General features: G+C 63.6%; 199 protein-coding genes, 4 tRNA genes and 1 pseudogene (2 of these 204 cut by a window edge). 125 read left to right on the forward strand and 79 right to left on the reverse strand.

The window, feature by feature from the left end:
• The 17 genes from ISX93_RS05940 to ISX93_RS06020 form a co-directional block, all read left to right on the forward strand.
• A protein-coding gene (locus tag ISX93_RS05940) for a PucR family transcriptional regulator (protein WP_219840993.1) crosses the window boundary here: on the forward strand, positions 1–761 show its 3' portion. 526 nt of this gene lie to the left of the window's left edge; only the last 761 of its 1,287 coding nucleotides appear in the window; its start codon lies off the left edge, out of view; it ends in the stop codon at positions 759–761.
• A 231-nt stretch (positions 762–992) separates the two neighbouring features.
• A complete protein-coding gene (locus ISX93_RS05945) occupies positions 993–2,210 on the forward strand; it encodes a CmpA/NrtA family ABC transporter substrate-binding protein (RefSeq protein WP_195777797.1) in 1,218 nt (405 codons plus the stop codon).
• A complete protein-coding gene (locus ISX93_RS05950) occupies positions 2,207–2,785 on the forward strand; it encodes an ANTAR domain-containing response regulator (protein ID WP_195778016.1) in 579 nt (192 codons plus the stop codon). The genes ISX93_RS05945 and ISX93_RS05950 overlap by 4 nt, the downstream gene beginning before the upstream one ends.
• Positions 2,786–3,113: 328 nt before the next feature.
• Positions 3,114–4,481: a CmpA/NrtA family ABC transporter substrate-binding protein gene (locus tag ISX93_RS05955; protein WP_195778017.1), complete on the forward strand. Its 1,368-nt coding sequence runs from the start codon at positions 3,114–3,116 to the stop codon at positions 4,479–4,481.
• A 59-nt stretch (positions 4,482–4,540) separates the two neighbouring features.
• Positions 4,541–5,530: an ABC transporter permease gene (locus tag ISX93_RS05960; RefSeq protein ID WP_195777798.1), complete on the forward strand. Its 990-nt coding sequence runs from the start codon at positions 4,541–4,543 to the stop codon at positions 5,528–5,530.
• Positions 5,531–5,550: 20 nt separating this feature from the next.
• Positions 5,551–6,345: an ABC transporter ATP-binding protein gene (locus ISX93_RS05965; RefSeq protein WP_195777799.1), complete on the forward strand. Its 795-nt coding sequence runs from the start codon at positions 5,551–5,553 to the stop codon at positions 6,343–6,345.
• Between the two features lie 621 nt (positions 6,346–6,966).
• Complete coding sequence (locus ISX93_RS05970; protein WP_195777800.1) at positions 6,967–8,178, forward strand: MFS transporter; 1,212 nt, start codon at positions 6,967–6,969, stop codon at positions 8,176–8,178.
• A 140-nt stretch (positions 8,179–8,318) separates the two neighbouring features.
• Positions 8,319–9,989, forward strand: a complete 1,671-nt coding sequence (locus ISX93_RS05975; RefSeq protein WP_195777801.1) for a bifunctional protein-serine/threonine kinase/phosphatase — start codon at positions 8,319–8,321, stop codon at positions 9,987–9,989.
• Between the two features lie 464 nt (positions 9,990–10,453).
• Complete coding sequence (gene nirB / locus ISX93_RS05980) at positions 10,454–12,910, forward strand: nitrite reductase large subunit NirB (RefSeq protein ID WP_195777802.1); 2,457 nt, start codon at positions 10,454–10,456, stop codon at positions 12,908–12,910.
• Entirely contained in the window at positions 12,907–13,233 is a 327-nt protein-coding gene (nirD, locus tag ISX93_RS05985) for a nitrite reductase small subunit NirD (protein ID WP_195777803.1), read from the forward strand. The genes nirB and nirD overlap by 4 nt, the downstream gene beginning before the upstream one ends.
• A 93-nt stretch (positions 13,234–13,326) precedes the next feature.
• Positions 13,327–16,035 (forward strand): nitrate reductase, encoded by a 2,709-nt coding sequence (locus tag ISX93_RS05990; protein WP_195777804.1) that lies wholly within the window; start codon positions 13,327–13,329, stop codon positions 16,033–16,035.
• A 67-nt stretch (positions 16,036–16,102) separates the two neighbouring features.
• Complete coding sequence (cobA, locus tag ISX93_RS05995) at positions 16,103–16,852, forward strand: uroporphyrinogen-III C-methyltransferase (protein ID WP_195777805.1); 750 nt, start codon at positions 16,103–16,105, stop codon at positions 16,850–16,852.
• 346 nt (positions 16,853–17,198) lie between these two features.
• On the forward strand, positions 17,199–18,242 hold the full coding sequence (locus tag ISX93_RS06000) for an inorganic phosphate transporter (RefSeq protein WP_195777806.1): 1,044 nt from the start codon (positions 17,199–17,201) through the stop codon (positions 18,240–18,242).
• On the forward strand, positions 18,239–18,898 hold the full coding sequence (locus tag ISX93_RS06005; protein ID WP_195777807.1) for a DUF47 domain-containing protein: 660 nt from the start codon (positions 18,239–18,241) through the stop codon (positions 18,896–18,898). Before ISX93_RS06000 ends, ISX93_RS06005 begins: the two co-directional genes overlap by 4 nt.
• Positions 18,899–18,985: 87 nt before the next feature.
• Complete coding sequence (locus ISX93_RS06010) at positions 18,986–19,516, forward strand: DUF1569 domain-containing protein (protein WP_195777808.1); 531 nt, start codon at positions 18,986–18,988, stop codon at positions 19,514–19,516.
• A gap of 109 nt (positions 19,517–19,625) precedes the next feature.
• A complete protein-coding gene (locus ISX93_RS06015; protein WP_195777809.1) occupies positions 19,626–20,537 on the forward strand; it encodes an SDR family oxidoreductase in 912 nt (303 codons plus the stop codon).
• 37 nt (positions 20,538–20,574) lie between these two features.
• Positions 20,575–21,342: a crotonase/enoyl-CoA hydratase family protein gene (locus tag ISX93_RS06020; protein ID WP_195777810.1), complete on the forward strand. Its 768-nt coding sequence runs from the start codon at positions 20,575–20,577 to the stop codon at positions 21,340–21,342.
• Positions 21,343–21,428: 86 nt separating this feature from the next.
• On the opposite strand, the gene ISX93_RS06025 is transcribed toward ISX93_RS06020, so the two are convergent.
• The 3 genes from ISX93_RS06025 to ISX93_RS06035 form a co-directional block, all read right to left on the reverse strand.
• Complete coding sequence (locus ISX93_RS06025) at positions 21,429–22,007, reverse strand: cob(I)yrinic acid a,c-diamide adenosyltransferase (RefSeq protein WP_195777811.1); 579 nt, start codon at positions 22,005–22,007, stop codon at positions 21,429–21,431.
• A gap of 74 nt (positions 22,008–22,081) precedes the next feature.
• Positions 22,082–22,993: a putative 2-dehydropantoate 2-reductase gene (locus ISX93_RS06030; RefSeq protein WP_195777812.1), complete on the reverse strand. Its 912-nt coding sequence runs from the start codon at positions 22,991–22,993 to the stop codon at positions 22,082–22,084.
• 9 nt (positions 22,994–23,002) lie between these two features.
• A complete protein-coding gene (locus ISX93_RS06035; RefSeq protein WP_195777813.1) occupies positions 23,003–23,968 on the reverse strand; it encodes a response regulator in 966 nt (321 codons plus the stop codon).
• 147 nt (positions 23,969–24,115) lie between these two features.
• On the opposite strand from ISX93_RS06035, the gene ISX93_RS06040 reads away from it, so the two are divergent.
• Positions 24,116–24,595: a YajQ family cyclic di-GMP-binding protein gene (locus ISX93_RS06040; protein ID WP_195777814.1), complete on the forward strand. Its 480-nt coding sequence runs from the start codon at positions 24,116–24,118 to the stop codon at positions 24,593–24,595.
• 12 nt (positions 24,596–24,607) lie between these two features.
• On the opposite strand, the gene ISX93_RS06045 is transcribed toward ISX93_RS06040, so the two are convergent.
• Both ISX93_RS06045 and ISX93_RS06050 read right to left on the reverse strand, forming a co-directional pair.
• The gene (locus ISX93_RS06045) at positions 24,608–26,161 is read right to left on the reverse strand and encodes an AmpG family muropeptide MFS transporter (RefSeq protein WP_195777815.1); all 1,554 of its coding nucleotides are present in this window, start codon (positions 26,159–26,161) and stop codon (positions 24,608–24,610) included.
• 31 nt (positions 26,162–26,192) lie between these two features.
• Positions 26,193–26,576: an MGMT family protein gene (locus tag ISX93_RS06050; protein WP_195777816.1), complete on the reverse strand. Its 384-nt coding sequence runs from the start codon at positions 26,574–26,576 to the stop codon at positions 26,193–26,195.
• Here ISX93_RS06050 and ISX93_RS06055 point away from each other — a divergent pair.
• Positions 26,575–27,570, forward strand: coding sequence for a DUF481 domain-containing protein (locus ISX93_RS06055; RefSeq protein ID WP_195777817.1), 996 nt, complete (start codon positions 26,575–26,577; stop codon positions 27,568–27,570). The two genes, ISX93_RS06050 and ISX93_RS06055, sit on opposite strands and share 2 nt — an antisense overlap.
• Before the next feature lie 62 nt (positions 27,571–27,632).
• On the opposite strand, the gene ISX93_RS06060 is transcribed toward ISX93_RS06055, so the two are convergent.
• On the reverse strand, positions 27,633–28,391 hold the full coding sequence (locus ISX93_RS06060; RefSeq protein WP_195777818.1) for an SDR family oxidoreductase: 759 nt from the start codon (positions 28,389–28,391) through the stop codon (positions 27,633–27,635).
• Between the two features lie 102 nt (positions 28,392–28,493).
• On the opposite strand from ISX93_RS06060, the gene ISX93_RS06065 reads away from it, so the two are divergent.
• The 6 genes from ISX93_RS06065 (at position 28,494) to ISX93_RS17110 (ending at position 33,521) form a co-directional block, all read left to right on the forward strand.
• On the forward strand, positions 28,494–29,237 hold the full coding sequence (locus ISX93_RS06065) for a HugZ family pyridoxamine 5'-phosphate oxidase (RefSeq protein ID WP_195777819.1): 744 nt from the start codon (positions 28,494–28,496) through the stop codon (positions 29,235–29,237).
• A gap of 65 nt (positions 29,238–29,302) precedes the next feature.
• Complete coding sequence (locus ISX93_RS06070) at positions 29,303–29,755, forward strand: FxsA family protein (protein ID WP_195777820.1); 453 nt, start codon at positions 29,303–29,305, stop codon at positions 29,753–29,755.
• 187 nt (positions 29,756–29,942) lie between these two features.
• A complete protein-coding gene (locus tag ISX93_RS06075) occupies positions 29,943–30,236 on the forward strand; it encodes a co-chaperone GroES (RefSeq protein WP_003304675.1) in 294 nt (97 codons plus the stop codon).
• 58 nt (positions 30,237–30,294) lie between these two features.
• Positions 30,295–31,938 (forward strand): chaperonin GroEL, encoded by a 1,644-nt coding sequence (groL, locus tag ISX93_RS06080; protein ID WP_195777821.1) that lies wholly within the window; start codon positions 30,295–30,297, stop codon positions 31,936–31,938.
• Positions 31,939–32,179: 241 nt separating this feature from the next.
• Entirely contained in the window at positions 32,180–32,737 is a 558-nt protein-coding gene (locus ISX93_RS17105; protein WP_219840995.1) for a hypothetical protein, read from the forward strand.
• Complete coding sequence (locus ISX93_RS17110; RefSeq protein WP_219840996.1) at positions 32,622–33,521, forward strand: acetyl-CoA hydrolase/transferase family protein; 900 nt, start codon at positions 32,622–32,624, stop codon at positions 33,519–33,521. The genes ISX93_RS17105 and ISX93_RS17110 overlap by 116 nt, the downstream gene beginning before the upstream one ends.
• 35 nt (positions 33,522–33,556) lie before the next feature.
• On the opposite strand, the gene moaE is transcribed toward ISX93_RS17110, so the two are convergent.
• The 4 genes from moaE to ISX93_RS06105 form a co-directional block, all read right to left on the reverse strand.
• Positions 33,557–34,009 carry a molybdopterin synthase catalytic subunit MoaE gene (moaE, locus tag ISX93_RS06090; protein ID WP_195777822.1) on the reverse strand — a complete coding sequence of 151 codons (453 nt, stop codon included), beginning with the start codon at positions 34,007–34,009 and terminating at the stop codon, positions 33,557–33,559.
• 2 nt (positions 34,010–34,011) lie between these two features.
• On the reverse strand, positions 34,012–34,260 hold the full coding sequence (locus tag ISX93_RS06095; protein WP_195777823.1) for a MoaD/ThiS family protein: 249 nt from the start codon (positions 34,258–34,260) through the stop codon (positions 34,012–34,014).
• On the reverse strand, positions 34,257–34,748 hold the full coding sequence (gene moaC, locus ISX93_RS06100) for a cyclic pyranopterin monophosphate synthase MoaC (protein ID WP_195777824.1): 492 nt from the start codon (positions 34,746–34,748) through the stop codon (positions 34,257–34,259). The genes ISX93_RS06095 and moaC overlap by 4 nt, the downstream gene beginning before the upstream one ends.
• A 115-nt stretch (positions 34,749–34,863) precedes the next feature.
• Positions 34,864–36,252, reverse strand: coding sequence for a PhoH family protein (locus ISX93_RS06105; protein WP_195777825.1), 1,389 nt, complete (start codon positions 36,250–36,252; stop codon positions 34,864–34,866).
• A gap of 393 nt (positions 36,253–36,645) precedes the next feature.
• On the opposite strand from ISX93_RS06105, the gene yaaA reads away from it, so the two are divergent.
• From yaaA to ISX93_RS06120, 3 genes are read left to right on the forward strand one after another with little or no spacing between them, the layout of a single operon-like run.
• Positions 36,646–37,428 (forward strand): peroxide stress protein YaaA, encoded by a 783-nt coding sequence (gene yaaA, locus ISX93_RS06110; protein WP_195777826.1) that lies wholly within the window; start codon positions 36,646–36,648, stop codon positions 37,426–37,428.
• Positions 37,429–37,450: 22 nt separating this feature from the next.
• The gene (locus ISX93_RS06115; RefSeq protein WP_195777827.1) at positions 37,451–38,284 is read left to right on the forward strand and encodes an SDR family oxidoreductase; all 834 of its coding nucleotides are present in this window, start codon (positions 37,451–37,453) and stop codon (positions 38,282–38,284) included.
• A gap of 26 nt (positions 38,285–38,310) precedes the next feature.
• The gene (locus ISX93_RS06120) at positions 38,311–38,682 is read left to right on the forward strand and encodes a hypothetical protein (RefSeq protein WP_229732078.1); all 372 of its coding nucleotides are present in this window, start codon (positions 38,311–38,313) and stop codon (positions 38,680–38,682) included.
• A gap of 52 nt (positions 38,683–38,734) precedes the next feature.
• Here ISX93_RS06120 and ISX93_RS06125 read toward each other — a convergent pair whose 3' ends face one another.
• The 6 genes from ISX93_RS06125 to ISX93_RS06150 form a co-directional block, all read right to left on the reverse strand.
• Positions 38,735–39,814, reverse strand: coding sequence for an ABC transporter permease (locus ISX93_RS06125; RefSeq protein WP_195777829.1), 1,080 nt, complete (start codon positions 39,812–39,814; stop codon positions 38,735–38,737).
• Positions 39,811–40,758, reverse strand: a complete 948-nt coding sequence (locus tag ISX93_RS06130; RefSeq protein ID WP_195777830.1) for an ABC transporter ATP-binding protein — start codon at positions 40,756–40,758, stop codon at positions 39,811–39,813. The genes ISX93_RS06125 and ISX93_RS06130 overlap by 4 nt, the downstream gene beginning before the upstream one ends.
• Positions 40,755–41,720, reverse strand: a complete 966-nt coding sequence (locus tag ISX93_RS06135; RefSeq protein WP_195777831.1) for an HlyD family secretion protein — start codon at positions 41,718–41,720, stop codon at positions 40,755–40,757. Before ISX93_RS06135 ends, ISX93_RS06130 begins: the two co-directional genes overlap by 4 nt.
• Positions 41,710–42,354 (reverse strand): TetR/AcrR family transcriptional regulator, encoded by a 645-nt coding sequence (locus ISX93_RS06140; protein ID WP_195777832.1) that lies wholly within the window; start codon positions 42,352–42,354, stop codon positions 41,710–41,712. The genes ISX93_RS06135 and ISX93_RS06140 overlap by 11 nt, the downstream gene beginning before the upstream one ends.
• Positions 42,355–42,584: 230 nt before the next feature.
• Positions 42,585–43,055: a MaoC family dehydratase gene (locus ISX93_RS06145; RefSeq protein ID WP_195777833.1), complete on the reverse strand. Its 471-nt coding sequence runs from the start codon at positions 43,053–43,055 to the stop codon at positions 42,585–42,587.
• Positions 43,052–44,011: an alpha/beta hydrolase gene (locus ISX93_RS06150; RefSeq protein WP_195777834.1), complete on the reverse strand. Its 960-nt coding sequence runs from the start codon at positions 44,009–44,011 to the stop codon at positions 43,052–43,054. Before ISX93_RS06150 ends, ISX93_RS06145 begins: the two co-directional genes overlap by 4 nt.
• Positions 44,012–44,290: 279 nt before the next feature.
• Between ISX93_RS06150 and fadD2 the strand changes: the two genes are divergently transcribed.
• The 3 genes from fadD2 (at position 44,291) to hrpA (ending at position 52,066) form a co-directional block, all read left to right on the forward strand.
• Entirely contained in the window at positions 44,291–45,982 is a 1,692-nt protein-coding gene (gene fadD2 / locus ISX93_RS06155) for a long-chain-fatty-acid--CoA ligase FadD2 (RefSeq protein ID WP_195777835.1), read from the forward strand.
• A 224-nt stretch (positions 45,983–46,206) separates the two neighbouring features.
• Positions 46,207–47,892, forward strand: coding sequence for a long-chain-fatty-acid--CoA ligase FadD1 (gene fadD1 / locus ISX93_RS06160; RefSeq protein WP_195777836.1), 1,686 nt, complete (start codon positions 46,207–46,209; stop codon positions 47,890–47,892).
• A gap of 139 nt (positions 47,893–48,031) precedes the next feature.
• Complete coding sequence (hrpA, locus tag ISX93_RS06165; RefSeq protein WP_195777837.1) at positions 48,032–52,066, forward strand: ATP-dependent RNA helicase HrpA; 4,035 nt, start codon at positions 48,032–48,034, stop codon at positions 52,064–52,066.
• A gap of 293 nt (positions 52,067–52,359) precedes the next feature.
• Here hrpA and ISX93_RS06170 read toward each other — a convergent pair whose 3' ends face one another.
• Both ISX93_RS06170 and ISX93_RS06175 read right to left on the reverse strand, forming a co-directional pair.
• On the reverse strand, positions 52,360–53,127 hold the full coding sequence (locus tag ISX93_RS06170; RefSeq protein ID WP_195777838.1) for a 3-hydroxyacyl-CoA dehydrogenase: 768 nt from the start codon (positions 53,125–53,127) through the stop codon (positions 52,360–52,362).
• A gap of 31 nt (positions 53,128–53,158) precedes the next feature.
• Positions 53,159–54,316: an acyl-CoA dehydrogenase family protein gene (locus ISX93_RS06175; protein ID WP_195777839.1), complete on the reverse strand. Its 1,158-nt coding sequence runs from the start codon at positions 54,314–54,316 to the stop codon at positions 53,159–53,161.
• A 584-nt stretch (positions 54,317–54,900) separates the two neighbouring features.
• Between ISX93_RS06175 and ISX93_RS06180 the strand changes: the two genes are divergently transcribed.
• Positions 54,901–56,247: a hypothetical protein gene (locus ISX93_RS06180; protein ID WP_229732079.1), complete on the forward strand. Its 1,347-nt coding sequence runs from the start codon at positions 54,901–54,903 to the stop codon at positions 56,245–56,247.
• Positions 56,248–56,552: 305 nt separating this feature from the next.
• On the forward strand, positions 56,553–57,425 hold the full coding sequence (locus tag ISX93_RS06185) for a universal stress protein (RefSeq protein WP_195777840.1): 873 nt from the start codon (positions 56,553–56,555) through the stop codon (positions 57,423–57,425).
• Positions 57,426–57,830: 405 nt separating this feature from the next.
• Here ISX93_RS06185 and ISX93_RS06190 read toward each other — a convergent pair whose 3' ends face one another.
• On the reverse strand, positions 57,831–58,532 hold the full coding sequence (locus ISX93_RS06190; RefSeq protein WP_195777841.1) for a Crp/Fnr family transcriptional regulator: 702 nt from the start codon (positions 58,530–58,532) through the stop codon (positions 57,831–57,833).
• Positions 58,533–58,652: 120 nt separating this feature from the next.
• Between ISX93_RS06190 and ISX93_RS06195 the strand changes: the two genes are divergently transcribed.
• The 16 genes from ISX93_RS06195 (at position 58,653) to ISX93_RS06270 (ending at position 76,116) form a co-directional block, all read left to right on the forward strand.
• Positions 58,653–59,255: a gluconate 2-dehydrogenase subunit 3 family protein gene (locus ISX93_RS06195; RefSeq protein ID WP_195777842.1), complete on the forward strand. Its 603-nt coding sequence runs from the start codon at positions 58,653–58,655 to the stop codon at positions 59,253–59,255.
• Positions 59,256–59,266: 11 nt separating this feature from the next.
• Positions 59,267–60,952, forward strand: a complete 1,686-nt coding sequence (locus tag ISX93_RS06200; RefSeq protein ID WP_195777843.1) for a GMC oxidoreductase — start codon at positions 59,267–59,269, stop codon at positions 60,950–60,952.
• Positions 60,953–60,971: 19 nt separating this feature from the next.
• Positions 60,972–61,841: a ThuA domain-containing protein gene (locus ISX93_RS06205; RefSeq protein ID WP_195777844.1), complete on the forward strand. Its 870-nt coding sequence runs from the start codon at positions 60,972–60,974 to the stop codon at positions 61,839–61,841.
• A gap of 12 nt (positions 61,842–61,853) precedes the next feature.
• Positions 61,854–62,996 carry a DUF945 family protein gene (locus ISX93_RS06210; protein ID WP_195777845.1) on the forward strand — a complete coding sequence of 381 codons (1,143 nt, stop codon included), beginning with the start codon at positions 61,854–61,856 and terminating at the stop codon, positions 62,994–62,996.
• Between the two features lie 96 nt (positions 62,997–63,092).
• A complete protein-coding gene (locus tag ISX93_RS06215; protein WP_195777846.1) occupies positions 63,093–63,989 on the forward strand; it encodes a pseudouridine synthase in 897 nt (298 codons plus the stop codon).
• 167 nt (positions 63,990–64,156) lie between these two features.
• On the forward strand, positions 64,157–66,865 hold the full coding sequence (locus tag ISX93_RS06220; RefSeq protein WP_195777847.1) for an HAD-IC family P-type ATPase: 2,709 nt from the start codon (positions 64,157–64,159) through the stop codon (positions 66,863–66,865).
• A gap of 320 nt (positions 66,866–67,185) precedes the next feature.
• On the forward strand, positions 67,186–68,307 hold the full coding sequence (locus tag ISX93_RS06225; protein WP_195777848.1) for a beta-ketoacyl-ACP synthase III: 1,122 nt from the start codon (positions 67,186–67,188) through the stop codon (positions 68,305–68,307).
• Positions 68,307–68,918 (forward strand): RNA polymerase sigma factor, encoded by a 612-nt coding sequence (locus ISX93_RS06230; protein ID WP_195777849.1) that lies wholly within the window; start codon positions 68,307–68,309, stop codon positions 68,916–68,918. Before ISX93_RS06225 ends, ISX93_RS06230 begins: the two co-directional genes overlap by 1 nt.
• Positions 68,912–69,169 carry a zf-HC2 domain-containing protein gene (locus ISX93_RS06235; protein WP_195777850.1) on the forward strand — a complete coding sequence of 86 codons (258 nt, stop codon included), beginning with the start codon at positions 68,912–68,914 and terminating at the stop codon, positions 69,167–69,169. Before ISX93_RS06230 ends, ISX93_RS06235 begins: the two co-directional genes overlap by 7 nt.
• Before the next feature lie 116 nt (positions 69,170–69,285).
• Positions 69,286–69,582, forward strand: a complete 297-nt coding sequence (locus ISX93_RS06240; RefSeq protein ID WP_195777851.1) for a BufA1 family periplasmic bufferin-type metallophore — start codon at positions 69,286–69,288, stop codon at positions 69,580–69,582.
• 21 nt (positions 69,583–69,603) lie between these two features.
• On the forward strand, positions 69,604–70,521 hold the full coding sequence (bufB, locus tag ISX93_RS06245; protein ID WP_195777852.1) for an MNIO family bufferin maturase: 918 nt from the start codon (positions 69,604–69,606) through the stop codon (positions 70,519–70,521).
• Positions 70,518–71,279, forward strand: coding sequence for an HvfC/BufC N-terminal domain-containing protein (locus tag ISX93_RS06250; RefSeq protein WP_195777853.1), 762 nt, complete (start codon positions 70,518–70,520; stop codon positions 71,277–71,279). The genes bufB and ISX93_RS06250 overlap by 4 nt, the downstream gene beginning before the upstream one ends.
• 5 nt (positions 71,280–71,284) lie before the next feature.
• Complete coding sequence (locus ISX93_RS06255) at positions 71,285–71,758, forward strand: DoxX family protein (RefSeq protein ID WP_195777854.1); 474 nt, start codon at positions 71,285–71,287, stop codon at positions 71,756–71,758.
• A 230-nt stretch (positions 71,759–71,988) separates the two neighbouring features.
• On the forward strand, positions 71,989–73,434 hold the full coding sequence (locus tag ISX93_RS06260; RefSeq protein WP_195777855.1) for an OprO/OprP family phosphate-selective porin: 1,446 nt from the start codon (positions 71,989–71,991) through the stop codon (positions 73,432–73,434).
• Between the two features lie 79 nt (positions 73,435–73,513).
• The gene (locus tag ISX93_RS06265) at positions 73,514–74,638 is read left to right on the forward strand and encodes a GNAT family N-acetyltransferase (RefSeq protein WP_195777856.1); all 1,125 of its coding nucleotides are present in this window, start codon (positions 73,514–73,516) and stop codon (positions 74,636–74,638) included.
• Positions 74,639–74,802: 164 nt separating this feature from the next.
• On the forward strand, positions 74,803–76,116 hold the full coding sequence (locus ISX93_RS06270; RefSeq protein ID WP_195777857.1) for an NAD(P)/FAD-dependent oxidoreductase: 1,314 nt from the start codon (positions 74,803–74,805) through the stop codon (positions 76,114–76,116).
• A 1,067-nt stretch (positions 76,117–77,183) separates the two neighbouring features.
• Here the strand turns inward: ISX93_RS06270 and ISX93_RS06275 are convergent.
• From ISX93_RS06275 to plsB, 4 genes are all read right to left on the reverse strand, one after another.
• Entirely contained in the window at positions 77,184–77,867 is a 684-nt protein-coding gene (locus tag ISX93_RS06275) for an SDR family oxidoreductase (protein ID WP_195777858.1), read from the reverse strand.
• A gap of 27 nt (positions 77,868–77,894) precedes the next feature.
• Entirely contained in the window at positions 77,895–78,320 is a 426-nt protein-coding gene (locus tag ISX93_RS06280) for a VOC family protein (protein WP_195777859.1), read from the reverse strand.
• Positions 78,321–78,619: 299 nt separating this feature from the next.
• Positions 78,620–79,297 (reverse strand): DUF4197 domain-containing protein, encoded by a 678-nt coding sequence (locus tag ISX93_RS06285; protein WP_195777860.1) that lies wholly within the window; start codon positions 79,295–79,297, stop codon positions 78,620–78,622.
• A gap of 67 nt (positions 79,298–79,364) precedes the next feature.
• The gene (gene plsB, locus ISX93_RS06290) at positions 79,365–81,839 is read right to left on the reverse strand and encodes a glycerol-3-phosphate 1-O-acyltransferase PlsB (RefSeq protein WP_195777861.1); all 2,475 of its coding nucleotides are present in this window, start codon (positions 81,837–81,839) and stop codon (positions 79,365–79,367) included.
• Positions 81,840–82,053: 214 nt separating this feature from the next.
• Here plsB and ISX93_RS06295 point away from each other — a divergent pair, with 214 nt between their 5' ends.
• Genes ISX93_RS06295 through ISX93_RS06305 form a run of 3 tightly spaced genes read left to right on the forward strand, consistent with a single transcriptional unit; the run spans position 82,054 to position 85,543 of the window.
• Entirely contained in the window at positions 82,054–82,977 is a 924-nt protein-coding gene (locus tag ISX93_RS06295; RefSeq protein WP_195777862.1) for an ABC transporter ATP-binding protein, read from the forward strand.
• Positions 82,974–83,708: an ABC transporter permease subunit gene (locus ISX93_RS06300; RefSeq protein WP_195777863.1), complete on the forward strand. Its 735-nt coding sequence runs from the start codon at positions 82,974–82,976 to the stop codon at positions 83,706–83,708. Before ISX93_RS06295 ends, ISX93_RS06300 begins: the two co-directional genes overlap by 4 nt.
• Before the next feature lie 2 nt (positions 83,709–83,710).
• A complete protein-coding gene (locus ISX93_RS06305) occupies positions 83,711–85,543 on the forward strand; it encodes a GldG family protein (RefSeq protein ID WP_195777864.1) in 1,833 nt (610 codons plus the stop codon).
• Positions 85,544–85,601: 58 nt separating this feature from the next.
• Here ISX93_RS06305 and ISX93_RS06310 read toward each other — a convergent pair whose 3' ends face one another.
• Genes ISX93_RS06310 through dapE form a run of 3 tightly spaced genes read right to left on the reverse strand, consistent with a single transcriptional unit; the run spans position 85,602 to position 87,948 of the window.
• Positions 85,602–85,973, reverse strand: a complete 372-nt coding sequence (locus tag ISX93_RS06310; RefSeq protein WP_195777865.1) for a hypothetical protein — start codon at positions 85,971–85,973, stop codon at positions 85,602–85,604.
• 8 nt (positions 85,974–85,981) lie between these two features.
• Positions 85,982–86,800 carry a putative RNA methyltransferase gene (locus ISX93_RS06315; RefSeq protein WP_195777866.1) on the reverse strand — a complete coding sequence of 273 codons (819 nt, stop codon included), beginning with the start codon at positions 86,798–86,800 and terminating at the stop codon, positions 85,982–85,984.
• The gene (gene dapE / locus ISX93_RS06320; protein WP_195777867.1) at positions 86,794–87,948 is read right to left on the reverse strand and encodes a succinyl-diaminopimelate desuccinylase; all 1,155 of its coding nucleotides are present in this window, start codon (positions 87,946–87,948) and stop codon (positions 86,794–86,796) included. Before dapE ends, ISX93_RS06315 begins: the two co-directional genes overlap by 7 nt.
• A 228-nt stretch (positions 87,949–88,176) precedes the next feature.
• Here dapE and ISX93_RS06325 point away from each other — a divergent pair, with 228 nt between their 5' ends.
• Positions 88,177–89,493: a calcium-binding protein gene (locus tag ISX93_RS06325; protein WP_195777868.1), complete on the forward strand. Its 1,317-nt coding sequence runs from the start codon at positions 88,177–88,179 to the stop codon at positions 89,491–89,493.
• Positions 89,494–89,569: 76 nt separating this feature from the next.
• On the opposite strand, the gene ISX93_RS06330 is transcribed toward ISX93_RS06325, so the two are convergent.
• The gene (locus tag ISX93_RS06330; protein WP_195777869.1) at positions 89,570–92,158 is read right to left on the reverse strand and encodes a glycosyltransferase; all 2,589 of its coding nucleotides are present in this window, start codon (positions 92,156–92,158) and stop codon (positions 89,570–89,572) included.
• A gap of 155 nt (positions 92,159–92,313) precedes the next feature.
• On the opposite strand from ISX93_RS06330, the gene tcdA reads away from it, so the two are divergent.
• Positions 92,314–93,138, forward strand: a complete 825-nt coding sequence (tcdA, locus tag ISX93_RS06335) for a tRNA cyclic N6-threonylcarbamoyladenosine(37) synthase TcdA (RefSeq protein WP_195777870.1) — start codon at positions 92,314–92,316, stop codon at positions 93,136–93,138.
• 100 nt (positions 93,139–93,238) lie between these two features.
• On the opposite strand, the gene ISX93_RS06340 is transcribed toward tcdA, so the two are convergent.
• The 7 genes from ISX93_RS06340 to map form a co-directional block, all read right to left on the reverse strand.
• A complete protein-coding gene (locus ISX93_RS06340) occupies positions 93,239–93,649 on the reverse strand; it encodes a SufE family protein (RefSeq protein WP_195777871.1) in 411 nt (136 codons plus the stop codon).
• Positions 93,646–94,851 (reverse strand): aminotransferase class V-fold PLP-dependent enzyme, encoded by a 1,206-nt coding sequence (locus ISX93_RS06345; RefSeq protein WP_195777872.1) that lies wholly within the window; start codon positions 94,849–94,851, stop codon positions 93,646–93,648. Before ISX93_RS06345 ends, ISX93_RS06340 begins: the two co-directional genes overlap by 4 nt.
• Before the next feature lie 95 nt (positions 94,852–94,946).
• On the reverse strand, positions 94,947–95,984 hold the full coding sequence (dapD, locus tag ISX93_RS06350; protein ID WP_195777873.1) for a 2,3,4,5-tetrahydropyridine-2,6-dicarboxylate N-succinyltransferase: 1,038 nt from the start codon (positions 95,982–95,984) through the stop codon (positions 94,947–94,949).
• A gap of 28 nt (positions 95,985–96,012) precedes the next feature.
• Entirely contained in the window at positions 96,013–96,360 is a 348-nt protein-coding gene (locus tag ISX93_RS06355) for an ArsC family reductase (RefSeq protein ID WP_195777874.1), read from the reverse strand.
• Complete coding sequence (gene dapC, locus ISX93_RS06360; RefSeq protein ID WP_195777875.1) at positions 96,357–97,559, reverse strand: succinyldiaminopimelate transaminase; 1,203 nt, start codon at positions 97,557–97,559, stop codon at positions 96,357–96,359. Before dapC ends, ISX93_RS06355 begins: the two co-directional genes overlap by 4 nt.
• A gap of 33 nt (positions 97,560–97,592) precedes the next feature.
• Positions 97,593–100,292: a [protein-PII] uridylyltransferase gene (locus ISX93_RS06365; protein WP_195777876.1), complete on the reverse strand. Its 2,700-nt coding sequence runs from the start codon at positions 100,290–100,292 to the stop codon at positions 97,593–97,595.
• 14 nt (positions 100,293–100,306) lie between these two features.
• Positions 100,307–101,092, reverse strand: a complete 786-nt coding sequence (gene map, locus ISX93_RS06370) for a type I methionyl aminopeptidase (protein WP_195777877.1) — start codon at positions 101,090–101,092, stop codon at positions 100,307–100,309.
• A 263-nt stretch (positions 101,093–101,355) separates the two neighbouring features.
• On the opposite strand from map, the gene rpsB reads away from it, so the two are divergent.
• The 32 genes from rpsB (at position 101,356) to rpoS (ending at position 134,459) form a co-directional block, all read left to right on the forward strand.
• Positions 101,356–102,099: a 30S ribosomal protein S2 gene (gene rpsB, locus ISX93_RS06375; protein ID WP_195777878.1), complete on the forward strand. Its 744-nt coding sequence runs from the start codon at positions 101,356–101,358 to the stop codon at positions 102,097–102,099.
• 126 nt (positions 102,100–102,225) lie between these two features.
• Positions 102,226–103,095: a translation elongation factor Ts gene (gene tsf, locus ISX93_RS06380; protein ID WP_195777879.1), complete on the forward strand. Its 870-nt coding sequence runs from the start codon at positions 102,226–102,228 to the stop codon at positions 103,093–103,095.
• Positions 103,096–103,275: 180 nt separating this feature from the next.
• On the forward strand, positions 103,276–104,019 hold the full coding sequence (gene pyrH, locus ISX93_RS06385) for a UMP kinase (RefSeq protein WP_195777880.1): 744 nt from the start codon (positions 103,276–103,278) through the stop codon (positions 104,017–104,019).
• Positions 104,016–104,573: a ribosome recycling factor gene (gene frr / locus ISX93_RS06390; protein WP_195777881.1), complete on the forward strand. Its 558-nt coding sequence runs from the start codon at positions 104,016–104,018 to the stop codon at positions 104,571–104,573. The genes pyrH and frr overlap by 4 nt, the downstream gene beginning before the upstream one ends.
• 14 nt (positions 104,574–104,587) lie before the next feature.
• Complete coding sequence (uppS, locus tag ISX93_RS06395) at positions 104,588–105,331, forward strand: polyprenyl diphosphate synthase (protein ID WP_195777882.1); 744 nt, start codon at positions 104,588–104,590, stop codon at positions 105,329–105,331.
• Positions 105,325–106,140, forward strand: coding sequence for a phosphatidate cytidylyltransferase (locus tag ISX93_RS06400; protein ID WP_195777883.1), 816 nt, complete (start codon positions 105,325–105,327; stop codon positions 106,138–106,140). Before uppS ends, ISX93_RS06400 begins: the two co-directional genes overlap by 7 nt.
• Entirely contained in the window at positions 106,137–107,330 is a 1,194-nt protein-coding gene (gene ispC / locus ISX93_RS06405) for a 1-deoxy-D-xylulose-5-phosphate reductoisomerase (RefSeq protein ID WP_195777884.1), read from the forward strand. The genes ISX93_RS06400 and ispC overlap by 4 nt, the downstream gene beginning before the upstream one ends.
• Positions 107,331–107,342: 12 nt before the next feature.
• Positions 107,343–108,695: a sigma E protease regulator RseP gene (rseP, locus tag ISX93_RS06410; RefSeq protein ID WP_195777885.1), complete on the forward strand. Its 1,353-nt coding sequence runs from the start codon at positions 107,343–107,345 to the stop codon at positions 108,693–108,695.
• A gap of 63 nt (positions 108,696–108,758) precedes the next feature.
• A complete protein-coding gene (gene bamA, locus ISX93_RS06415) occupies positions 108,759–111,200 on the forward strand; it encodes an outer membrane protein assembly factor BamA (RefSeq protein ID WP_195777886.1) in 2,442 nt (813 codons plus the stop codon).
• Positions 111,201–111,246: 46 nt separating this feature from the next.
• Complete coding sequence (locus ISX93_RS06420) at positions 111,247–111,750, forward strand: OmpH family outer membrane protein (RefSeq protein WP_195777887.1); 504 nt, start codon at positions 111,247–111,249, stop codon at positions 111,748–111,750.
• 1 nt (position 111,751) lies between these two features.
• Positions 111,752–112,810 carry a UDP-3-O-(3-hydroxymyristoyl)glucosamine N-acyltransferase gene (gene lpxD / locus ISX93_RS06425; protein WP_195777888.1) on the forward strand — a complete coding sequence of 353 codons (1,059 nt, stop codon included), beginning with the start codon at positions 111,752–111,754 and terminating at the stop codon, positions 112,808–112,810.
• A gap of 48 nt (positions 112,811–112,858) precedes the next feature.
• Positions 112,859–113,299, forward strand: coding sequence for a 3-hydroxyacyl-ACP dehydratase FabZ (fabZ, locus tag ISX93_RS06430; RefSeq protein WP_195777889.1), 441 nt, complete (start codon positions 112,859–112,861; stop codon positions 113,297–113,299).
• Entirely contained in the window at positions 113,296–114,072 is a 777-nt protein-coding gene (gene lpxA, locus ISX93_RS06435; protein WP_195777890.1) for an acyl-ACP--UDP-N-acetylglucosamine O-acyltransferase, read from the forward strand. The genes fabZ and lpxA overlap by 4 nt, the downstream gene beginning before the upstream one ends.
• Before the next feature lie 3 nt (positions 114,073–114,075).
• On the forward strand, positions 114,076–115,206 hold the full coding sequence (gene lpxB / locus ISX93_RS06440; protein WP_195777891.1) for a lipid-A-disaccharide synthase: 1,131 nt from the start codon (positions 114,076–114,078) through the stop codon (positions 115,204–115,206).
• Positions 115,206–115,805, forward strand: coding sequence for a ribonuclease HII (gene rnhB / locus ISX93_RS06445; RefSeq protein WP_195777892.1), 600 nt, complete (start codon positions 115,206–115,208; stop codon positions 115,803–115,805). The genes lpxB and rnhB overlap by 1 nt, the downstream gene beginning before the upstream one ends.
• A 110-nt stretch (positions 115,806–115,915) precedes the next feature.
• Positions 115,916–119,437, forward strand: coding sequence for a DNA polymerase III subunit alpha (gene dnaE, locus ISX93_RS06450; RefSeq protein WP_195777893.1), 3,522 nt, complete (start codon positions 115,916–115,918; stop codon positions 119,435–119,437).
• A gap of 114 nt (positions 119,438–119,551) precedes the next feature.
• Complete coding sequence (gene accA / locus ISX93_RS06455; RefSeq protein ID WP_195777894.1) at positions 119,552–120,502, forward strand: acetyl-CoA carboxylase carboxyl transferase subunit alpha; 951 nt, start codon at positions 119,552–119,554, stop codon at positions 120,500–120,502.
• A 57-nt stretch (positions 120,503–120,559) separates the two neighbouring features.
• Positions 120,560–121,879 (forward strand): tRNA lysidine(34) synthetase TilS, encoded by a 1,320-nt coding sequence (gene tilS, locus ISX93_RS06460; protein WP_195777895.1) that lies wholly within the window; start codon positions 120,560–120,562, stop codon positions 121,877–121,879.
• Between the two features lie 156 nt (positions 121,880–122,035).
• Positions 122,036–123,667: a CTP synthase gene (locus ISX93_RS06465; RefSeq protein ID WP_195777896.1), complete on the forward strand. Its 1,632-nt coding sequence runs from the start codon at positions 122,036–122,038 to the stop codon at positions 123,665–123,667.
• Complete coding sequence (gene kdsA, locus ISX93_RS06470) at positions 123,664–124,509, forward strand: 3-deoxy-8-phosphooctulonate synthase (RefSeq protein ID WP_195777897.1); 846 nt, start codon at positions 123,664–123,666, stop codon at positions 124,507–124,509. Before ISX93_RS06465 ends, kdsA begins: the two co-directional genes overlap by 4 nt.
• 45 nt (positions 124,510–124,554) lie before the next feature.
• Entirely contained in the window at positions 124,555–125,844 is a 1,290-nt protein-coding gene (gene eno, locus ISX93_RS06475) for a phosphopyruvate hydratase (RefSeq protein ID WP_195777898.1), read from the forward strand.
• A gap of 59 nt (positions 125,845–125,903) precedes the next feature.
• Positions 125,904–126,185, forward strand: a complete 282-nt coding sequence (ftsB, locus tag ISX93_RS06480; protein WP_195777899.1) for a cell division protein FtsB — start codon at positions 125,904–125,906, stop codon at positions 126,183–126,185.
• Positions 126,182–126,904 carry a 2-C-methyl-D-erythritol 4-phosphate cytidylyltransferase gene (gene ispD / locus ISX93_RS06485; RefSeq protein ID WP_195777900.1) on the forward strand — a complete coding sequence of 241 codons (723 nt, stop codon included), beginning with the start codon at positions 126,182–126,184 and terminating at the stop codon, positions 126,902–126,904. The genes ftsB and ispD overlap by 4 nt, the downstream gene beginning before the upstream one ends.
• 126 nt (positions 126,905–127,030) lie before the next feature.
• Positions 127,031–128,143 carry an S-(hydroxymethyl)glutathione dehydrogenase/class III alcohol dehydrogenase gene (locus ISX93_RS06490; protein WP_195777901.1) on the forward strand — a complete coding sequence of 371 codons (1,113 nt, stop codon included), beginning with the start codon at positions 127,031–127,033 and terminating at the stop codon, positions 128,141–128,143.
• Positions 128,143–128,997 carry an alpha/beta hydrolase family protein gene (locus ISX93_RS06495; protein WP_195777902.1) on the forward strand — a complete coding sequence of 285 codons (855 nt, stop codon included), beginning with the start codon at positions 128,143–128,145 and terminating at the stop codon, positions 128,995–128,997. Before ISX93_RS06490 ends, ISX93_RS06495 begins: the two co-directional genes overlap by 1 nt.
• Before the next feature lie 120 nt (positions 128,998–129,117).
• Entirely contained in the window at positions 129,118–129,591 is a 474-nt protein-coding gene (gene ispF, locus ISX93_RS06500; RefSeq protein WP_195778019.1) for a 2-C-methyl-D-erythritol 2,4-cyclodiphosphate synthase, read from the forward strand.
• Positions 129,588–130,646, forward strand: coding sequence for a tRNA pseudouridine(13) synthase TruD (truD, locus tag ISX93_RS06505; RefSeq protein ID WP_195777903.1), 1,059 nt, complete (start codon positions 129,588–129,590; stop codon positions 130,644–130,646). The genes ispF and truD overlap by 4 nt, the downstream gene beginning before the upstream one ends.
• On the forward strand, positions 130,634–131,383 hold the full coding sequence (gene surE, locus ISX93_RS06510; protein ID WP_195777904.1) for a 5'/3'-nucleotidase SurE: 750 nt from the start codon (positions 130,634–130,636) through the stop codon (positions 131,381–131,383). The genes truD and surE overlap by 13 nt, the downstream gene beginning before the upstream one ends.
• A gap of 38 nt (positions 131,384–131,421) precedes the next feature.
• Positions 131,422–132,057: a protein-L-isoaspartate(D-aspartate) O-methyltransferase gene (locus ISX93_RS06515; RefSeq protein WP_195778020.1), complete on the forward strand. Its 636-nt coding sequence runs from the start codon at positions 131,422–131,424 to the stop codon at positions 132,055–132,057.
• 21 nt (positions 132,058–132,078) lie between these two features.
• On the forward strand, positions 132,079–132,366 hold the full coding sequence (locus tag ISX93_RS06520; protein WP_229732080.1) for an undecaprenyl phosphate translocase family protein: 288 nt from the start codon (positions 132,079–132,081) through the stop codon (positions 132,364–132,366).
• A gap of 127 nt (positions 132,367–132,493) precedes the next feature.
• Positions 132,494–133,348: a peptidoglycan DD-metalloendopeptidase family protein gene (locus tag ISX93_RS06525; protein ID WP_195778021.1), complete on the forward strand. Its 855-nt coding sequence runs from the start codon at positions 132,494–132,496 to the stop codon at positions 133,346–133,348.
• A 103-nt stretch (positions 133,349–133,451) separates the two neighbouring features.
• Positions 133,452–134,459 carry an RNA polymerase sigma factor RpoS gene (gene rpoS / locus ISX93_RS06530; RefSeq protein WP_195777905.1) on the forward strand — a complete coding sequence of 336 codons (1,008 nt, stop codon included), beginning with the start codon at positions 133,452–133,454 and terminating at the stop codon, positions 134,457–134,459.
• Positions 134,460–134,557: 98 nt separating this feature from the next.
• Here rpoS and ISX93_RS06535 read toward each other — a convergent pair whose 3' ends face one another.
• The 6 genes from ISX93_RS06535 to mutS all read right to left on the reverse strand — a co-directional run bounded on the left by ISX93_RS06535 (position 134,558) and on the right by mutS (position 141,068).
• A complete protein-coding gene (locus tag ISX93_RS06535) occupies positions 134,558–135,643 on the reverse strand; it encodes an ABC transporter ATP-binding protein (RefSeq protein ID WP_195777906.1) in 1,086 nt (361 codons plus the stop codon).
• Positions 135,636–136,313 carry a molybdate ABC transporter permease subunit gene (gene modB / locus ISX93_RS06540; protein WP_195777907.1) on the reverse strand — a complete coding sequence of 226 codons (678 nt, stop codon included), beginning with the start codon at positions 136,311–136,313 and terminating at the stop codon, positions 135,636–135,638. The genes ISX93_RS06535 and modB overlap by 8 nt, the downstream gene beginning before the upstream one ends.
• A gap of 9 nt (positions 136,314–136,322) precedes the next feature.
• Positions 136,323–137,099 (reverse strand): molybdate ABC transporter substrate-binding protein, encoded by a 777-nt coding sequence (gene modA / locus ISX93_RS06545; RefSeq protein ID WP_195777908.1) that lies wholly within the window; start codon positions 137,097–137,099, stop codon positions 136,323–136,325.
• An 85-nt stretch (positions 137,100–137,184) separates the two neighbouring features.
• Positions 137,185–137,547, reverse strand: a complete 363-nt coding sequence (locus tag ISX93_RS06550; RefSeq protein ID WP_195777909.1) for a winged helix-turn-helix domain-containing protein — start codon at positions 137,545–137,547, stop codon at positions 137,185–137,187.
• Between the two features lie 495 nt (positions 137,548–138,042).
• Positions 138,043–138,366: a ferredoxin FdxA gene (gene fdxA / locus ISX93_RS06555; protein ID WP_195777910.1), complete on the reverse strand. Its 324-nt coding sequence runs from the start codon at positions 138,364–138,366 to the stop codon at positions 138,043–138,045.
• A 134-nt stretch (positions 138,367–138,500) separates the two neighbouring features.
• The gene (gene mutS / locus ISX93_RS06560; RefSeq protein WP_195777911.1) at positions 138,501–141,068 is read right to left on the reverse strand and encodes a DNA mismatch repair protein MutS; all 2,568 of its coding nucleotides are present in this window, start codon (positions 141,066–141,068) and stop codon (positions 138,501–138,503) included.
• A gap of 79 nt (positions 141,069–141,147) precedes the next feature.
• Here mutS and ISX93_RS06565 point away from each other — a divergent pair, with 79 nt between their 5' ends.
• Complete coding sequence (locus tag ISX93_RS06565) at positions 141,148–141,648, forward strand: CinA family protein (protein ID WP_195777912.1); 501 nt, start codon at positions 141,148–141,150, stop codon at positions 141,646–141,648.
• Here the strand turns inward: ISX93_RS06565 and ISX93_RS06570 are convergent.
• A complete protein-coding gene (locus ISX93_RS06570) occupies positions 141,645–142,688 on the reverse strand; it encodes an alpha/beta hydrolase (RefSeq protein ID WP_195777913.1) in 1,044 nt (347 codons plus the stop codon). The two genes, ISX93_RS06565 and ISX93_RS06570, sit on opposite strands and share 4 nt — an antisense overlap.
• Before the next feature lie 241 nt (positions 142,689–142,929).
• Between ISX93_RS06570 and recA the strand changes: the two genes are divergently transcribed.
• Positions 142,930–143,973: a recombinase RecA gene (recA, locus tag ISX93_RS06575; protein WP_195777914.1), complete on the forward strand. Its 1,044-nt coding sequence runs from the start codon at positions 142,930–142,932 to the stop codon at positions 143,971–143,973.
• Between the two features lie 8 nt (positions 143,974–143,981).
• The gene (gene recX, locus ISX93_RS06580; RefSeq protein ID WP_195777915.1) at positions 143,982–144,446 is read left to right on the forward strand and encodes a recombination regulator RecX; all 465 of its coding nucleotides are present in this window, start codon (positions 143,982–143,984) and stop codon (positions 144,444–144,446) included.
• Between the two features lie 34 nt (positions 144,447–144,480).
• Here recX and ISX93_RS06585 read toward each other — a convergent pair whose 3' ends face one another.
• The 3 genes from ISX93_RS06585 to ISX93_RS06595 all read right to left on the reverse strand — a co-directional run bounded on the left by ISX93_RS06585 (position 144,481) and on the right by ISX93_RS06595 (position 148,204).
• Positions 144,481–145,560, reverse strand: a complete 1,080-nt coding sequence (locus tag ISX93_RS06585; protein WP_195777916.1) for an LOG family protein — start codon at positions 145,558–145,560, stop codon at positions 144,481–144,483.
• 34 nt (positions 145,561–145,594) lie between these two features.
• Positions 145,595–146,998, reverse strand: coding sequence for an MBL fold metallo-hydrolase RNA specificity domain-containing protein (locus ISX93_RS06590; protein ID WP_195777917.1), 1,404 nt, complete (start codon positions 146,996–146,998; stop codon positions 145,595–145,597).
• Between the two features lie 69 nt (positions 146,999–147,067).
• Complete coding sequence (locus tag ISX93_RS06595) at positions 147,068–148,204, reverse strand: alanine--glyoxylate aminotransferase family protein (RefSeq protein WP_195777918.1); 1,137 nt, start codon at positions 148,202–148,204, stop codon at positions 147,068–147,070.
• Positions 148,205–148,415: 211 nt separating this feature from the next.
• On the opposite strand from ISX93_RS06595, the gene ISX93_RS06600 reads away from it, so the two are divergent.
• Positions 148,416–149,132, forward strand: a complete 717-nt coding sequence (locus ISX93_RS06600) for a tRNA-uridine aminocarboxypropyltransferase (protein ID WP_195777919.1) — start codon at positions 148,416–148,418, stop codon at positions 149,130–149,132.
• Positions 149,133–149,134: 2 nt separating this feature from the next.
• On the opposite strand, the gene ISX93_RS06605 is transcribed toward ISX93_RS06600, so the two are convergent.
• The gene (locus ISX93_RS06605; RefSeq protein ID WP_195777920.1) at positions 149,135–150,022 is read right to left on the reverse strand and encodes a DMT family transporter; all 888 of its coding nucleotides are present in this window, start codon (positions 150,020–150,022) and stop codon (positions 149,135–149,137) included.
• A 293-nt stretch (positions 150,023–150,315) separates the two neighbouring features.
• Between ISX93_RS06605 and erdR the strand changes: the two genes are divergently transcribed.
• Positions 150,316–150,966: a response regulator transcription factor ErdR gene (gene erdR, locus ISX93_RS06610; protein ID WP_195777921.1), complete on the forward strand. Its 651-nt coding sequence runs from the start codon at positions 150,316–150,318 to the stop codon at positions 150,964–150,966.
• Positions 150,967–151,137: 171 nt separating this feature from the next.
• Positions 151,138–151,503, forward strand: coding sequence for a diacylglycerol kinase (locus ISX93_RS06615; protein ID WP_195777922.1), 366 nt, complete (start codon positions 151,138–151,140; stop codon positions 151,501–151,503).
• Between the two features lie 5 nt (positions 151,504–151,508).
• Here the strand turns inward: ISX93_RS06615 and ISX93_RS06620 are convergent, their stop codons facing one another.
• Positions 151,509–152,435: a LysR family transcriptional regulator gene (locus ISX93_RS06620; RefSeq protein WP_195777923.1), complete on the reverse strand. Its 927-nt coding sequence runs from the start codon at positions 152,433–152,435 to the stop codon at positions 151,509–151,511.
• A gap of 102 nt (positions 152,436–152,537) precedes the next feature.
• On the opposite strand from ISX93_RS06620, the gene fpr reads away from it, so the two are divergent.
• Positions 152,538–153,317 (forward strand): ferredoxin--NADP reductase, encoded by a 780-nt coding sequence (fpr, locus tag ISX93_RS06625; protein WP_195777924.1) that lies wholly within the window; start codon positions 152,538–152,540, stop codon positions 153,315–153,317.
• Positions 153,318–153,426: 109 nt separating this feature from the next.
• Here fpr and ISX93_RS06630 read toward each other — a convergent pair whose 3' ends face one another.
• The 5 genes from ISX93_RS06630 to rimO all read right to left on the reverse strand — a co-directional run bounded on the left by ISX93_RS06630 (position 153,427) and on the right by rimO (position 159,181).
• Positions 153,427–154,401 carry a class I SAM-dependent methyltransferase gene (locus ISX93_RS06630; RefSeq protein ID WP_374987653.1) on the reverse strand — a complete coding sequence of 325 codons (975 nt, stop codon included), beginning with the start codon at positions 154,399–154,401 and terminating at the stop codon, positions 153,427–153,429.
• A gap of 30 nt (positions 154,402–154,431) precedes the next feature.
• Positions 154,432–155,124: a tRNA (N6-threonylcarbamoyladenosine(37)-N6)-methyltransferase TrmO gene (tsaA, locus tag ISX93_RS06635; RefSeq protein ID WP_195777926.1), complete on the reverse strand. Its 693-nt coding sequence runs from the start codon at positions 155,122–155,124 to the stop codon at positions 154,432–154,434.
• A complete protein-coding gene (locus tag ISX93_RS06640) occupies positions 155,117–155,614 on the reverse strand; it encodes a hypothetical protein (RefSeq protein ID WP_195777927.1) in 498 nt (165 codons plus the stop codon). Before ISX93_RS06640 ends, tsaA begins: the two co-directional genes overlap by 8 nt.
• A 173-nt stretch (positions 155,615–155,787) precedes the next feature.
• Positions 155,788–157,701: a DUF3604 domain-containing protein gene (locus tag ISX93_RS06645; protein WP_195777928.1), complete on the reverse strand. Its 1,914-nt coding sequence runs from the start codon at positions 157,699–157,701 to the stop codon at positions 155,788–155,790.
• Positions 157,702–157,855: 154 nt separating this feature from the next.
• Entirely contained in the window at positions 157,856–159,181 is a 1,326-nt protein-coding gene (rimO, locus tag ISX93_RS06650) for a 30S ribosomal protein S12 methylthiotransferase RimO (RefSeq protein WP_195777929.1), read from the reverse strand.
• Between the two features lie 201 nt (positions 159,182–159,382).
• On the opposite strand from rimO, the gene ISX93_RS06655 reads away from it, so the two are divergent.
• Positions 159,383–161,284, forward strand: a complete 1,902-nt coding sequence (locus tag ISX93_RS06655) for a potassium transporter Kup (RefSeq protein ID WP_195777930.1) — start codon at positions 159,383–159,385, stop codon at positions 161,282–161,284.
• 76 nt (positions 161,285–161,360) lie between these two features.
• Here the strand turns inward: ISX93_RS06655 and ISX93_RS06660 are convergent, their stop codons facing one another.
• From ISX93_RS06660 to ISX93_RS06670, 3 genes are all read right to left on the reverse strand, one after another.
• Positions 161,361–161,909 carry a cytochrome b gene (locus ISX93_RS06660; RefSeq protein WP_195777931.1) on the reverse strand — a complete coding sequence of 183 codons (549 nt, stop codon included), beginning with the start codon at positions 161,907–161,909 and terminating at the stop codon, positions 161,361–161,363.
• A gap of 183 nt (positions 161,910–162,092) precedes the next feature.
• Positions 162,093–162,169 (reverse strand) — tRNA-Met (locus ISX93_RS06665).
• 116 nt (positions 162,170–162,285) lie between these two features.
• A tRNA-Met gene (locus ISX93_RS06670) sits at positions 162,286–162,362 on the reverse strand.
• Between the two features lie 445 nt (positions 162,363–162,807).
• Here ISX93_RS06670 and dinB point away from each other — a divergent pair.
• Complete coding sequence (gene dinB / locus ISX93_RS06675; RefSeq protein ID WP_195777932.1) at positions 162,808–163,857, forward strand: DNA polymerase IV; 1,050 nt, start codon at positions 162,808–162,810, stop codon at positions 163,855–163,857.
• Between the two features lie 115 nt (positions 163,858–163,972).
• Here the strand turns inward: dinB and ISX93_RS06680 are convergent, their stop codons facing one another.
• Complete coding sequence (locus ISX93_RS06680) at positions 163,973–165,811, reverse strand: tetratricopeptide repeat protein (RefSeq protein ID WP_195777933.1); 1,839 nt, start codon at positions 165,809–165,811, stop codon at positions 163,973–163,975.
• Positions 165,812–166,407: 596 nt separating this feature from the next.
• Between ISX93_RS06680 and ISX93_RS06685 the strand changes: the two genes are divergently transcribed.
• The 4 genes from ISX93_RS06685 to ISX93_RS06700 all read left to right on the forward strand — a co-directional run bounded on the left by ISX93_RS06685 (position 166,408) and on the right by ISX93_RS06700 (position 173,613).
• Entirely contained in the window at positions 166,408–168,459 is a 2,052-nt protein-coding gene (locus ISX93_RS06685; RefSeq protein ID WP_195777934.1) for a DUF1302 domain-containing protein, read from the forward strand.
• Between the two features lie 64 nt (positions 168,460–168,523).
• Positions 168,524–169,882, forward strand: coding sequence for a DUF1329 domain-containing protein (locus ISX93_RS06690; RefSeq protein WP_195777935.1), 1,359 nt, complete (start codon positions 168,524–168,526; stop codon positions 169,880–169,882).
• Between the two features lie 176 nt (positions 169,883–170,058).
• Positions 170,059–171,135, forward strand: coding sequence for a WD40/YVTN/BNR-like repeat-containing protein (locus ISX93_RS06695; protein ID WP_195777936.1), 1,077 nt, complete (start codon positions 170,059–170,061; stop codon positions 171,133–171,135).
• A 30-nt stretch (positions 171,136–171,165) separates the two neighbouring features.
• Positions 171,166–173,613 carry an efflux RND transporter permease subunit gene (locus ISX93_RS06700; RefSeq protein ID WP_195777937.1) on the forward strand — a complete coding sequence of 816 codons (2,448 nt, stop codon included), beginning with the start codon at positions 171,166–171,168 and terminating at the stop codon, positions 173,611–173,613.
• 209 nt (positions 173,614–173,822) lie between these two features.
• Here ISX93_RS06700 and ISX93_RS06705 read toward each other — a convergent pair whose 3' ends face one another.
• The 10 genes from ISX93_RS06705 to metG all read right to left on the reverse strand — a co-directional run bounded on the left by ISX93_RS06705 (position 173,823) and on the right by metG (position 184,582).
• On the reverse strand, positions 173,823–174,005 hold the full coding sequence (locus ISX93_RS06705; protein ID WP_195777938.1) for a PA3496 family putative envelope integrity protein: 183 nt from the start codon (positions 174,003–174,005) through the stop codon (positions 173,823–173,825).
• 103 nt (positions 174,006–174,108) lie between these two features.
• Positions 174,109–174,747, reverse strand: a complete 639-nt coding sequence (nth, locus tag ISX93_RS06710) for an endonuclease III (RefSeq protein WP_195777939.1) — start codon at positions 174,745–174,747, stop codon at positions 174,109–174,111.
• A 122-nt stretch (positions 174,748–174,869) separates the two neighbouring features.
• Positions 174,870–175,577 carry an electron transport complex subunit E gene (locus ISX93_RS06715; RefSeq protein WP_195777940.1) on the reverse strand — a complete coding sequence of 236 codons (708 nt, stop codon included), beginning with the start codon at positions 175,575–175,577 and terminating at the stop codon, positions 174,870–174,872.
• Complete coding sequence (gene rsxG / locus ISX93_RS06720; protein WP_195778022.1) at positions 175,564–176,205, reverse strand: electron transport complex subunit RsxG; 642 nt, start codon at positions 176,203–176,205, stop codon at positions 175,564–175,566. Before rsxG ends, ISX93_RS06715 begins: the two co-directional genes overlap by 14 nt.
• Positions 176,206–176,207: 2 nt before the next feature.
• Positions 176,208–177,272 (reverse strand): RnfABCDGE type electron transport complex subunit D, encoded by a 1,065-nt coding sequence (locus ISX93_RS06725; protein WP_195777941.1) that lies wholly within the window; start codon positions 177,270–177,272, stop codon positions 176,208–176,210.
• A gap of 714 nt (positions 177,273–177,986) precedes the next feature.
• Positions 177,987–180,065, reverse strand: coding sequence for an electron transport complex subunit RsxC (gene rsxC, locus ISX93_RS06730; protein WP_442793302.1), 2,079 nt, complete (start codon positions 180,063–180,065; stop codon positions 177,987–177,989).
• Positions 180,066–180,070: 5 nt separating this feature from the next.
• Positions 180,071–180,646: an electron transport complex subunit RsxB gene (rsxB, locus tag ISX93_RS06735; protein WP_195777943.1), complete on the reverse strand. Its 576-nt coding sequence runs from the start codon at positions 180,644–180,646 to the stop codon at positions 180,071–180,073.
• A complete protein-coding gene (gene rsxA, locus ISX93_RS06740; RefSeq protein ID WP_195777944.1) occupies positions 180,643–181,227 on the reverse strand; it encodes an electron transport complex subunit RsxA in 585 nt (194 codons plus the stop codon). The genes rsxB and rsxA overlap by 4 nt, the downstream gene beginning before the upstream one ends.
• Positions 181,228–181,345: 118 nt before the next feature.
• Positions 181,346–182,494 carry a zinc-binding dehydrogenase gene (locus tag ISX93_RS06745; protein WP_195777945.1) on the reverse strand — a complete coding sequence of 383 codons (1,149 nt, stop codon included), beginning with the start codon at positions 182,492–182,494 and terminating at the stop codon, positions 181,346–181,348.
• A 45-nt stretch (positions 182,495–182,539) separates the two neighbouring features.
• The gene (gene metG / locus ISX93_RS06750) at positions 182,540–184,582 is read right to left on the reverse strand and encodes a methionine--tRNA ligase (protein WP_195777946.1); all 2,043 of its coding nucleotides are present in this window, start codon (positions 184,580–184,582) and stop codon (positions 182,540–182,542) included.
• Positions 184,583–184,805: 223 nt separating this feature from the next.
• On the opposite strand from metG, the gene apbC reads away from it, so the two are divergent.
• Positions 184,806–185,900, forward strand: coding sequence for an iron-sulfur cluster carrier protein ApbC (gene apbC / locus ISX93_RS06755; protein WP_195777947.1), 1,095 nt, complete (start codon positions 184,806–184,808; stop codon positions 185,898–185,900).
• A 108-nt stretch (positions 185,901–186,008) separates the two neighbouring features.
• On the opposite strand, the pseudogene ISX93_RS06760 reads toward apbC, so the two are convergent.
• The 3 genes and pseudogenes from ISX93_RS06760 to ISX93_RS06770 all read right to left on the reverse strand — a co-directional run.
• Positions 186,009–187,196, reverse strand: a pseudogene (locus ISX93_RS06760) (TolC family protein); the annotation flags it as partial.
• A gap of 48 nt (positions 187,197–187,244) precedes the next feature.
• Positions 187,245–188,348 (reverse strand): AI-2E family transporter, encoded by a 1,104-nt coding sequence (locus ISX93_RS06765; protein ID WP_195777948.1) that lies wholly within the window; start codon positions 188,346–188,348, stop codon positions 187,245–187,247.
• Positions 188,349–188,493: 145 nt separating this feature from the next.
• Positions 188,494–188,703, reverse strand: coding sequence for a cold-shock protein (locus ISX93_RS06770; RefSeq protein ID WP_090193124.1), 210 nt, complete (start codon positions 188,701–188,703; stop codon positions 188,494–188,496).
• Between the two features lie 325 nt (positions 188,704–189,028).
• On the opposite strand from ISX93_RS06770, the gene dcd reads away from it, so the two are divergent.
• Positions 189,029–189,595: a dCTP deaminase gene (gene dcd, locus ISX93_RS06775; protein ID WP_195777949.1), complete on the forward strand. Its 567-nt coding sequence runs from the start codon at positions 189,029–189,031 to the stop codon at positions 189,593–189,595.
• 447 nt (positions 189,596–190,042) lie between these two features.
• A complete protein-coding gene (gene rmuC, locus ISX93_RS06780) occupies positions 190,043–191,512 on the forward strand; it encodes a DNA recombination protein RmuC (RefSeq protein ID WP_374987654.1) in 1,470 nt (489 codons plus the stop codon).
• A 31-nt stretch (positions 191,513–191,543) separates the two neighbouring features.
• Here the strand turns inward: rmuC and ISX93_RS06785 are convergent, their stop codons facing one another.
• Positions 191,544–195,023, reverse strand: coding sequence for a hybrid sensor histidine kinase/response regulator (locus tag ISX93_RS06785; protein ID WP_195777950.1), 3,480 nt, complete (start codon positions 195,021–195,023; stop codon positions 191,544–191,546).
• A 182-nt stretch (positions 195,024–195,205) separates the two neighbouring features.
• A complete protein-coding gene (gene rdgC / locus ISX93_RS06790; RefSeq protein WP_195777951.1) occupies positions 195,206–196,126 on the reverse strand; it encodes a recombination-associated protein RdgC in 921 nt (306 codons plus the stop codon).
• Between the two features lie 168 nt (positions 196,127–196,294).
• Between rdgC and ISX93_RS06795 the strand changes: the two genes are divergently transcribed.
• Positions 196,295–196,370, forward strand: a tRNA-Val gene (locus tag ISX93_RS06795).
• A gap of 14 nt (positions 196,371–196,384) precedes the next feature.
• Positions 196,385–196,461, forward strand: a tRNA-Asp gene (locus tag ISX93_RS06800).
• Positions 196,462–196,624: 163 nt separating this feature from the next.
• Here the strand turns inward: ISX93_RS06800 and ISX93_RS06805 are convergent.
• From ISX93_RS06805 to ISX93_RS06820, 4 genes are all read right to left on the reverse strand, one after another.
• The gene (locus ISX93_RS06805; RefSeq protein WP_195777952.1) at positions 196,625–197,851 is read right to left on the reverse strand and encodes a cytochrome P450; all 1,227 of its coding nucleotides are present in this window, start codon (positions 197,849–197,851) and stop codon (positions 196,625–196,627) included.
• A gap of 5 nt (positions 197,852–197,856) precedes the next feature.
• Positions 197,857–199,578, reverse strand: a complete 1,722-nt coding sequence (locus ISX93_RS06810; protein ID WP_195777953.1) for a hypothetical protein — start codon at positions 199,576–199,578, stop codon at positions 197,857–197,859.
• On the reverse strand, positions 199,578–201,476 hold the full coding sequence (locus ISX93_RS06815) for a Dyp-type peroxidase (RefSeq protein WP_195777954.1): 1,899 nt from the start codon (positions 201,474–201,476) through the stop codon (positions 199,578–199,580). Before ISX93_RS06815 ends, ISX93_RS06810 begins: the two co-directional genes overlap by 1 nt.
• A 194-nt stretch (positions 201,477–201,670) precedes the next feature.
• Positions 201,671–203,560, reverse strand: coding sequence for a sensor domain-containing diguanylate cyclase (locus tag ISX93_RS06820; protein ID WP_195777955.1), 1,890 nt, complete (start codon positions 203,558–203,560; stop codon positions 201,671–201,673).
• Between the two features lie 351 nt (positions 203,561–203,911).
• Between ISX93_RS06820 and ISX93_RS06825 the strand changes: the two genes are divergently transcribed.
• The 5 genes from ISX93_RS06825 to ISX93_RS06845 all read left to right on the forward strand — a co-directional run bounded on the left by ISX93_RS06825 (position 203,912) and on the right by ISX93_RS06845 (position 208,179).
• Positions 203,912–204,634, forward strand: a complete 723-nt coding sequence (locus tag ISX93_RS06825) for an FKBP-type peptidyl-prolyl cis-trans isomerase (protein ID WP_195777956.1) — start codon at positions 203,912–203,914, stop codon at positions 204,632–204,634.
• 568 nt (positions 204,635–205,202) lie between these two features.
• Entirely contained in the window at positions 205,203–205,532 is a 330-nt protein-coding gene (locus ISX93_RS06830) for a helix-turn-helix domain-containing protein (protein WP_195777957.1), read from the forward strand.
• Entirely contained in the window at positions 205,529–205,894 is a 366-nt protein-coding gene (locus ISX93_RS06835; protein WP_195777958.1) for a hypothetical protein, read from the forward strand. The genes ISX93_RS06830 and ISX93_RS06835 overlap by 4 nt, the downstream gene beginning before the upstream one ends.
• On the forward strand, positions 205,894–206,379 hold the full coding sequence (locus ISX93_RS06840; protein WP_195777959.1) for a sel1 repeat family protein: 486 nt from the start codon (positions 205,894–205,896) through the stop codon (positions 206,377–206,379). The genes ISX93_RS06835 and ISX93_RS06840 overlap by 1 nt, the downstream gene beginning before the upstream one ends.
• 123 nt (positions 206,380–206,502) lie before the next feature.
• Entirely contained in the window at positions 206,503–208,179 is a 1,677-nt protein-coding gene (locus ISX93_RS06845) for an AMP-binding protein (protein ID WP_195777960.1), read from the forward strand.
• 118 nt (positions 208,180–208,297) lie between these two features.
• On the opposite strand, the gene rhlB is transcribed toward ISX93_RS06845, so the two are convergent.
• The 3 genes from rhlB to ISX93_RS06860 form a co-directional block, all read right to left on the reverse strand.
• Complete coding sequence (rhlB, locus tag ISX93_RS06850; protein ID WP_195777961.1) at positions 208,298–209,743, reverse strand: ATP-dependent RNA helicase RhlB; 1,446 nt, start codon at positions 209,741–209,743, stop codon at positions 208,298–208,300.
• Between the two features lie 93 nt (positions 209,744–209,836).
• Positions 209,837–211,000, reverse strand: coding sequence for a dipeptidase (locus tag ISX93_RS06855; protein WP_195777962.1), 1,164 nt, complete (start codon positions 210,998–211,000; stop codon positions 209,837–209,839).
• 154 nt (positions 211,001–211,154) lie between these two features.
• Positions 211,155–211,817, reverse strand: a complete 663-nt coding sequence (locus ISX93_RS06860; RefSeq protein WP_195777963.1) for an alpha/beta hydrolase — start codon at positions 211,815–211,817, stop codon at positions 211,155–211,157.
• A 302-nt stretch (positions 211,818–212,119) separates the two neighbouring features.
• Here ISX93_RS06860 and ISX93_RS06865 point away from each other — a divergent pair, with 302 nt between their 5' ends.
• The 15 genes from ISX93_RS06865 to ISX93_RS06935 all read left to right on the forward strand — a co-directional run bounded on the left by ISX93_RS06865 (position 212,120) and on the right by ISX93_RS06935 (position 224,661).
• The gene (locus ISX93_RS06865) at positions 212,120–213,148 is read left to right on the forward strand and encodes an amino acid ABC transporter substrate-binding protein (RefSeq protein WP_195777964.1); all 1,029 of its coding nucleotides are present in this window, start codon (positions 212,120–212,122) and stop codon (positions 213,146–213,148) included.
• A 93-nt stretch (positions 213,149–213,241) separates the two neighbouring features.
• Positions 213,242–214,417 carry an amino acid ABC transporter permease gene (locus tag ISX93_RS06870; protein WP_195777965.1) on the forward strand — a complete coding sequence of 392 codons (1,176 nt, stop codon included), beginning with the start codon at positions 213,242–213,244 and terminating at the stop codon, positions 214,415–214,417.
• 4 nt (positions 214,418–214,421) lie between these two features.
• Positions 214,422–215,519 carry an amino acid ABC transporter permease gene (locus ISX93_RS06875; RefSeq protein ID WP_195777966.1) on the forward strand — a complete coding sequence of 366 codons (1,098 nt, stop codon included), beginning with the start codon at positions 214,422–214,424 and terminating at the stop codon, positions 215,517–215,519.
• 138 nt (positions 215,520–215,657) lie between these two features.
• Positions 215,658–216,419 carry an amino acid ABC transporter ATP-binding protein gene (locus ISX93_RS06880; RefSeq protein ID WP_195777967.1) on the forward strand — a complete coding sequence of 254 codons (762 nt, stop codon included), beginning with the start codon at positions 215,658–215,660 and terminating at the stop codon, positions 216,417–216,419.
• A gap of 117 nt (positions 216,420–216,536) precedes the next feature.
• Positions 216,537–217,232 carry a glutathione S-transferase family protein gene (locus tag ISX93_RS06885; RefSeq protein ID WP_195777968.1) on the forward strand — a complete coding sequence of 232 codons (696 nt, stop codon included), beginning with the start codon at positions 216,537–216,539 and terminating at the stop codon, positions 217,230–217,232.
• Positions 217,198–217,551: a GIY-YIG nuclease family protein gene (locus tag ISX93_RS06890; protein ID WP_195778024.1), complete on the forward strand. Its 354-nt coding sequence runs from the start codon at positions 217,198–217,200 to the stop codon at positions 217,549–217,551. The genes ISX93_RS06885 and ISX93_RS06890 overlap by 35 nt, the downstream gene beginning before the upstream one ends.
• A gap of 36 nt (positions 217,552–217,587) precedes the next feature.
• Complete coding sequence (locus ISX93_RS06895; RefSeq protein WP_195777969.1) at positions 217,588–218,523, forward strand: glutathione S-transferase family protein; 936 nt, start codon at positions 217,588–217,590, stop codon at positions 218,521–218,523.
• Between the two features lie 61 nt (positions 218,524–218,584).
• On the forward strand, positions 218,585–220,213 hold the full coding sequence (locus ISX93_RS06900; protein WP_195777970.1) for a GGDEF domain-containing protein: 1,629 nt from the start codon (positions 218,585–218,587) through the stop codon (positions 220,211–220,213).
• Positions 220,214–220,381: 168 nt separating this feature from the next.
• Positions 220,382–221,605 (forward strand): amine dehydrogenase large subunit, encoded by a 1,224-nt coding sequence (locus tag ISX93_RS06905; RefSeq protein WP_195777971.1) that lies wholly within the window; start codon positions 220,382–220,384, stop codon positions 221,603–221,605.
• Complete coding sequence (locus tag ISX93_RS06910; protein ID WP_195777972.1) at positions 221,599–222,147, forward strand: MauE/DoxX family redox-associated membrane protein; 549 nt, start codon at positions 221,599–221,601, stop codon at positions 222,145–222,147. The genes ISX93_RS06905 and ISX93_RS06910 overlap by 7 nt, the downstream gene beginning before the upstream one ends.
• Positions 222,144–222,740, forward strand: a complete 597-nt coding sequence (gene mauD / locus ISX93_RS06915) for a methylamine dehydrogenase accessory protein MauD (RefSeq protein ID WP_195777973.1) — start codon at positions 222,144–222,146, stop codon at positions 222,738–222,740. Before ISX93_RS06910 ends, mauD begins: the two co-directional genes overlap by 4 nt.
• A gap of 14 nt (positions 222,741–222,754) precedes the next feature.
• Complete coding sequence (locus tag ISX93_RS06920; RefSeq protein ID WP_195777974.1) at positions 222,755–223,276, forward strand: methylamine dehydrogenase light chain; 522 nt, start codon at positions 222,755–222,757, stop codon at positions 223,274–223,276.
• Positions 223,276–223,722, forward strand: coding sequence for a cytochrome c (locus tag ISX93_RS06925; protein WP_195777975.1), 447 nt, complete (start codon positions 223,276–223,278; stop codon positions 223,720–223,722). Before ISX93_RS06920 ends, ISX93_RS06925 begins: the two co-directional genes overlap by 1 nt.
• Positions 223,723–223,727: 5 nt before the next feature.
• On the forward strand, positions 223,728–224,351 hold the full coding sequence (locus ISX93_RS06930; protein WP_195777976.1) for a cytochrome c4: 624 nt from the start codon (positions 223,728–223,730) through the stop codon (positions 224,349–224,351).
• Positions 224,352–224,367: 16 nt separating this feature from the next.
• Entirely contained in the window at positions 224,368–224,661 is a 294-nt protein-coding gene (locus tag ISX93_RS06935; protein ID WP_195777977.1) for a putative quinol monooxygenase, read from the forward strand.
• A 55-nt stretch (positions 224,662–224,716) separates the two neighbouring features.
• On the opposite strand, the gene ISX93_RS06940 is transcribed toward ISX93_RS06935, so the two are convergent.
• Both ISX93_RS06940 and ISX93_RS06945 read right to left on the reverse strand, forming a co-directional pair.
• Positions 224,717–225,151 (reverse strand): DoxX family protein, encoded by a 435-nt coding sequence (locus tag ISX93_RS06940; RefSeq protein WP_195777978.1) that lies wholly within the window; start codon positions 225,149–225,151, stop codon positions 224,717–224,719.
• Complete coding sequence (locus tag ISX93_RS06945) at positions 225,148–226,020, reverse strand: pirin family protein (protein ID WP_195777979.1); 873 nt, start codon at positions 226,018–226,020, stop codon at positions 225,148–225,150. Before ISX93_RS06945 ends, ISX93_RS06940 begins: the two co-directional genes overlap by 4 nt.
• 298 nt (positions 226,021–226,318) lie before the next feature.
• On the opposite strand from ISX93_RS06945, the gene ISX93_RS06950 reads away from it, so the two are divergent.
• A protein-coding gene (locus tag ISX93_RS06950) for an O-antigen ligase family protein (protein ID WP_195777980.1) crosses the window boundary here: on the forward strand, positions 226,319–227,032 show its 5' portion. It continues 648 nt past the right edge of the window; the window shows 714 of its 1,362 coding nt (coding positions 1–714); the start codon lies at positions 226,319–226,321; its stop codon lies off the right edge, out of view.

The following is a 227,032-nucleotide window of genomic DNA, read 5'->3' on the forward strand; positions in this document are numbered from 1 at the left end:
TCAAGGCCGAGCGCGAGGAGCGCATGCGCGGCACCCACGTCGAGCGCCGCGAACTGGTGACGGCGATAGTCGAGGGCACCGGGATCAACGCCCAGCAGGCCGGCCAGCGACTGGGCTACAACCTGGAGCAGCCACACCATGCGGCAGTGATCTGGAGCGAGGAGGCGGATACCCGGCTGGCTACCCTGGAACACGCGGCCAGGGCGCTGGTGCGCTGCGCCGGCAGCCGCCACAGCCTGACGGTGATCGCCAATGCGGCCACCCTGTGGGTCTGGACCACCGCAGACAAACCGGTCGAGCTGCCGCAGCTGCTGATGGCCATCAAGGGCCTGCCGGGCGTGCGCCTGGCCATGGGCTCCACCGGGCAGGGCCTGGAAGGTTTCCGCCGTGCGCACCTAGATGCGCTGACCACGCAACGGGTACTCGGGCGCCTGCATTCCGATGCGCGCGTGGTGAACTTCGACATGGTGCGGCTGGTCGCCCTGATGACCCGCGACCCCAAGGCCTCGCAGCAGTTCATCACCCACACCCTGGGCAGCCTGGCCAGTGCCGCCCCCGTGCTGCGCCGGGCGCTGCTGACCTTCCTCGCTTGCGGATGCAATGCGACGCAGGCGGCAGAACAGCTGCACACCCACCGCAACACCCTGCTGCGCCGCCTGGCCCGCGCTGAAGAACTGTTGCCGCGGCCGCTGGAAAGCAACCGCATTCATGTGGCGGCAGCGCTGGAAGCGCTGAGCTGGACGGTAGATGAACAGCGATAGAAGAAATGCTGCGCTAGGCACGTGTGTTCTGGGCCAAGCTGACGCAGACAGTCGCAGCAGCTGGTGGACAAGTAAACGTTGTCCACCCTACGTGCTCCGGAGTTTGCGTAGGGTGGGAAACTGCGCAGCATTTCCCACCATGCGTGCTGGACGCCACCACTGTGCCGATCACTGGCACAGCCCTTGCTACCTCGCCGGCAACACTTCTCAAGTTGCCACAGCGAAATCCCTATGAGCGAGCAGTACCAGCCACCGCACAGCAATTCCCTGGATTGGGTCGGCGGTTCCGATGCCCCGGAAAAGCGCAGCCTGAACCTTGGCTTCATGGCCCTGACCGACAGCGCTTCGCTGATCGTGGCGGCCACCCAGCAGTTTGCCCAGCCCTATGGCCTGACCCTTAAGCTGCAGCGGCAGTCGTCCTGGGCCGGGTTGCGCGAGCGTTTGCACACCGGCGAGCTGGATGCCGCGCAGAGTCTGTATGGCCTGGTGTATGGCATGCATCTGGGCCTGGGTGGTGCTGCGCCGCTGCCGATGGCGGTGCTGATGGGGCTGGCGCAGAACGGCCAGAGCATCAATTTGTCTGCGCGCTTGCAGAGCGCTGGCGTGCGCGATGGCGAGGCGTTGGCCCGCTACGTGCGCCAGGCTGGTGCGCGGCTGACCTTCGCCCATACCTTTCCCACCGGCACCCACGCCATGTGGCTGTATTACTGGCTGGCGAGCCTGGGCATTCACCCGTTGCGCGATGTCGACAGCGTGGTGGTGCCGCCGGCACAGATGGTGGCGCACCTGCGCGCCGGGCGCATCGATGGCTTTTGCGCGGGTGAGCCGTGGGGGGCGCAGGCGGTGGCGCAAGGGCAGGGCTTCACGGTATGCACCAGCCAGTCGCTTTGGGCCGATCATCCGGAGAAAGTCCTCGGCTGCACCCGCGAGTTTGTCGAGACCTGCCCGAATGCCGCCCGGGCACTGGTAATGGCGGTGCTGGAGGCCAGTCGCTTCCTCGATGCCAATGTTGAAAACCGCAGCGCGGCAGCCTCGCTGGTCAGTGCGCCGGAATTTCTGGATACCCCGCTTGAGGTGATCGAACCGCGCTTCTGCGGGCGCTATGAAGATGGCAACGGCCAGGCCTGGCTGGACCCGCATCCACTGCGCTTTTGCGCGCAGGGCGCGGTGAACATGCCGTACCTGTCCGACGGCATGTGGTTCCTCACGCAGTTCCGCCGCTGGGGACTGTTGCGCGAAGAGCCGGATTACCTGGCGCTGGCCGGCGCGGTGCAGCAGACCGCGCTGTATGCCGAGGCTGCCAGCAGCCTGGGTTTGGCGGTTCCGCCGGCGCTGCGCAGCAGCCGGCTGTTCGACGGCAAGCTCTGGGATGGCAGTGATCCGGCTGCCTACGCGCGCAGCTTCGAACTGCACGCACTGACCGACGCGCGTCAGGCGGGGGCATGCTGATGCGCATCCTGCTGATTGACGATACCGCGCAGAAACTCGGCCGCCTGAAGGCGGCCCTGAGCGAGGCCGGCTTCGAGGTGATCGAGGAATCCGGGCTGGTGATTGATCTGCCCAAACGGGTGGAAGCGCTGTGCCCGGACGTGATCCTGATCGACAGCGAATCCCCCGGCCGCGATGTCATGGAACAGGTGGTGCTGGTCAGCCGCGACCAGCCGCGGCCGATCGTGATGTTCACCGACGAGCAGGACCCGGGGGTGATGCGTCAGGCGATCAAGTCCGGGGTCAGCGCCTACATAGTCGCCGGTATCCAGGCCGAGCGTCTGCAGCCGATTCTCGATGTGGCGATGGTGCGCTTCGAGAGCGACCAGGCCTTGCGCGCGCAGTTGCAGGCGCGTGACGCGCAGCTGGCCGAGCGCAAGCGCATCGAGCTGGCCAAGGGGCTGCTGATGAAGATGAAGAGCTGCAACGAGGAAGAGGCCTACACGCTGATGCGCCGGCAGGCCATGAGCCGCCAGCAGAAGCTGATCCAGGTCGCCGAGCAGATCATCGCCATGCACGACATGCTCGGCAACTGAAGCTGCCGGCCGTGCACCATGCTGCAGCCCGCGTACCAGTCTGATGCACCCCGGCCGGCCCTTGAATGGCCTGCGGGAACACTTTTGGGGCTGCTTTCGGCAGCTGGTTATTATTTTAACAATATGATTTATAACGGTTATTTAAATTAATTCAGGTGTTCCTGCATATCTGGCAAGGCGCTTGCAATCACCTGGCTAACACCCGTCTCATGATCGCCAATGGCGGTGATCAGGACGAACTGACAAAGACGTCATTAGCAAACTGCTCTTCGCGAGCCGGTTTTCTATGACGTCTTTTTTCGTTTCTGGCCCTGAGGAAATCTCCATGATGCACACCATTCGCCGTAACGTCCGGATCAAGTCGCTGTTGGGCGGCCTGCTGTTGTCTTCCCTGACCCTGTCGCTGGCCCAGGCCGCCGAACCGGAAAAGGCCGAGCTGAAACTCGGCTTCATCAAGCTCACCGACATGGCACCGCTGGCGATTGCCTACGAGAAGGGCTACTTCGAGGATGAAGGCCTGTACGTCACCCTCGAGGCCCAGGCCAACTGGAAAGTGCTGCTCGACCGGGTGATCACCGGTGAACTGGATGGCGCGCACATGCTCGCCGGCCAGCCGCTCGGCGCGACCATCGGTTTCGGCACCAAGGCTGAGGTGGTTACGGCGTTTTCCATGGACCTGAATGGCAACGGCATCACCGTGTCGAATGCGGTCTGGGACGAAATGAAAAAGCACGTGCCGATGGAAAACGGCAAGCCGGTGCACCCGATCAAGGCCGATGCCCTCAAGCCGGTGATCGAGCAGTACAAGGCCAAGGGCAAGCCCTTCAACCTGGGCATGGTGTTCCCGGTGTCCACGCATAACTACGAATTGCGCTACTGGCTGGCGGCGGGCGGCATCAACCCCGGCTATTACGCACCGGCCAAGGGCGACATCACCGGCACCCTGAATGCCGACGTGCTGCTCTCGGTCACCCCGCCACCGCAGATGCCCTCGACCATGGAAGCCGGCACCATCAATGGCTACTCGGTAGGCGAGCCGTGGAACCAGCAGGCGGTGTTCAAAGGCATCGGCGTGCCGGTGATCACCGACTACGAGATCTGGAACAACAACCCGGAAAAAGTCCTCGGCGTGTCCAAAGCCTGGGCCACAGCCAATCCGGAAACCCACAAGCGGCTGGTCAAGGCGCTGATCCGTGCCGGCATGTGGCTGGATGCGGACAACAACGCCAACCGCCAGGAAGCCGTGGAAATCCTCGCGCGGCCGGAATACGTCGGTGCCGATGCCAAGGTGATCGCCAACTCGATGACCGGCACCTTCGAGTACGAGAAGGGCGACAAGCGCGAGGTACCGGACTTCAACGTGTTCTTCCGGCACAACGCCACCTATCCCTACTACTCGGATGCCATCTGGTACCTGACGCAGATGCGCCGCTGGGGGCAGATCGGTGAAGCCAAGCCGGACAGCTGGTACGTCGACATCGCCAAGCAGGTCTATCTGCCGGCGGTGTACCAGAGTGCCGCGAATGAGTTGGTTGCCGAAGGCAAGGCCAGCGCGGCGGACTTCCCGCCAGCGGACGAGCAAGGCTTCCGCGCACCGAGCAATGCCTTCATCGATGGCCTGACCTACGACGGTCGCCAGCCGAATGCCTACATCAACCAGTTCAAGATCGGCCTGAAACCCGACTCGGTCCAGTAACCCGTCTATTGCCCAGGGTGGCGGATCTGCCGCCGCCCGCTTGCTGCGAGGACCCGACGATGAGCAACCCTGCCGTCGCCCAACCGATCCAGGACACCCTGAACAGCGCACGCCGTGTGGCGTTCAAGCGTTGGTTGCCCAACCTGCTGCTGCCGCTGATCGGCACGCTGGTGTTTCTGCTGTTCTGGCAGCTGGCCGCCGGCAGCATCAACACCAGCCTGGGCGCGTTTCCCGGCCCGAGCCAGGTGGCCACGCAGTTCGTCAGCCTGGTGGATGAACATCAGCGTGAGCAGGCCAAGGCCGATGCGTTTTACCAGCGACAGGAACAGCGCAACGCGGAAAAGCTCGCCAGCGATCCGGCGGCCCAGGTGAGCATCCGCCCGTATACCGGCAAGCCGACCTTCTTCAAGCAGATCTTCACCAGCCTCTACACGGTGATGACCGGCTTTGTGCTGGCCTCGCTGGTGGCGATTCCGCTGGGGATCATCTGCGGCTTGAGCAAGCCGATCTACAACGCAATCAATCCGCTGATCCAGGTGTTCAAGCCGGTTTCGCCGCTGGCCTGGTTGCCGCTGGTGACCATGGTGGTCAGCGCCGTGTACAGCAGCAGTGATCCGCTGTTCGCCAAGTCGTTTGTCACTTCGGCAATCACCGTGGCGCTGTGCTGCCTGTGGCCGACGGTGATCAATACCACGGTCGGCGTGGCCAGCCTGGACCAGGATCTGCAGAACGTCAGTCGCGTGCTCAGTTTGTCGCCACTCAGCCACGTGCGGCGCATCGTGCTGCCGGCGGCGATCCCGATGATCTTCACCGGCCTGCGCCTGTCGCTGGCGACCGGCTGGATGGTGCTGATCGCTGCCGAGATGCTGGCGCAGAACCCCGGGCTGGGCAAATTCATCTGGGACGAGTTCCAGAACGGCAGCTCCAATTCGCTGGGGCGGATCATGGTCGCGGTGGTGGTGATAGGCCTGATCGGTTTTGCCCTCGACCGGCTGATGCTGGCGCTGCAACGCCGCGTCAGTTGGGACAAGAATGCTGATCTTCGCTAATTATTTTCAAGGAGTTCGCCATGAGTCAGGCACACCTCGAGCTGAGTGCCGTCGGCATCAGCTTCCCAACTGACAAGGGCCTGTATTGCGCCTTGCAGAACGTCAATCTGAAAATCGCCAAGGGCGAGTTCGTTTCGCTGATCGGCCACTCCGGCTGCGGCAAATCCACCGTGCTGAATATCGTTGCCGGCCTGTACCAGGCCAGCCAGGGCGGGGTGATTCTGGATGGCCGCGAGGTCAACTCGCCGGGGCCGGAACGCGCGGTGGTGTTCCAGAACCACAGCCTGTTGCCGTGGCTGAGCTGCTACCAGAACATCGAGCTGGCGGTGCGTCAGGTCTTCAAAGGGCGCAAAAGCAAGGCCGAGATGCGTGAGTGGATCGAGCACAACCTCGAGCTGGTGCACATGAGCCACGCCCGCGACAAACGCCCCAGCGAAATCTCCGGCGGCATGAAACAGCGCATCGGCATTGCCCGCGCACTGGCCATGCAACCCAAGGTATTGCTGATGGACGAGCCGTTCGGTGCGCTGGATGCGCTGACCCGCGCCCATCTGCAGGATTCGCTGATGGAGATCCATGCGGCGCTGGGCAACACGGTGATCATGATCACCCACGACGTGGACGAAGCGGTGCTGCTGTCCGACCGTATCGTGATGATGAGCAATGGTCCGGCGGCCACGGTCGGCGAGATTCTCCGGGTGGAGCTGCCGCGCCCGCGCGAGCGCATGGCCCTGGCCCATGATCCGCGCTACCACGAGTACCGCGCGGCGGTGCTGGAGTTCCTCTACCAGAAGCAACACCGCCCGGCCGCGTAGCTGGCCTGCCCGCCGAACCCGCTCGCCGAACAGATCATCGCCACCCCTCATGGCGAGAGCGCCGCGCCCCCAGGTCTGTTGCTGCGGTGCGGTTCGCCTGCCCGCACGGCCCCTTAGGAGCGCCGCCCCCGGCGCGAGCTTTTGCCACCCCTCGCGGCATGGGCGCCGCGCCCACCGAATGCGCTGCCTGTCCGTCGGCTAGACAGGCACAGCTGCGCACCAATTGCGGGCGGACGCACCAGTTCGGCCCGGGCTTGCTTGCGCTGACGCTCTGCCGGCGCCGGCAAATGAGCATGAGCGTTGCCCGGCGTTTGCCTGGCGCAGCCGCATCAGCCGCGCCCCATCAGTGCGGCGCAGCGCGTTCCGGGCGGCGGCTCCCGCGCTGGAGTGTGAGTGCCGGCAATGTTGGCCCGGTCCTTGCTGAATACCTGTACTTGGCAGCCAAAGGCGGTTGCCCGACTACGGCAAAGGCGTCGCATTCAATCGGTTCTCGGTGAGCCGCGTTGAGGCGACGCTTTTTTTCGTTTCGCGTCCACGTGTGACGCAGGGCTGGGTTTTCCGGCGTTAGCCGATTCGGTCGAGCCGGGCGGAATCATTGAATTGCTATCCACGAGGTGTCAGATGAATAAAAGTTTCTGGAAATCGGGCAACACGCCGACGCTGTTCGCCGCCTTTCTCTACTTCGACCTGAGTTTCATGGTCTGGTATGTGCTTGGCCCACTCGGCGTGCAGATCGCCACGGACCTGCAACTGACGACCCAGCAGCGCTCCTTCATGGTTGCCACGCCGATCCTGGCCGGCGCGGTCTTGCGCTTCCTGCTCGGCCTGCTGGCTGATCGAACCTCGCCCAAGGCGGCCGGCCTGCTCGGGCAGGTGGTGGTGATCGGCGCGCTGGCGGTGGCCTGGCTGCACGGCATTCACAGTTATGAGCAGGCGTTGCTGCTCGGGCTGTTCCTCGGTGTCGCCGGCGCTTCCTTCGCCGTGGCTTTGCCGCTGGCCTCGCAGTGGTATCCGCCGCAGCATCAGGGCAAGGCGATGGGCATCGCCGGCGCCGGCAACTCCGGTACCGTGCTGGCCGCGCTGTTCGCCCCGGCCCTGGCCGCCGCCTATGGCTGGAACAATGTGTTCGGCCTGGCGCTGATTCCGCTGGTGCTGACCCTCGGCATCTTTGCCGTCGCGGCGAAGAATGCGCCGAACCGACCGGCCCCCAAGGCCATGGCCGACTACCTGAAGGCGCTGGCCGATCCGGACAGCTGGTGGTTCATGCTGTTCTACAGCGTGACCTTCGGCGGCTTCCTCGGCCTGGCCAGCACCTTGCCCGGTTACTTCCATGACCAGTACGGTTTCGATCCGGTCAAGGCCGGCTACTACACCGCCGCCTGCGTGTTCGCCGGCAGCCTGATGCGTCCGCTGGGTGGCGCCCTGGCTGATCGCATCGGCGGCATCCGCGCGCTGCTGGTGATGTACACCGTGGCTTCGCTGAGCATCACCATCGTCGGCCTCAACCTGGCCAGCTCCACGGCGGCACTCGGCCTGTTCGTGGTGGCCATGCTCTGCCTGGGTGCCGGCAACGGTTCGGTGTTCCAGCTGGTGCCGCAGCGCTTTCATCGCGAGATTGGCGTGATGACCGGGTTGATTGGCATGGCGGGCGGTATTGGTGGTTTCTGCCTGACCGCCGGGCTGGGCGCGATCAAGCAAGCCACCGGCGATTACCAGCTCGGTTTGTGGCTGTTCGCCAGCTTGGGCGTGCTGGCCTGGGTCGGCCTGTTCAGCGTCAAGCGCCGCTGGCGCACCACCTGGGGTAGCGCGGCGATGACCGTGGCCCGGGTTTAACTGTTGGCAGGAAAATGTAGGTTGGGCGTAGGGTGGGCTTTAGCCCACCATTTGGCGCTGCCTGGTTTGGTGTTTGGTGGGCTGAAGCCCACCCTGCGCTGTAACGCCTCCTCTTCCGGACTAATCGGACAAGAGTATCCATGAGCCTGCAACTGAGCATCGCCGAAGCCACTGCTGCCGGGCCGCGTCCGCAGAACCAGGATGCCTTGCGCGTGGTCACACCGGCGCCGGCGCTGGCGGCGAGCAAGGGTTATCTGTGTGCGATCGCCGATGGCGTCAGCCAGTGCGTGGATGGCGGGCTGGCTGCCCGCGCGACGCTGCAGGCCCTGGCGCTGGATTACTACGCCACGCCGGAAACCTGGCCGGTGGCGCAGGCGCTGGAGCGCCTGTTGCTGGCACAGAACCGCTGGCTGCGCGCCAATGGCGGCGGCCAGCCGTTGCTGACCACACTCAGCGCGCTGGTCTTGCGCGGGCGGCGCTACACCCTGGCGCACGTCGGCGACTGCCGGGTCTATCGCTGGCATGCCGGCAAGCTGGAGCGGCTGACCAGCGAGCATGTCTGGGAACAACCCGGCATGCAGCATGTGCTGAGCCGGGCGATGGGCCTGGACCAGCATGTGCTGGCCGATTACAGCGAAGGCGAGTTGCAGGCCGGCGAGCAGTTCCTGCTGCTCAGCGACGGCGTCTGGGCCAGCCTTGACGATGCCTACATCGCCAGCGTGCTGCGCGATGAGCCGGAGCAGCAGGCGGTGGTCAATGCGCTGATTCGCGCCGCCCATCTGGCCGGCAGTCAGGACAACGCCAGCGCGCTGCTGGTGCGCATCGACCGGCTGCCGCAAAACAACCTCGGCGATACGCTGGCGCAATTGCGCGACTGGCCGCTGCCGCCACGTTTGCGCAGCGGGCAGTCGTTCGAAGGCTGGACGGTGCTGGGCGTGCGGGCCGAATCTCGCCAGTCACTGCTGTATCGGGTGCGCGATGCCCAGGGCCAGGCCTGGCTGCTGAAGACCCTGCCGCCCAGTCGCGCGGACGAGGAGGGTGCCGGGCCGGCGTTGCTGCTGGAAGAGTGGTTTTTGCGCCGGGTCGCCGGCCGCTACTTTCCCGAGTTGCACCCGCTGCCACAGCGCCAGCACCTGTATTACGTGCAGCGCGAATATGCCGGGCAGACGCTGGCCGAGCTGTTGGCCCGGCATGGTCCGCTGCCGCTGGCCGACTGGCTGGAGCTGGCGCCGCGCCTGTTGCGCGGGCTGGGCATGCTGCACCGGCGGAATATCCTGCACCGCGACATCAAGCCGGAAAACCTGCACCTGGGCAGCGACGGCGAGTTGCGCCTGCTGGATTTCGGCCTGGCCTTCTGTCCGGGGCTGTCGGCGGAGCAGGCCCATCATCTGCCCGGCACGCCGAGCTACCTGGCCCCGGAGTGCTTTCAGGGTGCTGCGCCAGATGCCCGGCAGGACCTCTACGCCGCCGGGGTGGCGCTGTACCGGCTGCTCTGCGGGCACTACCCGTATGGCGAGATCGAGGCCTTTCAGCATCCGCGCTTCGGCCAGCCGGTAGCGGTCAGCCGTTACCGGCCCGACGTGCCGGCGTGGCTGGACGAGTTGCTGGCGCAGGCAGTGGCCAGTGATCCGCAACAACGCTTCGAGACGGCCGAGCAATGGCTGCTGCAGCTGGAACAGGGCGAACGCCAGGTCGATGCCCTGCGCGCGCGCCCGCTGCTGGAGCGCGAACCGCTGAAGGTCTGGCGCGGGCTGGCGCTGGCGGGGTGGTTGCTGAACCTGCTGTTGCTGGTGCTGCTGCTCAAGGGCTGAAGTGCACCAATGCTGTGCGGTTGGCATCAAACGGGTGCAGGAAAACCGCCGGCAGCGGCGCAATGGCCCGGCCGCGGCGCGATTTTGTCGGGTGGGCGTAGGGTGGGCTTCAGCCGACCATTTGGCGTTGTCTGGTTTGGTGGTCAGAAGCCCACCCTACGCCAGCCCTACGCGCGCAACCTGCGCCGACCCTGCGCCCGTTCCACGCTTGCCCTCGGCGATTGGCGCTCAGCACCTAAGGAAAAACAGGCTGATTTAAACGCTTTGCTGGCTGTTGGCACGACACCTGCAATGTTCGCCGTACGGTAAAACGGCAACACACATAGCGCGGTATCTCTCAATGGCGAGGGAGCCGCGGCCCGGCAAGTCGGGATCAGGACAAAGGCGTCCTCGCACATTTCTGCGGGACGCCTTTTTTGTTTCCCGATTATTGATTCCCCGGAACGGGTGATGGGAGAGCTCAGATGAAGAAACTCAAGCTGGTGATGGTCGGTAACGGCATGGCCGGGGTGCGTACCCTGGAAGAGCTGCTCAAGCTGGCGCCGGAACTTTACGAGATCACCGTGTTCGGCGCCGAGCCGCACCCCAACTACAACCGCATTCTGTTGTCGCCGGTGCTGGCCGGTGAACAGACCTTCGAGGAAATCGTGCTCAACGACCTCGACTGGTACAAGGACAACGGCATCGACCTGCGCCTGGGGCGCAAGGTTGAATCGATCGACCGGCGCAACCGCGTGGTTACCGCCGACGATGGCAGCACCGCCGCATACGATCGCCTGTTGCTGGCCACCGGCTCCCTGCCGTTCATCCTGCCGGTGCCGGGCAACAAGCTGGACGGCGTGATTGCCTACCGCGACATCGCCGACACCATCACCATGATGGAAACCGCCAAGACCCACAGCCATGCGGTGGTCATCGGCGGCGGCCTGCTCGGTCTGGAAGCGGCCAACGGCCTCAAGCAGCGCGGCATGGATGTAACCGTGGTGCACCTCGCCGACTGGCTGATGGAACGCCAGCTGGACAAGACCTCCGGCAAACTGCTGCAGGGCGCGCTGGAATCGCGCGGTGTGCATTTCCGCCTCAACGAGCAGACCGAGGAATTGCTCGACAACGGCGAAGGTCGGGTGTGCGCCATCCAGTTCAAGAGTGGCGATGTGATCCCGGCGGATCTGGTGGTGATGGCTGCCGGCATCCGCCCCAATACCGAACTGGCCGAGAAGTCCGGCATTCCCTGCCAGCGCGGCATCCTGGTCAACGACACGCTGCAGACCTACGACCCGCGCGTTTACGCCATTGGCGAATGCGCCAACCACCGCGGCACCGCCTATGGTCTGGTGGCGCCGCTGTTCGAGCAGGCCAAGGTCTGTGCCAATCACCTGGCCCAGCTCGGCTTTGCCCGTTATCAGGGCTCGGTGACCTCGACCAAGCTGAAGGTCACCGGCATCGACCTGTTCTCCGCCGGCGACTTCATGGGCAGCGAAGGCACCGAGACCATCACCCTGTCCGACCCGATCGGCGGGGTGTACAAGAAGCTGGTGATCAAGGATGACGTGCTGGTTGGTGGCTGCCTGTTTGGCGACACCGCCGACGGCGGCTGGTATTTCCGCCAGATCAAGGAAGGCGCCAACATCGCGCAGATCCGCGATCACCTGATGTTCGGCGAGAGCGCCCTGGGCGACGTCGGCCACCAGGGCCAGAGCAGCGCGGCGAACATGCCCGACAGCATGGAAGTCTGCGGCTGCAACGGCGTGTGCAAGGGCACCATCGTCAAGGCGATCCAGGAAAACGGCCTGTTCAGCGTCGATGAGGTGAAGAAGCACACCAAGGCCGCCAGCTCCTGCGGCTCCTGTGCCGGGCTGGTCGAGCAGATCCTGATCAGCACCGTCGGTGGCGCGGCGGATGTGAAGCCGAAAAGCGAGAAAGCCATCTGCGGTTGCAGCGAGCTGAACCACGGGCAGATTCGTCAGGCGATCCGCGACCAGCACCTGATCTCGCTGCCGCAGGCCATGAGCGCGATGCACTGGAGCACGCCGAACGGTTGTGCCACCTGCCGCCCGGCGCTGAACTATTACCTGATTTCCACCTGGCCGGGCGAGGCCAAGGACGACCCGCAGTCGCGCCTGATCAACGAACGCGCCCACGCCAATATCCAGAAGGACGGCACCTACTCCGTTGTTCCGCGCATGTGGGGCGGGGTGACCAATCCGTCCGAGCTGCGCCGCATCGCCGACGTCGCCGACAAGTACAACGTACCGATGGTCAAGGTCACCGGCGGCCAGCGCATCGATTTGCTGGGGATCAAGAAGGAGGACCTGCCGGCGGTGTGGAAGGACCTCGACATGCCGTCCGGACACGCCTACGGCAAATCCATCCGCACCGTGAAGACCTGTGTGGGCAGCGAGTTCTGCCGCTTTGGTACGCAGAACTCCACGCAACTGGGCATCGAGCTAGAGCACGACCTGTTCAACATGTGGTCGCCGCACAAGGTCAAGCTGGCCGTCTCCGGCTGCCCGCGCAACTGCGCCGAGGCGGGGATCAAGGACGTCGGCATCATCGGCGTGGATTCCGGCTTCGAGATGTACATCGGCGGCAACGGCGGGATCAAGACCGAAGTCGCGCAGTTCTTCGTCAAGGTCAAGACCGCCGAGGAAGTGCGCGAATACAACGGCGCCTTCCTCCAGCTCTACCGCGAGGAAGCCTTCTATCTGGAGCGCACCGTGCATTACCTGAATCGGGTCGGCATGGACTACATCAAGCAGACGGTGGTCGAGGATGCGGCCAACCGTCAGGCGCTGAATGCACGCCTGCAGTACGCCCTGTCGTTCGAGCAGGACCCGTGGAAAGAGCGCATCGAGACCCCGGCGCTGAAGAAAGAATTCGACCGTATTCCCGTTGTTGCTGTTGAGGAGGCCACCGTATGAACTGGCTGGATATCTGTGCCCTGGAAGAGATCAACCCGCTTGGCTCGCGGATCATCGACGGGCCCAAGGGCGACATCGCGATCTTCCGTACCAGCGATGACCAGGTCTTCGCCCTCGACGACCGCTGCCCGCACAAGGGCGGCCCGCTGTCGCAGGGGCTGATCTACGGCAAGCGCGTGGCCTGCCCGCTGCACAACTGGCAGATCGAGCTGGACAGCGGCGAAGCGGTGGCACCGGACCAGGGCTGCGCGCACCGGCACCACGCCAAAGTGGAAGAAGGCCGGGTGCTGCTGGCGCTGAATCACGCCGAGCAGTGTGCATAGCTCCGTAGGGTGGGCTTCAGCCCACCACGGAATATGTCTCGGTATTGGTGGGCTGAAGCCCACCCTACGTCCACTCCGGTCGGAGAGTTATCCATGACCACGCAGATCACCGCTTCCACCTGCTGCTACTGCGGCGTCGGCTGCGGCGTGCTGATCGAGCACGACGGCGCGCAGGTTCTCGGCGTGCAGGGCGATCCCGCGCATCCGGCGAACTTCGGCAAGCTGTGCAGCAAGGGCTCGACCCTGCACCTGACCGGTGATCTGGATGCGCGTGGCCTGTATCCCGAGTTGCGCCTGGGCAAGGCGCTGGCACGCAGTCGCAGCGACTGGGACAGCGCACTGGAGCACGCCGCCACGGTGTTCGCCGAAACCATCCGCGAGCACGGCGCGGACAGCGTGGCCTTCTACATCTCCGGGCAGCTGCTGACCGAGGATTACTACGCCTTCAACAAGCTGGCGCGCGCGCTGGTCGGCACCAACAATATCGACAGCAACTCGCGCCTGTGCATGAGTTCTGCGGTGGTCGGCTACAAGCGCAGCCTGGGTGCCGATGCGCCACCGTGCAACTACGAGGACATCGAGCAGAGCGACTGCCTGCTGATCGTCGGCAGCAACATGGCCTATGCCCACCCGGTGCTGTTCCGCCGCCTGGAAGAAGCCAGAGCGCGGCGGCCGGAAATGAAAGTCATCGTGGTCGACCCGCGGCGCACCGATACCTGCGAGCTGGCCGACCTGCACCTGGCGATCCTGCCCGGCACCGACGTCGCGCTGTTCCACGGCATCCTGCACCTGCTGCTGTGGGAGTGCTGGATCGACCGCCGTTATATCGATGCACACACCGAGGGCTTCGACGAACTGAAGCGGCTGGTGCGCGACTACACGCCGGGCATCGTCGCCGATACCTGCGGCATCCCGGTGGACAGCCTGCAGGCCTGTGCCGAGCTGATTGGCCGGGCGCCGAGCTTCCTGTCGCTGTGGTGCATGGGCTTGAATCAGTCGACTTCCGGCAGCGCGAAGAACAGCGCACTGATCAACCTGCACCTGGCCACCGGGCAGATCGGTCGTCCCGGTGCCGGGCCGTTTTCCCTCACCGGCCAGCCGAACGCCATGGGCGGGCGCGAGACCGGCAGCCTGAGCAACCTGCTGCCCGGCCATCGCGAGGTGGCCAATCTCGAACACCGCAGCGAGGTCGCCGGCTACTGGGGCGTTCCCGCGCTGCCGGAGCGTCCCGGGCTGACCGCTGTCGAGCTGTTCGAGGCGGTGGGCGCGGGCAAGATCAAGGCGCTGTGGATCGCCTGCAGCAACCCGGCGCAATCGCTGCCGGATCAGAACAAGGTGCATGCCGCTTTGGCCGCTTGCCCGTTCGTGGTGGTGCAGGAAGCCTTCTTCACCACCGAGACCTGCGCCTACGCCGACCTGCTGTTGCCCGCTGCCAGCTGGGGCGAAAAGGACGGCACGGTGACCAATTCCGAACGGCGCATCAGCCATGTCCGCCACGCCGTTGCGGCGCCCGGCGCGGCGCGGGCGGACTGGGCGATCACCTGCGATTTCGCCCGCCGCCTGGAACAGCGCCTGCGCCCCGGCCAGCCGAGCCTGTTCGACTTTGCCAGCGCCGAGGCGCTGTTCGATGAATACAAGGGCCTGACGCAGGACCGGGATCTCGACCTGTCCGGCCTGAGCTACACGATTCTCGACACGCTGGGCCCGCAGCAGTGGCCGTTTCCACTGGGTGCTGCGCAAGGAACTCCAAGGCTGTACGGCGATGCCCGCTTTCCGACGCCCACCGGCCGCGCGCAGTTTCTCGCCGAAGCCTGGCGCGCGCCGCAGGAAAAGCGCGAGGCGCGCTTTCCGCTGACCCTGAATACCGGCCGCCTGCGTGACCAGTGGCACGGCATGAGCCGTACCGGCACCAGCGCGCGGGCCTTTGGCCATGTCGAGGAAGCCGTGCTCAGCCTGCATCCGGATGAACTGCGCCGGCGGCGCTTGCTCGCCGGGGAGCTGGTCAGGGTGCGCAGCCGACGCGGCAGCCTGATCGTGCCGGTGCAGGCCGACGACAGCGTGCGCTCCGGCCAGGCCTATCTGCCGATGCACTGGGGCAACCGCTTCCTCAAGGGCCTGGGCACCAACGTACTGACCCAGCCGGCGTTCGACCCGCTGTCGAAACAGCCGGAGCTGAAACAGGCCGGGGTCGAGGTGGACAAGGTCGAGTTGCCCTGGCAGTTCTACGCGCTGGTCGAGGGCGATGTGCAGCGGCGTTTCAGTGCCCTGCGCCCGCTGTTCGAGGAGTTTGCCTATGCCAGCCTGAGCCTGACCGGGCGCGAGCGCCCGGCCCTGCAGATTCGCGCGGCCAGCGCGGTGGCGCCGGATGCGGCGCTGCTGGCGCAGATCGATGCACTGCTTGGCGTCGATGAAGGCCCGGTGCTGGCCTATGACGACCCGCGCAGAACCGTGGGCAAGCGCGTGCGCATCGAGGATGGGCGCATCAGTGCGATTCGCCTGGCCGGGGAAACCGCGGCGCGTGACTGGCTGAAAGGCCTGTGGGGCGAAGGCCGCGCCGATGCCGAGCTGCGCCGCTGGCTGCTGGCGCCGCTGTCCACCCCGCCGGGCAACAGCAGCAAGCCGGCCGGCAAGACCCTGTGCAACTGCCTGAACGTCAGCCAGGACGCGGTGTGCGCCGGCATCGCCCGCGGCCTCGACCTGACTGGTTTGCAGCAAGAACTCAAGTGCGGCACCAGCTGCGGCTCCTGTGTCCCGGAAATCAAACGCCTGCTGGCCAGCCAGCCGCTGGCAATAAACGCATGACCCTAGGGTGGAAAACCGATTGGTGGGCAAGGCTGCGGCGTTGCCCACCCTACGCGAGGTAACCGATATGAGCGCAAAAGTCTGGCTGGTAGGTGCGGGTCCCGGTGATCCGGAGCTGCTCACCCTGAAGGCGGTCAAGGCACTGCGGCAGGCGGCGATCGTGATGATCGACGATCTGGTCAATCCGGCGGTGCTCGAGCATTGCCCGACGGCGCGGGTGATCCGGGTGGGTAAGCGCGGCGGCTGCCGCTCGACCCCGCAGACCTTTATCCACCGTCTGATGCTGCGTTATGCACGGCAGGGCAAGTGCGTAGTACGGCTGAAGGGCGGCGATCCGTGCATCTTCGGCCGCGGCAGCGAGGAAGCCGACTGGCTGGGGCAGCATGGGGTCGAGGTGGAGCTGGTCAACGGCATCACCGCCGGCCTGGCCGGAGCCACCAACTGCGGCATTCCGCTGACCCTGCGTGGCGTGGCCCGGGGCGTGACGCTGGTCACCGCGCACACCGAGGACGACAGCAGCCTGAACTGGGCCGCGCTGGCGCAGGGCGGTACCACCCTGGTGGTGTACATGGGCGTCGCCAAGCTGGCGGAAGTGCGGGACAGCCTGCTGGCCGGCGGCATGCGCGCCGACATGCCGGTGGCGCTGATCGAGAACGCCTCGCTGCCGCAGCAGCGCACCTGCTGCAGCCAGCTGCAGGACATGCAGCAGGCGGCTCGGGACTTCCAGCTCAAGAGCCCGGCGATCCTGCTGATCGGCGAAGTGGCTGGGCGCCCGGCCAGCGCGGCCGTGGAGCTGTTGCCCGCCTTGCTCGGCTGACAACGCCTGCCACACGCCTCAACCGCAGGGTGGGCCTTGGCCCACCGCTGCCGACCGCTGGCCCGACCTGCCGTTTCGCGCTTTTGGTGGGCTGAAGCCCACCCTACGCCCACCCTGCGGCAAGCGAGTGTTCAACCCGTAAGGAGTGCAGGGCCTTGCCCAGGCTTTCCGGCAGCAACTGCCGGGCGCTTGACGTGCATCAACGTGCAGGCTCCGGCCGCGGCAGAGACTCATGCGGGTAATGCTTCTGGCATGATGTGCTGCCGGCGCGTTGCGCCAATACAACAACAAGGGGAACGACGGGCAGGCCGGACGGGCAGCGTCACCGGCCGGGCCCGTGATCAGCATGGATATCCTTTTCATTCTCGCCCTGGCGACCGTGTGCGTGGTGCTGGTGTTCGACTACACCAACGGCTTTCACGATGCGGCCAACATAGTCGCGACCATGATTGCCTCGCGGGCCATGCTGCCGGCGCAGGCGGTGCTGCTGGTGGCGGTCTTCGAATTCCTCGGCCCGTTGCTGGGTGGCACCGCCGTGGCCAACACCATCGGCAAGTTTGTCGATCTCGACGGCCTGGAGCCGCGGCTGGCGTTGGCCATCCTGTTGTGCGGGCTGCTCGGCGCGATCAGCTGGAACCTGATTACCTGGTGGAAGGGCATACCGTCGTCCTCGTCGCATGCCCTGGTCGGTGGCCTGGCTGGCGCCGTGGTGGTTTCCACCGGCCTGGCGCACGTGGCCTGGGGCTTTGCCGAACTGGCCCACGGGCACCTGACCGGGGTGACCAAGGTATTGCTGGCGCTGCTGTTGTCGCCCTTGCTCGGCTTCTGGGTGGCCTTCCTGGTGCACAAGGTCATGGCGCGCCTGCTCGCCGGCGCGCGGCCGATCATCAACCGCGACCTGCGCCGCGCACAGTTCTTCACCGCGGCCTGGCTGGCCTTCTCGCACGGCGCCAACGATGCGCAGAAGAGCATGGGCATCCTCACTCTGGTCCTGCTGCTGGGTGGTTTCACCCATGAGTTCGCGGTGCCGTTCTGGGTGATGCTGGCCTGTTCGCTGGCCATCACCCTGGGCGTATTGACCGGTGGCTGGCGCATCGTGCGCACCCTCGGCTTTGCCATTTACAAGGTGCGCCCGCTGCACGCGATCGACTCGCAGATCACTTCGGCGGCGGTGATCTTCGGCGCATCCTTGCTCGGTGCGCCGGTGTCCACCACGCATGTGGTGGCGACCTCTATCATGGGCATCGGCTATGCCGAGCGGCCCAAGGCGGTGCGCTGGCAGAAGGCCCGGGAAATCGCCATGACCTGGATCATCACCATTCCCGGCGCGGCCGCCATGGGCGTGCTGTTCTACCTGTTGTTCCTGGCGCTCACACGAGGTTTCCAATGAAGTTCTTGCTGTTCAGAAATCCAGGCCACTCGCTGATTGCCCGTGTTTTCGAGCGGGTGCTGCCCAAGGCGCCGGACTTTTTCCACATGCTGTCCCGGCAAAGCCAAAAGGTGGCGGAGACCGTCGAATTGCTGGTGCTGTTCATGCAGACCAGCAGCCGGGAAGTGGAGGCGCAGATTCATGCCGACGAACACACCGCGGACGATATCAAGGTGGCCAATATCCATATCCTCAACGAGGCGTTTTCCACGCCGATCGACCGCGAGGATATCTACCGTGCCATCACCAACCTCGACGAGGTGGTCAATTACTGCAAGGACACGGTCAACGAGATGGCCGCGCTGGGCGTCAAGCCCGATCGTTTCACCCTGGAAATGGCCCAGCTGCTGCTGGTCGGCGCGGGCGCCCTGCGCGACGGTTTTGCCAAGTTGGGCAAGAAGCATATGGCCGCGGCTTCGGATGATGCCGAGGTGGCGCGCAAGGCCGAACGGGCCATCGATCACCTGTACAAGGATGCCCTGGCGGATCTGTTCCAGGGCGACAACTACATCCAGATGTTCAAGAAGCGCGAGATCTACCGCCACCTGACCAATGCCGCCGAACGCATGGCGCACTGCGCCAGTACCCTGCATGACATCGTGGTGAAGATGGTCTAGGCGCCTGGCAGGCCGATGCTTGCGCTGCGGCGCGCGGCGCCGGATCATCAGCCTGCGGGTTGTTCCGGCTCAGACAAGGATCCAGGGATGCGCAGACGACAGTTGTTGGGGGTTATGGCAGGGCTGTCCGCGGCAGCCCTGGGCACGGCCTGGTGGGCGCTGCCCGGCGCGCCGGCTCCCGCGGCCCTGAGCCTGGCGGCGGCCCGACAACTGTTGCAGCAGCTGGCCGGGCAAGCCCTGCGCAGCGAGCAGGGCTGGACGCCGGCAGAGGTCTTCAACCATTGCGCGCAAAGTGTCGATTACTCGATGGATGGTTATCCGCAACTGAAACCTGCCTGGTTCCGCCACAGCCTGGGGCCGGCGGTGTTCGATCTGTTTGCCGCCCGCGGGGCCATGCGTCATCCGCTGGCCGAGCCGATTCCGGGGGCGCCGCCCCTGGCCGAACCGGCCACTGCGGACGCGGCGCTGCAACGCCTGCAGCTGTCCCTGCAACGCTTTGCGACGTTCGGCGGCCCGTTGCAGCCGCACTTCGCCTATGGCGAGCTGAGCCATGCCGAATATGCCCTGGCCCACGTGCTGCACCTCTACAATCATCTCGAGCTGATTCGCCCGGCCTGATCATGCAAGCCCCTTATCGCGGGTTATTCAGCTGGCTTGCCGGCATTGCTGGCACTGCTGCGCCGGCGGACACTGGCCACCTTACCCATTGAACGAGAGGAGTTCTGCAATGAGCGAAGCGGTTCGGCTGGAAGGCAAGGTCGTGCTGGTCACGGGCGCGGGTGGCGGACTGGGCCGGGCCCACGCGCTGCTGTTCGCCAGCCATGGCGCGCAGGTAGTGGTCAATGACCTCGGCGGCAGCAGCCACGGCGAGGGCGCCAATGCCTCGGCGGCGGACAAGGTGGTGGCCGAGATCCGCGCCGCCGGCGGTACGGCGGTCGCCAACCACGACTCGGTAACCGACGGCGGCAAGATCGTGCAGCACGCCCTGGACGCGTTCGGCCGCATCGACGTGGTGGTCAACAATGCCGGCATCCTGCGCGACAAGAGCTTCCACAAGATGGAGGACGCCGACTGGGAGCTGGTCTACAAGGTCCACGTCGAGGGCGCCTACAAGGTCACCCACGCGGCCTGGCCCCACCTGCGCGAGCAGAACTACGGGCGGGTGATCTTTACCTCGTCCACCTCCGGTATCTACGGCAATTTCGGCCAGTCCAACTACGGCATGGCCAAGCTCGGGCTGTACGGCCTGACCCGGACCCTGGCGCTCGAGGGCTTCAAGCACAACATCCTGGTCAACGCGATTGCCCCCACCGGTGCCACCCGCATGACCGAAGGCCTGCTGCCGCCGCAGGTGTTCGAGCAGCTCAAGCCCGAGCTGGTCAGCCCGTTGGTGGTGTTTCTCGGCAGTGACGCCTGCCAGGACACCGCCGGCCTGTTCGAGGTCGGTGGCGGCTGGATCGGCAAGGTGCGCTGGGAACGCAGTCTGGGCGCCGGGTTTGACCCGCGCGCCGGTTTCAGCCCGGACGAGGTTGCCGCGCAGTGGGCGCGGATCTGCGACTTCGAGGGCGCGGCGCACCCGAAAGACAACATGGAGGCCATGCGCGAGATGATGGCCAACCTGCAACGCTTCGCCCGCTGACGGCGACCCCGCGGCGGGCCGCCTGGAGGAATGCCGGATGCCGGTACGGATCGAAACCAATGCTGCGGTGACCACGATCATTGTTGATCGGCCGGCGGTGCGCAATGCCGTTGACCGGCCCACTGCCGAAGCCCTGGCGGCGGCGCTGCGGGCCTTCGAGGCGGACGAGCAGGCGCGGGTGGCGGTACTCACGGGTGCGGCCGGGACCTTCTGTGCCGGTGCCGACCTGGCCGCGGTGGCCGAGGGCGGCGCGCGGCGCAATCGGCTGGAGATTGACGGCGACGGGCCGATGGGGCCGAGCCGGATGACCCTGAGCAAGCCGTTGGTCGCCGCCATCGAGGGCTATGCGGTGGCGGGCGGGCTGGAGCTGGCCTTGCTCGCCGATCTGCGGGTGATGGCGGCCGATGCCGTGCTCGGCGTGTTCTGCCGGCGTTTTGGCGTGCCGCTGATCGATGGCGGCACCGTGCGCCTGCCGCGGATTGTCGGCCAGGGGCGGGCGCTGGACCTGATCCTCACCGGGCGGCCGGTGCATGCCGAGGAGGCCTTGCAGATCGGCCTGGTCAACCGCGTGGTGGCTCCCGGCAGCGCACGCGCTGAGGCGGAGCAGCTGGCCGGGCAGATCGCCGCCTTCCCGCAGCGCTGCCTGCTGGCGGACCGCGCCAGTGCCTATGCGCAGTGGGATCTGCCGTTCGGTGCGGCGCTGGCCAACGAGTTCGCAGGCGGGCTGAAGGTGCTGGAGAGTGGCGAGTCGGGTGCCGGCGCCAGTCGCTTCAAGGCCGGCGAGGGACGTCACGGCAAGTTCTAGCCGGTCGTCTTACCGGCACAGCAAAAGCGCGCGCCGCGGGCGGCGCTCCAGCACAAGCGGGCGCCACCCAGAGTGGTCGGGGACGGCTATTGCGGCTGGCTGGCTTCCTGCCAGAGCACTTCGCTGACCTGCTGGCGCCGCGCGATCAGCCGGGCGGCGACGAACAGCAGGTCGGACAGCCGGTTCAGGTAGGCCAGCAGGGTCGGGCGCAGTGGTTCCAGGCTGTTCAGCTGCTGGCAGCGGCGCTCGGCACTGCGCGCGCTGCAACGGCAGACATGCGCCTGGGCGATCAGGCGTGAACCGCCGGGCAGGATGAAGTTCTCCAGCGGGCCGAGTTCGGCGTTCCAGCGGTCAATGGCCTGTTCGAGCTGGGCGGTATGCGCGTCCTGCACGGCCTGGTAAGCCGGCATCGCCAGTTCGCCACCGAGGTCGAACAGCCGGTGCTGGCAGGGCGCCAGGACCTGTCGCAGTTCGGCGAGCCCCGGGCATGCTGGCAGCTGCAGGTCGAGCTCGGCCAGCAGCAGGCCCAACTGGCTGTTCAGGCTGTCTACCTCGCCCATGGCTTCGATGCGCGGGTGATCCTTGCTTACGCGGCGGCCATCGGCCAGGCCGGTTTCGCCCTGGTCGCCGGTGCGCGTGTAGATCTTCGACAGTCGTTGTCCCATGGAACGGTGGCCTCCGGCGGAGTGGCATGTGGCTGCGCAGGGTACTGCATCGCTGGCGATTGTTCAGCTGCCAGTCAATCGGCGGGCAGGCCGAGGCTCAGCAAATACTGGCGCAGGCGTGCCTGCAGGGCACCTAGCCCGGGCAGGTGCAGCTGCCGTTGCGCCGCTTCGGCACAGGCCTGTCCGAGCAGGTAGCGGATCTCGGTGCGCTGCCGGCGCTGCACATCCTGCAGCATCGAGCAGTAGTTGCCGGCGGTGGCCTGGAGGATGCGCCGGACCTCGTCGAGCAGGCCGCCCGCGGCTGTCGCGCCGACAGTCTGCGCGAGCAGTTGGCTGAGTTCGGCGCAGAGTCCGGCCACTTCGTCGAGGTGCTCCAGCAGTTCGCCATTGCGGCAGTCGTGCAGCACGCAGAGCGGGTTGATCGCGCAGTTGACCGCCAGCTTGCGCCACAGCCGCGCCGGCATGGCGTCCGACCATGCATGGGGAATGCCGGCCTGCGTCAGTTCGTCCAGCCAGGCCGGAGGCACGGGGTTGCCCGGATCGCCCAGCCAGTTGTGTCCCTGGCCGGCGAAGGTCACGCCGAAGCTGGCGTGGCGGAAAGCCCCTTCGGTACTCGACAGCAGGATGCAGCGGGTCTGCGGGATACGCGCGGCAACCGCCGCCTGGCTGCCCAAGCCGTTCTGCAGCAGCAGGACTTCGGCGTTGTCGCCCAGCCGGGCGGCTATCGAGGCAATCGCGGCTTCGGCATCGTAGGCCTTGCAGGCGAGGATCAGGCGCTGGATCGGTTCCGGTTGTGCGGCTGTTTGTGCAGGGAGACTGAGCAGTCGTTGTTGCGAACCTTCGACCAGTTGGATGCCGCCCGCCTGCCGGTAGCGCTGCAGGCTGTCATGGTTGCGCAGGATCAGGCTGGTTGGCAGGCCGGCCGCGGCCAGGCGCGCGGCCCAGAGCAGGCCCAGGCTGCCAGCGCCGAGGACATGCCAGGGCATTGCCTGTGGTCAGGCCGGCAGGGGCAGGCGCGCTGCCGAGACCCGTCCGCTGTCATAGGATTCGGGCAGGATGCTTTCCGCCAGGCGCATCAGGTCCTCGACCTTCTGCGGCAGGGCTTTCTTGTCCATGCCGACCAGGGAAATGCCGGCCTTGAGGCTGACAAAACCCTCGCTGGTTTTGAACGCCTTGAGGTTGAGTCCGTCATGCAGGCGCTTGAAGCTGCTCGGCGAGCACTCGCCGAGGTCGTCGAGCACCGTCAGCAAGGCGAAATGCTTGTCGTCCAGGCAGGCCAGGGTGTCAAGTGGACGTACCAGCTGCTGCAGCCGGCGCGCCACGCTATGCAGGATTTCATCGCGGTAGGCTGATCCGTGCAGGTCTTGCAGTTCGGGGATTTCGCGCAGGCCGATCAGCAGGTAGCAGATAGCGCCGCCCCGCGATTCGATCTGCCGCAGGCAGGCGGAGAGGCGCTGCTGCATGTGCCGCGTGTTGCCCAGCCCGGTAACCGGTTCGACCAGGTTGCGCTGTTCCAGATTGGCGACATTGTGCCGCAGCAGGCGGTTGCCCTGCAGCAGGCGTTGCAGGGTGTTGCACAGGCGGTCGGCAGCATAGATTCGCGGCAACAGCTGCTCGTGCATGCTGGCCTTGTTGATGAAGTCATCCACGCCGTGATCGAAGGCTTCGCGCAGCGCGTTGTCACCTTCACGCCCGGTCATCAGGATCACGTATGTGTAGTGTTCGGTGGTTTCATCCAGCTGGCGGACCATTTCGGTCAGCTCCAGGCCGTTCACTTCCGGCATCAGCCAGTCGGCCAGCAAGACACTGGCCGGGCGTTCCTCGAGCAGGGTCAGTGCCTCTTTGGCACTGCTGGCATAACGGATATCCAGATAGCCGGCATTGTTCAGCTCGCGGCCGATCACTGCGCTGGAAAACTTGGCGTCGTCCACCACCAGTATGCTCAGTTGGGAATTGGGCATTAAACGCTCACTAGGCCAGATGGTGGGTGCCACGGTACATTGCCGCAGCATTAGTTGAAGTGCAGTTATAATGAATGCGCACTATTACCGCAAGCAAGGTGCCGGCCGCCCGTAGCAACGGCCGCACCGCTTATCTGGAGGAAACCCATGCCATCGTTTGACGTGGTGTCCGAACTGGACCAGCACGAAGTCACCAATGCCATCGATAACGCGCTCAAGGAGCTGGAGCGGCGTTACGACCTGCGCGGCAAATGCAGCCTGGAGAGCAAGGACAAGACCATTACCCTGACCGCGGAGTCCGACTTTCTGCTGGAGCAGATGGTGCCGATCCTCGAGCAGGCCATGGTCAAGCGCAAGATCGATATCAAGTGCCTTGAATACAAGGATTCCTACGCTTCCGGAAAAGTGGTCAAGCAGGAAGTACAGTTGCGCGAGGGCATCGACAAGGAGCTGGCGAAGAAAATTGTCGCGCAGATCAAGGATGCCAAGCTGAAGGTGCAGGCCGCCATCCAGGGTGAACAGGTACGCATTACCGGCAAGAAGCGCGACGACCTGCAGGAAGCCATCGCCCTGCTGCGCAGCAAGGAGCTGGACATGCCGCTGCAGTTCAATAATTTCCGCGACTGAACGCCGCCGGCGCTAGACCTGGCCGGAGAAGGTTTCCGCGTTCTCGGCGACCTCTCTGGCGGGTACCTGCTCGCCGCGCCGCCACTGCCAGAGAATCAGGAACAGGGTCGGGATGCCGAGCAGTGCGGTCAGTACGAAGAACTGCTCATAACCGACCTTTTCCACCACGGTGCCCGAGTAGCCGCCGAACAGGCGTGGCAGCAGCAGCATGATCGAGCTGAGCAGGGCGTACTGGGTCGCCGAGAATTTCAGGTTGGTCAGGCTCGACAGGTAGGCGATGAAGGCGGTGGTCGCCAGGCCCGAGCTGAAGTTGTCGCAGGAAATGGTCACCACCAGCATTTCGAGGTTGGCGCCCATGCCCGAGAGCACGGCAAACAGCAGGTTGGTGGCCGCCGAGGCCACCCCGCCGATGAACAGTATCGGCATGATGCCCAGGCGCATGATCAGCAGTCCGCCCGAAGCCGCACCGACCAGGGTCATGACCAGGCCGAACAGCTTGCTGATGCTGGCGATCTGTTCCTTGCTGAAGCCATTGTCGATGTAGAAGACGTTGGCCATCACGCCCATTACCGTATCGGACATCCGGTAGGTGGCGATCAAGCCCAGCATCAGCAATGCCTGCCAGTGGTAGCGCTGGATGAAATCGCTGATCGGCGTGAGCACCGGGGCCAGGCTGCGCCGGCCGATGGCCGACAGGCACAACGCCGTCAGGATCGTATAGAGGATGGCGCGCAGGAACGGCCGGTCATGCTGAACCAGATACAGCAGGCCGCTGTCTTCGTTGAACAGGCTGTACCAGTTGCTGCGGAACAGCTGGGTAAACATGGCCGGAAACGACACCAGCAGGATGATCAGCACCAGTACCGAAGCCATCTGGTGGGTCAGGGTGAAGCCCCTGGCGGCCTGTTCGATCTGTGCCGGCACGTTGGGTTCGCGCAGCCACAGGCTGACGATGATGGCCGGCAGCATGAGGCTGGCAAACAGCAGGTAGGTACCCGACCAGGCGGCGTAGTGGTAAAGCGTCTCGGTGGAACCAAACCAGCCGGCAAAATACAGCGCGCCCGCCGTGGCCAGCAGCGCGGCAACCCGGTAGCCGGCCATGTAGCTGGCGGCCAGGGCAGCCTGGCGGCTGTCCTCGGCGATTTCCAGGCGATAGGCATCCACGGCGATGTCCTGGGTGGCCGAGCCGAAGGCCACCAGTACGGCAAGGGCGATCAGCCAGGAGAGATGCAGTTGCGGATCGCTCATGGCCATGCCGATCAGGCCGATCGCCACCAAGGACTGCGAAAGGATCAGCCACGAACGCCGCCGTCCGAGGCGACCGAGCAGCGGCAGGCGCCATTGGTCGAGCAGGGGGGACCAGACCCATTTGAAGGCATACACCAGGCCGATCAGGCTGGCATAGGCGATGGTTTGCAGCGATACGCCGGCCTCGCGCAGCCACACCGACAGGGTGGAAAACACCAGCATGTACGGCAGGCCGGCGGCAAAGCCGAGCAACAGTAGTGCGATAGAGGCGGGGCTGGCGTAGGCGGCAAAAGCGTCGCGCCAAGGGCGACTGGACATCGTGTTTCGACTCTGGAACAAAGCGCGCACTTTACACGCTGGCCGGCCTGCCGCGCCAGCCATGCCGACGCATGTCCACCCGGTCATTGGTCAGCAGGATCCCTTCGCTGCGCAGGCGCTGGCGCTGCTCCAGTCCCGACGCGCAGTCGGGGCTCAGCCCGGGGCGGCCGGAGGCAGTGATCACCCGGTGCCAGGGCAGTGCTGTGCCCTCCGGCAGTTGTGCCAGGATGCGCGCCGCCCAGCGTGCGGCCCCCGGGGCGCCGGCCATGGCGGCCAGTTGCCCGTAGCTGAGGACCTGGCCGGCGGGGATGCTGGCGAGGCACAGGTAGAGCACTTCGCGCCGCTGCTGCGCGCTTGCCTCGGTCGAGTCCGGCCGTGCATTCTCTGCGCGTCCTTTTGGAGTTGAATGGTTCATGCGCTGGCAAAACCTGTGGCTGCTGTTGTGTTGTGTGGTTTTCCCGGCCTGGGCGGACACCGTCTGGCTGAACAATGGCGACCGCTTGAGCGGCACGATTGTGCTGCTGGAGGGCGGCAAGCTGGTCCTGCAGACCAAGTATGCCGGGCGTGTGCTGATCAGCTGGTCGGATGTTTCCACGCTGCGCTCCGCTCAGCCGTTGCTGGTCAAGCAGTCGGGTTTCGACACTGAACAGAGCAAGAGCCTGGCGGCCGCCGGTCAGGGCATGGTGCGTCTGGAAAACCACGAGAGCAAGACCCTGCCGCTGGCCAGCATTACCCAGATCGTACCGCCGCGGCCGTTTATCGAGGATCTGGTCTGGGAAGGCAATCTGGATGGCAAGCTGAATATCGAGCGCAACGAGGATAGGGTCGATGACTGGCGGCTCAAGCTGGATACCCGCCTGAAGCATGACCGCTGGCGCTACTCGCTGGACGGCTCTCAGCGGCATGAGACCAAGAACGATAACAACATCAAGGATGAGTGGGAGTTCGACTACGACCAGGATTACTTTGTCAGTGACAAGTGGTTTGTCCGCGGCAGCTATGGCGTGATCCGCGATCAGTTCGAGTATGTCGAGCGCCAGACGGCTTACGGTGTGGGTCCGGGCTATCGGTTCTGGGATAACGCCCTGGGCCACTTCGAGTTGATTGGCCAGTTCGACCACTACGACTTGCAGACCAGTGACGGTGACGCCAGCTTTGATGCGTCAGCGCTGGAGTGGGACTACAAACGCCTGTTGTGGGGCAGTCGGCTGGAGTTCTTCAGCACCGGCGAGGCCGCCATGCCGCATATCGACAGCGTGGATTATGTGCTGGAAAGCGAAGCGGGTTTGCGTTATCGGTTGAATGACTGGGCGCGCTTGAGCTTGCTGTACGAACTGGATCAGGTGCGCGGGCTGGGCGAAACCTCGTCTGCCCGCGAGTACACCATTGGTATCGGTGTCGGCTGGTAGCCCCGCAAAGCACAGGGCCCCGGCGCGCTGGCGACGGAGCCCTGGCAGGACGCTGCGCAGGGTTACAGGCGCAGGCCGCCGTCGAGTTCCAGGATGCGACCGGTGTAGTAGTCGTTTTCCATGATGTAGGCCACCGAGTGGGCTATCTCCAGCGGTAAGCCCAGGCGCCGCAACGGAATGCCGGACGTCATCTTCTCCAGTGCTTCGGGCTTCATGCCGGCGGTCATGTCGGTCGCGATGAAACCGGGTGCCACGCCAGCCACACGGATGCCGTAGCGCGCCAGTTCCTTGGCCCAGACCACGGTGTCGGCCGCCACCCCGGCCTTGGCCGCGGAGTAGTTGGCCTGGCCCATGTTGCCGGCGCGGGAGATCGAGGAAATGTTGACGATAGCGCCCTGGTTGTTCAGCTCGATCATCTTCGCCGCCACTTCGCGGGTGCAGAGGAATACGCCGGTCAGGTTGACGTCGATCACCGCCTGCCACTGGGCCAGCGACATCTTGGTCATTTCGCCGTCCTTGACCTTGATGGTCAGGCCGTCGCGGAGGATCCCGGCGTTGTTGACCAGGCCGTTGATCGCGCCGAAGTCGGCGGCGACCTGGGCCACCATGTGGGTGACCTGCTCTTCGTTGGCGACGTTGCACAGGTAGGCGCGGGCCTCACCACCGGCGGCCTTGCAGGCAGCCACGGCTTCGTCGAGCTTCTCCTGGTTGAGGTCGACCAGGGCCAGCTTGGCACCCTTGGCCGCGAGGTATTCGCCCATGGCACGGCCCAGACCCTGGCAACCGCCGGTGATGATGATGACTTTATCGGTCAGTTGCATTTGCTTATCCCCTGAAGGTATGGATTGCTGTGTGCTTGCCGGTGCCGGAGAGGCGCTGGCAAGTCCGATTTTCATGACTATTAATGCTCAAGGAGTCACAAGGTGAGCTCGAAGGCCGCAAAGCATGCCCGAGAATTGCTTCTCAAGGAATACCGCGGCGTACTTTCAACGCATTCCAGGGCCATGCCCGGCTTCCCGTTTGGCTCGCTCGTACCCTATTGCCTGGATGCCGAGGGCCGTCCCCTGCTGCTGATCAGTCGCATTGCCCAGCATACCCGCAACCTGTTGCACGAGCCGAAATGCTCGTTGCTGGTCGGCGAGCGCGCCGCTGACGATGTGCAGGCGGCGGGGCGCCTGACCCTGCTGGCCGAGGCGCGGCAACTCTGCGATGACGCCGCGATCGGGGCCGCGGCGGAGCGCTACTACCGCTACTTTCCCGAGTCGCGGGATTATCACCGGGTGCATGACTTCGATTTCTGGTACCTGCAACCGGTGCGCGCCCGCTATATCGGCGGTTTTGGCGCGATTCACTGGCTGGATCAGCTGTTGCTGGCCAATCCATTCAGCCCGCAGGCGGAACTGTCGATGCTCGAACACATGAATCGCGATCACGCCGCGGCTATCGCGCATTATGTGCAGCTGGCCGGTTTGCCGGCGCACACCCCGGCCGAGCTGGTCGGCATCGACAGCGAGGGCTTGCACCTGCGCATTGGCCGGGCCCTGTACTGGCTGGCGTTTGCGGCCCCCTGCAGCACGCCCGGCAGCGTGCGCCAGGCGCTGGTCGAGCTGGCGCATGCGCCGGCCTGGCCAGCCTCGCCGGCGACCAACGGCACGCCGCCGGCTTGAATTGTCCCGCGCGCGCCTTCATCTGCCATTAACCGGATGAGCTTCATCCACCAAGGACCCTGCCAATGCCCGTTTTTTTCCTGCTGTTCCTGGTCTTTCCATTTGTCGAGCTGGCCGTGCTGATCAAGGTCGGCGGAATGATCGGTGTATTGCCAACCCTGTTGCTGATTGTGGGTTCGGCCATTCTCGGCAGCCTGCTGCTGCGCGTGGCCGGGTTGGCGACGGCTCTGCGCGCCCGGGAAAAGCTGGCGCGCGGCGAAATGCCCGAGCAGGAGATGCTCGAAGGCATGCTGATTGCGCTGGGCGGTGGTCTGCTGCTGCTGCCGGGCTTCATCAGTGATGCCGTCGGCCTGCTGTGCCTGCTGCCGTTCACCCGCCACCTGATCGTGCGGCGTGTGCTGGCGCGGATGAACGCGCAGGCCATGCGCCAGCGCGCCTTTGCCGATGATCTGGCGGCGCGCAGCGGGACAACCCGGCCGAACGTGATCGAAGGCGAGTTCGAACGTCGCGATCAGTAAAAAAATCGGCAAGCCCCCTTGAAAACATTCCTGCACGGCACCAACTACTGATCACCGCAAGGTGCCTGCCCTCTGGCAGACAGACTTTCGCAGTGTGCCTGGCACGCTGCACCCGGCGCAGCCGGACCAAAGCAAACCGCCAGTGCCACACTGGCAAAAAACAATCCACAGTTGGGAGAGATCGACAATGAAGCTTCGTCCTCTGCATGACCGCGTCGTTATCCGTCGCAGTGAAGAAGAAACCAAGACTGCTGGCGGCATCGTGCTGCCAGGCTCGGCTGCCGAAAAGCCGAACCGTGGCGAAATCGTCGCTGTAGGCACCGGCCGCGTGCTGGATAACGGTGAAGTCCGTGCTCTGGCAGTCAAAGTGGGTGACAAGGTGGTGTTCGGCCCGTACTCCGGCAGCAACACCGTCAAGGTTGATGGCGAAGACCTGCTGGTAATGAGCGAAAACGAAATCCTGGCTGTTGTTGAAGGCTGATTTTCAAGCATCGTCGCTACGAATTCTGTTCCACGAAACGAATTGAGGAATACCGATCATGGCTGCAAAAGAAGTTAAATTTGGCGATTCCGCCCGCAAGAAAATGCTCGCTGGCGTAAACGTACTGGCTGACGCAGTAAAAGCCACCCTCGGCCCGAAAGGCCGCAACGTGATCATCGAGAAGAGCTACGGCGCTCCGACCATCACCAAGGACGGCGTGTCCGTTGCCAAGGAAATCGAGCTGAAGGACCGCTTCGAGAACATGGGCGCCCAGCTGGTCAAGGACGTCGCTTCGCGGGCCAACGATGACGCCGGTGACGGCACCACCACCGCCACCGTGCTGGCTCAGGCCATCGTCAACGAAGGCCTGAAAGCCGTCGCTGCCGGCATGAACCCGATGGACCTCAAGCGCGGCATCGACAAGGCGACCATCGCCATCGTTGCCCAGCTGAAAGCCCAGTCCAAGCCGTGCGCGGACACCAAGGCGATCGCCCAAGTCGGCACCATCTCCGCCAACTCCGACAACTCCATCGGCGACATCATTGCCGAAGCCATGGAAAAAGTCGGCAAGGAAGGCGTGATCACCGTTGAAGAAGGCTCGGGCCTGGAAAACGAACTGTCCGTCGTCGAAGGCATGCAGTTCGACCGCGGCTACCTGTCGCCGTACTTCATCAACAAGCCGGACACCATGGTCGCCGAACTCGACGGCCCGCTGATCCTGCTGGTCGACAAGAAGATCTCCAACATCCGTGAACTGCTGCCGGTGCTGGAAGCCGTGGCCAAGTCCGGCCGTCCGCTGCTGATCGTCGCCGAAGACGTCGAGGGCGAAGCCCTGGCGACCCTGGTGGTGAACAACATGCGCGGCATCGTCAAGGTCGCTGCCGTCAAGGCACCGGGCTTTGGTGACCGGCGCAAGGCCATGCTGCAGGACATCGCGGTCCTGACCGGCGGTACCGTGATCTCCGAAGAAATCGGCCTGAGCCTGGAAGGTGCCACCCTGGAGCATCTGGGTAACGCCAAGCGCGTGATCCTGAGCAAGGAAAACACCACCCTGATCGACGGCGCTGGCCAGCAGGCGGACATCGAGTCCCGCGTGGCGCAGATCCGCAAGCAGGTTGAAGACACTTCCTCCGACTACGACAAGGAAAAACTGCAAGAGCGTCTGGCCAAGCTGGCCGGCGGTGTTGCGGTGATCAAGGTCGGCGCCGGTTCCGAAGTCGAAATGAAAGAGAAGAAAGCCCGCGTTGAAGACGCTCTGCACGCCACCCGTGCTGCCGTCGAAGAAGGCGTGGTACCTGGCGGTGGCGTGGCCCTGGTGCGTGCGCTGCAGGCCATCTCCGAGCTGAAGGGCGACAACGCCGATCAGGACGTCGGTATTGCGCTGCTGCGTCGCGCCGTCGAGTCCCCGCTGCGCCAGATCGTCGCCAACTCCGGTGACGAGCCGAGCGTGGTGGTCGACAAGGTCAAGCAGGGTACCGGCAACTTCGGCTACAACGCGGCGACCGGCGAATACGGCGACATGATCGAAATGGGTATCCTCGACCCGGCCAAGGTGACTCGCTCTGCTCTGCAGGCCGCGGTTTCCGTCGCCAGCCTGATGATCACCACCGAAGCCATGATTGCCGAGATTCCGGACGACAAGCCAGCTGCTGGTGGCATGCCGGACATGGGCGGCATGGGTGGCATGGGCGGCATGATGTAAGCCAACCGGCCCCGCAAGTCAAAAGCCCCGCCTCGTGCGGGGCTTTTTGTTTGGGCGCGGGTTGGCTGTGCCGGTGCTGCCAGATCGGCAAGCGGCTGCTGCCGGCGGGCTCTTGCGAGGCCTGGCTTTGCCGACGTTGCGGGCTGCCTGGTTGAGCCACGAGCGCTCGCCTAGACTGCCTTGGCAGTGCAGACATGCGCAGTCAGTCAAGCAGTCGACCTGCCGAGGGGAGGTTTGGCTTATGGCACCCAGCAGAATTGCCGCAGCTGCGGCGCGTCGGATCAGCGCCGCTCAGGCAGCGGAACTGGTCAGTTCCGGGATGTGGCTCGACTACGGCGGAGCACTCTGCCAGCCGGATGCTTTCGACCGGGCGCTGGCCCGGCGCAAGGATCAGTTAAGCGGCGTGAAGATTCGCGCCTGTCTGACCGTCCGTCCACGCGCGGTTCTCGAGGCGGATCCGCACGGCGAGCACTTCGTCTGGATCAACCTGCATTTCTCCGGCTACGACCGACAGAAGCATGACGCCGGCATCGCCCACTACCTGCCGGTCAATCTGGGCGAGATTCCCGACTACTACCGGCGCTTCATCGAGCCGCCGGACATCGTCATCCTGAAGACCTGCCCGCAGGACGCCAACGGCTTCTTCAACTTCAGCGCCACCAATGCCTGGATGGATCCACGCGGTGACCGAACGGGCACGCCTGGTGATTGTCGAGGAGTCGAGCGGCCTGCCCTATGTCCTGGGCGAGCAGAATGGCCTGCACCTCAGCGAGGTGGACTACATCATCCCGGGCGATAACCAGCCGGCGACGGAGCTGCTCAACCCGCCTGTCACGGAACAGGACCTTGCCGTCGCCCGGCTGATCGCCGCAGAAGTCGAGGATGGTGCCTGCCTGCAGATCGGCATTGGCGGCATGCCGAACGCCGTCTGCAGCCTGCTGCTGGAAAGCGGGGTCAGGGAGCTTGGCGTGCACACCGAGATGCTCACCGACGGCATTGTCGATCTCTACCGGGCCGGGCGCATCAGCGGCGCGCACAAGCAGCTCGATCGGGGCAAGATCGTCTGCACCTTCGCCCTGGGCTCGCGCCAGCTGTACGAGGCGATCGACCATAACCCGGACTTTCAGTTCCGTCCGGTTGACTACACCAACATGCCGCACATCATCATGCAGAATCCCGGGGTGGTGGCGATCAACAACACCACACAGATCGACCTGCAGGGCCAGGCCGCCTCCGAATCGGACGGCCATCGGCATATCAGCGGGACCGGCGGGCAGCTGCAGTTCGTCCGCGGCGCCTACGCCTCGGCCGGTGGCAAATCGTTTATCTGCATGAGTTCGACCTACGACAAGCACGGCACGCGACGCAGCCGGATTGTGCCGAGCCTGACTCCCGGCAACATAGTCACCACCCCGCGCACCGACATGATGTACGTGGCCACCGAGTACGGCCTGGTCAACCTGAAGGGCAAGTCGGTGCCGGAACGCGCCAGGGCACTGATCTCGATTGCCCATCCGGACTTTCGCGAGCAACTCGAGCGTGACGCCTTCCAGCGCCGGCTGCTTCCGCCACATTTCTTCTGAGTCCCTGGCCCGCGCCGCCGCTCGCCGTGCGCGACTCAGCGCTCCCAGCGCCGGGCCGCCTGCTGGTCGCTGGCGCGACCTTCGACCCAGCCGGCATCGGCGCTTCCGGTTTCCTTCTTCCAGAACGGCGCGCGGGTCTTCAGGTAATCCATGATGAAATCACAGGCCTCGAAGGCCGCCTGGCGATGGCTGCTGCAGGTGCCGACGAAGACGATCGGCTCGCCTGGCTGCAGGTTGCCGACCCGGTGCAGGATCTCCACATTCAGCAGTGGCCAGCGCTGGCGGGCTTCGGCCTCGATCTTCGCCAGGGCCTTTTCGGTCATGCCCGGATAGTGCTCGAGGAACATGCCGTGCACCGCCTGCCCGGCGTTGAAATCGCGCACATAGCCGACAAAGCCGACCACCGCGCCGATGCCCAGGTTGGCCGCATGCAGGGCATTCAGTTCGGTGCCCGGGTCGAAGGCGGCGAGTTGCACGCGAATGGCCATGTCTAGCCGCCTGTCACGGTCGGGAAGAACGCCACTTCGTCGCCGTCCTGCAATTCAGTGGCGAGGCTGCACAGTTCCTGGTTGCGCGCGCACATCAGGTTCTGCTCGTCGAGCACGTTCCAGACGCCGCCGCGGGCCAGCAGCAGCCGGCGCAGGTCATCCAGGCTGGCCAGCGCAGGGCTCCACGGCAGCGCTTCGCTGTCCAGGCCCAGCGCTTCCCGGTAGCGGGCGAAATACTGCAGCTGGATCATTGAGCAGACTCCTCGTCTTCAGCACCTCGCTGGTAATGCCCGCTCTTGCCGCCGAGCTTTTCCAGCAGGCAAATACGCTCGATGCACATGCCGCGGTCCACCGCTTTGCACATGTCGTAGAGGGTCAGCGCAGCGACGCTGGCGGCGGTCAGGGCTTCCATCTCCACACCGGTCTGGCCGGCCAGCTTGCAGCGCGCGACGATGTGCACAGTGTCGGCACCCTCGGCCTGCAACTCGACCTTGATCCCGGTGAGCAGCAGCGGATGGCACAGCGGGATCAGTTCGTGGGTCTTCTTCGCCGCCTGGATGCCGGCGATCCGCGCCACGGCGAACACGTCGCCCTTGGGATGGCCGCCGGCGACGATCAGTGCCAGGGTTTCCGGGCGCATGCGCACCAGCGCCTCGGCCACCGCCTCGCGGAAGGTCACCTGCTTGGCGGTGACGTCGACCATGTGGGCATGGCCTTGATTATCAAGATGGGTCAGCACAGGTAAAACTCCACAGTTGCCTGTGGGCCAGTGTAACCCGCCAACCCGCAGTTGACGTGACCCTGATCAAGCCTGGCCGGGCGGACGGCCTTGCGCCAGCCGCCCGGCGTGGCCCTTACAGGTTGGCTTCGGCGTACTCGGCCAATATCGAACGCGGCACGCCCTGCAACGACACATGCACACCGTGCGGGAAATCCTTGAAGCGCTCGGTGAGGTAGGTCAGGCCGGAGCTGGTGGCCGACAGGTAGGGCGTGTCGATCTGCGCCAGGTTGCCCAGACAGACCACCTTGGAGCCGTTGCCGGCACGGGTAATGATGGTCTTCATCTGGTGCGGGGTGAGGTTCTGGCACTCGTCGATCAGGATCAGGCTCTGCTGGAAGCTGCGCCCGCGGATGTAGTTCAGCGATTTGAACTGCAGCGGCACCTTCTGCAGGATGTAGTCGACGCTACCGTGGGTGCTCTCGTCATCCATGTGCAGCGCCTCGAGGTTGTCGGTGATGGCGCCCAGCCAGGGTTCCATCTTCTCCGCCTCGGTGCCGGGCAGGAAGCCGATCTCCTGGTCCAGCCCCTGCACGCTGCGGGTGGCGATGATGCGCCGGTAGCGCTTGCTGACCATAGTCTGTTCGATGGCCGCGGCCAGCGCCAGGATGGTCTTGCCCGAACCGGCGGCACCGGACAGGTTGACCAGGTGGATGTCCGGGTCGAGCAGCGCATACAGCGCCAGCGACTGATAGACATCGCGCGGGCGCAGGCCCCAGGCTTCCTGATGCAGCAGCTGCTCGTGATGCATGTCGAGGATCAGCAGCTCGGTGCCGTTGACCTCCTTGATCCAGCCGACGAAACCCTGGGCATCGACGATGAACTCGTTGATGTGCGCCGGCAGCTTTTCCTGCATCTGCACGGTATGCCAGGTCTTGCCATGCCCCTGGCGGGTCTCGACCTTGCTCACGCGGTCCCAGAACGAGCCATCCAGCGTGTGGTAGCCGCGTGACAGCAGGGCCACATCATCGACCAGCTGGTCGGTGTGGTAGTCCTCCGCGGCCAGGCCGCAGGCGCGCGCCTTCAGGCGCATGTTGATGTCCTTGCTCACCAGCACCACGCTGGTACCGGTATGCCGGCTGCGCAGCTCCACCAGCTGGTTGATGATCTTGTTGTCGTTGAGGTTCTCCGGCAGCAGCACGATGGGCTCGGCGCGCTTGCTCATGAGGATCGACAGGCTGCCGCGCGGCCCGCTCTTGCCCCGCTGGATCGGCACCCCCAGCTCGACCTGCTCCGGCGTGGCGTCGCCGAGTACCTGGTCGATCAGGCGGATCGCCTGGCGGCATTCGGCAGCCACCGAATGCTTGCCGGCCTTGAGCTTGTCGAGCTCCTCGAGCACGGTCATCGGAATGGCGACGTGGTGTTCTTCGAAGTTCAGCAGCGCGTTGGGATCATGAATCAGAACATTGGTATCAAGGACGTAGAGGATAGGCTTCTCGGCTTTTGCGCGTCCGTGTTGATCCATGCTCGGTCACCTCTTGCTGATGGCGGTGACGGAATGCCGCTGCGGCGCTCCGCCGGATTGAGACCGACCAGCCGCAAGTGCGAGGTGAAGACGCCACCTGTGGGGGCAGGTTGCGGCGGTCTGTATTGTTAATACCGCATTCTTGGCTACGGGAAAAAGCGCTTTTCATCGCCAGACAGTATATTTTTTCAATCGGCAAATAGTGCTTGGCGTGCCTCTCCGCTGCCGTTAGAGTCGCAAGTCCACCCCGCAGAAAATTGCCGGCTTTCGCCAATTTGGCCGCCGCGCCAGCGCACCTCTTCAGCCCGCAGACAGTCACCCGGCCGGCCCGTGCCAGGCAAGCCATGCGCCGCTGCCGGGTTAGCATCGCGCGACACCAAGGAGCCCCCCCACATGCTGATGGTCATATCCCCGGCGAAGACGCTGGATTTCACCTCAACGCCCGTCACCCGCCGTTTTACCCAACCCGAGCATCTGGACCAGGCGCAGCTGCTGATCAAGCAATTGCGCACATTGACGCCTGCGCAAATTGCCGAACTGATGAGCCTGTCCGACCAGCTGGCAGGGCTCAACGCTGTCCGCTACAGCAGCTGGCAAATGCCGTTTACCCCGGAAAATGCCCGCCAGGCCCTGCTGGCCTTCAAGGGCGACGTGTATACCGGGCTGCAGGTCGAGGACTTCAGCGAGCGCGATTTCGATTTTGCCCAGCAACACTTGCGCATGCTCTCCGGCCTCTATGGCGTGCTGCGCCCGCTCGACCTGATGCAGCCCTACCGCCTGGAAATGGGCACCCGGCTGGCCAACCCGCGCGGCAACAACCTCTATGAATTCTGGGGCGAGCGGATCAGCGGCTGGCTCAACGACGCGCTGCTGGCGCAGGGCGACCAGATCCTGCTCAACCTGGCCTCGAACGAATACTTCAGCGCAATCAAGCGCAAGGCGCTGCAGGCCAGGATCATCGACACCGAGTTCAAGGACCTTAAAAACGGCCAGTACAAGATCATCAGCTTCTACGCCAAGAAGGCCCGCGGCCTGATGGCGCGCTACGTGATCAAGCAGCAGATCCGTGATCCGCTGGCCCTGCAGCAGTTTGCCGAGCAGGGCTACCGCTATTGCGCGGAGCAATCGGGCGTCGACAAGCTGGTATTCCTGCGCGACCATCCCGGCCAAGACTGAAACCCTCAACCCAGGAGTTCCCATGTCCGCACCCGTGGTTCTTATCAGTGGCTGTTCCAGCGGCATTGGCCGGGCCCTGGCCGAAACCTTCCGGGCCGCCGGGTATCAGGTCTGGGCCGGCGCGCGCAAGGCCGCCGACCTGGAGCAGCTGAGTGCTGCCGGATTCCATGCGGTGGCACTGGATGTGAATGATGCGCAGGCAATCACCCAGGCCCTGCAGCGCCTGGCCAGCGAAGCCGGGCGCCTGGACGTGCTGATCAACAATGCCGGCTACGGCGGCATGGGGCCGCTGCTGGATGGCGGCGCCGCCGCCATGCGCCAGCAGTTCGAAACCAATGTCTTTGCCCTCGTCGAGCTGAGCCGCGCCTGCTTTCCGCTGCTGCGCGCCAGTAAAGGCCTGGTGGTGAATATCGGCAGCGTCTCCGGGGTGATGATTACCCCGTTTGCCGGCGCCTATTGTGCGTCGAAAGCGGCCGTGCATGCGCTCTCCGTTGCGCTGCGCATGGAGCTCGCACCCTTCGGCATTGGCCTGATGGAAGTCCAGCCAGGCGCGATTGCTTCCAACTTTGGGGCCAATGCCAGCCAGCAGGCGGAACAGCTGATCAGCGAACGCTCGCCCTGGTGGCCGCTGCGCGAGGGCATCCGCGCGCGCGCCAATGCCTCGCAGGACAAGCCCACCCCGGCGGCCGAATTTGCCGCGGAGCTGCTGCGCGTCGTGCAGCGCCATCCGCGCCGGCGCCTGCTGCGCCTGGGCAACGGCAGCCACAGCCTGCCGCTGCTGGCGCGGCTGCTGCCGCAGGGGCTGCTGGAGAAGGGCTTGATGAAGCGCTTCGGCCTCAGCCAGCGGCTGGACTGATGGCTGCGCCAGCCAGACCGCCGGCAATGCTGCATTGGGCCCTGGCCGCCAGCGCGGCAGCCTTTGTGCTCAACCTGCTGCTGCGCGGGTTGCTGCGCGTGCCAGGGGTGACCGCGACCCTGCTGGCGGCCGGCCTGGTGGCGATCGGCGTGAGCCTGCTGTTTGCCTGGCGCTATCGGCGGGTCCCCGAGCCTGCTGAGCGGATCAGGCTGTTGCTGTTCTACACGGCCATCATGCTGTTCCTGTATGCCGCCCTGTTCGGACTGATGCTGCTCAAGGATGAGCCCGGCTCGATGGGTCAGTTGCTGTTCCTGCTGCACTGCCTGAGTTACCCGCTGGCCCTGGGGTTGTGCTTTACCCCACGGTTCATCGGCAGGTTGGTCAAGCCGCCGCGCTGAACCCGCGCGGAAGCCAGGCCCCGGGCTCCGGCAGGCAGGGACGTTGCCGGCTTCAGTCCAGCCGCTTGTGCACGCGTGCCACGGCAATGCTCATCATCACCACGGTGAACAGCAGCAATACCGCCATCTCCAGCCACAGCTCGCGCAGGCTGGCGCCGCGCAGCATGATGCCGCGGGCCAGCCGCACGAAGTGGGTCAGCGGCAGTATTTCGGCGAACCACTGCACGCCCTTGGGCATGCCGGCGAAGGGGAACATGAAGCCGGACAACAGGATTTGCGGCAGGAAGGTGAAGAACGCCAGCTGCATGGCCTGGAACTGGCTCTGTGCCATGGTCGAGACGAAGATGCCGAGAGTCAGGCTGGCGATGATGAACAGCAGCGCGGCGGCGTACAGGTCGGCCAGCGCACCGCGCACCGGCACCTCGAACAGCAGGCGGCCGACCAGCAGGATCACCGTTACCTGGACCAGGCCGATGCCGATGAACGGCAGCACCTTGCCGATCGTCAGTTCCCACGGTGAAACCGGGGTGGTGATGAGCATTTCCATGTTGCCGCGTTCGCGTTCGCGGACCAGTGCGATGGCGGTGAACAGCACCATGGTCATGGTCAGGATCACGCCGATCAGGCCGGGCACGGTGTTCAGCGGGGCGCGGCGCTCCGGGTTGTAGAAGTTCACCAGGGTCATGCCGGCGGGCTGGCTCCAGCCGGGCAGGGGAAAGCTGGCCAGCTGGCGGGCGGCGGCCTGCACCACCTGATCCGAACCGTCGACCATCAGTTGCAGCGGCGCCGGGCCGCGGCGTTGCAGGCGCGTCTCGAAATCGGCGGGGATGACCAGCGCGGCGCTGATCCGTCCCTCGCGCAGCAGGGCGTTGATCTGCTGCGGGCTGCTCAGCCGGTACTGGAAGTCGAGCACCTGGCTGGAGCCGAGCTGCGCGACCACTTCGCGCGAGTGCGCCGTGTTGGCCTGGTCAAGTACCGCGGCCTCCAGCCCGCGCACGTCCATGTTGATGGCGAAGCCGAACAGTACCAGCTGCATAACCGGAATGCCGACGATCATGGCGAAGGTCAGGCGGTCGCGGCGCAGCTGGCGCAGTTCCTTGACCACGATGGCGCCCAGGCGTTGCAGGCTCATGCCGGCACCTGCGGGTCGGCCACCGGCTTGCGGGTGACGCTGACGAACACGTCTTCCAGGTTCGGCGCGGTGGCCACGACCTGGGCCGCGATGCCGCTGGCGGCCAGCTGCTGGCGGACCTGGGTGATGGCCTCCGGCGCGCCGCTGAGCACGCGCAGTGCCGTGCCGATCTGCGCCGTGGCGATGATCCCCGGCAAGTCCTGCAGCGCCCGCTGTGCCTGCCGCGGCTGGGCACATTCGACCAGCAGCGGGTGACCGGGCAGGGCGCGCATCAGCTCGGCCGGGCTGCCGTCGGCCACCAGCCGGCCATTATCGAGAATGCCCAGGCGCGTGCAGCGCTCGGCTTCGTCCATGTAGTGGGTGGACACCAGCAGGGTGGTGCCGGACTCGGCCAGCTCGAACAGCGAGTCCCAGAACTCCCGGCGCGATTGCGGGTCGACCGCGCTGGTCGGTTCGTCGAGCAGCAGCAGGTCGGGCTTGTGCAATACTGCCCCGGCCAGCGCCAGACGCTGTTTCTGCCCGCCGCTGAGGGTCCCGGCCATCTGCTGGCGACGGTCGGCCAGCCAGTAGCGCTCGAGCAGTTCGCTGATCCGCAGGCGCGCCTGCTGGCCACGCAAGCCCTGGATGGCGGCGAGGAATTCGAGGTTCTCGCCGACGCTCAGGTCCTCGTAGAGCGAGAATTTCTGGGTCATGTAGCCGATGCGTCGCTTCAGCGCCTCGGCGTCGCGCGGGATCTGGCAACCGAGCACCTCGATCGCGCCGGCGCTGGGTCGCAGCAGGCCGCAGAGCATGCGGATGGTGGTCGACTTGCCGCTGCCGTTGGGACCGAGAAAGCCGAACACCTCGGCGCGGTTGACCGTCAGGTCGAGGCTGTCCACCGCGCTCAACGCGCCGAAGCGCTTGCTCAACCCGCGCGCACGGATCACCGGCTGGCCGTCGTTCATGGCTGCGCCAGCACGGCTTGCAGCGGCAGGCCGGCGGGCAGCTTGGCGGCCTCGGCACCTTCCAGTACGAGTTCGGCGCGGTATACCAGGCGGCTGGCGTCGGCGCCGGTGAGGGCGTAGTAGGGGGTGAAGCTGGCCTCGCTGGCGATGCTGCGCAGCTTGCCGGTGAACGGCTGCGCGACACCCTCGACCGTTACCCGGAGGGTGTCGCCGATGGCCAGGCGGTTGCGCTGCGAGGCCGGCACGAACAGGCGCGCATAGGGCGCCGCACCGACCAGCAGGCTGACCACTTCGGCGTGCAACGGCGGCTGGTCGCCCGGCCGGAACGGCAGGGCATCCACCCGGCCGGCGCGTGGGGCACGGACATCCAGGTGCGCGCGGTTCAGCTGCAGCTGGGTCAGCCGGCTGTTTGCCGCTTGCAGGCTCGCCGCGGCCTGGGCCAGCTGTTCCGGGCGGGTGCCGTTGGTCAGTTCGCGCAATTGGGCTGCGCTGTTCTGTACGGCCGCCACGCTCTGGTCGCGGCTGGCGCGGGCGCGATCCAGTTCGGCGAGCGCCACCTGCTGGCGCTGGTAGAGCGCCTCGATGCGCTGGAAGTCCCGGCTGGCGGCGATGGCGGCGGCGCTGTTGCGCTCCAGTGCGGCCTGCGCCGCCTCGATGGTTTCGCGCCGCGCGCCGTGGCTGAGTTCGTCGAGCCGGGCGCCGGCCTGCTGCACCTCGGCCGCGGCCTGGGCGACCAGCGCGTCGAGCCGGCGCGGATCGAGCTGCAGCAGCAGCTGGCCGGCCTCGACCTGCGCGCCCTCGGCCACCTGCCAGTTCAGTACGGTTTCCGAGGCTTCGGCGGGGATGCCGATGCGGTCCCATTCGAGGGTGCCGAGCAGCGGCGGCGGTTCGCCCGCCCCGCAACCGCCCAGCAACGCGAGCAGGAGCAGGGTGGCGGGGGTGCCTGTCCGTTCAATCAGCATGGCTTGTCTCCATTCCGCGCTCGAGCAACGCCAGGGTGTGTTCGCTCAACGCCGCGGCGCGGTTGTCGAGGTCGGGGAAAATGCCGTGCAGCAGCGAGGCGGCGGCATGCGGCAGCATGACCAGGCCGAACAGCGAGACCACCAGCAGGCGCGGGTTCAGCTCGGCGTTCAGGGCCTGCCGGGCCTGGGCGGCCGCGAAATATGCGGCCAGCCGGGCCGGAATCATCGGCCCGATGCGGGTGGCCCAGAGTTCGCGCAGTGCGCCACCTTCGCAGAGGACTTCGCGCACCCACAACGGCGGCAGCCAGGGATGCTGGCTGAGGGTTGCATTGAGCGCGCAGACCAGTCGGCGAACCAGTTGCCGCGGATCGTCTTCGCTGCCGTGCAGCGCGTTGGCGACGTTGGCCAGCAGCGGCGCAAGGCGTTCTTCGAACACGGTTTCCACCAGCCGCTGCTTGTTGCCGAAGTAGTAGTTGACCAGGGCCGGGGTCACCCCGGCCTGGTCGGCGATGCTGCGCAGGCTGCTGGCAGCAATGCCGTGGCGGGCAAAGCTGGCGAGCGCGGCGTCGAGCAGGCGCTGGCGTTGTAGCTGGGCGTCGCCAGTGGGGCGACCGGGAGCGCGCGGCTGGTTCACAGCGATCACCTGAGGTTGTCACATGCGTATATTTATATGCGTATTTAATTAATCTGCAAGCACTCGCTGCTGCCGGTCATGGCGGGCGCGCAGGCCTATGCCAACCTGCCCGGGCGGACAGGCGCGGGATTGGCACGAGTGGCTGGCAGGTCCCGGCTGCCAGTGGCTGCCAGCCGGGGGCGTGGAGGAAGGGCGGCGGGGTGCTGCAGGCAGCCCCGCCGCTGCGCCGCTCAGCCGATGGTGATGGGCGGCAGTTCCGGCAGTTGCAGGGTTTGCTGGGTGCGCGGTGCGAGCACCTCGGCTTCGCCATCCACCACCAGTTCCTGGTTCTGGTTGAACACCCGGGTGGCGATGCGTACGCGGCCCTTGGGCAGTTTCTCGAGCACTTCCAGTTGTACGGTGAGGGTGTCGCCCAGCTTGACCGGACGGGTGAAGCGCATCTGCTGGCCGAGGTAGATGCTTCCCGGTCCGGGCAGTTCGCAGGCTATCGCGGCGCTGATCAGCGCACCGCTGAACATGCCGTGGGCAATGCGTTCCTTGAACATGCTCTGCGCGGCAAACTCGGCATCCAGGTGCACCGGGTTGTGGTCGCGGGACACCGCGGCAAACAGCTGGATGTCGCGTTCTTCGACGGTGCAGCTGAACGAAGCCTGCTGGCCGACCTGCAGGTCGTCATAGGGGATGTTGGTAACCTGGGTCATGGGTTCTCCTTGGGGGCGGGTTGGCAGAAACGGCTGTGGGCGAGCGCCTGCTCGAGCCAGTGGATCAGGTCGGCAGTGACTTCGTCGCGGTTGCTTTCATTGAGCAGCTCGTGGCGCGCGCCCGGGTAGATTTTCAGTTGCACATCCTTCAACCCGGCCACGCGCAGGGCGCCGGCGAGATCGTTCAGGCGCCGGCCGGCACTCACCGGGTCGCAATCGCCACCGATCAGCAGTACCGGCAGTCCGGGATCTATCTGCGACAGCTGCTTGACGCTGCTGATGCCTTGCAGGCCGCCGAGCAGGTCGATCCACAGTTGTGTGGTGGCGACAAAGCCGCACAGCGGATCGCTGACATAACGATCGACTTCGACCGGATCGCGGGACAGCCAGTCGAACCCGCTGCGAGCCGGCTGGAAGGCTTTGTTGAAGGAGCCAAACGACAGGTAGTTGAGCAGCTTGCTGCGCCCGGTGGCGCCGAGCCGCCAGCGCTCGAGGCGGGCGAGCAACCCGGCGCTGCGGTAGAGGCTGGCCGGCTGGAAGTTCGAGCCGGACAGGATGGCGCCCTGCAGGCTGCAGCTGTGCTGCATCAGGTAGGCCAGGCTGATGTAGCTGCCCATGCTGTGGCCGAGGAGAAAGATCGGCAGGCCGGGATGCTGCTGGCGAATGTGGTGGTTGAGACTGGCCAGGTCACCGACCACTTTCTCCCAGCCAGCGGCATCGGCGTAATGTCCGAGCAGCCCCTGTTCAGCGCTGCGCCCATGGCCGCGCTGGTCCAGCGCGAACAGGTCGAAGCCGTGGGCCGTCAGGGCCTCGCCCAGGCGGGCATAGCGTGCGCCATGTTCGGCCAGGCCGTGGGCCAGCATCACGATCGCCCTGGGTGGCTGTGTGCCAGACCACTGGTGGACATGCAGCGGGGTGCTGTCAGTGGCGCTGAGCCAGAAGGTTGCGTGGTGCATGGCGGGTCCTTGTGCCCGGGACGAAAGTGCATTTTGCACGGCTGGCGGCTGCTGGCAAAGCGGGTTGACGGGTTTGTTCGCTGTGCTGCCCGGGCCGGCAGGGATTGACTTGCCCGCAGCGCGGTTGCGGGGCGCCCAGGGCGGCCGCGCAAGGCGCGGCTATTCATTGTGTTGATAAGGTGCCAGCGACTATTTGCGCCCAGTCACAGAGCTGTTAAGTTCCCTGCACTCCCGCGCGCGCGCGCGCGCGGGCCAGCCTGTCGATGAGGATAATAAGAAATGCAAGCTGAGTTCTGGAATGACAAACGCCCGGCCGGGGTTTCCGCCACTATCGAGCAGAATGCCTTTCACTCGGTGGTTGAAGTATTCGAGCGTTCCTGCAAGAAATTCGCCGACCGTCCGGCCTTCAGCAACCTGGGGGTCACCCTGACCTACAGCGAGCTGGATCGCCTGTCCGCCGCCTTTGGCGCCTGGCTGCAGAGCAATACCGACCTCAAGCCGGGTGACCGCATCGCCATCCAGATGCCCAACCTGCTGCAATACCCGATCGCCGTGTTTGGCGCGCTGCGCGCCGGGCTGATCGTGGTCAACACCAACCCGCTGTATACCGCGCGGGAAATGCGCCACCAGTTCAACGATTCCGGCGCGCGGGCGCTGGTGTACGTCAACCTGTTCGGCAAGCTGGTCGAGGAAGTGCTGCCCGATACCGGCATCGAGTACCTGATCGAGGCGCGCATGGGTGACCTGCAGCGCTCGCCGCTGAAAGGCTGGCTGCTCAATGCGGCGGTCAAATACCTGAAGAAGCTGGTGCCCAGCTACCACCTGCCGAAGGCGGTGCCCTTCAGCCAGGTGCTGAAAAAGGGCCGCTGGCATTCGCTGAAGATGATTCGCCAGAGCCTTGATGACGTTGCCGTGCTGCAGTACACCGGTGGCACCACCGGGGTGGCCAAGGGCGCGATGCTGACCCACGGCAACCTGGTGGCCAACATGCAGCAGGTGCTGGCCTGCATGTCACAGATCGGCGCCGATGGCCAGCCGCTGATCAAGGAGGGGCAGGAAATCATGATTGCGCCGCTGCCGCTCTACCACATCTATGCCTTCACGGCGAACTGCATGTGCATGATGGTCAGTGGCAACCACAATGTGCTGATCAGCAATCCGCGGGATATTCCGGGCTTCATCGAGGAGCTGAAGAAGTGGCGCTTCACCGGCCTGTTGGGGTTGAACACGCTGTTTGTCGCGCTGATGGACAATCCCGAATTCAAGAACCTGGATTTCTCCCGGCTGAAGATCACCAACTCGGGCGGCACCGCGCTGGTCAAGGCCACTGCCGAGCGCTGGCAGCAGCTCACCGGCTGCACGATCGTCGAAGGCTACGGGCTGACCGAAACCTCGCCGGTGGTCTCGGCCAATCCCTATGGTGCGGCGGCCCGCCTGGGTACCGTCGGCCTGCCGATGCCGGGCACCGCACTCAAGGTGATCGACGACAACGGTGTCGAGCTGCCGCTGGGCGAGCGCGGCGAACTGTGCGTCAAGGGCCCGCAGGTGATGAAGGGTTACTGGCAGCGCCCGGAGGCCACCGCCGAAGTCCTGGATGCCGAGGGCTGGCTGAAGACCGGCGACGTGGCGGTCATCGATGCGGACGGCTTCGTGCGCATCGTCGACCGCAAGAAGGACCTGATCATCGTCTCCGGCTTCAACGTCTACCCGAACGAGATCGAGGACGTGCTGATGACCCATCCGAAGGTGGCCAGCTGCGCGGTCATCGGGGTGCCGGACGAGAAGTCCGGGGAGGCGGTCAAGCTGTTCGTGGTGCCGCGTGATCCGGAGCTGACCATCGAGGAACTCAAGGCGTTCTGCCGTGAGCAGTTCACCGGCTACAAGGTGCCCCGGCACATCGTCTTGCGCGAGTCGTTGCCGATGACTCCGGTCGGCAAGATCCTCCGCCGCGAGCTGCGCGACGGACACTGACCGGTTGTGGCAACTACTCTGCGGGTGTCGGGCCAGATGCTGCCTGATGCCCGCAAGATGCGCGCGCGTTCAGCGCCCGGGAGCTGCCGCTGCGGTCTGGCCGGTGGCGTTCAAAACTGCTAATCTCGCCGCCCCGTTGCCCGTCCCCGGGTGCTGGCATGACTATTAAAACAACACCGGCTGATTGCTGCGCTGATCGGCTTTGCTCAGGAGATAAGGCTTTCATGCTCGAGAATTTCTGGAAGGACAAGTACCCGGCAGACGTTCCGGTCGAGATCAATCCCGATCAGTACCCGAATATCCAGGCGGTCATGCGCGAATCCTGCCAGCGCTTTGCCGACAAGCCGGCCTTCACCAACCTGGGCAAGACCATCACCTGGGGCGAGCTGTACGAGCTGTCGGGAGCCTTCGCCGCCTACCTGCAGCAGCACACCAGCCTGCAGCCGGGCGACCGCATCGCCGTGCAGATGCCGAATATCCTGCAATATCCGGTGGTGGTGTTCGGTGCCATGCGCGCCGGGCTGGTGGTGGTCAACACCAACCCGCTGTACACCACCCGCGAGATGGAGCACCAGTTCAACGACTCCGGCGCCAAGGCGCTGGTGTGCCTGGCCAACATGGCCCACCTGGCCGATGAGGTGGTGCCGCGCACCGGCGTCAGGCATGTGGTGGTTACCGAGGTCGGCGACCTGCTGCCGCTGCCCAAGCGCTTGCTGGTCAACAGTGTGGTCAAGTACGTGAAGAAGCTGGTACCACCCTACCTGCTGCCCCACGTCAAGTTCACTCGGGCCATGGCCCTGGGACGTGGCCAGCGCGTCAAGGAAGTCAACCCGCAGAGCTCGGACATTGCCGTGCTGCAATACACCGGTGGCACCACCGGGGTGGCCAAGGGCGCCATGCTGACGCACCGCAACCTGATCGCCAACATGCTGCAGGTGCGCGGGCTGATGGGGGCCAACCTGCACGAGGCGCAGGAGATCCTGGTGGCACCGCTGCCGCTGTATCACATCTATGCCTTCACCGTGCACTGCATGGCCATGATGCTGATCGGCAACCACAACCTGCTGATCACCAACCCGCGCGACCTGCCGGGGATGATCAAGGACCTGGCACAGTGGAAGTTCACCGCCTTTGTCGGTCTCAACACCCTGTTCGTCGCCCTGTGCAACAACGAGGCGTTCCGTGCCCTGGACTTCTCCGCGCTGAAACTGACCATGTCCGGTGGCATGGCGCTGCAGATGGCCACCGCCGAGCGCTGGAAGGAAGTCACCGGTTGCTCGATCTGCGAAGGGTTCGGCATGACCGAGACCAGCCCGGTGGCCACTTTCAATCCGATCGACCACAACCAGCTGGGGACCATCGGCATTCCGCTGCCCTCGACCCTGTGCAAGGTGATCGACGACAACGGTGTCGAGCTGCCGCTGGGCGAGCGCGGCGAGCTGTGCGTCAAGGGTCCGCAGGTGATGAAGGGCTACTGGCAGCGCCAGGAAGCCACCGACGAGATCCTCGATGCCGAGGGCTGGCTGAAGACCGGCGACATCGCGATCATCCAGCCCGACGGCTACCTGCGCATCGTCGACCGCAAGAAGGACATGATTCTGGTGTCCGGCTTCAACGTCTACCCGAACGAGCTGGAAGACGTGCTGGCGACCCTGCCCGGCGTGCTGCAGTGCGCGGCCATCGGCATTCCGGACGAGAAGTCCGGCGAGGCGATCAAGCTGTTCGTGGTGGCCAAGCCGGGTTCCGGCCTGACCAAGGAACAGGTGATGCAGCACATGCGCGACAACGTCACCGGCTACAAGGTGCCGCGCTCGATCGAGTTCCGCGACAGCCTGCCGGCGACCAACGTCGGCAAGATCCTGCGCCGCGAGCTGCGCGATGAAGAGCTGAAGAAACTGGGCAAGCTGTAACCACTGCCCTGGCACAAACGACAAGGCCCTGCACTGCGGGGCCTTGTCGTTTGTGCAGGTTGCTGATGCTGCCAGGCGCCTCTGCGGCGGCGAAATCTGCGACAATCGCCGCCTTTGCGAATCCGCCCGCGGCAGCTTGATGACCCCTCCGACCTCCGATTTCGACCAACTGCTGAACCGCCTCGACCAGGCCCTGCTGGCCGACCGGCAGCGCTTGCGCCGGCAGCTGCACGAGTTGCGCAAGCAGCCCGATGCGCCTAAGCAGGCGCAGTGGGCCGAGCGCCTGCAGCAGTCCTGCGACAGGGTCGAAGCGCGCCGGCTGAGCATCCCGCCGATCCGCTACGACGACAGCCTGCCGATTGCCGCCAAGCGCGACGAGATCAAGGCCGCCATCAGCAAGCATCAGGTGGTGGTGATCGCTGGCGAAACCGGCTCGGGCAAGACCACCCAGCTACCGAAGATCTGCCTGGAGCTCGGCCGCGGCGTGCACGGCCTGATCGGCCATACCCAGCCGCGGCGCATCGCCGCGCGCAGTGTGGCCATGCGGGTGGCGGAAGAGCTGAACACGCCGCTCGGCCAGCTGGTCGGCTATCAGGTGCGCTTCGAGGATCAGAGCAGCGACGCCACCCTGATCAAGCTGATGACCGACGGCATCCTGCTGGCGGAAACCCAGCACGACCGTTACCTGGAAAAGTACGACACCATCATCGTCGACGAGGCCCACGAGCGCAGCCTGAATATCGACTTCCTGCTGGGCTTTTTGAAGACCCTGCTGCTGCGCCGCCCTGACCTGAAGCTGATCATCACCTCGGCGACCATCGATCTGGCGCGCTTCGCCGCGCACTTCAACGACGCGCCGATTGTCGAGGTGTCAGGGCGTACCTTCCCGGTCGAGACCTGGTACCGCCCGCTGCTCGGCGAGCAGGACGAGAACGGCGAAACCCTGGAAGACGACCTCAGCGTCGATCAGGCGATCCTGCGCGCGCTGGATGAGTTCGCCGCGTTCGAGCGCAGCGCCGGCAAGCGTCCCGGCGATGTACTGGTGTTCCTCCCCGGCGAACGGGAAATACGCGACGCCGCCGAGCTGCTGCGCAAGGCCAACCTCAAGCACGCCGAAGTGCTGCCGCTGTACGCGCGGCTGTCGCCGGCCGAGCAGCAGAAGATTTTCCAGTCGCGTCCCGGGCGCAAGATTGTCCTCGCCACCAACGTCGCCGAGACCTCGCTGACGGTGCCGGGCATTCGCTATGTGATCGACAGCGGCACCGCGCGCATCAGCCGCTACAGCTACCGTGCCAAGGTTCAGCGCCTGCCGATCGAGGCCGTCTCGCAAGCCAGCGCCAACCAGCGCAAGGGCCGCTGCGGGCGGGTCGAGCCGGGCATCTGCGTGCGCCTGTACAGCGAGGAAGACTTCAACGGCCGGCCGGCCTTTACCGATCCCGAGATCCTGCGCACCAACCTGGCGGCGGTGATCCTGCAGATGCTGCATCTGCGTCTGGGTGCCATCGAAGATTTCCCGTTTATCGAACCGCCGGATGGCAGGGCGATCAGCGACGGCTTCAACCTGTTGCAGGAACTCTCGGCGGTCAACCGCGAAGGCCAGCTGACCGCGCTCGGTCGCCAGCTGGCGCGCCTGCCGGTGGACCCGCGCCTCGGCCGCATGCTGCTCGAAGGCGCCAGACAGGGCAGCCTGCCGGAAGTGCTGATCATCGCCAGCGCGCTGTCGGTGCAGGACGTGCGCGAGCGCCCGCCGGAGCGCCAGCAGGCGGCGGATCAGGCCCATGCGCAGTGGAAGGACGTGGATTCCGACTTTGCCGCGCTGGTCAACCTGTGGCGCGACTTCGAGGAACAGCGCCAGGCGCTGGGCGCCAGCGCACTGCGCAGCTGGTGCCGGAAGAATTTCCTCAACTACCTGCGCCTGCGCGAGTGGCGCGACTCGCATCGCCAGCTCAGCCTGATCTGCAAGGAACTGCAGCTGTTCGAAGCCACCCGGCCGGGTAGGAGCGAGCTTGCTCGCGATCAGCGTTCCGTCGGTCAGACACCGAACCAGAAGGATCGCGAGCAAGCTCGCTCCTACAAGGAGCAGCCCGCCAAGCCGCTGGACGAGGCCCAGCAGCGTGGCGTCGATTACGCCCGGGTGCACAAGGCGATCCTCTCCGGCCTGCTCAGCCAGATCGGCCAGAAGACCGAGGAGGGCGACTACCTCGGCGCCCGGCAGCGGCGCTTCTGGATTCATCCGTCTTCCGGCTTGGGTAAGAAGCGCCCGCAATGGCTGATGGCCGCCGAACTGGTGGAGACCACCAAGCTGTTCGCCCGTCAGGTGGCGAAGATCGAGCCGGACTGGATCGAGCCGCTGGCCGGTCACCTGATCAAGAAGAACCACTTCGAACCGCACTGGGAGAAGAAGCGCGGCCAGGTGGTGGCTTACGAGCAGATCACCCTCTACGGCCTGATCGTGGTTGGCCGCCGCGCCGTGCATTACGGGCCGATAGAGCCGGTATTGGCGCGCGAGCTGTTTATCCGCGAAGGCCTGGTGCGCGGTGAAATTCTCTCCCGCGCCCGTTGCCTGAAAGCCAACAGCGAGTTGCTGGAACAGCTCGACGAGCTGGAAGCCAAGGCGCGCCGGCGCGACATCCTCGCCGACGAGGAAACCCTGTTCGCCTTCTACGACGCGCGCATCCCGGCCCAGATCCATCAGACCGCGACCTTCGACAGCTGGTACAAAACCAACAGCAGCAAGGACCCGCAGCTGCTGATCATGCGCGAGGAAGACGTGCTGGCCCGCGAGGCCAACGAAGTCACCGCCGCCCATTACCCGGACACCCTGCATCTGGGTGAGCTGCAGTTGTCGCTGACTTATCACTTCGAGCCCAACCACCCGCGTGACGGCGTGACCCTGCGCGTGCCGGCGCCGTTGCTGCCGCAGTTGCCGGCGGAGCGCCTGGAATGGCTGGTGCCCGGCGTGCTGGAGGCCAAGTGCATGGCCCTGGTGCGCGGGCTGCCCAAGGCGCTGCGCAAGAACTTCGTGCCGGTGCCGGACTTTATCAAGGCCGCCCTGGCGCGCATCAGCTTTGCCGAGGGTTCGTTGCCGCAGGCGCTGGGCCACGAACTGCAACGCATGACCGGCGTGCGGGTGCCGGACGAGGCTTGGGCCGAGGCCGCCCGGCAGCTCGACAGCCACCTGCGGATGAACCTGGAAGTGGTGGATGCCACGGGCAAGCTGCTCGGCGAAGGCCGCGACCTGGCCGAACTCTGTGCACGCTTCGCCGAGGCCAGCCAGGCCGCCCTGGCCATCCCGCAACAACAGGCCCAGCGGCCGCTGCAGGCCAAGGCGTTTGCCGAGGTGGCGGAAAAGACCCAGCAAAATATCGCTGGCTTGAGCATGACCGTGTTCCCGGCATTGGTGGAAGAGGCCGGGGTGGTCAGGGAAGAGCGCTTCTCGACCGCCGCCGAAGCCGACTTCCAGCACCGCCGCGCCTTGCAGCGCCTGCTGCTGCAGCAACTGGCCGAGCCCGCCAAGTACCTGCGCGGCAAGCTGCCGGGGCTGACCGAGCTGGGTTTGCTCTATCGCGAGCTGGGCAAGGTCGAGGCGCTGGTCGAGGACATCCTGCTGGCCAGCCTGGACAGCTGCATCCTCGACGGTGTTGCGCCGCTGCCGCGTGACGGTGCGGCCCTGGCCGCCCTGGCCGAAAGCAAGCGCGGAGCCTGGACGGAGCACGCCGAGCGCCTGGCCAGGCTGACGCTGGACATCCTCAAGCTCTGGCACGCCCTGCAAAAGCGCTGCAAGGGCAAGATCGACCTGGCCCAAGCCGTGGCCCTCAACGACATCAAGCTGCAGCTGGGCAACCTGGTCTATCCGGGCTTCGTCCGCGAAACCCCGGTCGAGTGGCTGAAGGAGCTGCCGCGCTACCTCAAGGCCGTCGAGCAGCGCTTCGACAAGCTGGGCAGCCAGTTGCAGAAAGACCGGGTCTGGAGCGGCGAGCTGAGCGCCTGCTGGGCGCAATACCAGGCGCGCCTGGCCAAGCACCGCCAGGAAGGCAAGCGCGACCCGCAACTCACCCTGTACCGCTGGATGCTCGAGGAATACCGCGTGTCACTGTTCGCCCAGCAGCTGGGCACGAAGATGGCTGTTTCCGACAAGCGCCTGGGCAAGCAGTGGAGCCTGGTGGAGAGCTGAGCGGTTGCCGCGCGGGTTGCACCCGCCCTGGCAAAGTACTCGATCCGTTTGACGCTGTCCGTGGTACGGGTCGAATGCTCGCTTGTCGTAGGGTCGGCGTAGGGTGGGCTTCAGCCCACCAAAAGCGCGAGACGGCAGGTCGGGCCAGAGGGTGGCAGCGGTGGGCCAGGGCCCACCCTACGGTTGATGGTTGGCGCGTGCGCCGCAGGGGCGCGATCAATCGGAGTCGTAGGGAGAGTTGCAGGTTACTCGCTTGTCTGGGGGTGGGCTTTGCCGGCGGCAAAAAGCGGCGCCTACCTGGGCTCCATGCGGATCGCGCCATCCAGGCGGATGACTTCGCCGTTCAGGTACTGGTTGGTGATGATGTGCGCGGCCAGCGCGGCGTATTCCTTCGGCTCGCCGAAGCGCTTGGGGCTCTGCACCATCTTCAGCAGCGGATCACGCACTTCGTCCGCCATGCCTTTCATCATCGGCGTGTCGAAGATGCCGGGGGCAATGGTCATCACGCGGATGCCCAGCGGCGCCAGATCACGGGCGATTGGCAGGGTCATGCCGACCACGCCGGCCTTGCTCGCGCTGTAGGCGGCCTGCCCGACCTGACCGTCAAATGCAGCCACGGAAGCCGTGTTGATGATCACGCCACGCTCGCCATCAGCGTTCGGTGCGTTCTTGGCCATCTGCTCGGCGGCCAGACGCAGCACGTTGAAGGTGCCGAGCAGGTTGATATTGATCACCTGAGCAAACTTTTCCAGTGGCAGCGCGCCGTTGCGGCCAACCGTCTTGCCGCCGGGGGCAATGCCGGCGCAGTTGATGCACACATCGATGCGGCCGAAGGCTTCGATTGCTTTGGCAATGCCGGCTGCAACCGAGGCTACGTCGGTGACATCGACCTTGGCGAAAACGGCTTTATCACCCAGTTCGGCCACCAGCGCGCGGCCGGCTTCCTCGTTCAGATCGAAGGCCACAACCTTGGCACCCTGGGCGGCCAGTTGCTGACAGGTGACCAGGCCCAGGCCCGATGCGCCGCCGGTGACGATTACAACGTTATTCTGCAATTCCATGATGGTCTCTCTGAAAAAAGGTTGATGGGACTCAGGCGATCTCGCGCAGCAGTTCGCGCGCAATGATGACCCGCTGGATCTCGCTGGTGCCCTCGTAGATCGAGGTGATGCGCACGTCGCGGGCATAGCGTTCCAGCGGGAAGTCCTTGATATAGCCATAGCCACCGAGCAGTTGCAGGGCGGTGTAGCAGGCTTTATTGGCCTTCTCCGAGGCGAACAGCTTGGCCATCGACGCCTCCTTGCCAAAGCTCAGCCCCTGCGCCTTGCGGTCGGCAGCATTCATCAGCAGCAACCGCGCCGCTTCCAGATCGGTGTAAGCGTCAGCAAGCATCCACTGCAGGCCCTGAAAATTCGCCAGAGTCTGGCCGAACTGCTTGCGCTCGCCGATGTAGTTGCGCGCGAAGTCCATCGCCGCCAGACCGATGCCCAGCGCCAGCGAACCCACGCCGATGCGCCCGCCGGCCAGTTCGCCCACCGCGACCTTGAAGCCCTGATTCAGCTCGCCCATCAGCGCGTCCCTGGGGATGCGGCAATTCTCGAAGCGCACCTCGTTGGTGGCCGAGGCATGCTGGCCCATCTTCTTTTCCGCCTTGCTGATGGCGAGGCCCGGCACGCCGTTTTCCACCAGGAAGCAGGAGATGCCCTTGCCGCGCGGCAGGCTGCTGTCGGTGACGGCCCAGACCACGAACAACCCGGCGTATTCGGCGCTGCTGATGAACTGCTTGGCGCCGTTCAGCACCCACTCATCGCCATCCAGTACGGCGGAGGTCTTCATGCCGGACGGATCCGAACCGGCGCCGGTTTCGGTCAGGCAGAAGCCACCGGCAGCGTATTCGCCGCTGCACAGCTTGGGCAGGTAGCGCTGCTTCTGCTCTTCACTGGCCACCGCCTGAATCACCTCGGCGACCATATTGGTTACCGACATGGTCACCGCGGTGGAGGCACAGGCGCGGGCGACTTCGGTGATCGCCAGGCTGAAAGCCACGGTGCCGGCCGCCGCGCCACCGTACTGACTGTCGATGTTCAGGCCCATGAAGCCGAGTTCCGCCAGTTGCCTGAGGTTGGCCAGAAACTGGGCGCGGTCGCCATGCTGATCGAGTTTTTCAGCCACCGGGGCCAACTCGCTCTGGGCAAATTTGCGGGCCATGTCCTGGATCATGGCCTGGTCTTCGTTGAGGGTCAGGTTCATTGCTGTCTGCTCTGGATAGGGGCGTCGGAATCCGGTGCCGGAGTGAATGATGAATTGCAAAAGTTAAGTGTTGCAGGAGGCATTTCGCAGGATGGGGCGAGCGTAGCGATACCCATCGGCGGCGGTCATGCCGGTTACGCCGCTACTCGGCTAACCAATCCTGCAAAGCCGGCAAGCTGGCTCTCCTATCTGGCGCATGCAAATTAAAGGCGCTGCCTGCATCAGTGGTTGAGCGTGCTTTTCCCCGTGTAGGGTGGGCTTCAGCCCACCAAAAGCAGCGGTGCAATAAGGTTGAGCGGCAGGTTGGCAGCGGTGGGCCAAGGCCCACCCTACGCCTACCCTTCGATAAGCGGGTCTTCAACCCATAATGCTTACATAGCCAAATTTAAACCGCTTATGAGCCAAATCCATAGGTGATTCAATCCGCTAGATCAGGCGTTGTGCCAGCCTGCCGGGCGCTTGTCTGGAATGGCGCGGACGCCTCCGGCCGGGGATGCGCTAGCAGTCAAGGCTGCGCGGCCCGCTTCCCTGTGCCGCGGCCGCTGGTTATGGTGGCAGGCAAATGTCCTGGTCGAGAGTGCTGCATGTCCGAGTCCGAGCTACCCTGTTGTGCCCCTGCCGCCGAGCACCTGGCGCCGGCCACGTTCGCCGGGGTGTCGGTGCAGGCGCTGAATGCCGAGTGCTTCTGCATCGGCCTGGATCACGCGGCGTTGCGCGTCGCGCTGGAGTCGTCGCTGGGCCAGCCGGGGCTGTTCGAGCTGGTGCGCGAGCGTTGCCCGTACCTGTTTGCCAGCCATCCGGTGTTCGTCGCCCCGGCAGAACTGGAACGGATGGCCGCAGTGGTGCGTGCGGTGGAGGCGGTGGTGGCCCTGCCGGCCTACCGCGCGGCGGTGCTGGCCACTGCGCCGGCCATTGCCCGGCAGGCGGTGGCGCCGCGCGGGGTGTTTTTCGGCTACGACTTCCATGTCGATGAAGATGCCTTCGGCCTGATCGAGATCAACAGCAATGCCGGCGGCGCCATGCTCAACGCGGTGCTGGCGCGGGCGCAGCGCGCCTGTTGTCCGGCGATCGAGCAGATGTTGCCGGCGGCCATGCGCAGTGAGGCGCTGGAGGAACGGATCATCGCCATGTTTCACGAGGAATGGCGGCTGGGCGGTGCGGCGCGGCCGCTGCGCAGCATCGCCATCGTCGACGATGCGCCGGAGCAGCAATACCTCTACCCGGAATTCCTGCTGTTCCAGCAACTGTTCCAGCGCCACGGCCTGCAGGCCGTGATTGCCGATCCGGCGCAGCTGAGCCTGCGTGACGGCCGGCTGTGGCTGGGCGAGCTGGCCATCGACCTGGTCTACAACCGCCTGACCGATTTCGCCCTGGAAACGCCGGCCAGCGCCACCTTGCGCCAGGCCTGTGTGGAGCAGGCGGTGTTGCTCACCCCGCACCCGCAGGCCCATGCCCTGTATGCCGACAAGCGCAACCTGGCGCTGCTCAGCGATGCCGTGCAGCTGGAGGCCTTCGGCGTGCCGGCGGAGACCCGCGCGCTGCTGCTGGCGGCCATCCCGCGCACCGAACGGGTGACCCCGGAGCATGCAGAACGCCTGTGGGCGGCGCGGCGCACGCTGTTCTTCAAGCCCTGCGCCGGCTTCGGCAGCCGCGCGGCGTATCGCGGCGACAAGCTGACCCGGCGCGTCTGGGCGGAAATCCTCGCCGGCGACTACGTGGCCCAGGCGCTGGTACAGCCCGGCCAGCGGGTGATGGCCCGGCAGACTGCGGCGCTGAAGTTCGACCTGCGCAACTACACCTACGCCGGCGAGGTGCAGTGCGTGGCGGCGCGCGTCTACCAGGGCCAGACCACCAACTTCCGCACCCCCGGCGGCGGCTTCGCCCCGGTGTATCCGGCGCCGCCAGGCGGCTGTGCCCCGCCCTGCGGCTGAGGCGGACGCCGGTCTCGGGGGCTATGCAACCATCGTCTCCAAAAACGCCAGTGCTTACCTCGAAACAAGCTAAACACGTGCTTGACCATCCGTGCCCAGGGAGGAAACTGATAACTGCTCTGGCTGGTTATCTGCGGGATATCATGGCTGTTGCCGGCGCAAACTGGTCGCAGTCGGCAGGCGCAAAGCGCTTTGCCGGGCTGCCCATGCCGGCACCGTGCACGGTCGGCGCCACTTTCGTCCGCCAGAAACTGCCCGCGAGGCCAGTCCGCCATTAACGCTTGCCAATGGGGGAGGAGGTTGCCATGCGCTCGATACGCACCATTCTCGCCGGCCTGCCGCCGGCTGCCGACAGCCTGGCCTTGCTGCGCGCCCAGGAGCTGGCGCTCAAGCTGGATGCCGCACTCGAGTTGCTGGTCTGCGACGCCCACGCCGATCAGGGCGAGTTTCTCCAGCGCCAGCTCAACCAGCTGCGCGAGCTGGGCATCCGGGCCCGCGGCGAGCAGGTCGCAGTCGACATCGGACAGGTCAGCACGGCCATGCTGCAAGCCTGCCAGCGGCTGGACAGCGATCTGTTGATCAAGCAGCAGCAGCCGGCCTCCTGGCTCGAGAAGCAGCTGCTGCTGCCCGATGACTGGCACCTGTTGCGCGACGCTCCCGTGCCCTTGCTGCTGGTCAAGAGCCGCCAGGCCTGGAGCGGCGGCAAGGTGCTGGCGGCGATGGATGTCGCGCATCAGGATGAGCTGCACAAGGCCTTGCAGGGCAATGTGATCGCGGCGGCGGCGGAGTTGTGCGCGCTGTTCGATTACAGCCTGCATGTAGTCAGCGCCCATGAGCTGGTCGGGCTGCCGAAGACCGAGTCGATCACCAGCCTCGAGGAGGCCCTGGCCCGCAACTGTCTTGAGCAACTGCAGTGGCTGCAGGACGAGTACGGGCTGAGCGAGAACCAGCTGCATATCGGCGAGGGTCCAGCCAGCACGCTGATTCCGCAGGTGGCCCGGCAACTGGAGGTGAGCATGGTGGTGCTCGGCACCGTGGCCCGGCGCGGCCTGGCTGGCGTGCTGATTGGCAATACCGCGGAAACCGTGCTGGATAACCTGGATTGCGATGTCCTGGTGCTGCACCCGCACACCCTGTTCAGCCGCCAGGCGGAGCGGCACAGCCACCAGGTTGCCTGATGCGGCGGGCGCCTGCGCCAATCCTGGCTGACCGCCCGTGGCGTTATTGCTGGCGCTGTCTGCATTAGTGGTTGGCCGTGCTTTTCCCCGCGTAGGGTGGCTTTAGCCCACCAATGCCAGACACAGTGCTTCGATGGGCTTTGGTGGGCTAAAGCCCACCCTACGCTCACCCTGCTGCCACCCGGCGGCCCCCTGCGGCAAGCGGGTCTGCAAACCATAACGTATTGATTAACCCCTCGAGTTGGTAGCAGCGCCTGCAGGCGCGCCGCCCCGCCGCGCGCTTTTGCCGCCCCCGCGGCGAGGGTGCCGTTCTCGCACAGCAGGAGCCGTATCAGGCGTCAGGTGTCTCGGCGCTTTCTGGCGGGAGCGGGCAGCCCCGCGATGCGCCGGCACCGCCTGCTGCTGTCAGCGGTTGGCCATCATCGCCAGCAGGATCGGGTCGGTCGAGGCATCCAGCAGTTCGCGCAGGCGCTCGGGCGCGAGGATTTCCACACTGCGGTAACGGGTGGCGATCCAGCCGCGTTCGGCCCACAGGCTGATGTGCTTGCTGACGAACTGGCGGCTGGTACCGGTGTATTCGGTCAGCGCGTCCTGGGTCACCGGCACCACCAGCCGGGCCGAGCCGTCGACCGCCGGCTGCGCCAGGTTGAGCAGCGCCAGCGCCAGGCGCTGGTCGGCCGGCTGCAGCAGGGTGTGCAGGTGCAGCAGGTGCCGCAGGCGCAGGCTGCGCGCCAGCCCGGTGACCAGCAGGCGGGCAAAGCCGGGTACCTGCTCCATGGCCTGCAGCACCGCGGCGCGCGGCAGGCGCCAGCCGCGGCAGGCGCTGATCGCCAGCGCGTCGGCCAGGGCGGCTAGACCCTCGCTGATCTCGATGTCGCCAAAGCAGTGCCCGGCACTGGCCAGGCCCGTGACGATGGTGCGCCCGCCGGGGGTGTCGAGCTGGAAGCGGATCTGGCCCTGGTCGATCATCCACAACGCCGCCACCGGCCCCTGATGCCGAAAGAGGCAGTCGCCGGCGGCAGCCTGCCAGGGCTCGGCCAGGGCCATCAGTGCGGTCTGGCTGGGGGCGGGCAGGCTGGCGAGGAAGCGGGCAACGGGTTGGCTCATGGTTTTCGGGTAATCGTCCACGCGTGGGTAGTTTGCGCACCGCTGTACTGGTTAGGATGCGCCAGCGCATTACACAACAATATTGCATCCACGTGCAGGCCCGACGTGCAGAGGTGATTCATGCAGCGCCGCGACTTCCTTCAGATTGCCGTCATGCTCGGCGGCATCACTGCCTCGGGCCTGGTCCGGGCGCTCACCCAGACCGCTGCAGCGCCGCTGGTTGCGCCGCGCCTGTTGAGTGACGCGCAACGCGCGCAGATCAGCGTGCTGGCCGAACTGGTGATCCCGCGCACCGACACGCCCGGTGCCATCGACGCCGGAGTGCCGGCGTTTATCGAGCAGATTGTCACCAGCTGGTACACCGACACCGAGCACGGCATCTTCATGCAGGGCCTGGATACCCTTGAGCACGAGGCGCAGCAGCGTTTCGGCAACTCCTACAGCGCCTGTAGCGAGGCGCAGCAGACCGTGTTGCTGGCCGAGCAGGAGGTACATGCCCGCGATCAGCAGCGCCTGCATCCGCCGCCGCAGGCCAGTGCGGCGGACAAGCCGCTGATCGACGAGCAGGCGCCGTTCTTCAGCAAGCTCAAGGAACTGGTGGTGGTCGGTTACTACACCTCGGAACGCGCGGCGCTGACCGAGATGGTCTACCTGCCCGTGCCCAATGGCTATCGCGGCGAAGCCACCCTCGCTGACAGCGACGGCAAGCAGTACATCTGGTGAAGGAGCAACGCATGCCTGAATTCGACGCCATCGTCATCGGCTCCGGGATTACCGGCGGCTGGGCCGCCAAGGAGCTGTGTGAGAAGGGCCTGAAAGTGCTGGTGCTCGATCGCGGCAAGGAGATAACGCCCGAGAAGGATTTCACCACCGCCCTGATGCCACCGTGGAAGATTCCGCTGCGCGGGCTTCCGGACCGGAACCTGTATGAGCAGGATTACCCGATCCAGAGCCAGAGCTACGCCTTCGACGAGACCACCCGGCACTTCTTCAACCGCGACAGTGCCAACCCCTACGTGTATGACCCGCAGCAACCCTTTATCTGGACACGGGCAGACGTGGTCGGCGGCAAGTCGTTGCTGTGGAACCGTCAGGTCTACCGTTTCAGCGATCTGGACTTCGAGGCCAACAAGCGCGACGGCCATGGCAACGACTGGCCGATCCGCTACCGCGATATCGAGTCCTGGTACAGCTATGTCGAGCGCTTCGTTGGCGTAAGTGGTGAGGCGCTCGGCCTGCCGCACCTGCCCGACAGCGAATTTCAGCCGCCGATGGAACTCAACCATGTCGAGAAGGTGCTGCGTCAGTCATTGCAGACGCACTACGAGAACCGCCACCTGACCATCGGCCGGGTGGCGATTCAGACCGAGGCGCGCAACGGCCGTGGCGCCTGCACCTACTGCTTCAAATGCGAGCGTGGCTGTACCTTCAATGCCGCCTTCAGCAGCCTCAATGCGACCCTGCCGGCGGCGCGCGCCACCGGCAACCTGACCCTGCGTGGCGACAGCGTGGTCGAGGGCATCGACTATGACCCCAATACCAAACGCGCCAGCGCGGTGCGCGTGATCGATGCGCAGACCGGCGCGCGCAGCCGCGTCAGCGCCCGGCTGGTGTTCCTCTGTGGCTCCACTGTGGGCAGCACGCAGATCCTGCTCAACTCCACCAGCGCGAGTTTCCCCAACGGTCTGGGTAACCGCAGCGGTGTGCTCGGCCGCTACCTGACCGAACACATCACCCCGGATGGTGCCTACGGCATCGTGCCCGGCTATCTGGACAAGTATCCCTATGGCTATCGGCCCAACGGCCTGTACATCCCGCGCTTCCGCAATTTGAGCGCTGAGGGTGAGGGCCTGGACTTTGTGCGCGGTTACAACTTCCAGGGCGCGGCCATGCGTCCCGGCTGGGATCTTAACTACAAGCTGATTCCCGGCTTCGGCAAGGAGTTCAAGCAGGCCATGCACGGCCCCGGTCCCTGGGTGCTGTATCTGGGTGGCTTCGGTGAAGTGCTGCCCAGTTACGACAACCGCGTGTACCTGCATCCGACCCTCAAGGATCGCTATGGCATCCCGCAGGTGGCCTTCGATTTCCGCTACGGCGCCAACGAAGCTGCCCTGCGTGCCGACATGCTGCGCGAAGCCAAGAGCATGCTTGAGCTGGCTGGTGCGGTTGGGGTGCAGACCTTCGTCAATAATCAGCCCGGGCGCAGCATCCACGAGATGGGCACGGCGCGCATGGGCGACGATCCGGCGACGTCCTTCCTCAACCGCTGGAACCAGAGTCACGAGGTGCCCAATCTGTTCATCACCGACGGCGCGTGCATGCCTTCGGCTTCATGCGTCAACCCGTCACTGACCTTTATGGCGCTGACCGCGCGCGCCGCCGACTACGCCGTGCAGCAGTTGCGCGCCGGCCAGATCTGACTTCAAGGAGATTCACCCGATGACACGTTCTTCCTCCCGTCTGGCCCGCTTCGGGCGTTATGCATTGATTGCCCTGGTCGTACTGGCGCTGCTGGCCGGCGCGCTGGCGATCAAGCTGCGTATGGATGGTTTTCTCCGCGAGCCGGCCTACGAAACCGTGGCACCGGTTCTGCCGGCTGATCTCAAACACCCGGCGATTCTGCTGTTCAGCAAGACCAATGGCTTCATCCACAAGGAAGCGATTCCGGCGGCGCAGGCGTTGTTCCAGAAGTTGGGCGAGACCAACGGCTGGTCGGTGTACCTGACCGACAACGCCGCCGTGCATAACCCGCAGGATCTGGCGCGCTTCGATGCAGTGGTGTGGAACAACGTCTCCGGCGATGTGCTTACCGCCGAGCAGCGCACGGCGCTGGAGCAGTATCTGCAGAACGGCGGCGGTTTCGTCGGCATCCACGGCAGCGGTGGCGATCCGGAATATGCCTGGGCCTGGTACCCGCAGTCGCTGCTGCGCGCGCAGTTCACTGCGCATCCGATGTTCCCGCAGTTCCAGGAGGCAACGCTGAAGGTCGAGAGCCCGCAGGATGCGATTGTCAGTCACCTTCCAGAGTCGTTCTCCATGACCGATGAGTGGTACTCCTTCCGCGCCCCGCCCAAGGATGTGCAGGTGCTGCTCAGTCTGGATGAACAGACCTACTCGCCGCAGGTGCTGTTCGCCGACATCGGCATGGGCAAAGACCATCCGATCGCCTGGAAGCATTGTCTGGGCAAGGGCCGGGCGTTCTACGGCGCACCCGGCCATCTGGCTTCTTCCTATAGCGATCCGCGCTATGCCCGTGTGCTGGAGCAAGCCACGCGCTGGGCCATGCAGCCGGATCCGGCGTGTCAGTGACGGGGTACGGCGATGCTTAACTGGCTGCGTAAACCGCGAACCTGGGCCTGGCTGGCCGGGTTGTTTGTCCTGCTGGTGGTCGGCGTGGCCGGCCTGACCGGCGTGCTGTTGCGCCAGCAACTGGCACCCCTGCAGGCGACGCCCGTGCAGCTGGAAAACGGCGCCCGCCTGAGTGTGCAGGAGTTGCACGGTGGCTGGTTCAGTACCCGCGCCATCCTGCGCCTGGACTGGCCGCTGGATGCCGGGCGGCAGCTGGTGCTGCGCGTGGCCAACGACATCGGCCACGGTCCGTTCCCCGCAGACCGGCTGGCGCAGTTCGACCTGCGCCCGGCGCTGCTGACGGATCGGCTGCGACTGCTCGACCTGCAAGAACACCACAGTGAACAGCAGCAGGCATTGCCGGCGGAGTTCTCTGGCAATCTGCGCCTGAGCTATCTCGGCCACCTGCAGACGGACTTGCAGGGTGCTACGCCAAGGCTGCCACTGGGCGTCTGGCAACTGGCGGTAAGCGATCTGCAATTGGCTGTCGATGCTTCACTGGATTCGCTGGATCTGCAGCTGACGACGCAGCAGTTTGAGCTGCAGCAAGGTGGCGCGCCACTGCTGCGCCTGACGGGCGTTGAGCAGCAGGTGCAGTTGGACGGGGATGCCACTACGGCAGCCTTGGCCTTGCAACTCTCAGCCGGCGAACTGGCGCTGTGGGGCCAGCCGGTCGGCCAGCTCAGCCAGCAGCTGACGGCTGAAGGCGTGAGTCTTGCGGCAGTGGCGCAAGCCTTCGCTGGCCAGACGCAGGCCTGGGCCACCGCGCTGCCGCCGGCGAGCCACGTGCAGGGCACGCTGTTGGCGCTGTCTAATGCAGACGGCCGTAGCGGCATGCAGCTGGACAAAGCTGTTGGACCCCAGCCGCTAACGGTGAAGGCAAACCTGTCCAGAACCATGTTCCTCGGCGCGCTGGAAGACAATGCCGCCCTGCGCGGACAGGGCCAGACCATCGCCCGCCAACAGGCGATGCAGTTTTATGGTTTTGTCAGCCAGCCATTGCTGCAGACCGGCTTGTTTGCCAGCAGCGCGGACGGCCTGCGGGCCGAGCTGGAGCTGGATGAGCGCGGCCTGCGCAGTACCCTGCCGACCACCTTTCTCAGCCAGAACCACTAGCCGTCCGGGCCCGCTCCGCGCCCGGCTGCTGGCCGGCATCGCCGCCGCTGCGCCGGCTGCGGTATTCTGCGCGCTGATCCGGCCAGACCTTTCGCCATGTCGCTTTCCTCTACCCATCACGCGGGCGTCCGCCCCAGTACCCTGCATCTGCCGCGCGGCGACTGGGCCACGGTGCTGGATTGCCTGTGTGCGCATTTCCCCTCCGTCAGCCGCGCGGTCTGGCTGCAGCGCATGGCCCGCGGGCGGGTGCTGGGTGCCGATGGGTTGCCGCTGGGGCCGCAGGATGCTTATCGCGAAGGGCTGCGCGTGCACTACTTTCGTGAAGTGCCGCAGGAGCGCGAGATTCCGTTTGTTGAGACCCTGCTGCATGTCGACGAGCATCTGGTGGTGGTCGACAAGCCGCATTTCCTGCCGGTGGTGCCGTCCGGTGGCTATGTCGAGCAAACCTTGCTGGCCCGGCTGGTCAAACGCCTGGACAACCCGCAACTGGTGCCGATCCACCGCATCGACCGCCTGACTGCCGGGCTGGTGCTGTTCTCCGCCAACCCGCAGAGCCGCAGCCAGTATCAGCAATTGTTCCGCGACCGGCAGATCGTCAAGGGCTATGAGGCAATTGCCCCGGCGCTGCCAGGACAGTCGTTTCCACAGCTGCGCAAGACCCGTCTGGCCGAGGCCCAGCCTTTCTTCCGCATGCAGGAAGTGGACGGTCCGGCCAACAGCGAAACGCGTATCGAGGTGCGTGAACAGCAGGGTGATCTGTGCCGTTACGGCCTGTATCCGCTGACCGGCAAGAAGCATCAGTTGCGCGTGCATCTGGCAGCGTTGGGGGCGGGCATCTGCAACGACCCGTTCTACCCGCAACTGACTGCCGCCAGCGATACCCCGGACGATTACAGCCGCCCGCTCAAGCTGCTGGCGCAGGAACTGGCCTTCAGCGATCCGCTCAGCGGATTGCCACGCAGTTTTCGCAGTGAACTGACGCTGACATGGTGATTCGCTACAGCAGGGCGCAACATTATTGCAGCGGCTTTTAATGACTTGCATTTTGCAGGGTGGAAAACGGCGCTAGCCTTTTCCACCGCTACCGGGCCGGTGGGCATTCGCTGCGCGAGATGTCCAGCCTACCTGCTGCCAATCCGGCTGTTCGGGGGAGGAAGTCGATGAAGGATTGCGCAAATCATGTTTGGCATGCGTTGCCGGGCGAGCAGTGTCTGCACTTGCTGGAAGTGCAAAGCACTGGCCTGAGCGACGCGCAAGCGCGGCTGCGCCTGCAGCAATACGGCGCCAATAGCCTGCCGCCGCGGCAGGGCGCAGGTCCGCTGAAGCGCTTTCTGCTGCAGTTTCACAATCTGTTGATCTATGTGTTGCTGGCGGCTTGCCTGGTCATGCTGCTGCTGGAGGGGTGGCTGGACAGCGCGGTGATTTTTGGCGTGGTGCTGATCAACGCGATTGTCGGTTTCATCCAGGAAGGCAACGCCGAGCAAGCCATGCGCGCGATCCAGCAGATGCTCACCGTGGAGTGCCGGGTCCGGCGTGCCGGTGCCGTGCACAGTCTGCCGGCTGAACAGCTGGTGCCCGGCGACATTGTGCTGCTGGAGGCTGGCGAACGGGTCTCCGCCGACCTGCGCCTGCTGGAAGTGCATGACCTGAGCATCGAGGAGGCGGCCCTCACCGGCGAGTCGCTGGCGGTCGGCAAGCAGTCGGCGCCGGTACCCGACGAAGCCAGTCTGGGCGATCGGCTGAGCATGGCCTATTCCGGCACGCTGGTGACAGCAGGCAGTGGCTGCGGGCTGGTGGTGGCCACGGCCGACGCTACCGAGCTGGGGCGCATCAGTCAGATGCTGGGCAGCGTCAGCAGCCTGCAAACGCCGCTGCTGAACGATATGGCGCGCTTTGCCCGGCAACTGACGCTGATCATCGTGGCGCTGGCGCTGCTGACGTTCAGCTTCGGGGTGTGGTTGCGCGGCTACAGTGCGGTCGAGATGCTGATGGCTGCCGTCGGTCTGGCGGTGGCGGCAATCCCGGAAGGTCTGCCCGCGGTGCTGACGATCATTCTGGCGCTGGGCGTGCAGCGCATGTCGCGGCGCAAGGCGATCATCCGGCGCTTGCCGGCGGTGGAAAGCCTTGGCGCGGTGACGGTGATCTGCTCGGACAAGACCGGCACCCTGACGCGCAACGAGATGACCGTGCAGCAGGTATTCACGGCGGCCCATCTTTACCGGGTCGACGGGGTGGGCTATGCCCCGCGGGGCAGTGTCCAGTGTGATGATGGCCAGCTGTGCGCGCTGGACAGCGCCGATGACCTGCGCGAACTGGCGCGCGCCGGCCTGCTGGCCAATGGCGCCAGTCTGCATTGCAGCGAGCAGCTATGGAGTATCACCGGCGATCCGACCGAGGCGGCGTTGCTGACCCTGGCCGGCAAGCTCGGCATGCAGCAGGCACATGAGGTTGAGCGTTTGCCGCGGCTGGACAGCATCCCGTTCAGCGCCGAGCAACGCTGCAGCGCCACCCTGCACCACGATCACTCCGGGCATGGGCTGATTTACCTGCTCGGCGCACCCGAGCGGCTGCTGGAACTGTGCAACCGGCAGTGGCGCGACGGTCGCGATGAACCGCTCGATCTGCGCCACTGGCATGCCGCGCTGGAGCAGGGCGCCAGCCAGGGCTTGCGCATGATCGGCCTGGCCTTGCGCAGCCTGGCGCAGCCGCAACACGAATTGAACTATGCCGATCTGGAGGGTGGCTTTGTCCTGCTCGGCCTGGTGGGGATGCTCGATCCGCCGCGCGAGGAGGCAATCCGGGCGATTGCCGAATGCCATGTGGCCGGGATCAGCGTGAAGATGATCACCGGCGACCACGCCGCCACTGCCGCCTGCATTGCCGGGCGCCTGGGGCTCGGCGGCGCTGCGCCGCTCACCGGCGTTGAGCTGGATCGGCTTGACGATGCCGCGCTGGATGCGCGGCTGGCCGATACCCATGTGTTTGCCAGGACCAGCCCGGCGCACAAGTTGCGTCTGGTCGAGCGCCTGCAGGCGGCAGGGCAGCGGGTGGCGATGACCGGTGACGGGGTCAACGATGCGCCGGCCCTGAAACGTGCGGACATTGGTATTGCCATGGGTATCAAGGGCACCGAGGTGGCCAAGGAGGCGGCGCAGATGGTGCTGGCCGACGACAACTTCGCCACCATCGTGCATGCGGTGGAGGAGGGGCGCACGGTCTATGCCAATCTGCAGAAGTCGATCCTGTTCATCCTGCCGACCAATGGCGGACAGGCGTTCGCCCTGCTGGCGGCGATTGCCCTGGGTCTGACGCTGCCGATCACACCGCTGCAGATTCTCTGGATCAACATGATCTCTGCCGTGACCCTGGCGCTGGCGCTGGCCTTTGAGCCGGGCGAGGACGGCCAGATGCGCCGACCACCACGCGATACACGGCAGCCACTGTTGAGTCCGGCCCTGTTGTGGCGGGTTGCGCTGATCTCGCTGCTGATGGCCGGGCTGTGCCTGGGTCTGTTCGATTACAGCCAGACACTGGGCTGGTCGGTAGAGGCCAGCCGCACCCTGGCGGTGAATGCGATGGTGGCCTGCGAGATGGGCTATCTGTTCAGTTGCCGCAGCCTGGAGGGCTGGGCCAGCTTCAGCTGGCGCGACAATCCGATGGTCTGGTACATGGTCCTGCTGCTGGCGGGGTTGCAGATGCTCTTCAGTCACTGGAGTGGCTTGCAGCGGCTTTTCGCAACTGCGGATCTGCCCGCCATGGCCTGGGGCGGCTGTCTGCTGATTGCGGGGGTGGTGTGTGCCCTGGTTGAACTGGAGAAGTGGCTGCTGCGCCAGCTGGCAGCTTTGCGGTTGCGTGAAGCCGGCAGGTAGGGGCGCGCCCGGTTCCGCCGGGTTCATTGGCGCTGCCAGCCTGCCTGTCAGGCCCGGCAGCGGACTGGCGAGGGTTGCTCAGTCCGTGCCCGGCGTGACCGTCCGGTCATGCTCCCGGACCGGCCTGACCACCAATCAGAAGCCTGCTTTTGCGAGCGGACGGCAGCCTTCGGCTGTGGCACACTCTGCCCTTTGTTACAAACTGTGTTGGGGGTATTGCCCCCGGCCTGTAACCCTTGTTCTGTGCTCCAGGCCCCGTTGGCCGGGGCTTTGCGCTCAACTGGCCGCCGCGGGCGACCACAACAAGAAGAGGAAAGATCGTGCATAAAGTCGTGATCAGCGGCACCGGCCTGTATACCCCGGCCCAAAGCATCTCCAACGAAGAGCTGGTGGAATCCTTCAACGCCTATGTGCAGCAGTTCAATGCCGACAATGCCGGCGCTATCGAGCGCGGCGAGATCGAGGCGCTGGGCGAGTCCAGCGTGGGTTTCATCGAGAAGGCCTCGGGTATCAAATCGCGCTTCGTAATGAACAAGGACGGCATCCTCGACCCCAAGCGCATGGTGCCGCGGATTCCCGAGCGCTCCAACGAAGAGTTGAGCGTGTTGGCTGAAATGGCTGTCGCTGCCGCACGTGATGCGATGAAACAGGCGGGAAAAACGGCTGCCGATATTGATGGGGTGATTTGCGCCTGTTCCAACATGCAGCGCGCCTACCCGGCCATGGCCGTGGAAATTCAGACCGCTCTGGGCATCCAGGGCTGGGGCTATGACATGAACGTGGCCTGCTCGTCGGCTACCTTCGGTCTGCAGGCGGCCAACAGCGCGGTACAGACCGGCCAGGCGCGCTGCCTGCTGATGGTCAGCCCGGAAATCTGCACCGGCCACCTGAACTTCCGCGATCGCGACAGCCACTTCATCTTCGGCGATGCGGCCACCGCCGTGATCGTCGAGCGTGCCGACCAGGCGACCTCCGACTGCCAGTGGGACATCGTGGGCACTAAGCTGGTAACCCAGTTCTCCAACAACATTCGCAACAATTTCGGCTTCCTCAATCGTTGTGCCGAGGAAGGCATCGGCGCCTCGGACAAGCTGTTCATTCAGGAAGGCCGCAAGGTGTTCCGCGAGGTCTGCCCGATGGTGGCGGAACTGATTGCCAAGCATCTGGAAGAAAATGCACTGAACGTCAGCGACGTCAAACGCTTCTGGCTGCATCAGGCCAACCTCAATATGAACCTGCTGATCACCCGCAAGCTGCTCGGTCGCGATGCCGAGCCGGGTGAGGCGCCCGTCGTGCTCGATACCTATGCCAATACCAGCTCGGCAGGCTCGGTGATTGCTTTCCACAAGCATTCGGCAGACTTGCCCAGCGGCGCACTGGGCGTGCTCAGCTCGTTCGGTGCCGGCTACTCCATCGGTAGCGTGATTCTGCGCAAGCACTGATGCACTACCCCGCCGATGCCGCCCTGCTGGCCCGTTTGCGGGCCGGAGAGCAGCAGGCCTACCGCGAGCTGGTCAGCACCTACCAGGGCGCCATGCGTGCGGTGGCGATTGCGATTGCCGGCAGCCGCTTTGCCGACGAGGTGGTGCAGGATGCCTGGCTGGCCGTGGTGCGCAATCTGGCGGGTTTCGAGCAGCGTTCCAGCCTGAAGACCTGGCTGCTGACCATCACTGCCAATACGGCCAAGAGTCGGCTCAAGAGCAGCCGGCGCGAGATCCTGCTGGATGATTTGCCGGCGCCGCACGGCACCATCGGGGCAGAACGCTTTGCCGCCGATGGCCACTGGCTGACCCCGCCGGCGGCCTGGCACGAGGACTCCCCGGAAGCGCTGCTTGCCGAAGAACAGCTGCGCGAATGCCTGGAGCACACGCTGGGCAGTCTTTCCGAGTTGCAGTCCAGTGTGCTGTTGCTGCGCGAACGACAGGGGCTGGAGCTGGAGGAAATCTGTAATTTACTGGATGTTTCGCTCTCTAATGTCCGTGTGCTGCTGCACCGTGCAAGGCTCAAGGTATTCGCCACCCTTGAGCATTATGAGGAGACGGGTCAATGCTGACGTGCAAACAGCTGGTGTCACACTCCAGTGATTATCTGGATGCGCAGCTGCCGTTGCGCGGGCGCCTCGCAGTACGCCTGCATCTGGCCATGTGTGTGCATTGCCGGCGCTTCATCCGGCAGATGAAACTCAGCCAGGCGGTCATCCGGCGGCTACCGGATGCTGCCATCCCCGAGCTTGATGCGCTGGTAGAGAAGCTGGCTCAGGCGCAAGATCTGTCGCACCTGGCGAGTCCAGCCAAACCGGACTGAACGATTTCATACCCGTCTGTAACAAATCCCCGCCGTTGATCTCTACTGTGTGCCAGGCAGCTTTCTTCTGTCTGTTGCAAGCAAATCGCATTCGACCAATCTGAAGGAATTGAACCATGACTAAAAGCATCAATACCGCTGCGCTGGCGCTCGCTCTGGGCGCTGCCCTGAGTGTTTCCATGGCCCCGCTGACTGCCCAGGCGGCGGACATGGACAAGTGCTTCGGTGTCGCGCTCAAGGGCAAGAATGACTGTGCCGCCGGTGCCGGAACTTCGTGCGCAGGCACCTCGAAGACCGACTATCAGGGCAGCGCCTGGTCGCTGGTGCCCCAAGGCACCTGTGAGAAGACCCCGTCGCCGACCTCGCCAACCGGTTTCGGCCAGCTGCAGGCGTTCAAGGAAAAGAGCGCCTGAGGCGCTTGCGCGGAGTTTGCCATGCTGCAGTCAGGTGAACTTGAGCGGGGTCGGGCAGGTGCTGTTGCAGCGCCTGCCCGGCTGCCCCGCGCTGCGGGCATCGGCCTGAAGCCACAACACTTCCGGCAGATCCTCGCGGAAACGCCGGCGCTGGGTTTCTTCGAGGTGCATGCCGAGAATTACATGGTGGCTGGCGGGCCTTACCACCACTATCTTGAACGCATCCGCGAGCGCTACGCGCTGTCGCTGCATGGCGTCGGGCTGTCCATCGGCGGCCAGGAGCCGCTGGATGAAGCGCATCTGACACGGCTTGCCGAGTTGCTGGCGCGCTATCAGCCGGAGTCGTTTTCCGAGCACCTGGCCTGGTCCAGTCATGGCGGCCGGTTCCTCAACGACCTGCTGCCGCTGCCCTATACCAAGGCCACCCTGGAGCATGTCTGTGCGCAGATCGACCATGTGCAGGAACGGCTGGGGCGGCGCCTGCTGCTGGAAAATCCGGCCACCTATGTGCAGTTCGCCGCCTCGACCATGGCCGAGAACCAGTTCATCAGCGAAGTGGTGCGGCGCACCGGCTGCGGGCTGCTGCTGGATGTGAACAACGTGTATGTCAGCTGCGTCAACCACGGCGCCGATGCCCAGGACTACATCCGCGGCCTGCCGCTGGCGGCGGTCGGTGAAATCCACCTGGCCGGATTTGCCGAGGCGGTCGATTCGCTCGGCGCGGCGCTGCTGATCGACAGCCACGGCGCGCCGGTGGCGCAGGCTGTGTGGCAGCTGTATGAATTTACCCTGGCCCTCACCGGGCCACAGCCGACTTTGATCGAGCGGGACAACGACATTCCCGAACTGGCGGTACTGCTGGCCGAGGCTCGGCACGCAGAAGCACTCATGGCGCGTGGTTCGCCAGCGTTTGCTGACCCTCAAGGGGCATGCGCATGAGCGAGCATGCCGAATTTTCCGCGGCACTGATCAATCCGGCTGCCAACTGCCCGCCAGGGCTGGTCAGCTGGAATGGTTCCGATCCGGCCCAGCGCTTTGCCGTTTACCGCAACAATGTGCTGGCGTCACTGCTTGGCGCGCTGGCCGATACCTATCCGGTGTGCCAGGCCATGGTCGGCGCAGCGTTCTTCAACGCCATGGCCAGCCAGTATGTGCGCGCCGTACCACCGGTATCGCCCGTGCTGGTCAACTACGGCGAGAGCTTCGCGGACTTTGTCGAGAATTTTGCGCCCGCAGCCAGCGTGCCTTATCTGGCGGATCTGGCCCGGCTGGAGTGGTGTTACGTGCAGGCCTTTCATGCGGCCGATGCAGCAGCCGTGCCGCTGACCGAACTGGCCGGTTTGCTGGGTGATGAGCGCCGGCTGGCGCAGCTCTGTTTCACCCTGCAGCCGAGCCTGAGCGTGTTGCGCTCGTCTTTTGCGGTGGCTTCGCTGTGGGCCGCGCATCAAACCGCTGAGCCGGCAGCGGTCCTGCACTCAATCAATCCGCAGCAGCCGGAATCCGCTGTGTTGCTGCGCCAGGATCTTGCGGTGCACGTCGTGCGGCTTGAGGAGGGCGCTGCGCATTTCATCGAGAATCTGGCGCAGGGCAGGTCATTCGCCGAGGCGGTCAGCAACGCCACCCCCTTCAATCTGGCTGCCGCGCTGGAAGTGCTGCTGCGCGCGGCGGCCATTACAGACTACCGCGTGCAGGAGTAACCCGCATGGTACAGCTGGGCAAATGGTGCATTAGCCAGTTCGAGCGCATTCCCTACGGCTTGATTGCTCTGCTCGGGCGTTTTTCCATTGCGGCGATTTTCTGGAAGTCCGGGCAAACCAAGATTGAGGGTTTTGCCGTGGACGTGGTCGCCGGCAGCTATCAGTTCGGCTGGCCACGGCTGGCCGACTCGGCGCTTTACCTGTTCCGCGAGGAGTATCGGCTGCCCTGGCTGGCGCCGGAACTGGCGGCGCTGCTGGCCGCTGTTGCCGAGCATGTCTTCCCCGTGCTGTTGCTGCTCGGCCTGGCCACGCGCTTTTCCGCGCTGGCCTTGCTGCTGATGACGGCGACCATCCAGCTACTGGTCTACCCAGATGCCTACCCGACCCATGGTGTCTGGGCTGCGGTGCTGCTGCTGTTGGTGGCGCAAGGCCCCGGCGCGGTATCCCTGGACTGGCTGGTGGCGCGGAAATTCAGCTGACGGCAACTGCTGGCCAGTGACCTGCCGGGCACAGGCAAAAATCCAACTGTTTGTGGGCCGCATCCACTGGATGCTGCCGGGCCAGCCGGCGCCCCGGCGAAAAGTTCCCCTGTCACCGAACTTTCATGCAACCGCCACGGCGCTGAAATATCCCGACACCAATATTCCCCCCAACACCGATGGGCCTGATGCCCGCGTGTTTTCTGCTCAAGACCAATAGGGGAATCTCGATGATCCGTAAGCACAGTTTTTGTGGCGCTGGCGCCGGTTTCACTGCCAGTGTCCTGGCCCTGGCCATTTCCGCCCAGGCATCCGCCGGTACCGTCACCACCGACGGCACCGACCTGGTCATCAAGACCAAGAGCGGCCTGGAAGTGGCTACCGTCGACAAGCAGTACAGCTTCAAGCTGGGCGGGCGCATTCAGGCCGACTTCGACCAGTTCGACGGCTTCTACACCAAGAACAACAAGTCGGCCAACGAGTCCTACTTCCGTCGCGCAATTCTCGAGCTGGGCGGCAATTACCAGGACTGGCGCTATGTCTTCAACTATGACTTCTCCGATGGCAGCGTCCCGGCGGGTAACAAAAGCGACTGGGATGAAGCCTCGATTGCCTACACCGGCTTCGCTCCGGTGGTGATCAAGGGCGGCCGTTTCGACCCGGACTTCGGTTTGCAGCACGCCACCAGCTCCAAGTGGGTGACGGCGCTGGAGCGTTCGGCGATCTATGACCTGGCGCCCTGGGTCAACTCCAAGGAAGACGGCATGGGCGTGCAGGTCAGCGCTACCCATGGCGGCAACCTGTACGGCTCGGCCGGTATCTTCCAGCAGGAGCCGAGCAACGAAGTCAACGAGTCCACCAGCGGCATGGACGTCAACTCGGTAGTGCTGCGTGGCGTGTTTGCGCCGATCGTTGCAGAAACCGAAGTGTTGCACTTTGGTGTGGATGCGGCGCAGCGTAATTACGACGATGGCAAGTTCAACGGGGCGATCACCTCCACCCTGCAGGTGCGCGGCATCTCCGAGGACACCACGACCAATACCCCGACTCCGGTACTGGCGGGCATCGGCTCCGGCACCACCGCCTGCAACACCACCAATGTCGCGGCACGCTGCTACACCGACGACCAGGTCTGGGGTACCGAGTTCGCCTACATGAACGGCCCGTTGTCGCTGGAGAGCGAGTACCTGAGTCGGACCCTCAGTGGCCAGGGTGACTGGGATGACCGTGAGGCTACCGGCTACAACGCCCAGATCGCCTATACCCTCACCGGTGAGTCGCGCATCTACAAGCTCGATGGCGCCAAGTTCGATGCGATCAAGCCGGCCAACAAGCAAACCGGCGCCTGGGAGGTCTTCTACCGCTACGATCATGTCAAGGTGGAGGACAACGACGGCCTGGCCGGTCCGACCAACGTCGGCCTGGCGGCCAGCAACATCGAGAGCACCCAGGTCGGCATCAACACCCTGGGCGTGAACTGGTATGCCAACGAGGCAGTGAAAATCTCCGCCAACTACCTGTTCACCACTGCCGACAGCGACATGCTCGACCTGCAGCAAACGGTCAGCAGCAGTGGCTCGTCGGTCGCCCTGGGCAGCACCACGGCCAACCGCGACGCCGATGCCAGCGACAAGGATGGCCATGCCATCAGCCTGCGCGCGCAATACGTGTTCTGATTCGCCCTCACCTGCAATGCTCCTTTGACCCCGCTTCGGCGGGGTTTTTTTTAGCGGCGCAAACGTCCAGACTGCCGGCATGCCTGTTCTAACCCTGTCCTCACTGAGCGAAATCAACCCTGCCGACTGGGATGCCCTGCTGGCCGGGGCGCAACCCTTTGTGCAGCACGCCTTCCTGGCCTCGCTGGAAGACAGCGGCAGCGTGGGCCGCGGCACCGGCTGGGGGCCCGCCCACCGGTTGCTGCGCAGTGCCAGCGGCGAGCTGCTGGCGGCCATGCCGGCCTACGTGAAACAGCATTCCTATGGCGAATACGTGTTCGACCATGCCTGGGCGCAGGCCTGCCAGCGCGCCGGAATCGGTTACTACCCCAAGCTGCTGGCGGCCATTCCGTTTACCCCGGTGAGTGGCCAGCGCCTGCTCGGCCAGCCGCAGGACGCGGCCTTGCTGCTCGACGAAGTGGTGGCCGGGTTGCCGGCGCAAGGCTTGTCCAGCCTGCATGTGAACTTCACCGGCGCGCCGGAGGATGCCCTGCTGCAGGGCCGCGCGGGCTGGCTGCAGCGGCTCGACTGCCAGTATCACTGGAACAATCGCGGCTACCGGGATTTTCAGGACTTTCTCGACCTGCTCAGCTCGCGCAAGCGCAAGCAGCTGCGCAAGGAACGCGAACAGCTGGCGGGGCAGGGGATCAGCTTCGCCTGGCATGCCGGGCACGAGCTGAGCGAGGCGCAATGGGATTTTGTCTACGCCTGCTATGCCAATACCTACCAGGTGCGCGGCCAGGCGCCGTACCTCACGCGCCTGTTCTTCAGCCTGCTGGCGCAGCGCCTGCCCGGCTTGCTGCGCGTGGTGATCGCCAGCCAGGCCGGCAAGCCGCTGGCCATGGCGTTTTCCCTGCTGGCCGGGGACAGCCTGTACGGGCGCTACTGGGGTTGCCTGCGCGAGTGCCCCGGGCTGCATTTCGAGACCTGTTTCTATCAGGGCATGGAATACGCCATCGCGCAGCAGCTGCAGCGTTTCGATGCCGGCGCCCAGGGCGAGCACAAGCTGGTGCGCGGTTTCGAGCCGGTGCTGACGCATTCCTGGCATTACCTCTGCCATCCCGGCCTGCGCACCGCGGTGGCTAATTTCCTCGAAGATGAGCGCCTCGCCGTGATGGCCTATGCCGAACAGGCGCGCGCTTTGTTGCCCTATCGGCAAGCGTAGGGCAGCTGCCAGCGCAGGCTTTAGCCACCCTGAGAAGTTTTACGAATCCTAACCTGAAAATAGTCAAATAAAGATTTATTCAAGTATCCGCGGTGTGCGAGTGTGGCCTATCTGCAGATTCGGCTGACGCCCAGGCGTGTGGCCGCCCCACCAAGAGAGCACCCATGACTACCGCCGAGAACGCCGTGACCCCCGCCGCCGAGCGCTGCCAGTCCTACTACAGCGCCACCCTCAGCGCCGAGACCAGCTACCCGACCCTGCAGGGCCAGGTGAGTGTCGACGTGGTGATCATCGGTGGCGGCTTTACCGGCGTGGCCACGGCGGTGGAGCTGGCCGAGCGCGGTCTCAAGGTGGCCATCGTGGAAACCAACAAGATCGGCTGGGGCGCCACCGGGCGCAACGGCGGCCAGGTCACCGGCAGCCTGTCCGGCGAAGGCGCGATGCACAAGCAGATGAGCAAGACGCTCGGCCAGGAAGTCGACGACTTCATCTGGAACCTGCGCTGGCGCGGGCACGAAATCATCAAGAGCCGGGTGGCCCGCTACGGTATCCAGTGCGACCTCAAGCATGGCCACCTGCACGCGGCGATGAAGCCGGTGCACATGGAGGAACTGGAGAACGCCTACGACGAAGCCGTGCGTCGCGGCATGGGCGCCGAGGTGACGCTGCTCGACGCCCAGGGCGTGCGCAATCACCTGCAGAGCGACCTCTACTGCGGGGCGATCAAGAATACCCGCAACATGCACCTGCACCCGTTGAACCTGTGCATCGGCGAGGCCCGGGCGGCCGAGAGCCTGGGCGCGCTGATCTTCGAGCATTCCGAAGTGCTCGACATCGTCCACGGCGCCAACCCGGCGGTGATCACCGCGCAGGGCCGCATCGACGCCAAGCAGGTGCTGCTGGCCGGTGACGTCTACCACAAGCTGGAGCGCAAGCAGCTCAAGGGCCTGATCTTCCCGGCCATGGGCGGCATCGTCACCACCCGGCCGCTGGGCGAGCTGGCCAAAGAACTCAACCCGCAGGACCTGGCGGTCTACGACTGCCGCTTCGTGCTCGACTACTACCGCATGACCGCCGATGGCCGCCTGCTGTTCGGCGGTGGCGCCAACTACTCCGGGCGCGACTCGCGCGACATCGCTGGCGAGCTGCGCCCGTGCATCGAGCGCACCTTCCCGGCGCTGAAAGGCGTGGAGATCGAGTTCCAGTGGAGCTGCGCGATGGGCATCGTGATGAACCGCATCCCGCAACTGGGCAAGCTGTCGGATAACGTCTGGTACTGCCAGGGCTACTCCGGGCATGGCGTGGCGACCACCCACATCATGGGCGAGATCATGGCCAACGCGATGACCGGCAGCCTGGAGAAGTTCGACACCTTTGCCGCCTGCAAGCACATCAAGGTGCCGATGGGCGACGTGTTCGGCAACCCGATGCTGGCGGTTGGCATGTGGTATTACGGGATGCTGGAAAAGCTGCGGTAATCGATCTGATACAACCGCGGAGGGTTGCCAGGTGGAGCTTGGCAGCGATCAATTCGCTTCGGATTGGAAATCCGTGTGCAGCTTTTTTGACTGGCGCGGGCTCCGAGCCAGACCGCCGCACTTTCCTCGGCTTGGGGCTACAGGTTGCGCCTTGCACGGCGCCTCACTTTCTCTTGACTCGCTGCGCTCGTCCTGCGGGCCAGCCTGCGGCTGTTACTTCGCTGCGCTACGTTTGCTTGTGCAAAGAAAAGTAAGCAAAAGAAACACCCCCCGGCATCCGGGTCTCGCTGCGCTCGACTTCCCTCGCTCCGGCACTGTTCCGAGGGTCGTCACGAAGGGCCATGCATGGCCCATCGTTCCTCATTTGGCATCCATGCCAAATTCCCCTCTGCACAGCACCTGCACTCGGCCTCCTGACGGGGATTTGGGTGTTCACCGCAGCGCTTGCGTAGGCTGGAAAACGCCGCTTGCGGCTTTTCCACCGAGCCGGCCAACAGTGGCCAACGCTGCGCGGTTGTCCACCCTACGGATCACGTTCCATTCGATGTAGGGCGGGTGCAACCCGCCGTTGCCGCGCGGGTTGCACCCGCCCTACCAAACCGATCGATATATTTCCTGACGTGCACGGACTAAGAGTCCCGTCAGGAGGGTGAGCGGAATCGGTGTGGAAGGGGTTGAGTCGCATGGATGCGACGAAAGCTGCGCTGGGCCATGGACGGCCCATCGCAGCGGGCCCCTGGAGCAGCGATGGAGCGAACGCACCCCGAGCGCGCAGCGCTCGGGGCCGGATGCCGGGGGTGCTTTCTCTTTGGTTACTTTCTCTTTGCACAAGCAAACGTAGCGCAGCGAAGTAACAGCCGCAGGCTGGCCCGCAGGGCGAGCGCAGCGAGTCAAGAGAAAGTAACTCGCCAGCAAGGCGAAAAGCTGTTTTCGTACAGAGAAAAACGCTGCGGTCTGGCTCGGAGCCCGCGCCAGTCAAAAAAGCTGCACACGGATTTCCAATCCGACGGAATACACGCGCTTTTCAACGATTCCGCTATGCGCGTGTCTATCGCCGCATTGTTGCCTCAGCGCTGCACCCATCCCCCGCAGACTGGAAATACCTGTCCGACAAAGCAGTTGGCCGACTCGCTGCACAGGTAGGCGGCGAACTCGGCATCCTCCCTGGCACCCACCAGTCGTCCGAGCGGAACTTCGCGCTTGAGGCGTTCCTGAAAGCGCGGGTTGGCTTGTACTTCCGCCGGGAAGTAGGTCGGATTCTCGACAAAGTTCTGCGCGATGGCGTTGACCTGCACATTGTGCTCGGCCATTTCCACCCCGACGGCCTGCACGTAGGCCAGCTGCGCCCCGCGCGCGGCACTGTAGGTCGATGCGCGTTTCATCCCGCGCAGGGCCGAGGCGCTGCCCATCAGCAGGATCTTGCCGGCACGGCGCTCGATCATCTGCACCAGTGTCGCGCGAAACAGGCGCGGCAACGGATCGACCAGGGCGGCAAACACCGCGGCCCACTCGTCATCACCGACCAGGGTTGCCGGGGTGGCAGGGGCCGGAATGGCCAGGTTGGCAACCAGTACGTCGATCCGTCCGGCGGCGGCAATGATCCGCGCGGGTGCTCCGGGCGCATTGAACGCCGTGGTATCGGCAAGCACCTCGGCGGCATGGGCACGGAACACTTCGCAGAGAACCGGGCCCATGAACTGGTCGGCCTGGGTGATCAGTACGCGCTTGCCGGCAAGCATTTGACTGGACATGGGAGCGGGCTCTCTGGAAGGGGATGTTCAGGCTTGGGCGGCCGTGGTGAAGCCACGGCAGACGGCGGCCAGCTTGTGGCCGTCCGGGTCGCGCACATAGGCCGCGTAAAAGTCCGGATTGTATTGCGGGCGCAGGCCGGGGGCGCCGGCGCAGCTGCCGCCATGGGCCAGGGCGGCGCGGTGAAACTGCTCGACCTGTGCCCAGGAAGCGGCCTTGAAAGCCAGCATGCTGCCGTTGCCGACGCTGGCCGGCCGGCCGTCGAACGGCGGGCACAGCCAGAGGGCCAGTTCCTCGCGGCCATCGTCCGCGTAGGTACCCCAGCCGATCCAGCCGTCCTGCTGGTCTTCGGCCGCGACGGTGCACCTCGTCAGCCCCAGCGCTCCGAGGACCGCGTCATAAAAGGCCGCGGCCCGCTGCAGGTCGTTGCTGCCCAGGCAGGCGTAGGTGAACATGCTGCACGCTCCTTGCCGACCACGGGCGGTCAGCAATCCCGCCCGGCTCAGGCGCGCTTGGAGGTCTTTCGGGTTTTTGGCTTGCTGCCGGCGGATTTGTCCTGGTCACCGAGGACGGATTTCAGTGGGCAAATGGAAAACGCCGGGCATTTCTGGCAACCGGCTACGACAGCGATGGGGCAAAGGGTCATGGTAGTTCTCCTGGGTGCCGCGCGAGTAAGACAGGGATGAAGCCTTCCAATTAACGCACAGCTGGTCGTCACATTCGATCACTTAGTGATCCACGCGACGCGGCCAGGCTATTGCGCGCCAAATACCTTTTTCGCCAGGCTGGTGGCGGCTGCTGCCGGGTTGTCGCGAATCCTGGCCTCTTCCGTGGCAATCATGGCGAACAGGCCGTCGAGGGTCTTCTCGGTCACATAGTTCTCGATGTTGGCATCCTTGGCATCCAGTACGCCGAAACTGGCCGCCTGTCCGGCAAAGCTGTTGTATTGCCTGGCCAGGCCGACCTGGTCGGTAGCCTGCTTGACGATCGGCAGGAAGCTGGCGCGCAGTTGCTCGCGGCTGCTCTTGTTGAGGTACTGGGTGGCGGCATCGTCTGGCCCGGTGAGAATGCCCTTGGCGTCCTGCACGGACATCTTTTTCACCGCCGTGGTCAGCAAGGCCTGTGCCTGCGGCACGGCGAGTTCGGCGGCGCGATTCATGCTGTCTTCCAGCTGTTCGACCTCGGCGCCCATGCCCATCATCTTCATGCTGCTGGCGACCTTGGCCAGCTTGCCCGGCAGTTCGATGCGCACCGCCGGGTTGTCGTTGAAGCCGCCGGGCTTGCCCAGCTGCGTCACCGCCAGGGCGATCCCCTGGTCCAGTGCCTGCTTGAGGGCGGTGCCGGTATCCTGCTGGCTGATATCCGCCAGTGACGCTGCGTGGGCGTGAAAGCACAGCAGCAGACTGGCAAGGGCTAGGGCTGGTCGACGCATGATTGGTTCCTCGGTGCAAGGTTAGGGTAACGGCGCCGTGCGGATCTGCGCCCGGCCTGCGCCGTGGCTAGGCGCCGGTGGCGGGCGGGACCGTGGTCACCTGGCGGATCGACAGGCGGATTTCCGCCGACAGCAGGCGCAGGGCGGCACCTTCGACCATTGCCTCCAGTTGTGCGTGGTAGCCAAGCTTGCCGGCGGTGTCCAGGCTGACCACCTGCTGTTCGAGCAGCGACTGGATGAAGTGCCGGAACAGGCTCTTGTCGAAGAACTCCGGGGCGTTGAGGCCATGCAGGATCGACAGGCGCTGGGCCATGACCGTGCAGAGGTCTTCGAGTGCTTCCGCGCTGAGACTGTTCTGTCCGCCATTCAGCAACAAGGCCATGGCCATGTAGAAGCGCTGCAGTGTCTGCAGGATAGCGCGGGACAGCAGGGTCAGCATGACGAACTGCTGGGAGCTGGGAGCCGGGCGCACAAAGTCCTGGCCGTCCTGCTGCAGCAGGTCGAACTGGACAAATGCCTGCAGCCACTGGTCGATCACCGCGGGCAGTTCATCCTTCGACCAGCGCATGAACAGTTCGGCCTGCAGGTAGGGATACAGCGCCTCGACGTACTGCTGGATTTCTTCGCGGCTGACGCGCTCGCTGTTCTGGAAGAAGCTGGCGAGCAGGGCCGGCAGGGCAAACATGTGCAGCACGTTGTTGCGGTAGTAGGTCATCAGTACCGCATTCTGCTCCTTCAGGTAGAGGATCTTGCCCAGGGCGTCTGCCTGCACGGCGAGCAGGTCCATGCTCACCACGTAATCGATCAGCGCCTCGCCGTCACCCTGCGGCAGGGTCGCATGCGGCGAATAGGGCACCTGGCGCTGCAATGCCAGAAACAGTTCGAGCACCTGCACCAGGCTGGCCTGATCCAGCGCCAGGCGGCTGGTGGAAAGCAGGGCCAGGGCGACCATGTTCACCGGGTTGATCGCGGCGGCATCGTTGAGGTGACGGGCAATCTGCTCGCCCAGCCGGTTGGTTGCCTGGCCCAGCCAGTCCGGCCGGTAGTCCGCAGCGGACGGCTGCTTGCGCCAGTCGGGTTGCTGCTGGTCGAGAAAGGCATTCAGGCGGATCGGCTGGCCAAAGTTCACTGCCACCGCACCGAAGCGCAGCTTGAGTGCGGAGAGCACCTTGAAGATGTCGAAGATCGACTCCTTCTTCTTGCTCGCGCCGCGCAGCTCACCCAGGTAAGTGCGCCCTTCGAGCACCCGTTCGTAGCCGATGTAGACCGGGATGAACACGATCGGCAGGCGCGAGGTGCGCAGGTAGCTGCTCAGGGTCATGGCCAGCATGCCGGTTTTCGGTTGCAGCATGCGTCCGGTGCGCGAGCGGCCGCCCTCGACAAAGTACTCCACCGGGAAGCCGCGGCTGAACAGGGTGTGCAGGTACTGGTTGAACACCGCGGTGTACAGGGGGTTGCCCTTGAAGGTGCGGCGCATGAAAAACGCCCCGCCACGCCGCAACAGGCCGCCGATCAGCGGCATGTTGAGGTTGATGCCGGCAGCGATGTGTGGCGGAGTCAGCCCGTTGCGAAACAGCAGGTAGGACAGCAGCAGGTAATCGATATGGCTGCGGTGGCAGGGCACGTAGATCACCTCATGGCCCTGGGCGGCTTCCTGCACCTGCTCGAGATGGCTGACCTTGATGCCTTCGTAGAGCTTGTTCCAGAACCAGGTCAGCAGCGTTTCGAGGAAGCGGATGGTCGCGTAGCTATAGTCCGAGGCGATTTCGTTGGCGTACTTCAAGGCCTGGCGGCGTGCCTTGTCGAGGCTGATGCCATCCACCTCGACCGCGTCGGCGATGGCCTGGCTTACCGGCGCTTCGTCGATCAGGCCCTGCACCAGGGTGCGCCGGTGCGACAGGTCGGGACCGATCACTGCGGTCTTCAGGTTGCGGAAGTGCACGCGCAGGACGCGCTGGACCATGCGCAGGGTGCGTTCGCGGCCCTTGCTCTGCTCGACCAGCTGGCGCAGCTGGATGGGCGCGGAAAACTGCACGCGGGTCTTGCGGCCGAAAATGATGATGTTGAGCAGTTTGCGCAGGCGTCCGGTGACTGCCCAGTTATCGGCAAACAGCAGTTTCCACGGGCTGGTTTCGCGATCGGGGGACTGACCCCAGAACACGCTGACCGGGACGATCTGCGCATCGCTCTGGGCGTCCTGCTCGATAGTGGCGAGCAGTTGCACCAGGGTCGGCGAGCTGCCGTGCTTCTCCTGGCGGCCCAGCCAGTCGCCTTCGGGGCTCAGGTAGAAATATGCCCTGGATTGTGCGCCGGCACCGATCTGTACCGGCCGTACCGGCCTGGGCAACCCGGCCTGGCGACATTCATGGTCGACGACCGCGAGATCGCTGAGCGACTGCCGTGGCAGCACGTAGATGACTGGCTTGTCCGCCTCCAGCTTGAGGGCAAAGGCCGGCTGATTGATGGTTTCCGAGCGCACCCAGAGGTACAGGAGACGGCGCAGGCTGCTGAACAGGAGGCGACGGACAGGGGAGCGGGTCATGGGGCCTCGATGTGTTGTGAAGGCAGATGCGCGGACGCGCGGGCAACGCTAGTGTGCCGCAATCGCCGGGCACGGGCAAAATGCGGTAAAAAATCCGCCGGCAGCGCCCGTCCTTTTGTCTTGCGTTGCCAGTGGCAGGCTACATATAGTCCGCCAGCATTTTCAGCGTCGCCGCCAGGGTCTGGCCGGGGACTGGTCTGTCAGGTGAGAGTAGATGATCGAAATAAGCAAGCTGACCAAGCGCTTTGCGCAGCATACGGCGGTGGATGACCTGTCGTTCCGGGTTGCCCCCGGCGAGGTGCTGGGGTTTCTCGGGCCCAATGGTGCCGGCAAGTCCACCACCATGAAGATGCTGACCGGCTTTCTGGCGCCGACGTCGGGCACCGCCAGCGTGTTCGGCGCGGATATCCGCAGCCGCACCCTCGAGGTGCAGCGGCAGATCGGCTACCTGCCGGAGGGCGCGCCCTGCTATGGCGACATGACGGTGCGCGGCTTCCTCGACTTCATCGCCGCAGTCCGCGGTTTTCGCGGCGCGCAAATGCGCCAGCGGGTCGACCGCGTACTGGCCCTGCTCGAGCTGGCGCCGGTGCAGCGGCAAAGCATCGACACCCTGTCCAAGGGCTTCAAGCGGCGTGTCGGGCTGGCCCAGGCCATCCTGCATGACCCGCAGGTGCTGATCCTCGACGAGCCCACCGACGGCCTCGACCCGAACCAGAAGCATCAGGTGCGGCAGCTGATCAAGAGTCTGGCGCAGGACAAGATCGTGATCATCTCTACCCACATTCTCGAGGAAGTCAGCGCGGTCTGTAGCCGCGCGGTGATCATCGCCCAGGGGCGGCTGGTGGCCGATGGCACACCGTTCGAGCTGGAATGCCGCTCGCGCTACCACCAGGCGGTGTCGCTGGTCAGTGATGCGCCGCTGGATCAGGCCGCGCTGGCGGGCCTGCCGGGGGTGGCCGGGGTCGAAGTCAACGCGCGCGAACACAGCCTGACCGTGCTGGCCAGGCCGGGGGCGGTGATCTTCCCGCAGGTCAATGAACTGGTGCGCGTGCGCGGCTGGGCAATCAAGGAGCTGGATGTGGAGCGCGGCCGGCTGGATGAAGTGTTCCGCAGCCTGACCCGGGGGGAAGTGGCATGAGGCAGTTGCCGGTAGTCTTCAAGCGCGAGCTGGCGAGCTATTTCGCCACCCCGCTGGCGTATGTGTTCATCGTCATGTTCCTGGTCCTGTCCAGCGTGTTCACCTTCTACCTGGGCGGCTTCTACGAGCGCGGCCAGGCCGACCTGGCACCGTTCTTCGACTTCCATATCTGGCTCTACCTGTTGCTGATGCCGGCGATTGCCATGCGCCTGTGGGCCGAGGAGCGCAAGTCCGGCACCCTCGAGCTGCTGATGACCCTGCCGATCAGTCGCTTCGAGGCGGTCACCGGCAAGTTCATGGCGGCCTGGGTGTTCGCCGGCCTCGGCCTGCTGCTGACCTTCCCGCTGGTGCTGACGGTGAATTACCTGGGCGACCCGGACAACGGCGCGCTGGCCACGGCCTACCTCGGCAGCTGGCTGCTGGCCGGCGCCTATCTGGCGATCGGCTCGTGCATGTCGGCGCTGGCGAAGAATCAGGTGATTGCCTTCATCCTGGCCATGAGCCTGAGCTTCCTGTTCATCGTCAGCGGCCTGCCGATGGTGCTCGACCTGTTCAGTGGCTGGGCGCCGCAGTGGCTGGTCGACGGGATTGCCTCGCTGAGCTTCCTGACCCGCTTCACGGCGATCAGCAATGGCGTGATCGACCTGCGCGACCTGCTGTTCTTTGTCACCCTGATTGCCGCCTGGCTGGCGGCCACGGCGGTGGTAATCGATATGAAGAAGGCTGACTGAGCATGAAGAAACTGATGTATTCCGGCGCCGGCCTGCTGGCCATCGCCGTGGCCTTTGTGGCGTTCAACCTGCTGTCCAGCCAGACCATCACCCAGGCCCGGCTCGACCTGACCGAGCAGCAGCTGTACACCACCTCCGAGGGCACCCGGCGCATCCTCGCCAGCCTGCCGGAGCCGGTCGAGCTGTACCTGTTCTTCTCCGACAAGGCGGCCCGCGATCTGGTGCCGTTGCGCAACTATGCGCGGCGTGTCGAGGAAATGCTGCGCGCCTACGAGCGCGAGGCCAACGGCAAGATTCGCCTGCACATCGTCGATCCCGAACCGTTTTCCGAGGAAGAAGACCAGGCCGCCGAATACGGCCTGCAGGGCGTGCCGCTGAACCAGGGCGGCGACCAGCTGTACTTCGGCCTGGTCGGCACCAGCGGTGCGGACAACCGCCAGGTCATCCCGTTCTTTTCCCCCGAGCAGGAAGAGTTTCTCGAGTACGAAGTCAGCCGCCTGCTGCAGAGCCTGGCGCAGCCGCAGCAAGCAGTGGTCGGCCTGCTCAGCGGCTTGCCGCTGACCGGTGGTTTTGATCCGCAAACCCGCCAGCCGGCTTCGGCGTGGATGGTGCTGGAGGAGATTCGCCAGCAGTTCCAGGTGGAAAGCCTGAAAGCCGGCATCGACCAGATCCCCGCGCAGGTATCGGTGCTGATGCTGGTTCACCCCAAGGGTCTGCCGGATGCCAGCCTGTATGCCATTGACCAGTTCGTCCTGCGTGGCGGCAAGCTGCTGGTATTCGTCGACCCGCTCAGCGAGGCCGACCATTCGCTGCCCATGCTGCCGGGCGAGCCGGCGCTGCGCGATTCCGATCTCGCCACGCTGTTCAAGGCCTGGGGACTGCAGCTGCTGCCGGGCAAGGTGCTGGCCGATGGCGCCTATGCGCTGACGGTGCAGGCCGGTGCAGAGCAGAATCAGGTGCGCCACCCGGGCTGGCTGAGCCTGCCCAAGACCGCGCTGGGCCAGGATGACGTGGTCACCGCCGGGCTGGAAACCCTGACCCTGGCCACCGCCGGCATTCTCGAGCCGCTGCCGGGTGCCAGCACGCGCTTCGTGCCGCTGCTGCAGAGTTCCGCCTACGCCATGCCGGTGGATGTCACCCGCTTCGAGAACCTGAGCAACCCGGAAACCCTGTTTCGCGAGCTCAAGCCCAGCGGCGAGCGCTACACCCTGGCAGCCAGGGTCAGCGGGCCGGCCAAGTCGGCTTACCCGGCGGGGATCGAAGGGATCAAGGATGGCCTGCAGGCGGCGGACAGCATCAACGTCATCGTGGTGGCCGATACCGACCTGCTCAGCGATCGCATGTGGGTGCAGGTGCAGGACTTCTTCGGCCAGCGCATTCCGCAGCCGTGGGCCGACAACGCGACCTTCACCATCAATGCCCTGGACAACCTGAGCGGCAGCGATGCGCTGATCAGCGTGCGCTCGCGCGGGCGTTTCAGCCGGCCGTTCGACGTGGTCACGACGTTGCAGCGCGAGGCGGAAAGCCGCTTCCGCCAGAAGGAAGAGGAACTGCAGCAGCGCCTGGCGGAAACCGACCAGAAGCTGGCGGAGCTGCAGACTGCCCAGGACCCGGAAAAGACCCTCGAGCTGACGGCCGAGCAGCAGGCCGCCGTGCAGCAGTTCCTGCAGGAGAAGGTCAGGTTGCGCAAGGAGCTGCGCGAAGTACGCTTCCAGCTCAACGCCGATATCGACGCGCTGGGGCGCACCCTCAAGCTGCTCAACATCGTGCTGGTGCCGGCGCTGCTGACGTTGCTGGTGCTGGGCCTGTGGCTGTGGCGCCGGCGGCGGCACTGATCAGGCTGGTCTCCCTCTCCCGCTGGCGGGAGAGGGTTGGGGAGGGGGCAGGAGGACCTCAGCCCGTGCGCCAGACGATGGTTTCCTCGCCATCACTGCTGATACGGATCCAGCTGTCCGCTTGTTCGTCACTTTCTTCTTCGTCCCAGCCACCCGGGGCGCAGCGGACTTCCACGCCCAGTGCGGCAAACGCGGCGCGGGCGCACTCGAGGTCATTGGCCCAGGGCGTGGCGTCACTGTCGAGCAGCAGGCTGTGCCATTTGCCCACGGCCCTGGGCAGCCAGGTCACCGGGATGCTGCCGGCCATGCACTTGTAGGTCTGGCCTTTTTGCTGCCAGGCCGTGCACGGGCCGATCGCGGTGGCCAGCCAGCTGGCGACCGCGGGATGTTCGGCATCCTTCAGGTAAATCTCGATATCGGGCTGGCGCATGGGCGTTCTCATGGGTTTGCGAAACTGGCGCGTTGGAACCAATCGTAGCGTATCGATACGCTGACCTCTAACTCTGCCGCGATCACCGCGGCGCGGCGCTCGGCGCTGGCGCGCCAGCCGTGCGGGGTCATCGCCAGCAGGTCGGCGCGGGCCTGGGCGTCGTCGAGATGCAGGACAAACTCCAGGGTTTCGCTGTGCGCCAGCTGCAGGCCGTCCGGCACCAGGTCGAGGTGTTTCTGGTCGTCGTAGTCGCGCACTTCGTCATACAGCTTCTGCCGCAACTCATACAGGTGCTGCCGGGTCGGGCCCATGCGCAGCAGGCCGCCGCCGGGAGCGAGCAGGCGTTGGGCCTCCTGCCAGTCGAGCGGGCTGAACACGCTGGCGAGCAGCTGGCAGCTGGCGTCGGCCAGGGGGACGCGGGCCATGCTGGCGACCAGCCAGGTCAGTGGCTTGTGGCGCCGGCAGGCCTGCCTGACCGCCTCGCGGGAAATGTCCAGGGCATAGCCGTCGGCAGTGGGCAGGGCCTTGGCAATTTGCTCGGTGTAATAGCCTTCGCCGCAACCGATATCCAGCCAGCGCGCAGGGGCATAGCCGGCGGCCAGTTCGGCCAGACGCTTGGCCAGCGGGGCGTAATGCCCGGCTTCGAGAAAGCGCCGGCGGGCCTCGACCATGGCCAGGTTGTCGCCCGGTTCGCGGCTGTTCTTGTGTTGCACCGGCAGCAGGTTCAGGTAGCCCTGGCGCGCCCGGTCAAAACGATGCCCGGCCGGGCAGGTCACGCCGTTGTCGAGCGCGCTGAGGGCTTGCTGGCAGATCGGGCAGGTCAGCATGCCAGCAGGCGCACCATGGTCTGGTAGTAGACCTCGGTGAGCAGGTCCAGATCGCTGGCGAGGATGCGTTCGTTGACCTGGTGGATGGTGGCGTTGACCGGCCCCAGTTCGACCACCTGGGTGCCCAGGGTGGCGATAAAGCGCCCATCCGAGGTGCCGCCGCTGGTCGAGGCGACGGTATCGCGGCCGGTGACGCTCTTGATGCTGGCGGCCACGGCATCCAGCAGGGCGCCGGGCTCGGTGAGGAACGGCAGGCCGGACAGCGCCCAGTCGATGTGCCAGTCCAGGCCATGCCGGTCGAGGATGGCGGCGACCCGTTGCTGCAGGCCTTCGACCGTCGATTCGGTGGAGAAGCGGAAGTTGAACACCGCGCTCAGCGTACCGGGGATCACGTTGGTCGCGCCGGTGCCGGCGTTCAGGTTGGAGATCTGGAAGCTGGTCGGCGGGAAGAAGGCGTTGCCGTCGTCCCAGTGCTCGGCCGCCAGTTCGGCCAGCGCCGGGGCGGCCAGGTGGATCGGATTGCGCGCCAGTTGCGGGTAGGCCACATGGCCCTGCTTGCCGCGCACCGTGAGGGTCGCGCCAAGCGAGCCGCGACGGCCATTCTTCACCGTATCGCCGAGCAGGCTGCTGCTCGAGGGCTCGCCGACAATGCACCAGTCGAGCCGCTCGTGGCGCGCGCGCAGGCGCTCGACCACCGCGCGGGTGCCATGTTGCGCCGGACCTTCCTCGTCGCTGGTGATGAGGAAGGCAATGGCACCCTGGTGGTGCGGGTGGTCGGCGACAAAGCGCTCGACGGCAATGATCATGCTCGCCAGGCTGCCCTTCATGTCCGCCGCGCCGCGGCCGCAGAGCATGCCCTGCTCGTCGATCAGTACGTCGAACGGCGGGTATTGCCAGCTTTCCAGCGGGCCGGTGGGCACCACGTCGGTATGCCCGGCAAAACACAGTACCGGGCCGTCAGTGCCGTGCCGGGCCCAGAAGTTCTCGACTTCCTCTATGCGCATGCGCTCGATGGCAAAACCGGCATTGGCCAGCCGTTCCAGCATCAGTTGCTGGCAGCCGGCATCGTCAGGGGTTACCGACGGTCGACGGATCAGCTCGCAGGCAAGCTCCAGGGTCGGCGAGAGGGCGGGGGCGGGGCTGGTCATGCGGAAACTCCGAAGGTCGCGGCGGCGCGGAAAAGGCCGCCATCTTAAAGCAAAAAGGCCGGCGCTTGAGACATTGCGGCGCCGGCTGCCTGTGGCACCGCCACTTATATAGTGCAAGTGTTCGGCAGCTACCTGGCGGTAATGCGGAATTGTTCTGATTTCAGTCCGAGCCAGGACCTATGCTTTCAGATGTGTCTAGTGCTAGCGAACTGATAGAGGAGCACGATCATGTCAGCGAATACTAATGGCAATGGCAATGGCAATGGCAATGGCTGGGCCAGTCAGGCGCTGGCCTGGCTGGAGGAGAATGGCGGTTATACCCTTGTGGAGGGCACCACCGGCGACGACGACCTGCTGGGCGGCGACGGTAATGACGTGCTGCGCGGCGGGCGGGGTGATGACCAGCTCGATGGCGGGGCCGGCTTGTTCAACGTGGTCGACTTTTCCGCACTGAACCGGCGGGTGGTGGTCGATCTGGCGGCGGGTACGGCCAGGGGCGACGGTAACGACAGCCTGGTAAATATCGCCGGGGCCATCGGCGGTTCCCGCAGCGACCTGATCCGCGGTGACGCAGCGGACAACCTGCTAGAGGGTGGCAACGGCAACGATCACTTGTTCGGTCAAGGCGGCAATGACGTCATCTTTGCCGGTAACGGTAACGACAAGGTGGTTGCCGGTGCTGGTGAGGACGACATCGAGGGCGGTCTGGGCAACGATAATATCGCTGCGGGCGATGGCGACAATGAAGTCTATGGAGATGCCGGAAACGACAAGATCGTCAGTGGCAGCGGTGCCGATCTGGTCGATGGCGGTGCAGGGAACGACAACCTTGCGGCCGGTGCGGGTGACAACCAGGTGTACGGTGGTGCCGGCAACGACAAGCTGAGCACCGGCTCGGGCAACGATGTGCTCGATGGCGGAACCGGAACCGACAAGCTGTTCGGCGGTGGTGGCGATGACACCTATTACGTCGACAGAGCCAGTGACCTGGTCAAGGAAGGTGCCGACCAGGGTGTCGACACCATCGTTTCGAGCTTTTCCTACAGCCTGAAAAATCTGCCCAATGTGGAAAACCTGACGCTGAGCGATGCTGCGGCCAATCCCGACATCAACGGCAGCGGTAACGAGGGGGACAACCGCTTGATTGGCAACAGCGGCAATAATCAGCTGGATGGACGCGGAGGCAACGACACGCTGGTCGGTGGTGAGGGTGCCGATACGCTTACCGGTGGTGCGGGCAACGATATATTCGTGTTCGACAACCTGGCCGTCGGCGGTTTTGACAGCATCACCGATTTCGCCAGCGGGGCAGACCTGCTGCAACTCGACGCCAGCGTGTTCACGGCCCTGGCCGGTGGCATCAGCGCCGACAACCTGGTCGTGGCGCCGGGTGCCAGCAGCCTGGATGCCGATGACTACCTGCTGTTCGACAGTACGACGGGGGCCCTGTCCTATGATGCGGATGCCAACGGCGCCGGTGCGGCAGTGCAGATTGCCGTGCTGGGCGTGACCAGCCTGAACGCTACGGACTTCTTGCTTGGCTGAGTAGTTGTGCGGGCAAGCAAAAAGGGCTGCCGGAGGCAGCCCTTTTTGTCGCGGAGCGTGCCGTTTCGGGCACTGCTCAGGTGGTGGCCTGCTCGAGCACTTCCCCGGGTTTGGGCAGTGAGGAGGTCAGGGCCATGATCAGTGCCGCCAGATACGGCAGCGACTGCACCAGCAGCATGCCGACCCAGAACTTCACATCCGGGCTGGGGAAGCCCTGCACGATGCTGATGCCCAGCGCCGCCCCCCACAGCAGCAGCATCACGAAAACTTCCTCGCGGGCTTCCATCAGCGCCACCAGCAGGCCCTGGTTGGTGGCCATCTTCGGCGTGCGGAAGAACGGTATGGTCTTGGTGAAGGCCCCGTACAACACCGCCTTGGCGATGGTGTGCGACAGCGCCAGGCCGGCCACGGCAGCCTGGAACGAGCGCTTCAGGTCTACCCCGACCGCCCGTCGGTAGAGGAACATGATCTTGCCGAACTTGAAGAAGAACAGCGCCAGCGGCGGGATGGCAAAGATCATCAGCGGCGGATCGACCCGTTGCGGCACGATGATCATCGCCGCCGACCAGAGCAGGGCGCCGGCGGTGAAGAAGATGTTCAGGCCGTCGGCAATCCACGGCAGCCAGCCGGCAATGAAGTGGTAGCGCTGGCCGCGCGTGAGCTTGGAGTCCTTGCCGAGGAACAGGCTGCGGGCATGGCCTTTCATGATCTGGATGGCGCCGTAGGCCCAGCGGAAGCGCTGCTTCTTGTAGTCGATGAAGGTATCGGGCATCAGGCCGCGGCCAAAGCTCTGGTAGGCATAGGCGGCCGAATAGCCTTTCTCGAACACGCGCAGGCCGAGCTCGGCATCTTCGCAGATGGTCCAGTCGGCCCATTTCAGTTCATCCATCACGCTGCGGCGGATCATGGTCATGGTGCCGTGCTGGATGATCGCGTCACGCTCGTTGCGGGTGACCATGCCGATGTGGAAGAAGCCCTTGTATTCGGCGTAGCAGAGTTTCTTGAACAGGCTTTCGTCACCATCGCGGTAGTCTTGCGGCGACTGCACCACGGCGATCTTCGGGTCCTGAAAGTGCGGCACCATGTGCTTGAGCCAGTTGGGGCTGACGCAGTAGTCCGAGTCGATCACCGCGATCACTTCGGCATCCGCCGCGGTATGCGGCAGGATGTAGTTCAGTGCGCCGCCCTTGAAGCCTTCGATCGGGGCGACGTGGAAGAAGCGGAAGCGCGGACCGAGCTGTTCGCAGTACGCCTGCACCGGCTCCCAGACCTTCGGATCCTTGGTGTTGTTGTCGATGATGATGACTTCGAAATCCGGGTAATCCAGGTTGGCCAGGGCATCCAGCGTCTGCTTCACCATTTCCGGCGGTTCGTTGTAGCAGGGCACGTGGATCGACACCTTGGGCCGGTAACCGGCATCGGCGATCACCGGCAGGAAGGCGCGGCGGCGCTGGCTGGTCCACACCGTCTCGGCCAGTTCATGGGCCTCGGTCAGCAATACCACGAATACGCCCAGCGCGCCGATACCGAGCAGCACCCCCACCATCAGGCTGAACCAGGTGCTGTACTGCTGGCTGTAGTCGTAGGCGATCCATACCAGCGCGGTACCGCCGGCGAAGGCGACGAAGGTGAGGAAGGTGCGGCCACGCTGGCGCAGCGAACTGCCATCGATCAGCATCAGCGCCAGGGCCAGCAGGGCCATGACCACCGAGGCGATTGCCAGAATGCGCCACTGCGGGATTTCCACGATCGGCCCGGTGAACGGGAACTTGGCTTTGCGGTCGAGGTTGTACACCCCCCAGTAGGCGCCGACAGAGCCTTCGTCGGTGGCTTTCCACGGCTGGTCGAAGGCTTCGATGACGAAGTAGTTGTAGCCCTTGGCGTTCAGCGCATTGACCAGGGTGCGCAGGTAGATGGCCTGATCCGCCTGGTTGGCCTCGGCGCCGCCACGGGTACGGCCATTGCTCGGCCAGCCGACTTCGCCGAGCAGCAGCGGCTTTTTCGGGAAGAGCTTTTTCAGTTCCTTGGCGCGTTCCAGCACGAAGTCGGTGGAGTCCTCCATCGGCACGAACTCCCAGTAGGGCAGGACGTGCGCCGCGATCAGGTCGACGTGCTTGCCCAGTTCCGGGTATTCCTGCCAGATGTGCCACTGCTCGGCGGTGGTCACCGGGACCTTGACCCCGGCGCGCACGCGGTCAAGGTAGCCGATCAGCTCCTCTACTTCGACTTCCTCGCGGAACAGGGCTTCGTTGCCGACGATCACCCGCACCACGCTGCGCGAGTCGTTCGCCAGTTCGATCGCGCGGGCGATCTCGCGTTCGTTGCGTGCCTTGTCCGGACTGATCCAGATGCCCAGGCTGACGCGCATGCCGACGTCTTCGGCCAGCCGCGGGATCTGGTCCAGGCTGCCATCCACCGAGTAGGTGCGGATGCTGTCGGTCTGTGTACTGAGCAGTTCCAGGTCGGCGCTCATCTGCGCCGCGGTAGGGTAGATGTTTTCCTGGGGACTCTGGCCCTGGCGGAAGGGCGAGTAGGAGAAACCGGAAATCTGCTCCGGCCAGTCAGGGGCGCTGACCGGGCGGTTGTACAAGGCCCAAAGGCCGGTAAACAGGGCGGCGACCGCCACGAAAACCACGAGATTGAGGCCGATCTTGCGCTTTGGCATGGTTTGGCGAGTTCTGCAAATGAGGAGTGGGGGTGGTGCGGGTTTATCGGTGCAAATGCTACTCCGCAGGCCCCTGCCTGTATAGCAAAGCAGACTGCCGGCTCGTGGCGCCGCGGCGGCTTGCATATACTGTCGCTCCTGTCGTGGAGGGCTGGATGAATATTGATCAGCAGCGGTTTGCCGGGGTCGCCAGGCTCTATGGTCGCGAGGGTTTGCAGCGCCTGGCAGCGGCGCATGTGGCGGTGGTCGGCATCGGTGGCGTGGGCAGCTGGGTGGCTGAAGCGCTGGCGCGTTCGGGGGTGGGGGAGCTATCCCTGTTCGACCTGGATGACGTCTGCATCAGCAATACCAACCGGCAGATTCATGCGCTGGCCGGCGCAGTGGGGCGACCCAAGGTCGAGGTTATGGCCGAACGCATCCGCGCCATCAATCCCGACTGCGTGGTGCATGCCGTGGCCGACTTCGTCAGCCGCGACAACATGGCGGCCTGCATCACCGAGCAGATGGATTGCGTGATCGACTGCATCGACAGCGTACCGGCCAAGGCCGCGCTGATCGCCTGGTGCAAGCGGCGCAAGATCCAGATCATCACCACCGGGGGTGCCGGCGGGCAGCTGGATCCGACGCAGATCCGGGTCGCCGACCTGAACAAGACCTTCAATGATCCGCTGGCCGCGCGGGTGCGCTCGACCCTGCGCCGCGATTACGGCTTTTCCCGCACGCCGGGCCGCAACTACAGCGTGCCCTGCGTGTTCTCCACCGAGCAGTTGCGCTACCCGCAGGCGGATGGCTCGGTGTGCCAGAGCAAGCAGTTTGCCGGCGACGGCGTGAAGCTCGACTGTGCCGGCGGGTTTGGCGCGGTGATGATGGTCACCGCCAGTTTTGGCATGACCGCGGCAGCACGGGCCATCGACAAGCTGGTGGCCGGTACCCGGCGGCCTGCCGAGCGGGGCACGGCGCCTGCCGCTACGCCTGAATAATCCGCAGGTTGGGCTGAGCTGCGGCACGGCGAAGCCCAGCAGCGAGGATTGTGCGGGCTTGTAGCGCCGCCATGTCGGGCTTCGCTGCGCTCAACCCAACCTACGAGCCGGCAGACAGTTCGCGCATGCGCTGCAGCACGGCATTCAGGCCATTGCTGCGCGAGGGCGATAACTGCCGGCCGAGGCCCAGCTGGTTGAACCACCCTGGCAGGTCAACCCTGGCCAGTTCGGCTGCACTCATGCCGTTGACCCGCGCCAGCAGCAGCGCCAGCAGGCCGCTGATCAGCCGTGCATCGCTGTTGGCCTTGAATTGCCAGGTGCCGGCGTGCTGCTCGGCGATCAGCCAGACGTTGCTTTCGCAGCCACGGACTCGATTGGCTTCGCTGCGCTGCTCATCATCCAGCGGCTCGAGCCGGGCGCCCCAGGCCAGCAACAGGCGCGCGCGCTGCTCCCAGCCCGGGCAGCTGCGGAAGCTGTCGAGGGCATCGGCGGCTGCCGCGGTGAGGGTCATTGCAGCAACTCCATGGCCTGGTCCAGGGCCGCGAAGAAGCGCTGCAGGTCGGCGCCATCGTTGTACAGGCCGAGCGATACCCGCAGTGCACCGCTGAGGCCGAGTTGCTTGAGTAGCGGCATGGCGCAGTGGTGGCCGTTGCGCAGGCACACGCCCTGTTCGCTGAGCAGGTGGGCGAGGTCGCTGCCATGCATGCCCTCGACGCTGAAGCTGGCCAGCGCCAGCTGTGGCGCACCCAGCAGGCGAAGTCCCGGACGCTGGCGCAAGCCATCCAGCAGGCAGGCATGCAGCGCGCCTTCATGGGCCTGCACGGCGGCGCTGTCCAGTTGCTGCAGGTAGTCGAGGGCCGCGCCGAGCGCCAGCACCGCGCCGATCGCCGGGGTGCCGGCCTCGAAGCCCAGCGGGGCCGGACGGAAGCGCGCCTGCTGGAAATCCGCGTCGAGCACCATCTCGCCGCCAAACTGCCAGTGGCTGAGTCGCTTGGCTGCCGACTGGCGGGCATAGAGCACGCCGACGCCCTCGGCGCTGTACAGCTTGTGGGCCGAGCAGGCGTAGAAGTCGCAGTCCAGCGCCTGCACGTCCGGCCGCGCATGCACCGCGCCCTGGGCGCCGTCGACCACCGTCAGTGCGCCGTGCTGGCGCGCCAGCTGCAGCAGCGCGGCCAGTGGCGTCCAGCGCCCGAGGACATTGGACAGCTGGCTGACGGCCAGCAATCGCGTGCGCGGACCGATCAGTGCGCGGGCCGCGGCCAGGTCTGGATCGCCGCTGGCGTCCAGCGGCAGGACCACCAGCTTGAGCCGGCGACGCTGTGCCAGCTGTTGCCAGGGCAGCAGATTGGCGTGGTGCTCCAGTGCCGTAATGACAATTTCATCGCCGGGCTGAAACTGAGACTCCAGCCCATAGGCCAGCAGGTTGACCGCTTCGGTGGTGCCGCGGGTGAAGATGATTTCACGGCTGTCAGCCGCATTCAGCCAGCCGGCCAGCTGTTCGCGGACCGCCTCGAAGGCGCGGGTGGCACGCTCGCCCGGCAGGTGCTGGGCGCGGTGCACATTGGCCGCGCCGTGGGCATAGTAGTCCGTCAGCCGTTCGAGCACGGCCTGTGGCTTCTGCGCGGTGGCGGCGCTGTCCAGATAGGTCTGGGCTTCCGCTTCGAGAGCCAGGATGCCGGGAAAGTCTGCACGCCAAGGCGAAATCAGGGCCATAAGCCGGACTCTTGGTAGGGTGGATGACGGCGAAGCCTCATCCACCAGGGTGAAGGTGGAAAATCGCGGTGCGAGTTTTCCTCCCTACATTAGGCTCAATTGTGGGCGTGCAGCGCCTCGTTGAGCTCGATCGCGGTCTTGTTGCTCTTGCACTCGACCGCGCCGGTCTGCGAGTTGCGGCGGAACAGCAGGTCGCTCTGGCCGGCCAGTTCGCGGGCCTTGAGCACCTTGACCAACTGGTTCTGCTCGTCGAGCAGGGCGACCTTGGTCCCGGCGGTGATGTACAGGCCCGACTCCACGGTGTTGCGGTCGCCCAGCGGAATGCCGATGCCGGCGTTGGCGCCGATCAGGCAGCCTTCGCCGACCGAAATGATGATGTTGCCGCCGCCCGACAGAGTGCCCATGGTCGAGCAGCCGCCGCCCAGGTCGGAGCCCTTGCCGACGAACACGCCGGCCGAGACGCGGCCTTCGATCATGCCCGGTCCGGCGGTGCCGGCGTTGAAATTGATGAAGCCTTCATGCATCACCGTGGTCGCTTCGCCGACATAGGCGCCCAGGCGCACGCGGGCGGCGTCGGCGATGCGCACGCCGCTCGGTACTACGTAGTCGGTCATTTTCGGGAACTTGTCGACCGAGAACACTTCGATCAGCTGGCCCTGCAGGCGCGCCTGCAGCTGGCGTGCCGGCAACTCGCCGAGGTCGATGGCGCCCTGGCTGGTCCAGGCCACGTTGGGCAGCAGCGCGAAGATCCCGCTCAGGTTGACGCCATGCGGCTTGACCAGCCGATGCGAGAGCAGGTGCAGCTTGAGGTAGGCCTCGGGGGTCGAGGCCGGCGCCGCGTCGGTTTCCAGCAGGGTGGCGACCAGCGGCTTCTGGCTGTGGGTCAGGTGCTCAAGGATTTCTGCCTGGGCCGAGAAACCTGCTGCCTGAACGGATTCAGCGAGTCCGGCAACCAGTCCGACATCCAGCACAAATGTCTGGTTGCCACCCTGATAGCCCAGCTTGCCGGCAATTGCGTGGACCAGTTCACCTGGTGGATTCAGCAGCGGCTGCGGATAGAAGACTTCCAGCCAGTGGCCCTGCAGGTTCTGGGTGCCAACGCCAATGGCCAGGCTGAAGTAGGAGGTGCTCATAGGTAATCCTCGGGTTAAATGCGGAGAGTCAGGAAAAAGCGGCGGCGTACAGTTCCGGCTTGAAGCCGACCAGCGTACGCGGGCCCAGATCCAGTACCGGGCGCTTGATCATCGATGGCTGGGCCAGCATCAGGCTGATGGCCTTGTCCTGGTCGAGGTCGGCCTTGGCCGCATCGTCCAGTTTGCGAAAGGTGGTGCCGGCACGGTTGAGGATGGTTTCCCAGCCATGTTCGCTGCACCATTTGTGCAGGCTGGTGGCGTCGATGCCGCTGACTTTGTAGTCATGGAACTGATAGGCCACACCCTGCTCGTCGAGCCAGTTGCGGGCCTTTTTCATGGTGTCACAGGCCTTGATGCCGTACAGGGTGATGTTCATGCCGGCAGCCCCTTGATGAAGTCGCGGATGCGCTCGGCAGCCTCCACACATTCGGCGAGCGGTGCGACCAGCGCCATGCGGATGCGACCGGCGCCAGGGTTTTCCCCGTTCACTGCGCGCGACAGGTAGGAGCCGGGTACCACGGTGACATGCTGCTGGGCAAACAGCTCGCGGGTGAAGGTGGTGTCGTCGATCGGCGTTCTGGCCCACAGGTAAAAACTGCCGTCCGGGCGCTGCACATCCAGTACCGGCTGCAGGATGGCCAGCACGGCGGCGTACTTGGCGCGATACAGCTCGCGGTTGGCACGCACATGCGCTTCGTCCTGCCAGGCGGCCACGCTGGCCAGCTGCACGTGTACCGGCATGGCACAGCCGTGGTAGGTGCGGTAGAGCAGGAAGGCCTTGAGGATCTCGGCGTCGCCGGCGACGAAGCCGGAACGCAGGCCCGGCAGGTTGGAGCGCTTGGACAGGCTGTGGAACACTACGCAGCGCTTGAAGTCGCTGCGACCCAGCGCGGCGCAGGCGCTGAGCAGGCCGGGCGGCGGGTTTTCCTCGTCAAAGTACAGCTCGCTGTAGCACTCGTCGGCGGCGATCACGAAGTCGTACTGGTCGGCCAGGCCGATCAGTTTTTCCAGGGTTGCCTGTGGAATCAGCGCGCCGGTCGGGTTGCCCGGCGAGCAGAGGAACAGCAGTTGGCAGCGCTGCCAGATCTCGGCCGGGACGGCATCGAAGTCCGGGTTGAAGCCATTTTCGGCCAGGCACGGCAGGTAGTGTGGCTGGGCGCCGGCGAGCAGGGTGGCGCCTTCGTAGATCTGATAGAACGGGTTGGGGCTCACGACCAGGGCATCGGCGCTGCGGTTGACTACGGCCTGGGTGAAGGCGAACAGCGCTTCGCGGGTGCCGTTGACCGGCAGTACATGGCGCGCGGCGTCGAGCCAGCCGGCCGGCACGCCGAAGCGCTGTATGCACCAATCGGCTATCGCCTGGCGCAGGGCCGGGATGCCCAGGGTGGTCGGGTAGACGGCCAGCTGGTCGAGGTTGCGCGCCAGGGCCTGGGCAACGAAGTCCGGCGACTTGTGCTTGGGTTCGCCGATCGACAGGGCGATCGGCGCCTTGTCGGCCGGTGGCCGGACGGCACCGAGCAGTTCGCGGAGTTTCTCGAACGGGTAGGGTTGTAGCTGGTTCAGCGCGTTGTTCATGCGGGGTCCGTGTCAGGCTGGGCAGGTGGATTGTCAGAAGCTGAAGCTGGTAACGGCCGGTGCGCCGTTGGCTTCTTCCAGCTGGCTGATGATGGCTTGCTGCAGGCGCGCGCACTGCGCCGGGTCGGTGAGCGGGCGCTGTTGCGCATCGGTAATGAAGAACACGTCTTCCACGCGCTCGCCGAGGGTGGCGATCTTGGCGTTCTGCAGCGACAGGTCGAACTCGATGAAGATCTGCCCGAGGCGGGCCAGCAGCCCCGGACGATCCGGCGCGATCAGCTCCAGCACGCTGACCTGCCTCGCGGCATCGGTGGAGATGTTCACCTGCGGGGCGAAGGCAAACAGCTTCAGCTGGCGCGGCACGCGGCGCTGGATGATCGCCATGTAGCCTTCCGGGTTCTTCAGCGCCGCGACCAGGCCGTCGCGAATCTGCTGGATGCGCTCGGGGTTGTCACCGATGCAGCGGCCATCGGCATCCAGCACGATGTAGGTGTCGAGGGTGAACTGACTGGTCGAGGTGATGATCCGCGCGTCCTGAATGCTCAGGTTGAGCTGGTCCATCGCGGCTACCGAAACGGCGAAGAAGTCGTGCTGGTCGGGGGCGTAGATGAAGATCTGGGTGGCACCTTCGAGACCGCCTTCGGTGGTTTCGCGAACCAGCACCAGCGGGTCGTTGCCGGCCGGATGGCGGAGGATCGCCGCCGTATGCCAGGCCACGTCTCCGGGGTTGTGACGCAGGAAATAGTCATCGCCAAGCTGGTTCCACAGCTGCTCGGCCTGGTCGGGGTCGACGCCGTTGTCGGCCAGCAGATCGAGGGCGGCAGCCTGGGTGTCGCGGATCTTCTCTTCACGATCCAGCGGGTTGTCCAGGCCGCGCCGCAGCGCCTGCTGGGTCAGGGTGTAGAGCTGGCGCAGCAGGCTGGCGCGCCACGAGTTCCACAGGCTCGGGTTGGTCGCGTTGATGTCGGCGACGGTGAGCACATAGAGATAGTCCAGGCGCGTCTGGTCGCCGACCAGGTTGGCGAAATCGAAGATTACCTGGGGGTCGGAGAGGTCCTTGCGTTGCGCGGTGGTCGACATCACCAGGTGGCTTTGCACCAGCCAGACGATCAGCTTGCTGTCCCAGGCCGGCAGGTTGTGCCGGCGGCAGAAGGCGGCGGCATCGATGGCGCCCAGCGCGGAGTGATCGCCGCCGCGGCCCTTGCCGATATCGTGGTAGAGGCCGGCGATGTAGATCAGCTCGGGCTTGGGCAGGGTCTCCACCAGCTGGCTGGCCAGCGGGAAGCGCTCGGCGACGCCGGTGTGCCTGAACTTGCGCAGGTACTTGATCAAGTTGAGGGTGTGCGCGTCGACCGTATAGATGTGGAACAGGTCGTGCTGCATCTGCCCGACGATATGGCCGAACTCGGGCAGGTAGCGGCCGAGAATGCCGTAGTGGTTCATGCGCCGCAGGTTGCGGTGGATGCCCTCACGGCACTTGAACAGCTCGATGAACAGGCTGGTGTTGCGCAGGTCGCTGCGGAAGTCATCGTTGATCAGGTGCCGGGCATCGCGCAGCAGGCGAATGGTGTCGGCCTGCACCCCGCGAACTTCCGGATGCTGGGCGAGCAGGACGAACACTTCCAGGATGGCGAAGGGGGTGCGCTTGAACACATTGGGGCTGGTCGCCTCCAGGTAGCCATCGCGGACCAGGAAACGACTGTTCAGCGGGGTTGCCGGGCCGGCCTCGCCGGGACGCAGGATGACCTCTTCGAGGTGTTGCATGATCAGGTCGTTCAGCTCGGCGACGGCCATCACCGAGCGGTAATACTTCTGCATCAGGCGCTCAACCGCGAGCTTGTCCGCACCGTCACTGAAGCCCAGCAGGGGTGCAATGCGCCGCTGGTAGTCGAACAGCAGGCGATCCTCGGCGCGGCCGGCAAGCATGTGCAGGGCGTAGCGAACCTTCCACAGGAAGCTCTGCGCGGCGGTCAGCAGGCCGGCCTCGGATTCGATCAGGAAACCCTGGGCGGCCATGGCCTGGAGGTTGAGCGTGCCGAACTGGCGGCGGGCAATCCAGAGGATGGTCTGGATATCGCGCAGGCCGCCGGGCGAGCCTTTCACATTGGGCTCAAGGTTGTATTCGGTGTCGTTGTACTTGGCATGCCGCGCGCGCCGCTCCTTGCGCTTGGCCAGGTAGAACTCCTGGCTCGGCCACATGCGGTCGGGCGCGGTGACCTCCTGCATGCGCTGGCGCAGGCGCTCGGGGCCGGCAATGGTGCGGCTTTCCATCAGGTTGGTGATGACGGTCAGGTCGCTGGCGGCCTCCTCGGCGCACTGTTCGACCGAGCGCACGCTTTGCCCGACTTCCAGGCCGATGTCCCAGAGCAGGGTCAGAAAGCCTTCGATCGGCTGGCGAAACAGCTCCTGGTCGTCATTCTCGAGGAGGATCAGCAGGTCGATGTCGGAGTAGGGGTGCAGTTCGCCGCGGCCATAACCGCCGACTGCCAGCAGGGCGATGTCTGCCGCCGCGCTCCACGCGAACTGCTTCCAGGCTTCGCGCAGGATCTGGTCGACAAACCAGGCACGGTCTTCGATCAGGCGACGAATGTCGCTGCCGGCAATGAAACGTGCATCGAGTACTTCGCGCGCCTGGCGAATGGCCTTCTTGAATGCGCCGATGGGCGAACTCTTGAGGGCCAGCTCCGCCTGGAACTGGCCGCGGTCGAACAGTTCGGGATCAACCTGCGGCATCGGGCAATTCCTTGTCAGGCAGCGGGCGTGCGCGGGAAGCTTTCGTCGCTGCGCAGGGTCAGTACTTCATAGCCGTCGGCGGTGACCAGGATGGTGTGCTCCCACTGCGCCGACAGCTTGCGGTCCTTGGTGATGGCGGTCCAGCCGTCGCCGAGCAGGCGGGTTTCGGCGCGGCCCTGGTTGATCATCGGCTCGATGGTGAAGGTCATGCCTTCCTTGAGCTCGATGCCGGTGCCGGCCCGGCCGTAATGCAGGACCTGCGGCTCTTCGTGGAACACTGCGCCGATGCCGTGGCCGCAGTATTCGCGAACCACCGAGTAGCCGTTCTTCTCGGCATGTTTCTGGATCACTTCGCCGATGTCGCCCAGGCGGGCCCCCGGCCTGACCAGTTCGATGCCTTTATACAGGCACTCCTGGGTGATCCGGCAGAGCTTGTCGGCCCACTCCAGCGGCTTGCCGACGAGGAACATCTTGCTGGTATCGCCGTGGTAACCATCCTTGATCACGGTAATGTCGATATTGAGGATGTCGCCATCCTTGAGCGGCTTGTCATTCGGGATGCCGTGACAGACCACGTGGTTGATCGAGGTGCAGATCGACTTGGGGAAACCCTTGTAGTTGAGCGGGGCCGGAATGGCCTGTTGCACGTTGACGATGTAGTCGTGGCAGAGGCGATCCAGTTCGTCCGTGGTGATCCCGGGCTTGACGTGCTCGCCGATCATGATCAGCACGTCGGCGGCCAGGCGGCCGGCCATGCGCATTTTTTCGATTTCCTCGGGCGTCTTGATGGTGACAGTCATACGGGCTCTCTGGGGCGCACGGGCGCTGGCTGGATGCGGGGGATGGCGATTCTAGCAGACTGCAACAGCCCGATCAGCCTTAACCGATCATCCTTGGCAGGTTTCGTTATCGAGTTGTTTGTGGTATAAAACGCGCCGCTTTACGGGCATAACAGCCGGTGAAGCACTAATCCGCACACGTATCGACACGCTTTCCTGGGTGCCCGCAAGGGTTGGATAGCGGGATGCGTGGAGGCCTAACCCGACTTAATCAAGGAACTACCATGTCCCAAGTCAATATGCGCGATATGCTGAAGGCCGGTGTGCACTTCGGCCACCAGACCCGTTACTGGAACCCGAAAATGGGCAAGTTCATTTTCGGCTCGCGCAACAAGATTCACATCATCAACCTGGAAAAGACCCTGCCGATGTTCAACGAAGCCCTGTCTTTCGTTGAGAAGCTGGCCTCCGGGAAAAACAAGATTCTGTTCGTGGGCACCAAGCGCTCCGCAGCCAAGATCCTCGCCGAAGAGGCCGCACGTTGCGGTTCGCCGTACGTGGATCATCGCTGGTTGGGCGGCATGCTCACCAACTACAAGACCATTCGTGCTTCGGTAAAGCGCCTGCGTGATCTGGAAATCCAGTCGCAGGACGGTACTTTTGCCAAGCTGACCAAGAAAGAAGCGCTGATGCGCACCCGCGACCTGCAGAAGCTCGATCGCAGCCTGGGCGGCATCAAGGACATGGGCGGCCTGCCGGACGCGCTGTTCGTGATCGACGTCGACCACGAGCGCATCGCCATCACCGAAGCCAACAAGCTGGGTATCCCGGTTATCGGCATCGTCGATACCAACAGCAGCCCGGATGGCGTTGACTACATCATCCCCGGCAACGATGACGCCATTCGCGCCATCCAGTTGTACATGGGTGCCATGGCAGACGCGGTGATCCGTGGTCGTGGCAATGTTGCCGGCGGCACCGACGAGTTCGTCGAAGAAACTGCGTCCGAGCAGCAAGCCGAAGGCTAAGGCCGCAACGCCAAGCGTTACCCGTTGCGCAAGAAGGGGGCTAGGCCCCCTTTTTGCCACCTGAGAATTGAGTGTGTCCGTCGCGGCGGCCACGCTGGTTGAAGACCTTTCGAGAGGATTAGCAAGATGGCAGAAATTACTGCAGCCCTGGTTAAAGAACTGCGCGAGCGCACTGGCGAAGGCATGATGGATTGCAAGAAGGCCTTGACCAAGGCTGGTGGCGATATCGAAAAAGCCATTGATGACATGCGTGCTTCCGGCGCCATCAAGGCTGCCAAGAAGGCGGGCAATATTGCTGCTGAAGGCGCTATCGGGGTCAAGGTTGCTGACGATGGAAAGTCGGCAGTGATCATCGAGGTCAACTCGCAGACTGACTTCCTCGCCCTGCAGGACGACTTCAAGGCGTTCGTCAACAGCAGCATTGAAAAAGCCTTTGCCGAGAAGCTGACTGACGCTGCGCCGCTGATCGCTTCCCAGGAATCGGCGCGTGAAGCACTGGTGGCCAAGTGTGGTGAAAACGTCAACATCCGCCGCCTGGCGCGTGCTGAAGGTGATGTGGTCAATGCCTACCTGCACGGCAACAAGATCGGTGTTCTGGTTGTCCTGAAAGGCGGTGACGCTGATCTGGCCAAGGAGATCGCCATGCATGTTGCGGCGAGCAACCCGGAATTCCTGCTGCCTACGCAGGTTTCCGCTGAAGCCATCGAGCGCGAAAAAGCCGTCTTCATGAGCCTCAACGAAGACAAGATCAAGGGCAAGCCGGCCGAAATCGTTGAGAAGATGGTTGGCGGTCGTATCCAGAAGTTCCTGGCTGAAGCCAGCCTGGTCGAGCAAGCCTTCGTGAAAGACCCGGAAATCAAGGTTGGCGCCCTGGCCAAGAAGGCCGGTGCCGAGATCGTTTCCTTCGTGCGCTTCCAGGTAGGCGAAGGCATCGAAAAGCCGGTCGACAACTTCGCTGAAGAAGTGGCTGCGCAGGTCGCTGCAAGCAAGCAGTAAGACGCTTTTACCGCTGGTTCGAAGAGGCTGCCCGCTCACGCGTGCGGCCTCTTTGTCGAAGTGGGGAGGGTGTTTTATCTTTCCCGGCGGTGCATCATGGGCAGCCAGGCAGGCTGCCGGCAGCTGCATTGATGAATGTTCCAGTCACTTTTCAACGTTCGCCACAAGGAGAGATTTGCAATGGCCCAGCCGGGGAGTGGTCGTAAGCCACGCTATAATCGCATTCTGCTCAAGCTCAGTGGTGAGGCCCTGATGGGCTCCGAGGATTTCGGCATCGATCCGAAAGTGCTCGACCGCATGGCGCTTGAGGTCGGGCAGTTGGTGGGGATCGGTGTGCAGGTGGGCCTGGTGGTGGGCGGTGGCAACCTGTTCCGCGGCTCGGCGCTCAGCGCTGCCGGCATGGACCGGGTTACCGGCGACCACATGGGTATGCTGGCCACGGTGATGAACGCCCTGGCCATGCGCGATGCGCTGGAGCGTTCGAATATCCCGGCGCTGGTGATGTCGGCCATTTCCATGGTTGGCGTGACCGACCATTACGACCGGCGCAAGGCCATGCGCCACCTGAAAACCGGCGAGGTGGTGATCTTTGCCGCCGGCACCGGCAACCCGTTCTTCACCACCGACTCGGCCGCCTGCCTGCGCGCCATCGAGATCGATGCCGATGTGGTGCTGAAGGCGACCAAGGTGGATGGCGTGTACACCGCCGACCCGTTCAAGGATCCGCATGCCGAGAAATTCGAGCGCCTCACCTATGACGAGGTGCTGGATCGCAAGCTGGGCGTGATGGACCTCACGGCTATTTGCCTGTGTCGCGACCACAATATGCCGTTGCGCGTGTTCAACATGAACAAGCCCGGCGCCCTGCTGAATATCGTCCTCGGTGGTGCCGAGGGAACCCTGATCGAGGAGAACAAGCAATGATCAACGAGATCAAGAAAGACACCCAGGAACGCATGCAGAAGAGCCTGGAGTCGCTGCTCCATGCCTTCAGTCGCATCCGTACCGGCCAGGCGCACCCGAGCATACTCGGTGGCGTGATGGTGCCGTACTACGGCGCGGACACCCCCTTGAACCAGGTCGCCAACGTGACCGTCAAGGACTCCCGGACCCTGCAGGTAGTGGCGTTCGAGCGCAATATGCTGGCCGCTGTCGACAAGGCGATCCAGAGCTCCGGGCTGGGCTTCAATCCGACCAACCTCGGCGAACTGCTGCTGATCTCCATGCCGGCGCTGACCGAGGAAACCCGCAAGGGCTTCACCAAGCAGGCGCGTGATGCGGCAGAAGATGGCCGGGTGGCGGTACGCAATATTCGCCGCGATGCGCTGAGCCAGTTGAAGGATCTGGTCAAGGAAAAAGAAATCAGCGAGGACGAAGAGCGCCGCGCCGCCGATGATATCCAGAAGCTGACGGACAAGTTCGTGGCGGAAATCGAAGTGGCGGTAAAGCAGAAAGAAGCGGATCTGATGGCCGTTTGACGGTCACTGCCGACATGAAGAAGCCTGAAACGCCCGCTGTGCCACGGCATGTTGCGATCATCATGGATGGCAACAATCGCTGGGCCAAGCGGCGCATGCTCCCCGGCGTGGCCGGCCACAAGGCCGGCGTGAGTGCCGTGCGCGCGGTGATCAAGACCTGTGCCGAGGCGGGCGTCGAGGTGCTGACCCTGTTCGCATTCTCCAGCGAGAACTGGCAGCGTCCCGCCGACGAGGTGAGCGCGCTGATGGAGCTGTTTCTCCTGGCGTTGCGCCGTGAGGCGCGCAAGCTTAATGACAACGGCATCCAGTTGCGCATCATTGGCGACCGCTCGCGCTTTCATCCCGAATTGCAGGCTGCCATGCAGCAGGCCGAGGCGCTGACGGCGAAGAATACCCGCTTTGTCTTGCAGGTTGCGGCCAACTACGGAGGCCAGTGGGACATCGTGCAGGCGGCACAGCAGCTGGCCAGGCGTGTCCAGCGCGGCGAGTTGCAGCCCGACGGGATTACCGCGGAGAACCTGCAGGCTTGCCTGATGGGCGCGGATTTGCCGCTGCCGGACTTGTGCATTCGCACCGGCGGCGAGCATCGCATCAGTAACTTCCTGCTGTGGCAGCTGGCCTATGCCGAGCTGTACTTTTCCGAGCTGTTCTGGCCGGACTTCAAACAAGAAGCCATGCGCGCCGCGCTGGCTGACTATGCCAGCCGGCAACGGCGCTTTGGCATGACCAGCGAACAGGTAGAGGGCAAGACATGCTGAAGCAACGGATCATCACGGCGCTGCTGCTATTGCCCATCGCACTGGGTGGTTTCTTTTTGCTGGAAGGTCTGCAGTTCGCGCTGTTTATTGGCGCAGTGATCACCCTGGGTGCCTGGGAGTGGGCGCGGCTGGCTGGCTTTGACGGTCAGCCGCAGCGTTGCCTGTTCGCGGCGCTGGCCGCGCTGCTGTGCGCTGGGTTGTTCCTGAATCCGGGGCTGGCCTGGCCATTGCTGGGGCTGGCCATTGCCTGGTGGCTGGTGGCCACGCTGCTGGTGCTCAGCTATCCGCGCAGCAGTCAGCTATGGGCTGCGCGCCCGGTGCGGCTGCTGATTGGCCTGCTGGTTCTGTTGCCGGCCTGGCAGGGGCTGGTAGTCCTCAAGCAGATGCCGCAGGGCAATGGCCTGATTCTGGCGGTGATGGTGCTGGTCTGGGCGGCGGATATCGGCGCCTATTTCGCCGGTCGGGCCTTCGGCAAGCGCAAGCTGGCGCCGCAGGTCAGTCCGGGGAAAAGCTGGGAAGGGGTGTTTGGCGGCATGCTGCTGTGCCTGCTGCTGGCCACTGCTCTGGGCCTCTACCAGCATTGGCCGCTCGGCCAGTTGACAGGCGCCCTGCTGGGCACCGTGGTGCTGGTACTGATATCAGTGGTAGGTGATCTCAACGAGAGCATGTTCAAGCGCCAGGCCGGGGTGAAGGACAGCAGCAACCTGCTGCCCGGGCATGGCGGCATCCTGGACCGGATCGACAGCCTGACCGCTGCCATTCCACTGTTCGCCGTGCTGCTGTGGCTGGCGGGCTGGGGCACCCGGTGACACAGGTGCAGCAGGTTACGGTGCTGGGTGCGACCGGCTCGATTGGCCGCAGTACGCTTGACGTGCTGGCGCGCCATCCGCAGCGTTATCAGGCTTTCGCGCTCACCGGCTTCACCCGCCTGGCGGAGCTGGAAGCGCTGTGCCTGCAGCATCGTCCACGCTTTGCGGTGACCCCGGACGCGGACTCCGCACGCCACCTGCAAGGCGGGCTGAAGGCTGCCGGGCTGGACACGCGCGTGCTGTTCGGTGCCGCGGGGCTGTGCGAAGTGTCGGCGCATCCGCAAGTCGATACGGTGATGGCGGCCATTGTCGGGGCTGCCGGTCTGGCGCCGACACTGGCAGCGGTGACCGCGGGCAAGCGCATCCTGCTGGCCAACAAGGAGGCGCTGGTGATGTCCGGCGCCCTGTTCATGCAGGCGGTGCGCAACAGCGGCAGTGTATTGTTGCCGATCGACAGCGAGCACAACGCGATCTTCCAGTGCCTGCCGCTGGATTACGCACGAGGCCTGGGGGCCGTGGGTGTGCGACGCATCCTGCTGACGGCGTCTGGCGGACCTTTCCGGGAAACGCCGTTGCAGGAGCTGGCGCAGGTTACTCCCGAGCAGGCTTGCGCCCACCCGAACTGGTCGATGGGGCGCAAGATCTCGGTGGATTCGGCGAGCATGATGAACAAGGGCCTGGAGCTGATCGAGGCCTGCTGGCTGTTCGATGCCCGGCCGTCCCAGGTCGAAGTGGTGATTCATCCGCAGAGCGTCATTCATTCGCTGGTCGATTACGTGGATGGTTCGGTTCTGGCACAGCTGGGCAATCCGGATATGCGCACGCCGATCGCACACGCACTGGCCTGGCCGGAACGGGTTGACTCGGGGGTGACGGCGCTGGATCTGTTCAAGGTGGCCCGGCTGGATTTTCAGCCGCCGGATCAGCAGCGTTTTCCGTGCCTGCGCCTGGCGCGGCAGGTGGCCGAGTCCGGGGGCAACGCTGCCGCCATGCTCAATGCGGCCAACGAGGTCGCCGTGGCCGCCTTCCTTGAGCGGCGCCTGGGGTTTACCGATATTCCGCGGTTGATCGAGGAGGTGCTGAACCGTGAACCGGTTTTGCCTGTCGAAAACCTCGAAGATGTCATGGCGGCGGACCGCAGCGCGCGCAATGTCGCGACAGCGTGGCTGGGCCGGCATGCGCAAAAGTAGCCGAGGAAATCCATGAGCGCGCTCTATATGCTGTTTGGCACCCTGATTGCGTTGGGTGTGCTGGTTACTTTTCACGAGTTTGGCCACTTCTGGGTGGCCCGGCGCTGCGGTGTCAAAGTTTTGCGTTTTTCCATCGGCTTCGGCCTGCCGTTATTCAGTTGGCGTGATCGGCTGGACACGGAATATGTGATTGCGGCCATTCCCCTGGGTGGCTACGTGAAAATGCTCGACGAGCGCGAGGCAGAGGTGCCGCCCGAGCTGCTTGGACAAGCCTTCAATCGCAAGTCGCTTGGTCAGCGTGCCGCCATTGTGGCTGCCGGGCCGGTTGCAAATTTCATTCTCGCGCTGTTGTTTTTCTGGGTGATCGCCCTGCTCGGCAGCCAGCAGGTACGTCCGGTTGTGGGCGAGATTGCCCCTGCCAGCCCGGCAGCACTGGCAGGGTTGCAGCCTGGCGAGGAGTTCCTCGCGGTCAACGGCGAGCCGACCGGTGACTGGTCTGCGGTCAATCTGCAGTTGGTGCGTCATCTTGGCGAAAGCACAACGCTCGAGTTGACGCTGCGTCAGCCGGATTCGTCGCTGGAAGTGCAGCGTCCACTGGCGGTCAAGAACTGGCTCAAGGGGGCTGAGGATCCTGATCCGATCAGTGCGCTGGGCATTGTTCCCTGGCGGCCAACAATAAGCAGCGTGATTTCCGAGCTGGATCCGGCTGGCCCGGCGGCGGCGGCGGGCTTGCAGGCCGGCGACCGGTTGCTCGCCCTGGATGGCGAGGATGTAAGTGACTGGCAAAAACTGGTGGCGCGGGTGCGTGACTTGCCCGGCAAGACAGTCGCCCTGACATTCGAGCGCAGCGGCCAGGTAGAACAAATGCAGGTGCATCTGTCCGCAAAGGCTGAGGGTGGCCAGTTTGCAGGCTATCTGGGGGCTGGGGTGACTGCGCCGGAATGGCCAGCCGACATGCTGCGCGAAGTGAGCTATGGGCCGCTGGAGGCTATTGGGCAGGCGCTGGGCAAGACCTGGGCCATGAGCGTGCTGACGCTGGATTCGCTGAAAAAGATGCTGCTGGGCGAGCTCTCGGTAAAAAACTTGAGTGGCCCGATAACCATTGCTAAAGTGGCGGGCGCTACTGCCGAGTCCGGGTTGGGCGAGTTCCTGAACTTCCTGGCCTATCTGAGTATCAGTCTGGGTGTCCTTAATCTGCTGCCGGTTCCGATTCTGGATGGCGGACATCTCATGTTTTACCTGGTTGAATGGGTTCGTGGTCGGCCATTGTCCGAGCGTCTGCAAGCCCTTGGCATGCAGATGGGAATTGCATTAGTCGTGGCTTTGATGGTGCTGGCGCTGGTAAATGATGTAGGACGCCTCTGATCAAGGGCTTCCTTTAATGCTGGTTCATCGGTTTTCTAATTTATTGTTGGTAAAAAGGACTTCATGAAACGCCTGCTCCTAATTGCGTTGCTCTCCATTTTCATGACTGGTGCGGCTTACGCCGAGTCCTTCACGATTTCCGACATCCGCGTCAATGGCCTGCAGCGCGTATCTGCCGGCAGCGTGTTCGGTGCCCTGCCGCTCAATGTCGGCGATCAGGTCGATGATCAGAGCCTGGTGGATGCCACGCGGGCCCTGTTCAAGACCGGATTCTTTCAGGATATCCAGCTGGGTCGGGATGGCAATATCCTGATTGTCAGCGTGGTCGAACGCCCCTCGATCTCCAGTATCAAGATTGAGGGTAACAAGGCCATTACCACCGAAGACCTGCTCAAGGGGCTGGAAAAGTCCGGCCTGGCAGAAGGTGAAATATTCCAGCGTGCCACCCTCGAAGGCGTGCGCAACGAGTTGCTGCGCCAGTATGTGGCGCAGGGCCGCTATTCGGCCGAAATCGAGACCGAAGCCCTGCCGCAGCCACGCAACCGGGTGGCGGTAAAGATCACCATCCATGAAGGCACAGTTGCCACCATCAAGCAGATCAACGTGGTGGGCAATACAGTGTTTCCCGAGGAGGACCTCAGCGCCCTGTTCGAGCTGAAAACCACCGGATGGCTATCGTTCTTCAGCAGTGATGACAAGTATTCCCGCGAAAAGCTTTCCGGTGACCTGGAAAGATTGCGCTCGTACTATCTGGACCGTGGCTATATCAACATGGATATCACCTCCACGCAGGTATCCATTACGCCGGACAAGGAAAGCGTCTATGTCACCGTCAATATCGATGAGGGTGCCAAGTTCACCGTCAGCGAGGTAAAACTCAGCGGTGACATCAAGGTGCCCGAGGAGGAAATCCGTGCCCTGCTGCTGGTTCAGCCGGGCCAGGTCTTCTCGCGCAAGATCATGACCACGACGTCCGAGCTGATTACCCGTCGCCTGGGTAACGATGGCTATACCTTTGCCAACGTCAACGGGGTGCCGCAACCCGATGAGCAGGCCCACACCGTGGTCGTGACCTTTGTGGTCGATCCGCGCAAGCGCGCCTACGTCAATCGCATCAGCTTCCGCGGCAACACCAAGACTGAAGATGAAGTGCTGCGCCGTGAAATGCGCCAGATGGAGGGTGGCTGGGCATCGACTTACCAGATCGATCAATCCAAGCTGCGCCTAGAACGACTGGGCTTCTTCAAGGAAGTCAATGTGGAAACCCCGCAGGTTCCCGGCAGCGACGATCTGGTTGACGTGAATTACAGCGTTGAAGAGCAGCCCTCCGGCTCGATTACCGCCAGCGTGGGTTTTGCCCAGGACGCCGGTCTTATCCTGGGTGGCGCAATCACCCAGAACAACTTCCTCGGTACCGGTAACCGGGTGAGCTTTGGCCTGAGCCGCAGCGAATACCAGAGCAGTTACAACCTGGGGTTTGTCGACCCGTACTGGACCATGGACGGGGTCAGCCTTGGCTACAACCTGTTCTACAACACCACCGACTACGACGAAGCGGATTACGATGTCACCAGTTACTCGGTGGATACCCTGGGCGCGGGGATGAGCATTGGCTACCCGATCAGCGAGACCTCCTCGCTGAATTACGGGTTGGTAATCTCGCAGGACTCGCTGAACAGCGGCACCTATACGGTTCCCGCCATCCTGGAATTCATGGAAGCCAATGGTGGCAGTGCCGACACGGCCGACTTCACCAACCTGAAGGCTTCCATCGGCTGGGGCGAGTCCACGCTGAACCGCGGGATTCTGCCCAACCGCGGTTATTCGCAGAGCCTGTCCCTGCAGGCCGCAGTGCCTGGCGCCAGCGATCTGGAGTTCTACAAGCTCGACTACCGTGGCCAGCATTTCACTCCGACCAGCAAGCAGACCGCCCTGCGCCTGCACACCGAGCTGGGCTACGGCGATGGCTTCGGCGGTACCGACGGCTTGCCGTTCTATGAAAACTACTTTGCCGGCGGTATCAGTTCGGTGCGTGGTTTCCGCAGTGGCTCGCTCGGGCCGCGCGCGGTGGCCAGCCTGGCATATCCTTATGCACCCGGTGGCGCCAACCAGATGCCTAACTATGATCCGGTTACAGGCTATTACCAGTGCAACCCGGAGACTGGCATCTGTACCGACCCAGATCAGGATGACCAGCCGTTTGGCGGCAATGTGCTGATAACCGGCGGTGTCGACTTCCTCTTTCCCCTGCCGTTCATCAAGGATCAGAGCAGTCTGCGCACCGTCGCGTTTGTCGATGCGGGCAATGTATTCAGCTCCAATTGCGGCGATTTCGTGGTTGACTGCAACAGCCCGAGCCTGGGCGATCTGGCGGTTTCCGCCGGCGTTGGGCTGACCTGGATTACCGCCATGGGTCCGCTGGGCTTTGCTATTGCTACCCCGATCAAGGAACCGGACAACAGTGATCCGCAGTTCTTCCAGTTCACCCTTGGTCAGACCTTCTGATCGGGTTTATTCATCACGATTATCGTGTGTGTCGCAGGAGTGCATTGTGCGTAAGTTGACCCAGCTGGTTCTGCTCGGTATTGCCCTGGTAGCCATGCCAGCATTTGCCGAGATGAAGATTGCAGTTCTGAATTATCAGATGGCACTGCTCGAATCGAATGCCGCAAAAAAATATACCGTGGATGCCGAAAAGAAATTTGGTCCGCAGCTTACCCGTCTGAAAAAGCTGGAGACCGATGCCAAGGGCATTCAGGACAAGCTGGTCAAGGGCGGTGACAAGATGGCGCAGGCCGACCGTGAGCGGCTTGAGCTCGAGTTCAAGCAAAAGGCCCGTGACTTTCAGTTCCAGTCGAAAGAGCTGAACGAAGCCAAGGCCATCGCCGATCGGGAAATGCTGAAGAATCTGAAACCCAAGCTGGACAAGGCAGTCGAGCAGGTGCTGAAGGAAGGCGCCTACGATCTGGTGCTCGAGCGTGGTGCCGTGGTGGATGTCAAGCCGCAATACGACATTACGCGCAAGGTCATCGAGCTGATGAACAAGCAGGGCTGAGATGACGGCTCCGGTGTTTACCCTTGGCCAGCTCGCAGAGCGGCTTTGCGCAAGCCTGTCTGGTGATGCCACGCTGAGTATCACCGGTCTCGCTGCGTTGCAGGAGGCTGGGGCCGGGCAATTGAGCTTTCTGGCGAACCCGCAGTACCGAAAATACCTTGCAACTACCCAGGCAGCCGCTGTTCTGTTGACGGTGGCAGATGCCGAGGGGTTCACCGGCAATGCGCTGGTGGTAGCCAATCCTTATCTGGCCTACGGGCAGCTTTCCCATCTGTTCGATCGCAAGCCACGCGCGCCTGCCGGAGTCCATCCGAGCGCGGTCATCGCGCCGGACGCATTGGTCGACAGCACCGCCAGCATCGGTCCTGGTGTCGTCATCGAATCCGCGGCGCAGATCGCTGCCGGGGTGACCATCGGTGCCCATTGCGTGATCGGCGCCCGCAGCCAGATTGGCGCGAATGGCTGGCTGGCTCCCCGCGTGACCCTGTATCACGACGTGCGCATCGGTCAGCGTGTAGTGATCCAGTCAGGCGCGGTGATCGGTGGTGAAGGCTTTGGCTTTGCCAACGAAAACGGCGTCTGGCAGAAAATTGCCCAGATTGGCGGCGTCTGCATCGGTGATGATGTGGAAATCGGCGCCAACACGACCATTGACCGTGGCGCGCTGGCTGACACCCTGATTGGCAACGGGGTGAAGCTCGACAATCAAATCATGATCGCGCATAACGTTCAGGTAGGTGATCACACGGCCATGGCTGGCTGCGTCGGCATATCCGGCAGTACCAAGATCGGCAAGCACTGCATGATCGCCGGCGGCGTTGGCATGGTTGGACACATCGAGGTCTGCGATAACGTCTTCGTGACCGGCATGACCATGGTGACCCGTTCGATCAGTGAGCCGGGCGCCTATTCTTCCGGCACGGCGATGCAGCCAGCGGCTGAATGGAAGAAGAGTGTGACCCGTCTGCGTCACCTGGATGATCTCGCTCGGCGCCTGCAGCAGTTGGAGAAGCGCGTGGCCGCGGTGACCCCGCCCGCTGATGTTTCATCTGATGCATAGCCTGCAGCCATTGCAGCCTTCAAACCTCAATACAGGCCTTCTGCTTTTATGATGGACATCAACGAAATTCGCGAATACCTGCCGCATCGCTATCCTTTTCTGCTGGTAGACCGGGTAAAGACGCTGGATGTTGAAGGCAAGCAGATCGTTGCCTACAAGAATGTGACCATTAATGAGCCCTTTTTTAATGGCCATTTTCCCCAGCACCCGATCATGCCGGGTGTGCTGATCATTGAAGCCATGGCCCAGGCGGCGGGTATTCTGGGCTTCAAGATGATGGGGCTGAAGCCTACCGATGGAACGCTGTATTATTTTGTCGGTTCGGACAAGCTGCGCTTTCGCCAGCCGGTGGTGCCAGGTGACCAGTTGCAGCTCGAGGCGCGCTATTTAAGCTCCAAGCGCAGCATCTGGAAGTTCGAGTGCAGGGCGACTGTCGATGGCAAGGAAGTCTGTTCGGCTGAAATCATTTGTGCGGAACGCAAGCTATGAGTTTGATTGACCCTCGTGCCATTATCGATCCGTCAGCCAGGCTGGCGGATGACGTTCAGGTCGGCCCGTGGTCGATCATCGGAGCGAACGTCGAGATAGGCGAGGGTACAGTGGTTGGACCTCATGTGATCATCAAGGGGCCCACCAGGATTGGTAGAAATAACCGGATTTACCAGTTTTCTTCAGTGGGTGAAGACACTCCGGACCTTAAATACAAGGGCGAGGATACCCGCCTGGTCATCGGTGACAACAACATCATCCGTGAAGGTGTGACCATCCACCGCGGCACCGTTCAGGACCGTGCGGAAACCACCATTGGCGACCACAATCTGCTGATGGCTTATGTGCATGTCGGGCATGACTGTGTGATTGCCAATCATTGCATTCTGGTCAACAACGCCTCGCTGGCCGGCCATGTACACCTCAATGACTGGGTGATTCTGTCCGGATTTACCCTGGTTCACCAGTTTTGCCACCTTGGCGCACACAGTTTTTCCGGCATGGCGACTGCCATTGGCAAGGACGTGCCAGCCTATGTCACCGTATTCGGCAATCCTGCCGAAGCACGCAGCATGAACTTTGAAGGCCTGCGGCGGCGCGGCTTCAGCAATGAAGCCATGCAGGCCCTGCGCCGCGCCTACAAGATCGTTTATCGGCAGGGGCTGACGGTAGAGCTGGCGCTGGCCGAGCTTGCCGAGCTGGCTGGCGAGTTCCCCGAAGTGGCGGTTTTCCGCGACTCCATCCAGGCTTCCAGTCGCGGCATCACGCGCTAAAGCATGGTCAGCACGTTGCGAGTGGCGCTGGTCGCAGGCGAGGCTTCTGGCGATATTCTGGGTGCCGGCCTGATGCAGGCGCTAAAGGCCCGGCACCCTGGCGTCGAGTTTCTGGGCGTCGGCGGTCCGCGCATGGAAGCAGAGGGCCTGCGCTCCTATTTTCCAATGGAACGACTTTCGGTCATGGGCCTGGTCGAAGTGCTAGGGCGCCTGTTCGAGCTGTTGTGGCGCCGGCGCCGGCTGATTCGCACCTTGCTGGCCGAGCGTCCGGATGTCTTCATCGGCATCGATGCCCCCGATTTCAATCTGGGCTTGGAGCTGAAGTTGCGTCGGGCGGGTATCCGCACCGTGCATTACGTCAGCCCTTCAGTCTGGGCCTGGCGCCAAAAGCGGGTATTCAAGATTCGCCAGGCCTGCGACTTGATGCTCACGCTGTTTCCCTTCGAGGCGCGTTTCTACCAGGAGCACGGAGTGCCGGTGCGCTTTGTGGGGCATCCCCTGGCGAATACCATTCCATTGCAGGTTGATCGCGCTGCGGCACGCCGCAGCCTGGATTTGGCCGACGAGGCGACCGTGGTGGCCTTGCTGCCAGGCAGTCGCGGTGGCGAGGTGAGCAGGCTCGGGCCGCTGTTCCTGGATGCGGCCGAGCGCCTTAGCCTGTTGCGCCCGGGACTGCGCTTCGTGCTGCCGTGTGCCAGTCCGGCCCGCCGTGAGCAGCTGGAACAACTACTGATTGGCCGCAATCTGCCACTTGGGCTGCTGGATGGGCGTTCCCATGAAGCGCTGGCGGCCTGCGATGCGGTGCTGATCGCCTCGGGCACGGCAACCCTGGAGGCCTTGCTGCACCAGCGGCCGATGGTGGTGGCTTACCGGGTGGCGAATCTGACCTACCGGATATTGCGCCGCCTGATCAAAACCACGTTGTTCTCCTTGCCGAATCTGCTGGCGGGGCGACAGCTGGTGCCCGAATTCATTCAGGACGCGGCAACGCCGGCGGCATTGGCTGAGGCGATGTCGACCCTGCTCCAGGATGGCCAGGCCCAGACCGAGAGCTTTGCCGAGATTCACCGCATCTTGCGTCAGGACGCCTCCGTGCAGGCGGCTGAAGCAGTACTGGCACTGGTCGGCCGCTGATGCAGCTGGGGCTCGATTTTGCGCTGGTGGAAGAGCTGGTTGCCGGTGTCGATGAGGTAGGTCGCGGCCCCCTGTGCGGGCCGGTGGTTACGGCGGCGGTCATCCTGGATCCGGCGCGGCCGATTCGCGGACTGAATGATTCGAAGAAGCTCAGCGAGGCACGCCGCGAGGCGCTGTTCGAGGAAATCTGCGAGAAGGCGCTGGCCTGGTGCATTGCCCGGGCCGAGGTGGCGGAGATCGACTGCCTGAACATCCTGCACGCCACCATGCTGGCCATGCAGCGAGCAGTCGAAGGGCTGGCGGTGACCCCCCGGCTGGCGCTGATCGATGGCAATCGTTGTCCTAAACTGAAGATGCCCAGCGCCGCGGTGATTCAAGGCGATAGCAAGGTGCCGGCGATTGCGGCGGCGTCGATTCTGGCCAAGGTCAGTCGCGACCGCGAAATGCACCAGCTGGATCGCCTGTACCCGGGCTACGGCATTGCCGGGCACAAGGGCTATCCGACGCCCGAGCATCTGGCGGCCTTGTTGCGGCTGGGGCCGGCAGATATTCACCGACGCAGTTTCGCGCCGGTGCGGCGCTTGCTCGAAGGCACCTGATCCGGCGCCGCGCGCGTTGCTGGAATCCGCGTGATGTTGCGCGCTGTTGTTTGCGGCAAGGCCCGGTACAATCCGGGCCTTGCCGTTTCTGAATCCTTTGCGGAATTTTCATGACTGTCAGCTTTGTCCATTTGCGTCTGCATACCGAGTATTCCCTGGTCGATGGCCTGGTCCGGGTCAAGCCGCTGATCAAGGCTGTCGCCAGTGCCGGAATGCCGGCCGTGGCGGTCACCGATCAGGGCAACCTGTGTGCGCTGGTGAAGTTCTACAAGGCGGCGATGGCGGGCGGGATCAAGCCGATCTGTGGTGCCGATATCTGGCTGGCCAATTCGGCCGAGGATGGCCCGCTGACGCGGATGACCTTGCTGGCCATGAACAGCAAGGGCTATCGCAATCTGACCGAGCTGATTTCCCGGGGTTTTGTCGAAGGCCAGCGCAATGGCGAAGTGATTATCGAACGGGACTGGGTCAAGCAGGCTGCCGAAGGGCTGATCGCCTTGTCCGGTGCCCGCGAGGGTGAAATCGGTCTTGCCCTGCTGGCAGAGAACAATGCCGAGGCCGAGGCACTGCTGGCCGAGTGGCAGGCAGTTTTCCCCGGGCGGTTCTATCTGGAAGTGCAGCGCACCAGTCGGGTGAATGACGAGGAGCACCTGCATCTGGCCGTTGAGCTGGCCAGTCGCTGCCAGGTACCGCTGGTCGCTACCAACGATGTGCGCTTTCTCAAGCCGGGGGACTTCGAGGCCCACGAAACCCGTGTGTGCATCGGCGAAGGCCGGGCGCTGGATGACCCGCGGCGGCCGCGCAGCTTTTCCGATCAGCAATACCTCAAGTCTCCGCAAGAGATGCAAGAACTGTTTGCCGATCTGCCCGAGGCGCTGGAGAACACCGTGCAGATTGCCCGGCGCTGCAATATCGACGTGCAACTGGGCAAGCACTTCCTGCCGGATTTCCCGACCCCGGACGGCATGAGCATCGATGACTACCTGCGCCAGGTGGCCCACGAAGGGCTGGAGGAACGCCTGGCCGTGCTGTGGCCGCAGGCAACCACCCCGGATTACGCGGAAAAGCGCCAGGTGTACCTGGACCGGCTGAAGTTCGAACTGGACATCATCATCCAGATGGGTTTTCCCGGTTACTTCCTGATCGTCATGGACTTCATTAAGTGGGCGAAAAACAACGGCGTGCCGGTGGGCCCGGGCCGCGGTTCGGGTGCCGGATCGCTGGTCGCCTACGTGTTGCGCATCACCGACCTGGATCCGCTGGCCTATGACCTGCTGTTCGAGCGCTTCCTCAATCCCGAGCGGGTCTCCATGCCCGACTTTGACGTCGACTTCTGCATGGACGGGCGGGACCGGGTTATTGACTATGTGGCGGACAAGTACGGACGCAATGCGGTAAGCCAGATCATCACTTTCGGTTCGATGGCGGCCAAGGCCGTGGTGCGCGACGTGGCGCGGGTACAGGGCAAGTCATACGGACTGGCTGATCGCCTGTCGAAGATGATTCCCTTCGAGGTCGGCATGACCCTGGAGAAGGCCTACGAGATGGAGGAGCCGTTGCGCGACTTCCTCAAGGTCGATGAAGAGGCCGCCGAGATCTGGGAGATGGCCCTCAAGCTCGAAGGCGTGGTGCGCAATGTCGGCAAGCACGCTGGTGGTGTGGTGATTGCGCCGACCAAGCTGACCGACTTCTCGCCGATCTATTGCGATGACGAAGGCGACGGGCTGGTGACCCAGTTCGACAAGGACGATGTCGAGGCGGCCGGGCTGGTCAAGTTCGACTTCCTCGGGCTGCGCACGCTGACCATCATCAAGTGGGCGATGGAGACCATCAACCGCGAGCAGGCCCGCAATGGCTTGCCGGCACTGGATATCGACTTCATCCCGCTGGACGACAAGAAGACCTACCAGTTGCTGCAGAAGGCCGAGACTACCGCGGTTTTCCAGCTGGAATCGCGCGGCATGAAGGAGCTGATCAAGAAGCTCAAGCCCGACTGCCTGGAAGACCTGATCGCGCTGGTTGCACTGTTCCGCCCCGGCCCGCTGCAATCCGGCATGGTCGACGACTTCATCAACCGCAAGCACGGCCGCGCGGAACTGGCTTACCCGCATCCCGACTATCAGTACGAGGGCCTCAAGCCGGTACTGGCACCGACCTACGGCATCATTCTCTACCAGGAACAGGTGATGCAGATCGCCCAGGTGATGGCCGGCTATACGCTCGGCGGCGCCGACATGCTGCGCCGCGCCATGGGCAAGAAAAAACCCGAAGAGATGGCCAAGCAGCGTGGCGGCTTCATCGAGGGTTGTGCCGGCAACGGCATTGATGCCGAACTGGCCGGTAATATCTTCGACCTGGTGGAAAAGTTCGCCGGCTACGGCTTCAACAAGTCGCACTCGGCTGCCTATGGTCTGGTTTCCTACCAGACGGCCTGGCTGAAAACGCACTATCCGGCACCTTTCATGGCCGCCGTGCTGTCTGCGGACATGCACAACACCGACAAGGTGGTGACGCTGATCGAGGAGTGTCGCAGCATGAAGCTGCGCCTGGATGCGCCGGATGTGAACAACTCGGAGTTCAAGTTCACGGTAGATCCCGATGGCCACATCATCTATGGGCTTGGTGCGATCAAGGGCGTCGGTGAGGGTCCGGTGGAGGCATTGGTCGAGGCCCGCCAGCAGGGGGCTTTCAAGGATCTGTTCGACTTCTGCGCCCGGGTGGATCTGAAGCGGATCAACAAGCGCACCCTCGAGGCGCTGATTCGCGGAGGTGCGCTGGACCGGCTCGGGCCTTACTTTTATGACGAGCTGAAGGCGTATCAGGCCAATGTCGATCGCAATCGGGCCGTGTTGCTGGCGGCGATGGAGGAGGCAGTGGCGGCTGCCGAGCAGGCGGCGCGCAGCCATGACAGCGGTCATGCGGATTTGTTCGGCGGGTTGTTTGCCGAGCCCGAGGTGGATGTCTATGCCAAATTTCGCAACGCGAAGGAGTTGTCGCTCAAGGAGCGCCTGCGCGGCGAGAAGGAAACCCTGGGCCTGTACCTGACCGGCCACCCGATTGATGAGTACGAGGGCGAGGTCAGGCGTTTCGCCCGCCAGCGCATCATTGATCTGAAGCCTTCCCGCGAGGTGCAGACGGTCGCCGGACTGATTGTCAATCTGCGGGTGATGAAGAACAAGAAGGGCGACAAGATGGGCTTCGTCACCCTGGATGACCGCTCCGGACGCATCGAGGCCTCGCTGTTTGCCGATGCCTTTGCGGCTGCCCAGGCACTGTTGCAGACCGATGCGCTGGTGGTGGTGGAAGGGGAGGTCAGCAATGACGATTTTTCCGGTGGCTTGCGCCTGCGCGCCAAGCGCGTGCTCGGGCTGGAGGAGGCGCGCACGGCGTTGGCCGACAGTTTGCGGTTGAACGTGGCTGCGGCAGCCTTGCAGGGTGAGCGTTTGCGCTGGCTGGGCGAATTGTGCGCCCGGCATCGGGGTGCCTGTCCGCTGACTTTGGACTATACCGGTAGCAGTGCCAAAGCCTTGTTGCAGTTTGGTGATGGCTGGCGCATCGACCCGGCCGATACACTGATTCAGGCTTTACGTGACCAGTTCGGCCGCGACAACGTCTTTTTGCACTACCGCTGATGCACGGATCGTGCTCCGGCATTGCTATCGACCCTTGATGCCTGATCCCGTAATGTAGGGCGTAACTAGATCTAGCCGGCAGCCCGCAAGGCTGCGGCCCCAGACGGAACCAACATGAACCCGAATTTTCTTGATTTCGAACAGCCGATTGCCGACCTGCAAGCCAAGATAGAAGGTCTGCGCCTGGTGGGGAATGACAACTCGCTGAATATCACTGACGAGATCGCCCGTCTGCAGGACAAGAGCAAGGCACTGACGGAAAGCATTTTCAGCAACCTGACCAGTTGGCAGATCGCCCGCCTGGCCCGCCATCCGCGCCGTCCCTATACCCTCGACTACCTGGAACACCTGTTCACCGAGTTCGATGAACTGCACGGTGATCGGCACTTTTCCGATGATGCTGCCATTGTCGGCGGCATCGCCCGCCTGGAGGGCGAGCCGGTGATGGTCATCGGTCATCAGAAGGGTCGCGAGGTGCGCGAGAAAGTGCGGCGCAATTTCGGCATGCCGCGTCCCGAAGGCTATCGCAAGGCCTGCCGCCTGATGGAAATGGCCGAGCGCTTCAAGCTCCCGATCCTCACCTTTATCGATACGCCTGGCGCGTATCCGGGCATTGACGCGGAAGAGCGTGGCCAGAGCGAGGCGATTGCCTGGAACCTGCGGGTGATGGCGCGTCTGAAAACGCCGATCATTGCCACCGTGATTGGCGAGGGTGGCTCCGGCGGTGCCCTGGCAATTGGTGTCTGTGACACCCTGAACATGCTGCAGTACTCCACCTACTCGGTTATTTCCCCCGAAGGTTGTGCCTCTATTCTGTGGAAAACCGCAGAAAAGGCTCCCGAGGCAGCAGAAGCCATGGGGATTACCGCCGACCGGCTGAAGGGGCTGGGGATTGTCGATAACGTGGTGCCCGAGCCAATGGGTGGCGCACACAATGATCCGCTGGCGATGGCTGATACCCTGCGCGGCCAGCTGGTGAAACAGTTGGCGGTGCTGAAAAAACTCGATACCGACAAGTTGCTGGAACGTCGCTACGAGCGTCTGATGAGCTATGGCATCGCCTGACGGAAGATGCACAAACAACGGGCCTGCGGGCCCGTTGTTGTTTTAAGCTTGTCTCCCATGACTAGCTTTGAATCGCGCCTGCTTGAAAGCCTTCTGCCGTGGTCTGCGGCGCCGGCCTGGCGCGTGGCTTTTTCCGGGGGGCTGGATTCGACTGTGCTGCTGCATTTGCTGGCAAGCCTCGGCCGGCTGCAGCGCTTGCCCCCGCTTACGGCTATTCATGTCCAGCATGATCTGCAGGCGGTGGCTGCAGCCTGGCCGGCACATTGCCAGGCCGTGTGCGACGGACTAGGTGTGCCTTTGCGGGTTGAACCGGTGACAGTGCAGCGTTCCGCCAGTAGCCTGGAACGCGCGGCGAGAGCGGCGCGCTACCAGGCGTTCGAGCGCCTGCTGGCACCTGCCGAAGTGTTGCTGACGGCCCAGCACCGGGATGATCAGGCGGAAACCCTGCTGTTTCGGCTGTTGCGTGGCTCCGGGCTGAAGGGCTTGGCCGGCATGCCGCGCCAGCGGGCGTTGGGGGCGGGCACGCTGCTGCGCCCGCTGCTGGATGTTTCCCGCGCGGAACTGGAAGCCTACGCACGGGCGCATCAGTTGTGCTGGGTCGAGGATCCCTCCAACAGCGATTGCCATTACGCACGGAACTTCCTCCGCCATCAGGTCCTGCCGCTGCTCGAGCAGCGCTGGTCGGCGGCTGGCGCGACTCTCGCGCGCAATGCCGAGCAGCTGGCGGAAGCGCAAACCTTGCTGGATGAGCTGGCAGCCCAGGATCTGCATGCCGCACAGGCTGCTCCGGAGTTTTCCTGGCTGGGCCTGCCGTGCCTGGACCTGGCTGCGCTGCAGAAGCTCGGCGACGCCCGGCAGCGCAATGCCCTGCGCGCCTTTCTGGCCCCGCTGACCGAGTTGCCTGACCGCGCGCACTGGGCCGGATGGCTGGCCCTGCGCGACGCCGCGGTTGATGCAAGCCCGGTCTGGCGTCTGGCGCAGGGCGAGCTCAGGCGCGCCGGGGGCCGGGTGTGGTGGCTACCTGGCGACTGGTTGCCGGCACCGAGCGGCGAGATTGATTGGCTGCAGCCAGACCAGGCCCTGCCGTTGCCGGGAAACGGCGTGCTCAGCTTTGCCGGTGAGCCGCCAGCGGGTCCGCTGCGTGTTCGCTATCGGCAAGGCGGCGAGCGTCTGCTGGTGGCGGGGCGCGGTCATCGCGACCTGAAGCGCCTGCTGAATGAATCCGGGGTGCCGTCATTTGCGCGCGCGCGCCTGCCGCTGCTGTATCGCGGCGAGGAGCTGATTGCTGTCGCCAATTTGCCGCGGTGCAGCGCCATTTCCCAGGCGGCCTGGCGTTTGCTTTGGGAGCCGCCGGCTGGCTGTCAAGGTTTGAGCTGAAATGGCGTTTCCGGTAGACTGCTCAACCGTCTTACTAGCGCTTTTGCGGAGCCCTCCGGAATCCGTGATGGCCAGCTGTTTCTGTCAGGTCGATAGGGCCTGTTTTGCTTTTCCCGGCGGCACTGGCCGCTTAAACGCAGACTTCTAGGGTTTTTCATGACGCGCTTCATTTTCGTGACGGGCGGTGTTGTTTCTTCTTTGGGGAAAGGCATTGCCTCGGCTTCACTGGCGGCGATCCTGGAAGCGCGGGGCCTCAAGGTCACCATGCTCAAGCTGGATCCCTATATCAACGTGGATCCGGGAACCATGAGTCCGTTCCAGCATGGCGAGGTGTTCGTTACCCATGACGGCGCCGAGACCGACCTGGATCTGGGGCACTACGAGCGCTTTATCCGCACCACCATGACCCAGGACAACAACTTCACCACCGGGCGCGTCTACGAAGATGTGCTGCGCCGGGAGCGGCGCGGTGATTACCTGGGGGCGACGATTCAGGTGATTCCGCACATCACCGACGAAATCAAGCGGCGCATCATCAAGGGCGCCGGTGATGCCGACGTGGCCATGGTCGAAATCGGTGGCACGGTTGGCGATATCGAGTCGCAACCGTTTCTCGAGGCGATTCGCCAGCTGCGCCTGGAAGTGGGTGCCAAGCGCGCCATGCTGATGCACCTGACCCTGGTGCCGTACATCGCCACCGCTGGCGAGACCAAGACCAAGCCGACCCAGCATTCGGTCAAGGAGCTGCGTTCGATCGGCCTGCAGCCGGATGTGCTGATCTGCCGTTCCGACCATGAGATCGACCTGTCGTCGCGGCGCAAGATCGCCCTGTTCACCAACGTGGAAGAACGCGCGGTGATCGGCCTGGAAGACGTCGACACCATCTACAAGATTCCGTCGGTACTGCACGCCCAGGGCCTGGATGAGATTGTCGTCGAGCGCTTTGGCCTGCACTGCAAACCGGCCGACCTGTCCGAATGGGACCGCGTGGTGGATGCCAAGCTGCACCCCGAGCATGAAGTCACCATTGCCATGGTCGGCAAGTACATGGAGCTGCTGGATGCCTACAAGTCGCTGATCGAGGCGATGAGCCATGCCGGCATCCAGACGCGCACCAAGGTCAATCTGCGCTACATCGATTCGGAAGACATTGAAACCAAGGGCGTCGGTCTGCTGGAGGGGGCGGATGCCATCCTGGTTCCCGGCGGTTTCGGCCTGCGCGGTGTCGAAGGCAAGATTACCGCGGTCAAATACGCCCGCGACAACAGGATCCCGTACCTAGGCATCTGTCTCGGCATGCAGGTCGCGGTGATCGAGTTTGCCCGTGATGTGCTGGGCTGGAGCGATGCCAACTCTTCCGAGTTCGACCCGCACAGCAAGCATCCGGTGGTTGGCCTGATTACCGAGTGGGCAACCGCCAGTGGCGATCTCGAAGTGCGCACCGAGGCCTCCGATCTGGGCGGCACCATGCGCCTGGGCGCGCAGGATTGCCAGTTGCTGAATGGCTCGCGGGTGCATGACTGCTACGGCAAGGATGTGATTGTCGAGCGTCACCGGCATCGTTACGAGGTCAACAACAACCTGCTGCCAGCTCTGCAGGCTGCCGGCCTCAAAGTCACCGGGCGTTCGGCCGATGGTGCGCTGGTGGAGGTCGTCGAGGCTCCGGATCATCCATGGTTCGTCGCCTGCCAGTTCCATCCGGAATTCACCTCCACCCCGCGTGACGGCCACCCGTTGTTTACTGGCTTCGTTTCCGCCGCGCTGGCGTACAAGGCACGCAAGGCATGAGCCAGAAGACTATCCGGGTAGGCAGTATCGAGATCGCCAACGACAAGCCGTTCGTGTTGTTTGGCGGTATCAACGTCATGGAGTCGCGTGATCTGGCGCTGCGGGCCTGTGAAGAATACGTGCGGGTCACCGACAAGCTCGGCATCCCCTACGTGTTCAAGGCCAGCTTCGACAAGGCCAACCGCTCCTCGATCACCTCGTTCCGCGGCCCGGGCCTGGACGAGGGCATGAAGATCTTCGAGGAAGTGAAGAAGACCTTCGGCGTGCCAGTGATCACCGACGTGCATGAGCCGTATCAGGCTGCCCCGGTGGCGGCGGTGTGCGACATCATCCAGCTGCCGGCTTTTTTGTCGCGGCAGACCGACCTGGTGGTGGCCATGGCCAGGACCGGCGCGGTGATCAATATCAAGAAGGCCCAGTTCCTTGCGCCACAGGAGATGAAGCATATCCTGCGCAAGTGCGAGGAGGCCGGCAACGACCAACTGATCCTGTGCGAGCGCGGTTCCTCCTTCGGCTACAATAACCTGGTGGTGGACATGCTCGGCTTCGGCATCATGAAGCAGTTCGAGTACCCGGTGTTCTTCGACGTCACCCACGCCCTGCAGATGCCCGGCGGGCGCGCCGATTCCGCGGGTGGACGGCGTGGGCAGGTCACCGACCTGGCCAAGGCCGGGCTCAGCCAGGGCTTGGCCGGCCTGTTCCTCGAGGCCCATCCGGATCCGGACAATGCCAAGTGCGATGGCCCTTGTGCCTTGCGCCTGGACAAGCTGGAGCCCTTTCTCACCCAGCTCAAGCAGCTGGATGACCTGGTCAAGAGTTTCCCGCCGATCGAGACTGCCTGAAGTCCCCCCCGGCCCGTTATTCAAATCCCTGGAGTGCTAGCAAGAATGGCAAAGATCGTCGATATCAAGGGTCGTGAAGTTCTCGACTCCCGTGGCAACCCCACCGTGGAAGCCGATGTGATCCTCGACAACGGCATCATCGGCAGCGCCTGTGCGCCGTCCGGTGCTTCCACCGGCTCGCGCGAAGCGCTGGAACTGCGTGATGGCGACAAGCGCCGTTACCTGGGCAAGGGCGTATTGAAGGCCGTTGGCAACATCAATGGCCCGATCCGAGACCTGCTGCTGGGCAAGGACCCAGTTGACCAGCAAGGCCTGGACCGCGCGATGATCGCCCTCGACGGTACCGAGAACAAAGCTTCGCTGGGCGCCAACGCCATCCTCGCCGTGTCCCTGGCTGCGGCCAAGGCGGCGGCCCAGGCCAAGGGCGTGCCGCTGTATGCGCACATCGCCGACCTCAACGGCACCCCGGGCGTCTATTCCATGCCGGTGCCGATGATGAACATCATCAACGGCGGCGAGCACGCCGACAACAACGTCGACATCCAGGAATTCATGGTCCAGCCGGTCGGCGCCAAGACCTTCTCCGAGGCCCTGCGCATGGGCACCGAGATCTTCCATCACCTCAAAGCCGTGCTCAAGGCCCGTGGCCTGAGCACCTCGGTGGGTGACGAAGGCGGCTTCGCACCGAACCTGGCTTCCAACGAGGATGCGCTGGCAGCCATCGCCGAAGCCGTGGCCAACGCTGGCTACCAGCTGGGCACTGACGTGACCCTGGCCTTGGACTGCGCTTCCTCCGAATTCTTCGAAGACGGCCAGTACGACCTCGCCGGCGAAGGCAAGGTATTCAGCGCCGAAGGCTTTGCCGACTACCTGGCCGGCCTGACCCAGCGCTACCCGATCATCTCCATCGAAGACGGCATGGATGAGTCCGACTGGGCCGGCTGGAAAGTGCTGACCGACAAGATCGGCGAGAAAATCCAGCTGGTGGGGGATGACCTGTTCGTGACCAACACCAGGATCCTCAAGCGTGGTATCGACGAATCGATCGGCAATTCGATCCTGATCAAGTTCAACCAGATCGGCTCGCTGACCGAGACCCTGGAAGCCATCCAGATGGCCAAGGCAGCCGGCTACACCGCGGTGATCTCGCACCGCAGCGGTGAAACCGAAGACAGCACCATTGCCGACCTGGCCGTCGGTACTGCGGCCGGGCAGATCAAGACCGGCTCGCTGTGCCGCTCCGATCGCGTGTCCAAGTACAACCAGCTGCTGCGCATCGAAGAGCAGTTGGGCGACAAGGCGATTTATCGCGGGCGCGCGGAGTTTCGCGGCTGATCCGGCAGTGCTAAAAAGGGCAGCGTGAGCTGCCCTTTGTTCATGGAATCCCGCGTCAAATGACAAAGACTCCCTACTGGCTATTCCTTGTCCTGATCCTGCTGCTGGCCGGGCTGCAGTATCGGCTGTGGGTGGGTGACGGCAGCCTGGCGGAAGTGGCCGAGCTGAAACGCCAGATCGCCGCGCAGCAGGGGGAAAACCGCAACCTGCTGGAGCGCAACCGTATCCTCGAAGCCGAGGTGCTGGAGTTGAAGAAGGGCATGGAAACGGTGGAAGAACGTGCCCGCCACGAGCTGGGCATGGTCAAAGAGGGTGAAACCCTCTACCAGCTGGCCAAATGACGGTGGGCCGCCAGTCTGCACCGAGTTTCTGGGTGGTGATTCCGGCCGCCGGGGTTGGTGCGCGGATGCAGGCCGATCGACCCAAGCAATACCTGGAGCTGGCCGGGCGCTGCCTCCTGGAACACACCCTTGACTGTTTTCTCGGGCATCCCGGCCTGAAGGGGCTGGTGGTGTGCTTGGCGGCCGAGGACCCGTACTGGCCGACCCTGGCTTGTGCCAAGGATGCGCGCATCCACCGTGCTGCTGGCGGCAGCGAGCGTGCAGACTCGGTGCTCAGCGGGCTGCAGGCGCTCGAGGCGCTGGGCGCGGCCGAGCAGGACTGGGTACTGGTGCATGATGCGGCGCGGCCCAACCTGGCACCCGAAGACCTGGCTCTGCTGCTTGGCGAGCTGGCGGCCGACCCGGTTGGCGGTCTGCTGGCGGCGCCCTCGCGCGACACCCTGAAGCGCGCCCGCCCGGATGGGCGGGTGCTGGAAACCGTAGATCGCAGCCATATCTGGCAAGCGTTTACGCCGCAGATGTTTCACTTTGGCCGCTTGCGCCAGGCCTTGCGCGCTGCGCTGCAGGTCGGCGCGGCGATTACCGATGAGGCCTCGGCCATTGAGCTGGCCGGGCACGCGCCGCGGCTCATTGAGGGGCGTGCGGATAATCTGAAGATCACCCGTCCCGAAGACCTCGAGTGGTTGCGCCTGCGCTGGGCGAGCAAGCCCGCAACCTGAGCGCTACGCTTGCGGCGCTGTTTAGCCCACCATTGGTTTGGTTTGGTTTGGTTTGGTTTGGTGGGCTAAAGCCCACCCTACGCCCACCATTCTCGCAGTCTGTCATTTCAATTTCCGGAGTTCTGCATGATCAAGTCCCGTGCCGCCGTAGCCTTTGCCCCCAACCAGCCGCTGCAGATCGTCGAGGTCGACGTCGCGCCCCCCAGGGCCGGCGAAGTGCTGGTGCGTATCGTCGCCAGCGGGGTTTGCCATACCGATGCCTACACCCTGTCCGGCGAGGATTCCGAGGGGGTTTTCCCGTGCATTCTCGGGCATGAGGGGGGCGGTATTGTCGAAGCGGTCGGTGAGGGTGTGACCTCTGTTGCGGTCGGTGACCATGTGATTCCGCTGTATACCGCCGAATGCCGTGAATGCAAGTTCTGCAAGTCCGGCAAGACCAATCTGTGCCAGGCGATCCGGGCCACCCAGGGCAAGGGGTTGATGCCGGATGGCAGCACGCGCTTTTCCTACCAGGGCCAGCCGGTCTATCACTACATGGGCTGCTCGACCTTCTCCGAGTACACCGTGCTGCCGGAGATATCCCTGGCAAAGATCCCCAAGGATGCCCCGCTGGAAAAGGTCTGCCTGCTCGGCTGTGGCGTCACCACGGGCATCGGTGCGGTGCTGAATACTGCCAAGGTGGAGGCGGGCGCCACGGTAGCCATTTTCGGCCTGGGCGGCATAGGTCTGGCGGCGATCATCGGCGCGGGCATGGCCAAGGCCGGGCGCATCATTGCCATCGATATCAATCCGGCCAAGTTCGAGATTGCCCGACAACTGGGGGCCACCGATTGCGTCAATCCGAGGGACTTCAACAAGCCAATTCAGGACGTGATTGTCGAGATGACCGATGGTGGGGTGGATTACTCCTTCGAGTGCGTCGGCAACGTGCAGCTGATGCGTGCCGCGCTGGAGTGCTGCCACAAGGGCTGGGGTGAGTCGGTGATCATCGGGGTGGCCGGTGCTGGTCAGGAAATCAGCACGCGACCGTTCCAGCTGGTGACCGGGCGTGTCTGGCGCGGTTCGGCCTTTGGTGGCGTGCGTGGGCGTACCGAGTTGCCGGGCTATGTGGCAAAGGCCCAGGCCGGCGAGATTCCGTTGGACACATTTATTACCCATACCATGGGGCTGGAAGAGATCAACCGTGCTTTCGAGCTGATGCATGAGGGCAAGAGCATCCGCAGCGTGATTCATTTCTGATGAGCGACCGGGCTCTCTGGCGGCAGTGGACGTTGTTGCTGGTGCTGCTGATAGTGCTGGTGCCAAATGCCCTTGCTTCAGATCGGCTGAACCTTGTGCGGGCAGACAACCAGTCGCTGGCGGCGAGTGTCTATCTGGTAGACAGGCAGCGCTGCGTTGGCGTAGCGGTCATCAGTCATGGCGCGGGAGGTTCCGAGGCGGGCTATGCGTACCTAGCCCAGGTGCTCGCCGCCCAGGGCTGGCTGGCGCTGGTGCCCGGGCACCCGGAAAGCGGGCGCGAAGCGCTCGGTCAGCTGGTGCGGCAGAGTGGCGTACAAAAAGGCCTGGCCCAGCTGATCGCAACTCCGGCGGCGTATCAGGGGCGCTTCATGGATATCGCCGCCGTCCGTGCCTGGGGGCAGTCGCATTGCGACTCGTCACGCTCAGTGCTGATCGGGCATTCGATGGGGGCAGCCACGGCAATGCTGGAGGCCGGTGCGAAGAACCATCTTGGTCTCACCGGAAACAGCAGGTTTGACGCGTATGTCGCCTTGTCGCCGCAGGGTGAGGGGTCGATCTTTCCGGCGCAGGCCTGGCAGGAAATCAGCATGCCCGTGCTGATGCTAACCGGCACGGAAGATGGTGAGCTGGGAGGCGGGTCATGGAAAACCAGATTGCAGCCATTCGGCGACATGCCGCCCGGCTGCAAGTGGCTGGGTGTGATTGAGGGGGCTTCACACATGAATTTCGCCGGGCGTGGCATGTCCAGGCGCACCGAAGCGCTCACTGTTCAAACGATAGTGTCTTTCCTCAACAGTCAGCCTGCCTGCATCGCCCCTCCAGCGCAAAAAGGCCTGCAACTGCAAACCAGGTGATGGGGACTTTGCTTTATGCAGGCTGCGTGTAATTCATTGGTCCAGCGGCCACAGTGGCAGCAAACTGGTTAGAATCATGCCCTGACTTTTTCTGGGCCCGACCTCCTGATGACCAGCTCCCTGCGTATTGGCCACGGCTATGATGTACACCGCTTTGGCGAGGGGGATTTTGTCACCCTCGGCGGCGTGCGGATTCCCCACCGATTCGGCCTGATTGCCCACTCCGATGGCGATGTCCTGCTGCATGCCCTGAGCGATGCGCTGCTCGGTGCGGCGGCGCTGGGCGATATCGGCAAGCACTTCCCGGACAGCGATCCGACTTTCAAGGGCGCCGACAGCCGCGGGCTGCTGCGCCATGTCCTTGGGCTGCTGAAGGACAAGGGCTGGCGGGTCGGCAATGTGGACGCCACCATCGTCGCCCAGGCGCCGAAGATGGCGCCGCACATCGAGGCGATGCGGGCGCTGATCGCGACGGACCTCGAAGTCGAGCTCGATCAGGTCAACGTCAAGGCCACCACCACGGAACGGCTTGGGTTTACCGGGCGCGAGGAAGGTATCGCGGTGCATGCCGTAGCCTTGCTGTGCGCACGATGAACGAGCTCGAACTGCTCGGGCCGCGCGCCCATGGTCCGGCTTGCGGGCAGGCACTACTCAAGGCCACGGCGGAAGACTTTCAGGTCGATGAGGTGCTCGACATCGAGCTGTCCGGTCAGGGCGAGCACCTCTGGCTGTGGGTGGAAAAGCGCGGCCTGAATACCGAGGAGGCGGCGCGCCGGCTGGCCCGTGCGGCGGGAGTACCGCAGCGCGCGATCAGCTATGCCGGCTTGAAGGACCGCCAGGCGTTGACCCGTCAGTGGTTCAGCCTGCACCTGCCGGGCAAGGCCGACCCTGATCTGGCCGCCGCCGAAGGCCACAGCCTGAGCATCCGCAAGGCCGTGCGGCACTCGCGCAAGCTGCAGCGCGGCGCACATGCGGCCAACGGTTTCACCTTGCGCCTCAAGCAGTTGCAGGTCGATCCAGGCGCGCTGGAGCAGCGCCTGCAACTGATCGCGCAGCAGGGGGTGCCCAACTATTTCGGCCTGCAACGCTTTGGCCATCAGGGCGGCAATGTCGGTGAAGCCCTGGGCTTTGCCGAGCGCGGGGAATTTCCCGAGCAGCGCAATCTGCGCTCGCGGGTGCTGTCGGCAGCCCGCAGCTACCTGTTCAACCGGGTACTGGCAGAGCGGGTAGCGGCCGGCAGCTGGAACAAGGCCGAGGTGGGGGACCTGCTGGCTTTTACCGACAGTCGCAGCTTTTTCATGGCCGGCGAGGCGGAGTGCGCAGATCCGCGGCTGGCCATCCTCGACCTGCATCCAACCGGGCCATTGTGGGGTGAAGGCGAATCGCCAGCAGGCAGCGCTCCGCACCAGTTGGAGCAAAGGCTGGCTGCCGAGAATGCCGGTCTGGCCAATTGGCTGGCTGCGGCCGGGATGAAACAGGAAAGGCGCATGTTGCGCCTCCCCATTGGCCAGCTGGCGTGGCATTATCCCGAGCCGGATGTACTGCAACTGGCTTTTGTCCTGCCAGCGGGATGTTTCGCCACCGTGGTGGTGCGCGAACTGGTGGATCTGCTGCCGGCGGGAACTACGGATACTGCATGCGAATTCTGATTTCCAATGATGACGGGGTGAATGCCCCAGGCCTGGCTGCGCTGCATTCGTCGCTGGCCGATTACGCCGAGTGCGTGGTGATCGCCCCGGACCAGGACCGGAGCGGGGCCAGCAGCTCGCTGACCCTGGATCGCCCGCTGCATCCGCAGCGCCTGGCCAATGGCTTCATCAGCCTGAACGGCACGCCGGCCGACTGTGTGCACCTGGGCTTGAACGGCCTGCTCGAGCGCGTGCCTGGCATGGTGGTGTCCGGGATCAATCTGGGCGCCAACCTGGGTGATGACGTGCTCTATTCGGGTACCGTTGCGGCTGCGCTGGAGGGGCGCTTCCTAGATCAGCCGGCCTTCGCCTTTTCCCTGCTGTCGCGTTTGCCGGACAATCTGCCCACCGCGGCCTGGTTTGCCCGCAAGCTGGTCGAAGGCCATGCCCAGCTGAATCTGCCGGCGCGCACCGTGCTCAATATCAATGTGCCGAACCTGCCGCTGGATCATATCCGCGGCATCCAGCTGACCCGTCTGGGGCATCGCGCCCGGGCTGCGTCACCGGTCAAGGTGGTCAATCCGCGCGGCAAGGAAGGTTACTGGATCTCGGTCGCAGGTGATGCCGAAGACGGTGGCCCCGGCACGGATTTTCATGCGGTGATGCAGGGCTACGTCTCGGTCACCCCGCTGCAGCTGGATCGCACCTTTCCCGATGGATTCGCCGGCATGCAGGACTGGTTGGAGGCGTTGCTGTGAGCGCCCTTGAAGATGAGATCCAGCGCCGCGGCATCGGCATGACTTCGCAGCGTACCCGTGAGCGGCTGATCGAGCGCCTGTATGAGGAGGGGCTGTCCAGTCCGCGGGTGCTGGAAGTGATTCGCCGCACGCCGCGCCACCTGTTTGTCGATGAAGCCCTGGCTCATCGGGCGTATGAAGACACGGCGCTGCCGATCGGGCACAACCAGACCATTTCCCAGCCCTACATGGTCGGGCGCATGACCGAGCTGTTGCTCGCCGGTGGGCCGTTGGACAAGGTGCTCGAGATCGGTACCGGCTGCGGTTATCAGACCGCGGTGCTGGCTCAGGTGGTGGAGCGGGTGTTCTCGGTCGAACGCATCCAGGTTCTGCAGGATCGCGCCAAGGAGCGCCTGGCCGAACTGAAAATGCGCAATGTGGTGTTTCGCTGGGGCGATGGCTGGGAAGGCTGGGCCGCGTTGGCACCGTACAACGGGATCATGGTGACGGCTGCCGCCAGGGATGTGCCGCAGGCACTGCTGGAACAACTGGCGCCAGGCGGGCGGCTGGTTATCCCGGTGGGTGCCGGCGAGGTACAGGATCTGCTGCTGATCATTCGTGAGGAAAATGGTTTTTCCCGCCACGTGCTGGATTCCGTGCGGTTTGTCCCGCTGCTCAACGGCCCATTGGCCTGAACCCCTGCTACGGAAGAACGCATGAGGCATTACCTGCGGCGGTTTATCAAGGACATGGCCATGGGGGGCGTGGAGGTCGTGCCGGGAGTTTCCGCTAGCTTGATCCTGGTACTGGCAGGGCTTTACGCGCGGGTTTCTGGCGCAGTAACCGAACTCGACTTGCTGGTGCTGCTGATTGTTGCTGCGGGTTGCCTGGTTGGCCTGTTGGTTTTTTCCAGACGGCTTAAACTGGCTGTTGCATCGCTGGCGTGGCCTCACCCGGGCAGTTTACCCTGCCGGCCGATACCGACTCGCAACGGCTGCAGGTGATCGGCCTGGCAATTGCCCTGGCCCGGCGCATGCAGGCAGAGGAACGTTGATCATTACGATGGAACAGCAGGTGCCAATCTTGGATTTTTCAGCGCAAACGGGCTTCAGCCATTTTCCGCGACCAGTCATGCGCGGACTGGCTCTGGCGTTTCTTTGCAGCAGCCTGCTCGCCGGTTGCAGCAGCTCGTCGAGCGAATCGGTGCAGATTGTCGATCGCAACTCCGCTTCCGCGCATTCGCAGAAGCCGCGGACCATGGGTGGCCAGTACATCGTGCAGCGCGGCGATACGCTCTATTCGATTGCGTTCCGGTTTGGCTGGGACTGGAAGGCCCTGGCGGCGCGCAACAACATTGTTGAGCCATACCTTATCAGGCCTGGCCAGGTGGTGCGGTTCGACGCGCTGTCGTCGGCGGCCAGTCAGCCGCCGCTGGTGGCTTACAAGGCGCCAGCGCAGGCGGTACCGCCAGCAGCCAGCACCCCACAGGTATACCGGCCGCCGGTCACGCCCGCCGTTGTCACGAGCAGCCCTCCAGTCACGGCCAGCCAGTCCGTCGAAACGCCGAAGAGCGCACCTGCGGTGAGCCCTATCCTGACCCCGGTAAAGCTCTCCGGCGCAGGCTGGGCGTGGCCTGCGCAGGGCGCGCTGATCGGCAGATTTGCCTCAAACGGTAGTTTGAATAAAGGCATTGATATCGCTGGAGAATTAGGACAGCCTGTTTTGGCTGCGCAGGATGGAACCGTTGTTTACGCCGGAAGTGGTTTGCGGGGCTACGGCGAACTGGTGATCATCAAGCACAGCGACATCTATGTAAGTGCTTACGGACATAACCGCAGTTTGCTGGTGCGGGAAGGGCAAAAGGTCAAGGCAGGACAGGTCATTGCCGACATGGGTTCGACGGGGGCTGACCGGGTGAAGCTTCACTTTGAAATTCGCCGGCAGGGTAAGCCTGTTGACCCCTTGCAGTATCTGCCAAGCCGCTAACCCGGGTCTGTTCGTTCAGTTACCTAGGGGGGGTAGGTCTGCTGATGCCATGGATTCGGGCGTTTGCTGGCTTACGGCAGGACTAAGTAGGGGATAATAAAAAATGGCTCTCAAAAAAAACGAAGTGCCAGAGTTCGAAGTTGACGAAGATCTGCTTCTTCTGGAGCGTGAGATCATCATGCAAGATGCGACTGATGGCGAGTCGGATCAACCTGCTCCAAGTCGAGGGGCGAAGGCCTCTGCGGGTCTGAAACAACACAAGTTTATCGACTACACCCGGGCGCTGGACGCCACCCAGTTGTATCTCAACGAGATCGGGTTTTCGCCACTGCTTACTCCCCAGGAAGAAGTGCACTTTGCGCGTCTGGCGCAGAGCGGTAATCCAGCCGGGCGCAAGCGCATGATCGAAAGCAATCTGCGCCTGGTGGTGAAGATTGCACGGCGCTATGTCAATCGCGGTCTTTCCCTGCTTGACCTGATCGAGGAAGGAAACCTCGGCCTGATTCGTGCTGTGGAAAAGTTCGATCCCGAGCGAGGCTTTCGCTTCTCGACCTACGCCACCTGGTGGATCCGGCAGACCATCGAGCGTGCCATCATGAACCAGACGCGCACCATTCGCCTGCCGATTCATGTGGTCAAGGAGCTCAACGTTTATCTGCGCGCCGCGCGTGAACTGACGCAAAAGCTCGATCACGAACCCTCGCCGGAAGAAATCGCCCATCTGCTGGAAAAGCCAGTGGCGGATGTCAAACGCATGCTCGGGCTGAATGAGCGGGTGTCATCGGTGGATGTCTCGCTCGGGCCGGACTCGGACAAGACCCTGCTGGATACGCTCAGCGATGAGCGCACCACTGATCCGTGTGACCTGCTACAGGATGACGATCTATCCCAGAGTATTGATGAGTGGCTCGGTGACCTGACGGAAAAGCAGCGTGAAGTGGTGGTGCGCCGTTTTGGTCTGCGTGGCCATGAAAGCAGCACGCTGGAGGAAGTCGGCCGTGAAATCGGCCTTACCCGTGAGCGCGTGCGGCAGATTCAGGTCGAAGCACTCAAGCGCTTGCGTGAGATACTGGAAAGCAACGGTCTTTCCGGAGACTCGCTGTTTCAGTAACTGCCTGCCTCCACCGCCATGCCGGGGTGGGGGTACTCATCTATTGATTGTTGCAGGTTGGTCGCAATGACCCGCCGCATAATTCGCCTGGCCGGACGTCAGTCCGGCATCAGGTGAATGGTCTCGCCGCGCAAGCGCACTTCGATCGACTCGCCGCTGAGCAGTGCATAACGCTGTGCGACATGCCGTGCGACATTCATGGTCAGCTGATTGTCGCCGACCAGCAGGTTGACGCGGAAGTGTTCGCCGAGGGACAGCATGCGCTGTATGTTCGCCCGTAGCGGGTTGTCCAGCGGTGTGCCCGGGCGACCGGCCAGAGGCATGAGCAGTACGCCGGATACCGGGATCACCCATTTGACTGCACTACCAATAGCCAGGTGGGGGTGTGCACGGACTTTCAGCGTGAGCGCTCCCCAGCCGAGCAGGCTGTACCCTTCGGCATGCCCGAGCACGCGGCCAGCGAACAGGTTGCGCATGCCGAGCATGCGCGCCACGGCAGCCGAATCGGGTGCTTGCAGCAGTTCGTCGGGAGTACCGCTTTGCAGGGTGGTTCCGTCGGCCAGGACGCACATGCGGTCCGCCAGCAGGGTGGCTTCTTCAAGGTCGTGGGTGACCAGGATGACCGGCATGCGCAACATTGCGCGCAATTCGGCCAGTTCACTGTGCAGCGCTTCCCGGGTGCTACGGTCTACCGCGGAAAACGGCTCATCCAGCAGCAATACCTTGGGTTCGCGGGCCAGTGCGCGGGCCAGGGCGACCCTTTGTTGCTGGCCACCCGATAACTGGTGCGGCAAGCGCTGGTGCAGCCCACCGAGATGGACGCGTTCGAGCCAGTCCCTGGCGCAGGCCTTACGCTCGGCGGGCGCATAGTCGAGCAGTGCTTCAGCCACGTTATCCTCGGCCGACAGGTGCGGAAACAGGGCGAACTGCTGAAAGACCATGCCGACCCGACGTTGCCTAGTCGGCACTGTGACTGCGTGCCGGCTGTCAAACCAGGTCTCGCCAGCGCATTCGATCCGCCCCGTGCGCGGCTGATAGAGGCCGGCGATGCTGCGCAGCAAGGTCGACTTGCCGCTCCCTGATGGGCCGATCAGGGCCAGGATTTCCCCTGGCGCGCAGCTGATGCGGGCATTCAGCGCAATCGGTGAGTTTTGCTTCAGCCACAGGTGCAGTCCGTCAGTCATGCGCTTTCCGCCCCTGTGCCAAGTGCGAGGTGGCGAAATACGACAGGCCGATGGCGAGTAGCGAGATGAGCAACAGCACGGCGGACATTATTCCGGCGGCCTGCTCGTCAAAAGCCTGGACGCGGTCATAAATGGCAATCGCAATGGTGCGGGTTTCCCCAGGGATGCTGCCCCCCACCATCAGTACCACGCCAAACTCGCCCAGCGTGTGGGCAAAGGTCAGCACCATGGCCGAGAGGATGCCGGGCCAGGCCAGTGGCAGCTCGATCCGGCGCAGTACGCGCCAGGGTGAAAGGCCGCAGCAGCGCGCGGCTTCGCGAACCTCGCGGGGAATGGCTTCGAAGGCGCGCTGCATCGGCTGGATGGCGAAAGGCAGGTTGAACAGCAGCGAGGCCAGCAGCAGGCCGGCAAAGGAGAATGTCAGTTGTTGGCCGAACAGCGCATGGTAAGCGCGTCCAACGGGTGATTCGGCCCCCATGGCAAGCAGCAGGTAGAAGCCCAGTACAGTGGGTGGCAACACCAGGGGCAGGGCCAGGAGTGCTTCAAGCAGGTACTTGTTGCGAAACTGCGACCACGCCAGCTTGCGGCCGACCCAGATGCCGATGGGTAGCAGGATCAGCATGGTGCCGATGGCCAGTTTCAGCGATAACAGCAGCGCCGCCCACTCCATCTGTGTGTCCTATTGTCCTTGATCGGGTACGGAGAAGCCGTACGTGCGCAGGATGCCGCGCGCCCGTGGCTCCTGCAGGTAGCGATAGAACTCCCGGCAGGTGTCGCCGGCATCCTTGAGCAGCACCATGCGCTGCCGAAGCGGCTGGTGCCACTCTTCGGGAATCAGGGCCGTTTCGCCGAGTTTGGCCAGTGTCGGGGATAGCGCCAGCGAATAGGCAATGATGCCGCCCTGGGCATTGCCGGAGGTGGCGAACTGCGCGGCTTGCGCAACGTTTTCCCCCAGCACCAGCTTGCCTTGCAGCGCTTCCCAGAGACCGGCGTGACGCAGCGCCTCCTCGGCTCTCTGACCATAGGGGGCATGCTGCGGGTTGGCTATGGCGAAGCGCTGGATTGCGCCGCTGGCCAGGGCGGCTGTCAAGCCCTTGAGCTGGCTGTCGACCTGCAGGCCAGAACCGTTCGGAGCAAACAAGACAATACGGCCAAGGGCATAGAGGGTGCCCTGATCCTGGGTTTTGCCTTCTCGCGCCAGCTGTTCGACGTAATGTTCATCGGCGCTGAGATACAGCTGAAAGGGTGCCCCTGCACGGATTTGCCGGTAGAAATTGCCGGATGAGCCAAACACCAGGCGAACTGAATGGCCGGTGTCACTCTCGAAGTGCCTGGCCACTTCGGTGAGGGCGAACTGCAGGTCGGCGGCCGCTGCCACCAGAGGCTGGTCGGTGGTGTTTGCCCTGGCCGAGAGTGAAAGGCACATGGCAACACCGATAAGCAGTTGTCTCAGCATGCAGGTGAAGGATCCGGCTGGTCAGTTCGCTATATCCTCCCATATATAGCGATATTGGGTATAGGCCAACGTGTCAGGCGCCTGCTCAGGACTCCTCGGCTGTTTCCTGGCGGAGCAGCCCGGCCAGTTGGGCAATACCAGGCTCGGCTGCAGTGTGTGCCCGCAGGCAGAGGGCGCGATAGCACACGAGCACCTGTTCGCCCAAGGCGGTCAAGGTCGCGCCACCGCCGCGGCTTCCGCCAGCCAGGGTAGAAACCAGCGGTTCCTTGAAGCTGTGATTCATGGTTTCTACCAGCAGCCAGGCACGCCGGTAGGACATGCTCATCTGGCGTGCGGCAGCGCTGATGGATCCAGCCTCGCGGATCGCTTCCAGCAGGTCGGCTTTACCGGGTCCGATGGCGATATCGGCGCCATTCAACAGGCGAATCTTCAGATCAAGCTTGTGCATGCTTATGCTCACCGATTGCAGTTGTCCGCCGTAACGCGAGAGATTGGCCTCGCCAATCCGTGCTGAAGGATGCCACAGCCGCGCCTGCAGGTTGTCGGCTGATTGAAAGTCAGCAGGTGCGCGTAAGCAATTGCTTACATTGGCGTAAGCATCTGGGAGTCGGGACGCCCGAGTTCGACTCGAGGTAGCTGTCGATACTTTTTAACTATATGAAACCAAAAGGTTTTATCAGTGGATCTGCCGTGGACTGAATTTTCCATGGCAACTATGGGGCTTTGTTTGCGGCAGGTGCTTGCTTAGTATCGAGTTGTGTCAACGGATTGACACGGGCTGTCATGGATGACGGTCGGGACAGCGCAGGAAGCGCTTCATCAGGAAGATGAGTCGGTAACAACAGGAAGTATGAATTTACGTGGGCGGTTCTACCGCCCACTTTTTTGCCTGCAGAAAAGCAAAAGGCCCGCAACCAGTGCGGGCCTGCATGACCGGGAGCTACTAGCGCTCCAGGTACTGCAGCTTGTCCTTCACGCCGTCCCACTCTTCGGCGTCAGGCAGCGATTCTTTCTTCTCGGTGATGCACGGCCATATTTCCGCCAGATCGGCATTCAGTTCAATGAACTCCTGCATATCTTCAGGCACTTCATCTTCGGAGAAAATCGCCTCGGCCGGGCACTCCGGCTCGCACAGGGCGCAATCGATGCACTCGTCGGGATGGATGACCAGGAAGTTCGGCCCTTCATAAAAGCAATCCACCGGACAGACTTCCACGCAGTCGGTGTATTTGCACTTGATGCAGTTGTCGGTGACGACGAAGGTCATGCTGATGCTCTCCTTGGACGGGGATTGCGCCCCGGCAAATGGGGCTTGCAGGTTCAGGATGGTCGCCAGGATTCAGGCTGTAAACCTGGCGATGCGAAAAAGGCGCGCAATTCTAACAGTTTGTCGGCCTGGCGTCAGATTCGCTTCTGCCAGCCATAGATGAGGTCGAGGGCCTGGCGCGGGGTCAGATCATCCGGCCTGACCTTGCGCAGTTCTTCCAGCAGCGGGTGCGGCAGGCTGGCGAACAGGTCGCTTTGCAGGGGCGCGGCACTCGGCGGGGACACCCCGCCCGCGGCTTCGTGCGGCAGGCTGCTGGCCTCCAGGCGTGCCAGATGCTCGCGGGCGCGCTGGATCACGCTGGCGGGAACGCCAGCCAGCTGCGCGACAGCCAGTCCGTAGCTCTGGCTCGCCGGGCCTGGCAGGACATGGTGGAGAAACACGATGCGCTCGTTGTACTCGGTCGCATTCAGGTGCACGTTCGCCACCAGCGGCTGGCTTTCCGGCAACACGGTCAGTTCGAAGTAGTGGGTGGCAAACAGGGTAAAGGCGCGCAGCCGGGCCAGGTGCTCGGCCGCCGACCAGGCCAGTGACAGGCCGTCGAAGGTGCTGGTGCCGCGGCCCACTTCGTCCATCAGCACCAGGCTGCGGTCGCTGGCGTTGTGCAGGATGTTGGCGGTCTCGCTCATCTCGACCATGAAGGTCGAGCGCCCGCCGGCTAGGTCATCACTGGAGCCAATACGAGTGAAGATGCGGTCAACCAGCGACAGCTCGCAACGCGCCGCCGGGACGAAACTGCCGATGTGCGCCAGCAGCACGATCAGCGCGGTCTGGCGCATGTAGGTGGATTTGCCGCCCATGTTCGGGCCGGTGATGATCAGCATGCGCGTGTCGCCATCCAGCGCCAGGTCATTGGCCACGAAAGGGCTTTCGAGCACCTGTTCGACCACTGGATGACGGCCTTGCTCAATGCGCATGCACGGCTCGCTGACAAACTGCGGGCGGTTCAGGTTCAGGTTCAGCGCGCGTTCTGCCAGGTTGCTCAGAACATCCAGTTCCGCCAGCGCGGCGGCGCTGTCTTGCAGCGGTGCCAGCTCGCCGATCAAGCGTTCCAGCAGCGCTTCGTAGAGCAGTTTCTCGCGGGCCAGCGCGCGGCTCTGGGCCGACAGTGCCTTGTCTTCGTAGGCTTTCAGCTCCGGGGTGATGAAGCGCTCCGCGCCCTTGAGGGTTTGCCGGCGGATATAGTCGGCCGGCGCTGATTCAGCCTGCTTGCTCGGCAATTCGATGAAGTAGCCATGCACGCGGTTATAGCCGACTTTCAGATTGGCCAGACCGGTGCGCGCCTTTTCCCGTGCTTCGAGGTCCATCAGGTACTGGCCGGCGTTCTCGCTCAAGCCCTGCAGTTCGTCGAGTTCGGCGTCGTAGCCGGTTTTCAGCACGCCGCCATCGCGGATCACCGCCGGCGGGTTGTCGATGATGGCGCGGGCCAGCAGATCGGCCAGCTCCGGATAGGTGCGGATGCTGGCTGCCAGCCTGGCCAGGTGCGGTACTTCCAGCGCGCGCATGGCCTGCTGCAAGGCCGGTAGGGCGGCCAGCGCATCGCGCAGGCGCGCCAGGTCGCGGGGGCGCGCATTGCGCAGGCCGATACGGGCGAGGATGCGCTCGATGTCGCCGATGTCCTTGAGTTGGGGTTGCAGCTGCTCGAAGCGGTAGCTGTCGAGCAGGCAGCTGATCGAGTCTTGGCGGGCTTGCAGGGTCGGCAGGTCACGCAGGGGGCGGTTCAGCCAGCGGGTCAGCAGGCGGCTGCCCATGCTGGTCTGGCAGCGGTCGACCACCGATTGCAGGGTGTTGTCACGGCCGCCGGCCAGGTTGGTGTCCAGTTCCAGATTGCGCCGGCTGGCACCGTCGAGGATCACCGTGTCGTCCAGCCGTTCATGGCGCAGGTTGCGCAAGTGCGGCAGGGCGGTACGCTGGGTTTCCTTGGCATAGGCCAGCAGGCAGCCGGCGGCGCCGATGGCCAGGGTCAGGTTCTCGCACCCGAACCCCTTGAGGTCCTGGGTGGCGAATTGCTGGCACAGGCCCTTCAGCGCGCTGTCGCGGTCGAAGTCCCAGGGCGCGCGGCGATGCACGCCGCGGCGCTTTTCCAGCGGCAGGCCTTGCGGCCAGTCATCCGGGATCATCAATTCGACCGGGCTGAGGCGCTCGATTTCAGCCAGCAGGTTTTCCCAGCCACGGATTTCCAGCACGCTGAAGTTGCCGCTGGTGATGTCCAGTGTCGCCAGGCCAAACAGGCGCTCATCGCCGAGCACGGCAGCCAGCAGGTTGTCGCGACGCTCGTCGAGCAGCGCTTCATCGCTGACCGTGCCGGGGGTGATGATGCGCACCACCTGGCGCTCCACCGGGCCCTTGCTGGTCGCCGGATCGCCGATCTGTTCGCAGATCACCACCGACTCGCCGAGCTTGACCAGCCGGGCCAGGTAGCCTTCGGCGGCATGGTACGGGATGCCGCACATCGGGATCGCCTTGCCCGCCGACTGGCCACGGGCAGTCAGGGTGATGTCGAGCAGTGCGGCGGCTTTTTTCGCGTCCTCGTAGAACAGTTCGTAAAAGTCGCCCATCCGGTAGAACATCAGCTGGTCTGGATGCTGATTCTTCAGTTTCCAGTATTGCTGCATCATGGGCGTGTGGGCTGAGAGGTCGCTCATTGTCGGGGGATCCGGCTGCAATCACAAAGTCGCGTAGTGTACGGTATCCACCTTGTCTGTATTAAGCCTGGAGGCTGCGATGGATGGACTGACCGACCTGGCCGCCAGCCTGGGGCGGAACCTGCTGGCCCGGCAGGCGCAAGTGTGCACCGCCGAGTCCTGCACTGGCGGCGGCATTGCCGAGGCGATCACCCGGATTGCCGGCAGTTCGAGCTGGTTCGAGGCCGGTTACGTGACCTACTCGAATGCCCAGAAGACGGCCCAGTTGGGGGTTCCAGGAGAGCTGTTCGAGCAGGTGGGCGCGGTCAGCCGCGAGGTGGTCGAGGCCATGGTGCGCGGCGCCTGCCAGCGCAGCGGGGCGCGCTACGGAGTGGCCGTCAGCGGGATCGCCGGACCGGAGGGCGGCTCGGCGGAAAAGCCGGTGGGGACCGTCTGGCTGGCCTGGGCCGATGGCGGGCAGCTGTTCAGCCAGCGCTGCCAGTTTGCCGGAGATCGCGCGGCGGTGCGCCGGCAGACGGTGCGGGCGGCGCTGGCCGGGCTGGTCAGGCTCGCGGCGGGAAACGCGCCGCTTGCCGGCTAGTTCTGCTCGCCAGCGGCTGTCGCGGTTTTGAACTGTTCGCGCAGAAAGCCGGCGATCAGGTCCGTGGCCTGATCCGCCTCGGGAAACCAGCGGTCCATCGACACGAAACCATGCAGCACCCCCTCGAAGCGCTGTTGACGGCTGGCCACGCCGGCTTCGGCCAGCGCCGTGGCATAGGCCTCGCCCTCGTCGCGCAGCGGATCAAAGCCGGCGGTGATGGTCAGCGCGGGGGGTAATGCGGCGTGTGAACTGGCCAGCAGTGGGGAGGCCAGTTGCTCATGGCGTTGCTGTGCTTGCGGAACGTACTGCTCGATGAACCAGGCCATGCGCGCGCGCGTGAGGAAGTAGCCCTCGGCAAAGTCCAGAGAGGATTGCCGGTCGAGGTTGCTCAGGTCGACCGCCGGATAGATCAGCACCTGGGCGCTGAGCCGCAGGCCCTGCCGGTCGCGCTCCAGCAGGCTGAGCGCAGCGGCCAGGTTGCCACCGGCACTGTCCCCGGCTACCGCGATGCGCGCCGCATCGCCATTGAAGGTGCGGGCATTTTCGGCCACCCAGCGCAGGGCGGCGTCAGCATCATCCAGGGCTGCGGGGAAGGCGTGCTCCGGTGCCAGCCGGTAATCGACGGAAACCACGACCGCAGCGGTCTTGACGGCCAGCGTGCGGCACAGATTGTCATGGGAGTCGAGATCGCCGACGACCCAGCCGCCACCATGGAAGTAGAGGATGATCGGCAGTGCAGTCGCGCTGTGCTGTGGCAGGTAGATCCGCACTGGCAGCGGCCCGCCGGGACCGGGAATGCTCAGGTTGCGCACCTCGGCGACCTGCGCCGGTGGCGCGGTGAAGAAACCTATGGCGGCGCGACGGCTGGCGCGGGTGTCCGCTATCGACGGATTGTCGCTGCTGTACTCCTGCAGCTCGGCCAGTTTGGCGATCACGGCAGCGGGAGCTGTCAGCCAGCCCTGCGGGGTATGCATCCAGTACAACAGGATCAGCGCTGGAACGCCGACCACCAGCAGCAGTGCGCCAAGGAGTTTCTTCATTGCCAGTGCTCAGGGTAGGTTTTGCTGAAAGCAGGCATTCTGCCGCATTCCCCGGAACGCTGCAAAAGCTGTCGCGGACAAGAGCCGGCGGCAGCTTCGGCAGGCATAGGAAGGGTCGTTCGTCAGTTTGGTGGAGAAAGTTTGCTGCAGGGGTAGTCGGCGTACTTGCCATATGGAATACTACTGTCTACATATACAGTTGTTGGCGGGCGATGGGCCCCTTGAATAGGTGAGGATGGCAATGGACGAGAACAAGAAGCGTGCACTGGCGGCAGCCCTTGGGCAGATCGAACGGCAGTTCGGCAAAGGTGCAGTCATGCGCATGGGCGACCATGAGCGTCAGGCCATCCCGGCCATTTCCACCGGTTCCCTGGGGCTGGACATCGCACTCGGCATCGGCGGCCTGCCGAAAGGCCGCATCGTCGAGATCTACGGCCCGGAGTCTTCGGGCAAGACCACGCTGACCCTGTCGGTGATCGCCGAAGCACAGAAGCTGGGGGCGACCTGCGCCTTCGTCGACGCCGAGCACGCACTTGATCCGGAGTACGCCGGCAAGCTGGGCGTGAATGTCGACGACCTGCTGGTGTCGCAGCCGGATACCGGCGAGCAGGCACTGGAGATCACCGACATGCTGGTGCGCTCGAACGCGGTCGATGTCATCGTCATCGACTCTGTGGCCGCCCTGGTGCCCAAGGCCGAGATCGAGGGCGAAATGGGCGACATGCACGTCGGCCTGCAGGCGCGTCTGATGTCCCAGGCGCTGCGCAAGATCACCGGCAACATCAAGAATGCCAACTGCCTGGTGATTTTCATCAACCAGATCCGCATGAAGATCGGCGTGATGTTCGGCAGTCCGGAAACCACCACCGGTGGTAATGCCCTGAAGTTCTACGCCTCGGTGCGTCTGGACATCCGCCGTACTGGCGCGGTCAAGGAAGGCGAGGAGGTGGTCGGCAGCGAAACCCGCGTCAAGGTGGTGAAGAACAAGGTGGCGCCGCCATTCCGCCAGGCCGAATTCCAGATCCTGTATGGCAAGGGCATCTACCGTAACGGCGAGATCATCGATCTGGGCGTACAGCTTGGCTTGCTCGAGAAGTCCGGAGCCTGGTACAGCTATCAGGGCAGCAAGATCGGCCAGGGCAAGGCCAATTCGGCCAAGTACCTGGAAGACAATCCGGAAGTGGCGCGCACCATCGAGCAGCTGATCCGCGACAAGCTGCTGGTCGCACCGGTACCGCTCAAATCGACCAGTACCGCGGACGATCTGGTTGACGCCGACATCTGACGCCTGCCATGCCGGCCGTGCTCGATAGCGCCGCCGCCGTGCGGCGCACGGCAATGGATCTGCTGGCCCGGCGCGAGCACGGGCGAGTGGAGTTGGCGCGCAAGCTGCGCCTGCGTGGTGCTGCCGCCGAGCTGATCGAGAGCGCCCTGGATCGTCTGGAAGCAGACGGTCTGCTCAATGAATCGCGCTATCTGGAATGCTTTGTCGGCAGCCGCGCGCGTGCCGGCTATGGTCCCTTGCGCATTCGCGAGGAGCTGGCCCAGCGCGGACTACCGCGCGAAGCGATCGAAGCAGCCATCCGCGAGGCGGGTATCGACTGGGCCGCCCAGCTGCGCGAGGTCTGGCGCCGCCGGTTTGCCGGGCAACTGCCGGTGGATGCGAAAGCACGCGCCCAGCAGGGCCGGTTTCTCAGCTACCGCGGATACCCGGTGGAAATGGTCGGGCGCCTGTTGCGCAACGCCGACCTCGACTGAACCGGCCCGCTACTTCGCGGAAAACAGCCCGTGCTCAGCTGTTCTGTGCCCAGTTCTGCGGCAGATTGATAAAGTCCACCAGCTCGCGCAAGCGCCCATGGTCGCGCCCGTTGAAGTGGAACGCCAGGCGGATCAGGTGGCAGAGTTCGGGCTCGTCGGTTTCTGTCTCGCAGTAAGGCTGCTGGCGAAAGCCGCCTTCACGGCTGAGGTCGGAGAACTCCTTGTGCAGCGTCAACAGTGCGCCCTCGTTGAGCGGATGATTCATGCGGATGACAAACAGCCCCTGCAGCCAGCGGGATGAATGGAAGTTGCGGTAGAAACGGGATATTTCCTGTGCGGCCTCCGCCCCGCTGTGCACCAGGCGCATCAGGTGCAGGTCGCTGTGCAGGATGTAGTGATTGTCTGCCAGGCCCTGGCGCAGGAAATCGAGGGCGCTGTCCCAGTAGTTGCCCTCCGGATGATCCAGCAGAACTATTGGAATCAGCGGGCTTTTGCCGGTCTGGATCAGGGTCAGGACCTCGAGGGCTTCGTCCAGCGTGCCAAAGCCGCCCGGGCAGAGGACAACGGCGTCAGCCTCCTTGACGAAAAACAGCTTGCGCAGAAAGAAGAAATGAAAGGTCAGCAGGTTTCCGGAGGCTTGCACGGTAGGGTTGGCGCCCTGCTCGAATGGCAGCGAGATGTTGAAGCCGAGGCTGTTGTCAGCGCCGGCGCCAGCGTGCGCCGCAGCCATGATGCCATCGCCGGCACCGGTGATGACCATCAGGTCCAGGCGCGACAGTTCGCTGCCGAGATCGCGGGCCAGGTGATACAGCGGGTGTCCAACAGGCGTTCGCGCGGAGCCGAATACCGAGACCTTGCGCCGCCGCTTGAACTTCTCCAGCAGGCTGAAGGCACTCTCCATCTCGGTCAGGGTCTGCAGCATGATCTTGGCGTCCCAGCGATTGCGGTCGGCCTGCGCCATGCGGATGACGCTCATCAGCATCTCCCGATACAGCTGCCTGTTCGGGCTGCCGGGTGGTACGGCCAGCTCGGCGAGATCATCGACTTTCTGGTTGATGTCGATGGCGCTGGTCTGAAAATGCCGGGACAGGTAATCGTCCGGTTCGTAAGGCATGCGCCTGTCCCTCTGGATGGGTCGGTTGCCTGCTTTAGAGCACCACTTGCTCGCCGGGTTCCGGAATGGTGGCGGTCCAGTCCAGGCGCTGCTTGATGACCTGCTGCAGGATCAGCATTTTTTCCAGCTCGCCATGCACCAGATACAGCTCGGGGCGGTGATCGAAGTGTTTTACCCAGTCGATCAGCTCGCTTTGCCCGGCATGGGCGGAAAAGCCGCCGAGCGTGTGAACCTTGGCTTTGACCGCGAAGCGCTGGTGCAGGACCTTGATGCTGTTGGCACCATCGACGATGGCACGTCCCAGGGTGCCCTTGGCCTGGAAGCCGGGAAACACCAAGTGGCATTCCTGGCGCCAGATATTGTGCTTGAAGTGGTGCACGATGCGCCCGCCGGTACACATGCCGCTGCCAGCGATGATGATGGCGCCGCTCTTGATGCGGTTGATCGCCATAGAGTCCTCGGGTGACGGTGTGCAGCGCAGGATCGGCAGCCATTCCTCGATGCGCTTTACCCCCTTGGCATGCAGTGCAGCCCGGTCTTCCGGATTGAACTGGTCGATGTAGCGGTTGTAGATCGCATTGGCGCGGATAGCCATCGGACTGTCGAGGAATACTGCCTGCTGCGGCAGGCGACCTTGCTGATAGAAGCGGCCCAGGTGATAGATCAGATCCTGGGTGCGGCCGACGGCAAAGGCCGGTATCAGTACATTGCCGCCATCGCGGTGCGCCTGCTGGAGAATCTCGGCCAGCTCATCGAGCGTATCCGGCGTACAGCGATGGTCACGATCACCGTAGGTGGATTCGAGCATGACGGCGTCGGCCCGGCTGAGAATGCTCGGGTCATGCATCAGCGGCGAGCAGTTATTGCCCAGGTCGCCGGAGAACACCAGATGCCGGGTCAGGTGGTGATCATCAACCTCCAGCTCGACAATCGAAGAACCGAGAATATGTCCGGCATCATGGTAGGTAACCCGCACGCCCGGGGCGACCTCATGCCTCGCGCCATAGTTCAGCGGGCGGCGCAGCTCAAGTGCCCGCTCGGCATCGGCGGTGGCGTAAATGGGGGTAATCGGGTCCTTGCCGACGCGTGCGCGCCATTTGTTTTCCCACTCGGTGTCATGTTCCTGGATATGCGCGGCGTCGAGCAGCATCAGTTCCATCAGCTCGCAGGTGGCGACGGTGGCATAAATCGGTCCGCGGTAGCCTTCGGCAGCCAGGCGCGGCAGCAGTCCGCTGTGATCCAGGTGGGCATGCGAGATCACTACCGCATTCAGGCTGCCAGGATCGAAGGGGAACGCTGCCCGATTGCGCTCGTCCGCATCCCGATAGCCCTGGTGCATGCCGCACTCGAGCAGCACCCGGGAGCCATCGCGGCTCTCGATCAGATAGCAGGAACCGGTGACTTGCTGTATCGCGCCGTAAAAGTTGAGCAGAGCCATGACGAACTCCTGTACGCAGAGGATGACTCGAAGCCTGCCCCCATGTCAGGCAGGTGGTGTTGATGCAGGTCAGCTCGCCGGGCTTACCTCGCGCAGGGCGCTCTCGAGGTTGTGCACTGCCTGTTGCGGGTCGAGCCATTTGTCCAGGCCGAAAAGGCCGATGCGGAAGGTGCGGAAGTCCGCCGCCTCATCACACATCAAGGGTACGCCAGCCGCCGTCTGCAGGCCTTGCTCGATGAATTTCCTGCCGTTGTGGATCAGCGGGTCAGCGGTATAGCTGACCACCACGCCAGGCGCTTCGAAGCCGGCAGCGGCGACGCTGGGGAACCCACTGCTGGCCAGCAGTGCCCTGACGCGCTGGCCCAGCGCCCATTGCCTGGCCTTGAGGTTGTCCAGGCCATGGCCTGCGGTTTCCTGCAGGCTCTGGCAGAAGCGCGCCAGGGCATCCGTCGGCAGCGTCGCGTGGTAGGCATGCCCGCCATTTTCGTAGGCCTGCATGATCTGCAGCCATTTGAGCAGGTCACAGGCAAAGCTGCTGCTGCGGGTCTGCTGGATACGCTCGGCGGCCGTTTCACCAAGCATCACCAGTGCGCAGCAGGGCGAGGCGCTCCAGCCTTTCTGCGGGGCACTGATCAGCACATCGACCGCACAGGCGCGCATGTCAACCCAGACCGCGCCGGAGGCGATGCAGTCGAGGACGAACAGTCCGCCGTGTTCATGCATGGCGTCGGCGATGGCGCGCAGATACGTGTCGGGCAGGATGATCCCGGAGGCGGTTTCCACATGCGGAGCGAACAGCAGGTCGGGCTTGTGCTGGCGAATGCTGGCGACCACTTCGTCGAGCGGGGCCGGTGTCCACGGCTGCTGCTGCCCGCTGGCCACTGGGCGCGCCTTGAGGACGATTTCCTCCGCGGGAATCCGTCCGGTTTCGAAGATCTGGCTCCAGCGATAACTGAACCAGCCATTGCGCAGCACCATGCATTTCTTGCCCCCGGCAAACTGCCGGGCCACCGCTTCCATGCCGTAAGTCCCGCCACCGGGCACGACGGCCACGGCAGCGGCGGCGTAGGTGCGCTTGAGCCCGGCGGAAATGTCGCGCATGACCTGCTGGAACTGCTGGGACATATGGTTCAGCGAGCGATCGGTGAACACCACCGAGTATTCGAGCAGGCCTGTGGGATCGACGGCGGGGTACTGGCTGGACATGCAAATCTCCGGTTGCTTGAAGCTGGCGGGGTGGACTCCGATGTTACTCATTTAAGCAGGCAAAACACCCGCGATACGCCCTGTCTCATGCAGATATCGCCCAATGGAGGTGACTGCGCACAGCCGGAGCCTGCCGTGCTGCACGTAAAGGCTGTTAAACTGCCGTCCCCGCGCAGGGCGAGCCCTGTCCGTTTGTTCTGGTGAACTGCCCATGAGCCATGCCGTTGCCCGTTTGCGTGCCGAGCGTCTGGCGCGCAGCGTTCGTCCGTTCAATGCGCGCGGCTCGCGAGTGCCGCGCTGTCCGCACTGCCGGGTGGCGTTCAGCTACTGCCTGTGCGCGTGGCGACCGCAGGTCAGCAGTGTGGCGGGTGTGTGCCTGCTGATGTACGACACCGAGCCGCTGAAGCCGAGCAATACCGGTTGGCTGATTGCCGACGTGGTGGCGGATACCGCGGCTTTCGGCTGGTCGCGAACCGAGCCGGACCCGGCAATCGAGGCCCTGCTGAATGACCCGCAGTGGCAACCCATCATCGTCTTTCCCGGCGAGTATGCCGAGCCGGAGCGGGTGGTTGAGCGGGTGCCGCTCGCCCCGGGGCAGCGGCCGCTGTTCGTGCTGCTCGATGCGACCTGGATGGAAGCGCGCAAGATGTTTCGCAAGAGTCCCTATCTGGACCGTTTTCCGGTCCTCAGCCTGCAACCGGAACAATTGTCGCGCTATCGCCTGCGCCGCGCGCAGCGCGAGGAACACTTGTGTACGGCCGAGGTGGCGGCGCTCTGCCTGGAGCTGGCCGGCGACCAGCGTGCGGCCCAGGCGCTGGATGCCTATCTGGATGTATTCACCGAGCATTACCTGGCCGCCAAGCGCAATCAGCCGCTGGATCTCGGCAGTCCTGCGCACCAGGCGTTACAGGCGTTTCTGCCTGGCTGAGGTCAGGCTGCGAGCCGGCGCGGCCAGAGCTGTGCCAGCAACATGCCGGCAAACATCAGGGCGCAGCCGAAATAACCGCGCAGGCTCAGTGCCTCGTCGAGCAACAGTGCGCCAAACATGGCTGCGAACAGGGCTTCCATCGACAGGATGACAGCCGCATGGGAAGGAATGGCATCTTTCTGGGCAATCACCTGCAGGGTAAAGCCGACACACACGCCCAGCAGCCCGCCATACAGAATCGCCGGCAGGGCGGCCAGGATGGCGCCCAGCTCGATCGGCTCGAAGGCCAGCGCCAGCAGCAGGCTGATCAGCCCGCAGACGGCAAACTGGATCAGCGCCAGTTGCAGGGCGTCATGCCGGCTGGCGAAGTGCCCGACCAGCAATACATGCGCCGCCCAGACAAACGCCCCAGCCAGCTGCAACCAGTCACCCGAGGCCACCTGGAAGTTTTCCCCGACGCTAAGCAGGAACATGCCGACGACTGCCAGCCCTGCGCCCATCCATATACCCAGGCCGGTCTTGTGACCGAGAAGCAGGCCCAGCAGCGGTACGATGATCACGTAGAGGCCGGTAATGAAGCCGGAGTTGGTCACGCTGGTGAACAGCAGGCCAACCTGCTGCAGGCTCATTCCGACGGTCAGGGCCAGGCCCATGATCAGGCCGCCGAGCAGCAAGCCGGGATTGAACGCTTCCGGTTTGCGGTGCTCGACGCGCCGTTCGAGAAACAGGATCAGCGGCAGCAGTACAGCGCTGGCGAGCGTGAAGCGCAGGCCGCTGTAGAGGAACGGGCCGATACTGTCCATGCCCAGGCGCTGGGCAATGAAGGCCGAGCCCCAGATGATCGCGGTCAGCAGCATCAGCAGGTCGGCGCGCAGGGCTTGGCGGTGCATGGCAAATCTCTCGGCGTGGGGGGCACAAACTGTGCCGCAAGGCCGCCGTGTTGGCTATCGGCAAGCGCGACATTTACGTATAACGGCAGCCGGGTTGCTGGTATGGCTGTAAAGATTGGCTGCGCCCCGTTATTCTGCAGGCCTCATGCGTTCATAACAATAATGCTGTCCCGGTCACTGCCTGCCAGTGGACTGTCCGCCTGATCCGCGTGCTGTGAGGCCGGCGGGTGGAGTGACAGGCTGGATTGCAGCCAGGTGCTGCACCGGGAGCAGTGCCAATAAAAGGACATGCCATGGCTGCTTACGAAATACTGATCGCCGACGATCACCCGCTGTTCCGCAGTGCCTTGCAACAGGCGCTGAGTATTGGCCTGGGGAGTGAGGTGCGGCTGGCCGAGGCTGCCAGCATTGCAGAGCTGGAAGCCCGGCTGAATGAGAAAAGTGACTGGGATCTGGTCCTGCTCGATCTGAACATGCCCGGGGCACACGGCTTCTCCGGGCTGGTGCTGCTGCGCGGGCAATACCCGCAGATACCGGTGGTGATGATTTCGGCACAGGAAGAGGCTGCGGTGGTGTCGCGCTCACGCGAGTTTGGCGCCAGTGGCTTCATTCCCAAGTCCAGCTCGCTGGAGCAGATCCAGCAGGCCGTGCGTGCGGTGCTCGACGGAGACCTGTGGTGGCCGAATCCATCGGCGCAGATGACCGCCGTGTCCGCCGCAGCCAAGGCGGCCAGCGCCGGTCTGGCCAGCCTGACACCCCAGCAGTTCCGCGTGCTGACCATGGTCTGCGACGGTTTGCTGAACAAGCAGATTGCCTGGGAGCTGGCAGTGTCCGAGGCGACGATCAAGGCGCATGTCACCGCGATCTTCCGCAAGTTGGGCGTGCGCACCCGGACCCAGGCGGCCATGTTGTTGCAGCAGCTGGAAAACGTAGCGCCGCAATGAAGCACGGCTGGATTGAGGATTTAACCGCCAAGTGGCGAGGATCGATGTTTTCCGCAGGCCTGGCTGCAACCGGCGCCAAGCCTTGGCATCCGGCGCTGGCAGGGATGCAGCCCTTCACCTTCTCCGCTGGGCCGGATTCACCGGCGCGGCATAATTCTGGATAGTTCACCGATGTCACCATTCAAGGGCCAGACCGGCCTCAAACGCATTCTCAACGCTACCGGTTACTCCATGGCCGGCTTGCATAGCGCCTTTGTTGGCGAGGCGGCGTTCCGTCAGCTGGTACTGATCAATGTGCTGTTGATCCCGCTGGCCTTCGTGTTCGATGTCAGCCGGGTCGAGCGGGCACTGATGGTCGCCGTGTGCCTGATCCTGCTGATCGTCGAGCTGCTCAACTCGGCCATCGAGGCGGCGATCGACCGCATCTCGCTGGACATCCATCCGCTGTCGAAGAGCGCCAAGGACATGGGCAGCGCCGCCCAGTTCATCGCGCTGTGCCTGATCGGCGTGGTCTGGGGCCTGATCCTGCTCGGTTGAGCGGTTCAGTTCAGCATCGGCAGGACGATCTGGTCACTGCGTGCCACGTTGCTGGTCAGTGCCTTGCACAGCTCAAGGAATTCGGCCATCGCGGCGGTCTGGTTCTTCTGCCGGTTCCAGATGAACTGGAACTGCCGGAGCAGGTCCAGTTGCGGCGTTTCCACCGCCACCAGGCTGCCCCGCCGAAACGCATCGCGCAGTGCCAGGCGTGAAATGCAGCTGATGCCCAGCCCCGACTCCACCGCCCGCTTGATCGCTTCGGTGTGTTCCAGTTCAAGCCGGATATTTAGCTGCGACAGATGATGGCGCATGGCCTGATCAAAGGTCAGCCGGGTGCCGGAGCCTTTCTCGCGCAGGATCCAGGCTTCGCGGCAGAGCTCCTCCGTGGTGGCCTGGCCGCGCTTGGCCAGCGGGTGTTCGGGAGCACAGAACACCACCAGTTCGTCATCCACCCAGTGCCGGACGATGATATCCGGGTGCTGGCAATCGCCCTCGATCAGCCCCAGATCCAGTTCGTAGCGGGCGATCTGCTGCACCATCTGCTCGGTGTTGCTGACATGCAGGCTGACCCGGCACTCGGGGTGGTTCTGCATGAACTTGCCGAGCAGCAGGGTTGCCAGGTAGTTGCCAACCGTCAGGGTTGCCCCGACAGCGAGTGACCTGAAACCGCTTTTGCCATTGAGCAGGGCTTCGATTTCCCGGGCCTGCTCGAGCAGCGCCAATGCCTGGGGCAATAACTGCTGACCAGCGGAGTTCAGGTTGAGGCGTTTGCCGACCCGGTCAAACAGCAGGGTGCTGATGCTGCGTTCCAGCTCCGACAGCGAGGTACTCGCGGCTGACTGGGAAAGCGCCAGTGTTTGCGCAGCCCTGGAAACGTTGCCTTGGGTGGCCACGGCGGCGAACACTTCGAGTTGTCGCAGGGTAAATCTCATATCTATATAACCAATATTTAATATCTTTATTATTCACTTAACAGATTAACAGCCTGCGCCTAAAATCCGTCCCCATCAAGTCTGCTGCTTCAGGAACTCACCATGAGCAATATGAATGTCGAACGCGTACTCAGTGTCCATCACTGGAACGACACCCTGTTCAGCTTCAAGACCACCCGTAATCCGGGGCTGCGTTTCGAGAACGGGCAGTTCGTCATGATCGGCCTGCAGCAGGAAAACGGCCGCCCGCTGATGCGCGCCTACTCGATCGCCAGCCCGAACTACGAAGAGCATCTGGAATTCTTCAGCATCAAGGTGCAGGACGGCCCGTTGACCTCGCGCCTGCAGCACCTGCAACCGGGCGACGAGCTGATGGTCAGTCGCAAACCCACCGGCACCCTGGTGCTGGACGACCTGTTGCCGGGCAAGCATCTGTACCTGCTCAGCACCGGCACCGGTCTGGCGCCGTTCATGAGCGTGATCCAGGATCCGGAAACCTATGAGCGCTTCGAGAAGGTCATCCTGATTCACGGCGTGCGCTATGTGAACGAAGTGGCCTACCGCGAGTTCATCACCGAGCACCTGCCGAACAACGAGTTTTTCGGCGAGGCACTGCGGCAGAAGCTGATCTACTACCCCACGGTGACCCGTGAAGAGTTCGAGAACCAGGGCCGGCTGACCGACCTGATGCGCACCGGCAAGCTGTTCAGCGATATCGGCCTGCCGCCGATCAACCCGCAGGATGATCGCGCCATGATCTGCGGCAGCCCGAGCATGCTGGATGAAACCAGTGCCGTGCTGGACAGTTTCGGCCTGAAGATTTCCCCGCGCATGGGCGATCCGGGCGACTACCTGATCGAGCGCGCCTTCGTCGAGAAGTAAGCGCCGCAGCTATTGATCAGGTCCCTGAATAGTAGTTTCGCCGGTAGGCGCACCACCTCGGTGGGTGCTTTTGCAGCGCCATCGCGGCGAGGACGCCGCTCCTGAAAACTCAAGGGCCTGCCTTTGTCGGGCTCAACCCGGCTTGCGCCGTGCGCTGAAACACCAGGGCTTTCAACCCGCACTCCGGATCGATGTCGGCAAACTCGGGCGGGTTTTCCAGGCGCTCGCGGAAGACCAGGCCTGGCGCTTCACGGGCGACGGCATCCAGCAGGAACGCGGAGCCGCGGTCCGGGTCGTTGCAGCAGGCCAGCACCAGACCATCCTGGTTCAGCAGGTCAGGCAGGCGGCGCAAAATCTTCGGGTAGTCACTGCTCAGCACAAAGCTGCCTTTCTGCAAGCTGGGCGGGTCGACGATGATCAGGTCGAACGGGCCGAGGCGTTTCACTTTTCCCCACGACTTGAACAGATCGTGAGCCAGGAAGCTCACCCGGCTGAGGTCGTGCTGGTTCAGCCGGTGATTGTCGCGCCCGCGGCTGAGGGCCGCCCTGGCCATGTCCAGATTGACTACCTGCCGCGCGCCACCGGCGATCGCCGCTATTGAGAAGCCGCAGGTGTAGGCGAACAGGTTGAGGACTGTCTTGCCGGCCGCCTGCTGGCGTACCCAACGGCGGCCATAACGCATGTCGAGGAACAGGCCGCTGTTCTGCTTGTTGCCCAAGTCCAGCTGGTAACGCAGCCCGTCCTCGTCGATCTGCCAGGTGCTCAGCGGCGCGCCTGCCAGCCATTCTGCCGGGCAGTCCGGCCGGTAGCGGTGCTGCAGCAGTACAGGCTGTCCGAGGCTGGGCAGCATGGCTTCGAGGGCGGCCAGTTGACCAGGCTCCGGCTGGCGGAACAGCGTCACCAGCAGGATCCCTTGCAGCCAGTCGACGCTGATCTGTTCCAGCCCCGGCCAGCGCCTGCCGCGGCCATGCAAGAGCCGACGGGCCTCGCCTGGGGCCGGGTCCAGGGCGCTGCGCAAATGCTGCTGCAGGCGGGTGATGGCATCGGTGTGCATGGGGTGCTTCCGGCGAAGTGAGAGGGGCATTGAATGGCTGCCAGGCCGGAGTAAATGCGCTCACTCCGCCAGCAGTACTTCCAGTACGCAGATGCGCTCCGGCTGCGGGTAATGCCAGCGCACATCCAGGTCCCACAGCCGGCAGCCATAGCGTCGCGAACTCGCGGGTACTTGATAGGCAGGACGCGGATCCTGGGCCAGGCACTGTTCGATCAACTCGACCAGGGGTTCATTCAGGCGCAGGGCGTGCAGTCGAGCCTGTTCGAGCGCGGCGGGTTGCCAGTCGACGGCGATGGTCGCCGGGGCCGCTTCGGCAATGCCGTTGTGCGCATCCGCCACGCAGTCGGCATAGGGTACGTAGGGCTTGATATCGAGCACCGGCGTGCCGTCCAGCAGGTCGATGCCGGACAGCCACAGGCGAGCGGCTTCAACCTTGTCCAGCCGGACCACCGACTGGCCGATACCGTTGGGTCGGTGGGTCGAGCGGCTGGCGAACACGCCGATCGACTGGTTGCCACCCAGCCGCGGCGGGCGCACCTTGAGGCGCGGCTTGTCCTCGAGGGCCTGGTGAAACAGGAACAGCAGCCAGACGTGGCTGACCTGTTCCAGCCCGGCGACAGCTTCGCCGGTATTGAACGGTGGCAGCAGTTCCAGCACCCCGCGCGCCGCTGGCGCCAGCTGCGGCTGGCGCGGGATGGCGAACTTTTCGCGAAAGCACGAGCGCAGGTAACCGACCGGCGCAACGCTATGCATCGGCCGGCTCGCTGGCGAGTGCCTGACGGGCAAGCTGGGTGTTGCGTACCACGGTGTAGCAGTCCTCGACATGCGCGTTGCCGACCATCTTCATGGCGCCAAAGCTGATCGAGGCCGCAACTGCCTGGCCAAGGATGGGGATGAACTTCACAAACGCCTTGGTGGTGACCCGCACGCCGACCTTTTTCAGCACCTGGATCAGTACATGCTTGGTCACCAGCTTGCCGACCATTTCGCTGCCAACGCTGGTGACGGCGACCACGGTGATCTTCTTGAGCTGCAGCGGCAGTTGCTCGATCTGTTCGGGCGTCAGACCGAACTTCTGGTTGATCGCCGGGATCATTTCCAGCAGCAGGCTGACATCGGCACCAATATCGACTCCCGGGATGGGCAGGACTGCGGCACCGGCCGAGAGCCCGGCCCGACGGGTAACCATGGCTTTGCATTCATCGCGGATGGCGTTCAGTTGATCAAGGTTTTGCGCAAGCATGCGTGCTCCGGGATCGATGCGGTAAAGGCGTCAGTCTGCCTTGTCAGAGCGGCGTGGTGCAAAGCATTAGCACGCTGATCGTTGTTCAACCGATAAAAGTGCAGGGCCAACAAAAAGGGAGAAACGTCGGCTGCCCGTTTCTCCCGTTTGGGTGTAGCGCGTCCCTTACTGATTCACGGGGTGTACCAGATCGGCGAGGTGTAGGCGCGCTCCTGCAATTGCATGGGCACGTCCTTGTCGGCTTTCAGGGCGAAATACTTGGCATCGTAGGCGGTCCAGCGCGGGGTCGGGATTTCCAGCACGCGCGCGTAATAAAAGGCACTCTGTCTGGCGTCGAAGTCCGGGTCGGTCCACGCGGTGATCAGGTCGGAATCGCCAATAGTATTAGTCCAACTGGCATTGGCGACATCGACGGTACTGCCGACTGCCGGCAACTGGCCGTCCTTGCCGGGTTGGCGCCGCTCGGCATCGCCCCAGCTCACGTCATAGATTTTCTCGTGAGCTTCGCCCTTGCTGTCGAGCCAGCCCTTGATGATCTGGATGCGGTCGAGATTGGCACCCATCGGGTCCTTCATGGCGGCCACCAGGAAGGTTGGCGATTTGCCGGCAGGTGCGTTGTTCAGGTCGCCGCCCATCGGTACGCCTTTGGCGTAACCCACGCGCGCCGGCATGCGATCTTGTGCATCGTCCGGGGTAAAGTCCCAGCCGCCAAAGAAGCGCACAGTCATGCGCGGTCCGGTGGTGGCGTAGGTTTCCTTGCGTTGCATGGCATCGAATATCGATGCGCGGGTGTTTTCCTTGGCCCACACAGCAGCGTAGCCGGACGATGACAATTGCCATTCCTTGATGCCGATGCCGGTCTTGAAGTTGCGGAAGAAGTCCTTGGTCAGTCGCTTGGGGTTCGGCTCCATATTGCTTGCCTTGCCAAAGAAGTTATCTTCCCCGGCAGTGGCCAGTCCGGTGTGCGAGTCGGTTGAGCCGATCATGCCGAACTTGTAGGGGTTGGTGCCAAACTCCTTGTCCAGTTTGAGACCGTTCTTCAATGCTTCACGGGCGTACTCATACTGGAGCATTTCAGGTGTCTTGGCTTGCGAAGCATCCAGGTTGCTCTTGTCCAGTCGTTCGAAGTTGGCGAACTCATCCGTGGGTGACAGGGCTGGATTGGTCTCGCCGTCGCCTTTGATCTGGGTTACTTCGTAGAGCTTCTCCCATTTGGCGCGCGTTTCGATGTAGGCCTTGTCGATCTTCTTGCCGCCATACACCTCGGTGGTAGGGAACATGCGACCGTTACTCAGGTTGCCGTTGTGGGCGATGGCCAGAATCTGACTGCCGGTTTTGCTTTCTGCTTCAGCCAACCATTTCCACAGGTCTTCCGGGTTGCCGCTGCCGAGCGGTGGCAGGGTGGTGTAGGGCTCGACCTTGCTGGCCTGCTCGCCACCTTCACGAAACAACACATTACGGTGCAGGTTGTTGCCCTGTTCGTTGGAGGTCCATTCGTAGCCAATGATGGCGGTGAAGCGCCCAGGATCATTGGCCTCCTCGGCCGCCTTGATCACTTGAGCCCAGGCTGACTTGTAGGCGGGTGTTCCCGGCAATGGGAAACCATCGGGCAGTTTGTTCTGGCCGAAGCTGGTGATGATATCGATTGCTGCCTCACCACCTTTGCCGGCCTTGATCAGGTCATACCATTTGCGCCCTTGCGGCGTAGCCAGCAGGGTCGGATCGCCGCTCATCAGGGTGGGGAAAAAACCGAAGCCGTCGGAATGGTCCGAGATCACCATGAAATCAAGCGGGCGTGAAAGTTTGGCGGGTTGACCGGTCGACGAGGTGACTTGTTCGCCGCGACCGAAACGATAGGCGTCTGCCGGGCTCAGGCGCGCGCCAAAGGCTCCGGCGTCCATGGAGAACGCAGTGTGTACATGGGTGTCGCCGAATAGCGGTCGGGTCGGGAAGTCTTCATTCACGTAGGGCGAGTAGGGGGGCTTGGCCGCTACTGGCGCGGTTGTGTCAGCGGCGAACACAGTTGAACCCAGGCTGGCGGCAACAACAACAGCCAACAGGCTTGGCTGAAAGCGCAAAAATTTCATGCGAGATAGCTCCAGAAGTGCTTGCACAGGTTGAGTGCAAACAATTTTTGGAGTCTAGTCCAATTTTTTAGCGAAGTGTATGCGAGTTTTGCTGGAACGGGGGCAACCCGCAAACCATTACCCGGCGGGTTGCACCAGCTCTACGGCGTATTCCTCAGAGCAGTTCGGCCCACAGGTCGTATTCGTCGGCATCGACGACGCGTACGCGGACTTTGTCGCCGGGACTTACGCTGTTCGTGGCGATAAACACGCTGCCGTCAATTTCCGGGGCATCGGCCCAGGAGCGGCCTACAGCGCCTTCGTCGTCGACTTCGTCGATCAGTACTTCAATCTCGCGGCCGATTTTCTGCTGCAAGCGTTCGGCAGAAATGGCCTGCTGATGCGCCATGAAGCGGTCCCAGCGATCCTGCTTGATATCGTCCGGCACTGGTTCCAGATCCAGATCGTTGGCGGGTGCGCCTTCCACCGGCGAGTACTGGAAGCAGCCAACCCGGTCGAGCTGGGCTTCGCTCAGCCAGTCGAGCAGGTACTGGAAATCTTCTTCGGTTTCGCCGGGAAAGCCGACGATGAACGTGGAACGGATGGTCAGTTCCGGGCACTGCTCGCGCCAGTTCTTGATCCGCGCCAGAGTCTTGTCTTCGAAGGCCGGGCGCTTCATCGCCTTGAGCACTTTCGGGCTGGCGTGCTGGAAGGGGATGTCCAGGTACGGCAGGATCTTGCCGGCGGCCATCAGCGGAATCACGTCGTCCACATTCGGGTACGGATAGACATAGTGCAAACGCACCCACACACCCATGCTGCCGAGCGCTTCGCACAATTCGAGCATGCGCGTCTTCACCGGCTGGCCGTTCCAGAAATCGGTCTTGTACTTCATGTCCACGCCATAGGCGCTGGTGTCCTGGGAAATCACCAGGACTTCCTTGACGCCGGCCTTGACCAGCCGCTCGGCTTCGCCGAGCACTTCGCCGACCGGACGGCTGACCAGCTTGCCGCGCATCGACGGGATGATGCAGAAGCTGCAGCTGTGGTTGCAGCCTTCTGAAATCTTCAGATAGGCGTAGTGGCGCGGGGTCAGCTTGACGCCCTGTGGTGGTACCAGGTCGATCAGAGGGTTGTGTTCCTTATTGGGCGCAACGACATCGTGTACGGCGTTCAGCACCTGTTCGTACTGCTGTGGGCCGGTGACGGCCAGCACGCTGGGGTGCACATTGCGAATGGCCGACTCTTCCACACCCATGCAGCCGGTGACAATGACCTTGCCGTTCTCGGCCAGCGCCTCACCGATCACATCCAGCGATTCCGCCTTGGCACTGTCGATAAAGCCACAGGTGTTGACCACCACCACGTCGGCATCTTCATAGCTGGACACCACCTCGTAACCTTCCATGCGCAACTGGGTGAGGATGCGTTCGGAGTCGACCAGCGCCTTGGGGCAACCGAGGCTGACAAAACCGACTTTGGGGCTGGCGGGGGTAGACATGGCGAACCTCGGGCTGGATACGCGCCAGTGGTGTTCACTGCGCTGATCAAAAAGTGCGCAATTCTAGCGGCCGCATGGCGGCTTGGCCAGCGCTCTGCGCTAGCCGGCGTAGATTCCCCGGCTGCGACAAATGGTGGCACCGGTTGCCTTGTGTGCGGCGCAAGCGCAGCATTTGCACACATTTTGTAACGAGTAGCTTGTATGAGCGAACAGGTTGTTGCAGCGACTGCCGAGGAAGGCAGTCATTCGTCGGGTGTTGGCCTGCTGGTGGCGGCCGCCGGCGTGGTGTATGGCGATATCGGCACCAGCCCGCTGTATACCCTCAAGGAGGTGTTTGCCGGTCACTACGGGGTGCAGGTCAATCATGAGGGTGTGTTTGGCATCCTCTCCCTGATTGTCTGGTCGCTGCTCTGGGTGGTGTCGCTCAAGTATGTGATGTTCATGCTGCGTGCCGATAACGACGGCGAGGGCGGAGTGATGGCCCTGACGGCGCTGGCGCGGCGGGCGGCGTTGCCGTATCCGCGGTTGCAGACTGTGCTGGTGCTGCTCGGCCTGTTCGGTGCGGCGCTGTTTTATGGCGACAGCATGATCACCCCGGCGATCTCGGTATTGTCGGCGGTTGAAGGTTTGAACGTGGCGCTGCCGGGGCTCAGTCACTGGGTGGTGCCGGTGACCCTGGTGCTGCTGGTGGGGTTGTTCCTGATCCAGAAGCACGGCACGGCGCGCATCGGCATTTTGTTCGGCCCGGTGATGGTCGCCTGGTTCCTGATTCTCGGCGCCCTCGGGGTGTACGGCATTCTGCGCCAGCCTCAGGTATTGCAGGCGCTCAACCCATACTGGGCGGTGAACTTCTTCATCTCCCATCCGGGTATCGGCATCACCATTCTGGCGGCGGTGGTGTTGGCCTTGACCGGCGCCGAGGCATTGTATGCGGACATGGGCCACTTCGGGCGCAAGCCTATTGCCCGTGCCTGGTTCGGCCTGGTACTGCCGGGTTTGGTGTTGAATTACTTCGGCCAGGGTGCCTTGCTGCTGGAAGACCCGGAAGCAGCGCGCAACCCGTTCTACCTGTTGGTGCCGTCCTGGGGCCTGTTGCCGATGATCGGTTTGGCCACGCTGGCGACCATCATTGCCTCGCAGGCGGTGATTTCCGGGGCTTTCTCCCTCAGCCAGCAGGCGATCCAGCTCGGTTATGTGCCGCGCATGCAGATCCAGCACACGTCCAGCCAGGAGCAGGGGCAGATCTATATTGGCATGGTCAACTGGGCACTGATGGTTGGCGTGGTACTGCTGGTACTGGGCTTCGGCTCCTCCAGTGCCCTCGCTTCTGCCTATGGCGTGGCGGTGACCGGCACCATGCTGATCGATACCTTCCTGGTGGCGGCGGTGATGCTGTTGCTGTGGAAGGCCCCCCGCTGGTGGGCGATTCCGCTGCTGATCGGCTTTTTCATCGTCGACGTGCTGTTCTTTGCCGCCAACATTCCGAAAATTCTCGAGGGCGGTGTCTTCCCGGTAATCGCTGGTATCGCCCTGTTCGTGCTGATGACCACCTGGAAGCGTGGCCGGCAGATTCTGGTCGAGCGTCTGGATGAGAGTGCACTGCCGCTGCCGTTGTTCATCAGCAGCATCCGCAGCCAGCCGCCGCATCGGGTACAAGGCACGGCGGTGTTCCTCTCGGCGCGCCCGGATGCGGTGCCGCATGCGCTGCTGCACAACATGCTGCACAACCAGGTGCTGCATGAGCAGGTGGTCTTGTTGACAGTGGTCAGCGAGGATCGGCCGCGTGTGGCGCTCGACCGACGCTTCGAGGTCACGGCCTATGGCGAGGGGTTCTTTCGCGTGGTGCTGCATTACGGTTTCATGGACGAGCCGGACGTCCCAGCGGCCCTGGCGCTGTGTCACCTCGACGAGCTGGATTTCAGCCCGATGCGCACCACCTATTTCCTCAGCCGCGAGACGGTTATTCCGACCAAACGCTTGGGCATGGCGCGCTGGCGCGAAAATCTGTTTGCCTTCCTGTTGAAGAATGCCAACAGCAACCTGCGCTTCTTCAAGCTGCCTCTGAACCGGGTGATTGAACTGGGTACCCAGGTCGAGATGTAGTCTGGAGCCTGAATGACAAAAAGGCTTGCCGGGTGACTGGCAAGCCTTTTTGCATTGCAATATGAGGCTCGGGCTTTCAGTCGCGCTCAGGCTTCATGATCAGCAAGGCGTTGTCGCGGATCACGTAGTGGTGATACAGCGCGGCGAGGGTGTGAATGCCGATCAGCCAGTAACCGGTTTGCGCGATCAGCACATGCCACTCTTCAATCTGCTCGGCGAAAGCATGATCCTTGCCGGTCAGGGCGGGCAGTTCAAGGCCGAAGAATGGAATCGGTTTGCCTGCAGCGCTCAAGAACAGCCAGCCCAGGAATGGCGTGCAGATCATCAGCAGATAGAGTGCCAGATACATCAGCTTGGCGATCTTTTCCTGTAGCGCCGGCGGTTCGGGCATGATCTTCGGGCTTGGGGCGATCAGGCGCGCGGCGATGCGCAGCCAGACCAGGACAAACACTGACATGCCCAGCATGAAGTGGAACTGCTTCATCAGTTCACGCCCATCGCTGCCCTTGGGGAAGATGCCGCGAAACTCCATGGTGCAATAGACCGCTGCAAGCAGCAGAAACATCAGCCAGTGCAAGGCGATCGACAGGCTGCCAAAGCGTTGTTCGGTATTTTTCCATGACATAGCGGGACTCCGGTGAGTGTTGGCGCCGGCGAATTCTAGACAATGAAACTTAAGCAAGTCTTAGCGTGCAGCAAAATCGTTGATGGATGAGCGCAGGACGTTTTCCAACCGAAGCGGACTGACATGCTTTGCCGGATGCAGAAATGCAAAAGGCCACTCCATTGAGTGGCCTTTTGGCTGATCTGGTTGCGGGAGCAGGATTTGAACCTACGACCTTCGGGTTATGAGCCCGACGAGCTACCAGACTGCTCCATCCCGCGCCGGCCATTCTACGGCATAATCGCTGGTTGTCAATTTTTGTTTTCGATTCAAGGGCTTGGGATTGATTCCGGCAACAAAAAAAGGCCACTTTTTCAAGTGGCCTTTTTCTCTGATCTGGTTGCGGGAGCAGGATTTGAACCTACGACCTTCGGGTTATGAGCCCGACGAGCTACCAGACTGCTCCATCCCGCGGCGCAAATTGTACTCGCGAAAGCTCGGGTGTCAATCTTTACTTTGGGTCGTTGCCTATTTCAGGGTGCCAGGCAAACCTGCGGTAGACAACTTGGGTTTGACTCCGTAGTCCGGATGCAATCCTGGAGAGCTTTCACCCCATTACCCGGATTGCATCCGGGCTACTGACTGTGGGGCCGGTGAGGCAGGCAACCGGCCGCAAAGGGCGCCACCACAAACCAGCAGGTGCCGGGGAGATGGTCTTCTTTCAGGCGATTATTGATCTGATCCTTGTTTGGCAGGAGCGTCGCCCATCGGCGCGATGGACCCGGCAAAAGCTCGCGTAGGGGCGGCGCTCCTGCAAAGCGCATGAAAATTCATTCTATTCAAGGGCCGGATAAATGGCGCATTCACGGTGCTAGAATTCAGCCCTCAACGCCAGCCCTGTAGGGCTTCCCGGGATGCCGTGCGCAAGATTATCCATGTCGACTGCGATTGCTTCTACGCTGCCATCGAGATGCGCGATGATCCGCGTCTGGCCAGGCAGCCGGTAGCCGTTGGCGGCGCGGCAGACCGGCGCGGGGTGATTGCTACCTGCAACTATGAGGCGCGGGCCTTCGGGGTGCGCTCGGCGATGCCTTCGCGACAGGCGCTCAAGCTGTGCCCCGATCTGCTGATCCTCAAGCCGCGCATGGAGGCTTACAGGGCTGCTTCGCGGGAAATTCACGGCATCTTTCGAGACTACACGGAGCAGATAGAGCCGCTGTCGCTGGATGAGGCCTATCTCGATGTGACCCGGAGCAGCCAGCATGCCGGTAGTGCTACCCGCATCGCGCGCGAGATCCAGAACCGGGTCTGGCAGGAAGTGCGGATCACTGTCTCGGCCGGGGTGGCGCCGAACAAGTTTCTGGCCAAGATTGCCAGTGACTGGAGGAAACCCAACGGCCTGTTTGTCATTGCGCCGGATGAGGTCGAGGCTTTCGTCAGTGCCTTGCCTGTCAGCAAACTGCACGGGGTTGGCAAGGTTACTGCCGAGCGCCTGCTGCGCATGGGAATTCGGACCTGCAGTGATCTGCGCCAGCGGGACCGGCTGGACTTGCTGCGCGAGTTCGGCAGCTTCGGCGAGCGGCTCTGGCAGCTTGCCCGGGGTAATGACGAGCGCGCGGTGCAGGCCGATGGCCGGCGCCAGTCGGTCAGCGTCGAACATACCTACGATCAGGACCTGCCGGATCTGTCGGCCTGCCTGGCGCGCCTGCCGCTCTTGCTGGAAGAACTCAATCGTCGCTTGCTGCGCCTGGACAGTAGCTATCGGGCAGATAAGCCCTTCGTCAAGCTCAAGTTTCATGACTTTACCCAAACGACTCTGGAACAGGCGGGGGTTGGCCGCGACCTGAACAGTTACAGCCGCTTGCTCGGTGCTGCCCATATGCGCGGCAACAAGGCGGTGCGTTTGATTGGTATCGGTGTGCGTCTGGTAGATCTGCGAGGTCGTCATGAGCAAATGGTGTTGTTCTGAATGATATCGCTGGCGAACTGTTCATTCGCCGCGAACGCCCTGCGGGGCGCTCGGTGCTGCCTGTCCCCCACCCTTGGGCGGTCTCGGTGCGGGGCGGCGGCCCGCCGGTATGCCGCTATGCAGCCAGCACCACACACCAGCCTTTGATTGGTGCATTGCTCTCCATGCGCAGCACGCGCTCCTCCAGAGCGAGCAGTTGCAGATGGTGATCAGTCGCCAGGCGTTGCAGGTAGGCGCTGGCATGGGCGAAGCGGCCCGAGAGCAGTAGCTGGTAGTCGCTAATAATGCTTTGCTGCCCTGCCGGCAACAAGGCATCACTGGATTCAACAGAGAACAGGAAGAGTCCGCCCGGTACCAGCAGGCGCCTTGCTTGAGCGTAAATCTCCTCCAGATCACCGATATACACGAACACATCGGCAGCAATCAGCAAATCGAAGCGCGCATCGGGTTCGGCTTGCATCATGCCCAGCAGGTCAGACTGCACCAGCCGTTGGTAGATGTTGCGCTCGCGTGCCTTGTCGAGCATTTTGCCCGAGAGATCAACGCCAGCCAGCTCCTCGGAAAACGGCGCAAACGCCACGCCGCACAAGCCGGTTCCGCAGCCCAGATCGAGCACTCGCCAGGCGCCCTCGGCCGTCCTGCAGTGCTTGCGCGCCATCTGCAGCAGGTGGGCAGGATTGTCGTACTTGAGTCCTTCGATCAGGTGCTTGTCGAACTTGGCGGCATAGCCGTCGAACACCTCGGTGACGTATTCGGCTGCCGATGTCTTCGGTATTTCGCCCCGGAGTGCGGCCATCATATGCAGCAAAGTCGGGCTTTTAACACCCAGATCCAGCGCCTTCTGAAAAGACTCCAGCGCAGAGTCGAGCTTGCCTTTCCTGTTCAGGTGCATGCCGAGACTGAAGTGAGCAGAACCCATTTTCGGATACCTGGCAATTACCCCTTGGCATATCTCGACGGCCCCATCTCCATCGCCTTGCGAGTTTTTTGATTCGGCAAGGCTCAGCAACACGAGGCTATTCTCCGGATCCAGCTCCAGCGCCTTGAGCAAGGCTTGTTCGGCTACCGGGTGCAAATTGTTTGCTTGCAGCGCGAGGCCGAGGTGGTAATAGGCTTCGGCGTAGTCGGGTTTCAGTTTGATCGCCGTGGACAGGCTTTCGGCAGCCGGTTCCGGGCGGCCCCGGGCATTCAGCACCAGTCCGAGGTTGTAGTAGGCAATGGCGGAGTGCCGGTCCAGGCGCAAGGCCTGCAGCAGGGAGGCTTCCGCCTCGCTCAGTTTGGCAAGGGCAAATTGAGCGGTGCCAAGACCAATGAAGGCTTCGCTACAATCGGGCCTGCTGCCAATCAGTTGCCGGAAAGTCGCTTCGGCCTGTTCAGCGCGTCCCAGCTTCTGCAAGACAGTGCCCTGACCCAGGGCGGCTTCAAGTAGGGCCGAATTGAACCTGAGCGCGTTCTGGTAACTGCTCAGCGCTGCAGGAAGGTCACCCTTGCGTTTCAGGGCATTGCCCAGATTGTTGTGGGCCTCGGCATACTGCGGGTCAAGCCGGATGGCGGCGCGGTAACAGGCGATGCAGCGAGCTGTGTCCTGGTCAATCTGCCGATAGGCATTGCCCAGGTTATTGTGGAAAACCGGGTTGCGCGGATTCTTCCGGATGGCACGCTCGATCAGTTGGGCTGACTGGGCAAATTTACCCGCCTGCGCAGCAATCACACCGAGCAGGTGGAGGGCATCAGACTGGTCCGGATCGATGAGCAGAACTTGCTGATAGAGTGCTTCGGCCTGGCTGAATTGCCCGCCCCGATGGTGCAGAACAGCGCGTTCAAGCAGTTGGCTGGCCTGAACACGACCAGAGGTGTTTATCGGTGCCTGCGTTATCGCTGGTGTGCCGCAGCAGTGCTTGCTTTTTTTGCCGCTGCCACAGGGGCAGGGATCGTTCCGGCCGACGTTACGCATTAATCGATCTCGTTATGTTGTGCTTTAGGCTGCAGTCGAGCTGTTGGCTGGCTGAGCCATGATGGGCTCATGGATATTGCGTGGAATGCTATCAAGCTTTCAGGTGGCCCGGCGCCGCATTTCTTGGATCAATTGCCCGGACAAAATCTCGCGTCATCGCGGCCAAGGGGATTGCAGACTGGCATAAGTTGATAGTTCCCGCGTTCCAGCGAGGGAACCGCTCCACAGGTGAGTTGCGGAACACCGACGCGTAGCCTCTGGCGCTGCTTTCCCACGCGGGCGCGTGGGAGCGATCAATTTTAAAAAGGTTGCTCGCTGGTGGTGCATGGGCGATGCACCTGCTTTACTATTTTTCGAACAGTGCGTTGCGTCTGAAACCACTGTGGCGCAAGCGGATCAGGGCTTCTGGCTCAAAGGGGGCTAAATAGAAACGCGAACATAAATTCATTTCCGGTCATGTACTGACCGCTGGTGGGGGATTTTTCTGTTCCATTTTGGTGAAACATGCGGTAAAAATTGGCACCGCTTCTATTCTCAGGCGGGGATAGAAGCTGAACAAATCAGCATCAACATAAAAACAAAGGTGGGTAAGCGCCATGCAGAACAAAAAAATCCAGTCATTCAATTTTCGTAGGGGCTTGCTTGCCTCGGCTGTAATGGCCGGCATGGGCGTATCCAGCGCGCAGGCAATCGAGGTGGACGTTGGCAATCCGGATGTAGCCGTCCGCTTCGACAACACCCTCAAGTACAACTATGGCGTGCGCACTGAAAGTGCCGACCAGAAAATGCTCAATACGCCGAACAATAACGACGGCGATTACAATTTCCGCCATGCCGGGACCAATATCACCAACCGCGTAGACATCCTTTCCGAAGTGGATGTGGTGTACAAGGAATCCATGGGCTTCCGCGTCAGCGCGGCGGGCTGGTATGACAAGGCTTACGACAACACAGGCTCCAATTCCAACGGCTTTGTCAACGGCGCTGCATCATCGACTTCTCAGTTGCTCGGTGGTGTCAATCCTGCGCAGCAAAACCCCTTCATTAATACTTATGGCGCGACCAATCCAAGCTCGCACCTGAGCAATTATGCCCAGCGCTATTACAGTGGGCCGTCCGGTGAAATCCTTGATGCCTTCGTGTTCTACAGCACCGAAGTGGGTGATGAGTCGCTGCTCAGTTTCAAGGTCGGCCAGACCAACACCTTCTGGGGTGAAACCCTGCTGAACCCGATTCACTCGGTCAGCTATGGCCAGTCCGGCCTCGATCTGGCCAAGCTGGCGTCCTCGCCGGGTACCGAAGCCAAAGAATTGTTCGTGCCGCGTAACCAGCTGTTCACCAGCTTTACCCTGAACTCCGACTGGACCTTTGCCGGACAGTATTTCCTCGACTGGGATGCTGCCCGTTTGCCGGAAGCGGGTACTTATTACGGCGGTGCGGATGTGCTGGACCAGGGAGGGCAATCCTTCGTCCTTGGCCATAGTTCCACTGGTGTTTTGCCCGCCAACCAGTTCAGCATAGTGCCGCGCGGGAAAGACTACGAGCCGGATGATGCCGGTGACTGGGGTCTGATGGCCAAATGGGCGCCGGAGTGGCTGGATGGCTCTTTGGGTGCCTATTACCGCAACACCTCGGATATTCTGCCGCAGAGTTATCTGGGCGGAAGTACTGTTTCTGCCGGTAATGTGAATGTTGCTCTTCCAATCTGTAAATTCATTGGTGTGCCGACGTGTGTGAAGGCGCAGGCTGGTGGGAATCTCGTGAACTCCCTGGCCGACACCGAGTATGGGCTGGCCTATGCAGAGGACATTGATATTTTCGGCATCAGCCTGTCGAAGAACATTGAGGGTGTCAGTGTTGGCAGTGACCTGAACTACCGTCACAACATGCCGCTGGCCAGCATTACCGCGATTTTCAGCCCTGAACTGGCGAACGACCTGTATGCAAACCTTTATAGCGGGGCTATCCCTCTTGGGTCGACGCTTGCTCTTCCGGCGCGCGGTGCAGGCACGGGTGTGGTGGATCAGCGTGAAATCGACAACAGTACCTTTGCCACCGGTGACACCTTGCACTGGGTGGTCAATGGCCTGACCACCTTTGCCGATACCCCGGTATTTGATTCGGCGACCTTGCTGGGTGAGGTTTACACCAGCTATCTGGTTAGCCTGGATGATGATAATTCTGCTCTGTACAAGGGCAAGAGTACCTACCATGGTATTGATGCGTCGGATCGCAGCAACGTTGGCATTGCCGTCAACTTTACGCCTACCTGGTATCAGGTATTCCCGGGGGTTGATATGACAGCGCCGTTGTCGGTCAACGTAGGTGTCGATGGCACCTCACCGGTACAGGGCGGTGGCGCCAAGGACACCGGCAACTATGCAGTTGGCGTGGGCGCGCAGATTTACAACAAGTACTTCGTCGACCTGAAATATGTCGATGCGTTCGGCAAGACGGAAGACTGCGACTACAGCCCGGACACGGTTAATGGTCCGACTGACACTTCCGGCGACGGCGCAACGCCGAACGCCCTGGCTACCAGCCAGGCGTATACCTGTTACGAGGGCAGTTACTCGTCCTTCTCCGGTGCTGGTGCAACCATCGAAGATCGCGGCGCGGTTTACCTGACCTTCAAGACCACCATCTGATTTAGCCTGAGCAACGCAGTGCCTGCGGGCACTGCTTATAAAAACAAGCAGGAGAAACACTACGATGAAATTCGTGCAAACATTGATGGCTGCCTCTCTGGCGGTGGCCTTTGCCGGAGCGGCACAGGCGGCTGTATCGCTGCAGGAAGCCGAGAAGCTCGGCACCACCCTGACCGGTGTTGGTGCCGAGCGTGCCGCTAATGCGGATGGCTCGATCCCCGAATATACCGGAGGCAATACCCAGTTGCCGGCAGGCTTCAATGCCGGTGACTCCTATCGCCCAAACCCTTATGCCAATGAGAAGCCGGTCCTGGTCATCGATCAGTCCAATCTGGCTGCCAACAAGGACAAGCTGACCGCCACCACGGCGGAGCTGCTCAAGCGCTACCCGAACAACAAGGTGGAGGTGTATCCAACCCACCGTTCGGTCTGGCTTCCTCAGGCGATTGTTGCCAATGCCAAGCTCAACGCCGTCAGTGCCAAGACTGTGAACGATGGCGTGGGTATTGCCAATGCGCTACCGGGCGTACCGTTCCCGATCCCGCAAACGGGCAGCGAAGTGATGTGGAACCACCTGCTTCGTTACAGTGGCGTGACCATCCAGAGCAAGTTCGACAGCTGGAACGTCGATAGCGCGGGCGTACCGACACTGGCAACCACGGGCCTGGCCACTGTTAACCTGCCAGTCTATGAAGACCTGACCAGGGTTATGGAAGCCAAGGACATCTTTTATCGCATCAAGGTGAATTACAGTGGCCCGGCCCGTCGCGCCGGCGAAGCGATTCTGGTTCAGGATGCGGTCAATCCAATCGTGCAACCTCGCCGCGCCTGGCAGTACCTGCCTGGCCAGCGCCGGGTGAAACTGGCCCCCGATCTGGCCTACGATACGCCAAACCCGGGTACTGCTGGCGCAGCTACCTATGACGATACCTTCGTCTTTACTGGTGCGCTGGATCGCTTTGAGTGGAAGCTGATTGGCAAGCAGGAGATGTACATTCCTTACAATACTTACGATCTGGTTTATGGCAAGGATGTCAAGGCGATTGTAAAGGCCAACAACATTGCCCCGGATCAGGTGCGCTGGGAAAAGCACCGGGTGTGGGTCGTCGAGGGTTCGCTCAAGCCGGGTAAGCGCCACATCTACCACAAGCGTCGCGTCTATATCGATGAGGACTCCTGGACTGCTGTCGCTGCCGATATGTACGATGCCCGTGGCGATCTGTACCGTGGCTCGTATGCATTCATGGCGCCCAGCTACGACGTGGGTGTTCCGAATGCCACTGCGCATGCGATCTATGACCTGGTTGGTGGTAGCTACACGCTCAACGGCCTGACTGGCCCATACGGTGGCGTGCGCTATATCGATAACCTGTCCAAGTCCAAGTGGTCGCCTGAGTCGCTGGCGGGTGCCGGTATCCGTTGATTGCCTTGAGCAGCTGATTTCCAATCTTGTGCTTGACTAGTTCGAGGGTGTCGCCGTCGTCTGGCAGCGACACTCGAGTGCGGGTGCTAATCAAAGGGTTGGATTATCAAATGATCTCCAATCGCCGGATCGCATGCCTGCATGCGTTCCGGCGATTTTTCTTGTGAGGAAAGCGCATGTATTTTTCCAAGAGACTCTTGCTGTCAGCGCTGTGTTCAGCGCTCTTCATGCAGCAAGGTACAATTCAGGCCGCCGAATATGCAGACGTCCTGGAGACCCCGGCTCTGATGAGCCAGATTGCCATCAAAGGTGGATTGAACGGTGTCACCAGCGCCGGTTCGCGGCTGGTGGCTGTTGGTCTGCGAGGCCATATTCTGTACTCCGACGATGCTGGCAAAACCTGGCTGCAGGCCAAGGTGCCGCTCAGTTCGGATCTGACCGCCGTACATTTCCCGACACCGTCCGAGGGCTGGGCGGTTGGCCATGATGGCGTGGTGTTGCACACCTCCGATGCAGGCGCAACCTGGACCAAACAACTGGATGGTACCCAGACTGGCAAGATCATGCTGGAGTACTACACCCGTCTGGCCGCAACGGATCCAGCCAACGAGCAGTTTGCTACGCTGGTCGCTGATGCACAGCGGATGGCAGATGAAGGTGCTGACAAACCGTTTATGAGTGTCTGGTTTGCTGATAACCAGAATGGCTACATCGTGGGTGCCTTTGGCATGGCTTTCCAGACCAAGGACGGTGGCGCGAGCTGGACCCCAATCAATGAAAAGGTCGACAATCCGCAGGCCTTGCACCTGAATGCGATTACCGGGTTTGGTACGGATGGTGTGATCGCGGTCAGCGAGCAGGGCTCGGTGCTTCAGCTGGATCCTGCCAGTGGTAACTTCGCGCACATCAAGACGCCTTATGACGGCACCTACTTTGGTGTCCTTGCCACTAAAAACAATCTGATCATTTATGGTCTGCGTGGCATGGCTTTCCGCAGCAATGATGGCGGTACCAGTTGGAATCGAATTGTTACACCAGTGAAGCAGACGTTCACCGCGGCCACTGTCGATGACGCCGGGCAGGTGTTTCTGTTCACCCAGCCAGGTCATGTGCTGAAGAGTACCGATGGCGGTGTCACATTCGAGCCTGTGCCGCAGGCCAGCTTGTCCCCGGTGAGTGGTGCGGTTGCTGCCGGCGACAAGGCGTTGGTGCTCGTAGGCCCGCGTGGCGTGCGCGTGTTCCCTGTTGAATAAGCCAGAACAAAGAGAGAGGCGTACCTGATCATGGGAACTGAAAAACAATTCGAGATGCCGGTGATTCGCGATCTTAAAGACTTTGATCCGAGCACCGGCAGCCTGCTGGAGCGCATGGTGTTCAACCACCGGCCGCTGTTCTTGCTGTTCATCGTGGTGATGACGGCACTGCTCGGCTTTATGGCGGTCACTCGCCTGGAAATGCGCCCAAGCTTTGAAAAGATGATTCCGCAGGGTCATCCGTACATCAAGAACTTCCTGGAAAATCGTGGCCAGCTGCGCGGGTTGGGCAACTCGGTGCGGGTGGTGGTCGAAACTACCAGCGGTGATATCTACGATGCGGATTACCTTGAGACGCTCCGTCAGGTCAATGATGACTTGTTCCTGACGACCGGTGTGGACCGGGCGTGGCAGAAGTCGCTGTGGTCTCCAGGCGTGCGCTGGACCGAAGTGACTGAAAAGGGCTTCGAGGGTGGTCCGGTTATGCCGGATACCTATGATGGCTCGCCAGCCAGTATCGAAGAGCTTCGATTGAACGTTGCCCGCGCGGGACTGGGCGGCCAACTGGTCGCTGGCGACAGCAAGTCGAGCATGATCATTGTTCCCTTGCTCGACAAGGACTCGGCTACCGGCAAAGGCATCAACTATTACGAGTTTGCCCGGGTTCTGGAAGACGGCCTGCGCCTGAAGTATGAATACGGTGGCGATAAGGCTGCGCATGCCTCTGGCGAGGAAGGTACCGGCAAGATCAAGATTCGCGTGATCGGATTTGCCAAGCTGATTGGCGACCTGATTGACGGCCTGTTCCAGGTGATGATGTTCTTTGGCATGGCAGTCATAACTGCATTCATCGTCATTTACTTCTACACCCGCTGCCTGCGCAGTACCGCCCTGGTGGTGAGTTGTTCCTTGCTGGCGGTAATCTGGCAGCTCGGGATTGTCGCCTGGATGGGGTATGCGATCGACCCGTATTCGATCCTGGTGCCGTTCCTGGTGTTCGCCATTGGCGTCTCCCACGCATCGCAGAAAATGAACGGGATCATGCAGGACATCGGCAAGGGTACGCACAAGCTGATTGCTGCGCGCTATACCTTCCGGCGCCTGTTCCTGGCTGGCGTGACCGCATTGCTTTCGGATGCGGTAGGCTTTGCCGTGCTGATGCTGATCGACATTCCGGTGATCAAGGAACTGGCCATCACTGCCAGTATCGGTGTGGCCGTACTGATCTTCACCACTCTGCTGATGATGCCGGTGGCACTTTCCTATGTTGGCGTGAGTACAGCAGCTGCCCAGCGGGCACTGAAGGAAGATCAGGCTGCCGCCAGCCATCAGGGCTTGGGCAAGCTGTGGGATCTGCTCGACCACTTCACCGAGCGTCGCTGGGCAACCATCGCGGTGGTCGTTGCAGCGATCATCAGTGTTGGCGGTTTCATGGTCAGCACCCAGTTGAAGATCGGTGATCTGGATGCCGGTGCGCCGGAGTTGCGTCCCGACTCGCGCTACAACCGCGACAATGCGTTCATAACCAGCAACTATGCGTTGTCCAGTGACCTGTTCGCGGTGATCGTCAAGACGCCACCGGAAGGCTGCCTCAACTACAAGACGCTGATCCTGGCTGACCGCCTGGCCTGGCAGATGCAGCAGCATCCGCAGGTGCAGACCTCGGTTTCGCTGGTGAATGCGATCAAGCAGATCACCGCAGGTTCCTATGAAGGTAATCCGAAGTTCTTCACTATCCAGCGCAATCAGGATGTGCTGAATTACTCGGCTACCACGGCATCGAACAACACGCCTGAACTGTTCAATACCGACTGCTCGGTCATGCCGGTAGTGACCTTCCTCAAGGACCACAAAGCCGACACCTTGAATGAAGTTGCAGCAATCGCCGAAGAGTTTGCCGAGCAGAACAGCACGCCAGACCGGCAGTTCCTGCTGGCCGCCGGTACGGCGGGCATCGAGGCGGCGACCAACGAAGTGGTCAAGGCCTCCAACCGCACCATGCTGCTCTATGTATATGCCGCGGTCATCCTGTTCTGCCTGATCACCTTCCGCAGCTGGCGCGCCACCACAGTGGCTATCCTGCCGCTGGTGATGACCTCGATGCTGTGCGAGGCGCTGATGGTGTGGATGGGGATTGGTGTGAAGGTGGCAACCCTGCCGGTGATTGCGCTGGGTGTTGGTATCGGCGTTGACTACGCGCTCTACCTGCTCAGTGTGCAGTTGCAATACCAGCGTGACGGGGCATCGCTGGGTGTTGCCTACAAGAAGGCTGTTGCCTCTACAGGCAAGGTGGTTGCTCTGGTAGGTATCACCCTGGCCACCGGTGTGATCACCTGGGCCTGGTCGCCGATCAAGTTCCAGGCCGACATGGGTATCCTGCTGACCTTCATGTTCCTGTGGAACATGCTCGGTGCGCTGATCATGATCCCGGCCCTGTCGTACTTCTTCCTGAATACCGACAAGGTCAAGAAGGGCTGATGCAAGGCATCCTGTCGCTGGGCTAGTTCCCGGTGGCAGGATGTCCCGAGCGCTGCAAGCTGAATAGCAAAAGCCGAACCCGATAACAGTTGTTATCGGGTTCGGCTTTTTTGTGCCTCACTGGCAGTGATTTTCAACCAAAGATCTGGTCGGACCGTGGGGCAGCGATGCCCGGATACCTGGATGCGCGCGTCAACGCGGTGAGTGGATCACAGGTCGAAGTCGTAATCCGACAGCTGTTTGCGCAGGCGCCTTTCATCGAGCAGGTTGTCGATCACGCGGCGCTTGGCAAGGTTGGTCTTGGCGACCTCCACGGGTTGTTCGACGGTGTCTTCGGAATCCTGCACGACAGGATCGTCTTCGAGTTCGATCTCTTCATTTGCAGCGGTCATAGGGGCAGTCCGATTCGGGCTAGGTTGGGGCCTCTTATATCGGCAAAGTGCGAGAGGGTAAAAAAGATTTTTTCAATCGGCTGATTGATATTTTATTAAATTGCTAATCGTCTGAAGTCTTGGACTTGAATTCGCACAGGTCTTCAATCCGGCAACTGCCACAGCGTGGCTTGCGCGCCTGGCAAACATAGCGTCCATGCAGGATGAGCCAGTGGTGGGCATCAAGCAGGTAGTCGCGGGGTACGAACTTGAGCAGTTTCTGCTCCACCTCGAGCACCGTCTTGCCCGGCGCAATGCCGGTGCGGTTGCTGACCCGGAAAATATGCGTGTCCACCGCCATGACCGGCTGGCGGAAAGCCGTGTTGAGCACCACGTTGGCGGTCTTGCGACCTACTCCGGGCAAGGCTTCGAGTTCCTCGCGCAGGTTCGGCACCTGGCTGTTGTGCCGCTCGATCAGCAGGCGACAGGTTTCGATGACATTCTTCGCCTTGCTCGGGTACAGGCCGATGGTCTTGATGTACTCGCACAACCCCTCATAGCCCAGCGCATAGATGGCCTCCGGGGTGTTGGCGACCGGATACAGCCTGGCGGTGGCCCTGTTGACTCCGACATCGGTGGCCTGCGCCGAGAGGATCACGGCGATCAGCAGCTCGAAGGTCGAGTTGTAGGCCAGTTCGGTGGTGGGGTCGGGGTTGTCCTCGCGCAGGCGACGAAAGATTTCCAGGCGCTTGGCTGCGTTCATACCGTGAGAGACCCTGATGCTGTTGTCGGGGCGGCGCTTCGCCGCGAAAAGGTTTTCCAGCAGAACCAACGCTAACGCCGCGGGCGCCGCTCCCACAGCCACAGCGCAATGGCAATAAGCGGCTACTCGATCACCCCGGTCACCCGTACCCGTCGGCTCTGGGTGGTGGCGGGAGCCGGTTCAGCAGCGCTGGCGCGCTCGGCGACTACCTCGTCGATGCGGTTCTTCAGGGCTATCAGCAAGCCCAGCACGAGAAAGGCACCGGGTGGCAGGATGGCCAGCAGGAAGCCCGGGTAGTTGTGGAACAGGGTGATCTGCCAGTGCGCGGCGATCGGGCCGAACAGCAGTTGCATGTTGCCCAGCAGGGCTCCGGTGCCCAGCAGTTCGCGGACGCTGCCGATCGCCAGCAGCACCAGCCCGAAGCCGCTGCCCATCATCAGGCCATCGAAGGCCGCATGGGCCACGGTGTTCTTTGCCGCAAAGGCCTCGGCGCGGCCAAGGATGATGCAGTTGGTGGTGATCAGCGGAATGAAGATGCCGAGGATCTGGTACAGCTCGTAGGTAAATGCCTGCATCAGCAGCTCGATGCAAGTGGTCAGCGCGGCAATGATCATGACAAACACCGGCAGGCGCACGGCATCGGTGACCTGGCTGCGAATCAGTGCGACGGCGGCATTCGAGGCGGCCAGTACCAATGCGGTGGCCAGGCCCATGCCGAGGGCGTTGACCATCGAGTTGCTGACCCCCAGCAAGGGGCACAGGCCGAGCAACTGCACCAGCCCCGGGTTGTTCTTCCACAGGCCGTTGATGGCGATTTCACGGTAAGTCATGTGCTGGCTCCTGGGGCATCAGCAGTTCTGCCTGGTGCGCATCGAAATACTGCAAGGCCTGGTGCACCGCCTTGACAACCGCACGCGGGGTAATGGTGGCGCCGGCAAACTGATCGAACTGGCCGCCATCCTTCTTCACCGCCCAGCCATCCGCCGGGCTGTCCAGCGACTTGCCGGCGAAGCTGCGAATCCAGTCACTCTTGGCCAGTTCGATCTTGTCGCCCAGCCCGGGGGTTTCCTTGTGCCGGATCACCCGTACACCGGCCAGGCGGCCATCGGCCAGGATGCCGACCAGCAGATCGATGCTGCCACTGTAACCCTCCGGGGTGGTTACTTGCAGAATCACCGCCGCCGGTTTGCCGTCGAGAGTGGCCAGGTAGGCCGGACTCGCCTTGCTGCCGAGCGAGGGGTCGTGGAGGCGGCGCAGGGTATCCTGCAGGTGATTGTCGTAGCTGCCCGCCGGCAGCAGTTCACTCAGGGCGCGGCTTTTGGCGTCGCGCTCGGCCAGCGCAATACGCTCGGCAGTACCCTGCTCGGTGATGGCTACCAGGCCGACGGTGAGAATGGCAAACAGGCCGAGCACCAGACTGTTCTTCAGCATCGAGCGGGAAATCTCCGGGAGTGCCATGTTCATTCTCCCAGCTTGAAGCCGCGTTCGGGCTTGCCATGCCCGTAGGTGCGGGGCCGACTGTAGTAGTCGATGGTTGGTGCGGCAAGGTTCATCAACAGCACGGCGAAGGCGACACCATCCGGATAACCGCCCCAGGTACGGATGATGTAGACCAGGATGCCGACGCCGGCACCAAAGATCAGCCGGCCGAGATTGCTGGTCGCACCACTCACCGGGTCGGTGACGATGAAGAAGGCACCGAGCATGGTTGCGCCGCTGAACAGGTGGAACAGCGGTGAGCCATTGGAGTCCGAGCCAGAGCCGTTCCAGAACAGCAGGCTGATGATCATCAGGGCCGCCAGCATCCCGACTGGCGCATGCCAGCTGATCAGGCGCTGGCGCAGCAGGAACAGGCCGCCGAGCAGGAAGCCCGCATTCACCCATTCCACTGCTGCCCCGCCGAGGCTGCCGAACGCGGGATTGGTGGCCCGGAGCTCCTCCATGGTCAGGCTCTTGTTGATTTTCAGGCTGTCGAGTGCGGTTGCCTGGCTCCAGCCATCGGGTAAATGGGTCAGGCCAAGGATCTGCTGCAGGCCCTCGAGCATGCCGACGCTGTGCGGTTTTGGCCAGCTGGTCATTTCTATCGGGAAGGAAATCAGCACCACCACGTAGCCGAGCATGGCCGGGTTGAACGGGTTCTGCCCCAGGCCCCCGTACAACTGCTTGCCGAACACGATGGCAAAGCCAACGGCGACCAGTGTCAGCCACCAGGGCGCGTAAGGCGGCAGCGCCAGAGCCAGCAGCACGGCAGTCACCAGCGCGCTGCCATCGCTCAGGTAGAAGGCCAGCGGGCGCTGGCGGATTTTCAGGATTGCCGCTTCCACGGCGAGAGCGACCAGGCTGGCCCAGAGCAGGTTGACCAGGGTGCCGATGCCGAACAGCCAGGTCAGGGCCAGCGTACCCGGCGCGCAGGCTGCCAGCACCAGCAGCATGACGCGCTGAGTGCGGTTGGGGCCTTTGGCGTGGGGTGAGGTGATTGGGGGCATGGCTAGTTTCCTGGGGTTATGCAGCTGGCTTGCGGTCATGCAAACGCTCGCAGCGTTTTCCACGGCACAGGGCTACAGGTTTCGCCTTGCACGGCGACTTACTTTTCTTTGTTTGCGCAAAGAAAAGTAAGCAAAAGAAAGCGCCCCCCGACATACGGGTCTCGCTGCGCTCGACTTCCCTCGCTCCGGTGCCGCTCCGGGGGCCGTCACGAAGGGACGTCCCTGTCCCTTCGCTCCTCGCTCGGCGTCCATGCCTCGCGTCCCCCTGCGCAACACCTCCACTCGGCCTTCTGACGGGGAGTTTGCGCGTTTGAACCCAAGGTGTTTGCAGCAACAGCCGAGCTGTCTGCCAACTCGTCGTTTTGATAACACTGCTGGTGAAGCCGGGATAGGTCCCGTCAGTAGGGCGAGTGGAGTCAGTGTGGAAGGGGTTGAGCGGCATGGATGCCGCGAGAGCCCTGATGGGCCAGGGATGGCCCTTCAGGGCGTGCCCCTGGAGCGCTGATGGAGCGAGCGAACCCGGAACGTAGCGCAGCGAAGTGCAGGGCCGGATGCCGGGGGTGCTTTCTCTTTGGTTACTTTCTCTTTGCACAAGCAAAGAGAAAGTAACTCGCCGTGCAAGGCGAAACCTGTAGTTCGGGCCGAGCAAAGCGCGGCGATGGCGCGCAAAAGTAAAGGCATGGCCTGGGCAGCTTGCGCTGCCTTGGTGGGTTACGGCCTCCGGCCTAACCCACCCTGCGGGGGGCGCGGCGCTCAGCATTGCTCTGGCCCCTGATGCTCGCCCAGCTTGCGCTCGGCCTCGGCGAGCCGTGCCTGGGCCGCGCTCAGCGCACTGGCATCGGCATCCCCAGCGCGCTCCAGCTTGCGCAGGTCGGCGCGAGCGAAGGCCAGTTCGGTCTTCAGCGCGCGCAGCGCCTCGTCGATCGGCTGCTTGTCGGTGCGCACCCGTTCGGGAGCAGGCTTGCCGCAGGCATCCTCGGCCGCATGCAGGGCTGTTTCGGCTGCTGCCAGGGCGGTGCGCAATCCCTCCAGTTCGTCGGCCGCGGCACCGGCGACTTCGGCCTTCTTCAGTGTGGCGCGCTTGAGCGCCAGGTCGATCTTGGCCCTTTTCAGTGCGGCTTCGCCGGGGGGGGCTGTTGCCGGGCTGGCCGGGGCGCAGGCCTGGGCCCCGGCCAGCGCCTGCTGGGCAGCGCTCGCGGCGGCGCCCAGCTCGGCCACCTGGGCCTGCAGCTCCGGGGTGTCATGCATGGCCAGTTGCTTCTCGGCTTTCTTCAGTGCCACTTGCGCCATGCTGGCCTCGATCTTCAGGCGCTTGAGCTGTTCGTCGGCGGGTGCGCTGGCACTGGGCGCGGCAGCCGGTGTCTCGGCTTGTGCGGCCCTGGTCCGGGCAGCGCGTTCGGCACGCGCCTGGCGCTCGGCTTCTTTCTGCTCTTCGGCGCGGCGCAGGCGCTCCTGACGGAATTCGAAACGCTGCCTGGAGTGTTCGGCTTTCTGCTGTTGCTGTTCCTGCTCGCGGATACCGGCCTTGGCCGCGCGGTAGTACTGCACCAGGGGAATGCTCGACGGGCAGACATAGGCGCAGGCCCCGCACTCGATGCAGTCGAACAGCTGGTGTGCCTTGAGCTGCTCGGTCTGCTCGCCGAGGGCAAAGAAGTGCAGCTGCTGCGGCAGCAGGCTCGCCGGGCAGGCGCTGGCGCAGTCGCCACAGCGAATACAGGGCTGGGCCGGCGGCGGCGCTGGCAACTCCTCGACGGTGCTGGCGAGCAGGCAGTTGCTGGTCTTGATCAGCGGCACAGCGAGGGAGGGCAGGGTAAAGCCCATCATCGGGCCGCCCATGATCAGGCGCGCGAGCTTGTTCTGCTCGAGGCCGGCAAAGGCCAGCAGTTCGCCTGCCGGTGTGCCGATCAGGCACTCGACGTTCATCGGCCGCGCCAGTGCTTTGCCGGTCAGGGTGGTGATCCGCGAGATCAGCGGGCGGCCGAGTACCACTGCGTCATGAATGGCCACCACGGTACCGACGTTCTGGCACAGCACGCCGATGTCGGCGGGCAGTCCGCCACTGGGCACCTCGCGCCCGGTGAGAATCTGGATCAGCTGCTTCTCGCCGCCCGACGGGTACTTGGTGGGGAATACCACCACCTGGTACGGACGCTGGTCGAGCACCTGGCGCACGGCCGCGGCGGCATCGGGCTTGTTGTCCTCGATGCCGATCAGCACGGTGTCGGGCTGGATCAATTGCACCAGGATGTCGATGCCGGAGAGCAGTTCGGCGGCCTTTTCGCGCATCAGCAGGTCGTCGGCAGTGATGTACGGCTCACATTCAGTGCCGTTGATGATCAGCGTGTGGATTTTCTGCTGCGGCCGTGCCGTCAGCTTGACCGCCGTGGGAAAACCGGCGCCGCCCAGCCCGTTGATCCCGGCCTGGCGAATTTTTTCCAGCAGCTCGCTGGCGGAGAGCAGATGGAAGTGGTCGCAGGCTGGCAGTGGCGCCCATTCATCCAGGCCGTCGCTGTCGATGACGATGGCAGGCGCGGGCATGCCCGAGACATGCGGGTAGGGCTGGGGGCCGATGAAGCTGACGGTGCCCGAGGTCGGGGCGTGCAGCGGCACGCTGACCACCGAGGTGGCATCAGCGATCTTCTCGCCCTTGCGCACGCGCTGGCCGACGCTGACACAGGGTTCGGCCGGGGTGCCGATGTGCTGGTTGAGCGGCAGGATCAGGCGCTTGGGCAGCGGTGGAAATTGGATCGGCGTGCGATTGGACAGTTCCTTGCGCTCGGGCGGGTGAATGCCACCGGGAATGCTGTGAACCTGCACGGGGCTTGCGGACATCGAAGTCATGCTGCCTGCTCCCGATCCGTGGCGATCAGCTGGCCCGGAGGCAGCGGCAGCGCCCATTTCCAGCTCTGCACCGATTGCTCGAGCGGCAGCATGTCGATGCAGTCCACCGGGCACGGCTCGACGCACAGGTCGCAGCCGGTGCATTCGGCGATGATCACCGTGTGCATCTGCTTGGCGGCACCGACAATCGCATCCACCGGGCAGGCCTGGATGCATTTGGTGCAGCCAATGCATTCGGCCTCGCGGATATAGGCGACCATTTTCGGCTTTTCGCCCTCGACGGCGTCCAGCGGTTCCGCCTCCACATCCAGCAGGTCGGCCAGTGCCTGGATGGTCGCCTCGCCGCCAGGCGGGCACTTGTTGATCTTGTCGCCCGCGGCAATCGCCTCGGCATAAGGCCGGCAGCCCGGATAGCCGCACTGGCCGCACTGGGTCTGCGGCAGCAGGGCGTTGACCTGTTCGGCAATCGGATCGCCTTCGACCTTGAAGCGCACGGCGGCGAAACCGAGGATGGCGCCGCACACCAGGCACAGCGCCAGCAGCGCGAGGACGGCACTGAGGATCATGCTCATAGGCGGATCAGTCCGGCAAAACCCATGAACGCCAGCGACATCAGGCCCGCGGTAATCAGTCCGATGGCCGCGCCCTGGAAAGATTTCGGCACGTCGGCGATGGCTATCCGCTCGCGCATGGCGGCGAACAGCACCAGCACCAGGGAAAAGCCCAGGCCGGCAGCGAAGCCGTTGAGGGTGGCGGTGACAAAGGTGAACTCGGCCTTGTTGGCGTTGAGCAGGGCCACGCCGAGCACGATGCAGTTGGTGGTGATCAGCGGCAGGAAGATCCCGAGGACGCGATACAGCAGCGGGCTGGTCTTCTTCACCACCATCTCGGTGAACTGCACCACCACGGCAATCACCAGGATGAAGCTGATGGTCCGCAGGAACTCTATATCCAGCGGCTTGAGCACGTACTGCTGGATCAGGTAAGTGCTCATCGCCGCCAGGGTCAGCACAAAGGTGGTCGCCAGCGCCAGGCCGAGCGCGGTCTCGATTTTCTTCGACACGCCCATGAACGGGCACAGGCCAAGGAACTGCACCAGCACGAAATTGTTGACCAGGATGGCGCTAACCATGATCAGGGCGAGTTCGGTCATGTGATTACCGTCGCGGGGCAGTCAACCTGCGGGAAAGACGCTTATTATCGAGGCAATGGCTGCGGCCAGACAAGCAGTTGCAGGCGCCCGGGGCGCCTGCCGGGCACTGGCCGGATGCTCAGTCTGCCGGCGGCGCCAGCTCCCTGGCTGGATTGATCAGGTATTTGCCGCCGGTGCTCGGCCGGCTGTAAGCGGCGATCGCGTCCGGGTGCAGCGCCTCGGCCAGCGAGATTTCGCGGGCGTAGTGGCAGGCAAACGTCGTCTTCAGCCCCGCCAGTACCTGATTCTGGAATTGCCTGCGGGCCTCGGCACCCACCTTCTGCAGGTAATTGGGCAGCAGCCAGCCACCAACACCAAAGGCCGGGCCGAAGTTGCGCTTGAGCACTGTCGGCCCCTGGTCAAGGCCGCCGTAGATATACACCTGCTTGTGGGTCGCCGAACCATAGCGGTTGTATTGCGTGGCCGAGCGCGAGATCGCCGCCTCCATGCAGGAGAGTATCTGGCTGGCCAGGCTGCCGCCGCCGATCGCATCGAAGGCCAGGGTGGCGCCGGTCGCGATCAGCGCCTGGGTAAGGTCTTCGACGAAGGTCGGGGCGCTGGTGTCGCACACATGCTGCGCGCCCATGCTGCGCAGCAGTTCGACCTGCTGCGGGCTGCGCACGATATTGACCAGGTCGACGCGTTCCTGCAGGCACAGGCGATTGAGCATCTGCCCCAGGTTGCTGGCGGCCGCCGTGTGAACCAGGGCGCGATGGCCTTCGCGACGCATGACATCGAGCATGCTCACGGCAGTCATTGGATTGACGAAAATCGACGCCCCCTCGGCGGCGCTGCAGCCTTCTGGCAGGACAATGCATTGCTCGGCCTTGGCGCAGCGGTATTGCACGTACATGCCGCCGCCGGAGAGTGCCACCGTCTTGCCCAGCAAGGCCTGGGCCTGGGCTGATGCGCCGGCGGCGATCACCGTGCCGGCGCCCTCGTTACCGACCGGCAGGGACTGGTCAAGGCGACCGCGCATGGCCGGCATGGCCCTTTCGGCAATCGAGGCGGTTACCAGCGGCGCGTCCGCGGTTCCCGCGGCCTTGACGGTGCTGAGGTCCGCCGCAGCGAACAGCAGGCCCAGATCGGAGGGATTCAGCGGGGTCGCTTCGACGCGAATGATCACTTCGTCGGCGGCTGGAACCGGAACCGGCAGCCGCACCAGCGACAGCTCCAGTTCAGCGCTGCTTTTGACCAGGGAGCGCAGTTGCAGGCCGGTAGCGGACATGGGCTTTCCTCATTGATTCGAGCGTGAAGTGTTGTCGTGCGAGCCTTATTTGACCCGTTGCCCCGGTTTGGCGCCGTTGTCCGGGCTGAGCAGGTAGATCTCGCTGCCGCCGGGGCCGGCGGCCAGCACCATGCCTTCGCTGATACCGAACTTCATCTTGCGCGGCGCCAGGTTGGCCACGTACAGGGTCAGGCGACCTTCCAGTTCGGCCGGGTTCGGGTAGGCGCTCTTGATGCCGCTGAACACGTTGCGCTTGGCGTCGCCGATGTCGAGCGTCAGGCGCAGCAGCTTGTCGGCACCTTCAACAAATTCGCATTTCTCGATCAGCGCGATACGCAGATCGATGGCGGCGAAGGCGTCGAAGTTGATCTCGGCGGCCAGCGGGTCTTTGCTCAGTTCGCCATTGCCAGCCGGAGCAGGGGTGGCGGACTCGGCGATCAGGTCTTCCTTCGAGGCTTCGATCATGGCTTCGATCTTCGCGGGTTCAATACGGGTCAGCAGCGGGTTGAACGGATTGAGTGGGTGGTTGGCCAGCGGTGTGCTCAGATCAGCCCAGGTCAGCGGAGCAACGTTGAGGAAGGCTTCGGCATCGGCGGCCAGTTTCGGCAGCACCGGCTTGAGCAGGATCACCAGCTGGCGGAACAGGTTGACGCCCAGCGCACAGATTTCCTGCACCTCGGCCTGCTTGCCTTCGACCTTGTTCAGTGCCCACGGCGCCTTCTCGGCGATCCAGGCGTTGGCACGGTCGGCCAGCGCCATGATTTCGCGCATGGCACGGGCGAAGTCGCGCGCTTCATAGGCTTCGGCGATGCTTGGTGCGGCGCTCTGGAAGGCGCCCCACAGTTCCGGCTCGGGGTTGGCTGCAACCAGTACACCGTTATTGCCCTTGTGGATGAAGCCGGCGCAACGGCTGGCGATGTTGACCACCTTGCCGACCAGATCGGAATTGACCTTCTGCACGAAGTCTTCGAGGTTGAGGTCCAGATCATCGACGCTGCGGCCCAGCTTGCTGGCGTAGTAGTAGCGCAGGTATTCCGGGTTCAGGTGGTCGAGGTAGGTGCGCGCCTTGATAAAGGTGCCGCGCGACTTGGACATCTTCTGCCCGTTGACCGTCAGGTAGCCGTGCACGTTCACCGCAGTCGGCTTGCGGTAGCCGGCGCCTTCGAGCATCGCCGGCCAGAACAGCGCGTGGAAGTTGACGATGTCCTTGCCAATGAAGTGGTACAGCTCGGCAGTGGAATCCTTGCCCCAGTAGGCATCGAAATCCAGTTCCGGGCGACGCGCGCAGAGGTTCTTGAAGCTGGCCATGTAGCCCACCGGCGCATCCAGCCAGACGTAGAAATACTTGCCCGGCTCATCGGGAATCTCGAAACCGAAATACGGCGCATCACGGGAGATATCCCATTCCTGCAGGCCGGCATCCAGCCATTCGGCGATCTTGTTGGCTACCGCCTCTTGCAGCGTGCCACTGCGCGTCCAGCCTTCGAGCATGCTCTGGAAGTCCGGCAGTTTGAAGAAGAAGTGCTTGGAGTCGCGCAGCACCGGTACCGCGCCGGAGATCGCCGAGCGCGGGTTCTTCAGCTCGGTCGGCTCGTAGGTGGCGCCGCATTTCTCGCAGTTGTCGCCGTACTGGTCCTCGGTGCCGCACTTGGGGCAGGTGCCCTTGATGAAGCGGTCGGCGAGGAACATGCCCTTTTCCGGGTCGAAATACTGGGTCACCGAGCGGGTGGCGATATGCCCGGCGTCGCGCAGCTTGAGGTAGATGCCGGTGGCCAGTTCGCGGTTTTCTTCTGCGTGGGTCGAGTGGAAGTTGTCGAAATCCACAAGAAAATCGGCGAAATCGGCGCTGTGCTCGGCCTGCACGTTGGCAATCAGCTGTTCCGGGGTGATGCCTTCCTTCTCCGCGCGCAGCATGATCGCCGAGCCGTGGGCGTCGTCGGCGCAGACATAGGTGGCCTGATTGCCGCGCAGCTTCTGGAAACGTACCCACATGTCGGTCTGAATGTATTCGAGCATGTGCCCGAGGTGAATCGAGCCGTTGGCATAGGGCAGAGCGCTGGTAACGAGAATCTGGCGGGCTTGGGACATGGTTTTGGGCTGCATTGGTCAAACGGGAAGGTCGGCAACTATATAGGCGCAGCGGTTTTTTTTCATCCGTGGCGGGTGTGCACGGCTTATTCTGGGCCGTTGCAGGCTGGAAAACCGTGCAACGTTTTCTGCCAAGAGGGAGCCATGGTGGAAAAGACCTGCGGTCGTTTTCCACCCTACGGTAAGATGACGGCCTGTTTTAGCTGGTGTTTCGGAGTTGTGCATGAGCGCTGTTACCCGCGAAGTCGTCGAAACCTGCCTGCGGCAGTACACCGATCCACATCTGAATCTCGATCCGGTCAGTGCCGGTTGCGTGCGCGAGATAGATATTCGGGGCGCTAACGTGACGGTTCGCCTTGAGCTGGGCTATGCCTGCGACCTGTTCCGCAACGGCTGGGCGCAACTGCTGCAAATGGCCCTGGAAAGCATCGCCGGCGTGGACTCCGCCCGCGTCCGGGTGGACGTGCTGATCGCCCCGCACAAGGCGCAGGAGCAGGTGCCGGCGCTGGTCAGCGTGAAAAACATCATTGCCGTGGCTTCGGGCAAGGGTGGCGTGGGCAAGTCGACCACTGCCGCGAATCTGGCGCTGGCGCTGGCCCGTGAAGGCGCGCGGGTCGGTATTCTCGATGCGGATATCTACGGCCCCAGCCAGGGCATCATGTTCGGTATTGCCGAGGGCACAAGGCCGCTGATCAAGGAGCAGAAGTGGCTGGTGCCGATCGAGGCGCATGGCGTGCAGGTGATGTCGATGGCCTTCCTTGCCGATGAGAACACGCCGATGGTCTGGCGCGGACCGATGGTCTCCGGCGCGCTGATGCAACTGATCAGCCAGACCGCCTGGGACAACCTGGATTATCTGGTGGTCGACATGCCACCGGGCACCGGCGACATCCAGCTGACGCTGGCGCAGAAGGTCCCGGTAGCCGGTGCGGTGATCGTCACCACGCCGCAGGATCTGGCCCTGCTGGATGCGAAAAAGGGCGTGGAGATGTTCCGCAAGGTGAATATCCCGGTGCTCGGCGTGGTGGAGAACATGGCGGTGCACATCTGCTCCAACTGCGGGCATGCCGAGCACCTGTTCGGCGAAGGCGGCGGCGAGAAGCTGGCCGCGCAGTATGGCGTCGACCTGCTGGCCTCGCTGCCGCTGTCGATGGCCATCCGCATGCAGTCCGACGGTGGCAAGCCGACCACCATCGCCGACCCGGAAAGCCAGATCGCCATGGTCTACCAGGAGCTGGCGCGCAGCGTTGGCGCGCGCATCGCTCAAGGCGGGCAGGGCGCGCAGGGCATGCCGAGCATCGAAATCAGCGACGACTGATCTGGGGCGGCTTGCTGTTGATAGATCCGTTCAGGACAGGTGGTGCTGGCTGCGTTTGAACACATCCATGATCGCTGCGGTCAGGGTTGCGGTCGATACGCCAAACATCAGGATGCCGGTGGCTGCATCATCCGTTTCGCGAGCCGCCTGCAATACGGTGGCGCGGTAGGCTTCAAACAACTGTTGAAAGCGCGCGTCCTGTACCCGCACGTTGTTGCTGATACGGCCATGGTCAAACAGGTTCCAGGTCAGGCTCGGGCCGGCTGCCAGGTCACGGTTGTCCGAGCTGCCGTCCAGTGAAGTGGCAGACCAGCCGATGCTGCCGAGTAACGTTATCGACGGATAGAAATCTGTTTCTGCCACGCCAATCCGTGCCGACTGGGCTGCCGCCAGCAGTTCTGCTGCACGCACATCCGGGCGTCTCTGGAGCAAACTGGCGGGGACATCATCCAGAACGGCCGTGTCAGTCAGCGGAATCAGGCCTTCATTTCCGGTTAGCTTCGGCAGCGTTCCGGGCGGCTTGCCGATCAGCACGGAGAATGCATTACGGGTGGGCTGCACCAGATTCTCGAACACAGGGGCAGTACTCAGCATGCCCAGGTGCTGAGTCTTGGCCTGCTGCAGGTCGAGCTCATCATTGTCGCCACTTTTATAGAGTCGTTCGGTGATTTCATAACTGCGTTTCTGGCGTGCGGCGTTTTCACGGGCAATGCGCAGGCGCGCTTCAGCTGTACGCAGCGCAAAGTAGATGTCTGCAACCTGGGCGCGCAGCAATACCAGAACATCTTCGTAACTGGCCTGGGTGGCGAAGTAGGTGGCATTCGATGCTTCAATGGCGCGGCTGAAACGGCCCCAGAAGTCCAGTTCCCAGACCAGCTGGAAGCCGGCGCCGTATTGCCAGGCGTTGGAATCGCGCGGAAAGTCGCCACCAGACTGGTTACGGTCCAGATAGATGTCATTCGCCGTCGCTTGCTGCACCTGCGGGTACAGACCGCTCTGGGCAATGCCCAGGGCTGCCCGGGCTTCCAGGACTCGCAGGCCGGCGATCCGCAGGCTCGGGTTATGTGCATCGGCTTCGGCAATAAGGCGATTGAGGGCCGGGTCATTGAACACCGTCCACCACTGCAGCTATTTCGGTTGAGTGCTCAGTCGGCTGGCCTGTTGCAGGCAAGGGCTGTCCCACTGCGCAACCCATTCGGGGTTTTGCGGGGTGAAGTCCGGACCCAGTTGCACACAGCCATTGATGCTCAGGCTGATCAGCAGGAGTGCAAGCGTGTTTCGCGCAAAGTAATGCATGCTTCCATCCTGGAAGCGGAGCCCGCAGGCGGCTCCGCTGGCGGTGATTCAGGCTTGATCCTCGGACGAGGTTTCTGCGCTTTCCGGCTGATCTTCAACCCATTGCCAGAACAGCTGGTACGCGACGGCCAGAATCACCGGGCCGATAAACAGGCCAATGATACCGCCGGTGACCATGCCTCCCAGAGCGCCGATCAGGATTACCGGCATCGGCACTTCTACACCGCGCCCCAGCAGCAACGGCTTGAGCACGTTATCTGCCATGCCGGCAACAAAGGTGTAGATGACAAAGCTGATGCTCGCGGCGCTGACGCCTTCAGTACCCAGTACATACGCGATGACCGGGAGGGTAATCAGGGTAGCCGGCAACTGCATGATGCCGAGAATCAGCACGGCCATGGCCAGCAAGCCGGCACCCTCGATGCCATAGACCGCGAAACCCAGGCCGATCAGGAACATCTGGATGAAGGCGATACCTACCACGCCCTGAGCTACCGCCCGAATGGTCGCGGTGCACAGGTGAGCGATAGCCTTGCCCTTTTCCTGTCCCGAGATGCGGCTGGCGATCTTGATCGCGCTGCGCTCACCGTTCTCACCAAAGGCCATGATGATGCCACCGATGATCAGGGCGCCGATGAACACCAGCAGACCGACCCCTGCACCAGCAATCTGGCCAAGCAAAGTCAGGCTGATGTCCTTCATGTAGGGTGCAAGTTTTTGCGCCACGCTCATCAGATTGGTGGCAGCCTCAAGCCAGAATGCATGCAGCTTGGCGCCGATAATCGGCCACTGGGCAATTGAGTCGGCAGGTGGCGGAATATGCAGGCCACCATCCTTGACCAGTTGCATAACCGTTTGCACCGAAGCGGTCAGTGAGTTGCCGAGCAGATACACCGGAATCAGCAAAATGCCGATGGCGACCACGACGATCAGTGTTGCAGCGCGGCCGTCCCGATTTCCCAGCCTGCTTTTGAGCATGCAGTGCAGCGGGTAGAGGGTAATGGCCAGAATCACCGACCAGAGCATCAGGCCCATGAACGGCTGGAACACTTTGTAGCTGTACATCACCAGAGCGGCAATCAGGCCGGCACGGATCAGTACATCGAGCAAGCCGCGCGCTAGTTTGGTTTGTTCAGTGGTGCCTGCTGGCATGGTTCGCTCCTGATGGTCAGTTTGGCTTTCTTGGGAGGGCTTCAGTTGGATACTAGCGCTGCTTGCACGTGTCCGGTGCTACCGAAATCCAATAGGCATAAAAAAACCCCGCTCATGAGCGGGGTTCTTCTTGATTCAGAACAGGTTAGATAACCTGAACTTCCTCAGCCTGCATGCCTTTCTGGCCGCGGGTAGCGATGAAGGACACGTTCTGACCTTCTTTCAGGCTCTTGAAGCCATCGCTCTGGATTGCCTTGAAGTGAACGAACAGGTCGTCACCGGATTGCGGGGTGATGAAGCCGAAGCCTTTTTCATCGTTGAACCACTTAACTACGCCAGTTTGACGATTCGACATGGTGTATCTCCTGAAACAGATTTAATTTCGGTACGGAAAAGCCCGGACCTAGACTGAGCGCAAAAATGTAAAAGGAGTCGTGCGATGATTGGATCGAAATCAAACATCAGGTAGCGATTCGCGGTGACACATGCAGCACAGGAGGCCACCATACCCGTTTATGCCGATTGTGCCAACCATTATCCTGCATCAAGCCACAACATCTTCTCATCAGCGCCTGGCCGGTGTTCCGGACACCTGTCCGTGGGCACTCTTTGAACCTGGTCGCCGGCACCGGTAAGATGCGCGCACGTTTTCTTCAACGCTTCTATTCAGGACACCTGCCATGAGCATCAAGTCGGACAAGTGGATTCGCCGCATGGCCCAGCAGCACGGGATGATCGAGCCGTTCGTGGAGCGCCAGGTGCGTACCGAAGGCAGTGAGCGGTTGATCTCCTACGGGGTGTCCAGCTACGGCTACGATGTGCGCTGCGCTGACGAATTCAAGGTGTTCACCAACCTGCATTCGGTGACGGTGGATCCGAAGAACTTCGACGAAAAGAGTTTTGTCGATGTCAAAGGCCCGGTGTGCATCATCCCGCCGAACTCTTTCGCGTTGGCGCGCACCGTCGAGTACTTCCGCATTCCGCGCAACGTGCTGACCATCTGCCTGGGCAAGAGCACCTATGCCCGCTGCGGCATCATCGTCAACGTCACCCCGCTGGAACCGGAATGGGAAGGCCACGTGACCCTGGAATTTTCCAACACCACCACCTTGCCGGCGAAGATCTACGCCAATGAAGGGGTGGCGCAGATGCTTTTTCTCGAGTCCGACGAGACCTGCGAGGTGTCCTACCGCGACCGCGGTGGCAAATACCAGGGCCAGACCGGGGTAACCCTGCCCAAGACTTGACCCACGCGTCGCAGCAAAAGGCCGGACTGTCGCGTCCGGCTTTTTCGTTTCTGCGGGCCGGCGGCGGAGCGGCTTTCAGGCGCTGCAGCGCTCAGCCGGAAGGCTTTGCGCGGCAGCCTGTCAAGCATCTGTACACAATTTCAGGCTGCCCAGATGGCTTGGTACGCCAGTCCCGCGTAACTGCTTGATCTTTCTCGAAGATTGGATAACTTGTTGATATATATGCACATTTTTATGTGGTTAAAATTTGATCAATTTGACCTGGAAGCTGCTCTGGCCAGCGGTCAGAAGTTTTTTCAGCAGCTTATGCACTGAGTTATCCACAGCTTCTGTGGATTACTTTTCGGCCCCGCGCAAAGCCTTGATCCAGAGCTTGCGGCGCAGTTGCAGCTGCCGTCGCGGAGGGTGGCTGGGTATACTGCAGCGCATTATTCCGGGAGCCGTGCCATGCCGATTGAAGCAACCTCCGCGCTATTGGGTCTGATCGCTGCCGCATTGCCGCTGCTGGCCCTGGCCTGGGCCCTGCAACGGCGCAAGGCGCTCCTGGAGGGCGAGCGTTTGCTGCTCGAGGAGCGCCTGCAGGCGGCCCAGTCGGCACTGCAGGGCGTCTCCACCGAACTGCAGCAGCAACTGGCCGAGGTGCGCAGCCTGGGCTTGCGCAACACCAGCCAGCAGGCCGAGCTGGCCGCCGCCCTGCGGGAAAACCAGCTGCACGGCATTGAGCGCCAGAGTGCCCGTGAAGCCGCGGCGGCGCAGCAGCTCGAGCTCGACCGCCAGCAAGCCGAACTGCGCCATCTGGACAGTCAGCGGGCAGCGTTGCTGGCCGAGCTGCGCGAGCAGCAGGAATCCCATCAGCAGCGCCTCAGCGATCTGCAGGGCGCGCGCGATGACCTGCGGGCGCAGTTTGCCGAGCTGGCCGGCAAGATCTTTGACGAGCGCGAATTGCGCTTTGCCGAAACCAGCCAGCAGCGCCTGGGCCAGTTGCTCGATCCGCTCAAGGAGCGCATCCAGGCATTCGAGAAGCGCGTCGATGAAAGCTACCAGCAGGAAGCCCGCGAGCGCTTTTCGCTGGGCAAGGAGCTGGAGCGCCTGCAGCAACTGAACCAGCGCCTGGGCGATGAGGCGACCAATCTGACCCGTGCTCTCAAGGGGCAGAAAACGCAGGGCAACTGGGGCGAGCTGGTGCTGGAGCGGGTGCTGGAAAGCGCCGGCCTGGAAAAGGGCCGCGAGTATGAAACCCAGGTCAGCCTCAAGGGCGCCGACGGCGAGCGTTTCCAGCCGGATGTGCTGATCCAGCTGCCCGGCGACAAGCAGGTGATCGTCGACGCCAAGGTCAGCCTGACCGCCTGGCAGCAGTACATCGCCGCCGACGACGAGCTGCTCCGCCAGCAGGCCCTGAAACAGCATCTGCTGTCTTTGCGCACGCACCTCAAGGGCCTGTCCGGCAAGGATTACCAGCGCCTGGATGGCCTGCACAGCCTCGACTTCGTGCTGCTCTTCGTGCCGATCGAAGCAGCCTTTGCGGCGGCCCTGCAGGCCGAGCCCGGATTGTTTCAGGAAGCCTTCGAGCAGCATGTGGTGATCGTCAGCCCGACGACCCTGCTGGCGACCCTGCAGGTGGTCGACAGCCTGTGGCGGCAGGAGCGGCAGAGTCAGAACGCCCGCGAGATTGCCGAGCGTGCCGGGCAGCTGTATGACAAGTTCGTCGCCTTTGTCAGCGATCTGGATGAAGTGGGCAATCGCCTGCAGCAGCTCGACAAGGCCTATGCCGCGGCGCGCAACAAGCTGGTGGACGGTCGCGGCAATCTGGTCGGGCGCATCGAGAACCTCAAGTTGCTCGGTGCGCGGGCCAGCAAGAGCCTGCCGCTGGAACTGCTCGAGCGCTCAGCCGGCCTGCCGGCCGGCGTGGACGAATAGTTGCCGGGACAGCAGCCTCCGGCCCTGGCGCTCAGTGGTCGGCCGGGCCCGGCGGGTGGCGGTTGAGCAAGGCGCGCAGGGCCGCCGGCTTGATCGGCTTGGGCAGGTAGTCGAGACCGGCCGCCTGCACTTCGTCGATCAGCTCGCTGCGCGCGTCGGCGCTGATCACCACGCCCCGCAGTTGCTCGCCCAGGCGCTGCCGCAGCCAGGCCATCAGGGCCGTGCCGGTGTCACCCTCGTCCAGGTGGTAGTCCACCAGCACCAGCTGCGGCGTGACCCCGTCATCCAGCAGGTGCTCGCACTCCAGGCGGTTGCGCGCGGTCCAGACCTGCAGGCCCCAGCGCGACAGCAGGCTGTCCATGCCGACCAGGATGCTGTCTTCGTTGTCGATGCACAGCACTCGCAGCGCTTGTGCATCGGTGCTGCTGGCTTCTTCCGCAACCACAACGGCGCGCTCGAAGTGGCTGGCCAACGGCACGCTGACGCTGAACACGCTGCCGCGCTGCGGCCATGAGCGCACCTTGAGCGGATGCTCGAGGACCCGGCACAGGCCGTCGGCGATCGCCAGGCCGAGGCCGAGGCCCTTTTCCGCGCGGGTCTGATGGCTGTCGAGACGCTTGAACTCCTCGAAGATGAACTGCTGCTTGTCCGGCGGAATGCCCGGGCCGCGATCCCATACTTCCAGGCGCAGGTTGCGGCCTTCGCGCCGCACCCCCAGCAGTACGTGGCCGCCGGCGTAGCGAAAGGCGTTGGTGAGGAAATTCTGCAGCACCCGGCGCAGCAGTTTCGGGTCGCTGTCGATGGCCAGCCGGCTGCTGCGCAGATGGAAGTCGACGCCCTGATCCCTGGCCAGCGCCTTGAATTCGGTGCCCAGCACGTCGAACAGTTCGCTCAGGGCAAAACTGCGCCGTTGCGGGGTGATGCGCCCGCTTTCCAGGCGGGAGATGTCGAGCAGGTCGCTGATCAGGTCTTCCGCCGAACGCAGCGAGCTGTCCAAATTGCGTACCAGTTCGCGGCTGTCCGGGGGCAGCTGGTCCTGCTGGTGCGACAACGCCGCGGAGAACAGCCGGGCGGCATTCAGCGGTTGCATCAGGTCGTGGCTGACTGCGGCGAGGAAGCGGGTCTTCGACTGATTGGCGGCTTCGGCATGGGCGGTCGCCTCGGACAGCGCCACGTTCAGCTGGGACAGTTCGCTGGTGCGTTCCCGCACGCGCAGTTCCAGCCCTTCGTTGGCTTCCTTGAGGGCGTGCTCGGACTGGCGGAAGGCAGTGATGTCGGTGAAGCTCATGACAAAGCCGCCGCCCGGCATGGGGTTGCCGATCAGTTCGATGACCCGGCCGTTGGGCAACTGTCGCTCCGAGGTGTGCGGGGTCCCCCGGCGCATCCAGTTCAGCCGGCGCTTGACCTGTTCCTCGATGTCCTGATTGCCGAACAAGCCGCGTTCGCCGTTGAAACGGATGATGTCTGCAATCGGCCGGCCGATCTGGATCAGCTCTTCCGGGTAGTCGAACAGCTCTATATAGCGATGGTTCCACGCCACCAGCTGCAGGGACTGGTCGACCACGCTGATGCCCTGGGTGATGTTCTCGATGGCGCCTTGCAGCAGGGCGCGGTTGAAGAGCAAGACCTCCGAGGCTTCGTCGACGATGCGCACCACATCCTCGACCTGCATCTCGCGGCCTTCGATGGTGGCTTTCACCAGGGCCCGTGCCGAGGAGGCGCCGACCACCCCGGCCAGCAGGCGTTCGGTATGGGTGATCCATTCGCTGTTGGCCGGCTGGGTCGGGTTGAAGGGGCGCAGGCTGCTCTCGGCCAGCCCGTGGAAGCTTTGCTGGGCGCGCTCTTCGCCGACGAAACGGGCGGCCAGCCCGAGCAGGTCCTTGACCTGCACGGCCAGCAGCGAGCGACTGCTCGCGCGCAGCGAACTGTGCTGGCCGATGAAGCGGCTGGCCTGCAAGTGCTCGGCCACCCGCTTGCGGGAAAACACCGAGACCAGCGCGAACAGCAGCCAGTTGCCGCTCAGCGAGAACACGCTGCCGAGGGTCAGCGGGTCGATGGCCGGGCCGAACGGACGGCCCTGCAGCCAGCTGAGTCCGGGAAAGGCCTGCAATGACCAGCCGGCACCGACGGCCAGCAGCGGCAGCACCAGGGTGTAGAACCACAGTGCGGAACCCACGGCCAGGCCGGCAAACACGCCGCGACTGTTGGCCTGCTTCCAGTACAGCGCGCCGAGCATGGCTGGCGTCAGCTGGGTCACGGCGGCAAAGGCAACCTGGCCGATGCTGGCCAGGCTGGCGGTCGAACCGAACAGACGGTAGCAGAAATAGGCCAGCAGCAGGATCACCAGGATGCTGATGCGGCGCACCGACAGCAACCAGTGGCGAAACAGTTCGAAGGGGCGCTCGGCTTTCTGCCGGTGCAAGAGCAGGGGCAGCACGATGTCATTGCTGAGCATGGTCGAGAGTGCCACCGCCTCGACGATCACCATGCCGGTGGCGGCCGAGGCGCCGCCGATAAAGGCCAGTACGGCCAAGGCCGGCTGGGCCTGGGCCAGTGGCAGGCTGATGACGAAGGAGTCCGGGTTGATCCCGGCCGGCAGCAGCAATTGCCCGGCCAGGGCAATCGGTACGACGAACAGCGCGGCGAGGATCAAGTAGACCGGAAACACCCAGCGCGCCAGCTCCAGATCACGCGGCTCGGTGTTTTCCACCACGCTGACATGGAACTGCCGGGGCAGGCAGATGATCGCCATCATGGCCACCCCGGTTTGCACCAGCAGCGCCGGCCAGGCGGGTGTCGCGTCCCAGAAAGCCGCCAGCTGGGGCGCCGCTGCGGCCTGCGCCAGCAAGTCATCCAGGCCGTTGTACAGGCCCCAGGTAACGAACGCGCCGACGGCGAGGAATGCCAGCAGCTTCAACACCGACTCGAAGGCAATGGCCAGCACCAGGCCCCGGTGGTGCTCGGTGGCATCCAGGTTGCGCGTGCCAAACAGGATGGCGAACAGCGCCAGCAGCAGCGACACGATCAGGGCGGTGTCCTGGGCCCCGGGGCCGGCAGAGTCGCCTCCGCCGCCAGTGAGCAGGTTCACGCCAAGGACGATGCCCTTGAGTTGCAGGGCAATGTACGGCAGCACGCCGACCAGGCAGATCAGCGTCACGGCGACGGCCAGTGGCTGTGACTTGCCGTAGCGGGCGGCGATGAAGTCGGCAATCGAGGTGATGTTTTCCTGCTTGCTGATCATCACCATCTTCTGCAGCACCCAGGGCGCGAACAGCATCAGCAGCACCGGGCCGAGATAGATCGGCACGAACGACCAGAGCTGGCCGGCGGCCTGGCCGACCGCGCCGAAGAAGGTCCAGCTGGTGCAATAGACTGCCAGCGACAGGCTGAACACCCAGGCACGCACGCGTGGCGACAGGGCTGCCCGGCGCTCGCCATAGAACGCGATGGCAAACAGGATGGCCATGTAGGTGAGGGCAACGGTGGCGATCAGCCAGCTGGACAGCGACATGCAGACTCCGGCAATCAAGGCATGCGCGCAGTTTAGTGGGAAACCGTGCGCGCAAGCCAAAGGCCGCAGGATAAAGCGGCGGCCCGGGGATTGTCAGTGTTGCAGCAACGCCGCCGATTGGCGGCGGACCCAGACTAAAGTCGTAGTCAGCCGACGGCGCTGAAGGGGTGGGGCTGTAGGGCTCAGATGCCCTGCGGGATCTCTTCGCCGCCGAGGGCTTCGATCAGCTGCGGCAGGAACTCGACGAAGGTCAGCATCATCAGGGTGAAGCTGGCGTCCAGCTGGCCCAGCGCATCATCGCCGCCATCCTGCGCGGCCTGATCCTGCAGCAGGTCTTCGAAGCGCAGGCGCTTGAGCGCCAGCTTGTCATCGATGACCAGTGACAGTTTGTCTTCCCAGGCCAGGCTCAGTTTGGTCGTCAGCATGCCGGCGGCCAGATGGTTCTGGATTTCAGCGCTGCCCAGATCCTGACGCTTGCAGCGGATGGTGCCGCCATCCTCGTGGGCGTCGCGCAGTTCGCACTCGTCGAGCAGGTGCAGGCCGTTGCTGGCCTGCTGGTTCTTCATCCAGTCGGTGAAGGTGGCGGTCGGTGCGACCTTCACGTTCAGCGGCCGCACCGGCAGCGAACCCAGGGCTTCGCGCAGGGTGGAGAGCAGGTCTTCGGCACGCTTGGGGCTGGAGGCGTCGACCAGGATCAGGCCCTGCTTGGGCGCGAGCGCGGCAAAGGTAATCCCCTTGCGGATAAAGGCACGCGGCAGGAAGGCCTGGACGATATCGTCCTTGAGTTGCTCGCGTTCCTTTTTGTAGACCTTGCGCATTTCCGCCGCTTCGATTTCGTCGACTTTCTCCTTCAGCGCATCACGCACCACGCTGCCGGGCAGGATGCGTTCTTCCTTGCGCGCGGCGATCAGCAGGAAATCCTGGCTGGCGTGTACCAGCGGGGCGTCAGCGCCCTTGCCGAACGGCGCGACAAAGCCATAGGTGGCCATTTCCTGATGGGTGCAAGGCTTGGCCGGTTTGCTGGCCAGCGCGCTTTCGAGTGCTTCGGCGCTCAGGTCAATATCCTGGGTAAGGCGATAAACAAGCAGATTGCGGAACCACATGGGGTAACTCTCCAGACACGGGCCAGACACGAGGGCGGGCATTATTGTCGTCTTCCCGTCCAAGGCCAAGCCCGAGCTAAGCCTTTGGATAGTCGAGGAATAATATTTTCACTTGGGGGTTGTCAGGCCGGGGATCGCTCCGTAGAATGCGCCCCACTTCGAGAGCAAGGGTGATTAGCTCAGCCGGGAGAGCATCTGCCTTACAAGCAGAGGGTCGGCGGTTCGATCCCGTCATCACCCACCATCTTGAGGTTACGCGCAGCGGTAGTTCAGTCGGTTAGAATACCGGCCTGTCACGCCGGGGGTCGCGGGTTCGAGTCCCGTCCGCTGCGCCATTTATTCCGAAAACGGGCACTTCTTGCGAAGTGCCCGTTTTTATTTACGCGCTAGAAAATGCCAGGGCGGGCTTGCCCCGGCAGGCCCGGCACGGCTGACAACGCTCTGCCGGCAGCGACTGGCCAAGGCTCACGCGCGTCCGCGGAGCCATCGATAGCCAGGTCAGCCGATGGCCACCGGCAGATTCACCACGCTGCGCAGGTAGGGGTCGGTCTGCCACTGTGGCAGTCCCGCCAGGCGCAACGCCGGCAAGCGCTGCAGCAAGGCGCGGAATGCCACTGGTGCCACCCTGCGCACCAGTGGCGCACCCAGGCAGTGGTGGATGCCATCACCGAAACCCAGATGGGCCGCTGCATTCGTGCGGCGGATGTCCAGCGTATCGGCATCGCCGAACACCTGCGGGTCGCGGTTGGCCGAGCCCAGCACGGCAGTGACCTGGTCGCCGGCCTGCAACTGCACGCCGGCGATTTCGGTCGCTTGCGCGCAGTAACGGTCAGCCAGTTGCGCCGGCGCGTCATAGCGCAACAACTCCTCGATCGCGTTGTCCATCAGCTCCGGGTGGTCGCGCAGCAATGCCAGCTGGGCTGGATTCTGCAGCAGGTTGAGGGTGCCGGTGGCCAGCAGGAATACCGAGGACAGGTAACCCGCTACCGCCAGGTTGACCAGCGTCATCTGCACTTCGTCGCGCAACATGCCCTGTGGTTCGGCCTGGTTGACCATCAGGTCGACCATGCCACCCTTGTTGGCCTGGACCGGGCAGCCCCGGGTGAGCGCCTGGAAATAGCCACCCAGCGCCATGGCGCAGGTACCGCCGAGCATCTGCGCGGCGACCGGTGCCGTGTAGTCATGCCCGGCGACCACCCCTTCGACCCATTTCTGCACGCCTTGCCAGTCTCTTTCGGGAATACCCAGGACGTTCTGCAACACAGCGGCCGGCAACGGGTTGGCGTAGGCCGAGACCAGTTCGATGCGCTGGCGGCTCTGGGCGCTGTCGAGCAACGAGCTGGCAATGCCTTGCGCTACCCCATCGATCTTGTCGATCGCCACGGCAAACAGTTCGTCGAGGATCGGGCGCAGCTGGTTATGCCGCGGCGGGTTCATCGAGAAGATGCCGACCGGCATGTTCTGCAGCACGTCGAAGGGGGGCGGCGGCGCTGGCGGGGAGGGCGGACTCTTGAGGAACAGCTGGCTGTCCTCCAGCACGCGTTTTACATCGGCGTAGCGAAAGACCCAGGTGCTGTCATACAGCGTGAGGTCGCGCCCCTGAACCGGCACGCTGGCGTGTACCCGGTGCACCGGCGCCTGCTGGCGGAACAGCGCGTAGGTCGGGTAAGGGTTGGCGAGGTAGCTCGGGTCGTGCGGGTTGAACCTGTTCGGATCGAAAGCCATGAGTATCACCGGGTAAGTTGATCGAGCAGCCAGTCTTTGATCCTGGGCGTGAACTGCAGGTGCAACTGGTTGGTTTCGCAGCAGATGTAGTCATCGAAAGGGGATCGGCCGCTAGCGGGTGGCGGCACCGCTTCGAACGGACTGCCCGGCAGGTCGAGGGCGCTCACGGTAGGGACTGCACAGGTTTGTGCGATCGGCGTGGTGACAGTGCCGTAGCCGATCGCCTGGGCAATCATCGCCGAGTAGTAGTTGTAGAGGTTCTGTCCGCCCGGCGCGCCTTCCCAGGACCACTCGCTGGTGCAGCTGAGGGTATTCGCCACGCTGCCGTCAGCCAGCAGTGAGCAGCCTTCGGCGATCACCCCCGGGTTGTCATCCCCTTCGGTCAGCGTCCAGAGCCGCGCGTGGGCCAGCGGACTGCCGGCCCAGTCCAGTGCCGGCGCATGCGCGCCCTGCGTGCGCTGCCCATCGCCTGTGCCGCAGGCAATGGCTAGCCGGCGCGGTTGCTGCGGATAGTTGCCGAGCGCCGCCAGTGCGCGGGTGAATTGCTCCCTTAGCGGGCTCACCTGCACCCTGTGGCCGTTGAACCAGGCCATGACGAATTGCTGGTTGGCGGGCGAGTCGAGCAGTGCCGAGAAGCTTTTGGCCAGCGGCGCGGCGCTGGCAAAGTAATGGGCGAACCACTGGTTGCACAGGTTGGTGTAAGCGCCGCGGTGTGGCGTGTCGAGGGTGAGGAAGATCCGCGTGTTATGCGCTTGCCCGCGAGCCTCCATCTCCGTCAGGGCATAGCGGGCCACCAGGCCGCCCATGCTCACGCCGCCAACCACCAGGGGCGCCGGGGTCTGTTGCATGGCCTGGCGAATGCAGGCCTGCATCACTTGGGCATTGTTCTGCAGCAGGTCGGTGCCGTTGGCGAAGCCGAGCAGGATGATGTCGTAACCGGCGTTGCGCAGCGCCTCCAGGGTGCCGTGCTGGTTGAGCATTTCGTACAGGTAGTCGCAGGGATAGCCACCAGGAAAGCCTTCCGCGATGATCATCGGTCGCGTCAGCACGGTTTGCCCGGTGGCACGGTAGACGTAGGCGCTGCCCAGGCAACCGTTGGCAGCCTGCAGTTGCCAGGTGTCATCGGCTACCGGTGCTGCCGGCTGGCTGCCGAGCAGCAGGTCAAAGCTCGAGCGGGCGCCGCCGCAGCGCAGCGTCGCGTGCACCGTATCCGTGTTGCCATAAGTGACGCTCAGCTGCTCGCCCAAGCGCACAGAGCGAAAGCCATGGCCGTCACCCGGATCGAAATCGAAGCTGTCCGGCAGGGGCGCGCCGGGATTGCTGAAGTAGAACCGCGCATCGAAACTGAAGGTCACCGTGCGGCTGCGATAGGTGGGCGTGGCCGTGCCCCATTGCCCGTGCAGCAGGCCGCAGGCAATGAAGGCACGCTGTTCCGGGGCGGCCGGATCCAGCGTGGCGACGCGGAAATCCGCGATGGCTACCGGCAGCGGGCCATCGGGGCGCAGCGGAACGGTCATGGCCTTGACGGCATCCAGCGCAACAAAGCGGTCGGGAACCAGTGCGGCTTGCTGCAGGCGTGCATACCAGGCTTCCCAGTCCGCCTGGGCGAGCCGCGGCGCGCTCGGCGTGCCATCGGGGAAGTCCGTGCGTCCCCACCAGGCCAGCATCCCGCAGGGTACGCCGCGTGACAGGGCCGCCGCGTGCTGGGCAAGCAGTGGCGCCTGCATCAGCGTGACCCCAGATAGCGCAGGCCGCCGATGCCGGGGATCAGCAGGTAGAGGCTGCCACGGGTGGTGACCAGGCGCGGTACCGTCAGCTCGATCGGGTCGCGGTTGTCGCCGGTGCGAATCACGAACTGGCCCCCTTCGGCCGGTTGCGCACCGAGGATGGGGTCGCGGCTGTTCTGTAGGCCGCGGGTCTGGATGTCCTGGTTGACCCAGGTGCGCATCAGGAACTCGTACTGCATGGCCAGGTCAGCGCAGATGAACAGGCCGAGCAAGCCGCGCTCAATGCCGTCATCCGCTTGGCCGGGGTCGAATGCCGGCCCGTAGGGCATGCCGCGGCGAATGATCCGGCGACTGTAGGGCTTGCCCGTGACCAGCGCGCCGCGCGGGTTGAGCCGGCGGATATGCGCGCCGACCGGGCAGCGCAGGCCGTCGGCGTCATCGTAATAGGTGGGGTGCTCGGCGGTTGGCGCGTAATCGAAATTGTTCAGGCGTTGCCTGGACATGTGCCCGTCGGGTGCTTCGGGCGCGAGGGTCAGCGGCGAGCCGTCGCGCCAGCGTCCCATCAACTTGGCCGCCACCAGTTCCGGATACAGATTGTGCCGCTGCCCGGCCTGGTTAATCAGGTCGTCGAAGGCGCGTACGTCCTGCTTGAGCATGCGCAATGCGGCATAGCTGGCGTTATCGCAGAGCGCGGCCGGCAGGTCGCCGATGAAGTTGCCGGAATACTGGTTGACGTAGTCTTTGCCGAGCAGAAACTCCCCGGCGCTGGCAGCCGGCTGCATGTCGGCTGCCTCGCGCCCCGGTGCGCCGGCGATGCGCGGTTGCGCGATGCTGTCGCGATAGCCGAAATGCACCTGGTCGTGCGGCAATGCACTGGCGTCGAAACAGGACAGCTCCCTGAGGCCATGCGCCGTGAACAGTTGGCGCAGGCGGCAGGTCTGCTGTTCGAACGCGGCATGCTGGTGCGCATCGGCATACAGCGACAGCAGCACATGCACCGGCGCCTCGGGGTGGCCGATGACCCAGTTGGCGGGCGCGCTGGCCCCGGTGTCGCCGAGCGGCGTCGCCCGCGACTCGGCAGCCGGACCTTCGCGGAAGGCAGCGGGAAAGCACTGGAGCGTGTCGGCAGGCAGGCCGAACGCCTGCAGGCCGTCCCAAGTCAGGCCGATGTTGAGGAAGTAGGCGGGGCGCTCCTGCCAGTGCGCCGCCGTGCTGATTTGCGGGCTGAGGCGCTCGTCGCCGCACACCAGGCCGTTGATGAAGTCGCGCGCCCCGGCGTTGTCGCTTATCGCCAGGGCAAAGTGGCGGGCGTGGCTGACGCGGTAGCCGCGCAGGATATTGCCTTGAATATCGGCGAGATCGAGGTTGGCCGGGGCGGGTTCCGCGACGGCCGGCGGCAGCGTCCGGCGCGGGCCCTGAATCTCGATCACGGTTTTTTCCGGGTAGGCCGACCAGGCCTTGACCTGTGCCAGATTGTTGCGGGTGACGAAGTCACAGAAGTCGCGCGGGTACTGTTGTACGGGCAGGCGCGGAGCACCCTCGACGAACTCGAGGATGGCGTTGAACTCGTCGCCCAGCACCGCGACGAAATCCATCAGGTAGGCATCCAGGTCGCCGTCATATTCGGTGATGACCAGCAGCGTGGAGCCATCCCGGGTCGGCAGAAAGCGCGCAAAGTGAACATAGTGCAGGCCACTCAGCGCCGCTTGTACCCTGGGTTTGACCTGCTCGAGAATGTCCAGCAGCGCCGGCATCTGCGCCGGGTTCTTCATGGTCAGAAACAGGTTGAGGGCATTCTGCACCTGCTCTTCAAGCGCCTGGTCGCCGCGATCATAGGGCTCGCGGCAGGCCTCTGCGCTGGCTGCTGCCGGATGGGTACACACTCGTGATTCATGCATGATTTCCCTTCCTTAGGGACTGTTGAGGTTTGCCCGCGCACAGCGTTGCTGTCTGCTCCGGGGGACGGGCGTCCGCTTGGCTCAAGCCGTTGTTACTCAGCGTTGATGGGTGATGACCCGCTAACCGGGAAGAGCAGGGGAAATGGCCGGATCCGGCTTTCCCGCAGCAGGGCAGTGTTAAGTCCGGCAGGCTCCTAGAGGTGCTTGTGCAGGCTGAAATGGCCATGCGGGATCGGATCGGCAACCACCACCCGATTGCGTCCGCCGGCCTTGGCGCCATACAAGGCAGTGTCGGCGGCCTGTATCAGCGTGTCCGGGGATTCGCCCGGCTGGGGAGTGCTGACCGCCACACCGATGCTTGCGGTTATGTAGCCGACCTCGGAACCGGCATGCGGAATCCTGCAGGCGCGCAGCGCGGCGCAGATTTTCAGCGCCAGTTGCAGCGCCTCGTGGTTGTTTGCTCCAGGGACGATGACTGCAAACTCCTCACCACCATAGCGAGCGATAAGCTCTGCCGGGCGCGATACATTATTCGCCAGCAGCCGGGCCACCTGCTTGAGGCACTCGTCACCCTGCGGGTGACCGTAGAGGTCATTGAATTTCTTGAAATGATCCACGTCGAGCATGGCCAGTGCCAGGGGGGCGCCGGCGCGCTCGGCGCGCTTCCATTCTGCGCTGAGTACGCTATCGAATTGCCGGCGGTTGGCAATGCCGGTCAAGCCGTCGGTCAGACTCAGATCCTGCAGTTTGCGCATGGCTTCGTTGAGTTCTTCGGTGCGCTGGGCCACCCGTGCTTCCAGTTGGCGTTCGGAGGCTCTGACGCTATCCAGCAGCGTTTGCTTGGTCTGCAGTGCTTCTTCCTGAGCCTGGTACTTTTCTCGGCGAATCATGTTGAATCGGTCAGCCAGGGCGAATGCCAGCAGCAGCATTTCCAGCCCGGAACCGATTTGCCCCGCATTGGCGGTTAGCTGGGTATGCGGCAGTACGCCCATGGAGGTCAGGGTGTAGGTGATCACGCCGAGCAGGTAGAAGGTAAAGGCGATGACAAAGAAATAGGCGCGCCGCTCGTGATGCAATACGCAGTGGAAGGCGACCGCAAAAATGTACACATACACGGCCAATACAAATAACTGGCCGAGGATGAATGCGCCCGGAATCGAGGCCAGGTCGCCAAGCAGCAGCAGTAGCATGGTGCCGACGACGAGCAGCAGGACCCGGTCGAGGGTCGGCACAATCGCCGGGGTGTTCAGCATGTGCCGGGTAAACAGGGCAAAGATGGTGGCCTGGAATACCGCGGTAATCGACATGGCCTTTTCCGCCCAGATCCCGGCCGCAGGCCAGAGGAACTCGGGCGCCAGACCGAAGAAGGAGGCGAAAGCGGCCACCGTGGTCGCCACGAAGATGACATACAGCAGATAGATTTTTTCCCGCAGCGCAATAAACAGCAGCAGGTTGAACAAGCCCATGGCAGTAGCAATGCCGTAATACCAGGCCTGAATGATGTAGTCCTTGCGCTCATGGGCCTGAAAGGCTTCCGGTGACCAGACTTGCGCGGGAACCAGCAGATCCGTGTTGGATTGCAATCTGAAATAGTAGGTCTGTTCCGAGAGGGGCGGCAGGCTCACTGGAAAGACAAAATTGCGGTTGGCGTAAGGGCGCGTGGTGAAAGGGTAGGCTGCGCCAGTCTGCAGCGACTGATAGCTTCCGTCCGGCAACGGTTGGTGCAGCTGGATATCAGAAATGCGCGGAAAATCGATCTCGATAATGCGCTGCAGCGGCTGCGGCGTAGGGTTCTGCAGGCGGAAGCGAAACCAGTGCGGCGTCGTTGTCGTACCGTAGGCGAGGGGCTGGTCGGACCCATGCTCGGCAACGAACTGGGCGGCAATCGCTGGTGTCTGTACCTCGGCGAGTGTCAGCTTGTGTTCGGGATCTTCAAGTACGGCAAAGTATTCGGTGAGCGGAACCGCATCACTGCCGATCTGGCTGGCGTCGAGGGCCTTGTCTGCGGCAACGGCATCCACGAGCAGGCCCAAGCCACAGAAAACAAGGGGAATCAGACGGCAATAAGGGTGTTTGTTTATCATGCTGCCGGCTGCCTCTTAGGCTTCGAGCGCTACTTATTATTGGAATAGCCATCCTTGGGCAATCCCCTGGCCGTCGCTCCATGCGGGTCCCGGGGTATTTGGCAGCCCCTGCTGTAAATGGTTGCAGGTGGACACGCTGGGCCGCAGCTCGGAGTCGAAGTAAAGCAGACCCAAGCCGCGTACTGCAATCGTTGTAGTCGGTTAGCCTGCTCGGGCAATGCCGGCGTAGCGCAATAGACGCTGTGCAGTGCGGAACTTATCCGCGAATTCCGGTTCCTATCGCGGCAATCCGCCTGCTAAGCTCGCGGCTTAAACAAATCCGCCGCAAGGCACAGTCATCAAGGAATGCTCATGAAACATCATCGTTTGGCGGCGGCAGTGGCCCTGGCCGGTCTGGTTCTGGTGGGTTGCAACGCGGAACAGGCCGAAGCGCCCTCGGCGTTGAAGACCCCTGCTGAAAAAGCCTCCTACGGCATCGGCCTGAACATGGGCCAGAGCCTGGTCCAGGAAGGCATGACTGACCTGGATCCGAAAGCCGTCGCGATGGGCATCGAAGACGCGATGGGCAAGAAGGAGCAGCGCCTCAAGGATGAAGAGCTGGTCGAGGCCTTTGCCTTCCTGCAAAAGCGCGCCGAGGAGCAGAAAGCCGCGTTGACCGAAGAGGCGACCAAGGCCGGCAAGAAGTTTCTTGAAGAAAATGCCAAGCGCGAAGGTGTCGTCAGCACCGCTTCAGGCCTGCAGTACGAAGTCGTGACCAAGGGTGAGGGCGCCATGCCCAAGGCCACCGATGTGGTTTCCGTGCATTACGAAGGACGCCTGGTCGATGGCACTGTCTTCGACAGCTCGATCCAGCGCGGCAGCCCGATTGACCTGCCGGTCAACGGCGTGATCGCCGGCTGGGTGGAAGCCCTGCAGTTGATGCACGTTGGCGAGAAGATCAAGCTGTTTATTCCAAGTGATCTGGCGTATGGCGAGCAGAGCCCGAGCCCGGCTATTCCGCCGAACTCGGTGCTGGTATTTGATCTGGAATTGCTCAGCATCAAGGATCCTGCTGCAGCTGCCGCCGCGCAGTAATCCGCGCAGTCCAGCCAGCGCCCCGCTTAGCGGGGCGTTGGCGTTTCTGGGCCGGTAAAATAGCGGGTAACGGCTGTTACAGGTGTGCCGATGTTACTGTTATGCACATTTTGCGAGTGCCTGTCGCAGTCATTTGGTTACGCCTCGATGGGCCTCCGATTGGCGGGCTAACTTATTGATTCATATAAATAAAAAGATGACGCTTAAAAACTGCCCGATCCGTCCGGAAGCCACTATTTACGCGGTCTCGAAGCAGGAATGGACAATCTGTCAACAGGGTTATCCACAGGTTTTGTGGGTAACTGCCGCGGACGCAGTCAGCATGCGGGTTGCAGCGATTTGACGGGTTTTCCGAGGGGAATTCTGCATTGTTACCGACGTATTTCCCACGCGCGTTGCGCGCTGCGATGGTGGCCGATTGTGTCGGCGGCGACCCTGCTTGGCAGGTGCCAGTGTGCAGTTTTAGCCGTGCTCCCCTAGCCGCTGGCCCACGCCTGCCTGTTAAGATGAGACTCGTTTGCAAAGTGCCAAACCAGTTGGATTGGTCTGTCCAGAGAGCCATCGGGAAATGAATGTGCAAGTGATCATGCGGGAAGGGCAGCCGGAATATGCAGTGTTGCCCTGGGCGGAGTATCAGGCCCTGTTGCAGGCCGCAACGGGCCGGGCCGGCGTAGTCGAAGGTGCGCCAAGGGAGTCCCCCGGCGAGCTGGCAAGGCTGGCGCAACTGACGGCGTTGCGCGAGTCGCGGTCGATGAGCCGGGAGGACCTGGCGCGCGCAGTGGGGATCAGTCCGCACTATCTGGCGCTGTTCGAGAGCGGCGAACGGCGGCCGGATGGCGCCATTGCCAGGGCGCTGGCTCGAGCGCTGGGTGTCGCCGGGTGGGAGGGCGTCAATTGACTGTACGCATCAGCCGCCAGCACTGGGATGCGCTGCTCGCCGAGCTGGATGAGGCGCGCCGGCAACGCCACGTGCTGACCTATCGTGCCCTGATCGAACGCCTGCAACTGCCCAGTCCGGCCATGCAGACCCTGACCGCTGCGCTGGAGCACCTGGCTGCCATTGATGCGCGCGCCGAGCGGCCATTGCGCAGCACACTGGTCATCAGCCAGGGCGCCAGCCGCCTGCCGCGTACCGGTTTTTTCGAACATGCGCTGCGCCTGGGGCGCTTCAGCGGTCCGCCCGATGGCATGGCTGCAGCCTCGTGGCATTCGGCGGAAATCGTCCGGGTCTTTGAGTTCACCTATCCGGAGGATGCCTGATGGGCGTGTCCGCCAACGGGTTGTGGAAACTGCGCGCGCGCCTTGGCTACGGCCTGGCCCGCTGGCTGGTTCGGTTCCCGGCGCTGGTCAGGCAACCGCGCCTGTGGGCCTGGATGGAAGGGCAGTACGCCCGGATGGCCAAGCTCGGCGATGTCCGCGCGCAATCCTTCTATGGCCATGTGCTGCTGTTCCGCGGCCAGGGGCTGGCGGCGCGCAATGAAGGCCGCCGGCTGCTGCAACTGGCCGCCGAGGCGGGTGATGGCAAGGCAGCCTACCAGGTCGGCTTGCTGTGCCTGCAGGAAACCCCGCAACAGGCTGCGGATGCCGGCATGGCTGCCCACTGGTGGTGTCTGGCCGCCGCTGCCGGACATCCGCTGGCCGCGCACAAGCTGGCTGCGCTTTATCGGGACGGCGGCCCCGGCCTGGCTGCCGATGCCGTTGCCGCCAGGCAGATGGAACAGCGTGCCGCTGAGCTCGGACTCTGACGGCCAGTTCGTCATTTCTGGTTAAACACTGTCGGTAACATTCGCGCTCCTCCCTGCTAGGGTTGAACGGGCACCGTGTGCTTGCACGTCCGTCCCTTCCAGTCGCGAATATTGAGGCAGTCCATGAATGAAAAGCTGATTCTCGAGTACGTCTACCAGCACGAGGCTGAACGTTCCGACAAGCTGTTCCTGACCCAGCCAGTTGGCGGCGGCCAGGTCGTCGAATACAGCTGGGGCGAGGTCATGGATGAGGCCCGGCGCATGGCGGCGCATCTGCGCAGCCTGGACCTGCCGCCCGCCCCCCGCATCGCCATGCTGGCGAAGAACAGTGCCCATTTCATCATTGCCGAGCTGGCGATCTGGCTGGCCGGTGGCACCACGGTAGCGATCTTTCCCACCGAGACGGCGAGCAATCTCGCCTACGTGCTCGAGCATTGCGACGCCCAGCTGCTGTTTATCGGCAAGCTCGACAACTGGGAACAGCAGAAAGGCGGGGTGCCCGCCGGGCTGCCCTGCATCGCCTTGCCACTGGCACCGAAGACCGGCTTCGCCAGCTGGGAGTCGATTATCGCCCAGCACGCGCCGCTTGCCGGGTGCCCGCAGCGTGGCGCCGATGAACTGGCCATGCTGCTCTACACCTCCGGCTCCACCGGGCAGCCCAAGGGGGTGATGCAGACCTTTGGCAGCATTTCACGGGTCGCCGAAGGCGTTGTCGGGCTGTTTGCCGAGAGCATCGGTGCGGGTACGGCAAACCGCATGCTGTCCTACTTGCCGCTGGCGCACTGCTACGAGCGCGCCTGGGTCGAGTGCAGTGCCCTGGTGGCGGGTAACTGGCAGCTGTTCTTTGCCGAGTCGCTGGATACCTTTCTGGCCGATCTGCGCCGCGCGCGACCGCTGGTGTTTCTCTCGGTCCCGCGCCTGTGGATCAAGTTCCAGCAGGGCGTGTTTGCCAAAATGCCCCCGCGCAAGCTGGAGCGGCTGCTGCGCATTCCGCTGCTGGGGCGCATGGTGGCGCGCAAGGTGCTGGCCGGGTTGGGGCTGGACGCGGTGAAGATCGCCGGCAGCGGTTCGGCGCCGATTCCGCAGGAGGTGATCAACTGGTATCGCCGCCTGGGCCTCAAGCTGCTGGAAGGCTATGCGATGACCGAAGACTTCGGCTATTCCTTTGGCGGCACCGCCGAGCAGAACGACCCTGGCCTGTGTGGTGTGGCCAGGCCCGGGGTGCAGGTGCGCATCGACAGTGATGGCGAAGTGCTGATCAAGTCGCCGGGCCAGCTGGCAGGCTACTTCAAGCGGCCGGAACTGGATGCCGAGTGCTTTACCGAGGACGGCTATTTCCGCACCGGCGACCTGGGTGAACTGCAGCCGGACGGGCAACTGCGCATCAGCGGGCGGAAAAAGGAGCTGTTCAAGACCGGCAAGGGCAAGTATGTGGCCCCGGCGCCGATCGAGAATCGCCTGAACGTGCACCCGCTGCTGGAGTTGTCGATGGTCTCCGGGGTCGGCCAGTCGGCGCCCTATGGTCTGCTGGTACTGGCCGAAGAACTGCGTGCCCGGCGCGATGAGCCGCAGTTCCGGGCCGAGACCGAAGCCGAGCTTGCCGGGCTGCTGCAAGCGCTCAACGCCGAGCTGGTTGATCATGAGCGTTTGCGCATGCTGGTGGTGGCCAACGAGCCGTGGAGCATCGAGAACGGCTGCCTGACCCCGACCATGAAGCTCAAGCGCAGCGCCATCGAGAAGGCAGTGGCGGGGCAGGTGGATGACTGGTACAGCCGCCCGGGGCCGGTCATCTGGGGCTGAAGCCCGGCGGGCTGGGTGATTGAACGAAGACTGCTCGGCTCGCCCGCCGTCCACTACCCAGGGGTACAAAAAAGGGTGAAGCCGTTGCCTGCCTCACCCTTATTCCCGGTTGCGGCTGTCAGTGCTTGCGTGGCACCGGCTTGAGCAGTTCGGTGGGCGGTTGCTCGCAGTGGATCTTGCGCCCGAGCAGGGCCTCGATGGCGGGCAGGGCGTAGGCATCATCCTCGCCGGCGAAGCTGATCGAGGTGCCGCTGGCGCCGGCGCGACCGGTACGCCCGATACGGTGCACGTAGTCGTCCGGGGTTTCCGGCAGGGTGAAGTTGATCACGTGGCTGATGGCCTCGACGTGAATGCCGCGCCCGGCCACGTCGGTGGCGACCATCACGCGGATCTTGCCTTCGCGGAAGCCTTCCAGCGCCTTGATCCGCTTGTGCTGCGGCACATCGCCGGACATCTGCACGGCACTGATGCCGTCGCGGGTCAGGCGTTCCTCGATGCGCCGCACTTCATCCTTGCGGTTGGCAAAGACCATCACGCGGATCCAGTTGTTTTGCGAAATCAGGTTGTACAGCAGTTTGTACTTGTCGCTGCCGGCCACCGCGTAGACATGCTGCTCGACCGTGTCGCTGGCGACGTTTTCCGGCTCGATCTCGACGATCGCCGGGTCAGTGGTCCACTGCTTGGCCAGGTTCATCACGTCTTCGGTGAAGGTGGCGGAGAACAGCAGGGTCTGGCGTTCGCCCTTCATCGGGGTCTGGCGGATGATCTGCCGTACCTGCGGGATGAAGCCCATGTCGAGCATGCGGTCGGCTTCATCGAGGACCATGACTTCGACCATGTCCAGGTGCACTTCGCCACGCTGGTTGAAGTCCAGCAGGCGACCCGGGGTGGCCACCAGGATGTCGCAGTAGCGCGATTCCAGCTGGCGCAGTTGCTTGTCGAAGTCCATGCCGCCGACGAAGCTCATCACGTTCAGCCCGGTGTACTTGTTCAGCGCCAGCGCGTCATTGGCGATCTGCACCACCAGTTCGCGGGTTGGCGCAATGATCAGTGCGCGCGGTTCGCCCATGAAGCGTTCGGCTGGCGGCGGCGTGCGCAGCAGCTGGGTGATGATCGAGATCAGGAACGCGGCGGTCTTGCCGGTGCCGGTCTGGGCGCGGCCGATGGCGTCCTTGCCGCGCAGGGTGTGGCCGAGCACCTGGGCCTGGATCGGCGTGCAGTAGGGGAAGCCGAGGTCATGGATCGCGTGCATCAGCTCCGGGGACAGCTTGAAATCGTGGAAACGGGTCTTGCCTTCTTGTGGTTCGACGACGAAGTCCTCGAGTTTCCAGCTGTCAGCCGGCTTGGCCGGCTTTTCCCGCGGAGGCCTTGGTGCGCGTGGTTTGTCGGCGCGCGGCTGGCGCTCGCCCTGCTCCGGCTGCGCGGCAGACGTTTCGCGGTCGGGTGCAGCAGCACTGGATTGGCTGGGGCTGGCGGGCGCCGGCTGCAGGTTGCCGGCGCTGCTGTCAGCGCTCCCGGCAGCGGGATTGTCGCCCTTGAACATGTTCTTGAGTGCTTTGAGCACGGTGATCTCATCGATTGGTTAAGGAATGAACGCTCGCCAGTGTAAAGCAAGAAGCGCGCGCGGCGAAGCACCAAGCAGCCGCAGCGCGCCGGTTCAGTCCTGCGGCAGGGTCCTGAGCAGCAGGTCGCGCACATTGCCGCCCATGATCGCGGCAATGTCGGCTTCGCTGAAACCTGCATCGATCAGGCCCTGAGTGATCTGTACCAGGCCAGTGGTGTCGAACGGTGTGCTGGTCGCGCCGTCGAAATCCGAGCCCAGCGCCACGTGCTCGACGCCGATCAGGTCGGCGCTGTAGCGGATCGCCTTGACGATGCTGGCAACCGACGGGTCGCAGATTGCCCCGTCCCAGTAGCCGATACCGACAATCCCGCCGGTGGCGGCAATCTGCTGCAGGTGCTGGTCGGTCAGGTTGCGCGGGCCGGGGCAGGTACCGGCCACCCCGGTGTGGGAGACCACCAGCGGCTGGGTGCTGATGGCGAGGACATCGTCGATCAGCGGCTTGGAGGCATGCGCCAGGTCGATCAGCATGTGCTTTTGCTGCAGGCGCGGGATCACCTCGCGGCCGAAGGCGGTCAGCCCGCCCTTGTCGATGCCATGGGCGGAGCCGCCAATTTCGTTGTCGAAGAAGTGCGTCAGGCCGGTCATGCGGAAGCCGGCGTCGTACAGCCGGTCGATATTCTCCAGCTGGCCCTCGAGGGGCTGCAGGCCTTCGGTGGCGAGCAGGCCGGCGAGCTGCAGCGGTTGTTGCTGGCGATCCTCCAGGTAGCGCTGAAGGTCGGCACGGCTGCGGATGACGCGCAGCTGGCCGTTGCTTGCGGCGGCGGCCTGGTGCAGTTTCTCGCTCTGGTACAGCGCGCGCTGCAGCAGGCTGGTCCAGGTGGCGCGCGGCCAGCGCTGGGCCATCACCAGCAGGGTCACGCTGTCGCTGTCGCCACTGTTGCGTTCGTAATTCAGCCCACGCGGGGTCTTGGTCACGGTGGAGAACACCTGCAGGCCGACACGCCCTTCGAGCAGGCGCGGCAGGTCGGTGTGGCCGTAGTCGATGCGCTTGAGCAGGTCGCGCTGCCAGAGCAGGGCATCGTCGTGCAGGTCGGCGACGAACAGCCGCGCGTGCAGGTCGCTGGCAGCCTGGCTGGCCGGGTACGGCGCGGGCTGCAGGACGCGGTTCAGGTCCTGGTCGACCAGGCGCGGCACGCTGAAAAAGACGGCCAGACCGATGACGAGCAGGAGCAGCAGGGCTAACAAGGCTTTGCGCATGATCGGTTATCCGTTTTTGTTGGTTAATGGATACAGAGTCAATTTTGCATGTGATCGGTAGGAGCCAGCTTGCTGGCGATGCACTTCGCGCGCCTGATCGCCAGCAAGCTGGCTCCTGCAATATTGGTCCGTAACCAATCAATAGGTGTGCAATCTAGCAAACCCTGAGCCTTGCACCGAGCCAGTGGCCGATATCACGGACCTCGCCGGGCAGCACTTCATGGCCCATCGGATATTCCTGCCAGCTGGCGGCTACTCCGCGCTCGGCGAGGAAATCGTAGGCGGCGCGACCCATGGCCAGGTCGACGACCTCGTCCCGGCTGCCATGCAGGCAAAATACCGGCAGTGCCTGCTTGTCGGCGGGCAGTTGTAGGGATTCATCGAAGGTCGGCGCATAGGTCGACAGCGCCAGCACCCCGCCCAGCGGGCCCTGCCAGCGCAGGAAGGCGCAGTGCAGGACCACTGCGCCGCCCTGGGAGAAGCCGGCGAGGATGATCCGCGCCGGATCGATGCCGCTGTCGCGCTGCGCCTCGATCAGCTGGATCAGTTGCAGGGTCGAGCTTTCCAGTTGCTCGCGGTTGATCGCCCGGGCCGGACTCATGGCCAGGATGTCGTACCAGCTGGGCATGGCATAGCCGCCATTGATGGTCACGGCGCGGGTCGGCGCCTGCGGCAGCACGAAGCGGGTGGAGGGCAGGATTTCCTGCAGGGCCTCGGCGACCGGCAGGAAGTCATAGCGGTCGGCGCCCAGGCCGTGCAGCCAGATCACGCAGGCATCGGCGGTCTGGCTGGGCTGCAGGATCAATGGCTCGGTCATGTAGCGCTCCTGAAGGGTGCGGCTGCTGCATAAGGCAGCGTGTGCGGCATTATGCAGCGGAAGTGGTGCGGTTCAAGTGCGGGCAATCCGGCGGATTATCAGCGCCCTGGGCCTGGGTGGGTGGCGGCATGTTTATTGCGTTCTTTGATGACGCACATCAGATCCGGCATCTGCCGGATCTTCTACTAGACTCGTTTCTGTAATTACCCCTGTGCTGGTGTTTGCTCGCCGCATGCCTGGATCCCGGGCAATGTCAGGCAGCTGAGGCTGACTCTTTTTCTATGGTTGTATCTGGAGGCTGTATGAAAATGAACAAATTGACTCTGGCAGTTGTTGCAGCGACTGGGCTGATTGGCATCAGCGGTGTGGCCCAGGCCGGCGCAACCCTGGATGCCGTGACCAAGAAAGGCTATGTGCAGTGCGGCATCAGCGATGGCTTGCCGGGATTTTCCTACGCCGATGCCAAGGGCAACTACCTCGGCCTGGATGTGGATGTGTGCCGTGCGGTGGCCGCAGCCGTCTTCGGCGATGCATCCAAGGTTCGTTACAGTCCGCTGACCGCCAAGGAGCGCTTCACCGCCTTGCAATCCGGCGAAGTCGATATCCTCTCGCGCAACACCACCTGGACCAGTTCGCGTGATGCGGCCATGGGCCTGAACTTCACTGGCGTGACCTACTACGATGGTCAAGGCTTTCTGGTGAACAAGAAGCTGGGTATTGCCAGCGCCAAGGAGCTGGATGGGGCCACCGTGTGCATCCAGGCCGGCACCACCACCGAGCTGAATCTGGCCGACTACTTTCGCAGCAATGGCCTGAAGTACACCCCGATCACCTATGACACCTCCGACGAGAGCGCCAAGTCGCTGGAGTCCGGCCGCTGCGATGTGCTGACGTCCGACCAGTCGCAACTCTATGCGCAGCGCATCAAGCTGGCGGCTCCCGACGAGTATGCCGTGCTGCCGGAAGTCATCTCCAAGGAACCCCTCGGCCCGGCCGTGCGCCAGGGTGACGACGAGTGGTTCCACATCGTGCGCTGGACGCTGTTTGCCATGCTCAATGCCGAAGAGCTGGGCGTGACTTCGCAGAATGTCGAGGAGATGGCCAAGACCACCAAGAACCCGGATGTGGCGCGCCTGCTTGGGGCCGAGGGGGACTATGGCAAGGACCTGAAGCTGCCCAAGGACTGGGCGGTCAAGATCGTCAAGCAGGTCGGCAACTATGCCGAGTCGTTCGAGCGCAATGTCGGCTCAGGCAGTGAACTGAAGATCGAACGCGGCCTGAATGCCCTGTGGAACAAGGGTGGTCTGCAGTACGCGCCGCCGGTGCGCTGATCCTGGGTATCGCCGCCCCATTCCGGGGCGGCGTTGTTCCGGAACGGCCCGCTCACGACAGTGACCGGGTGCTTGCAGAGGACCGTGTTGCCCATGCCTGCTTCTTCTTCAATACGCTCATCGTTACTCACTGACCCGCAAGTGCGCGCCTGGCTGTTCCAGGTGCTGGCGGTGATCGCGGTCGTCGCGCTGGGCTGGTTCCTGTTTGCCAACACCCAGCACAACCTGCAGCAGCGCGGCATTCTCTCGGGGTTCGGTTTCCTCGAGCAGAGCGCCGGCTTCGGCATTTCCCAGCACCTGATCGACTACAGCGAAAGCAGCAGCTACGGGCGGGTGTTCTTCATCGGCTTGCTCAACACCCTGCTGGTCTCGGTGATCGGTATCGTGCTGGCCACCCTGCTCGGCTTTGTCCTCGGGGTGGCGCGGCTGTCACCGAACTGGCTGATCAGCAAACTGGCGACCATCTACATCGAGATATTCCGCAACATCCCGCCATTGCTGCAGATATTTTTCTGGTACTTCGCTGTCTTGCTGCCGTTGCCCGGTCCCCGGCAGAGCCTCAGCATCGGCGATACGTTTTTTCTCAGCAACCGCGGCCTGAACATGCCGGCCCCATCCATGGCCGAGGGTTTCTGGCCATTCCTGATCGGCCTTGGCCTGGCCTTGCTGGTCGTGGTCCTGCTGGTGCGCTGGGGGCGCCGGCGCTTCGAGGCCACGGGACAGCCGTTTCCGGCGCTGCTGGTCTCGCTGGGCCTGCTGCTGGTACTGCCGGGCCTGACCCTGCTGCTGTTCGGCAACCCGTTCGCATGGACCTTGCCCACGCTGCAAGGCTTCAACTTCCGCGGCGGCCTGGTGGTGATTCCCGAACTGATGGCACTGACCCTGGCGCTGACGGTGTATACCGCGGCCTTCATTGCCGAGATCGTGCGCTCGGGCATCCAGGCGGTCAGTCACGGGCAGACCGAAGCCGCCCGCTCGCTCGGGCTCAAGCCGGGCGTGACCCTGCGCAAGGTCATCATTCCGCAGGCCCTGCGGGTGATCATCCCGCCGCTCACCAGCCAGTACCTGAACATGGTGAAGAATTCCTCGCTGGCCGCCGGCATCGGCTATCCGGACATGGTCTCGCTGTTTGCCGGCACGGTGCTCAACCAGACCGGCCAGGCGATCGAGGTGATCGCCATTACCATGAGTGTCTACCTGTCCATCAGCATCAGCATTTCGCTGCTGATGAACTGGTACAACAAGCGCATTGCGCTGGTCGAGAGGTAAGCGCATGCAAACCCATACCTTCAAGCCCGATCTGCCACCTCCACCGCTGAGCACGGGGGTGCTGGCCTGGCTGCGCAGCAACCTGTTTTCCAACTGGTTCAATACACTGCTGACCCTGCTCGCGGCCTACCTGGTCTGGCTGGTGATTCCACCGTTGCTGCAGTGGGCCTTCATCGATGCCGACTGGACTGGCAGCACGCGCAGCGATTGCACCGGCGACGGCGCCTGCTGGGTGTTCGTCCGCGAACGCTTCAGCCAGTTCATGTACGGCTTTTATCCCGAGGAACTGCGCTGGCGGGTCAACCTGACGGTGCTGCTGGCGATTTTCGGGGCAGCGCCACTGTTTGTCGCGCGCATGCCGCGCAAGCTGCTCTATGCCCCGGGCTATCTGCTGCTGTATCCGCTGCTGGCCTTCTGGCTGCTGCATGGCGGATTCCTCGGCCTGGAGCAGGTCAATACCAGCCAGTGGGGCGGCCTGATGCTGACCCTGGTGATTGCCGCCGTCGGCATTGCCGGCGCCCTGCCGCTGGGCATCCTGCTGGCGCTCGGGCGGCGCTCGGACCTGCCGGCGATTCGCGTGCTGTGCGTGACCTTCATCGAGTTCTGGCGCGGCGTGCCGCTGATCACCGTGCTGTTCATGTCCTCGGTGATGCTGCCGCTGTTTCTGCCCGAAGGGCTGAGCTTCGACAAGCTGGTGCGCGCGCTGATCGGGGTGATCCTGTTCCAGTCGGCCTATATCGCCGAGGTGGTGCGCGGCGGCCTGCAGGCGATTCCCAAGGGGCAGTACGAGGCGGCAGCGGCGCTGGGGCTGGGTTACTGGCGGATGATGGGTTTGGTGATTTTGCCGCAGGCGCTGAAACTGGTGATCCCGGGCATCGTCAACACCTTCATTGCCCTGTTCAAGGACACCAGCCTGGTGATCATCATCGGCCTGTTCGACCTGCTCAACAGCATCAAGCAGGCCACCACCGACCCGGCCTGGATCGGCATGGCCACCGAGGGCTACGTGTTTGCCGCCCTGGTGTTCTGGATCTTCTGTTTCGGCATGTCGCGCTATTCCCTGCGCCTGGAACACAGGCTGGACACGGGGCACAAGCGGTAGGGCAGTCATCCCCTCGCCCCTTGGGGAGACGACTGCATGGATGCAGGAGGTAGAGCGACGCAGGAAGCCAAAGCCGAGGGATAGGGAGAGGGGTATGCAGCGCATAATCGGTTTAACGAGTTGCCAGGAGCCAAGTAGATGAGTCAAGCCAGCCTAAAGCCCGCCAGCGAGCCGATGATCCTGCTGCAGGGGGTAAACAAGTGGTACGGCCAGTTCCATGTGCTCAAGGACATCAACCTGAGCGTGCAGCCGGGCGAGCGCATCGTCCTCTGCGGGCCGTCCGGTTCGGGCAAGTCGACCACCATCCGCTGCATCAACCGCCTGGAAGAACACCAGCAGGGGCGCATCGTCGTCGACGGCACCGAGCTGACCAGCGACCTCAAGCATATCGAGGCGATCCGCCGCGAAGTGGGCATGGTGTTCCAGCACTTCAACCTGTTCCCGCACCTGACCGTGCTGCAGAACTGCACGCTGGCGCCGATGTGGGTGCGCCAGATGCCGCGCAAGCAGGCCGAGGAGGTGGCCATGCACTTCCTCAAGCGCGTGCGCATTCCGGAACAGGCCAACAAGTTTCCCGGCCAGCTGTCCGGCGGCCAGCAGCAGCGCGTGGCGATTGCCCGCGCGCTGTGCATGAAGCCCAAGATCATGCTGTTCGACGAGCCGACTTCGGCACTGGATCCGGAGATGGTCAAGGAAGTACTGGATACCATGATCGGCCTCGCCGAAGACGGCATGACCATGCTCTGCGTGACTCACGAGATGGGCTTTGCGCGCACCGTGGCGAACCGGGTGATCTTCATGGACAAAGGCGAGATCGTCGAGCAGGCCGATCCCGAGACCTTCTTCAATCATCCGCAGAATGAGCGGACCCAACTGTTCCTCAGCCAGATACTGCATTGACTGTCCTTGGGGCGGACGGATAAACCCCTCGTTGTTACCTTCGCTTGACCTGAACAGGCTGGTCAGTGCGCCGATAATTGCCTAACCTCGGCGCCTGTGTCCCTGCGGATCATCGACATGCTCACGCTTTTCCAGTTCGCTCCGGCCTTCAACGTTCCCAACCCCAGCCCGTACTGCCTCAAGGTCGAGACTTACCTGCGCATGGCCGGGCTGGAGTACCGGGTCAGGAGCATGGCCGACCCGCGCAAGGCCCCCCGCGGCAAGCTGCCCTTCATCGAGCTGGACGGCCAGCTGATTGCCGACTCGGCGATCATCCTGCGCACGCTGAGCGAGCGCGGCAGCGACCTCGATGCGCCGCTGGATGCGCCCGGCCGGGCCCGTGCGCTGGCGATTGCGCGGCTCTGCGATGAGCATCTGGCGGTATTGACGGTGTATTTCCGCTGGATTGACGACGAGGGCTGGGCGCAGATCAAACCGGCCTTCTTCGGCACGTTGCCGGCACCGCTGCGCTGGATTGTCCCCGGGCTGATACGCCGCAAGCTGGCTAACGGTTATGTGGCGCAAGGCATCGGGCGGCACTCGCGGAACGAACTGCTGGATTTTGCCCGGGAAGACCTGCAGGCGCTCGACGCGCTGCTGGGTGCGGCGGCCTTCTTTGGTGGCGCGCAGCCGTGCAGCGCCGACGCTTCAGCCTACGGGGTACTGGCCAACCTGATCCTCGCCACTGCGGAAACCCCGGTGAATCGGATGGCCCGAGAGTTTCCGCGGCTGGTGGCGTATTGCCAGCGGGTGCGCGAGCAGTTCTGGGCCTGATGGCGTGAATCGGCCCTGGTTTGTCTACCTGGTGCGCGCCGCCAATGGCGCCCTGTACTGCGGTATCAGCGATGATCCAGTGCGCCGCTTCGCCCAGCACCAGGCCGGCAAGGGCGCACGGTTCTTTTTCTCCAGTCCGGCTCGGGCGCTGGTATATGTGGAGGCCTGCGCGGACCGCTCGGCGGCGCTGCGCCGCGAACGGGCGATCAAGCAGTTGCCCAAGCCGGCCAAGGAAGTGCTGGCGGCCAGCCCGCCATCCATCAGCCTGATAAGCCCCGATAAGCCCGCCCGGATGGTTGCGCCCGGGACGGGCGCGTAAGCTTTGCGGCCTGGCCACTCACCGAAGGACATTGCCATGCATGAAGTGATCCTGCACAACTACGACGCTTCGCCGTTTGCCGAGAAGGTTCGTCTGATCCTGGGCTACAAGCAGCTGAGCTGGCGCTGGGTGGATATCCCGCGGATCATGCCCAAGCCCGACCTGACAGCCCTCACCGGTGGCTACCGCAAGACCCCGGTGCTGCAGATTGGCGCGGATATCTACTGCGATACGGCGCTGATTGCCCGGCGCCTGGAAGCCGAAAAGACCACTCCCACGCTGTTTCCCGAGGGCCAGGAGTTCACCAGCGCCAGCTTCGCCCTGTGGGTCGACAGCGTGGTGTTCCAGCATGCGGTCAGCCTGGTGTTCCAGCCGGAGTCGATGGCGCTGCGCATGGGCAAGTTGCCCGTGGAAGTGCAGAAGGCCTTCATGGCGGACCGCGCCGGACTGTTCAGCGGTGGCTCGAGCAGTCGCCTGCCGCTGGAGCAGGCGCGCCAGCAATGGCCAACCCTGATGGGCCGCCTGCAGCAGCAGCTGGCGCGCGAGGAGGGCGAGTTCCTGTTTGGCCAGCCCTCGATTGCCGACTTCTCGCTGGCGCATTGCCTGTGGTTCATCAGGAGCACGCCGGTGACTGCGCCACTGGTGGACGACTATCCGGAAGTGGCGGCCTGGCTGGCGCGGGTACTGGGCTTCGGGCATGGTTCGCACAGCCCGCTGGCGGCCGAGGATGCGCTGGCCGTGGCACGCGCGGCGACTCCGGCAGCGCTGCCAGACGCCCCGGCAGTGCCGCTGCATGGCCTCGCAGTTGGCCAGGTGGTGAGCATTGCCGCCACCGACTACGGTGTCGATCCGGTGGCCGGCGAGCTGCTGTATGCCGGCAGCGAGGAACTCATCCTGCGCCGTGAAGATCCGCGGGCCGGTACGCTGCATGTGCATTTCCCGCGAATCGGCTTCAGGCTCGAAGCCGGCTGACGGATCGCATACACTGCGCCGCTGGATTTATTGATTGGTGGGTCCGTTCCGGATTTCTGGCATGCGCAGTATCTTCTCGGCAGGGTTTTTCAGTGGTAGCCCCCGGCGCCTGTTGGCGTTGCTGCTGGTGCTTGCCATGCCGGCCGGCGCGCTGGAACAACCACGCCTGGAGCGTGTACGCCTGCAGCTGAACTGGCAGCACCAGTTCGAATTCGCCGGTTTCTATGCGGCCAAGGCCAAGGGCTTCTACCGTGATGCCGGCCTGGATGTCGAGATTGTCGAGTCAAAGCCGGGCGAGATTTCCGAGCGGCAGGTCATCGAAGGCAAGGCCGAATACGGTATTTCCGATGCCAAGCTGTTGCTCGAGCGGCACAAGGGCAATCCGGTGGTGGTGCTGGCGGTGATCTTCCAGCACTCCCCGGTGGTCTTGCTGGTGCCGAAGGATGGTGCCCGCTCGGTCGCCGAGCTGCGCGGCAAGCGCGTCATGATGGTCGAGGACAACACGGAACTGCTGGCCCTGTTCAGGAAGCAAGGCCTGTCCGAACACGACTACATCCGCGTCGACCCCAGCTATGACCCGCACGACTTGCTCAACGGCAAGGTCGATGCGATGCAGGCCTACGCCTCCGACGAGCCGGATTACCTGGCCCGCGCCGGCTTCGCCTTCCGCACCTTGAGCGCACGGGATGTGGGCATCGACTTCTATGACCTCAACCTGTTTACCACCGAACGGCAGATCGAGTTGCATCCGGAGCAGGTCAGGGCGTTTCGCCAGGCCAGCCTGCGCGGCTGGGAATATGCCATGGAGCATCCCGACGAGATCATGGATGTCCTGCAGCAGGACTACAGCCAGAAACACACCCGCGAACACATGCGCTTCCAGTACCAGCAGATGGTGCCGCTGATCCAGCCGGTGCTGATCGAGCTGGGTTACATGAATCCGGAGCGCTGGCGGCGGATTGCGCAGACCTATGCTGCGCTGGGCATGCTGCCCGAGGATTTCTCCCTGGAGCACCTGCTCTACGACAGCAATCCGCCGCGTGACCTGCGCTGGCTGTATGTCGGCCTGTTGCTGGCGCTGGTCTCGCTGGGCGGCATTTCGCTGGTTGCCATGCGCTTTGCCTTGCTCTCGGCCAGCCTGCGCAGCGAGGTGCGCATCCGCACGGCGTTGCAAGCAGAACTGCAGAATCAGGTGCAGGTGGATTACCTGACCGGCCTGGCCTCGCGCCGCTATTTCATCGACAAGGCCAGCGACGAGGTGGCCCGGGCGCGCCGCTACGGCTTGGCGCTGTCGCTGTGCGTGATCGACCTGGACCACTTCAAGGCGATCAACGATACCCATGGGCACAAGACCGGCGACCGCGTACTGCAGTGCTTCAGCGATATCTGCAGCGGCTCCCTGCGCGAGATTGACATCGCCGGGCGTATGGGCGGCGAGGAATTTGCCATCCTGCTGCCGGAGACCGGCCTGGAACAGGTGCGCCTGGTCGCCGAGCGCTTGCGCGAACGCCTGGCGGAGGAGCGTATGCCGCTTGCCGGTGGCCACACGCTGCGCTTTACCGTATCGATCGGGGTAGCCGTGCTGACACCGGCCGACGAGGATCTGGAGAGCCTGATCGCGCGTGCCGACCGCGCGCTGTATGCGGCCAAGCGTGGCGGGCGCAACCGCGTCTGTATTGCCGAAGGCTAGTACGGGCTTGCGCAGGTGAAATGTAGGTTGGGTTGAGCGCAACGAAGTCCGACGTGCCTGGCGAGGTCAGTCATGTGCCGCGGGCTTAGGACGACTAGAATCCACCACTGGGCGGCTGCCTGCAAACAGCCCCGGTGTCCACTTTTGCCCCACATGGAAATCCCACATATGCTCAAGCGTCTGGCCAGTTACTTCATGCTTTGCGGCCTGTCGCTTGCCGCCCAGATGCCTGCCGCACTGGCGGAAATTGCCCTGGAGCAGGGCACTGTCGAAGTGCTGGAAAAGCATGACGGCCAGCACTGGTTCTGGATCTGGGGCAATCGCGCGCCGAGCATGATCGACGGCCGCGCGCTGCTGTTCGATGACCACGGCCAGATGCTCGGCCAGCTGGATACCGGCTTCTGGTTCAACAGCCTGTTGCCAGCGCAGTCGCGCAATGAGCTGTTCGCCGTGGAAACCTATTTCAGCCGTGGCACCCGCGGCGAGCGCACCGACGTGGTCAGTGTCTACGACCCGCTGACGCTCAAACCCAAACGCGAAATTCCCATCCCGCCCAAACGCATCAACGCGCTGGGCAACACCGGCCTGAGCGTGCTGTCGGACGACGAGCGCTTCCTGCTGGTGCTCAATTACACCCCGGCACAGTCGATCAGCATCATCGACCTGAATGCCGACCGCTTCGTCGGCGAGGTGGAAACCCCCGGCTGCGCTTCGGTCTACCCGGCCGGCCCGCGCGATTTCTACTCGATCTGCGGCGACGGCAGTTTTCTGCATTTGCGCCTGGATGATCAGGGCGCAGTGCTGCTCAAGCAGCGCAGCCAGCCGTTGTTCGACCCGCTCAAGGACCTGTTCACCACCTCGGCTTCGCGGATCGGCGACACCTGGTACTTCGTCTCCCGCGAGAACCATGCTTACGCCGTGCAGATGACGGCCGACGCGTTGAAAGTGGCGCGCAGCTGGTCGCTGGTCTCGGACGCCGAGCGCGCGGATGACTGGCGCATCAGCGGCGTGCAGCACACTGCGGTGCACGCCGCGAGTGGCCGGCTGTTCGTGCTGATGCACCAGGGCGGCCCGGAGACCTTCCAGGAGCCGGGCACTGAGGTCTGGGTGTACGACGTGCAGAGCGGCAGCAAGCTGCAGGCGCTGGAGCTGGAGGAACTGAGCATCTCCATCGGCGTCAGCCCCGGCGCGCAGCCGCGGCTGTACAGCGTCGACTATGTGATGCCGATGCCGTTCCTCGCCACCGCCTGGATCTTCGCCACCGAGGGCAAGGACGGCGTACTGCGCCGCTTGCAGCAGCAGATCAATCTGTATGACGCCGACAGCGGCGAGCATTTGCGCAGGGTCGACGGCTTGCCCTACGGCTACCTGAACATGGTGCTGCCATGGTGATCGGCCTGCTCACCGATCCGGTCTGGGTGACGGCTTCCAGCCTCGGTCTGGTGTTGTTGCTCGGCGCCGCGGCGCTGCACAAACTGCGTGACCGTGGCGGTTTCGCTCAGGTACTGCAGAACTACCGGCTGCTGCCTGGTGGGCTGGAAAAGCCGCTGACGCTGCTGCTGGCGGTGCTGGAACTGGCTGCCGCGGCGGCTCTGCTGCTGCCTTCCTGGCGTGCCCCAGCGGCGCTGCTGGCTGCCGCCTTGTTGCTCTTGTATGCCGGGGTGATGGCGCTGAGCCTGCTGCAAGGCCGGCGGATTGCCGACTGCGGTTGCCATGTCGGCGAGCAGCGGCAGGCGGTCAGCCCCCCGCTGGTGTGGCGCAACCTGCTGCTCGCGCTGCTCGCCCTCAATCTGCTGCAGGCGCCGGGCGGCCGTGTACTGGGGCTGTATGACGGCGTGGTGATCGGCTGTCTGCTGCTTTGTGGCTGTGCCTTCTATCTGCTGGCGAACATCTTGATCGCCAACCACCACTCCGCACGAGAACTCTCTCTATGACCGAGGCTCTGATCGTCTCCAATATCCTTGCCTGGCTGGCCATCATCGGCCTGTTGCTGGTCGTACTGGCGCTGGCCCGGCAGATCGGTTTGCTGCACGAACGCATTCGCCCGGTCGGTGCGCTGTCGCTGGGCAAGGTGATCAAGGCCGGGGAAGAGGCCCCAGCGTTCAATCTGCCAAGTCTGACCGGTGGTGCGTTGAGTCTGGGCGGCGTGAACGCGAACGGGCAGTCGACCCTGTTGTTCTTCCTCTCGCCGACCTGCCCGGTGTGCAAGACCCTGCTGCCGGTGCTCAAGTCGGCGCAGGCACAGGAGCGCAGCTGGCTGCGCGTGGTGCTGGCCAGCGACGGTGACGAGCAGGAACAGCTGGCCTTCATTCGCCGGGAGAATCTCGACGAGTTTCCCTACCTGCTGTCGGCCGAGGTCGGTCTGGCCTACCAGATCGGCAAGCTGCCCTACGCTGTGCTGATCGACGCCCAGGGCAAGGTCGCCGCCCATGGCCTGATCAATACGCGCGAGCATCTGGACAGCCTGTTCGAGGCCAAGCAGCTGGGCTTTTCTTCGGTCCAGCAATTTCACGCGGCCCACAGCTGAAGGATCACGCGACTATGGCAAACAACTGGTTTGATCAACTCACCGAAAAAATGACCCGGCAGACGGCGCGCAGCACCTCCCGGCGCGGCTTTCTCGGCGGGCTCGGCACCCTGCTGATCGGTGCCGGCGCTTTCACCCTGCTGCCGGTCTACCGCAATGGCGCCTTCGCCGCGACCAGCGTTGACGAGGAGGGTGATCCGAACAGCTGCGACTACTGGCGGCACTGCGCCATCGATGGCTTCCTCTGTGGTTGCTGCGGCGGCTCGGCGAGCAGCTGCCCGCCGGGCACGGTGAAATCGGACATCACCTGGATTGGCACCTGCCGCAATCCCACCGACGGCAAGGACTACATCATTTCCTACAACGACTGCTGCGGTAAGAGTAACTGTGGTCGCTGCATCTGCCAGCGCGACCAAGGTGACACGCCGATCTACCGGCCACAGAGTTCCAACGACCTCAACTGGTGTACCGGCAGCCAGGCCAACGTGCCGTATCACTGCTCGCTGTCGGTGGTGATTGGCGTCAAGGAGCATTGATGCGCACGGCGGCACTGCTGCTGTTGCTGGCGGCGAGTTCGAGCTGGGCAACCGAGCCGGCCGAGGCTGACTACATGCTCAACTGTCAGGGTTGTCACCTGCCCGATGGCAGCGGTTTTCCTTCGCGTCAGGTGCCGGACTTGCGCAACCAGATGGGCCGCTTCCTCAGCGTGCCGGGCGGGCGAGAATTCCTCGTGCAGGTGCCAGGCTCGGCACAGACCGCACTGAATGATGCCGATCTGGCGCGTCTGCTGAACTGGATGCTGTTGCGCTTCAGCGCGGCGCAGCTGCCGGTGTATTTTCAACCCTACACGGCGGCGGAAGTTGGCCCGCTGCGCAAGCAGCCGCTGGCACGGGTCAGTGAGGTGCGCAGCGAATTGCTGGAACGCATCGCGCATCAGGAGCAGGTGCAACTTGGCGGGCTGACCTCAACCACTAACAGGTAAAAAACATGCACAAGATTTTCGGCCTGTCTTTGTTGTTCCTGCTAGCACCTGCCGGTGCCCAAGCCGCCAACGGCACCGCAGCGGAGTTGCTGGCCGGTTGCGCGAGCTGTCATGGCGCGCAGGGCCAGGGCAATCAGGCGCTTGGCGCGCCGCCCCTGGCCGGTCAGGATGCCGCCTACCTGGCACGCCAGCTGAGCAACTTCAAGTCGGGCCGGCGCGGCTATGCCGGGCAGGATGCGTCCGGGCAGGCCATGCGTGCGCAGGCCGCTGGTCTCGACGAACAGCAGATCGCCAGCCTGGCGCAGCACTACGCCGGCCTGCCCGCGGTACTCCTGGCGGCGGCCGCGGAGTTGCCCGATCCGCTGGGCGCCGCGCGCTACCTGGACACCTGCGCGGCCTGCCACGGCGTGCAGGCCCAGGGTTATCCGCAGATGCAGGCCCCCAACCTGCGCCTCCTCGGCGGCTGGTACATCGACCAGCAACTGGCCAGCTACATACGCGGCTGGCGTGGCGCGGAAGCGCATGCCGACATCCAGGGCATGTGGATGCGTTCGATCGCCACGCATGTCGGTTCCGGCGCAGACCTGGCTGCGCTGATCGGCTACATTCAGACGCTGGGTAGCCAGTGAACGCGGAGACACGCTGATGATCGTTTTGCTGGGAAGTGTGCAGGTGCAGCCGGAACGGCTGGAGGAGGCGCTGGCGCTGAGCCAGGTGCATGTACGGCGCTCGCGCGGCGAGCCGGGCTGCATTGCCCATGCGGTGTACCTGGATCCGGAAGACCCGCTGCGCCTGGTATTTGTCGAGCGCTGGGCCGACCAGGCGGCGTTGCAGGTGCATTTTGGCCTGTCCGCGTCGCGCCAGTTCGCCGGCGCGCTGACCCAACTGGCCAGCGCCGCGCCGGAGATGCAGATCTACCAGGCCACGCTGACCGGCTGAGCAGCGGGGGTAACCTCGTGTGGTTAGCTACCCCCGCAGCGGCTATACGCCAGACTCAAGCAGCATGGCTGAGCCGGCCATCCAGGGAGAAACGGCCCGCGCCGGAAATCAGCAGGGCCAGTGAAGCCACCAGTAGCACGAAGCCATATTCATAGCCGTTGTTGGCCATGAAGAAGCCATTGCCGCTGTGCACGCTGAAGATCGCCACCAGCATGGTGAAGGCGGTCAGCGCTGCCGCCGGGCGGGTGAGCAGGCCCAGTACCAGCGCCAGACCACCGAAGAACTCGGCCGAGCCGGCCAGCGCGGCCATCAGCAGGCCTGGCTGCAAGCCGATCGAGTCCATCCACTGACCGGTGCCCTCCAGACCATAGCCGCCGAACCAGCCGAACAGTTTTTGTGCGCCATGCGGCATCAGCGCCAGGCCGAGGCCGACGCGCAGTACCAGTGAGGACAGGGATTTGTCAGTGTGCAGCAGGTTCATCAGGTTCATGGTGTAGCTCCTTCTGGGTTTTGCGGTGGTTGGCCAAGTATGCCGTTGCGGTAGTCCGCAATGGCCTGTTGGATTTCGGCTTCGCTGTCCATCACGAACGGGCCGTGCTGGACGATCGGCTCGCCCAGTGGTGTGCCGGCCAGCAACAACAGGCGCACACCCTCGGCACCTGCAGTCAGGCTGACCTGCTCGCCTTCGCTGAAGCGGACCAGCTGGCCCGGCTGGATCGGCAGCCCGGTCGCCAGCATGCCCTCGTAGACATACGCCAGCAGGGTGTCCTGCGCGGGCAACGCGAGGTTCAGGCTCGCCCCGGCGGGCAGCTGCAGGTCGAGGGTCCGCGCGCCAGCGGCCAGGCTATCCAGCGGGCTGCGGAGCAGCGTGCCGTCGACCGTCCAGCTGCCGCCAAACACCCGGGCCGAACCGCCACTGGCGAGGCTCAGCGTGGGCAGTTCGCCGGCGACCGCCTGGCGGTATTCCGGGGCCTTCATCTTCTGTGCGGCCGGCAGGTTGATCCACAGCTGGAAGCCATGCAGCAGCCCGTCATGGATCAGCGGCATTTCCGAATGGATGATGCCGCTGCCGGTGGACATCCACTGGGCACCGCCATTGCGCAGCTCGGCACGGTGGCCGAAGTTGTCTTCATGGATGAAGCCGCCGGAGAGCATGTAGGTCAGGGTTTCGATGCCGCGATGGGGATGCGCGGGAAAGCCGCCGACGTAATCGGCCTGATCATCCGAACGGATTTCATCCAGCATCAGAAACGGATCGAGGTCATGCTGCTGCTGGCCAAGCACGCGCCGGATGCGCACGCCATCACCATCCCGGCTGTTGCGTCCGGGCAGAATCTGCTGGATCTTGCGACTGTTCATGGGTACCTCCCTTCAAGGCTCAAACTGCCTGTGCGAGCCATAATATATCTACGCGTATCAGTTAAATAACGCTAAATACCGCTATTTATAATCGAATATTTGAATGTTTCTGCTTGCGGGTCGTCCTAGGCCTTGCCAATACGCGTTCGTGCAGGAGCGTCGCCCCGGCGCGCGCTTTTGGCGGGCCGGCGCAAGGGAGTGCTTACAGCCCCCGGCCGAACCCCCTACAATCCTCAACCTTTGCCGCAGGCGCCAGCCGCCTGTCGGCCAGCCAACCAGCGCGCGGATCAACCCAGCCATGCCTCACACCAGCAGTCTTCTCGAGCGCTTCCTCGTAGCCGGGCTTCTCCTGCTGCTGCTCTGGCTGCCCCTGCCGCTGGGCAGCAACCGCGACTGGGCGATCGGGCTATTCAGCCTGTGCACCGGCATCCTCGCTGCCGGCTGGGCGCTGGCCTGCTGGCGCGGCCTGCTCGGACCCGCCAGCCGCATCACCCTGCACGCGGCGCGGCCCATGCTGGCCCTGCTGCTGGCAACCCAGGCCTGGGTCGCCGTGCAGTGGCTCAGCGGGCTGAGCGTCGATAACGGCGCAACCTTCAAATACCTGCTGCTGGGAATAGCCTACAGCCTGCTGTTTCTGCTGACCGTCAGCCTGATGCACACGCGCAAGCGGCTCAGCCTGCTGCTCGCGATCCTGGTCGTCAGCGGCACCCTGCAGGCGTTCTGGGGTTCATTCATGACCCTGTCGGGAGTCGAGTGGCTGCTGGTCGGCCCGAAGGACACCGGCGTCGGCGTTGCCACCGGTACCTTCGTCAACCGCAACCACCTCGCCGGCTACCTGGAGATGAGCCTGGCCTGCGGCATCGGCCTGCTGCTGGCGCTGCGCGATGGCCGGCCGTTCAGTTGGGTGAATGTGCTGGAGTTGCTGCTCGGACCGAAGGCACGCCTGCGCCTGGCGCTGGTGGTGATGGTCATCGCTCTGGTGCTGACCCGTTCGCGCACCGGCAACACTGCC

The sequence above is a fragment of the Pseudomonas sp. N040 genome, assembly GCF_015637705.1.
In the GTDB taxonomy this organism is placed as follows: Bacteria; Pseudomonadota; Gammaproteobacteria; order Pseudomonadales; family Pseudomonadaceae; genus Aquipseudomonas.

Excerpts from the sequence above, each read along its gene's own strand:
- rsxC (WP_442793302.1), bottom strand. The coding sequence starts at position 180,065 with ATGTCCGCAAGCCCCGTGCAGGTTCACAGCATTCCCGGTGGCATTCAC.
- bamA (WP_195777886.1), top strand. The coding sequence starts at position 108,759 with ATGAAACGCCTGCTCCTAATTGCGTTGCTCTCCATTTTCATGACTGGT.
- ISX93_RS05960 (WP_195777798.1), top strand. The coding sequence starts at position 4,541 with ATGAGCAACCCTGCCGTCGCCCAACCGATCCAGGACACCCTGAACAGC.
- ISX93_RS06745 (WP_195777945.1), bottom strand. The coding sequence starts at position 182,494 with ATGTCCGCTACCGGCCTGCAACTGCGCTCCCTGGTCAAAAGCAGCGCT.
- fadD1 (WP_195777836.1), top strand. The coding sequence starts at position 46,207 with ATGCTCGAGAATTTCTGGAAGGACAAGTACCCGGCAGACGTTCCGGTC.
- ISX93_RS06260 (WP_195777855.1), top strand. The coding sequence starts at position 71,989 with ATGATCCGTAAGCACAGTTTTTGTGGCGCTGGCGCCGGTTTCACTGCC.
- rdgC (WP_195777951.1), bottom strand. The coding sequence starts at position 196,126 with ATGTGGTTCCGCAATCTGCTTGTTTATCGCCTTACCCAGGATATTGAC.
- ISX93_RS06250 (WP_195777853.1), top strand. The coding sequence starts at position 70,518 with ATGAGCGAGCATGCCGAATTTTCCGCGGCACTGATCAATCCGGCTGCC.
- ISX93_RS06910 (WP_195777972.1), top strand. The coding sequence starts at position 221,599 with ATGGTGATCGGCCTGCTCACCGATCCGGTCTGGGTGACGGCTTCCAGC.
- rsxG (WP_195778022.1), bottom strand. The coding sequence starts at position 176,205 with ATGGCACTCCCGGAGATTTCCCGCTCGATGCTGAAGAACAGTCTGGTG.
- ISX93_RS06330 (WP_195777869.1), bottom strand. The coding sequence starts at position 92,158 with ATGCCAAAGCGCAAGATCGGCCTCAATCTCGTGGTTTTCGTGGCGGTC.
- nth (WP_195777939.1), bottom strand. The coding sequence starts at position 174,747 with ATGAACGCAGCCAAGCGCCTGGAAATCTTTCGTCGCCTGCGCGAGGAC.
- ISX93_RS06190 (WP_195777841.1), bottom strand. The coding sequence starts at position 58,532 with ATGAGCCAACCCGTTGCCCGCTTCCTCGCCAGCCTGCCCGCCCCCAGC.
- ISX93_RS06600 (WP_195777919.1), top strand. The coding sequence starts at position 148,416 with ATGAGCCATGCCGTTGCCCGTTTGCGTGCCGAGCGTCTGGCGCGCAGC.
- ISX93_RS06060 (WP_195777818.1), bottom strand. The coding sequence starts at position 28,391 with ATGCAACTGACCGATAAAGTCATCATCATCACCGGCGGTTGCCAGGGT.
- ISX93_RS06145 (WP_195777833.1), bottom strand. The coding sequence starts at position 43,055 with ATGACCCAGGTTACCAACATCCCCTATGACGACCTGCAGGTCGGCCAG.
- ISX93_RS05965 (WP_195777799.1), top strand. The coding sequence starts at position 5,551 with ATGAGTCAGGCACACCTCGAGCTGAGTGCCGTCGGCATCAGCTTCCCA.
- nirB (WP_195777802.1), top strand. The coding sequence starts at position 10,454 with ATGAAGAAACTCAAGCTGGTGATGGTCGGTAACGGCATGGCCGGGGTG.
- ISX93_RS06150 (WP_195777834.1), bottom strand. The coding sequence starts at position 44,011 with ATGCACCACGCAACCTTCTGGCTCAGCGCCACTGACAGCACCCCGCTG.
- rsxA (WP_195777944.1), bottom strand. The coding sequence starts at position 181,227 with ATGACCGAACTCGCCCTGATCATGGTTAGCGCCATCCTGGTCAACAAT.
- ISX93_RS06465 (WP_195777896.1), top strand. The coding sequence starts at position 122,036 with ATGACGCGCTTCATTTTCGTGACGGGCGGTGTTGTTTCTTCTTTGGGG.
- ISX93_RS06195 (WP_195777842.1), top strand. The coding sequence starts at position 58,653 with ATGCAGCGCCGCGACTTCCTTCAGATTGCCGTCATGCTCGGCGGCATC.
- ISX93_RS06630 (WP_374987653.1), bottom strand. The coding sequence starts at position 154,401 with ATGCCCCTCTCACTTCGCCGGAAGCACCCCATGCACACCGATGCCATC.
- ISX93_RS06270 (WP_195777857.1), top strand. The coding sequence starts at position 74,803 with ATGACTACCGCCGAGAACGCCGTGACCCCCGCCGCCGAGCGCTGCCAG.
- ISX93_RS06035 (WP_195777813.1), bottom strand. The coding sequence starts at position 23,968 with ATGCCCAATTCCCAACTGAGCATACTGGTGGTGGACGACGCCAAGTTT.
- tsf (WP_195777879.1), top strand. The coding sequence starts at position 102,226 with ATGGCAGAAATTACTGCAGCCCTGGTTAAAGAACTGCGCGAGCGCACT.
- ISX93_RS06785 (WP_195777950.1), bottom strand. The coding sequence starts at position 195,023 with ATGTCGCTGTCCAGCTGGCTGATCGCCACCGTTGCCCTCACCTACATG.
- ISX93_RS06830 (WP_195777957.1), top strand. The coding sequence starts at position 205,203 with ATGAATGTGCAAGTGATCATGCGGGAAGGGCAGCCGGAATATGCAGTG.
- ISX93_RS06685 (WP_195777934.1), top strand. The coding sequence starts at position 166,408 with ATGCAGAACAAAAAAATCCAGTCATTCAATTTTCGTAGGGGCTTGCTT.
- ISX93_RS05955 (WP_195778017.1), top strand. The coding sequence starts at position 3,114 with ATGCACACCATTCGCCGTAACGTCCGGATCAAGTCGCTGTTGGGCGGC.
- ispD (WP_195777900.1), top strand. The coding sequence starts at position 126,182 with ATGACGGTGGGCCGCCAGTCTGCACCGAGTTTCTGGGTGGTGATTCCG.
- fpr (WP_195777924.1), top strand. The coding sequence starts at position 152,538 with ATGAGCAATATGAATGTCGAACGCGTACTCAGTGTCCATCACTGGAAC.
- ISX93_RS06175 (WP_195777839.1), bottom strand. The coding sequence starts at position 54,316 with ATGAACCTGACCCTCAACGAAGACCAGGCCATGATCCAGGACATGGCC.
- ISX93_RS06810 (WP_195777953.1), bottom strand. The coding sequence starts at position 199,578 with ATGCAGGCGCCACTGCTTGCCCAGCACGCGGCGGCCCTGTCACGCGGC.
- ISX93_RS06220 (WP_195777847.1), top strand. The coding sequence starts at position 64,157 with ATGAAGGATTGCGCAAATCATGTTTGGCATGCGTTGCCGGGCGAGCAG.
- ISX93_RS06180 (WP_229732079.1), top strand. The coding sequence starts at position 54,901 with ATGTCCGAGTCCGAGCTACCCTGTTGTGCCCCTGCCGCCGAGCACCTG.
- ISX93_RS06130 (WP_195777830.1), bottom strand. The coding sequence starts at position 40,758 with ATGAACGACGGCCAGCCGGTGATCCGTGCGCGCGGGTTGAGCAAGCGC.
- ISX93_RS17105 (WP_219840995.1), top strand. The coding sequence starts at position 32,180 with ATGGCACCCAGCAGAATTGCCGCAGCTGCGGCGCGTCGGATCAGCGCC.
- ISX93_RS06040 (WP_195777814.1), top strand. The coding sequence starts at position 24,116 with ATGCCATCGTTTGACGTGGTGTCCGAACTGGACCAGCACGAAGTCACC.
- frr (WP_195777881.1), top strand. The coding sequence starts at position 104,016 with ATGATCAACGAGATCAAGAAAGACACCCAGGAACGCATGCAGAAGAGC.
- ISX93_RS06900 (WP_195777970.1), top strand. The coding sequence starts at position 218,585 with ATGCGCAGTATCTTCTCGGCAGGGTTTTTCAGTGGTAGCCCCCGGCGC.
- ISX93_RS06715 (WP_195777940.1), bottom strand. The coding sequence starts at position 175,577 with ATGACTTACCGTGAAATCGCCATCAACGGCCTGTGGAAGAACAACCCG.
- ISX93_RS06905 (WP_195777971.1), top strand. The coding sequence starts at position 220,382 with ATGCTCAAGCGTCTGGCCAGTTACTTCATGCTTTGCGGCCTGTCGCTT.
- ISX93_RS06170 (WP_195777838.1), bottom strand. The coding sequence starts at position 53,127 with ATGGAATTGCAGAATAACGTTGTAATCGTCACCGGCGGCGCATCGGGC.
- dapD (WP_195777873.1), bottom strand. The coding sequence starts at position 95,984 with ATGAGCACCTCCTACTTCAGCCTGGCCATTGGCGTTGGCACCCAGAAC.
- ISX93_RS06585 (WP_195777916.1), bottom strand. The coding sequence starts at position 145,560 with ATGCCTTACGAACCGGACGATTACCTGTCCCGGCATTTTCAGACCAGC.
- rpsB (WP_195777878.1), top strand. The coding sequence starts at position 101,356 with ATGTCCCAAGTCAATATGCGCGATATGCTGAAGGCCGGTGTGCACTTC.
- ISX93_RS06295 (WP_195777862.1), top strand. The coding sequence starts at position 82,054 with ATGATCGAAATAAGCAAGCTGACCAAGCGCTTTGCGCAGCATACGGCG.
- ISX93_RS06895 (WP_195777969.1), top strand. The coding sequence starts at position 217,588 with ATGCATGAAGTGATCCTGCACAACTACGACGCTTCGCCGTTTGCCGAG.
- ISX93_RS06025 (WP_195777811.1), bottom strand. The coding sequence starts at position 22,007 with ATGGGACAACGACTGTCGAAGATCTACACGCGCACCGGCGACCAGGGC.
- ISX93_RS06355 (WP_195777874.1), bottom strand. The coding sequence starts at position 96,360 with ATGAACATCACCCTGTACGGCATCAAGGCCTGTGACACCATGAAAAAG.
- ISX93_RS06865 (WP_195777964.1), top strand. The coding sequence starts at position 212,120 with ATGAAAATGAACAAATTGACTCTGGCAGTTGTTGCAGCGACTGGGCTG.
- ISX93_RS06275 (WP_195777858.1), bottom strand. The coding sequence starts at position 77,867 with ATGTCCAGTCAAATGCTTGCCGGCAAGCGCGTACTGATCACCCAGGCC.
- nirD (WP_195777803.1), top strand. The coding sequence starts at position 12,907 with ATGAACTGGCTGGATATCTGTGCCCTGGAAGAGATCAACCCGCTTGGC.
- ISX93_RS06235 (WP_195777850.1), top strand. The coding sequence starts at position 68,912 with ATGCTGACGTGCAAACAGCTGGTGTCACACTCCAGTGATTATCTGGAT.
- ISX93_RS05975 (WP_195777801.1), top strand. The coding sequence starts at position 8,319 with ATGAGCCTGCAACTGAGCATCGCCGAAGCCACTGCTGCCGGGCCGCGT.
- ISX93_RS06590 (WP_195777917.1), bottom strand. The coding sequence starts at position 146,998 with ATGGCTCTGCTCAACTTTTACGGCGCGATACAGCAAGTCACCGGTTCC.
- dnaE (WP_195777893.1), top strand. The coding sequence starts at position 115,916 with ATGACTGTCAGCTTTGTCCATTTGCGTCTGCATACCGAGTATTCCCTG.
- recA (WP_195777914.1), top strand. The coding sequence starts at position 142,930 with ATGGACGAGAACAAGAAGCGTGCACTGGCGGCAGCCCTTGGGCAGATC.
- ISX93_RS06125 (WP_195777829.1), bottom strand. The coding sequence starts at position 39,814 with ATGAGCCTGCAACGCCTGGGCGCCATCGTGGTCAAGGAACTGCGCCAG.
- ISX93_RS06070 (WP_195777820.1), top strand. The coding sequence starts at position 29,303 with ATGCCCGTTTTTTTCCTGCTGTTCCTGGTCTTTCCATTTGTCGAGCTG.
- groL (WP_195777821.1), top strand. The coding sequence starts at position 30,295 with ATGGCTGCAAAAGAAGTTAAATTTGGCGATTCCGCCCGCAAGAAAATG.
- ISX93_RS05990 (WP_195777804.1), top strand. The coding sequence starts at position 13,327 with ATGACCACGCAGATCACCGCTTCCACCTGCTGCTACTGCGGCGTCGGC.
- ISX93_RS06300 (WP_195777863.1), top strand. The coding sequence starts at position 82,974 with ATGAGGCAGTTGCCGGTAGTCTTCAAGCGCGAGCTGGCGAGCTATTTC.
- ISX93_RS06210 (WP_195777845.1), top strand. The coding sequence starts at position 61,854 with ATGCTTAACTGGCTGCGTAAACCGCGAACCTGGGCCTGGCTGGCCGGG.
- tilS (WP_195777895.1), top strand. The coding sequence starts at position 120,560 with ATGACTAGCTTTGAATCGCGCCTGCTTGAAAGCCTTCTGCCGTGGTCT.
- rimO (WP_195777929.1), bottom strand. The coding sequence starts at position 159,181 with ATGTCTACCCCCGCCAGCCCCAAAGTCGGTTTTGTCAGCCTCGGTTGC.
- ISX93_RS06200 (WP_195777843.1), top strand. The coding sequence starts at position 59,267 with ATGCCTGAATTCGACGCCATCGTCATCGGCTCCGGGATTACCGGCGGC.
- lpxA (WP_195777890.1), top strand. The coding sequence starts at position 113,296 with ATGAGTTTGATTGACCCTCGTGCCATTATCGATCCGTCAGCCAGGCTG.
- ISX93_RS06310 (WP_195777865.1), bottom strand. The coding sequence starts at position 85,973 with ATGCGCCAGCCCGATATCGAGATTTACCTGAAGGATGCCGAACATCCC.
- ISX93_RS06520 (WP_229732080.1), top strand. The coding sequence starts at position 132,079 with ATGAGGCATTACCTGCGGCGGTTTATCAAGGACATGGCCATGGGGGGC.
- ISX93_RS06570 (WP_195777913.1), bottom strand. The coding sequence starts at position 142,688 with ATGAAGAAACTCCTTGGCGCACTGCTGCTGGTGGTCGGCGTTCCAGCG.
- pyrH (WP_195777880.1), top strand. The coding sequence starts at position 103,276 with ATGGCCCAGCCGGGGAGTGGTCGTAAGCCACGCTATAATCGCATTCTG.
- ISX93_RS06315 (WP_195777866.1), bottom strand. The coding sequence starts at position 86,800 with ATGCTGACCTGCCCGATCTGCCAGCAAGCCCTCAGCGCGCTCGACAAC.
- rmuC (WP_374987654.1), top strand. The coding sequence starts at position 190,043 with ATGCCGATTGAAGCAACCTCCGCGCTATTGGGTCTGATCGCTGCCGCA.
- ISX93_RS06925 (WP_195777975.1), top strand. The coding sequence starts at position 223,276 with ATGCGCACGGCGGCACTGCTGCTGTTGCTGGCGGCGAGTTCGAGCTGG.
- ISX93_RS06875 (WP_195777966.1), top strand. The coding sequence starts at position 214,422 with ATGCAAACCCATACCTTCAAGCCCGATCTGCCACCTCCACCGCTGAGC.
- kdsA (WP_195777897.1), top strand. The coding sequence starts at position 123,664 with ATGAGCCAGAAGACTATCCGGGTAGGCAGTATCGAGATCGCCAACGAC.
- dapE (WP_195777867.1), bottom strand. The coding sequence starts at position 87,948 with ATGACCAGCCCCGCCCCCGCCCTCTCGCCGACCCTGGAGCTTGCCTGC.
- rsxB (WP_195777943.1), bottom strand. The coding sequence starts at position 180,646 with ATGAGCATGATCCTCAGTGCCGTCCTCGCGCTGCTGGCGCTGTGCCTG.
- ISX93_RS06870 (WP_195777965.1), top strand. The coding sequence starts at position 213,242 with ATGCCTGCTTCTTCTTCAATACGCTCATCGTTACTCACTGACCCGCAA.
- tcdA (WP_195777870.1), top strand. The coding sequence starts at position 92,314 with ATGAATATTGATCAGCAGCGGTTTGCCGGGGTCGCCAGGCTCTATGGT.
- ISX93_RS06230 (WP_195777849.1), top strand. The coding sequence starts at position 68,307 with ATGCACTACCCCGCCGATGCCGCCCTGCTGGCCCGTTTGCGGGCCGGA.
- ISX93_RS06605 (WP_195777920.1), bottom strand. The coding sequence starts at position 150,022 with ATGCACCGCCAAGCCCTGCGCGCCGACCTGCTGATGCTGCTGACCGCG.
- ISX93_RS06340 (WP_195777871.1), bottom strand. The coding sequence starts at position 93,649 with ATGACCCTCACCGCGGCAGCCGCCGATGCCCTCGACAGCTTCCGCAGC.
- modB (WP_195777907.1), bottom strand. The coding sequence starts at position 136,313 with ATGGAGTGGGCGGCGCTGCTGTTATCGCTGAAACTGGCCATCGGCACC.
- ISX93_RS06700 (WP_195777937.1), top strand. The coding sequence starts at position 171,166 with ATGGGAACTGAAAAACAATTCGAGATGCCGGTGATTCGCGATCTTAAA.
- ISX93_RS06820 (WP_195777955.1), bottom strand. The coding sequence starts at position 203,560 with ATGATAAACAAACACCCTTATTGCCGTCTGATTCCCCTTGTTTTCTGT.
- apbC (WP_195777947.1), top strand. The coding sequence starts at position 184,806 with ATGAGCGCTGTTACCCGCGAAGTCGTCGAAACCTGCCTGCGGCAGTAC.
- lpxD (WP_195777888.1), top strand. The coding sequence starts at position 111,752 with ATGACGGCTCCGGTGTTTACCCTTGGCCAGCTCGCAGAGCGGCTTTGC.
- ISX93_RS06615 (WP_195777922.1), top strand. The coding sequence starts at position 151,138 with ATGTCACCATTCAAGGGCCAGACCGGCCTCAAACGCATTCTCAACGCT.
- ISX93_RS06860 (WP_195777963.1), bottom strand. The coding sequence starts at position 211,817 with ATGACCGAGCCATTGATCCTGCAGCCCAGCCAGACCGCCGATGCCTGC.
- uppS (WP_195777882.1), top strand. The coding sequence starts at position 104,588 with ATGAAGAAGCCTGAAACGCCCGCTGTGCCACGGCATGTTGCGATCATC.
- ISX93_RS06325 (WP_195777868.1), top strand. The coding sequence starts at position 88,177 with ATGTCAGCGAATACTAATGGCAATGGCAATGGCAATGGCAATGGCTGG.
- ISX93_RS06765 (WP_195777948.1), bottom strand. The coding sequence starts at position 188,348 with ATGCCAGCAGGCACCACTGAACAAACCAAACTAGCGCGCGGCTTGCTC.
- ISX93_RS06770 (WP_090193124.1), bottom strand. The coding sequence starts at position 188,703 with ATGTCGAATCGTCAAACTGGCGTAGTTAAGTGGTTCAACGATGAAAAA.
- ISX93_RS06365 (WP_195777876.1), bottom strand. The coding sequence starts at position 100,292 with ATGCCGCAGGTTGATCCCGAACTGTTCGACCGCGGCCAGTTCCAGGCG.
- ISX93_RS06885 (WP_195777968.1), top strand. The coding sequence starts at position 216,537 with ATGCTCACGCTTTTCCAGTTCGCTCCGGCCTTCAACGTTCCCAACCCC.
- ISX93_RS06280 (WP_195777859.1), bottom strand. The coding sequence starts at position 78,320 with ATGTTCACCTACGCCTGCCTGGGCAGCAACGACCTGCAGCGGGCCGCG.
- ISX93_RS06725 (WP_195777941.1), bottom strand. The coding sequence starts at position 177,272 with ATGACCGCAAGCCAGCTGCATAACCCCAGGAAACTAGCCATGCCCCCA.
- ISX93_RS06515 (WP_195778020.1), top strand. The coding sequence starts at position 131,422 with ATGACTTCGCAGCGTACCCGTGAGCGGCTGATCGAGCGCCTGTATGAG.
- ISX93_RS06305 (WP_195777864.1), top strand. The coding sequence starts at position 83,711 with ATGAAGAAACTGATGTATTCCGGCGCCGGCCTGCTGGCCATCGCCGTG.
- ISX93_RS06640 (WP_195777927.1), bottom strand. The coding sequence starts at position 155,614 with ATGCTTGCGCAAAACCTTGATCAACTGAACGCCATCCGCGATGAATGC.
- map (WP_195777877.1), bottom strand. The coding sequence starts at position 101,092 with ATGACTGTCACCATCAAGACGCCCGAGGAAATCGAAAAAATGCGCATG.
- fabZ (WP_195777889.1), top strand. The coding sequence starts at position 112,859 with ATGATGGACATCAACGAAATTCGCGAATACCTGCCGCATCGCTATCCT.
- ISX93_RS06550 (WP_195777909.1), bottom strand. The coding sequence starts at position 137,547 with ATGCACAAGCTTGATCTGAAGATTCGCCTGTTGAATGGCGCCGATATC.
- ISX93_RS06595 (WP_195777918.1), bottom strand. The coding sequence starts at position 148,204 with ATGTCCAGCCAGTACCCCGCCGTCGATCCCACAGGCCTGCTCGAATAC.
- plsB (WP_195777861.1), bottom strand. The coding sequence starts at position 81,839 with ATGACCCGCTCCCCTGTCCGTCGCCTCCTGTTCAGCAGCCTGCGCCGT.
- ISX93_RS06490 (WP_195777901.1), top strand. The coding sequence starts at position 127,031 with ATGATCAAGTCCCGTGCCGCCGTAGCCTTTGCCCCCAACCAGCCGCTG.
- ISX93_RS06880 (WP_195777967.1), top strand. The coding sequence starts at position 215,658 with ATGAGTCAAGCCAGCCTAAAGCCCGCCAGCGAGCCGATGATCCTGCTG.
- ISX93_RS06815 (WP_195777954.1), bottom strand. The coding sequence starts at position 201,476 with ATGCATGAATCACGAGTGTGTACCCATCCGGCAGCAGCCAGCGCAGAG.
- ISX93_RS06185 (WP_195777840.1), top strand. The coding sequence starts at position 56,553 with ATGCGCTCGATACGCACCATTCTCGCCGGCCTGCCGCCGGCTGCCGAC.
- recX (WP_195777915.1), top strand. The coding sequence starts at position 143,982 with ATGCCGGCCGTGCTCGATAGCGCCGCCGCCGTGCGGCGCACGGCAATG.
- rseP (WP_195777885.1), top strand. The coding sequence starts at position 107,343 with ATGAGCGCGCTCTATATGCTGTTTGGCACCCTGATTGCGTTGGGTGTG.
- ISX93_RS06015 (WP_195777809.1), top strand. The coding sequence starts at position 19,626 with ATGAGCGAAGCGGTTCGGCTGGAAGGCAAGGTCGTGCTGGTCACGGGC.
- ISX93_RS06945 (WP_195777979.1), bottom strand. The coding sequence starts at position 226,020 with ATGAACAGTCGCAAGATCCAGCAGATTCTGCCCGGACGCAACAGCCGG.
- ISX93_RS06265 (WP_195777856.1), top strand. The coding sequence starts at position 73,514 with ATGCCTGTTCTAACCCTGTCCTCACTGAGCGAAATCAACCCTGCCGAC.
- ISX93_RS06845 (WP_195777960.1), top strand. The coding sequence starts at position 206,503 with ATGAATGAAAAGCTGATTCTCGAGTACGTCTACCAGCACGAGGCTGAA.
- ISX93_RS06345 (WP_195777872.1), bottom strand. The coding sequence starts at position 94,851 with ATGGCCCTGATTTCGCCTTGGCGTGCAGACTTTCCCGGCATCCTGGCT.
- ISX93_RS06655 (WP_195777930.1), top strand. The coding sequence starts at position 159,383 with ATGAGCGAACAGGTTGTTGCAGCGACTGCCGAGGAAGGCAGTCATTCG.
- fadD2 (WP_195777835.1), top strand. The coding sequence starts at position 44,291 with ATGCAAGCTGAGTTCTGGAATGACAAACGCCCGGCCGGGGTTTCCGCC.
- dcd (WP_195777949.1), top strand. The coding sequence starts at position 189,029 with ATGAGCATCAAGTCGGACAAGTGGATTCGCCGCATGGCCCAGCAGCAC.
- ISX93_RS06020 (WP_195777810.1), top strand. The coding sequence starts at position 20,575 with ATGCCGGTACGGATCGAAACCAATGCTGCGGTGACCACGATCATTGTT.
- ISX93_RS06205 (WP_195777844.1), top strand. The coding sequence starts at position 60,972 with ATGACACGTTCTTCCTCCCGTCTGGCCCGCTTCGGGCGTTATGCATTG.
- ISX93_RS06525 (WP_195778021.1), top strand. The coding sequence starts at position 132,494 with ATGCGCGGACTGGCTCTGGCGTTTCTTTGCAGCAGCCTGCTCGCCGGT.
- ISX93_RS06690 (WP_195777935.1), top strand. The coding sequence starts at position 168,524 with ATGAAATTCGTGCAAACATTGATGGCTGCCTCTCTGGCGGTGGCCTTT.
- ISX93_RS06680 (WP_195777933.1), bottom strand. The coding sequence starts at position 165,811 with ATGCGTAACGTCGGCCGGAACGATCCCTGCCCCTGTGGCAGCGGCAAA.
- ISX93_RS06935 (WP_195777977.1), top strand. The coding sequence starts at position 224,368 with ATGATCGTTTTGCTGGGAAGTGTGCAGGTGCAGCCGGAACGGCTGGAG.
- mutS (WP_195777911.1), bottom strand. The coding sequence starts at position 141,068 with ATGAGCGACCTCTCAGCCCACACGCCCATGATGCAGCAATACTGGAAA.
- moaE (WP_195777822.1), bottom strand. The coding sequence starts at position 34,009 with ATGGCCATTCGCGTGCAACTCGCCGCCTTCGACCCGGGCACCGAACTG.
- hrpA (WP_195777837.1), top strand. The coding sequence starts at position 48,032 with ATGACCCCTCCGACCTCCGATTTCGACCAACTGCTGAACCGCCTCGAC.
- ISX93_RS06005 (WP_195777807.1), top strand. The coding sequence starts at position 18,239 with ATGAAGTTCTTGCTGTTCAGAAATCCAGGCCACTCGCTGATTGCCCGT.
- ISX93_RS06645 (WP_195777928.1), bottom strand. The coding sequence starts at position 157,701 with ATGAAATTTTTGCGCTTTCAGCCAAGCCTGTTGGCTGTTGTTGTTGCC.
- ISX93_RS06215 (WP_195777846.1), top strand. The coding sequence starts at position 63,093 with ATGTCGCTTTCCTCTACCCATCACGCGGGCGTCCGCCCCAGTACCCTG.
- surE (WP_195777904.1), top strand. The coding sequence starts at position 130,634 with ATGCGAATTCTGATTTCCAATGATGACGGGGTGAATGCCCCAGGCCTG.
- ISX93_RS06045 (WP_195777815.1), bottom strand. The coding sequence starts at position 26,161 with ATGTCCAGTCGCCCTTGGCGCGACGCTTTTGCCGCCTACGCCAGCCCC.
- dapC (WP_195777875.1), bottom strand. The coding sequence starts at position 97,559 with ATGAACAACGCGCTGAACCAGCTACAACCCTACCCGTTCGAGAAACTC.
- ISX93_RS06240 (WP_195777851.1), top strand. The coding sequence starts at position 69,286 with ATGACTAAAAGCATCAATACCGCTGCGCTGGCGCTCGCTCTGGGCGCT.
- mauD (WP_195777973.1), top strand. The coding sequence starts at position 222,144 with ATGACCGAGGCTCTGATCGTCTCCAATATCCTTGCCTGGCTGGCCATC.
- rpoS (WP_195777905.1), top strand. The coding sequence starts at position 133,452 with ATGGCTCTCAAAAAAAACGAAGTGCCAGAGTTCGAAGTTGACGAAGAT.
- ISX93_RS06115 (WP_195777827.1), top strand. The coding sequence starts at position 37,451 with ATGTCCGCACCCGTGGTTCTTATCAGTGGCTGTTCCAGCGGCATTGGC.
- rnhB (WP_195777892.1), top strand. The coding sequence starts at position 115,206 with ATGCAGCTGGGGCTCGATTTTGCGCTGGTGGAAGAGCTGGTTGCCGGT.
- ISX93_RS06805 (WP_195777952.1), bottom strand. The coding sequence starts at position 197,851 with ATGGCTTTCGATCCGAACAGGTTCAACCCGCACGACCCGAGCTACCTC.
- ISX93_RS06620 (WP_195777923.1), bottom strand. The coding sequence starts at position 152,435 with ATGAGATTTACCCTGCGACAACTCGAAGTGTTCGCCGCCGTGGCCACC.
- yaaA (WP_195777826.1), top strand. The coding sequence starts at position 36,646 with ATGCTGATGGTCATATCCCCGGCGAAGACGCTGGATTTCACCTCAACG.
- ISX93_RS06920 (WP_195777974.1), top strand. The coding sequence starts at position 222,755 with ATGGCAAACAACTGGTTTGATCAACTCACCGAAAAAATGACCCGGCAG.
- ISX93_RS06825 (WP_195777956.1), top strand. The coding sequence starts at position 203,912 with ATGAAACATCATCGTTTGGCGGCGGCAGTGGCCCTGGCCGGTCTGGTT.
- ISX93_RS06095 (WP_195777823.1), bottom strand. The coding sequence starts at position 34,260 with ATGATCCAGCTGCAGTATTTCGCCCGCTACCGGGAAGCGCTGGGCCTG.
- ISX93_RS06055 (WP_195777817.1), top strand. The coding sequence starts at position 26,575 with ATGCGCTGGCAAAACCTGTGGCTGCTGTTGTGTTGTGTGGTTTTCCCG.
- ISX93_RS06030 (WP_195777812.1), bottom strand. The coding sequence starts at position 22,993 with ATGCCCTGGCATGTCCTCGGCGCTGGCAGCCTGGGCCTGCTCTGGGCC.
- ISX93_RS06705 (WP_195777938.1), bottom strand. The coding sequence starts at position 174,005 with ATGACCGCTGCAAATGAAGAGATCGAACTCGAAGACGATCCTGTCGTG.
- ISX93_RS06855 (WP_195777962.1), bottom strand. The coding sequence starts at position 211,000 with ATGCGCAAAGCCTTGTTAGCCCTGCTGCTCCTGCTCGTCATCGGTCTG.
- accA (WP_195777894.1), top strand. The coding sequence starts at position 119,552 with ATGAACCCGAATTTTCTTGATTTCGAACAGCCGATTGCCGACCTGCAA.
- ISX93_RS06400 (WP_195777883.1), top strand. The coding sequence starts at position 105,325 with ATGCTGAAGCAACGGATCATCACGGCGCTGCTGCTATTGCCCATCGCA.
- ISX93_RS06535 (WP_195777906.1), bottom strand. The coding sequence starts at position 135,643 with ATGACTGACGGACTGCACCTGTGGCTGAAGCAAAACTCACCGATTGCG.
- cobA (WP_195777805.1), top strand. The coding sequence starts at position 16,103 with ATGAGCGCAAAAGTCTGGCTGGTAGGTGCGGGTCCCGGTGATCCGGAG.
- eno (WP_195777898.1), top strand. The coding sequence starts at position 124,555 with ATGGCAAAGATCGTCGATATCAAGGGTCGTGAAGTTCTCGACTCCCGT.
- bufB (WP_195777852.1), top strand. The coding sequence starts at position 69,604 with ATGCTGCAGTCAGGTGAACTTGAGCGGGGTCGGGCAGGTGCTGTTGCA.
- ISX93_RS06660 (WP_195777931.1), bottom strand. The coding sequence starts at position 161,909 with ATGTCATGGAAAAATACCGAACAACGCTTTGGCAGCCTGTCGATCGCC.
- ISX93_RS05970 (WP_195777800.1), top strand. The coding sequence starts at position 6,967 with ATGAATAAAAGTTTCTGGAAATCGGGCAACACGCCGACGCTGTTCGCC.
- tsaA (WP_195777926.1), bottom strand. The coding sequence starts at position 155,124 with ATGCATAGCGTTGCGCCGGTCGGTTACCTGCGCTCGTGCTTTCGCGAA.
- ISX93_RS06940 (WP_195777978.1), bottom strand. The coding sequence starts at position 225,151 with ATGAACCTGATGAACCTGCTGCACACTGACAAATCCCTGTCCTCACTG.
- ISX93_RS06050 (WP_195777816.1), bottom strand. The coding sequence starts at position 26,576 with ATGAACCATTCAACTCCAAAAGGACGCGCAGAGAATGCACGGCCGGAC.
- ISX93_RS05945 (WP_195777797.1), top strand. The coding sequence starts at position 993 with ATGAGCGAGCAGTACCAGCCACCGCACAGCAATTCCCTGGATTGGGTC.
- ISX93_RS06840 (WP_195777959.1), top strand. The coding sequence starts at position 205,894 with ATGGGCGTGTCCGCCAACGGGTTGTGGAAACTGCGCGCGCGCCTTGGC.
- ISX93_RS06120 (WP_229732078.1), top strand. The coding sequence starts at position 38,311 with ATGCTGCATTGGGCCCTGGCCGCCAGCGCGGCAGCCTTTGTGCTCAAC.
- erdR (WP_195777921.1), top strand. The coding sequence starts at position 150,316 with ATGGCTGCTTACGAAATACTGATCGCCGACGATCACCCGCTGTTCCGC.
- ISX93_RS06105 (WP_195777825.1), bottom strand. The coding sequence starts at position 36,252 with ATGGATCAACACGGACGCGCAAAAGCCGAGAAGCCTATCCTCTACGTC.
- ISX93_RS06135 (WP_195777831.1), bottom strand. The coding sequence starts at position 41,720 with ATGCTGATTGAACGGACAGGCACCCCCGCCACCCTGCTCCTGCTCGCG.
- metG (WP_195777946.1), bottom strand. The coding sequence starts at position 184,582 with ATGTCCCAAGCCCGCCAGATTCTCGTTACCAGCGCTCTGCCCTATGCC.
- lpxB (WP_195777891.1), top strand. The coding sequence starts at position 114,076 with ATGGTCAGCACGTTGCGAGTGGCGCTGGTCGCAGGCGAGGCTTCTGGC.
- ISX93_RS06075 (WP_003304675.1), top strand. The coding sequence starts at position 29,943 with ATGAAGCTTCGTCCTCTGCATGACCGCGTCGTTATCCGTCGCAGTGAA.
- ftsB (WP_195777899.1), top strand. The coding sequence starts at position 125,904 with ATGACAAAGACTCCCTACTGGCTATTCCTTGTCCTGATCCTGCTGCTG.
- ISX93_RS06930 (WP_195777976.1), top strand. The coding sequence starts at position 223,728 with ATGCACAAGATTTTCGGCCTGTCTTTGTTGTTCCTGCTAGCACCTGCC.
- truD (WP_195777903.1), top strand. The coding sequence starts at position 129,588 with ATGAACGAGCTCGAACTGCTCGGGCCGCGCGCCCATGGTCCGGCTTGC.
- ISX93_RS06010 (WP_195777808.1), top strand. The coding sequence starts at position 18,986 with ATGCGCAGACGACAGTTGTTGGGGGTTATGGCAGGGCTGTCCGCGGCA.
- ISX93_RS06695 (WP_195777936.1), top strand. The coding sequence starts at position 170,059 with ATGTATTTTTCCAAGAGACTCTTGCTGTCAGCGCTGTGTTCAGCGCTC.
- ISX93_RS06000 (WP_195777806.1), top strand. The coding sequence starts at position 17,199 with ATGGATATCCTTTTCATTCTCGCCCTGGCGACCGTGTGCGTGGTGCTG.
- ISX93_RS06495 (WP_195777902.1), top strand. The coding sequence starts at position 128,143 with ATGAGCGACCGGGCTCTCTGGCGGCAGTGGACGTTGTTGCTGGTGCTG.
- ISX93_RS06255 (WP_195777854.1), top strand. The coding sequence starts at position 71,285 with ATGGTACAGCTGGGCAAATGGTGCATTAGCCAGTTCGAGCGCATTCCC.
- ISX93_RS06285 (WP_195777860.1), bottom strand. The coding sequence starts at position 79,297 with ATGCGTCGACCAGCCCTAGCCCTTGCCAGTCTGCTGCTGTGCTTTCAC.
- fdxA (WP_195777910.1), bottom strand. The coding sequence starts at position 138,366 with ATGACCTTCGTCGTCACCGACAACTGCATCAAGTGCAAATACACCGAC.
- ISX93_RS06565 (WP_195777912.1), top strand. The coding sequence starts at position 141,148 with ATGGATGGACTGACCGACCTGGCCGCCAGCCTGGGGCGGAACCTGCTG.
- modA (WP_195777908.1), bottom strand. The coding sequence starts at position 137,099 with ATGCTGAGACAACTGCTTATCGGTGTTGCCATGTGCCTTTCACTCTCG.